This window comes from Comamonas testosteroni ATCC 11996, assembly GCF_000241525.1.
Taxonomy (GTDB): domain Bacteria; phylum Pseudomonadota; class Gammaproteobacteria; order Burkholderiales; family Burkholderiaceae_C; genus Comamonas; species Comamonas testosteroni.
Window position 1 is genome coordinate 1 of the sequence record NZ_AHIL01000026.1, and the last position, 221,163, is coordinate 221,163.

The following is a 221,163-nucleotide window of genomic DNA, read 5'->3' on the forward strand; positions in this document are numbered from 1 at the left end:
GTCTCTCTCTCTCTCTCTCTCTCTCTCTCTCTCTGAATGATTTTGATGCAAAACGGCTTGCAACGACCGCCAGTTCTGAGATTTATCCAAAAAATTGATAGCAAACCACGATGGCAGCGACCACGCCGGCCAGCTCGGCCACCAGCGCGCAGGGCACGGCATGGCGCGCGCGCTGAATGCCCACGGCACCAAAGTACACGGCCAGCACGTAGAACGTGGTTTCGGTGCTGCCCTGAATCGTGGCTGCAGCCAGAGCTGCAAAACTGTCCACGCCCTGGCTTTGCATGGTCTCGATCAGCATGGCGCGCGCTGCGCTGCCGGAAAAGGGCTTGACCAGCGCCGTGGGCAGGGCATCGACAAAGCGGGCATCCATGCCCAGGACGTCCACCGTCCAGCGGATGGCCGACAGCGCATATTCCAGTGCCCCCGAGGCGCGAAACACACCCACGGCGCAAAGCATGGCGACCAGATAGGGCAGAAGGTTTCTGGCCACATCAAAGCCCTCCTTGGCCCCCTCGATAAAGCTGTCGTATACGGCCACCTTGCGCAATGCCCCCAGACCCACGAACAGCACGATCAGCGCAAATAGAGTGAGGTTACCCATGAGCGAGGAAAGCTGGGCCAGCGCCGCCGCGCTGAGCGTGGCCAGAAAGGCCATGAAGGCTGCCAGCGCCAGCCCCACGGGCAGCAGATAGGCCAGCACCACGGGACTGAACAGGGGCAGCCGCTGCACGAGTGCTACGCTGAACAGGCCCACCAGTGTGGAAGCGGACGTGGCCAGCAGAATCGGCAGGAAGACCAGCGTCGGATCGGCCGCACCCTGCTGCATGCGGTACATGAAGATGGTGACCGGCAGCAGCGTCAGTGACGAGGCATTGAGCACGAGAAACAGGATCTGCGCATTGGTCGCGGTGTCGGGCTTCGGGTTCAGCTCCTGCAGAGCGCGCATGGCCTTGAGGCCCATGGGCGTGGCCGCGTTGTCCAGCCCCAGCCCGTTGGCGGCAAAGTTCAGCGTGATCAGGCCCAGTGCGGGGTGACCGCGCGGTACCTCGGGCATGAGCTTGGCAAACAGCGGGCCCAGCATTTTTGCCAGCCATTCGACCACGCCCGCTTTTTCTGCAATGCGCAGAAAGCCCAGCCACAGCGTGAGCGTGCCAAACAACAGCACCATCACTTCGACGGACAGCCTGGCCATGGCAAACAGGGCCTGCACCATGGACGAGAACACATCTGCCTGACCGCCCAGTAGCCACTGCGCGAGCGCAGCTGCCGCTGCCACGAGAAAAAAACCGAGCCACAAGGCATTGAGCATATAAGCGCCTGTTTTGTACTGCAGCCGATTGTGGCGCGAAACCGGGGCAGCAATGGCACACTGTGGCACCTTGGTTGCCCGGGAGAGCATGACGGGCCCTCAGATGTTTTGAATCAGACAGGGACAGTGGACGGATGACAGCAAAGCAAGCTCTCTGGGAGCAGCCCTATGGCAAGGGGCTGGCTCTGTTGATGTGTCTGTTCGGTTTTCTTGGCCTGATGAGCGGATGGATGTTGCTGGAGGCCGATTTTTCAGACGGCTGGCGCAATGCCGCCAGGATCCAGTGGGCGCTGGTGCTGCAGGCCATGCTGGCGCTGAACTCGGCCATGTGCTTCACACTGGTGTGGCTGCTGTGGACGCGCAATCGCGCGGCTTTGCTGCTGGGCGTTCTGTACGTGGTGCTCGGCGTGGTCAGCCAGACTGGCATGTTCTGGTATGTCAGCAGGCTCGGCAGCCAGGTCGATATGCTGTCGCTGGGCCTGTGGCTGGGAGAGGCCATCTTCTGGTTCTGCATTGTGGGCTATCTCTACTGGCTCAGAAGCCGCGGCGTGCTGCGCTGATCCGAACTCAAGGCGTTGCCAGCACGCGCATCAATTGCCCATTGGATGAATCGGTGAGCAGGTACAGCAGGCCGTCCGGTCCCTGGCGCACATCGCGTACGCGCTGGCCCAGGCGCGGCAGCAGCACTTCGGTGGCGGTGACCTTGCCATCGGCAATCTGCAAGCGCTGCAGTTGCATGCCTTTGAGCGCACCCGTGATGAACGAGCCTTTCCAGGCCACGCCATAGCGCTCGCTGCTCAAATAGGCGAGTCCCGAAGTAGCGATGGACGGTACCCAGTAATGCAGGGGTTGTTCCATGCCCGTCTTTTCGGTGATGCCGGCACCGATCTTGCCGCCTCCATAGTTTTCGCCGTATGTGATGACGGGCCAGCCGTAATTCTTGCCCGGCTCGATGCGGTTGAGTTCATCGCCGCCCTGCGGGCCATGCTCTGTCATCCAGAGCTCGTCTCCTGGCCCCAGCGCCGCACCCTGGCTGTTGCGGTGGCCATAGCTCCAGATCTCGGCCAGCGCATCGGGCCTGCCCGCAAAGGGATTGTCGCCAGGCACGCTGCCATCCTTGTTGACGCGCACGATCTTGCCCAGATGGGTTTGCAGATTCTGGGCCTCCTGCAGGGCCTTGTAGCGCTCTCCGAGCGTCAGAAACAGCGAGCCGTCGGGTTTGCCGTTGACTTTGCGTTCCACGATGCGGCAGCCGAAGTGCAAGGCCGAATCGATCTTGGGACGCTGGCTGAACAGAATCTGCACGTTTTCCAGGGCGCTGGCGTCGGCCGAGAGCCGGGCTTTGGCCAGGGCCGTGCTGTTCTTGCCTCTGTCCGCACCTTGCCCCGGCTCCGAGAAGCAGAAATAGAGCTGGCGGTTGCTGGCAAAGTCGCTGTCCAGCACCAAGTCCAGCAGGCCGCCTTGCCCGGCGGCGGCGATGGCGGGAAGGCCTTTGAGAGGTGCGTTGAGCCTACCCCCGGCCTCCACGGTGCGCATGCGGCCGGGGCGCTCCGTGACCAGATAGCGTCCGTCCGGCAAAAAGGCCAGTGCCCAGGGGTGCTCCAGCCCCGTTGCCACGGTTTGCGTGCTCAGCTCGGCGGCCGCGAGGGTTTGCGAGCCGAGCAGGGCCAGCACACTGCAAGCGAGGGCGTGAATGGTGATGCGGTGCATTTTTTCCTCCTGGGTGGGCGGTCAACTGCTTGCTATTTGCCTGTATTTATGACCCGGACTTGATGCAGTTTGCCGACAAAAGATCGCGCGCAGGTGTATAAATCCGGCTTTTGCTCGCCGATGTTTTGGCGGGCGGCTTGCGTGTGCATAGCGCGGGTTTTGACAACATTCAACAAGGAACGCAGCCATGGGCGCGCAATGGAAAGCAAAGGGCAAGGCGCTGGTCGCCGATGCCAAGGGTAAGCTGTTTGGCAAGCTGGTCAAGGAAATCATGGTTGCAGCCCGTCTGGGCGGCGGCGACCCTGCTGCCAACTCGCGCCTGCGTATGGCGGTGGAAGCGGCCCGCAAGGCTTCCATGCCCAAGGACACGCTGGATCGCGCCATCAAGAAGGGCGCCGGCGTTGGTGCCGACGCCGTGAACTATTCCAGCGTGCTGTTTGAAGGCTATGCCCCTCATCGCGTGCCCGTGATGGTGGAATGTCTGACCGACAATCCCAATCGCACGGCTCCCAATATGCGTGTCTGCTTCCGCAAGGGCCAGATGAGCGCCGTGGCCTGGGATTTTGACCATGTGGGCATGATCGAAGGCGAGCCTGAAAACGGTGCCGACGTCGAAATGGCCGCCATCGAAGCCGGCGCGCAAGACTTCGAAGCTGGCGAAGAAGAAGGCACCACCCTGTTCATTACCGATATTGCCGATCTGGACGCAGTGAGCAAGGCTTTGCCCGCGCAAGGCATCAAGGTGCTGTCGGTCAAGCTGGGCTACAAGGCCAAGAACCCCATCAGCATGAGCAGCCTGTCTGCCGAGCAGCAGGAAGAAGTGCAGGAATTCCTGGCCGGTCTGGAAAACGACGACGATGTGCAGCATGTCTACGCAGGTCTGGTGGACTGAAGTCATCGCAGCACGGCAAAACGAGCGGCCCCGGGGTCGCTCTTTTTTTGCCCCGAGTCGACCCCAGCCAGCGGCCCGGCAGCCGCTTTCTATACTGCAAGCCTGCTGAACTGTCTTGTGGATCGACTTCATGGTTTTTTTACCTCGCATTCCCGCGCCTGTTTCCCTGACCGCTATGGCGGTGGCCTTGTTGCTGGCGGGCCCTGCGCCGCAGGCGGCCGAGCCTGAAAGGCTGACGGGGGTTGCGCGACAGGCGGACTCGCCTGCCGAACAGGATTCGCCTTTTTTCAGGCTGCGCCGTGCCGTAGTCGAGGCCGCGCAGGCCAAACGCTGGGACGATGCCATCGCCCAGGCGCGCAAGCTGCTGGACATGACGCTGCCACGCGGCAATCCTTACGAGCAGCTCGATGCATCGGGCTTGCTCTACGCCTTGCTCTATCAGCAAGGGCAGTACGCGCAGGCCGTGTTGCAGACCGACCAGATGATAGCTCTGGCCGCAGCCGACGGTTACGGCCCGGTCAGCGGTCAGATGCAGGCGCTGATACAGCGTGGTCTGACGGCCGCCATGATGGCTGGCGATCAGGGCGCACTGGCTCGTTATCTGCAGGCGCTCCAGCAGGAGTCCAAGGCCTTTGCTCCGCTGTGGCAGTGGAATACTGCAGACCAGCAACTGCACTACCAGGCCGCTCAGTTCAGCGTGCCGCTGGTGCAGGGGCGCTGGGTACTGGTCCAGCTGGAGCCGGCCAGGGATCGCAAAGAGGTCGCGAATCTGGAGTATGTCTACCTGAAGCCCGATGGCAGGCGCCTGCGGGTCCGCATGCGGCTCGGCTATGACGATGGTCTGAAAGACATGGACGCAGCAGCCAGGCAGAAGTCGTTGCAGCAGGAACGTGGCATTTTTGCCAGCGAGCAGACGCCAGAGCCTGGGCTGAGGCTGCCGGCCCTGCCGTTCGCCGATGCAGTGCAAAGCCAGCAGGCCAGCCGCGAGAAGAGAGAGGAGGGGAGGCCCGACATCCTGCATCTGGATTGGGGGCTGGTGCGCGGCAACTGGAAACTGAGCCTGCACGCCGAGCAAATGGACAGCGAGCGTGATAGCGCGCTGCTGCAGCTGCCCCAGCTGTGGCAGGCCATGCAATGGCCCAAAGCGCCCGAGCTGCCGCCAGAACTACCGCGCCAGGAGCGCGAGGTGAGTCATGCCTGGCGGGTCGATGAAGACTGGCCCAGGGCCGGGCAACTGGCCCGCGCGGCCCTGGCCGATGCCCAGTTCCCCGCCGAGCTGGCGCGCCTGAATACGGTGGCTGGCATCTCGGCCTTCAAGGCCGGTCAGCAAGCCGAGGCTGGCCGCTATCTGGATCGGGCTCTGCAGGCCTGGCCCTATGTCAGCTTGTTCAGGCTGGAGTCCGAGCTGGTGGACCAGGCTCAGCAATATGGGGCTGAGCTGGCGGCGCAGCAGGGCCGCGACGCCGATGCCGCTCGACTGATGCGCCAGTACCTGCGCAATGCGGGCGGGCTGCAGAACATCTGGGTGCAGGCCCAGGACCCACAGGTGGCCGACCTGGAAAATCGTCGCACCGGCATGGTGCTGCCCATGCGCGCAGCAGGCTTTCATCTGCAGGAGCCTAAGGATTCGCAGCGCATGATGTACCGCGATCTGATGACCGGGCAGCAACTGGGCTTGACCACTGGGCTGAAGATCCCCGAGTCCGACGAGGTGCAGGAAAAGCTGCTGCGCACCGCGCTGGAAAAGCAGTTCCGCTTGAAGGCGGGGAGCTTGAAGAAGCGCAACTTCACTGCACAGACGCGCTCCAGGGACCGACGGCCTGAAGGCCGTGAATGGACGTTTGAAGTGAGCCCGCAGGAGAGCAGGTCGGGCGCAGCTCCCGTCAAGCATGTCGTCTTCTGGATTGTCGACCAGGGCGAAAGCCGCGCCATCCTGCGCGCCTCGGTGGTGAGCTTGCGCGAGCAAACCCGGGCCGAGCAGCTGGCCCAGGCGCTGAGCTGGTAGCTCTTTAATTATCGATTCTTATTTGATAGCTGCTTCCGAAGGCTGGGCAAGGGATTGCTGCTGATTTCTATGAAATTCATCGGCAATCAGGGCTAGCCCCTGCCGGTAGCTGGTGACAGCAAACCCCGGAAATGCCTGCTTGAATTTGCTGGAGTCAAACAGATTGTCGTGGGCATAGCGGGGCAGTAGCTCTTGCAGCTCGGCCACGGGTTTGGAGATCAGGCCGGCTGCGCTCAGTGCCCAGCGGGGCAGCCTGTGATGGCGGCAAGAGCGGCCGAAGCTCTGGCTGGCCCAGTCGATCAGCTGCTTGTAGTTGGGGCGTGCATCGTCGCATGGCAGATGCCAGGTCTGCCCATAAGCATCGGGCGTGTTGCCCAGCAAGGCCAGAGCCCTGCTGGCATCGGGGGTCCAGATCAGGGTGCGCAGGCGGTCGTCTCGCACCGGGGCCAGCGGTGTCTTGCCGGCCTTGAGCCTGTCAATCACCAAGGTGTTGGTAATGCTCTGCGTCTGGGCCGGGCCGTAGAACTCGGGCGCCCGCGCTATCAGCACGGGAATCTCCCCGCGTGCCATCTCGGACAGCACCATCTCGGCCATGGCGGCGCGCACCCGGCCTTTGCGCCCCACGGGAGCGAATGCGGTCTGCTCGGTCTGCAGCTGCGCGTTCTGCGGATACATATAGGTGTTGTCGAAATAGACGAATGGGGTGCCTGCAGCGCGGCTGGCTGTCAGGGCGTTGTGCAGCATGCTTGGAAACTGCTGCTCCCAAAGCTGGGTATCGGGAGGCAGGCCTGCGGTGAAATACACCACGCTGCTGCCCTGAACGGCTCTGGCTGTTTGCTCGGCATCGAGCAGATCGGCGGCTTCGAGCAGATCCGTGTCATGTACCTTGCGCGGCCTGCGGCTCACCAGCTTGAGTTCATCGCTGTAGTTGCGCTTGAGTTCGCGCGCCAGCTCGGTGGCGATCTGCCCGTTGGCGCCCAATATGGTCTGCATTCCTGCTCCTTGATGGATAGCTTCACCAGCCTTGATGACTGGGAATGATGCAAGCGTAAGCTTGAAGCTTGGTTCAAGGTCAAGCGCAATTTGCGCAGGAATGACGGGTCCGCCCGCCCGGCCGGGAAGAGCACAGGCCTGGGCGAGGAATAGCGCTCAACACCAGCAGCTCCAATCAGGCAGTCATCGACTCACAGCTTTGCGCTCAGTTCAACTGCTGGATATGAACCAGTCGCAATGCCCTCTGGAATTCCTGAGCCATGGCAGAAAGTGCCTTGCCCCGTCGCGAGATCAAGCCGATGCTGCGAAGTACCTGCGGCTCTACCAATGGGATGCCGCAGAGATCGGTCCCGCTGATTGCATGCTGAGGGACTGCGCCCACGCCCACCCCGCGCCGAACCAGGCTTAGCAGGCTGGGGACATGTTGAACCTCGCATACCCAATGGGGTTGGGTGACGGTGTTTGACAGAGCCTGGTCGATGAGCAGTCGGTTCCTGCTGCCTTGTGCTTGAGTGACACAGTCTTGATGTGCCAGTTCACTCCAGCTGATGCTGCTGCGGGTGGCCAGAGGATGGTCTTTGCGGCAGGCCAGCACAAAAGACTCCGAAGCCAGTTCTTCGAAGTCGAGGTCAGGTTCGCTGGCTCCGAGATAGCCGATTCCGAAATCCACTTCCGAGCGCGCCACGGTCAGCAGGATGTCTGCAGCGGGTTGGTCCAGGATGCGCAGCCGAATGCGGGGGAACTGCTTCTTGATCTGATGGATGGCGCTCGCCACCACCGTATCCACGACAGAAGGGATGCAGGCAATGGTCACCAGACCGTGCAGCCGTTCGTTGAGTTCGGTCATCCCTATCAGCGAGGCCTCCAGTTCGGCCAGCACATGCTGGGCACGAGGCAGGAAAACACGTCCCATGGCATTGAGCTCCACTTTGCGAGTGGTGCGCTCCAGAAGCTTGAGCGACAGGGCTTGCTCCAGTTTTTCGACCCGTCTCGATAAGGCCGGTTGAGAGATGTGCAGCAACTCGGCTGCGCGCCTGAAACTGGCCAGCTCTGCCACAGCCACAAAGGCTTTGAGATCAGCAATGTCGAAATTCATTTGAAAAACGCATCAATGAGAAGATTTTTTGCAATTTACTGCATTAATTAAATCACTGATCATTTGCCCAGAACATAAGAAACGGAGACGAAATGCAAGGCTTGGGTGATTTCAGAAAAGCGTGGCTCGCCGCAGCCGCTGGATTGATGCTGGTGAACTCGGCAGCAGCTCAGGGAAAGTGGCCCGAGCGTCCCATCACGCTGGTTGTTCCTTTTGTGGCCGGTGGCGGTACAGACAGCATCGCACGTGACATTGCCAGCCAGTTGTCAAATCGCTTTGGCCAGCCAGTTGTCGTTGACAACAAGGGTGGGGCAGGTGGCTCCATAGGTGCGAACTTTGTGGCAAAAGCCAAGCCCGATGGCTACACGCTGCTGTTTGCGACATCCACTTTCGCGACGAACGCAGCCATTGATCCCAAGCTGCCCTACAAGCCGGAAAGTGACTTTGCTCCGGTGGCAATGATCGGTCGTGGGCCTCTGCTTCTGGTAACCAACAAGGCTTTGGGGGCGAAGTCGGTCGCGGATCTGCCAAAGATTGCCAAAACACGCGAAGGCGGCATCAATTACTGTTCAGCCGGCGCAGGCAGCATCAACCACCTGTCTGGCGAACTTTTCAGGCAGCAGGCGACGCTTCCAATGACGCATGTCCCCTTCAAAGGCAGCGGCCCTGCTGCGCTGGAACTGCTGGCAGGTCGTGTGGATGCATTCTTTGCCACGGTGCCGACCATTCTTCCGCACCTCAAGACCGGCAAGCTGGAGCTTCTGGCCGTCACCAGTGCTCAGCGCTCCAGCCTGTTTCCGCAGGTGCCCACCATGGCAGAAGCCGGAATCAAGGGCTATGACGTGACCACATGGTGGGGTGTGCTTGCACCCGCCGGGGTGTCACCAGAGATCGTGAATCAGCTCAATCAAGCCGTCAATGCAGCCGCCGCCGCTGAGCCAGTGCGCTCGCGTCTCAAGCATGAAGGCGCAACGCCTATTTCCCTGAGCCCGAAGGCCTTTGCCGCGGAACTTCACGATGAGCTGGGCAAGTGGAAAGCCGTGGCAAGCAAGCCTGGCATGGAGCTCTGAGCATGTTGCTATCCCACGACCCCTCAGGCCTGGTGTCGAGAAGACAGGTACTGGCTGCCATCTGTGCTGGCTCTGCAGCGGTGGCCGCGAGCATGGCAAGAGCGCAGCCAAGTTTTCCAGGACGTCCAGTCACTGTCGTCGTTCCGTATGCGCCAGGAGGACAGGGCGATGTATTCGCACGACTGATTTCCAACGATCTGGGCAAGGCACTTGGGCAATCCGTCATCGTTGACAACCGTCCTGGCGCCAGTGGAGCGCTGGGCACACGCATGGTGGTGCGCGCTCCTGCGGATGGACTGACATTGCTGCTGGGCCAGACCGGAGAAATCGCCATCAACGGTGCGGCCATGAAGAGCCCAGGCTATGACAGCCTGAAGGATTTGCAGGGCGTGGCCCTGGTTGGCGACTCTCCGCTGGTGCTGGCGGTTCCTGCCGGAGCACCATGGAAATCGCTGGACGACCTGATCGCCGCTGCCAAGGCAGCGCCAGGCGAGCTGGCATACGCTTCGTCCGGCACGGCAACACCGGGGCATCTGGCAGCAGCAGCCCTTGCAGAGGCCGCCAAAGTTCAGATGGTCCATATTCCCTACAAGGGGGCCGGCCAGGCGATCACCGACCTCATTGGAGCGCAGGTGCAGTTCTTCATGGCCAGCACGCCATCGATCCTGTCACATATCAAAGGCGGCAAGGTGCGCGCATTGGCGGTCACCGGTCTGGAGCCCATCGCAGCGCTGCCAGGCGTGCCCACGGTTGCAGAGAAATTTCCGGGCTTCGAATTCAGCCTCTGGGGTGGTTACTTCGCGCCCAGGCAGACGCCGGCGCCGGTGGTGCAACTGCTGTCGCAAAGAATCAACCAGATCGTGCAGCAGCCCGCGCTGAAGGCACGCTTCGAGGCAGAAGGCACTCTGGTCAAAAGCTATACGCCGCAGGAGGTTGATGCTTTTGTCCGCAAGGAAATCACCAAATACCGGCAACTGGTTCGAAGCACTTCCATATTGATTGATTAAGCGTTGAAAAAAGAGAGTTGAGTATGAAACTGGTTGTATTGCCCGGCGATGGAATCGGCCCGGAAACCATGGCCGCCACAGTGGAGGTGCTGGAGGCTGTATCTCATAAGTTTGATCTGAATCTGTCCCTGGACCACGATGTCGCCGGCCACGAGAGCCTGCGCAAATATGGTGCGACGGTCACGCCGGAACTGCTGGCCAAGGTAAAGGCTGCTGACGGCCTGATGCTCGGCCCCATGGCCACCTACGACTTCAAGGACGAAGCCAAGGGGGAGATCAACCCCTCCAAGTTCTTTCGCAAGGAGCTGGACTTGTTTGCCAACATCCGGCCGGCGCGAACCTGGGCTGGCGTGCCACACAAGGTGGATGATTTCGATCTGGTCGTGGTTCGTGAGAACACCGAAGGCTTCTACGCAGATCGCAACATTGCATCGGGCGGCAGCGAAATGCTGATCACGTCCGACGTGGTCGTCTCTCTTCGCCGGATCACCCGCGAATGCTGCGCACGCGTGGCGCGTTCGGCCTTCGAACTGGCCCAGCGCCGGCGCAAGCATGTCAGCATCGTCCACAAGGCCAATGTGCTCAAGTTGGGCGACGGCATGTTCATTGAAGAATGTCAGCGTGTCGCCAAGGATTTTCCAGAGGTCGAAGTCGATGAATTCATCGTCGACGCGATGATGGCCCATGTGGTGCGTGCGCCTCAACGCTTCGACGTCATCGTCACGACCAATATGTTCGGTGACATCCTCTCTGACCTGACGGCCGAGTTGTCCGGCAGTCTGGGCCTGGGAGGCTCCGTCAACGCTGGTCAGCAATACGCCATGGGACAAGCGGCTCATGGATCTGCGCCAGACATCGCAGGCCAGGACATCGCCAATCCGTTTTCGCTGATCTTGTCGGCCAGCCAGCTGCTGAACTGGTGCGGTCAGCGCAGCAATGACATGCGTTTTGTGCGGGCCAGCGAGGCCATCGTCACCTGTGCAGCCCAGGCTGTCGAGCATGGCGAGGCCACGCGCGATGTGGGCGGTCAGCTCGGTACGGCCGCTACAGGCCGCAAGCTGGCACAGCGTATCGCTTCGTTGACGCGGTGAAGCCATGCAAGGCGAAGTCATGGCGGTAGTTGACCGAAGTTCAAGGACGGGGGCAGAGCTCCCGGCTTTGCGCTGCGACACGCACACACATGTATTCGGGCCGCAGCAGCAATATTCCATGGATCCAATGCGGCACTACACACCGCATCAAGCATCGGTTCAGGCGCTGTGGCAACATTTGCAGGCCATCGGCATGCAGCGCGTGGTGCTGGTGCAGCCAAGCGTTTACGGGTTTGACAACCAGTGCCTGCTGGATGCCCTGGCCGAGCTCGGCGACCGTGCTCGTGGCGTGGCAGTAGCACCGCGCAAGGTCAGCGAGGCTCAGCTGCAGGTCTGGCATGAAGCAGGTGTGCGAGCAATCCGCGTGAACCTGCAAAGCTCGGGCAACGAAGACGTCGCCTCGGCTTGCAACGAACTCTCATACTGGAGCGAGCGCGTTTGCCATCTGGGCTGGAGTATCCAGCTATACATGGCTTACCCGGTGCTGCAAGCTGTGAGCACGCACCTGAGTCGGTTGCCGGGGTCTTTTGTCCTGGACCATTTCGCAATGGTGCCGTTCCCGGCAACAGCTTCTCAAGATGACGGATTGTTGCTTCGACTTGCTGAAAGTGGCCGGATATTTGTCAAGCTTTCCGCGCCTTATCGTCTGGCTGAAGCGCAATGGGCTTGCGCCTGGGCAAGGCATCTGGTGAGCCATGCTCCACAGGGAGTGCTGTGGGGCAGTGACTGGCCGCATACAGCCAGGGATGCTGACGTCTCCGCCTTGGAACCCAGCCAGTTCCGCACCGTGCCTACCCAGACCATCCAACAAGACCTATGTCGCTGGCTGAAGGATGAGGATGAGCAGCAACAGGTGCTGGTGAAAAATCCGGCGCGCCTGTTCGGCTGGGCTTCGGATTGAGTGCTCAATTGGGCTGGAAGTGTCCAGCAAACCGGGGAGCAACCGCTTGGCCGCTTCAAAGACAAAGCGGGGGAGTGTTTGCCAAGGGAGGAGGGCCGAGCGCGCCGCGGCACTTGTCCAAAACATGTCCAGCGCTACCGGTGAGATCCTACGAGGACATACACGCCCGGCATCTCAAGGCTGCCAATGGGCTCAGTCCCTTGGGCCCAAGTAGGCAGAGGCCATCAACCAGAGCCACTTGAGCTGCGGATCCCGCCAAACTTCAGTGCAGCGCGGTGCCCGAGGGGACGACGACACCGTACAAATCGGCAATGGTGGCCAGTGCGCTGTGGTGCAACTGCACTGCCTCCACCTCTGCCACGGCACTGCGCAAGGGGCGCGTGGCGCAGGCATCGGCCACGATGGTCGGTTGGTTGCCGCGTAGAAAGGCGCCCTCGGCCGTGAATGTCACGCACATATGGGTCATGAAGCCAATGATGATGAGTTGCTGGCGGCCTGCTGCGTCTACCAGCTCACCGAGATTGGTTCCCACAAAGCTGTTGGGGGCCTGCTTCACCACCACGGCTTCGCCAGTGATGGGGGCCACGCTGGCGTGAATCTGCCCGATGTCCTTCGTGATGTCGTAGGCAGAGCCCGCGCCGCCGTCATGCATCACATGAATGATCTTTGTTCCCGCTGCACGTGCGCGGGCAAGCAGGGCTGAGGCAGCTTCCAGCGCGGGCTTCCAGCCCGTGAGTTCCATCACGCCGCGCGTGTAGGTGTTCTGGTAGTCCACCAGCACCAAGGTAGCGTTGGCCAGGGTGGCAGGCGAGGCGTCGAGGGCGTTGAGTTCTCTCAGGGTCTTCGAGGGGGTCATGGTCCGGTTTTCTTATCAATGTTGAGCGATGAAGGAATGGTAGGAATGCAGGGCAATGTCTGCAATGTCATATAACATGCAGATTCAGACACTCTCTGCAGGCTGCACATGGAACGCCTCATCGTCATCGTTCTGTTCAACCAGGTGGATCTGCTGGACATGACCGGTCCCGCCGAAGTGTTCTCGCTACTCGAGCGCGAGATGGACCAGCCCACAGGCTATCGTGTAGTGCTGGCGGCTGAGACATTGGAGGCAGTGCAGACCTCTGCGGGTGTGCGCGTGCTGCCTGACATCACCTTTGCCCAGTTGGCGCGCAAGCGCATCGACACGCTGGTAGTGCCCGGTGCGGTGCAAAGGAATGCGGCGCGCGAACTGCGCGCCGTGGTCGACCCGCAGGTTGTGTCTTGGGTGAAGAAGCTGGCTGCCCGCACCCGACGCGTCACCTCCGTCTGCGTGGGCGCACATGTGCTCGCCGCGGCAGGGCTGCTGGATGGCAAGCGTGTCACCACGCACTGGTCCACCGCGCAGCAGCTGGCAGCAGAGTACCCAGCCGTTACCGTGGATGCCGAGCCGATCTTTATCCGCGAAGGCAATCTGTGGACGGGCGCGGGCCTGACAGCCTGTCTGGATCTGGCGTTGGCCCTGGTGGCTGACGACTTCGGCGAGGCAGCGGCACAGCGTGTGGCCCGGCAGCTCGTCATGTTCCTGAAGCGGCCCGGCGGGCAGAGCCAGTTCAGCGTAGCCATAGCCCAGCCCTCGACCACACGCCGCATGGACGCGCTACGCCACTACATAGCGCAGAACGTTGCTAGGCCCCTCACGCTGCCGCTCCTGGCCGAACGAATCCACGTCAGCGAGCGACAACTGGCCCGCCTGTTCAAGACCGAGTTGTGCACCACGCCTGCCGCGTACATAGAGTCCGTGCGCGTGGAGATGGCGCGCAACAGCCTTGAGACGTCTGATGAGTCTTTGGCGCGCATCGCCATCGCCTGCGGCCTGAGTACCACCGATACCCTGACTCGGGCGTTTCGCAGGCAACTGAACACCACACCTGCCGAATACCGCAGCCGATTTCGCACCCATGAATGAAGAGGCCGGCTGCAGAACTAGGCAACTCATGCGTAGCGACTGCTCAAACGGGCAGACCAGGATCACCAGTTCGCAGCTTGCAAGCGCTGCAGCCCAGATTGTCTTGCTCGCTTTGGTCCTCCAAACTTGCTGTTTGAAACGGACGGCGCAACTCAAAATTTCTGGGGTTACGCATCAGTAGGAAGGCGGTAATTCACTGAATCAAATATCTGTTTCTGACTGATAGGCGACCGTCTCAGAACGACCCTAAGCAGTCCCTCCTGAGTACGAAAAGGCCTTCGATTTGGCGACTGCTCGGCTTATCGAGGTGGGATGACGGCTGGACACCGCACCTGCAACTGCACAAAGGAACTGCCCGGATGTGTTCGTGGGTAGTTGAGAGGATCAATCACTTCACGGAGTCTCGTACAAATTGATTTCTGCGAAGCCTGAACCTGAACAGACGCGGCGTTGAACAGTCGTTGCACGCATAACGACACTTCAGAACGCTTCTCTTTTGTGCATCTGACGAACAAGGAAACTAGATCAAGCTGATCCGTGATGTCTGAGTATGTATCCAGCGCCACCACCGTGGAGTTGTCCTCATCAAACTCGAACACATAAAGATCGCCTTGGCCTGCGCGCATATTGTTTTCAAAGTATTTAATCACTAGAGGCAGCAAATCGATATTTGCCTCTAAAGCATCAAACAAGGCTTTGAGTTCGGGATGTTGGCAAACTGGAAGATCGTCGTCTTCCGGCCACACCGCGAGGTCCACCATTGAGACGCAAATTTCGAACTCGGTAGCAGGGACGAGCGTGTTCAAGGTGTTCAGCATGAAAAGGTTTGATTATCTTAAGCCAATGTGGCATGAGAATGCCCCATGGATTGAGCCACTTCAATGACTGCTACTGGCCGAACTCAGTCGGTCACGACCAGCAGACTGGTCAGCCGCTACCAGCACAGGCGGTCAATTCAACCGGAATACCTAGACCCCCTCAATTCCGCTCGTGGACTGCGAAAGCCGTTACGTACGGATGACAGCAGAAGGGCTGGAGCTGGTACAGCGCTGCCTGACAGAGATGGTTGTGCTAGATCTAGCATTTCGGAAAAAGTGTCATCGCTTAGGCACCAGCTATCAGTGCGCTGCCAGATGGCGACATCGTTGCGATCGATTGAGCCTTGATGAGGTCAACTGTGAACGCACGTTTGCCCGCTGGGATGAGCTCAGAGAGATAGGTGTAATCCATTTATCGCTAGGTCTTATCCGTTGCTAGCATGCTCCGAAGTCCAAGTAGGTGCAGATAAAAAATTAGCAGTGACGCACGAGGAGGCTACATGACTCAGGAGCGAGATATACCGAGCGCCGATGGTGAGCTGCTTGATCGTAGATGGCTGCTGCGGGCATTCGCAGGCGTCGGTGTTGCAGGTGTCTCGAGCTGCTGTTCTTTGAGGCCCTTCGCGACATCTCACATATCGGAGGCATTGCCGACAATCACTGCTACGCCGTTCAAGCCGACGGTTCGCAAGGCAGAAGGCGCTCCACAGTTGTGCATTGACGCTCACAGTCACTTCTTCAATGCTTCTGATGTTCCAGTCAAGGGGTATTTGGCGGGGGCGGTGGCTCACAGCATGATCGAACCTATCAGAAGTCTGCTACGAGCCTTAGCACCGTTTGCGGACCGGATGGCAGAACTAGCGCCCACGGCGGCAGAGGAATATGCAGAACTGATCACGGCCTTTGGCGCAACTGGAACGATCAAGAGCTCCAAGTCTCTTAACTTTTTGAGTCCTGCAAACATTGACGCAGACCAGTTGCGGCTATCCAAGGATTTCTACAAACTCGTTAGAGGTTCGGAGTTTGAGAAGCGCTACAACGCCATTAAGGCCGCACAAAGCTCTGATAACAAGAGCTTCCTGAACCCCTTCGAACGGAGTTCATTGAATGAGGCATCTCTTTTCATGGCCCTCAACCAAAGTGCTGGGCAAGGAAGCTCCAACGACAAATCAATGTCGACAGCACAAGTGAGAGCTCGCGAGGCAACGCCGTATGCAGATGGCATTCTTGCATTCGTTGGACACATGCTTTCCCCGCGATGGCGCAATTTACAGACGTATTCTCAGGCCTACAGCTCGGGGAAGGACGCATTTGGCATTGACTATGCGCTGGGTGCTCTTGTGGATTTCGATGGTTGGCTCGATTGCCCTCCAAGGTCCTCGCACGATGACCAAGTCAAGCTCCATCAGCTTCTGTGTAGCCTGTCTGGCGGCTACATGAAGCCTCTGGTGGCGTACAACCCTTGGAGCGATATTCGATCGAAGGGGGCATCGTTAGAGCGTGTTCGCGACGCTGTACAAAATCGCGGCTTCATAGGGGTGAAAATTTACCCTCCCAACGGGTTCAGAGCCATGGGTAACGTTGATCGACCAGGAGCTCCTTCAATTGGCCCTTCGTTCGAAGAGTTGGATAAGGTGCTGTTGAAGTTCTGGGAGACCTGCGCCGAACTTGAGGTCCCTGTGATGGCTCACACGAATGAGACCTGCGGTGTGGACGAGGACTTCGACAAGCTTGGCGGCCCTGATGGATGGGAAGCGCTGCTAAAGCGAACCTCTAATCCTCGAGTCAACTTTGCTCATTTTGGAGGCGACGACGAAGACAACGACTGGACGTCCAAGATGGCCCGCATGATGTCCTCGCCTGAGGGGCAGAATATGTACGGTGATATCGGCTATTGGAGCGATTTGCGCTGCCGTGATGAAAGCTCTTCATCTTGCAAGACCGCAAGAGATCGCTTAGCCGCCGCAGTCGCTACGCCTGGAGTCGGCAAGCGGATTCTCTACGGTACCGACTGGTTCATGATGTCCAAGGAGCGTGATTGGGCTAGATATCCCTTTGAAATGGCTAAAGCCACGAGAGGAATAGCTGGATTAAATCAGGATGATTTGTTTGGGAAGAATGCCGTCAGGTGCTTCTCTCGAGCGTTTAAAATCTGAATAACGCTTTGGGTTGCTGCCGGTCTCGTTGACGCCGATCTAAGCTTCTTGAGTTTGTTCGAGCTGTACGGGTCTGAGGTGCCCGAGCGTCGAATGGCGACGCGTCGGGTTGTATAAGCACTCGTTGTAATTGAACACGTTTGAGCGGGCCTAGTCTCGTTGCGAGCGCTGGTCTTAATTGACCATCATTCCGATACGCAATGACCGGCCTGCTTGTACTGACCACCGGCAATAAACGACCCAAAAGAGTCATCGGTTCGCTGGAAGAAATACCACTTTTTCAGATCTCTGCCACATTCGTGGGGCTTGAACCAATAATGGTTAGGTCACCTTCATAACAACCGAGGCTTATGGTGTCTCCACTCTGGTTCTTTGCACTCGCATTCTTTTTTGGATATTTGGCCTACGACGCATCTCAGTTCCGGCATTCGGTGAATCATCGAGTTTGGGCTGTCCCTCCCGCATCTGGCAGGGCCGTGGGTGCTGACCCCTTGTCAGTGCGAGAACAAGGGGCTGCCCGCTCCAACAAGTTCACTGGAGCTGAAGGCATTCCAGGATTGCACTGGGCCTTCTTGGTTATGGCCTTGGCATGTGCCGCTTCAGGCGCGTATTTTTTGATACTTGGTTGAAGCGGTCTCACTCGGAAAACCAGCGTCGACCTGAGCTCTAAGCCAGATTCAAACCATGACTTTTGACGATGGCCACAGGCCCCTTCTGGCCAGGAACGCAGGCTCTAGTCGACTCAGACCAGTCGCCAAGGTCAGTCGCTGATGTGAGTGGTGCTTAACACTGATCACTCTGAATTTAAAAATGAAAATATCTCTTCTTGCAATCTCAACGATTGCCTGCTGCAGCGTTGCGCAAGCTATGTCATTTTCAGAGGCTGTGCAAAAAATCCAGATTTTTGAGGTTGCTAGGCACAGCTCTGTGTACTGGGGGAAGCAAGGTGTATCTACTAAAAACGCCTATGACAACTGGGTGAAAACAAACAGCGGAAATCTTTTTTCTGGGGCGCTCAGAACGATTCAAACGGAGGCAGCTAAACATGCCACTACGGAAGACGATCAGATAGTAGCCAGTACGATCATCGTTAAAAAGATATCCGAGAGTGCGCAGGAGTACGTAGCAAAGAAAGGGATTGACTGTGCCAATTTCAGTTCAATCTTGCTGGAGTATTCGCACCTCTTGAAGTAATGACTAGTTAGATCGTTGCAAGCTACGGCTTCTACATGCAAAGCCTGCTGTTCTTGGGTGACTGCTTCTGGCCGAAAGAGACATACCAACTCAGTCTGGACAGGGCCCAGATCTGCCCTTTACTGAAACAGCGAAAATAGAGCGTAGATTGCCGTCAGAAACCAAGTGACTTTCTTCGCTGCTGCCGCGCTTTCGGACGTTATCGGGACCATTTCCACACGTCTCCACATCGCGACGTTAATGAGCAACGCGAGCACAGCCACGGCCGCGAGCCCGACAGGCATCGGGATGCTCAGCACAGCAGCAGCAACAGAGAGCCCAGCGACGGAGAGAAGCGTTCCCACCCAGATGCCATTTGATGTACTGGAGAGAGCGTGGCTTAAGGCTCCGCACTGCTCACATTTTGCTGGCCACCCTCGGGTTGACCATCGCTTTGCCATTTCCGAAATGCCCCGCACGTGGCAGGTGGGACAAAGCGTTTTCATCATGTTGAACGTCCGTTTCTGGCCGATCTGCGACTGTCGCCGACCAGCCCCTGAGCGGTCTTCTTGCATTTGCTACAAAGCCGCCGTTCATGCGCGGTTTTCAGGCAAGCCAGCACGCTTTGAAAGCTCTTCGATGAAACGATCACGCTCTTGTGGTGAAACCAACTGAAATGACCGGCCATAGACAATTTTGACGCGGCGTAGCGATAGCGCCGGTGCTGACAGAGGACTTGAACTCGTCTCGACCCTATGGATTTGCGTGTAAGGGATACGCTTCCTAATGACACCACATTGGATGAACAGGTGATCGCCCTTCAGGGTGTACCGGCATGGCACAGTCAGCGTCAGAACGATGACTAGACTCAAGATGCCGATGGCTGCAGCGGCGATGCTTCCCCCTGGCGATACACTGCGAAGGCTCCACGCTTGAACGAAGCACGACGCAATCGCAATCCCGACGAGTATCACCAGCCAAGCGTCGATGCGTGTCCGGAAAATGTGCTCGTTCTTGACTGTGCCACTTTCTGAAGAATTTGGTTGTTCTATTGTTTCCATGCTCACGAATCTATTGCTCTGCGGAGTATTTGCTTCTAACTGATTTTTACCGGAATGGCGTATGGCTGGTTGCGGCTGTCGCTGTTCAACCGATTGGAGCCGTTCTGTAAAACTTAGTACGGTTGTCCATTTTTTTGTTCAAAGGACCATTTTCCATCTGCATCCATAAGGGCAACCAAGTCGTCTTCTAGATAAATCACCGCATGACCGTCAATCCGGTTTCCAATTTCAATGTATGTGGCATCGGATTCAGAGAAATTTCGAAGGTGATACGCCTGACCGCCAGCCCTAAATCCAGCACGCATACCGGACTTAAATATGTGCTTCTGAGTACCTGTGTAGTGGGTAAATTCCCCTTCCAGTACGTAAATAAGATCGTCTTGCAGCGTGTGCTGGTGGTGAAGTGCAGAGATCGAGCCTGGGTGTATTGTCGTTAGTTTGACGCCAAAATGAGTGATTCCAAGTAAATATCCAATTGGCTGCTTATCACGTCCAGTCATTCTTTGTGCGAATATTTTCGGGTATTTCGAAGGCTTTGTCCTGAGTGGAACTGCGGCGGCCTCGATGAAATCCTGAGATTGATTCAATTCAGTTTCCTCCATGAGCACTCAGCGATTGACGAGATTCCAATTGACCAAAATGCCGTATCAGCTTTGACTGTGTCAATCGCCCATCAGTTGGCTGTCGCCAAAGGCCGCTACTGGCCAATCTGCGACTGTCTCGATACTACCTGCTCCCCAAAGAATACAGTCAAACCTGGCTCAAACTGATCCCATCGCAACGAACTCCCAGTGTGTGCTGGTCTGTGTGTGCCGGCGCGATGACTGCTCAGTGCCCCGGCAGCCCAAGGTGAATGCCATATTTGCGGCATCAAAAAGCGGCCTGCAATCCCCTTGCCCTTCATCTCTGCGGCTGTGCCCATCGTGTGGCTGGATTCAATTATTTTTTATTTTTAAGACTATTCTTATTTATTTTCTTGTTGGTAAGTTTGATCATATCGCTCTCCTGTTGATCAGCATTTTCTCTGTCGACGTTAATCATCCCGTAAGCAAGCTAGTTTTGCGGGCTGCGCGCCAAGAATGCTTCTGATCGACGGATTAATCGTTGGTGTTTTCAATTAATCGAAAGAGCGATATGCAATCTAAACTGCGCACTATATTGATCTGTATGGCGGGCGCCGGTCTTGGTGCCCAGGCTTATGCGGCCTCCACGAAGACCGGGGTGGTCAATATTACTGGCAAGGTCACTGATACCAGTTGTGTACTCGATTCCACGGCCACAACTGTCAGTGTGAAGCTGCCTCCTGTCGCTAAGGATTTGCTCTCTGCCGCGCAGAGCAAGACCGGTCGTGGTGGCTTTGCCTTGACGGTGAACGGCTGCTCCGACGGGGTGAAAGTCTCTGCTGCTTTCGTTCCAGACAGCAACGTCGATGCCCATGGCAACCTGAAAAACAGTGCTACCAATCCGGCTAGCAACGTACAGGTTCAGGTGCTCGATAAAGACCATCAGCCGATCAACATCAATACCGACAACGCCGACAGCCAGATGGCTCGTGGGGTGTCTGTAAGCGGCTCAACGCCAGTCACCCTGCAGTACTACGTGCAGTACTACTCGCAAGCGGGTGGCGCTGGCAACGGTGATGTAACAGCCACAGCGAACTACCAACTGACCTACGAGTAATCCGCTAAACCCGGGGCGCAAGTCCCGGGTAATCAAGAGAAACCAGCAATGTCCGTTTATTGGTTACGCGACGTGTTCAGCCGCGTACTGCTTTGCCTGTCCACCCTATCCGTCGCCCACGCCGGCGTATCGATCGATGGAACGCGAATCGTCTACCCCGCCAAGGAACGTGAAGTCACCGTCAAACTCACCAACAAGGGATCAGACCCCGTTTTGATGCAGATTTGGGTTGATCGCGGTGATACCCAAAGCAAACCGCAGGATGCAGACGCGCCCTTCCTGGCAACGCCACCCATCTTCAGGCTCGACCCGCTGAAAGGCCAGAGCGTGCGCCTGGCATTTACCGGCGAAACGCTGCCTCAGGATCGCGAGAGCCTGTTCTGGTTCAATGCGCTGGAGATCCCGCCGCTGCCGCAGGACTCCAGCGGGAACATGATGCAGATCGCTGTGCGGTCACGCCTGAAACTGTTCTATCGCCCGAGTGGCCTGTCGGGTGATCTGCCCAAGGCTATCGAGCAGGTGGTCTGGCAGGTACAGCGTCAAGGCGATGGCTATGTACTGCGTGGCGAAAATTCCAGCCCTTATCACCTGTCGTTCAGTGCGTTGTCGCTGGATCAGGGCGACCGTACCACGGATACCGGCGGCGGGATGATCATGCCGTTCAGCAGCCATGATTTCCCGCTGCCGGGCTACAGCGGTGGGATCGATGGGGGCAAGGTGCGTTTTCGCTGGATGAGCGACTTCGGTGCCGCCCCCGAGCGGACCGTCAGTCTGCACTGAGCCTCAAGGAGTTGGGGTGCGTCTGCTCATTTGTATATTTCGGCGTCGGTGCATGTTCATCGATGCTCGCTTGTCGCTACGTGACGCATTGCGGGCCGCTATCGTGAGTGCTGCTTTGACTGGAGGTATCAGTCAGGTGCTCGCGAAAACGGGAGCCCAGCAGGCGTCCTTCAATCCAGATTTTCTCCAGGGTCCAGCGAGCCACAGGGTGGATATCTCGCGTTTCGAACGCGGCAACCCGGTGGCGCCAGGTAACTATCAGCTGGATGTTTACGTGAATCAGAACGGGATCGGGCAGCAGGACGTCCTCGTGCAGGATGCTCAGGATGGCCGGGCATCACGCTACTGCTTCAAGCGCAATCAGCTGGCAAGCCTGGGACTGGATGCGGCGCGAGTGTCAGATGCAACGGAGCTGAATGCAGACTGTGTGGATGTCACTCAGCAACTGCCGGGTGCCCAAGCCGAGCTGGACCTGCCCACCCTGCGTCTGGATCTGACCATTCCGCAGGCATTTCTCAAGCTCCCCAGTCGCGGTTATGTCGATCCGCGTGCGTGGGATCGTGGCGTCACAGCCGGGTTTATCGACTACAACGCCAACGCCTATCGCAACGAGGGGCGCGGCCAGGAAAGTACCCAGCTCTACACCGGCCTCAATGTCGGACTGAACATCGGCGACTGGCGACTGCGCCACAACGGCAGTTACAGCCAAAGCAGTGGCAGCGGCCCAACGACCAGCCACTATGACGCGGTAAGCAGCTATGCGCAGCGGGACCTGACCGGCCTTAAGTCGCAGCTGACGCTGGGTGAGTACTACACGCCATCGGACCTCTTCGACAGTGTGCCGTACACCGGCGTACAACTGTCCTCGGATGATCGCATGCTGCCCGATTCGCAGCGCGGCTTCGCTCCAGCTATTCGCGGCACCGCCGAGAGCAACGCGCGGGTGACTGTACGTCAGGGCGGCACTGTGCTCTACGAAACCAGCGTAGCGCCTGGCCCTTTCGTCATCAACGATTTGTACAACACCGGCTACGCAGGCGACCTGAAAGTGACAGTGACCGAGGCCGATGGCCGCGTACGCAGCTTCACCGTGCCCTTCGCTTCGGTGGCCCAGTTGCTGCGACCGGGCACTTCACGCTACAGCATCACCGCTGGCAAGTACCGCGATGACGGGCTCAAGAACAAGCCACGCTTCGCCCAGGGCACTTACCAACGCGGCATCTCCAACAAGTGGACCGGCTACATCGGCGGCATCATCGCAGACCAATACCTGGCGGTGCAGGGCGGCATTGCGCTGAGTACATCGCTGGGAGCGTTCGCCTTTGATACCACCCACTCCCGTGCCTCGGGGTTGCAAGAGCGTGGTGGCTTGAGCAGTTCGGCAAGAGGCCTGGGTTCTCGCCTGAGTTACAGCAAGTTGCTGGAGAGCACGCGCACCAACTTCGCGGTGGCGGCGTATCGGTTCTCCAGCGAGGGTTACCTGAGCTTCGGCGATTTTGCCCGAGCCCGCGATCCCGGTGCTACGTCTGCACGTCGTCAGCGTAGCCGCTTCCAGCTGAACATCAATCAGCCCTTGGCCAAGGGCTACGGCAGCCTCTTTCTAAGCGGTTCCTTGCAAAGTTACTGGCAGGCTGGCCGGTCCAGTGACACGAGTTACCAGGCCGGCTACTCCAACAGTTATCGCTGGGGCAGCATGAGCTTGTCAGCCAGTCGCGTTGAGTCCAATCGCGGCAAGAAAATCACGCAGTACATGCTCACGCTGTCGTTTCCGCTGGGCCGCTCCAGCCGCGCCCCTTACCTGAGCAGCTCGAGCACCTATTCGGACAAGGGCGACCTGAATAGCCAACTGAACGTTTCCGGCGCGCTAGGCGAATTCAACCAGTTCAACTACGGCGTCTATGGTTCGCGCTCACGCGCAGATGGCAAAACCAGCAACTCGGGCGGCGGTAATGTGCAATACCGTGCGGCCAGCACCAATGTGTCTGGCAGCTACAGCGAGGGCGACGGCTATCGCCAGATAGGCCTGGGTTTGTCGGGCAGTGTGGTAGCGCATCCTCAGGGCATCACCTTCAGTCAGAGCCAGGGTGAAACGCGTGCCATCGTCGAAGCAAAGAACGCCAAGGGGGCACGGCTGCTCAACAACTACGGAGACCCATTGGGCGGTAGCGGTTACGGCGTAGTGGCCAGCCTGATGCCGTACCGGCAAAACGAAGTGGCGATCGACCCGAAGGGCATCGCCGACGATGTCGAGTTGCAACTCACTTCGCAGAGCGTTGCCCCGCGTTATGGCGCAGTGGTGATGCTGAGCTACCCAACCGTGACGGGCGAGCCCGTGTTGCTGACTCTGCACAACGAGCAGCGCCAAGCGCTGCCGTTGGGCGCAGAGGTGCTCGATGCGAAGGGCAACAGCTTGACGCTAGTGGGGCAAGGCAGTCGAGTCTTCTTCCGCGCCACCGAGCCACAGGGCCAACTGACTGTGCGTTGGGGTCAAAGCAGTGATCGCCAGTGCCTGGTGCGTTACAGCTTGCCATCGCTGGAGCACAAGCGCGAGTCACCTTTCATCAAGGCACAGGCGCTGTGCAGCAAACCATCCGGTGCGCCCCAGCCGCGTTCAGTTCACGAGGTGTCATCATGAGAATTTTTCTTCTACTCATTGCCCTGTTGTGGGGGCCTTCAGCGCTGGCGCAGGAGGGGTGTACTTTCGCGGGCAGTAGTCAAAAGGTGCAGGCTACGGTGGCCCTGCCATCAACCTTGAGCATCCCGCGTAACGCCCCCAACGGAACTCCGCTGTGGGACAGTGGCTGGAAGGGATTTTCTGGAGCCAACACTATCGATTGCAGTGCTGGCAGGGTCAGAGGCTCTCATGCTGGCGGCATCGGTGCGGCAGTTCCTGGTCATATCAGTAACGGCTTTTCCTCTGTATTCGCCACCAATGTGCCGGGCATCGGTGTTTCGGTGTTCTGGTGCAACCAGATGCTGGCCACTTGCAACCCCAACCCAGCCCTAATCACCCCGCTGCCTAGCCTGGCTTGGCCAGTGGAGGCAAGGAGGTACTTGTTGAATACCAACTGGCGAGTGCGCCTGATCAAGACCGATGACATTGATGTTTCTGCGGGAGTAGTCACTATTGGTGGGACTTCCGCAGTGAGTTACAACCATTTGGTTGTAACGACGCTCTCCCTCATCGGTAGCTCGCAAATCACCGGGCTAGGCTGCGAGGTGAATGCCGACAGCCGCTCTATCGACGTGCGCCTGCCGACTATCGCCAAGACTGATTTTGATGCCTCACCCATCCCACGGGCCAACGACAAGGCGAAAGCCTTCAATATCAACCTGCTCTGCGACAGTGGCGTGAAGGTCAGCTACCAGGTTGACGGCACGCAAACCTCCGCTGGCAGTAACGTTCTAGTCAATAGCAGTGGCAAGGATATGGCAAGCGGGGTGGGTGTCGCCCTTTTCAAGGGCGATCTGAGCAGCATCACTCAACTGCAGCTGGGCTCGAAATTTCTCCACACCACGACATCTTCCGGCAACACACCGGTCAAGATTCCGTTGACGGCACGTTATTTCCGTACTGCGGCAAGCCTTTCAGCGATGGGCTCGGGCCTCGTGTCGACTACCGCATTCTTCACCCTGTTCTACGAGTGATTTTTCTGCCAGTGCCGTGCGGTGAGTATTCGCATCAAGTCTGCCAGGCGTTCGCATAGAAAAATCACCACCGATTCGCTGCTCAACCCACCAGCGATTTGCATTCAATGCCGCCACTTATGCAGACTCCACAGAAGTTCGTCAGTGGGTACTGAGCTTCTTATTGCGGTTACTCCAGCAGCAATTTGCCCTCGCGCGCCACGATCTGGCCGTTGGCGATGACCAGTGAGCGAACGGGGCGGGCGGCTACGGCGTGGGCGGGCGTCTGGGCGGGCACTAGCACCAGATCGGCTCGGCTTCCGGGTGTGAGGCCATAGTCGGCAAAGCCACAGACTGCGGCACCTGCATGGGTGACGCAGTGCAGGGCTTGTTCCACTTCATCGTCGCGGCGCAAGTTGTAACGCATGCCAATGAACATGGCGCGTTCCAGCATGTCAGGGCGGCCATAGGGCGACCAGGTGTCGCGGATGCCGTCGTTGCCGCCGGCCATTGGCACGCCAGCGCGCTGGCAAGCGCCCAGTGGCGGCACGATGCGCGAAGGCGGCGCACTGGTGACCAGCGAGACTCCCAACTTGGCCATGCGTGCCAGCAGCGCGCTGCACTGGGCATCACTCACATCGCCCAGGCAGAAACCATGGCTGATAACCACCTTGTTTTGCAGGCCGTGGGCTTCGGTGCGGTCCAAAATCAGCTTGAGTGAGAAAGCTCCCATGTCACCGGGTTCGTGCAGGTGGATGTCGAGCGGCTTGTTATGGCGCTCGGCGATCTCGAACAGCACGTTCAGCGACTGAGCAGGGTCCAGGTCGATGGCGCAGGGGTCCAGACCGCCCAGCACGTCGGCCCCCATGGCCAGGGATTCATCTAGCAGCTGTGCCGTGCCTTTGCGCTGCAGCAGGCCCGATTGCGGGAAAGCCACCACCTGAATATCTTGCCAGGGCGCCATGTCCGCACGGGTCTGCAGCAGACCCGCCACATGCTGGATGCCAATTTCCGTATCCACGTCAGCGTGACTGCGGATGCGCGTGGTGCCTAACGCGAGAAACTCGCGTGCCATGCGCAGCGACTGGCTCGCACTGTCGTGCTGGGCTTGGGCGCGGTAGGCGCGCTCGTTGTTGATCTTGTCGACCAACTGGTTGCCCACCTCGTTGACGTACCAATCTTGGCCCCAGAGTGTTTTGTCCAGGTGGGTGTGGGATTCGATCAGGCCGGGCAGTAGCAACTGACCCAGGCCATCGATGCGCTCAGTGCCTTCGGGTGTGTTCAGAGAGGTGCCCATGGCCGCGATACAGCCGTGCTCGATTAACAGGTCGCAGGCTGGTTTGCCCATGGGGCGAACGTTCTGCAGTAAAAGGCTGGAAGTGCTCACGTTGAATGTTTCCTGTGGTGATGGAGCCTATCGCACAGCGCCGATTTCGGGCGTTGCGATCTGGCGCATCTTCTGGGCGTCTGTCAGGACCAGCTTGGCGAAATCAGCGGGCGTACCGCCCGATTGGCCAATGCATGCCTGGTCGAGCATTTTGATGACTTGGGGTTCGCGCCTCACTGCATTGATCTCGGTGTTCAGACGTGTCACCACAGTGTCCGCCACCCCCTTGGGGGCGAAGATGCCGGTCCATACGCCGAAGTCATAGTTGGGCAGGGCCTTGCTCGCCGACATGGCGGGGATGCCATTCAGGATTTCGCAGTTGGTCTTCGAGGTGGTGCCCAATGGCTTGACCTTGCCCTCTTTGAGGAAACCCAGCACCGAAGGCACCATGAAGTAGCCGTAGTCCACATTGCCGCCGATGATGTCGGTCAGCATGGGTACGGCGCCCTTGTAGGGGACGTGCTGTATCGACACCTTGGCCTGCTGGTTCAGCATTTCACCGGCAATGTGCAAGGCCGTGCCAATGCCGGAGGACGCGAAGGTGTCAGCACCAGCCTGGGTCTTGGCGCGCGCGAGCATGGCCTCGATCGAGGTGACTGGCACCTTGGGACCGGCGACCAGCACCATGGGCATGACACCTACCAGCGTGACCGGGCGCAGGTCCTTGGTGCCATCGTAGGCAATGGCGTTATTGAAGTGGCGGGCCAGCACGATTTCGCTGTTAGACGCCAGGATGATGGTGTTGCCGTCTGGTTTGGCTCGCACCACACGCTGGGTGGCGATGGTGCCGCCAGCGCCGGCCACGTTGTCCACAATCACCGGTACGCCCAGGCGGCGGGACAGCGGCTCGGCGATCGTGCGCGCCAGAGTGTCGGCGGATCCACCGGCCGTGAAGCCCACCACCAGGGAGATGGGGCGGTCAGGCCATGCGGCGTGGGCTAAAGCAGATGTACCAGCTAGCGACAAGGCCGCCAGGGCTTTGAGAGGAAAAGCGGGAAATTGCGCCATGGATAACTTTCTAGAGAACAGAAAAATGCCTCAGGCCGACAAGTGCCGAGCAGGCGACGAAGAACATCCACTGATGAGAGCGACGACGATGAAGAGCAGGGTGTCAAAGGCCAGGGCAACACTGCAGTAAACAGGTTTCATGGCATGTCTCTCGTACTTCCAGGGTTGGTCAAATAAAATGGTTAACCAAATTCTATATTTTGGTTGACCAAAATTTCAGATCTGACAAATATTCATGCAGGAATTGCGCGTAAACCCTGGTACTTGGCGGTGACTAGCCGCCTGACTTAAATGCAGGGCGCCCTTGCCGCTAAGATTTCACGCTTGTTGTCTTTGTGTTGTCCATGTCCGCTTCCTCCCGCCGCCTTGCTCCCAATGTCCCCAGCGAAGAGCCTGTAGCCGACGGCATAGGCAGCGTGGACGAGCGCGTCTATGAGGCAATCTCGCGGGCGCTGCTGAGCGGCAAGCTGCGGCCCGGCACGCCTTTGCGCGAGCGAGCGCTTGCCGAGGCGCTGGACTGCACCCGTGGTGCCGTACGTAAGGTGTTCGCGCGCTTAGGGGCTGAAAAGCGACTGATACTGGAGCACAACCGTGGTGCCTTTGTGCCCAACCCGACGGTTGAGGAAATGCGCAGCATCTACCGTGCACGGCGCATTGTCGAGGCCGGTCTGGTCACCAGCCTGTGCGGCCAGTTGAGCAGCGCGCAGACAGAGGTGCTGCAGCGCCATGTGCAGGCGGAACACCAGGCGCTGGAGGAAGGGCGCCGAGCAGACTCTATTCGGCTGGCCGGTGAGTTCCATCTGGTGCTGGCGCAAATGGCGGGCAGCGATGAGTTGCTGTCTTACATACAGCGCTTGGTGGCCACTACTGAGTTGTACAAAGCCTTGTTCGACAGCGTGGCTGCGACAGCATGTGCCCCTCGTGAGCACCAGGAGATCATCAACGCCTTGCTGGGCGGTGCACTCGATAAAGCGTTGGCCGTGGCCATGACCCACTTGGATGAGCTGGAGCAGCGGGTGATCGATGGTGCGGAGGTCGAGCGCGAGGTTGATTTGGTGGTCTTGCTGGCGGGTAGTTCAGGCACATCTGGGTACTAGCAGAGAAGAGTTCAGGCAAATCGTTGAGGTCTACAACGCAGGCATCAAGGTTACGAAAGTCTGTCTGGTATCGACATCAGCAGTCATTGAGCGGCCAAAACTTGATGACGGCTCTCAGCCTGGACCGACCGATCGCGGCCACCCCCTGAGCGACGGCCGGTAGCAGCCAGCCACCGAGGGCTGCTAGCGACCCAGAGGCGTCATTAGCCTCCTCGGATTCGCCTCCGTGGAACAGTTACTCACAACAGCGATGCGGGACTGGTGCAAGCACCTAATTCGAGGTACTTTCGCGGTTTGCTGCAATCAATGCGGTAGCAAACATCGAGAACTCCTTGTCAACAGCGCCTTCCGCATCAAGCGCAGCAAGTAGCGTTGCTCGAATAGTTTCGTTCGTTGTTCGATAGCAGGCATCTAGCGCATTCTGCAGGTGGGATAAACGTACAGCACGCTTCTCAATAAGCTCCGGACGGTTTAGGTCGGCGGTAGCGATAGTGATTGCACCACGTTCACTTCCTGCCTTATGCCACACGGACGGACCAAATGCGATAAGGTGGGCATTAGGATCTTCGCTGTAAGGATCAACCATTGGGCAAGTAGCATCGAATTGATCTTTTTTCGCGTTGTTGCAGCGCGCACAGCAATAGCCAAGATTGCTCCATTCGAACTCAAGCTCTGGGTACTTATCAGCCGCCTTTGGGCGGATGTGCTCGACATCTCCGAAATAGACATGTGAGACCTGGCTTTCGCAATACATACATTTGCCATGCGAAGCTCGCAGCAAAGCTTCTTTATTGTCAGGGTGCTTATAGTTTGTTTTCAGGGCTTCAGGATTCGGACATGCCGGGCGATAGAGGCGTCTCATTTTCGAGCCTCAGCGATCCTTCCCACTGCCTCAGGAAACAGACGAGAAAGTCCGGCATTACCAAGCTCAATACGTAATGCAGTCATCGACTCAGAAGTCGGGTCAAGTACCGAGTGCCTTTCAAGAATGCTGGAGAGCTTATCAACTGCCCACGGCGGCAAGGTCGTTGAAACACCGAGAACTTCATCCAGCACGTCGATTGCGTTCATAACCTCGGTTTTGAAGTCCAATAGATAGGAACGTACCTTCTTCGAATGGTCGTAGCGAAGAGCATAGACATTCGCATCTTCAACTGAGGTCACGATCAGCGGACTGTGAGTCGTGACGATGAATTTTGCATGCGGAAAGGCCGACAGTAGGCTCGGCAGCAACGTCCGCTGCATGCTCGGGTGTAGGTGGTTCTCAACTTCATCGATTACAACGGTAAATGGTGCTTTCTCGTCGGTGTCAAACATGAAGATTTGCCAGGCGATATCTATCAGCGCAGAGATTCCCCCAGAAGCGGTTTCAAGTAAGAACTCATCTGCCCCCCCATTACAGATGAACACGATCTCATAGTCTCTGACTTCAAGATCCTCGAAGCCAAGCGACTGCGGCAATATGAGTCTTAAAGCATCTCGGAACCCTTCAAAGTTCCTTATCTGCAGGGGGTCTGGTGGCATGATTGTCTTTGTCGGACTGCGCACACCGTAGCCATTGATCATCCACCCGAGCAGAGTATTCTTCATGAGGAAACTACTCGGCATATCGTTGTGATGTCCGGCGTGCTTACTCATTTGATTGTGCTGAATTTCATCGAAAGCGGTCTGTCGCTCCTTGCGAATGGTATTGATCTGACCTACGCGCCTATAAGAGAAGGTTTGACGATGAGATGGAATGTAGAAGAAGCGCGCTGGCTGCTGGTTGGAGATGGCCACTTGATACTGTGCTGTCTGTGCCTCCGGAACGATGAGTGTTGCCGTGGAGCCATTGCTGTATCTAAGTGCGCCGATTGAACGATCGCTACTTGTCTTCTGACTGGAGGATCTGAATAGGGAGAAGTACTTGAGAGCTTTGGTTATAAAGTCATTTTTCGGCGTGGCAAGCGACTGTTGATGCCATCCCCGGTGCCTCGCTAGCAGGGATAGGATTGTTGTCTTACCACTTCCGTTTGCTCCCGTGAGTATGGTTGCTCGTGGATGGAAGCTGATGTCTATCTCAGCGAACTGTTGCCAACTATGCAACTTCAGTTGTTCAAAATCCACGAAATTCTCCCTTGGTCTTTTTTCACTTCATGCAGGGCCTCAGTCTAGGCCGTCAATATGATAATGGCCCACAGGCTAGGTACAACCTTTATGGTAGATCGCAGATACCAACGTTGTTTGATTGCCGTCACTCTCGAACGGCTGCTAATGGCCGGTAGCAGCCAGCCACCGAGGGCTGCTAACGACCCATTGACGTCATCCGAGCTTTGTCGACGGATAGCTGGTGTGCAGCGCTTGCTGCCGCTCATGGTCGCAGGACGAACTACCGGCCATCGCCTCATGCCAGTATCGGAGTACCAAGAAAGTCGCTTCTTCAATGACTGTTTTCAGGTCAGCAGCAGCCCTTCGTTAACAGGCTGTTCTCTGGACGCTGGAAGTCCGCGATCATGACTCACGAATAAGTACTATCGACTCATCGCTGTCGATTGAACTGTTCCGCTCTGTGCCTGCTTTGCCACAGTTGCTCCTGCTTATTTCAGCGATGGGGCAAATATCGGACACTGCTGCGTAGTTGTCGTCCTGAGCATCAAAAAAATCGATCCGCAATGACTGGTCTAGGTTAGCAGCTCTCAATTTTATGTAGGCGACACATATAATCTGAATTAGTGAAAGTGTTGAACTATAAATGAAGATGCTAATAATCAACTATTAAATATCTGAATTTCTACGTTAGGTGGAAATTTCGAGTAGTAAATTCTCGAAATTTTTCATAGATCATGAGGTCGTTCAAGGCGCATAACGCATTGGAGAGAGAATCACATGCCATTCGGAGCGGGAGAAATTGTTCGGTTGGTTTTTTGGATGTTTTTGTCAGCATTGGCCCTGGCGCTGGTGTTAGTAGTTTCATTTGGGAGAACCGCCAGAACTAGAGTTCTTGGAATATCTTTCGTTCTCTGCTTATTTTCAGCATTAGTGGCGCTAGGCTACTATTTGCTTATTGCTAAGCCTAATCAAATCGCAGCAGAAGAAGCCAAGAGTCAAGGTAATACGGGTGCAAAAGAAAGAAAAGCAAGGTACGAAGCGGCTAAATCGCTGTTTAACGAGCGGTGTAAGATGGCTGGAGAGCAGATTTATAGGTCCGTTGACGACGTAGAAGGGGTTTTTTTGCTTAATGTGCGACCCGGCATTGATGAGCGAATTAAAAATGAACGAAATCCTCGATGGGCTGATGCAGGCTTACCGCAGCAGTATGGAGGCATTGAATACATTCGGTCTTTCATTGAATGGGAGCATCAGCAGCATCCGCCAGAACGAGGATATCTTAACGGCTGGCCTGTTGCTGATGATAAGTACAAAAAGCTCCCTGGTTATTCTTTTGTGGATGTTAAAGAAGATGGTGAGCAAATTTACCGCTATCACCTTGAGCCAATTCCGGGATCACCAGTTCTTCACAAGGAGAAACTGAATGATGCACCGGCCCGCTATGCCATTTCTTACCGAAGCCTTGCCGTCCCTCAGGACTGGGTGGCAGGAACCACCGTGACAGTCACGGACACAAAGGTCGATGAGATCATTGCAGAGAAGACATGGTATTCATTTGAGCCTGGTATGGGGAGCCTTGCTGGCCATCGAATTCCTTGGCAGTTTGCAGTGACTTGTCCAGAGCTTAATGGGGAGTCAAAGCGCTACCCCACGCGCATGTTTGTTGATCAAGTATTGAAACCAAAGAAGGGGGAATGAAATGGCTACAGAAATTGCAACCTATCTGAAATATGCTGATCTGCAGATGGCGGCGGAAGCCTTTCTGTTGCCAAAACCTCTGCACCGGGATTGACCTTTACGGGTGCTTTGACAATTGAGAGCTGCCGTTCAGGCTGTCTGGCGCGCAACAATGCAGCAGTTTTCCGGTTTGAGGCGTACAGCGGACGCCTGGCCAGATAGCTGGTCAACGTCTGGTATCGGCATCAGCGGTCATTGGAACCTAAAACACGAGCGGCAGCAGTCAGCCTGCAACCGACATTGGCATCGCTTAGCTGAAATTCCGCTTCTGGCCGGTAACAGCCTGCCGCCAAGGAATGCTCACGACCCGTTGCTGTCGTTCGCTGCGCCTTGATCAATGCCTGCAGTCTTTCATTGCGACATCAGCATCGGCGACTCCAAAGCCAGTATCTGCTACTGGACTGCCGCCGATTCAACTTCTTATGAGTTAAAGCCTCCTCAAAACCCCGGGGCGGTCCAGTGCAGGCTTTTCGCTGGGTCGATACATCAGTTCGAATCAGCCTCTGGGTAGTCCTGAGGGCGTCTTCGAAAATTCCCAATTTTCAGCGAGCGAGATTGTTACGACGATGGGTCCACTCAGTTCAAGTGGAGACAAAAATGCGATTCGAATTCCGTTCCATTGCCACACCGGCCCGACATGCAGTGCGTGCCTCGTTCATCGCTGCGACCCTGTCTGGCGCGCTGGCGATGGCGAACCCCTTGTCTTTTGACATGGCAACCACCCCAGAACAGCGATTTCAACTGGCCTTGGAAGCCCAGACTGCAGGTGACTACGCCCCTATGCTCACGTTGCTGCGCCAGGCGGCCCGCGATGGCGAGGCACAAGCGCAGGAAACACTGGCATGGGTGCTTCTGGCAGGCCCAACCCTGTACGGCGCTGCGGTAAAGGCAGATCGCTGCGAGGCAGCTCACTGGCTGCGGCAAGCTGCCGTAAAGGGTAGTCAAACGGCCAGAAGCCAGTTGAATTTTCTGAACCGCCTGCGAAATGCACCGAGTGGCCAGACGGCCTGCGCACCCGAGTGGAAGGGGTGATATGCGCAAGATCCCTTTTCAGATCGCAGCGTCATCTTCAAGTATGTGCCATATGCCCAACGCGACTGGGACACGGCACTGTGTGGCCGCTACTGGCTGCTACTGGCCGATCAACGACAGTCGAAGATCGGCCGGTAGCTTGCCTTCCAGGTTCACCCTTGCTTGACTTTGGCCTTGCTGGAACCTAAGGAGGAATGTACTGAGCTTGATCCTCGGAGTTCATTGACCACTCAAGCGCTTGCCAAATGACACCGCATAGGCCTGGGAGCGAAAGCGGAGCACCGGATCATTGGTGGGCGCAATGCCGTCGGCCATCACCATCGGATCAAAGTTGATCGGCTCGCACAAGCCTCCTTTCTGAGTCGAAGCGCTCGTGATCGTCAAGGTGCCGGCCTTGAACTCAGGTCGCTGTGCGGGCCATGATTGCGTGGGGTCGTCCTGGGGGTCACCCGGCTGCCCGACCGTCACCAGCATGTCCCAGCGAGCCGGTTTATTTGATGTGCTGCTAATCAATGCGGTTTCCAGAAAGTCCGTTCCAGCCGTCTTCAGCGCCTCGTTGCTTAGAGGCTTCTCTCCTTCCTGCGGTACGAAGCGCCAGCGCACCAGAGTCACCTTGTCCTGTGCATTGATGAACTTGAAGGTGTGAATGCCAAAGAATGCGCTGCGGGTGTAGCTGTCGGGAGGGTTGTGGCTGGCCAGGTATTGCGCCTGAGCCAGGCTGTCAGGATGGGAGGCCCTGAATGCTTTGAGCTTGTCCGGATCCGGTTTGCCGGTGGCTGGATCGGGGCGCTGAGCCTCGGTCAGGTCCAGAAACGTTCCGGGGTGGGCGGCGCCGAACATGGGGGTGTTCAACATGGACATCTGGTGCAACTGTCCCTTTGGGAGCTTGAATTGCAGGGCCATTCCACGCGCGCTTTGGGTAACATCTGGAACCTTGGGGTTTCCTCCTGCCAGCGAGAAGCGCGCAATCACCGGAACGGCTTGGCCGGAAAACAGTGCAGAGCGCGAGTATCTGGCGGCCTCGGCGGTAGCGGTGAATTCGCCCACCGCGCAGGTCCCCTTGATGTGATTGCGGCGCTCTCCCTGATGAACGCCAAAGGTCGCTTCCAGAGCCTGGACCACCCGCGGTGCCGTCACCTCCTGCTCGGCTGCCAGGGCGAAAACCGGCGACACCACCATGACAGAGCTCAGCGCGAGCTTCATTTTTCGGAGCTTCATTGTTTCTTCCTCTTGATGATCCAGGCTTGAGTTCTCAGGGCTTGGCGATGTGCCAGCTGTTGTTGAGCAATCCATCTCCCGTTCTGTCTCCGGGCTTGGCATCCTTGGCCCAGTAGTAGAGAGGACGGCCCTTGTAGGCCCATTGCTGATCACCGTTGTCGCGGACAACCAAGCTCCAGTCGCCGGTAGCCGTCGCCCCCGGGGCCACCGTCAGAGGCGGCCAGTTCGTGGCGCAGCCACCGTTGCATACGCTCTTGCCGGATCCGGCGGCGTCTTTGTCGAAGACATACAGCGTCATCTGGTTGGGGCCCACGAGCACGCCATTCATGGCAGAAGCGGGCGTCTGCGCCTGGGCGGCAGTTGTCACGGCACAGGCCGCCAGGAACACCGAGGTGAGGGTGGCGAAGGAAGCGAGACGGGTCATGGAGATCTCCTTGAGGTTGACCTGCTGTAAACAGTTCAAGGACGCTGTTTATTCCATTGAAAACTCTGCCCGTTCATCCTCCGAGGCTGTCCGGGCAGAAATCGCCCTGCGCAGTGCAGCGCAAGGCGATCCGCCCATTGATACCCGAATGGATCTGCGATTCCACTCCTTGAAGCACAGGCTTCGCCGGCCTCAACGACCGGTAGTGATGCAAGCGTGAGCTTGAAGTCAGGTTCAAGGTCAAGCGCGGATTGCGCGAGAATGGCGTACATGAAAATCGGAGAACTCGCCCAGCGCACAGGTCTTGCCGCATCGCGCATTCGTTTTTACGAGCGCATCGGCCTGCTGAGCGTTGCCCAGCGTCAGGCCAACGGCTATCGCAGCTATCCCGAAGAGGCGGTGCTGGCGCTCAGGCTGATTGCCACGGCGCAGCGGGCCGGCTTCAGCCTGCAGGAGCTGCGCCAGCTGCTGCCCGAGGATCTGGAGCATTGGCAGCATGACGAGTTGCTGGCCACGCTGCATCGCAAGCTGCAAAGCATCGATCTGATGCTGGCACAGCTGACGCAAAATCGTGCCGAACTGGGCGAGCTGATCGCCCAGATCGAGGCCAGACCCGAAGACATGGACTGCGCCGGCAACGCACGGCGTGTGCTGTCGCAAATGCGCTTGCTGGGGCGGGACGAGGAGGCGACAGGCTGGCCCGCTCAGCCCAGCAACTGAGCCACCTGCAGGGCAGTGGCCCGGGCCGACTGCGGGTTTTGCCCCGTCACCAGCCTGCCGTCCGTCACCACCTTGGAGACAAAGGGCAGCCGGGCTTTCTCATATTGGGCACCGCGCTGGCGCATCAGCGCTTCGGCGTTGTACGGCACTTTGCCAGCCACGCCGGCCAGCCTTTCCTCCAGCCAGGAAAAGCCTGTCAGCCTGCGTCCGGCGACCAGCAGCGAGCCATCGGACAGACGGGTTTCGAGCAGACCGCAATAGCCGTGGCAGACCGAGGCAACGACGCCACCGTGCTCATGGATGTCGCGCGTGATGCGCTGCAGCCCCAGCGAGGATGGAAAGTCCCACATCACGGCATGGCCGCCGGTGAAATAAATGGCATCAAAGTCTTGCGCGTCCACGGCATCAGGGGCGGCCGTGTTGGAGAGCAGGGCCATGCGCGCTGCATCCGCCAGCCATGCCCTGGCCGTGGCATCCCGGTTCGGCCATTTCAGCGAGCGCGGCTCCAGCGGCGAGTGGCCGCCCAGCGGGCTGACCAGGTGCTGCGCGTAACCCCGCTGGGCAAAGACTTCCCAGGCATGGCTGAGCTCTGACAGCCACAGGCCGGTAGGCTCGGCAGGGTCATCGTAATGGGCGACGTTGCTGACGACGTGAAGAATGCGACGGGGCATGGGGAGTCTCCTGTGGCTCCCAACTTAAGCTTGAAGTGCAGTTCAATGTCAAGCATGCAGTGTGCTCGAGGTATTCCTGTTTTGATAGCTTTAATCGATTTATGGGTAAGGGATTGGGTTGGTTTTTATTGATATTTCCCGAGCCGCGCTGCCAGCCATTCCGCTTTGTGATGGGGGCGGGCCCCAGCCTGGCTGCTGAGGTTTGCTTTATGCGTTAAGTTTCAAGCTGCTGTCCCTGAGCGTGTACATGCTTGGCGGACCTGAGTTTCTCGGATTTGTCTTGAAAGGTGCCCATGGTGCACAAGCGTTCTCTCGTAAAAGCCTTGGCAGTTGCCGCCCTGGTACCTGCCGCATTGCTGGCCCAGGCACAGGATCTGGCCGTGACCGTCGGCGTGACGGCCGGCCCCCACGCCCAGATTGCCGAAGTGGCCAAGCAGGTTGCAGCCAGGCAGGGCCTGAAGGTCAGGCTGGTGGAGTTTGGCGACTTCATCCAGCCCAATGCGGCGCTGTCCACCGGCGATCTCGACGCCAACATCTATCAGCACCAGCCCTTCCTCGATGCCCAGAACAAGGACCGTGGCTACAAGCTGGTGCCCGTGGCCAAGGCCGTGAACCAGCAAATGGGTGTGTACTCCAGAAAGGTCAGGAAGCTGGCTGATCTCAAGAGCGGCGCGCGCGTGGGCATTCCCAACGACCCCACCAATGGCTCGCGTGCTCTGATGGTGCTGGCCAAGCAGGGATTGATCACGCTCAAGGCCGATGCCGGTGCGCGCGCCTCGGTGCTGGACATCACGGCCAACCCCAGAAAGCTCAGGTTTGTCGAGCTCGAAGCCGCCCAGCTGGCCCGCGCCCTCGATGACCTGGACGCCGCGGCCGTCAACAGCAGCTATGCCGTGGCAGCCGGCCTGTCCCCCCAGGGCGACTCGCTGGCGCTGGAAGATGTGAACACGCCTTATGTGACCGTGCTCATCGTCACGCGCGCCGGCCATGAGAACAGCAAAGGCCTGCAGGCGTTTGTGAAGGCCTACCAGTCACCCGAGGTCAAGGCCTTTGTGGAAAAGACCTTCAAGGGTGCCTACACAACCGCATGGTGAGCGCATGAATCAGCCCTGGAATCAACTGGATGAGGCGCTGTTCGAGCGCGCCAAGACCTTGCTGGACGAGGAATGGCTGAGCCGTGACGCCGATCTGGCGCCGCTGCTGCCTGTGGTGCTGGAGCGCGGTGTGGGCCAGGATTGGCACAAGGCTGGCACTTTTCGCCACCATCTGGCAGGCGTGGCGCGCTCTCTGGCGCTGTGGCAGCAACCCAGGGACGTGCGCCTGCTGGGTCTGCTGCACAGCGTCTACGGCAATGCCTTTGTCGATCTGGTCAAGTTCGATGCCGGCAATGAGCGCGAGCAGCTCAAGCGTCTGATCGGCGAGCAGGCCGAGCATCTGGTCTATCTGTTCTGCACCATGAGCCGCACCCAGTTCGTGCAAAAGCTGCTGGCCGGCGATATCGCGGCGGACGGCAGCATGCAGCTGGAGCGCAACGGCCCCGAGCCGCGCGAGACCATCAGACTCACCGCCTATGAAGTGGCTGTATTCGCGATTGTCAGCATGGCCGACAGCATGGAGCAGTGGTTCAGCTGGCAGGAAGACATCTACTCGCGCTTCCCGGCCGTGGACCACAGTCGTCAGCAGGCCGTGCACTGGGCGGCGTCTTTGTGGCCCGGCCCCATGCGCCCGAGCAGCCGCATGCTCAGCCAGATCAGCGGCCTGGGCCAGGCGCTGCAGCATCCTGCACTCAAGACCCAGCTGCCGCTGCCGCCCGTTTTTGCGAATTGCAGCCAGCTGCTGAGCGCTGGCAACGAGGCAGCGGCCGTAGCGCTGTACTGGTCGGTGATTCAGCTCGATCAGCCGCTGGTCGATCTGGATGCAGCCACCGCCACGCTGGAGCAGGCTGTGAGCCTCAACCCCTGGGTGGGCGAGCCGCAGATGGTGCTGGCCCAGCTCTACCTCACGGCAGGGCGCAACGCCGAAGCGGCCGCCGCCGCCTGCGGAGCGCTGCAGTGCTTCAGCAGCTGGGGCAATGCCTGGGACAAGCGCGTGCAGTGGGACGCCTGGATGGCCTGGGCGCGCATTCTGCTGCAGTCGGCCGAGCAGGGCAGCTGGCCTGCTCGGCTGGACAAGCTCAACAATGTGGCGCTGAATCAGATCTGAACTGGATCTGAAATTGATAGCTGCCAGCGCTTGATGGATAAGCGCTGCAGGCTGTTTTGAGTATGAAAAAAAGCCCCAAGGCCTTGCGCCTGGGGCTTTTTGTTGGCAAGCAGCCGTGCTTACTTGGTGCCGAAGATACGGTCGCCCGCATCACCCAGGCCGGGCAGGATGTAGCCATGGCTGTCCAGCTCGCGGTCCACGGCGGCGGTGTAGATGTCCACATCGGGGTGGGCGGCCTGCATGGTCTTCACGCCTTCGGGGGCGGCCAGCAGGCACATGAACTTGATGGACTTGGGCGCGCTCTTGTCCTTGAGCTGCTGCACGGCAGCCACGGCCGAGTTGCCGGTGGCCAGCATGGGGTCGACGACGATCACGTCGCGCTCGCCCATGTTTTCGGGCATCTTGTAGTAGTACTCGACTGGCTTGAGGGTCTCGGGGTCGCGGAACAGGCCGATGTGACCGATGCGCGCGCCGGGCACCACGTTGAGCATGCCGTCCAGGAAGCCGTTGCCGGCACGCAGAATGGAAACCAGCGCCAGCTTCTTGCCGTCAATGACCTTGCCCATGGTCTTTTCCATGGGGGTTTCGATCTCGACATCCTGTAGCGGGAAGTCGCGTGTCAACTCATAGGCCATCAGCGTGGACAGCTCGCCCAGCATGCGGCGAAAGCTGTTGGTCGATGCTTCCTTGCGGCGCATCAGTGTCAGTTTGTGCTGGACCAGAGGGTGGTCGATCAAATGCAGAGTGCTCATGTTCTTGGTCTTTGTGGTGAAGGCAGGCAGGCCCGCTTGTGGCGGACTCGTGCTTGCAAAAAATGGGATCAGGCGGATGCGGGCAGGGCCGCAACGGACGCTATTTTCGCTGTCACTCGGACAGCAGGCTGGCAAAACGCTCTAAATCCACATTGCCGCCGCTGATCACAATGCCCACGCGCTTGCCCTTGAGCGGCAAACCGCCGTGTATGGCAGCTGCCAGAGACAGCGATCCCGTGGGTTCGACCACGATTTTCATGCGCTCGGCATAAAAGCGCATGGCCTGGACCAATTGCTCGTCGTTAACGGTAAGAACTTCGTTCACTCGCTGCTGGATGATGGCAAAGGTCAGATCGCCCGGCGCCTGGGTCTGGGCGCCGTCGGCAATGGTGCGCGGCGTATCGATCTTGACGATATGGCCGGCGCGCAGCGACTGCTGCACATCGTTGCCCGCTTCGGGCTCAACGCCGATTACCTTGCATTGCGGAGCCAGGGCGTTTGCGGCCAGCAGGCTGCCGGAGAGCAGACCGCCGCCGCCCAGGCAGACAAACAGATAGTCCAGATCCGGCACTTCCTCCAGCAATTCCTTGACCGCCGTGCCCTGACCGGCGATCACGTCGCGGTGGTTGTAAGGCGGGATCAGCGTCATGCCACGCTCGGTCGCCAGCTTGTGGGCGATGGCTTCGCGGTCTTCGGTGAAGCGGTTGTAGGTGACGACCTGGGCGCCATAGCCGCGCGTGGCCGCCATCTTGGAGGCCGGCGCATCCTCGGGCATGACGATCAGGGCGGGCATGTCCAGCAACTGGGCCGCCTGGGCAATGGCCTGGGCATGGTTGCCGGAGGAAAAGGCCAGGGCGCCGCCCTTGCGCTGCTCGGGTGTGAACTGGGCCAGAGCGTTATAGGCACCGCGAAACTTGAAAGCGCCTATGCGCTGCAGGTTCTCGCATTTGAAGAACAGGCGCGCGCCCAGCTGTTCGTCCATGGTGCGGCTGGTCAGCACCGGCGTGCGGTGGGCTACGCCCTGCAGGCGCTGGGCAGCGGCCACGACATCGTCATAAGTGGGCAGGGGGGCGGTGTTTGTGCTCATGGCAGGACAGGCTGAGGTGGTGACTGAGCCCATGATAACGGGGCATGCTCCACTCCAGCCCGAATCGCTGCGTTGTCGCTTGGCTACACGTCGATGGCGCCCAGCAGGCCATCGAGAAGATAGAGAAATACGAGCGGAAAAGGCATGCAGGCCTTTATTGAGAGGGGCTGGGGGGCTATTTAATCAGGAGCGATCACCTGCTTGGGGAAGTGCTGGTGCAAACGCCTGTAGCGGCTCCAGAGCAGGGAAGTCACCGGCGCGCTTGGCCTGCATGGCACTCACGGCCTCCATGACATGGCGGTTGCTCCAGATGCCGCTTTGCACCCAGCCCATTTGCTGCAGCGAGTCGCTCACGCTGTGGTCGCGCGCGTAGTTGATCACCTGCTTGCTGCCCCAGATGGCCACGGGCGGCTTGGCCGCAATCTCGCGCGCGCAGGCGAGAGCTGCTGTGACGGTGGCTTCGGGCGTGTCGTAGACGGCATTGACCAGACCGTGGCTGGCGGCCTCCTGCGCGGTCATGCGGCGGCCGGTGTAGGCCAGCTCCTTGACGATGCCCAGCGGCATCAGCTTGGGCAGGCGCTGCAGACTGCCCAGGTCGGCGGTCATGCCGATATTGATCTCCTGCACGCAGAAAAAGGATTCGGCGCTGGCATAGCGTATGCAGGCAGTGGCCACCAGATCCAGCCCTCCACCTACGCAGGCGCCCTGAATGGCGCAGATCACGGGCATGCGCAGGGCTTCGATCTTGTTGAAGGTGGACTGCAACTGGGCCAGGGTGTCGATGATGGCGGCGCGGCCCTCGGGCGTGCGGTCATTGGGCGCAAAGGCGGGGTCGGCAAAGGTATCGAGTGCCATGCCGGCGCAAAAATGCTTGCCCGTGCTGCTGATGACCAGCGCGCGCGACTGGCCGCTGCGCTGCAGTGTGTCCAGCACCAGGTCCAGCTCCTGCCAGAACCTGGGATTCAGAGTGTTGAAGGCATCGGGGCGGTTGAGCACCAGATGGGCAATATGGTCGACCAGGTCCAGGCGAAAGCTGCTCAGACCGGCGGTCAGCAAGGTGTCGTCAGAGGTATGGGGCATGCCGGCATGGTGTCTTGCTGCGTAGGCCGCGCCAGTCACACTTGCGACTGCAGACAGAAAAACCGGTCTGGGTCAAACCTGCGGTGCCAGTCGTTCCCTCCTGGGTGCAATGGAGCGGCTGGTAAAGAAGCTGGTGAAGAGGCAGATGCTGTGTTCCAGCAACTTCAACCAGGATCAGGCAGTCAGGGCCGGCGCTTTGTCTGCGGTATGGACCTTAAACACGGCCACCATGCCGGTCAGGCGCTGGGCCTGGTCGCTCAGAGAGACAGCGGCAGCCGTGGATTCCTCGACCAGGGCAGCATTTTGCTGCGTCATCTGGTCCAGATTGGTCACGGCCTGGTTGACCTGGCTGATGCCGTCATGCTGTTCCGTGGCCGAGGCACTGATCTCGCCAATCATGTCCGAGACCTTGCCGACGCTGCTGACGATTTCTTCCATCACGCGGCCTGCCTGGGAGACCTGGTCTGCGCCTTCCTGGGCGGCGTCCACGGAGGTGGTGATGAGCGCCTTGATCTCCTTGGCGGCCTCGGCACTGCGGTGGGCCAGGGCGCGCACTTCGCCGGCAACCACTGCAAAGCCTCGGCCCTGTTCGCCGGCGCGTGCAGCCTCGACCGCTGCGTTGAGTGCCAGGATATTGGTCTGGAAGGCGATGGAGTCGATCACGCCGATGATGTCGGAGATGCGGTGTGCGCTGTCGCTGATGCGTCCCATGCTGCTGACCACGGACTGCACCACATGGCCGCCGCGCTGAGCGACCTGTGCGGCATTGCCTGCCAGATGGTTGGCCTGGCGGGCGGTGTCCGAGGCCTGTGCGACGGTGGCGGTCAGCTGCTCCATGCTGGCTGCGGTTTCCTCGAGATTGGCGGCGGTCTGCTCTGTGCGTGCGGACAGGTCGTGGTTGCCAGTAGCGATTTCGGCCGAGGCGGTGCTGATGGAGTGCACGCTGGTGCGTACATCGCTCACCAGGCTGCGTAGCTGGGCTGCCATGGTCGAGACGGAGCTCAGCAGGCGGCCGAACTCGTCATGACGGTCGTTGCCGGCGGTTACCGTGAGATCGCCCTGTGCAATGGCCTGGGTCAGTTCCACGGCTTCATTCAGAGGCTGGGTGATGGAGCGGGTGAGGGCCAGCGCCAGGCCCAGGGCTGCGGTCAGCACCAGGGCCTGCACCACCCAGGACAGCCAGATCGCTTTTTGCTGGTCTTGCTGCAGCTGAAGGCTGGCGGCGTCGCGCTGCTGCTCCTGCAGCTTCACAAAGTCCTGCAGCGAATCGACATAGCGGCCGATGGCGCCCAGATATTGCAGGCGGATGAAGTCGCGCATGGCGTCGATATCGCCGCTCAGCTTGATCTCCCTTGCCTGCTTGTTCAGCGCCAGAACTTCGGCGCGCACGGCGGCGATCTTCTGCAGGGCTGCCTTGTCGGCATCGCTTTGAGCCAGTTTGATGACTTGCGCCTGCAGCGCCCCGTTGACGGCCACGCCTTCGCTGACGCGCTCGTCCATGCGCTGGGTCAGCGCTTCGTCGGTGGTCATGTTGCTGGTGAGCACGCGTTCGCCCGTGGTCTCGGTCGCACCTTTCCATTGAAGAGCGAGATTGATGCGATTGTCATAGTCGGTCAGGGTCTGCATGCCGGCCTGCAGGGCCTGGGTGGACGAGTGCTGGTTCCATAGCGAAACGGCCAGCATCATGGTCAGAAGCCCGCCCAAAGTGCACCACAGCTTGGTGGATACACGCCATTGATTGAATTGCATTGGCTGAAAATTTGCAAAAGCACTGCCCGACCGGAGCGAACTGGTGGTCTGCGGCAAGACCGGGCAGCGTGGTTAGCGTAGAGGAAAGAAGCGGCTGTGCCAGCAGGCAGCAGCACATGTCCAAGAGACTGGCGGTTGGCACCAGGGGATGGATTTATTATGTATCGACATAATGACTGCCGCCTTGAGCGCTTTCTGCGCGGCGGCCACAAAAAAGGCCTGCTGAAGCAGGCCCTTGGAGTGAATGAGCGCGTTGGAATCAGCGCTTCTTGTTGCCCAGAATGCCGCCCAGCACGCCGCGCAGAATCTCCTTGCCCAGGCTGTTGCCCACGGTACGTACCGTGGACTTGGCCATGGTCTGCACCAGGCCGTCGTGCTGGCCGCCGCGCGGGCCGGTGCGGCCGAACAGCAGCTCCTTGAGCCCGTCCATCATGGAGTCGGCGGCGCTGGCTTGCTGGGCCGCTCCGGCCGCAGCAGGTGCATCGCCTGGCTTGGCGGGCGTGGCGCTTGCCGTGCGGTCGCGCAATATCTCGAAGGCCGATTCGCGGTCCACGGCTTTCTCATAGACGCCGGCAACCAGGGAACCATCGATCAGCGCCTTGCGCTGCTCGGCCGTGATGGGGCCGAGCTGGCTGCCGGGCGGGATCACGAACACGCGCTCGGTCACGCTGGGGCGGCCTTTTTCGTCGAGGAAGCTGATCAGGGCTTCGCCCACAGCCAGCTCGGTGATGGCGGCGGCAATATCCAGGCCGGGATTGGGGCGCATGGTGGAGGCGGCCGAGGCCACGGCCTTCTGGTCGCGCGGGGTGAAGGCGCGCAGGGCGTGCTGCACGCGGTTGCCCAGCTGTCCGAGCACGCTGTCGGGAACGTCCAGCGGGTTCTGGGTGACGAAGTACACGCCCACGCCCTTGGAGCGAACCAGGCGCACGACCAGCTCGATGCGCTCGATCAGCACCTTGGGCGCATCGTTGAACAGCAGGTGGGCCTCGTCAAAGAAAAACACCAGCTTGGGCTTCTCGGGGTCGCCGATTTCCGGCAGCTGCTCGAACAGCTCGGACAGAAGCCAGAGCAAAAAGGTCGAGTACAGGCGCGGCGCATTCATCAGCTTGTCGGCCGCCAGCACGTTGATCACGCCCATGCCGTTGGCATCGGTCTGCATCAGATCGTTGATGTCGAGCATGGGCTCGCCGAAGAACTTGTCGCCGCCCTGGCTTTCAATGGTCAACAGGCCGCGCTGTATGGCTCCCACGCTGGCCGAGCTGATGTTGCCGTACTGGGTGGTGAACTGCTTGGCGTTGTCGCCCACAAAGTTGAGCATGGCGCGCAGATCCTTGAGATCCAGCAGCAGCATGCCGTTGTCGTCGGCAATCTTGAACACCAGATTGAGCACGCCCATCTGGGTCTCGTTCAGATTCAACATGCGGCCGATGAGCAGCGGGCCCATGTCCGAGATGGTGGCGCGCACCGGGTGGCCCTGTTCGCCGAATACATCCCACAGCGTTGTGGGGCAGGCCAGGGGCTGAGGCAGAGTCAGGCCGCGATCCTTGAGTGAGGCTGCCAGCTTGCCTTCGATCTTGCCGGCCTGGCTGATGCCGCTCAGGTCTCCTTTGACGTCGGCCATGAAGACCGGCACGCCGATTTGCGAGAAGCTTTCGGCCAGTTTTTGCAGCGTGACGGTCTTGCCGGTGCCGGTGGCGCCGGTGATCAGGCCATGCCGATTGGCCAGTCCGGGCAGCAGGACACATTCTGTGGCAGAGTGCTGGGCAATCAAAAGGGGTGAAGCCATTTCGGGTTTCCTCTGGGGGGGCATGCAGTCAAAAGTAAAATCGCTCCCGCTAGGTTAAATCAAATATCAAAGGATTCCCTGTGGCAGGACACAGCAAATGGGCCAACATCCAGCACCGCAAGGGTCGCCAGGATGAAAAACGTGGCCGCATCTGGACGCGCATCATTCGTGAAATCATGGTCGCAGCCCGTCAGGGTGGCGGCGATCTGAGTGCCAACCCGCGTCTGCGCCTGGCGGTGGACAAGGCCAAGGCCGCCAATATGCCGGCCGACAATATCAAGCGCAATATCGACAAGGCCACGGGCAACCTCGACGGCGTGACCTATGAGGAAATCCGTTACGAAGGCTATGGCATCGGCGGCGCGGCCATCATTGTGGACACAATGACGGACAATCGCGTACGTACGGTGGCCGATGTTCGCCATGCATTCAGCAAGTACGGTGGCAATATGGGCACCGAAGGCTCGGTGGCCTTCCAGTTCAAGCATGTGGGTCAGATCATGTTCGCCCCCGGCACGGACGAAGAAAAAGTCATGGAGATCGCTTTGGAGGCCGGTGCCGATGATGTGATCACCGATGACGAAGGTGGCATCGAGGTGCTGACGGCCCCCGGCGACTTTGAAGCCGTGCGTGATGCACTGCAGGCTGCCGGCTTTACCGCCGACATGGCCGAGGTGACCATGCGCCCCGAAAATACAATCGCTCTCGAAGGCGATGATGCAGCTCGCATGCAGAAGCTGCTGGACATGATTGAAGACTTGGATGACGTTCAGGACGTCTACCACAACGCAGAAATATGAAAATTCTTGTGATTGGCGGCGGTGGCCGTGAGCACGCTCTGGCGTGGAAGTTGGCCGAATCGCCCAAGGCGACCAAGGTCTATGTGGCTCCCGGTAACGGTGGCACTGCCCTGGCTGGCGGCAAGCTGGAGAACCTCAACATCACCGATGTGAAGGCTCTGCGCGAGTGGGCCCAGGCCGAAAAAATTGCCGTGACCGTGGTGGGGCCCGAGGCTCCGCTGGCGGCTGGCGTGGTCGATGAGTTTCGTGCCCACGGACTCAAGGTCTTCGGCCCGACCAAGACTGCAGCCCAGCTGGAGTCTTCCAAGGCCTTCTCCAAGGACTTCATGGCGCGCCACAGCATTCCCACGGCGCAATATGAAACCTTCACCGACGCCGTCGCGGCCCACGCCTATGTGGATCGCCTGGGCGCTCCCATCGTCATCAAGGCCGACGGCCTTGCTGCCGGCAAGGGAGTGGTGGTGGCCATGTCGCTGCAGGAAGCCCATGATGCCGTGGACTTCATGCTGGTGGACAACAAGTACGGTGTGCAGCACAACGAAGGCGGCGCACGCGTCGTGATCGAGGAGTTCCTCGAAGGCGAGGAAGCCAGCTTCATCGTGCTGTGCGACGGCAAGAACGTGCTGGCGCTGGCTACCAGCCAGGATCACAAGCGTCTGAAGGATGGCGACCAGGGCCCCAATACCGGCGGCATGGGCGCTTATTCGCCTGCTCCTGTGGTGACGGCCGATGTGCATGCCCGCGCCATGCGCGAGATCATCCTGCCCACCATCCGCGGCATGGAAAAAGACGGCGTGCCCTATACCGGCTTCCTGTACGCAGGTCTGATGATCGACAAGGTCGGCCATCTCAAGACGCTGGAATTCAACTGCCGCATGGGCGATCCGGAAACCCAGCCCATCATGATGCGTCTCAAGAGCGATCTGGTGGATGTCATGCTGGCAGCCTGCGAAGGCAAGCTCGATCAGCTGGAGTTGCAGTGGGACCGCCGTACCGCATTGGGCGTGGTCATGGCTGCTGCCGGCTATCCTGAAAACCCGCGCAAGGGCGATGTCATCACCGGCCTGCCTGCAGCAGCCGACGATGCCATGGTCTTCCATGCCGGCACCCAGCTGGGCGATGACGGCCAGCCTGTGACCAGCGGTGGTCGCGTGCTGTGCGTGACCGTGCTGGCCGACAGTGTCAAGCAGGCGCAGCAGAAGGTGTATGACGTGGCACGTGGCATCCATTTCGATGGTGCCCAGTATCGTCGCGACATCGGCTTCCGTGCCGTCAAGAAGGCCGACTGATGAACCAGACATCCTCATCTTCTGTGGCTGATCAGCTGCCTGCGGCCGAGGTGCGTGAGTACCTGGTGGGTCTGCAGAGCCGTATCACCGAGGCGCTGGAAGCGATCGAAGGCGAGGGTGGTGCGCGTTTTCTGGCAGACGCCTGGCACAAGGAACCGGGCGAAAAGCTGCAAGGCAACGGCGTCACCAAGATCATGGAGGGCGGGCGCGTGTTCGAGCGCGCAGGCTGCGGTTTCTCGCATGTGCGCGGGCCACAGCTGCCGCCTTCGGCCACACAGCACCGGCCTGAGCTGGCAGGGGCGCCGTTCGAGGCCATGGGCGTGTCGCTGGTGTTTCATCCGCGTAATCCCCTGGTGCCCACGGTGCACATGAATGTGCGCATGATCTCGGCCGGCCATGAGGGGCAGCCCAAGACCTGCTGGTTTGGCGGCGGCATGGATCTAACGCCGGTCTATGGCTTTGAAGAAGATGCCGTGCATTTCCATCAGACCTGCCGCGATGCGCTGGCACCATTTGGCGAGCCGCTCTACCCGCGCTTCAAGCAGTGGTGCGACGAGTATTTCTTCCTCAAGCATCGCAACGAGCAGCGCGGCATTGGCGGCATCTTCTTCGATGATTTCAGCGAACTGGGTCAGCAGCAGAGCTTTGCCATGCTGCGCTCGGTGGGCGATGCCTTTCTGAAGGCCTATCTGCCTATCGTGGAGCGCCGCAAGAATTTGCCTTACACCCAGCAGCAGGTGGACTTTCAGCGATACCGCCGTGGGCGCTATGTGGAGTTCAACCTGGTCTGGGACCGCGGCACGCATTTCGGGCTGCAGTCCGGCGGCCGTACCGAATCCATTTTGCTGTCCATGCCGCCTCATGCGGACTGGAGCTATCAGCGCGAGGATGCACCGGGTACCCCTGAGCGTGATTTGCTGGATAAATTCCTGATTCGCCGCGACTGGCTGTAATCAGTCTGTTTCCTTGCCGGCAGCGCATAAAGCCCTGTCAGCAAGGAAATTTTTAGAAAACTATAATTTCCATAGCTGGATGCGCGCTATCGACTGGCGCGTCAACCTTTTTCAATGCGTGAAGAGCACGGGTCTTAGGGGCCTGAACGCAGACGCTAACCCAGCCCTGATACGGGTGTGGCGCAGCACACGCTATATTGATCCCATCATTTACTGATTCCATCGCCTGATGACCACCTCCACCAAATCGGATTCCGCAGCCAAGCGCGACGTCACCAAACTCCAGCGAGCCATTGTTGACGGCCTCGAAGACGTCAAGGCCCACGACATCCAGGTGTTCAACACCGAAGCACTGTCGCCGCTGTTCGAGCGCGTGATCGTGGCCTCGGGTACTTCCAACCGCCAGACCAAGGCACTTGCCTCCAGCGTGCGCGAAGCCGTCAAGGAAGCAGGGTTTCCCGTGCCCCGCCAGGAAGGTGAGCAAAACGGCGAATGGATCATCGTGGACTGCGGCTCGGTGGTCTGCCACATCATGCAGCCGGCCATCCGCCAGTACTACCGCCTGGAAGAAATCTGGGGCGAGACACCGGTGCGCATGAAGATCGGTGCCGCCAAGCCCAAGCCCGCCGAAGTGGCCGCCAAGAAGCTGGCTGCCAAGCTGGCCGTGGAAAAGGCAGCTGCGGAAAACACCGTTGTCGAGAAAAAGCCTGCCGCCAAGAAGGCTGCGGCCAAGAAGCCCGCCACCAAGACGGCTGCCGGTGCCAAGCCTGCGGCAAAGAAGCCTGCTGCCAAGTCAGCCGCAGCCAAGACGGTCAAGACCGTGGTTGTCAAGCCCAGCACGCCCCGTACTGCCAAGCCGGTTGCGGCCAAACCCGCAGCCAAGCGTGCTCCCCGCGCCAAGGCCTAAATGAAGCTGACCATCGTGGCTGTAGGCCTGCATGTGCCCGACTGGGCGCAGACGGCCTACGACGATTACGCCAAGCGCTTTCCGCCCGAACTCAAGGTCGAACTCAAGGCCGTCAAGACCGAGCCGCGCGGCTCCAAGACGCTGGAGACCCTGTATGCGGCAGAGCGCAAGCGTATCGAAGCCGCCATCCCCAGGGGCACCCGCATCGTGGTGCTCGACGAGCGCGGCACCAATCTGACCACCAAGGCGCTGGCCCAGCGTCTCAAGGGCTGGCAGCTCGAGAGCGATGATGTGGCTTTGGTCATCGGCGGCCCCGACGGACTGGACCCCGAGTTCAAGGCCTCGGCACATGAGCGCATCCGTCTGTCCGACCTGACCTTGCCGCATGCCATGGTGCGCGTGCTGCTGATCGAGCAGCTCTACCGCGCCTGGTCGGTCAATGCCGGTCACCCCTACCACCGCGAATAAGCGCTTGTGATCGGACTCTGCGTGCAATTTCACGCAGTGCGTGATACTATGATTTTGATAGCCTTTTACGCTTTATATATGGGCGCTAGAGGCCATTTTTAATCAAGATCATGGCGCCATTTCTCTATCTTGCATCCCAAAGTCCCCGCCGTCGTCAGCTGCTGGAGCAGCTGGGCGTGGCGCATGAATTGCTGCTGCCCAATGCAGCGGGTGATATCGCCGAGGATGCCGAGGCCATAGAGGCCGATCTGGTCGGGGAAGACCCCCATGATTATGTGCAGCGCGTGACGGCCGGCAAGCTCGATGCAGCCGTGGCCCGCCATGCGCGGCGCGGTCTGCCGGCGGCCCCCATTCTGTGCTCCGACACCACCGTGGCACTGGGCAAGCAGATTCTGGGCAAGCCCACCGATGCCGAAGACGCGCGACGCATTCTGCGTCTGCTCTCCGGGGCCGAACATGAGGTGCTGACCGCTGTAGCGCTGCAAAGCGGCGGGCGGCGTCTGCAGGCCCTGTCGGTGTCCACCGTGCGCTTTGCGCCCATGACCGAGGCACAGATCGATGCCTATGTGCTCACGGGCGAGCCCATGGGCAAGGCCGGTGCCTATGGCATACAGGGCAGGGCGGCCGCGCATATTGAGCAGATCCGCGGCAGCTATTCGGCCATCATGGGCCTGCCCGTTTACGAAACTGCCGAGCTTTTGCGCGAGCTGGGCTGGCCGCTCTGAACCTTTGGCGCAATCGACACTCTGTTCTTGAGGCTTCCCCAAGGGAAGGTCTGCATGGCAGCTGTCTTGCGCCAGCCATGCGCGCGTCGCACACTGGGCGCAGCAAAAGCCAGGACATATAAAGAAAGAACGACTGTCAATGCAGCAAGATATTCTGATCAACTGGTCGCCGCAGGAGACGCGGGTGGCGATTGTCGAGAATGGCGCCGTGCAGGAGCTGCACATGGAGCGCCCTCTGGAGCGGGGACTCGTCGGCAACATCTATCTGGGTAAGGTCTCGCGCGTGCTGCCCGGCATGCAGTCCGCCTTCATCGATATCGGCCTGGAGCGTGCGGCCTTTTTGCATGTGGCCGATGTCTGGCAGCGTCAGGAAAGCGGCGAAGCCCCGATGTTCGCGCGCAAGGACCAGCCGCTGACACCCATCGAAAAGCAGGTGTTCGAAGGCCAGTCCATCATGGTGCAGGTCATCAAGGACCCCATAGGCACCAAGGGCGCGCGCCTGTCCACGCAGATCAGCATTGCAGGGCGCCTGTTGGTGTTTCTGCCCCAGGACGACCATATCGGCATCTCCCAGAAAATCCCTCAGAACGAGCGCGACGCCTTGCGGACCCGCCTGCAGGAGCTGGTCGGCACCAAGGAGGGGGGCGGTGGCGGCGGGTTCATTCTGCGCACCAATGGCGAGGAATCCAGCGATGCCGAGCTGGCCGATGACATCCGTTATCTGCGCAAGACCTGGGCGCGCATCAAGGATGCGGCGCAGAAGCTGCCCGTGATGTCGGTGCTGCATCAGGACCTGAACCTGCTGCAGCGTGTGCTGCGAGACCTGGTCGGTGAGAACACCCAGAGCATTCGCATCGATTCGCGCGAGCAGTTTGCGCTGCTCAAGAGCTTTGGCCAGGAATACATGCCGGCGGCAGTACCCAAGCTGGCGCTGTACAAGGGCGAGCGGCCGATTTTTGACCTCTACAACATCGACGAGGAAATCGCGCGTGCGCTGGGGCGGCGTGTGGATCTGAAGTCGGGCGGCTATCTGATCGTCGATCAGACCGAAGCCCTGACCACCATCGATGTGAACACGGGCGGCTATGTCGGTGCGCGCAATTTTGACGACACCATCTTCAAGACCAACCTGGAAGCGGCGCACGCCATTGCGCGTCAGTTGCGGCTGCGCAATCTGGGCGGCATCGTCATCGTGGACTTCATCGACATGGTGCGCGAGGAGCATCAGGGCGAGGTGCTCTCCGAATTCCGCCGCCAGCTGGCGCGCGACCGCGTCAAGACCATGGCTGGCGGCTTCTCGCAACTGGGCCTGGTGGAGATGACGCGCAAGCGTACGCGCGAGTCGCTGGCCCATATGCTGTGCGAGCCCTGTGAAGCCTGCTCCGGCAAGGGCAACGTCAAGACCGCGCGCAGCATCTGCTACGAGGTGCTGCGTGAAATCCTGCGCGAAGCGCGCCAGTTCAACCCGCATGAGTTCCGCATCGTGGCATCCCCCAAGGTGGTGGAGATGTTCCTCGACGAGGAAAGCCAGCATCTGGCCAGCCTCTCCGACTTCATCGGCAAGCCGATCTCCCTGCAGGCCGAGACTGCGATGGCGCAGGAGCAATATGACATTGTTCTGCTTTGAGTGAGGGGGCATTCAGTGTCATTTGATTTGGAAATCATTTTCCAAATTCAAACAATGCTCAAAAGAATTTGTTGCCCAATTTCTCCAAACTGATTTACTTGCATTTGGCATTTATAAGTAGAAGCAGTGTTGTGAGGTTGGCGACGTGTACCGATCAAATGGAAAATTCCTGCGAATCCAAATGACCACCAAGCCTGACTGAGGGCCTGTACATCCGCGTCATAATCCCGATGAAAAGCAATGAGGATGGCATGGACAAGAAGCAGCTTAGCGAAGCCGACATTTGTGCGAAATTCATCAGCCCGGCCGTGCTGAATGCTGGTTGGAGCGAGTTGGACCAGATCTACCGTGAGTACACCATTGCTCCGGGGCGTATTGTGGTCAGAGGGCAGAAGGCCCAGCGCAATCTTCAGTCGGTTTTGCGTGCAGATTACTTGCTATGCCATCAGTATGGTCAGCCTTTGGCCGTTATTGAGGCCAAAGACAACTGCCATACCGTCGGCGCGGGCATGCAACAAGCCGCTGAATATGCCGAGCGCATGGGGGTGCCTTTTGCATTTGCCAGCAACGGCGACGGCTTTGTATTCAGGGATGCCAGCTTGCTTTTCAACGGGCAGTTGTTGACCGACCTCCGAATGGACGAGTTCCCATCGCCTGGGCGGCTTTGGGCGCTATTTCAGCAATGGAAAGGCTGGTCAGCTGAACAGACCCGTGTGAATGGCTTCGCCTACCACCAAGGCGACAATGGCCGTGTGCCGCGCTACTACCAGTTGCACGCCATCAACCGCACTTTGGAGGCGGTAGCCGCAGGGCAAAACCGTGTGTTGCTTGTCATGGCCACTGGCACCGGCAAAACTTATACCGCCTTCCAGATCATCTGGCGCCTGCTCAAAAGCGGGGCCAAAAAACGGGTGTTGTTCCTCGCCGACCGAAACATCCTGGTGGACCAGACCATGGTGGGCGACTTCAAGCCCTTCAAGGGCGGCATGGCCAAGCTCAGCCCCAACGCCAAGGGCATTGAGCGTGTGGATGCCAATGGAGTCACCACAGTGGATGAGCTGGAGCTGGCAGTCACCAAAGGCAAGAAAAGCACAGGTGGCAAGCAAGTCAACAAAGCCTATGAGGTGTATCTGGGCCTGTACCAGGCCGTTACCGGCAAGAGCGGTGCGGATGATGTGTACAAACAGTTCAGTCCCGACTTTTTTGACCTCATCATCATTGATGAATGTCACCGTGGTAGCGCCAATGAAGATTCGGCCTGGCGCGAGATTCTGGACTACTTCAGCAGTGCTACCCAGGTGGGGCTGACGGCTACGCCCAAAGAAACCGAGGATGCCTCCAACATCCACTACTTTGGCGAGCCCGTCTACACCTACACCCTCAAGGAAGGCATAGAAGACGGCTTTCTGGCCCCGTACAAAGTCGTGCGCGTCGATCTGGATCGTGACACCTTTGGCTGGCGGCCCCCCAAGGGCATGCTGGACGACAACGGACACCCCATTGAAGACCGCATCTACAACGCGGCCGACATGAACCGCAACCTGGTGCTGGGCCTGCGCGACCGCGTGGTGGCGGGCAAAGTTACCGAATACCTCAAGGGCACAGACCGCAACGCCAAAACCATTGTCTTCTGCGAAGACGTGGACCACGCCCAGCGCATGACGGCCGCGCTGGCGCAGGCCAGCAAAGACATCTGCGCGACCCGCCACAAATATGTGATGCAGATCACTGGCGACAACGAGGTAGGCAAGCGCGAGCTGGACAACTTCATCGACCCTGACAGCCCAGACCCCGTGATTGCCGTCACCAGCAAGCTGATGAGCACTGGTGTGGATGCCCAGACCTGCAAGCTCGTGGTTCTGGATCAGAACATCAAGTCCATGACGCTGTTCAAGCAAATCATTGGGCGCGGCACGCGGTTGAACGAAGAGCATGGCAAGCAGTTCTTCACGATTTTGGATTTCAAGCGCGCGACGGAGCTGTTTGCCGACAAGGACTTTGACGGTGAGCCCGTGCAGATCTACCAGCCCACGGGTGATGACGATGTGGTGCCACCACCACCGCCGCCCGCGGACGATGAAAGCACCGTGATCGACGGCGACAGCTGGTTGCCAGACACGGATGGCGATGGCCAGGGTGACGGCAGCTCCGTGCCGGGCGGCAACACCAAGGACCCGGCAGGCGTCTATGGTGACGGGACTGGTGGCAGCGCTGGTGCGGCAGGCGGCACGGACAAGCCCCGCAAATACCAGATCGGCGGCCGCGTCACCGTGGCCATTGCCCGTGAGCGCGTGCAATACCTGGACGCCAACGGCAAGCTGGTGACAGAAAGCCTGCGCGACTTCACCCGCATCAACCTGGCCAAAAAATACGAATCGCTGGACGCCTTCATGCAGGCCTGGAGCAGCGCCGACCGCAAGCAGGCCTTGATCGAGGAACTGCAGCACCACGGCGTGCTGCTCGATGTGCTGACCGAAGAGTTGGCACAGGAAAAAGGCGACGGCAGCAGCCTGCAAGGGGCTGACCCGTTCGATGTGCTGCTGCACGTTGCCTATGACCAGCCCATACTCACCCGCAGTGAACGGGCCAGACGGGCCAGGAAGAAGCTGCACGACGATGGCATCTACTCCAAGTACGGTGAAACCGCCCGCAAGGTGCTGGACGCTTTGATCGACAAGTACGCAGACGAGGGCATTGCTGCCATTGAAAATACCGATGTACTCAAGGTCCAGCCCTTGAGCCAGATGGGCTCGCCAGTTGAGTTGATCAAGAGCTTTGGCGGCTCCAAGCTCAATTACCAGACTGCCATCGCCCATCTGGGCCAAGCCATCTATCAGCCAGGCCATCCATAAGCCTGCAAAATGTATAGCTGCCCACGCTTTTCTGAAAAGCGTGGGCAGCATTTTTTACACGACTTACGCAAATGGGTTCAGGCAAGGCGACTGCCTCGGGAGGCAGCCCTTGTTGCATTCTTGTTTGCGCAAGTCCCATTTTTGTTTAGATACCCAGAGTTCGCCGCATGTCCAATCTGTCATCCATCATCAAATCCATCCAAGATACCATGCGCCAGGACAGCGGGGTGGATGGAGATGCCCAGCGGCTGTCCCAACTGACCTGGCTGCTGTTTTTGAAGGTATTTGATGCCCTTGAAGAAGAGCTGGAGTTCACCAAAGACAACTACCAAAGCGCCATCCCCGAAGCACTGCGCTGGCGCAACTGGGCCGCTGACGAAGAAGGCATGACGGGCGAAGCCTTGCTGGACTTTGTGGACAACCAGCTCATCCCCACGCTCGCCAATCTGCCCGGCAGCATCGAACAAAACCCGCGCGCCTATGTGCTGCGCAGCGTGTTCGACGACACCTACAACTACATGAAAAGCGGCCACCTGCTGCGCCAGGTCATCAACAAGCTGGCCGTCATTGACTTCAACCGCCAGGCCGAGCGCCACCAGTTCAACGACCTGTACGAAAAGCTGCTCAAAGACCTGCAGGCCGCAGGCAATGCGGGCGAGTTCTACACGCCCCGCGCCGTCACCCAGTTCATGACCGATATCGTCAACCCCCAGCTGGGCGAAACCGTCATGGACCCTGCCACCGGCACCGGCGGCTTTTTGGTCTGCGCCATTGAGCATTTGCGCCAGCAAGCCCAGACGCCTGAGCAGCAGGCCCTGCTGCAAACCGCCGTGCGCGGCGTAGAGAAAAAGCCGCTGCCCCACAGCCTGTGTGTGACCAACCTCATGCTGCACGGCATTGAAGTGCCCAGCCAGATCAAAAACGACAACACCTTGAGCCGCCCGCTGCGCGACTACGGCCGGGCCGACCAGGTGGACGTCATCCTCACCAACCCGCCCTTTGGCGGAACGGAAGAGCCCGGTATTGAAGACGGTTTTCCCGCCGACCTGCGCAGCCGCGAAACGGCTGATTTGTTCATGATTCTCATCATGAAGCTGCTCAAGGACGGTGGCCGCGCCGCCGTGGTGCTGCCCGACGGCTTTTTGTTTGGCGAAGGCAGCAAAAGCCGTATCAAGGAAAAGCTGCTCACCGAGTGCAACTTGCACACCATCGTGCGCCTGCCCAATGGCGTGTTCAACCCCTACACCGGCATCAAGACCAATATCCTGTTTTTCACCAAGGGCCAGTCCACGCAAGACGTCTGGTACTACGAGCACCCATACCCCGTGGGCGTGAAAAACTACAACAAAACCAAGCCCATCCGCATCCAAGAGTTTGATGCCGAGAAAGCCTGGTGGGGCAGCGCTGCAGACGGCTACGCCAGCCGCGAAGGCAATGAGCAGGCATGGAAGGTGAGCATCGACACCTTGCGCGCCGCCAACTGGAACCTGGACCAGAAAAACCCCCATGTGGGCGAACAAGTCAGCCATGACCCGGACGAACTGCTGGCGCAATACACCCAGTTGCAGGCCGATGCGCAGGCACTGCGCAGCCAGTTGCAAGCCATGCTGGCTCAGTCTCTGGCCGGTGGCGGCCATGGCGCAGAAAACAATTGATAGCTGCTAGCGCTTGATAGATAAGGATTTCAAGGTCAAACCATGCTGAATACCAGTAATGACCAGCGCAAGCTGCTACCAAACTTTGATCAACTCTTCGCCACCACCGCCCAGGCCCCCGGCGGCGTGGCCCGCCTGCGCGAGCTGATCTTGACTCTGGCCGTGCAAGGCAAGCTGGTGCCGCAGGATGCGAATGATGAACCTGCGAGTGAGTTGCTGAAGAAAATTCGGGCGGAAAAAGACCGCTTGATTGCCGAAGGCAAGATTAAAAAGGACAAGCCGCTGGCGGAGATTGCGGAAGAGGAAAAATCATTTGAATTGCCTGTGGGGTGGCGGTGGGGGGAGATTTGGTGAAATTTCGATTAATCGAGATGGGGAGCGTATTCCTGTTGCATCCAGTGATCGTGAAAAAAAGGAAAAAATCTATGACTACTATGGCGCTTCTGGTGTTATAGATAAGATTGACAAATACTTGTTTGATAAAAAGCTCCTACTTATTGGCGAGGATGGAGCTAATTTAATAAATCGGTCTACGCCAATTGCATTCTTAGCGCATGGAAAGTATTGGGTTAACAATCATGCACATGTGATTGATGCTATTCAATCTGAGCTTTTAGATTATTATTGCTTATTTATCAATGCTATTTCTTTGGAACCCTATGTGACTGGAACAGCTCAGCCGAAAATGAATCAGGCAAAGCTAAATAGCATAGTAGTTCCACTCCCACCCCTCGCCGAACAATCCCGCATCGTCGCTCGTGTCGAAGAACTGATGCGCCTATGCGATGCGCTGGAGGAAAAAGGCCGGCTGGAACACAACCAGCACCAGCAACTATTGCAAGCCTTGCTGGATAGCCTTACCCAAACCCAAAGCGCGCAAGAACTGGCGCGCCACTGGCAGCGGCTGGCGCAGCACTTTGACCTGCTCATCGACCGCCCCGAAGCCGTGGACGCGCTGGAGCAAACCATCCTCCAACTCGCAGTGCGCGGCTTGTTGGTGGAGCAGGATGCGAGCGATGAGCCTGCGAGTGAGTTGCTGAAAAAAATTCGGGCGGAAAAGGATAGGTTGATTGCAGAGGGAAAGATTAAGAAAGATAAACCGCTGCCAGAAATCAGTGATGATAAAAAGCCATTTGACTTGCCATTGGGGTGGGTTTGGGTACGGGTCTCTGAAATATGCTCCACAGTTACAGATGGCGAGCATGCAACTCCTGAGCGGTGCATTGATGCTTCGCAAGTTCGATTAGTAACTGCAAAAAATGTGCGTAGCGAGTGTATGGACTTTGCAGTAACGGACTACGTGCCTAGAAATGTTGCTGAACAGTGCTGGAGACGTTGTAAGCCAGAAGTTGGCGATGTATTAATGGTTTCCGTTGGTGCAACTACAGGGCGACTCTGTGTTTTACGCGAAGACGTCGATATGGTTCTTGTTCGGAGTGTAACTTTGTTGCGCTCTGTCCAATTAGGCGTTGATGTTTCTTATTTCGCTCTGCATTTAATGTCAACTGACTCGCAGAAAGAAATATGGGCAAGTGTTAAACAAAGTGCTCAGCCATGCTTGTACTTGGCCAAGTCAGCAGCTTTGAAAATTGCACTTCCCCCCCTCGCCGAACAATCCCGCATCGTCGCCCGCGTCACCGAATTGCGCGCCCTGTGCCAGCAGTTGCGCGACAAGCTCACCCAAGCCCGCCACACCCAAACCCAGCTGGCGCAGACATGGGTAGAGCAGGCTGCGACCTGAAAGCGGTCTAGGGGGTCACGGCGGGTGCGGAGCCCATCGTGAATGCGTTTAAGCGCAGGCCGGTGCTGGCTTGGGCTGCTTGTATGTAAAAGATCTGATGTCTTTGTCTGTTGAAGTGGTAGAGCCTGCGCAGGCTGGAGGAGCACCTGCGTTTTCGCAATTCAGAAGAAAGAGCCACGATGGGAAGCATGAATGAGGGAGCAGGCATGGCAGCGATGCAGCCATTGCCTGAGGAAAAATCGTCACCGGCTAGCGCTGCGGTCTGCACGCTGCGAAATTGGCTGGGCGACCTGTCGCTGAATATTCCGCATTACCAGCGACCCTACAAATGGGGCTTGGCGCAGGTACAGCAGTTGCTGCGTGATATTGAGCTGCAGGCTCAGACGACCACACAGGACCAAGGGGCCAGCAGCTATCGCATGGGCACAGTGGTAGTGCATGTGGAGCAGGCTGAGGACCGCGAGGCGCAACCGCAGCGTGTGCTGCACCATATCGTGGACGGGCAGCAGCGCACGGTGACCTTGCTGCTGGTGCTGCATGCTTTGCGTGCAGAGGCCAAGTTGGTGCCAGAGGGGCAGCGCCCATCCTGGCAGCAGGAACTGCTGACGCTGAAGCTGTTTGAGCCCCAGTTTCCCAGCCCCTTGTCGCACCAGTTGGTGCAGGCCAACTACCAAGCGGTTGCTCGCCATATTCGGCAGGCGCAGTGGGGGCAGATGCAGGCTTCGTTCTTGCTGGAGCGCTGCGAGGTGGTGCGCGTAGAGCTTTACAGCCTGACGGAGGCGTTTCAGTTTTTTGATGCACAAAACGGGCGCGGCAAGGCGCTGTGTGTGCATGACTTGCTCAAAGCTTTTCATCTGCGGGCACTGCGCCCGGCGGAGCTAGCGCTGCGCGGTCATGCGGTACAGGCGTGGGAGAAGTGTTCGCAAGACGATCTGGAGCGGCTGTTTGCGCGCTTTTTGTTTCAGACCCGTCAGCGCAGCCGGGGGCTGGATGCGGAGTTTTTTGGCAAGCGGCATGTGGGCGTGTTCAAAGGCATCAGTCTGGAGAGCCATGCCGCTGCGCCCATGAGCCGTACCTGGCGCATGCTGGATGAGACGGTGCATTTGCTGGAGAGCCATACGGGAACGCGCGGTCGGGTCTGGCCTTGTCAGCTGGACGCACCAGTGGTCAACGGGCTGCGGTTTTTTGACTGGGTGCAGCATTACTGGGGCATGGGCTTTCACCTCAAGCAGGAAAAGGACCAGTTGCCGCCGTGGGCACAAAAGCTCCAGCAGCCGCTGGCTGGGGAAGCCCATGAAATTTTGCTGACGCTGGGCCGCTATGCGGGGCGCGAGCGCAAGGGCGACTCGCATGTACGGGCGGTGTTTGATGCCTTGCTGATGTATTACCTGGACAAGTTTGGCGAGCAAGGCTTGTCGCAGGCCGTGGAGCTGGCCTTTGTCTGGGCTTATGCGCGCTTGCTGAACCGGCGGGTGATGGTGGGCAGCATGGACAAGTTTGTGAACGAAAGCGGGGTCAACCCGTTTGCGGTTCTACGCGATGCAGTGACGTCGCAGGACTTTTTAGGCATGGCGTTGCCGGCTGCTTTTTACGGCAATAGCTACCAGGGCGGCGAGCAGTCGCGCCCCAAGGGCCTGGCGACATTGGAAGGCTGGATGCGCAAGCTGGGTTACTGGCAGCAGATCACCCAACAAGATGCCCAGAAGCAGGGCGCAGGAGAGAGTGCATGAGCGACAAGCAGAAGCCACAGCTGCTGACGGTGCAGCGGGTGTTGAGTGATGGGATTTATTCCATCCCGGTGTACCAGCGCAATTACGCTTGGGGCGTGAGAGAAATTGGCCAGCTGATTGCCGATGTGCGTGACTATGCCCAGCGCAATGCACAGAGTCAGGCGCATGACTACTACATAGGCACTTTGGTGGTGTATGAGCGATACACAGAGCAGAAGGCCTATTGGGAGGTAGTGGATGGCCAGCAGCGGCTGACGACGCTGAGTTTGCTGGTGTCCGTACTGCGCGCATTGCACCCGGAGCTGGCTGCCTCGATGCAGCGTATGCCATTGCAGTTTGAGTCGCGTGCGGCTTCCAGTCACGCGCTGCAGGCGGTGTTTTCTCAGCCATTGCACGCTGCTGCTTTGGCGTGGGAGGATGCGACAAAAGACAGTCCCGATGACGCCAGCGGCGCCAGCAGCATCTGGCAGGGGCGTGCAATCATCGAAAGCTTGCTGCGCGAAATACCAGGAGCTGAACGCAAGGCGTTCGCCACTTTCTTGCTGGAGCAAGTGCGACTGTTGCGGGTGGAGCTGCCGCCCCGTACCGATTTGAACCATTACTTTGAGGTAATGAATAACCGGGGGGAGCAACTGGCGAAGCACGAGGTGCTGAAAGCGCGCTTGCTGGGGACGCTGCAGCGGCAAGGCCAGCAGGCCGCGATGAAGGTGTTGCATGCGGTGTGGGATGCCAGCGCAGTGATGGATAGGTCGGTGCAGTCTGGGTTTGTGCCAGCTATGCGCAAGAGTTTGTTTGCTGCAGATGGCAGGCTGCTGCTTGTGAAAACCCCGCAGGAGTTGCTGAGGCGCTTTGAGGGGAGTGATGACAAGGCCGTAGTGCCCAAGTCGTTATCGCAGCTGATAGCGGCAGGTTCTTCTGCAGCGTGTGTAAGGCATCAAACCGACAAGCTTTTAGCGGCAGAGGAGGAAGATGACGAAAGCAAGGCTCAGTTTGGAGCGGTGATTAACTTCCCGAACTTCTTGCTGCAGGTATTAGCCATGATGCCGGGGGATGCACTGGCCAATACGCCCTTGGACGACAAGCATCTGCTGACGGCGTTTGAACCATTGCTGCGCGGCGATGCAGAGCAGATTCAGGAGTTTGCGTACAGGCTGCTGCGCTGCCGGTTTTTGCTGGACCAGCATGTCATCAAGAGCAGTGTGGAGAGCCAGAGCGATGACGAGCATTGGCAACTGCAGCGCTGCAAGTTCAGAAACGACAAAGCTGTGTTGCAGTGGGTCAATGCCTTTGAAGTCACTGAGCAGGACTACGGAGAGCGCCTGCGCATGTTGCAGGCCGCACTGCATGTGTCGTACATGCTGCCCACGCGCAAGCACTGGCTGCAAGGCGTGCTGCGCTGGCTGTTTCGGCAGGATGTGACCCAGGCGATTGAAGCGCAAGCATTTTTGCTGGCGCTGGAGGAGTTGACTAAGGCCTTTGTGTTGGAGGAGGGGAGCAGTGCGACTTATGAGGAAATAGTGCGCCGTGAGGATGGTTTTTTTGTTTCGCCACAGCCTGACTCTGGCTTGATGAAGACTTTGCCTAAAAAACTGGTGTATGGGCAAGCGCGCCTGATCGACTTCAATTTTCTGGATTACTTGCTGTGGTTGCAGGCCAACGGTAAGAACGAAACCAATGCAACGGAATGGCGTGAATTTGAATTCACGAGTACCCGCCGCTCTGTCGAGCACTTGCACCCGCAGACTGAGCTGTTTTCCGGCAATGCATGGGCAGACGAGCATCTGCACGCTTTCGGCAACTTGTGCCTTGTCAGCCATGCGATGAACTCACGCTTGAGCAATTCCGGGCCGGAAGACAAGTTCAAGCAGCTGATGAGCGAAAAGAAGAGTCAGAGCTTAAAGGCGCTTGCGATGCATTCAGTGTTTGCAGATCAGGGGCAGTGGTCGGCAGATTCGGCCATGTGTCAGCATGCCAAGCAAATGCTTGTGCTATTGCAGAACGCCTTGGTATCTGATGGATTGACTGTCTGCATGCCATCCTGATTGCGCAGCCGTAGCCCATGGCTTCACTTCCTGGGTTGCACAGATCGCTTATTCCACCCGAGGCGAGTATTTGCTCGCGTGAGCGATGGCCCCGGAGTCTGCCTGGCAACTGGCCCCGGTACGTTCTAGAGATTCAAAAAAATAGCGACTAGCGCTTTATCCATAAGCACCAGCCGCTATTTCCATGCATTTCACGATGGGGCGGGGCGTGGTCGCCCCGCCGTCAGGTGCACGATCAGAACAGATCCATGGGCAATGCCATCACGCTGGTGGCGCCGTTGATCACAGCATCGGCCTGGCCGGGCACGCGGGTCAGGATATGTTCGGCATAGAACTGTGCCGTGGCCAGCTTGGCCTGCATGAAGGCCGTATCCTGGCCCTTGGCCAGCAGCTCCTGCGCGGCCAGCACCGAGCGGCCCAGCTGCCAGCCGGCGACCAGGTTGCCGGTGAGCATCAGATAGGGGACGCTGCCCGCATAAGCGGCATTGGGGTCGGCCTTGGCCTTGGCCACGATGAAGTCCACCACCTGCACAAAGGCCTGGCGGGCCTGGGCCAGATTCCTGGCAACCGCCTTGGCCGTATCGGTGCCGCTGGCGATGAGGGTTGCTTCGGTCTTCTCGATCTGGGCGGCAATGGCCTTGGCGGTCTGGCCGCCATCACGCGCGGTCTTGCGGCCGACCAGGTCGTTGGCCTGGATGGCGGTCGTGCCTTCATAGATGGTCAGGATCTTGGCGTCGCGGTAGTACTGGGCGGCGCCGGTTTCCTCGATGAAGCCCATGCCGCCATGCACCTGCACGCCCAGGCTGGTGACTTCCAGGCTCATCTCGGTGCTGTAGCCCTTGACCAGGGGCACCATGAATTCATAGAAGGTCTGGTTGGCCTGGCGCACTTCGGCGTCCGGGTGGTGGTGGGCGGCATCGTACGCAGCGGCGGCGGCGGTTGCCATGGCGCGGCAGCCTTCGTTGCTGGCACGCATGGTCATCAGCATGCGGCGCACATCGGGGTGGTGGATGATGGTGGCGCTGGCCTTGACCGAGCCGTCGACGGGGCGGCTTTGCACGCGCTCCTTGGCGTAGGCCACGGCGTGCTGGTAGGCCCGCTCGGCCACGGCCAGGCCCTGCAGGCCTACGGCATAGCGGGCGGCGTTCATCATGATGAACATGTATTCGAGACCGCGGTTTTCCTCGCCCACGAGGTAGCCGATGGCTTCTCCGTTGTCGCCAAATTGCAGCACGGCCGTGGGCGAGGCCTTGATGCCCATCTTGTGCTCGATGCTGACGCAGTGCACATCGTTGCGCTTGCCCAAGGAGCCGTCCTGGTTCACGAGGAACTTGGGCACGACAAACAGGCTGATCCCCTTGACGCCTTCGGGAGCGCCGGCCACGCGGGCCAGCACCAGGTGGACGATGTTGTCCGCCATATCGTGCTCACCATAGGTGATGAAGATCTTGGTGCCGAAGACCTTGTAGCTGCCGTCGCCCTGAGGCTCGGCCCTGGTGCGCACCAGGGCCAGGTCGGAGCCGGCCTGAGGCTCGGTCAGGTTCATGGTGCCGGTCCACTCGCCGGTGACCAGCTTTTCCAGGTAGGTGGACTTGAGCTCGTCGCTGCCCGCAGTCAGCAGTGCCTCGATGGCGCCGTCGGTCAGCAGCGGGCACAGCGCAAAGCTCAGGTTGGCGCTGTTGAGCATCTCGATGCAGGCCGCGCCAATGGTCTTGGGCAGGCCCTGGCCGCCGAAGTCGGCAGGATGCTGCAGACCCTGCCAGCCGCCTTCGGCGTACTGCTTGAAGGCATCGGCGAAGCCGGGAGTCGTCGTGACCACACCATCCTTGAAGGAAGAGGGGTTGAGGTCGCCGGGAACATTCAGGGGAGCGACCACGCCTTCGCAAAGCTTGGCGCATTCTTCGAGAACGGCCTGTGCGGTTTCCAGCCCCGCATCTTCAAAGCCGGGAATCTGGGCGACCTGCTCGATCTGGGCCAGGTGCTCCATGTCGAACAGCATGTCTTTGATGGGCGCTTTGTAGGTCATCGTCTCTGTTTCCTTGAATACTGGCCCGGCTGGCTGCCAAGCCTGGGTTGTGCCTTGGATTGTTGGGGATGTTGCCTGCCACGGATGGCAGGGGCTTCCCTCGACTTCATGTCCGGTGCCTGGCAAGACTGTCAGGTCCTCGCATTGGTTTGACGTTTACGTAAACGGAATGATTCTAGGGGCTGTGACGGGCTTGCCGCAGTCGCAGACGCGCAATATGGTGGCCAACGCTTGCGGCAAGCTTTCAATCAAATAGAAACTTTGCAGTTAACTTTTTGTTCTAGGTATTTACCCGTGGTGTCGCGTAAAGACAAGAGAGCGGCGCTCTCGGGAAATGTCCTGGAGACGAACTCCCATAAATTCAATCCAGTCTGAACGGAGGAATACCAAGGATATGGCTTAAGTCATTGATTCGTATTGATTCTGTTCGAGGTGAGGCCGTGTGTCGTATCACCTTTCGATTGGTATCTGACTGGGAGTTTGTATGGCTAAAGTAATCCGTTATCACGAAGTTGGCGGCCCCGAGGTGTTGCGACAGGAAGAAATTGAAGTCGGCCAACCCGGTCCAGGTCAGGTCCGCCTCAAGCAAGGCGCTGTGGCCCTGAACTTTGCCGATACCTATTTCCGCTCCGGTCTGTATCCCGCTCCTTTGCCCGCGGGCGTGGGCAGTGAGGCTTGCGGCACGATCACGGCCGTGGGCGACGGCGTGACGGATTTCAAGGTCGGCGACCGCGTGACCTATACCGGCGCACTGAACACCATCGGCGCTTACGCCACGGAGCGCCTGATTTCTGCTGCCCCCCTGATACGTCTGCCTGACAACATCAGCTTTGAAACCGCAGCAGCCATCACCATGCGTGGACTGACGGCGGCTTATCTGATGCGCCGCATCTGGGACTTCAAGAAGGGCGACACCATCTTGCTGCATGCTGCAGCCGGTGGCGTGGGCCTGCTGGTGTCGCAGTGGGCAAAGCTGGAAGGCCTGAACGTGATCGGCACCGTCTCCAGCGATGCCAAGGCCGAAGTGGCCAAGGCCAACGGCTGTGTTCACACCATCAACTACAGCCATGAGGACGTGGCCAAGCGCGTGCGTGAGCTGACGGACGGCGTGGGTGTGAATGCCGTCTTCGACAGCGTGGGCAAGGACACTTTCGAGGGCTCGCTCAACAGCCTGAAGGTGCGTGGGCTGATGGTCTGTCTGGGTACGGCTTCGGGCTCCATTGCGCCGTTCAATCCGCAGATGCTGGCCGGCAAAGGCTCGCTCTTCCTGACGCGTCCTGCATCGGCGCATTACATCGCCGACCCTCTGGAGCGTGCAGAGCTGGCCAACGAGCTGTTCGCCCATGTGGCCGAAGGCCGTATCAAGGTGGACATCAGCAAGCGCTATGTGCTGGAAGATGCCGTGCAGGCTCACCGCGACCTGGAAGCCCGCAAGATCGTGGGATCGGCCATCTTCACGCTCTGAGATACCGAAGGCAGCACTTCGGTATGAAAAGGGCTGAGCCATTCAGCCCTTTTTGCATCAACCCCAGTGATTGCCCAAAGAAATAAATGCCATGACTCAAAGCTCTGCTGCAACGACATTGCAGGTCGACTTTTCGCTGGACCTGATTTGCCCCTGGTGCTGGATCGGTCTGCGCAATCTGCTGGCCGCCCGTGAGATGCTGCTGGCCAGATATCCCGACCAGCAGCTTGCAATCCATTGGCATGCAGACACTCTGCTGCCCCAGATCCCGGAGCATGGAGTGCCTTACCAGGCCTTCTATGAAGCCAGGCTGGGCGGCCCCAGGGCCGTGGAGGTTCGCCGTGCCCAGGTGCGCTCGGCGGCCCACGCGGCGGGCCTGCAGATCAATCATGCGCTGATTGAAACCTTCCCCAGCACGCGCCTGGTCTGTGCGTTGGTCAACTACGCCCAGACTCTGCTCGATGGCGAATCCATGATCCGCTTTGTGGAGTCCATCTTTGCCGCTTACTTTGTGCAGGGCCGCGATATCGGCTCGGTCATGGTGCTGCAGCAGCTGGCACATTCGGCGGCACTGGACTGGAACCCTTCCCGCTTTGATGCGCTGCGCTACCAAAGCGAGGCGGGCCATGCCGGTGGCGTGCCGCATATGGTGTTCAACCAGCGCCTGCAGGTGACGGGCGCTGTGGCGCCCGCAGAGCTGCTGCGCGCCATGGAGCATGCCCGTGTTGCCGACAGCATCTTCGCCTGATACCGCATTGTTGGCTGCCGGCGCCGTGCGGGATTTGCCGCCGGGCGGACGAAAGCTGGTCTTCACCCCTGGTGGCCAGAGCATCTTGCTGCTGAATGTCGAAGGCGAGTTCTATGCCTTGGAGAACAGTTGCCCGCATGCGGGTGCCTCCATGGCCGGCGGCAATTGCGATGCCCATGTGCTGAGCTGCCCCGCGCATGGACTCAGGTTCGATATCCGCAGCGGCAAGTGCACGGCATCGCCGCAGATGACGATTCCTCTCTACGAAGTTCTTGTCAGAGAGGGGCTGCTCTGGCTCAAACCACCTGTCAGCATCTGATTTGTAAAAGCAGAGCGCAATGAAAAAGGCCCGGAGGTTCTCTCTGCGGGCCTTTTCCTATGGCTTCATGAATTTTGTCCTCTGGACAGCAACCAGCAAGCGCCGGTTGCCATGGAATGGGCTCAGAAGGTGTGGCGAATGCCGATGTCAAAGCCCGAAGCATTGCCGCCTGCGACCGGAATCGGGCCTTGCAGCGCGCCCGTGGCCACCGGCAGGTTGATGCTGCCGCGGTTGTCCACATAGGCATAGGTGCCGTAGAGTGCGGTGCGTTTGGAGAGGTTGTGCACATAGCCCACGGCGTACTTGTTGGAGCTGCTGCCACTGTTGTCGTTGCGGTTCAGGCGCATGAAGCTCATGGGAATGTTGCCGTTGCCGACCTTCCAGATGGCACCCAGCTGCCAGTAGCGTACATGGTTGGCGTTGTCCAGACCTGCCAGGCGGTTGCCGGTGCGGTGATCGGCAGCCAGAACCATGAGGCGGTGGCCCTCCCAGAGGTAGGAGGCGGCGGCATTGATCTGCCTGTAATCGTCGGCGGCACGGTTCTTGGTGGTCGTGATGGCGACGGCTGCATCCCAGTTATCACCTCCATAACCCAGTCGTGCACCATAGACGCGGCCGTCCTGGCGATTGGGGCCGGCATCGTTTTTGCCGAATGCCGTCATCAATTGATAGAACAGGCCCTTGCAGCTGGAGCTGGAGCAGCCGGGCGAGAGGTAGCCAATGCTGTTCGACGCGCGAAATCCGGTCACCGTCGTGCCGTGCAGCACATGCAGGCTCATGCCCACGCCCAGGCGAAAGGGGTCGTAGTTGAACATGTTCCAGAAGGCGGGCACATAGTCGCGACCCAGACGTACCTCGCCCCATTGCTTGCTCTGCAGATAGACCAGGGACTTGCGGTTGAAGCTCAGGCCGTTGCCGCTGCCGGCCCCCGAAGGCTGGTTGTTGGTGTTGGAGGCCTGGCCGGTACCGTTGTCGGTATTGAGGCCCGCTTCCAGATCAAAGCCGGCGGCCAGGCCGCTGCCGAGATCTTCACGGCCCCGAAAGCCCAGGCGGCTGGCCTGATTGCCGCTGGAGGTCAGCATCTGACGCGAGCCTGCGCCCGCACCGCGGTAGTTGGATACGGCCATATCGACCACGCCGTAGACCTGCACAGACGATTGTGCCGAGGCCGCCAGCGGCGCCAGCGTGCATGCGAGAGCGCCCAGCGTATTGAAAGCCATTTTTCTTGTAGTCATTCATGTCTCCTTGAATTGTTGAAAAAGATGCCTGATGGCAAACCGACGAAAAACGCAGCAGGGCAAAGCCGGACCCGGACCCGGACCCGGGCCCGGGCATGGGGAAGGGTTGAAGGCGCAGGCAAGCCCCGGCTCGAATCCCGCAAAAGGGCTTGAGCCGGGTGCAGCCGCCCACGGTGCCAAGGGGGCACCGGGCAGAGGTCTTGAATCAGATAGGGAATGGAGCCGCTTGAGAGCAACGGCTCAAGGACCCGGGGCTCAGTTTTCGGGCTTGTAGCCTATGGACTTGAGCAGGGCTTCCTGCTTGCGGCTGGCCTCTTTGAGCTCGGCTGTCAGTTCTGCGGTGGTAAGGGGCTGGCCGGGCTCCATGCCCAGCGCAGCGAGCTGTTTGAGCACGGGCTCCTTGCGGAAATGTGCCAGCGCCACATCACGCAGTTTTTGCTGGATGGCGGCCGGGGTTTGCGGGTGGGACCACAGGGCGAACCAGCCTGGTTTGGACAACTGGGGGTAGCCGAGCTCCGTGAACGTCGGCACGTCGGGCAGGGCTTGCAGGCGGCTCGGGTAGACGGCGGCCAGTGCCTTGATCTTGCCGCTGCGAATCAGGGGCAGCGAAGTGGTGACGCCATCGAACATCACCGGGACATGGCCGCCCATGAGGTCCACCAGCGCAGGGGGCGAGCCCTTGTAGCCCACATGGCGCATATTGATCTTGGCCAACTGGCCCAGCAGCATGCCCGAGGTGTGACCCTTCAGGCCCGTGGCGTAGGAGGCAAAGTCCACGCCGTCGCGTTGCTGTCTGGCGTAGCTGATGAATTCGGGCAGGGTCTGGAACGGCAGATCCTTGTTGGCGACCATGACCAGACCGGTGCGTGTTAGCTGGGCCAGCGGAGTCAGGTCCTTGAACGGGTCGAAACTGACTTTCTGTGCCAGGGGCGCCTCGCTCAGTGCTCCGTCCTGAATCACCAAAAAGGTGTAGCCGCTTTTGCCATGGGACTTGAGGTCCTGGATGCCGATGGCCCCCGAGGCACCGGCCTTGGATTCCACGATCACTGGCTGCTTGAGCTCTTGCTGCATGCCCTCTGCCAGCAGACGGGCCAGGGTGTCGGCCGTGCCGCCAGCAGGCCCGGTGACGATCAGGCGTATGGGCCTGGTCGGCCAGTCTGCGCTTTGCTCGGCCTGCGCGGGTAATGCCAGGCTGGCGGCCACGGCCATGACGGCCAGGCCTAATTTGCGGCGCAGTGCGCTGGCTGTCGCGGCGCGAGAGTCTGCCGTGTCCACTGAATTGCGCGAGGCGGGTGTCGTTGCCTTCATTGCTTGTCTCCTTCAATGGGGAGGTCTGGCTCCCCATCAGCGCGCACCTTTTATATATTGTGGGTGGCTGCGCATTCATCGTGATGGTCGTCGGGCGGCTCAGGCCGTTGGCTCGGGCTGTCGGGCTTCGATCCGAGCCTGCAAATCCTCGATCAGCTGTTTTGCCTGCGGCCAGGGGCCATGGCCCGAGGCCGGGTTCAGGTGGCCCTGGGGGCCCAGCTCCACCAGCTCGCTCCCCCAGTCGCGCGCAAAGCCGCGCGCGCGCTCCAACTGGGTCAGCGGGTCGTTGCTGCTGGCCGCCAGCAGTGTGGGAAACGGCAGGCGCTGGCGTGGGATGGGCGTCCAGCCGTGGGCTGCCAGCACATCCTTGGAGGGGTAGCCGGCAGGCATCTGGGTTTCCACATCGGCGGGGGCCGCAAGCAAGGCTCCGAGAATGGGACGGGCCCGGCGCAGCGCCCAGTGCGCGACCATCATGCAGCCGGCGCTGTGCGCCACGATGATGACGGGGCCGTCGATGCTGTCCAGTGCACAGTCGATCGCGTCCAGGCGGGCCTGGCAGCTGAGCTTGTCCTGCTCCAGCGGCGGCACGGTGACGCAGGGGACGGACTGCGCAGTCAGCTCATTGGCCCGCAGAGTCTGCCAGTGCTCTTCGACATGGTCGCGCAGGCCGGGGATGATGAGAATCGTGTGGTTCAAGGTCATCTTCTGTCTCCTGACTCAGTCCGTGGGGCCGCCGATGATGGCCGTGCGTTCCATCTTGCGGTGGCAGGGCTGGTAGTCCATCACTGCGTAGTGCTGGGTGGAGCGGTTGTCCCAGAAGGCTACGCTGTTCCTGCTCCATTTGAAGCGCACCTGGTACTCGGGAATCATGGCCTGGCTGGTCAGGTAATTGAGCAGTTGCGAGGAGCCGGGCGATTTGTCCAGCCCGAAGCGCACATTGGCGGGGGTGTTGTAGTTGGTGAAATGGGTGGTGAAGCTGCTGTTGACGAACAGAATCTTCTCGCCGGTTTCAGGGTGGATGCGGACCACGGGGTGCTCGGCGTCGGGGTATTGGGCCTTGAGTGCCAGGCGTTTTTCGATAGGCATGACGGCACCAAAGCTGGCTTCGATGCTGTGGCGGGCGCGCAGGTGCTCGATCTTGACCTTGATGTCGGCTGGCAGGTTCTCATAGGCCATCACCATGTTCACCCACATGGTGTCGCCGCCTACGGGCGGGCACTCAACGCAGCGCAGCACGCAGCCCATGGGGGGCTGCTCGCGCCAGGTGGCGTCGGTGTGCCAGGAGTTCTCGTTGCGGTCCAGAGGGCTGTCGGGGGTCTTGTAGATCTGCACCAGGCCAGGGTGCTCGGGGTGGCTGCCCACCACCGGGTGGTCTTCCAGTTCGCCAAACTTGCGTGCAAACGCCACATGCTCGGCGCGTGTGATGTCCTGGTCGCGGAAAAAGATAACGCGGTGCCTGAGCAGCGCCTGGCGGATCTCGGCCATCAGGCCTTCGTCTTCGGCGGCCGCACCCAGATGAACGTTGGACAGCTCCGCACCGATGGAGCAGGTCAGAGGATTGACTTCCACAGAGCGGGTCAAAGAGCTGGAGCGGATAAGGGCAGGTGCTGCGCCAACCTCGTTTTTCATTGGGAAGTCTCCTTATAGAATCAATGTCGCCAGTGTGAAAACTCCCCCCGATCGGCGCTTGTCATTACATGACTGGTGCTTTGCAATTAGTGCCAAGTTAGTGAAACCCCATGGCCTCTCTCGTTCGCGCAGCCTGCTTGACCAATTACGCCGAAGTCGCACAGGCTTCGGGGCTGAATGGCACGCGCATGCTGCTCGATGCTGGTCTCAGCCCTGCGGTGCTCGACGAGCCGGATCTGATGATCCCGGTGGACAAGGTGGGGCGTTTGCTGCAGGCCTCGGCCACGCAGTCGGGCAATGAAAGCTTTGGTCTGTGCATGGCGCGCTCGCGCCTGCTGTCCAATATGGGACCGGTGGGTCTGCTGATTCGCGATCAGGCAACGCTGCGCGATTCGCTGAACCTGCTGGTGCGTCATCTGGCCCTGCTCAACGGCGCCATGACGCTTGAGCTCGATGAGCAGGCCGACACGGTGCTGATCCGTGAGCTGTTGCTGGCCGGCCGTGCCCATGAGCCTACGCGCCAGCGCGTGGAGCTGGCGCTGGGCGTGATGGTGCGCGCCATCCGGCAGCTCATCGGGCGTGACTGGCAGCCTCGCATGGTGTGTTTCGAGCACGCTGCGCCCAAGGACCTGAGCATGCATCACCTGATGTTCGGCCCGCGCGTGGAGTTCAATCAGGAGTTCAACTGCATTGTCTGCGCCAAGGCCGATCTCGATACGCGCAACGAGTTTGCCGACCCTGCCATGGTGCGCTATGCCCAGAAGCTGCTGGAGTCCGTGGCGCCCATGAGCGAGGAAGCGGTGCTGGACGATATGCGTCGCACCATCTTGCTGCTGTTGCCCAGCGGGCGCTGCAGCATTGAGAAGGTCAGCGAGCACCTGGGTGTGGTGCCACGCACCATTCAGCGCCGGCTGACGGAAAAGGGGCAGAGCTTTTCCTCACTGATGAACGATATCCGCAAGGAGCTGGCCGTGCGCTATGTGTTCGAGAGCAACCGCTCTCTGACCGAGGTGGCCGAGCTGCTGGGCTTTACGGCCCCCAGCAGTTTTTCGCGCTGGTATCAGAGCCAGTTTGGCTGCAGCGCCAAGGACAGCCGTGCCAAGGCGCAGACCGAAGGCACAGGCGGCGCATAAAAAAGCGGGCCGCAGGGGCCCGCCAAACACACTACCAAATTGCCGCCCTCGGGGTGAGGGCGGCTACGCCAGCGTCCTTCAGTTGCTGGCGATTCTGAGCTTGCTCAGAATTTTGCGGTTCTGCTCCACCGTGTTCAGCATCTTTTGTTGCAGCTCCGTCATCGTGCCGGGCTGGGGAGCGTCAAAGCCCTGGGTTTTGAGCTGTGCCTGGAACTTGGCCGATTGAGTCACCTTGTCCATTTCCTGGCGCACCTTCTGGATCAGGGCCGGGGGCGTGCTGCTGAGCACGAACAGTCCCACACTGGCATCGGGCAGTACAAAGTCGGGCATGTTCTGCTCGGCAAAGCTGGGCACGTCGGGCAAAAGGCGCGAGCGGTTGGGCGAGACCACGCCCAGGGCCTTGACCTTGCCGGCCTTGACCAGCGGGGCTGCATTGGTCACCACTTCAAAGGTCAGCTGCACCTGATTGCCGATCAGATCGACGATGGCAGGGGCCGAGCCTTTGTAGGGCACGGCAGTGATCTTGCCGCCGCTTTTCTTGCTCAGCAACGCGCCGAGCATGTCGGAGCGGGTGCCGGGGCTCAGGTTGGCGATATTGATCGGGCTGCTGCTCTTTTGCGCATAGTCCAGCACCTCCTGAATCCTGTTGGGCGGGAAGCTGTTGTTGGCCACCAGCATATGCACCATGGACGCCACATCCGAGACATAGGTGAAGGTCTTGTGCACATCGAAGGGCGTCTTGACGGTGAGCGGAAAGTCGGTCCAGATGCTGGAGGGCGCAATCATCAGCGTGTGCCAGTCGGCAGGTGCATTCATCACGGCGCGCTCGGCTATCACGGCCGATCCGCCGGGTTTGTTGTCGACGACCACGGGCTGGCCCAGATTGGTCTGCAGATGATCGGCCACCAGGCGCGCCACACCATCGGTGATGCCGCCTGGAGGCGCAGGAACGACGATGCGGATGGGTTTGACGGGCCAGGTGGGAGCCGGGGTCTGGGCCTGCGCAGCCGTGGCGGCCAGCAGGCCGATGCAAAGCACGGCGGCGCAGCAGCGCAGGTTTTGAGCCATGCTGCGCCTATGTTGCTTGCGTGATGGCGTGGCGGGTTCTGCGAAATTCACGGCGCTTGTCATGGAGGTCTCCTGTCGTTTTGTCATGGGGTCTGGCATTCGTCAAGCTGCCGATCTCGCCCTTGGCAGAGTGCAGATACGGCGCCGAATCGGCTGGCATGTCCTTGCGTTGAATGCAGCAATTCATGATGGAGGCCCGCAAGTTCGGTGACTTGGCGTTTCATGCCTGCGACTTCGCATTTGATGACTGCGGTACCCCGCACTTACCCGATGCGGGCGATGCCGTTCTCAGGCTGCGGCAGCTTGAGCCTGTGGCCCGCAAAGCTCTTGCCTGTCTCGCTTTCAGGCGTGGCTTGCCGGCCTTGTCGCGTTTGAGAAAGCGCGTGTCTTGAAATGCAAAGTGGCATCTCACATGGCATTTGATACTGGCCTCACGCATCGGCAATGGCCTGAAATCGGCTGATGCAGTTTGTCCAGACACTGATTTCTCGCACTCAAACCGGAGACAACAACCATGAACTTTCTCGACGGTCACCTGTATCCCGAAAACCAGCAGCCGCTGATCATCACTGCGGCTCCCTACGCTCCGGGCTGGATTCCCTCGGACTTCCCCGAGGACATCCCCATCACCATGGAAGAGCAGATCCAGAAGGCCGTGGACTGCTATGAGGCCGGTGCCACCGTGCTGCACCTGCATGTGCGTGAAGACGATGGCAAGGGCAGCAAGCGCCTGTCCAAGTTCAACGAGCTGATCGCCGGCGTGCGTGAGCGTGTGCCCGAGATGATCATCCAGGTCGGCGGCTCCATCAGCTTTGCGCCCGAAGGCCCGGATGGCCAGGCCAAGTGGCTCTCCGACGACACCCGCCACATGCTGGCCGAGCTGACTCCCGTGCCCGACCAGGTGACAGTGACCGTCAACACCACGCAGATGAACGTGACCGAGCATGCCGGCGAAGACGACTTCCGCGGTGTCTCGCGCGGCTTCCCGCATCTGCACAAGACCTACAAGGACATGATTGTTCCTTCGAACCCCAGCTTCGTCGAAGAACATATCCGCCGCCTGTCCGAAAAGGGCATCCAGAGCGCCTTCCAGGTCTACAACATCAACAGTTTCGAGACCATCGAGCGCATGATCCGCCGCGGCGTCTACAAGGGCCCGCTGGTCATGAACTGGGTCGCCATCAGCGGCGGCATGGACCAGGCCAATATCTACAACCTGGCCAATATGCTGCGCGCCGTGCCCGACAACGCCATCGTGACGGTGGAAAGCTCGGTGCTGAACGTGCTGCCCATCAACATGATCGGCATGGCCCTGGGGCTGCATGTGCGCTGCGGTATCGAAGACGTGCTGTGGAACCAGACCCGCACGGGCAAGATGAGCACCGTGGAGCAGATCAGGCAGCTGGTGCGCATTGCGGGCGAGTTCGGTCGCCCGATTGCCACGGCCCAGCAGGCCCGCGAGATCAAGCAGATTGGCGTGTTCTACGAAACCGCCGACGAAACCCTGGCCAGGAACGGCTTCGCGCCCAACCGCAGGGGCGCCAACCAGGGCTTTCTGCGAAAGCCCATGGACGCTGTGGCCTGAGTCTCAAAGCCCAGGTGGCTGGGATCGGCTCATCAGCCAAGGGCTAGCCGCTGTGCGTTTGTCACGCTTGCCTGGTGGATGCGTGGCCAGGCGCCTGGCCCCGCCGACTTCCCTGAGAAGTCGGCTTTTTTTATTTTTCTGGATTCAAGCCCGCAGATAAAGGTCTTCGCCGCGCACATTGCGCTCCTGCAGGATTTCTCCGGCCGCCAGCAGCTCGTCCAGATGCTGGGAGATGCTGCGCTTTTCGGCCCCCAGCACCCAGGGCGCATCAAAGCCTTGCGGGTAGAGCAGGCGCTGCTCCACCATCTGCGAGAGCGTCAGGGGCCGCTGCGCCAGCCATTCGAGAATGCGTGCACCGCGCTCGTCAATGACAGCAGCAAAGCGCCTGAGGTCTCGCAGAAACGTCTCGCGCTCGGTGTAGATGCCTTTGTGGTGAGAGGTCACCCAGATCCTGGCATCGATCTCGGGCAGCCGTTCCAGGCTGCGGCGAAAGTCCGCCAGACAGGAGCAGGCGTCGCCGTAATAGGGCCCGAAGCCCGTCAGGTCGATATCGCCGATAAAGGCAACACCCTCGGGCTCGATCAGCAGCACGCTGTGGCCCGTCGTATGGCCCGGCATATGAATGGCGCGAATCTGCGACTGGCCCAGCTTCCAGACGGCTCCATCTTCGTAGCCCCTGGCTTCGGGTCTGGGGGCGTAGAAGAATTCGCTCTCCAGCTTGCTGCGCATGATGTCGGCCTGCGCCGAATCGGCCCAGCCAAAGGTGGCAACCAGGCCCTCCCAGCTTTGCAAGGCCACCAGATCGCCCGCGTGAGCAAAGACCTGTGCATCTGGTAGGCGGTGCAGGCCGGCCATATGGTCCTCATGCACATGGCCCATCACCACCAGCTCGGCGGCATCGAACTCGGCCCCGATATGGTTGGCAACGATAGGCGTATCCAGCGCAGCCAGCGTATCACTGCCGCGAATCATGATCTGGTTGCCGTCCGGATACTTGCCACCCTTGGCGCCGCGAAACACCGTCACGCGGCCGAACTGGTGGCGCTGTATGTCTGTCTGGGCTGTGTCGATGAGATGCGTCATGGTCTGAGTGGAGGAAAGTGAAGCCGGCTTCTGCGAAGATTAAGACCTTGGATGTATTTGCGCTGTCACCACAGCGCTTTGAAAGACGAGTCGGAGATGACCCAACAAGACAAGCAGGCTCAGGAAAGCCATCTGATCGAGCACTCCATCAAAAGCGAGCTGGTGCACCAGGGCAGTTTTCTGCAGGTCAGGCTCGATACCGTGCGCCTGCCCCATGGTGGTCAGGCCACGCGCGAGTATGTGGTGCACCCCGGCGCCGTGGTGGTGATAGGCCTGCTCGACGATGGCCGCGTGCTGCTGGAGCGGCAGTTTCGCTACCCCGTGGGCCAGGTCATGACGGAGTTTCCCGCTGGCAAGCTCGACGCGGGCGAGCTGCCGCTGATCTGCGCCCAGCGCGAGCTGCTGGAGGAGACCGGCTACAGCGCGCGCGAATGGGCTTATGCCGGCCCCATGCATCTGGCGATCGGCTACTCCGACGAAGTCATTCACATCTTCTTTGCACGCGGCCTGACTGCGGGCGAGCGCCATCTCGATGCCGACGAGTTTCTCGATGTCTGCAGCATGACGCCTGCCGAGTTGCTGGACGGCGTGCGTAGCGGCCAGGTCACCGATGCCAAGACCTTGAGCTGTTGCCTGTGGCTGCAGAATGTGCAAAGCGGTGCCTGGTCCCTGGAGTGGAAACCGGCTTGATTTTTTGATAGCTGCTTGCGCACGTTCAATAAGGATTTCAGCTATAAAAATGCCTGAAATTCATGCGGGTCGGGCGCTGGTTGCTTCTTTTTCAGGATTGCCTGATGCCCATCAGTGTTTGTCGTCGGGTGGCGACAGGCGCTGCATGACCTTCCTATAAACTGCATGTCATGCACCATGGCGTACCACCTCTATTTGAAGGTTGCAGTCTGAATCGGTGTTCAGGAGTGTTTCATGGAATCGTCAGAGCTTGAGGATGACAGCGTTTTCGAGAGTGCGGCCGAGCTGTTCAAAGCCATGGCTGCACCCATGCGGCTGAAGATCATCAGCGCGCTGTGCAACGGAGAGAAAAACGTCTCCGAACTGCTGGCTTCCATAGACACGACCCAGCCCAATATGTCTCAGCACCTGAACACGCTGTATCAGTCCGGCATTCTGGGCCGCAGGCGCGAAGGGGTCAGCATCTACTACTTCATCGCCAACGAGAAGGTCGTCCATATGTGCCGCACCATCTGCGTGCAGATTGCCATCGAACAGAACTGATGGCTTGAGCCCCAAAAAAAGAAAAGGCGCACCAGGCGCCTTTTTTCATGCCCGCTTCGGGCTCAGGGCTTGAGATAGACAAAGCCCTCTTTGGCCTGCAGGCGTGCCACTTCGGCCACACCGGAGGGGACGACCGAGGCTTCCATCAGCAGGCTGGAGGCCTCGAGCTTGCGCGTTTGCAGCGTGTTGTTGCAGACCTTGAACTCCACGCCGCGCCCCACCAGTGCGCTGACCTGGCCGCTGAACTCGCGGCCCTTGCTGTCCTTGGCATTGTTCAGCAAAAAGTCTATGCCGGGCCCATGGGTGACCACCACGATCTTGTCGGTGGGCGAGGCGTTGAGTTCGTTATTGATATTGGCGAGTATGGCGGCCGCCGTTTCCACGCCGGTGTTGACGTGATAGACCACTTTCACATCCTGAGCGGCGGCAATCGCCGTACACAGGGCAAAGCTCAGGGCAACAAGTTGGCGCTTCATCGAAGGTCTCCTGTGGTGTCTGTAGGCATCAGGGAAGATGCTGCTGGTTAAATATTGCCACTTGCTTATATTAACGATGACGCAAACATTCAAAAATAGGGCAAGCGCTAGTGGCGACATGCATGCATGACGCGCTGCCCATGCAAGGGAGACAAAGCCATGACAAGCTGGGCAGGGGCTGCGCTGAGGAGCTTTGTTTGGGCAGCGATCGCAGCGACAGGGGCGGCGGCTGCGCATGATGCAGCACATGAGGAGGCTCCCGCGCTGAACGGTCCCGTGGCGGGCACTCCCGTTGCGGGCACTCCCGTGGCGGGCACCCCCGTGGCGGCCAGTGCCCCCGTGATGGAGCTGCAACAGGTGGCGGCCAATGTGTTTTTTGTGCAGGGCGTATCGGCGCTGGGCAGTGCGGCCAATCGCAACTTCATCTCCAATGCCGGCTTTGTCATCACCGCAGACAGCGTGGTCGTGATCGATGCGCTGGGCTCGCCTGCACTGGCCGAGGAGCTGGTGCAGAAAATCCGCACGCTGACGCCCAAGCCCATCAGCCATGTGCTGCTGACCCACTATCACGCCGACCACATCTATGGCCTGCAGGTGTTCGAGGCCTTGGGCGCAAAAATCGTGGCCCATGCCCAGGCACGTGAATACATCAACTCCGAGACCGCGCATCTGCGGCTCGAGGCTTCGCGCAAGGATCTGGCTCCCTGGGTCGACCAGGGCACGCGCCTGGTGCCGGCGAATCAATGGGTGTCGGGCGACAGCTCCACGCTGAAGGTGGGGGGCGTGGACTTTGTGCTGCAGCACATGGGGCCCTCGCATACGCCGGAGGATACGGCGATCTTCCTGCCGCAAAGCGGTGTGCTGTTCATTGGCGATGTGGTGTTTCGCAACCGCATTCCCTATGTAGGCCAGGCCGACAGCCGGCACTGGATTGCGGCGCTGGACGAGTTGCTCAAGCTGCCTGTGAAGGTCATGGTGCCGGGCCACGGCCCGGCCTCCGAGCAACCGCGCCGGGACATGCAGCTGACGCGTGACTATCTGCACTATCTGCGCGAGGCCATGGGCAAGGCCGCAGCCAATCTCGACCCGTTTGACGAGGCCTACCAGGCGACGGACTGGTCCAGGTTCTCGGTCTACCCGCTGTTCAAGGAAGCCAATCGCATGAATGCCTACAACACCTTTTTGCTGATGGAGCAGGAAAAGCCGTGACGGCCATGGCCCGCTTCTTTCATGCCCGCAGAAGACTGTGCTTGCAGCTGCTGTTGGCGGGCGCGGGCCCTGCGTGGGCGGCGCTCGATGCTTCGGAGCGCCTGCTGCCCACCAGCCAGAGCCTGCAGCATGACCTGGCCTTGGCGCTGGCTGGCAAGCAGCCGCTGGTGGTGATGGCAAGCCTGCATGGCTGCCCGTTCTGCAAGCTGGTGCGCGAGCACCATCTGCTGGCGCTGCAGCGCTCCGGAGCCTTGGTGACCCAGATTCATTTTCTGTCGCGTGAGGCTTTGCAGGACTGGGATGGCGTGGCGACCACGCATGGCGACATGGTCAGGCAACTGGGCATCGAGGTGGCGCCGACCGTGCTCTTCTATGGAGCCGCTCGCAAGGAGGTGGCCGAGCGTTTGAGCGGCAGCTCCATCCCCGACTTCTATGGCGCTTATCTGGATGAGCGCATGCAGACGGCCCGCGCGGCGGTGCAGGGGCGCTGAGCCTCGTTGTTCCTCTTCAGGAATAACGAGGGTTAGCGCGGGATTTTAAATTCGGCATCCTGGCTGATACTTTAAATAACAACATGCTTATATATAAATATAAGGAGACCAAGCGATGAAGACTGCATCCTGGCTGGGTGGCTTGACGGTGCTGCTGGGGCTGGCTGTTCCTGCACTGGCGCAGGCAGATCAGGCGCTGGCGCAGAAGAACGCCTGCATGGCCTGCCATGCGGCAGACAAGAAACTGGTAGGCCCGGCGTTCCAGGACGTGGCCAGGAAATATGCGGCCCAGGCCGATGCACAGGCCTATCTGGCCAAAAGCATCAAGGCCGGCGGCTCCGGCAAATGGGGGGCGGTGCCCATGCCCGCCCAGCCCGCACTCAGCGATGCCGACACCCAGACACTGGCGGCCTGGATTCTCAAGGGTTCCAAATGAAACAGGCGTGTTGTGCTTTCCCAGTAAGCGCCACCAGCGATCAAAGAGAGAGCTTATGCAAAGCCAGTTGACGGGCAAGGTGCGCAGGGCACCCGAGAATTTCGTGCGCTCAGGCGATGTCGGCACCGTGTTTGCCGAGGCCAGGGCAGGTCGGCGTGACTTCATTCGCGGGGCTTTCGCAGCTGCGGCAGCCGGCGCTGCAACTGTCCATGCGCAGGGCCGGGAGGCCGTGAGCGGCGAGGGAGATCCGAATATTCTGGAGCTGCCCGCGCACAGCAAGGGCCTGGGCCAGCCGGTGGTCACCGACGGCTACGGCAAGCCTTCCCGGTACGAGGCCAATGTGCAGCGCCGCCAGAGCCCGGGGCTGACCCAGACCAAGCAGGCTTCGGTATCGTTTGCGCCGCTGCAGTCGCTGTTCGGCATCGTCACGCCCAGCGGTCTGCATTTCGAGCGTCACCACCAGGGCTGGTGGGACATCGACCCCTCCAAGCACAGGCTGATGATCAATGGTCTGGTGAAGAATCCCAAGGTCTTCACCATGGACGAGATCATGCGTCTGCCTTCGGTGTCGCGTTTTCACTTCATCGAATGTGGCGCCAACACCGGCATGGAGTGGGGCAATGTGGCCGTGCCCACGGTGCAGTACACGCACGGCATGCTGTCGTGCAGCGAGTTCACGGGCGTGCCCCTGATCACCTTGCTGGAGATGGCCGGTGCCGATCTGAAAAAAGGCCGCTTCATCCTGGCCGAAGGGGCGGACGGCTCGTCGATGACGCGCACCATTCCCGTGGAGCTGATCACTTCGGGCGAGGTGCTGGTCGCCTACGGCCAGAACGGCGAGATGCTGAGGCCCGAGCAGGGCTATCCGCTGCGCCTGGTGGTGCCGGGCGTGCAGGGCGTGAGCTGGGTGAAATACCTGCGACGCATCGAAGTGGGCGACATGCCTTATGCGGCCAAGGACGAGGCCATCCACTATGTGGACCTGATGCCCGACGGGCAGCACCGCCAGTACTCGAGCATCCAGGAATGCAAGAGCGTGGTCACCACGCCGTCCGGCGGACAGATGCTGCTGGACAAGGGCTTCTACAACATCACGGGCCTGGCATGGTCGGGGCGCGGCAAGGTCAGGCGCGTGGATGTGAGTGTGGATGGCGGCCGCAACTGGCGCACGGCCCGGCTTGAAGGGCCGGTGATGGACAAGTGCCTGACGCGCTTTCATCTGGACTGGATCTGGAATGGCGAGGAATGCATCATCCAGAGCCGTGCCATGGATGAGACGGGCTATGTGCAGCCCAGCAACCAGCAGCTGCGTGCCGCGCGCGGCACACGCTCCATCTATCACAACAATTCCATCCAGTCCTGGGCGGTACGAGCCAACGGGGAGGTCGCCAATGTTCAGCTTGCGTAAACCGCTGGCACTGCTGGCGCTGATGCTGGTCATGGGCGTGGCTGCCGGGCCCGCTGCGGCGCAGGCCAAGTCTGCCGAAGACCGCTATCCCGGCGTGGGTCGCAATGCCACGGGCAAGGAGGTTCTGGCCTGGGATATCGATGTGCGCCCGGATTTCAAGGGGCTGCCTCCGGGCTCGGGGTCCGTGCAAAAAGGCATGGATGTGTGGGAGGCCAAGTGCGCGTCCTGCCACGGGGTGTTCGGCGAATCCAACGAGGTGTTCAGCCCGCTGATCGGCGGAACCACGGCCGAGGACATCAGGACCGGCCATGTGGCGCGGCTCAAGGACCCGGCCTTTCCGGGGCGCACGACCTTGATGAAGGTGGCCACGGTCTCGACGCTGTGGGATTACATCAACCGCGCCATGCCCTGGAATGCGCCCAAGTCGCTGTCCACCGAAGAGGTGTATGCCGTCACGGCCTATCTGCTCAACCTCGGCGGCGTGGTGCCCGAGAGTTTCACGCTCAGCGACAGCAATATCACCGAGGTGCAGAAGAAGCTGCCCAACCGTAACGGCATGACGACCCGGCATGCGCTGTGGCCCGGCAACGAGTTCGGCAAAGGCGCCAGGCCCGATGTGCTGGCCACTGCCTGCATGAGCAACTGCGGCCCCGCACCCACGCTGCGCTCGGCCTTGCCCGAGCATGCCAGCAACAACCACGGCAATCTGGCCCAGCAGAACCGGCTGGTCGGTGCCCAGCGCGGCATCGCCACCGATGGCGGCGCCAGCAAGGCCGCGCAGCCAGCGGCCGCCGGGCAATCGGCCAGTGCGGCGCCGACGGCCTTGCTGGAAAAGAACGCCTGCATGGCCTGCCATGGCATGGCGCAAAAACTCGTCGGCCCGGCCTTCAGCGACATTGCCGGCAAGCACGGCGGCCAGCCTGACTATCTGGCAAACAAGATCAGGGTCGGAGGCTCCGGCGTCTGGGGATCAACACCCATGCCGCCTCAGCCCAATCTCAGCGATGCTGATGCCAAGGTGATTGCCCAGTGGCTGGCGGCGGGCGCCAAGCCCTGATGCAGCTTGTGTCATGCGACAGTGAAGTGAATGAAAAGGAGACAACGATGAAACGTAGAGACGCCCTCAGGAACAGCGCGGCCGTGCTCGGCATGCTGATGGCAGCCGGCCTGCTGCCGCAGGCTGCGCAGGCGGCCTATAACAAGACCGCTTTCGACGCCAAGACTGTGGCCGATGTGCTCAAGGCCATGGGAGCTGCTGCGCCTGCCGAGAGCAAGGACGTGACGCTGACGGCGCCCGACATCGCCGAAAACGGGGCCGTCGTGCCCCTGGGCGCCGCGACCACGCTGCCCAATGTGAAGCAGATGCTGGTGCTGGTGGAAAAGAACCCCAACACGCTGGTGGCGGCCTTCACCGTCAACGAGGCGCTGGACGCCAACTTCCTGACCCGCGCCAAGCTGGGCCAGTCCTCGGATGTCTATGCCGTGGCCATCACCAATGACGGCAAGGCCTTCTATGCCAAGAAGGAAGTCAAGGTCACCCTCGGTGGCTGCGGCGGCTGATTGCAACGAATCATCTGAAACAGGAGAAGAACATGGCTGATCCAATGCGTATTCGTGCCCAGGCTGCAGGTGACAAGACCACCGTGCGCGTGCTGATGTCCCATGAGATGGAGACCGGCCAGCGCAAGGATGCGGAAGGCAAGACCGTGCCCGCCTGGTTTATCCAGGAGGTGACGGCCGCGCACAACGGCAAGCAGGTGCTCCAAGCTGAGTGGGGCCCCGCGGTTTCCAAGAACCCGTTTTTGCAGTTCGTGGTCAAGGGTGCCAAGGCGGGAGACAAGATCTCGGTGAGCTGGAAGGACAACAAGGGCGAGACCCGCACGGATGAGGCGACCGTGAGCTGAGCACGGCGCAGACAGCGGCTGGCCGCCGGCCAGCCTTCATCCCAGTCCAGAATCAATCAAAAAACAGAGAGCTGCCCCATGAGACATTCCTCCCCCAGTCAGATGGCTGCCGCCGTGCTGGCCCTGTGCATGTCCGCGCCGGTGCTGGCGCAAAAGTCCACGGCCGACGGCATTGCCGAGTACCGCGAGATGCTGCAGGACGGCAACCCCGCCGAGCTGTTCGAGATGAAGGGCGAGGAGCTGTGGAAGCAAAAGCGAGGCCCCCGCAAGGCGTCCCTGGAGCAGTGCGATCTGGGCAAGGGGCCGGGCGTGGTCAAGGGCGCATTTGTAGAGCTGCCGCGCTATTTTGCGGACACGGGCAGGGTGCAGGATCTGGAGTCGCGCCTGCTGACCTGCATGGACAGGCTGCAGGGGCTGGACGCGCAAAAGATTGCGGCAACACCGTTCGGCAAGGACGAGCAAAAGAACATGGAAGGGCTGGTGGCCTGGATTTCATCGCAGTCCAAAGGCATGAAGTTCAACCTGCCCCAGGGCCATGTGCAGGAAAGGCAGATGTACGAGGCGGGCAAGCGCATGTTCTATATGCGCGGCGGCCCGCATGACTTTGCCTGTGCCTCCTGCCATGGTGCGGATGGCAAGCGCATCCGCATGCAGGATCTGCCCAATCTGACCAGGAACCCCGGCGCAGCGGAAGGCTTTGGCGCCTGGCCCGCCTATCGCGTCTCATCGGGCGAGCTGTGGAGCATGCAGCGCCGCCTCAACGACTGCTTCCGTCAGCAGCGCTTTCCCTATCCCGGTTACGCCAGCGACGTGACGGTGGCGCTGGGGGTGTTCATGGGCGTCAACGGCAAGGGCGGGGCATCGACCGCACCGGCCATCAAGCGATAAGGAGGCCCTATGCGCAAGCAAAAATACATGCCGTACCTGGCCGTGGCCGCATCGTTGCTGGTGCTCGGCTGTGCCTCCGTCGACGGGGTGGCGGACATCGATGCCTTGACGGCCAAGATGGTGCAGACCTCTTTTCGCGATCAGGGCATCGCCAAGGTCGATCGCCTGCAGCAGGACGAATCGAATGCGGCCTGCAGCGCTGCCGATGCCTCCGGCAAGCCGCTGGCGCCTGAGCGTGCGCAAGCCATCGAAGCGGCCAATCTCAAGACCGTCAAATGGCCTCAGGATGGCAAGCTGCTCGGCGACTGGAAGGAGGGCGAAAAGATCGCCCAGAACGGCCGGGGCATGACCTGGAGCGACAAGGCTGGCAGCGCCAATGGCGGCAACTGCTACAACTGCCACCAGATCAGCAAGGAAGAAATCTCCTTTGGCACGCTGGGCCCCAGTCTCTACAACTATGGAAAGATTCGCGGCATCAAGGATCCGGGCAGCCCCGAATCCAGAGCCATCGTCGAGTACACCTGGGGCAAGATCTGGAACGCCAAGGCCTACAACGCCTGCTCGGGCATGCCGCGCTTCGGTCACTCCGGCATCCTCACCGAAGCGCAGACACGAGATCTTGTCGCCTTGCTTGTCGATCCTGCCTCTCCCGTCAACAAATAGCTTCCTCTGAGCGGCTATGCCGCTTGTCCCCTCTCTTGCGGTGCTTCGCAATTCGAGAGGGGATGACCCTTCGCTATGGAGTGCCCTGCCTGGCGTTTGCCATGCAATTGCGGCGCGCAGCATTACGGACACAACTGATGCAAATTCGGATCAGGCAGGGTAGAAATGCCCGTGCTTGCCTCCTTGCTTGCATAGGTACCAACGGATATCAGCATGAGTCTTTCCAAACGCGAATTTCTGCAAGTGCTGGCGGCAGCCAGTGTCTCGGGCATGGGCTTGCAGCGCTATGCCTACGCCGACCAGTCGCTGGCCGACAAGGCCTTGTATGAGGTGGCGCCGTTCGGCAATGTGTCCCTGCTGCATATGACGGACTGCCATGCTCAGCTCAATCCGGTGCACTTTCGCGAACCCAATGTCAATCTCGGTATCGCTGCGATGAAGAACCAGCGCCCGCATCTGGTGGGCGAGCATCTGCTGCGCTCCGTGGGCATCAAGCCCGGCACGGCTTCGGCCCATGCATTCAGCTATCTGGACTTCGAGGCGGCGGCCAGGCGCTACGGCAAGGTGGGCGGGTTTGCCCATCTGTCCACGCTGGTCAAGCGCATGCGCGCCTCGCGCCCGGGCGCGCTGCTGCTGGACGGCGGCGATACCTGGCAGGGCTCGGCCACTTCGCTGTGGACCAAGGCCCAGGACATGGTCGATGCCTGCAAGCTGCTGGGCGTGGACGTGATGACGGGCCACTGGGAGTTCACCTACGGCATGCAGCGCGTGCAGGAGATCATCGACAAGGACTTCGGCACGCAGACCGACTTTGTGGCGCAAAACGTCAAGACGGCCGATTTCGGCGATCCGGTGTTCAAGCCCTATGTGATCCGCGAGATCAACGGCGTGCCCGTGGCCATCATCGGCCAGGCCTTTCCGTACACGCCGATCGCCAACCCGCGCTATATGGTGGCGGACTGGAGCTTCGGCATCCAGGACGACCATCTACAGAAGATGGTGGACGAGGTGCGCGCCAAAGGGGCCAAGGTGGTGGTCGTGCTCTCGCACAACGGCATGGACGTGGACCTCAAGATGGCCAGCCGCGTGCGCGGTATCGACGCCATTTTGGGAGGGCACACACATGACGGCATGCCTGTGCCCACGCTGGTGCAGAACGCGGGCGGCAAGACCATCGTCACCAACGCGGGCTCGAACGGCAAGTTTCTCGGAGTGCTGGACTTCGATGTCAGGGACGGCCAGGTGCGCGGCTTCCAGTACCGGCTGCTGCCGGTGTTCGCCAGCATCCTGCCCGCCGATACCCAGATGCAGGCGCTGATCACCCGGGTGCGTGCACCCTATGAAAGCCGGCTGGGCGAAGTGCTGGCGCGCACCGACGGCACGCTGTATCGCCGTGGCAACTTCAACGGCACAGGCGACCAGTTGCTGCTGGACGCCATGATGGAGGTGCAGAATGCGCCGATTGCCTTCTCGCCGGGCTTTCGCTGGGGGACAACGCTGCTGGCCGGGCAGGACATCACGCGCGAATGGCTGATGGACATGACGGCCACCACCTATTCCTACGCCACCGTGACCGAGATGACGGGCGCCACGATCAAGACGGTGCTCGAAGACGTGGCCGACAATCTCTTCAATCCCGATCCGTACTACCAGCAGGGCGGCGACATGGTGCGCGTGGGCGGTCTGCAATACCAGTGCGACCCGGCGGCTGGCGCGGGCCGGCGCATCAGCGACATGCGCCTGAACGGCCAACTTCTGGAGGCGGACAAGAAATACAAGGTGGCCGGCTGGGCTCCCGTGGCCGAAGATGCCAAGAGCGCAGGCCACAAACAGATCTGGGAGCTGGTCGAGCCCTGGCTCAAGGACCGCAAGACGTTGGGGCCGCGCCGTCTCGACGAGCCCCGACTGATCAATGTCGGCGGCAATCAGGGGCTGGCCAAGGCCTGATGAAAGCCGATTGGAAAGACGCTTGGAAATCCGATTAAGGCACAGTTATCGTGCGGGCTGGGGTATATGCCATTGCTTTGAAGCCGGGCCGCGCCGTCCAATGCCCGCATGAGTCCTGCCGAGTTTGATTCCCTGACGGCCACCGTTCTGGTGGCCATTTTGTTGCTGGCCGCCGTACTGGGCTTTGTGATGCGCGAGACCCGCTTTTGCACCGTGGGCGCCATCAGCGATGTGGTCTATCTGCAGGACTGGGGGCGGGCGCGCCAGTGGTGCATGGCCATCGCCGTGAGCATGCTGGGCTTCACGGCGCTGGCGCTGTGCGGCCAGTTGCAAGTGGGCGATGCCCTTTATGCCAGCCGCCGCCTTCTGTGGCTGTCGGCCCTGGCGGGTGGGTTGCTGTTTGGCGCAGGCATGGTACTGGCATCGGGTTGCGGGGCCAGGAATCTGACCCGGCTGGGCAGCGGCAGCCTCAAGGCGCTCGTTGTGCTGCTGGTCATGGGCGTGGCCGCCTTTGCCACGCTCAAGGGGATTACCGCCGTGGCGCGGGTGCGCTGGCTGGACAGCGTGCATCTTGAATTCGCGGGCCAGGCCCTGCTGCCCGAGTGGCTGGCCGGCCAAATAGCCTGGCCCTTGACGCTGCTGCGCGGCGTGCTGGGCCTGGGTCTGGGGGGCTTGCTGTTGCTGCTGGCCTTCGATCCCCGGCCCGGCGCCGAGCGCAGCCGGGCCGTGCTGCTGGGCGGGCTGCTGGTGGGCCTGTGCGTGACGGCAGCCTGGTGGCTCAGCGGTTATCTGGCGCTGGTGGCCGAACACCCCCAGACGCTGGAGCAGGTCTATGCCGCGACCTATAGCGGCCGTATCGAGGCCTTCAGCTTTGTCACGCCAGTGGCGCACACGCTGGACTGGCTGATGTTCTTCAGCGATCGCAACAAGGTGCTGACCTGGGGCATTGCCTCGGTGGCTGGCGTGGTCCTGGGCAGCTTTGTCCATGCGCTGTGGCGCCGGGACTTTCAGTGGCAGGGCTTTGCCGACCGCCGGGACCTGGCCCGTCACTTGCTGGGCGGGCTGCTGATGGGCGTAGGCGGGGTGACGGCCATGGGCTGCACCGTGGGCCAGGGCATCAGTGCGATCTCCATGCTCAGCCTGGGCAGCTTTGTGGCGCTGGCCGGCATTGTGCTGGGGGCGGTGCTGATGCTGCGCCATCTGGCAGAGACGGCATGAGGCAAAGTAAATTTGATAGCTTCTTGCGCTTGCTGATAAACAGATTCAGCATGAAAACATGCTGAAAACGAGAAAAGGAGCGCGGTAGGCGCTCCTTTTTTATGGGCCGCAGCGTTTCAGAGCTTGCGCAGGCGCGCGGCTGCCTCGATCAGGGTTTCGTCCTTCTTGGCAAAGCAAAAGCGCACCACGCGCTGATCGAAGCCGTCGCCGTAGAAGGCCGACAGCGGAATCGCGGCCACGCCGACTTCCTTGACCAGCCACTGGCAGAACTCGGCCTCGTTGAGATCCGAGACCGAGGAGATGTCGGCACAGAGGAAATAAGTGCCGGCCGTGGGCAGCAGCTTCAGGCGCGAGCCCTGCAGGCCGCCGAGGAACAGATCGCGCTTGGCCTGGTAGAAGGCCGAAAGCTCCATATAGGGCGCGGGGTCCTGCATGTACTGCGCGAGACCCGCCTGCATGGGCGTGTTCACGGTAAACACATTGAACTGGTGCACCTTGCGGAATTCGGCGCTGAGAGCGGCGGGTGCGGCCACGGTGCCGACCTTCCAGCCCGTGACATGGTAGGTCTTGCCAAAGCTGGAGACGATGAAGGCACGCTCGGCCAGGCCCGGGTAGCGGGCGCTGCTCAGATGCTGGGCGCCGTCGAAGACCATGTGCTCGTAGACCTCGTCGCTGATCAGCAGCACATTGGTGGGTGCCAACAGCGCCTCTAGCTGGCGCATTTCCGCATCGGTCCAGATGGTGGCACTGGGGTTGTGCGGACTGTTGATGATCAGCAGACGCGTGCGCGGCGTGATGGCGGCCGCGATCCTGGCAAAGTCGGGGCGGAAGCTGCCGGGCGTCAGCGGCACCCGCACGGCCACGCCGCCGGCCATCTCGATATTGGGCACATAGCTGTCGTAGCAGGGGTCGAGCACGATGACTTCGTCGCCCGCATGCACGGTGGCCAGGATGGCGGTGAGAATGGCCTGGGTGGCGCCGGCAGTGATGGTGATCTCGCTGCCCGCGTCATAGCGGCGACCGTGCAGCGTTTCGATCTTGGCGGCCACGGCCTCGCGCAGCGCGGGCCAGCCCGTCATGGGCGGGTACTGGTTGTGACCGGCGCGCATGGCATCGTTGACAGCGTCAAGCAGCTTTGGGTCGCAGCCGAAGTCGGGGAAGCCCTGGCCCAGATTGACGGCCTTGTGCTCGGCGGCCAGCGCCGACATGACGGTGAAGATGGTGGTGCCCACATTGGGCAGCTTGCTGGGGAAATTGGGAGTCACGATAGTCTTGCAATGCATGGGCCGGGCGCACAGGCACCGGCCCTTGAGGCGGGCCGGATCAGAGCCCGAAGTCGTCCACGCTGCCGTTCATGGCGCGCATGATGAGGTCGCGCGAGAGTCGGTCGCTGAGCAGCTCGGCAAACCGGTAGACGAAGTTGCGCAGGTATGCGCCGCGCTTGATGGCCACGCGCGCCACGCTGGTGCCGAAGAGATGGCCGACAGGGCGCACCACCAGGTCGTTGACGGTGTCGTCGCGCATGGCCATCTCGGCCACGATGCCGATGCCCAGACCCAGACGCACATAGGTCTTGATCACGTCGGCATCGATGGCTTCCAGCACGATATGCGGATGCAGGCGGCGCATCTCGAAGGCATGGTCGATCTTGCCGCGTCCGGTAAAGGACGGGTGGTAGGTGATCAGGGCCTCCTGGGCGATGTCTTCCAGCGTGATGCGCTCTTTCTGCGCCAGCGGGTGGCCCGTGGGGATGACCAGCACGTGCTGCCATTCGTAGCAGGGCAGGGTCACCAGATCGGGGTAGTCGGCCAGCGATTCGGTGGCCATGCCGATCTCGGCGACTTCGTCGATCACCATGCGCGCGACTTCGGCAGGCGTGGCCTGGTGCAGGCTGATGGTGACCTTGGGGTAGAGCTCGCGCAGGCGTGCCACGGCGGGCGGCAGCACATAGCGGGCCTGGGTGTGGGTGGTGGCTATGCTCAGCGTGCCGCTGTCCTGGGCGCTGTACTGCTCGCCGATGCGCTTGAGATTACCCACCTCGCGCATGATCAGCTCGATGCTCTTGAGGACTTCCTGTCCCGGCTCGGTGATGCGCTTGAGACGCTTGCCGTGGCGCGCAAAGATATCGATGCCCAGCTCTTCCTCAAGCTCGATGATGGCTTTGGAGACTCCGGGCTGGGAGGTGTGCAGGGCCTTGGCCGCCTCGGTGAGGTTGAGATTGCGGCGGGCGGCTTCCTGAACGAAGCGGAATTGATGCAGGTTCATGACGGCATGGACTAAGAACTTGCATCATTATGCTTCAAATATCTAAAGAAGCTATTTTTTATTTGAAATCTGTATGTTTGAGAGCTTCGGTGCCGGCTGCCGCCTCTATCGCCAGCTGCGCCAGCAGGGACGTGACGCGAGGATTCTCGCCCGCTGCGGTCTGCAGATCGAACTGGCAGCCGGGATGCTGGCGGCGCAATTCGTCCAGCAGGCGCGGAATGTCTTCGCGTGCATGTTTGCCGGTACCGAGGAACAGCGGCAGCACGATCAGGTGTTTGACGCCTTGCGCAATCAGGCTCTGCGCGGCGGCAGGCAGATCCGGTGCGCAGGCATCCAGATAGGCGCACATGCAGGGCAGGCCGGGCTGCATTGCCTGTACCAGCTGATGCACGGCCTCTATGGGCTGGCGCCAGAGAGGGTCTCTGGAGCCATGGGCCAGCAGGATCAGACCGGCCCGGTCTGGAGAGTGGTTGGCTGCGTCATCCATGGCTAGCGCCTCAGTACCAGCCAGCCAAAGGCCGAGAGCGATAGCGCGGTGTAGAGCAGACCCGGCGCCGCGGCGGCCAGCCAGGGCCACCAGGATTGCAGAGTGCCGATATAGCCGAACACGTTGTTGAGCAGGAAGAAGCTGATGCCGGCCATCACCCCGCCAAATACATAGGCCGTGATACCGCCCGAGCGGAAATGCAGATAGGCAAAAGGCAGGGCGAGAACCACCATCACCAGGCAGCTCAACGGGTAGAAGACCTTGCGCCAGAACTCGATTTCGTACTTCTGCGCCGCCTGGCCGTTATCTTGCAGGTGACGTACGAACTGGAACAGTGCAATCGTGGTCATGCGATCGGGCTTGAGCAGCGCACCCGAGACCATGGCCGCAGTGACCTTGGTTGGCCAGTTCATGCTGGCTTCGCTGATTCGGCTGAGCTTGGTGACATCGCCATCCTGGGCCACCTTGCTGCCTTGCACGCCCTGCAGCGTCCACTGCTCTTCGTCTTCATCGACCTGTGCCGATTGGGCGCTGATCTGCGCAGCGATGCGGCCCTTGCTGTCGAACTCGAAGATGCGCACATTGACGAAGTCGCCAGGGCTCTTGACGGCGCCGACGTTGATGGCGACCGAGTGATCGCCTTGCTTTTCCTTGAGCCAGGCTCCGGTGGCGCCTCGGGAGATCTGGCCTTTGCTGACCACACGCAGTTTCTGGCTGAAGTTGTCGGCAGCAGGTGCAATATAGTCACCCACCAGCACGGTGAGCACTACAAAGCTCATCCCCAGTACCAGCAGCGTGCGCAGCGCCAGCCAGGGGCCCATGCCGCTGGTGCGCATGATGGTGAACTCCGAGCTCTGGGCGAACTTGGCCATCACGAAGATGGCGCCGATCAGCACGGCAATCGGCATCAGCTCGTAGAGGTGGCCCGGAATGGACAGGGCCACGAACAGCAGCGCGCGCGTGGCGGTGTAGCCGGCATTGCCGCTGCCCACCCAGCGCATTTCATCGACCAGATCAAAAAAGAAGAACAGCGCCAGAAAGGCCAGCGAGACATACAGGACGGCCTGTATGACCTCGCGATAGATCAGGTTGCGCAGAACTTTCATCGTGCGCTCTCCTGACGCTTGCCCGAGCGCAGCAGCAGATCGCGTGGCGACCAGCGGAAATGGCGCGCCGCCAGCACCAGCACGCTGAGCGTGAGGATGCTGCCGTGCAACAGGCCCAGAATGCCCCACATGCCTATCTTGTTGGCGCTGACCCAGCTCTCGCCCAGGGTCATGAGGTTGTAGTACACGATAAATGCGAAGAGGGCGATCATCAGGCTGCTGCTATTGCCCGCACGCGGGTTCACACTGGAGATGGCCAGGCCCAGAATGACAAAATTCAGCGCCGCAAAGGGCAGGCCCAGACGCCATGCGAGCACGGAGCGGGCGATCGGCTCGTCCTTGCCGATCAAGTCCTTGGTGGGCATGCTGCGCGCGGCCATTTCTTCGATGGTGACGGGGTTGTCATTGTCGACCTGCACACCGTATTCCTTGAATTCAGTGATACGTACCGAGCCGTCGTCGCTGCGCGTCTCCATGCGCTGGCCGTCCTCCAGAATCACCATGCGCTGGCCCTTGATGACGGCCAGATGCGCGCCCTTGGCGGAGGTCACGGACTCCTTGCCCGGGTCGCGCGAGACCACAAAGACGTTGCTGGCCGCCATGTCCGAGGGGGAGTCCTTGTCGACGAAGAACACGCGTGTGCCGCCCGCCGATTCCTGGAACTCGCCGGGTGCGATGCGATCCAAATCGCTGCGCTGCTGGAACTGGGTCTTGATCTGCTCGATTTGCTGGTAGGACCAGGGCAGCACGCCCAGGGCCAGCACGGCCGTGATGAGAATCACCGGCCAGGCAAAGCGCAGCAAGGGTTTGAGCAGACTGGCCAGGCCCTGGCCGGCAGCAAACCAGATGACCATCTCGCTGTCGCGATACATGCGCGACAGTGAGCCCACAATGGCGACAAACAGACTCAGGCCCAAAATGGTGGGGAGTTGTCCGAGCACGGTGAAACCCATGACCAGCATCACGTCGGAAGGGCTGACACTGCCCTTGTAAGCCTGACCCAGGGTGCGGATCAGCATCATGGTCATCACCACAGTGATCAGAACCACGGCCGTCGCGCCAAAGCTGCGGGCCAGCTCTTTGCGTATGGATGAATCGAATAACATTGGCTAAAAGGAAAACACCGATTATGAACTTTGAACTGAAGGCTCTGACCGCTGCCGCCGCAGCGCGTGAAAAATGTGATCTGTTGCTGGTGCTGGTGTCCGAGCAGGCAGCATCGGGCACATTCGGCAGCGACGCCATCGGAGCCATGGTGGCTCACGCGGTGAAACAGGGGGATTTTGCCCTGACTTGCGGCAAGCAATTGCCTTTGTACCAAGTGCCCGCCATTGCCGCACGCCGTGTGGTGCTGCTGGGCACTGGGGCCGGCTCGGCCAGGGATGTGCGCAATGCGCTGGCCGGCTGTGGCGCGGTGCTCAAGACCGACGGCATTGCCAAGGCTGTTGTGAGCTTTGCCTTTGATGCCGATGCCCAGGCTGTAGCGGCCGCCGTGCAGGCAGTGGCCGATGCGACCTACCTCTATACCCACACCAAATCCCAGGCCAAGCCCATTGCGCTGACCAAGCTCGTGCTGGGCGTATCGTCCAAGACGGCTGCGGTTACCGCTGCTTTCAATACTGCCGTGGCGCAGCAGGAAGGCGTGAACACGGCCCGCGAATGGGCCAACCGCCCGGCCAACCATGCAACGCCCACCTTGCTGGCCAATGCGGCCAAGAGCATTGCCAAGGCTGCACGCATGAGCTGCAAGATCCACGGCCCCGCTGAAGTGGCCAAGCTGGGCATGGGCGCCTTCATGGCAGTGGCACAGGGCTCGCGCGAGCCCCTGCGCTTCATTGAATTGCACTACAACGGTGCGGCCAAGAGCGTGGCCCCCATCGTGCTGGTGGGCAAGGGCATTACTTTTGACACCGGCGGCATCTCGCTCAAGCCAGCGGCCGAGATGGACGAGATGAAGTTCGACATGGGCGGCGCTGCCAGCGTGCTGGGCGTGTTCCAGGCACTGGCCAGGCTGCAGCCCGCCATCAACGTCGTGGGCCTGATCCCCGCCTGCGAGAACATGCCCGACGGCGCAGCCATCAAGCCTGGCGATGTGGTGACCAGCATGAGCGGCCAGACCATCGAGATTCTCAACACCGACGCCGAAGGCCGTCTGGTGCTGTGCGACGTGCTGCATTACGCGGCGCGCTTCAAGCCCTCTGCGCTGGTCGATATGGCCACGCTGACCGGTGCTTGCGTGATCGCCTTGGGCGGCTTGCGCAGCGGCCTGTTCTCGACCAGCGACGAGCTGGCAGCGGCCTTGCAGACTGCGGGCGACGCGGCACTCGATCCTTGCTGGCGCATGCCTCTGGACGAGGAGTACGCCGATGGGCTCAAGAGCAATTTTGCGGACATGGGCAACGTGGCAGGGCGCGCTGCGGGCGCTGTGACGGCCGCCAAGTTCCTGCAGAAATTTGTGGGCGATATTCCCTGGGCGCATCTGGATATCGCCGGTACTGCCTGGAAGAGCGGTGCTGCAAAGGGCGCCACCGGTCGCCCCGTGGGTCTGCTGGTGCAATATCTGCTGGGCCAGCAAGGCAAGGCAGCCCCTGCGCCCGCGACGGCCAAGACCTCGGCGTCGCGCAAGAGCGCTGCCAAGCCTGCGGCCTCGCGCCGCACGCGTGTGACTGCCAAGGCTTCGGCTTAAGAAAAGTCGGCAGAGGCGGCCTGGTTTCAGACCGCCTCTGCCGCCAAGAGTTGTGACAGAAATTGCCTTTCATTTCAATGCGCCAGACAAGCTGGGCTATGTGTGCCGATTCGCACGCAAGGCTCTGCGTCATGGTGCGCGCATCGTGGTTCTGGGAGATGGAGCTGCGCTGAGCCGGCTTTCGCCCCGTTTGTGGAGCGTCTCGGCCACGGATTTTCTTGCGCATGCTTGCGAGTCGGATGGTGCGCAGATGCTTGCTGCTTCTCCCGTCATCCTGACCGAACACCTGCAGGACTTGCCTCATTACGATGTGCTGGTCAACCTCACGCCGCAGGTGCCGTCGGGGTTTGAGCGCTTCGCTCGCGTGGTGGAAATCGTGTCTTCCGGCGATGAGATGGATCGCCAGGATGCGCGTGTCCGCTGGCGCGACTATGCTGCGCGTGGTTTTTCCATTGTCCGGCACGATCTGAATCTCAAGGGCTAGGTCATGAACTCCTCATCCAAAGTTCCGCCACGATTCGTCCCCACCCTGACCGAGGTGGTTCAGCCCGAAGCTTCCGCGCCCGAAGACGCTGCAGACAACGCTCAGTCGGCGCAGCCGGAGCAGTCTCAGGCAGCTGTGCAACAGGTGCCAGGTCCGCGAACGCTGGGAGACTGCGTCGTACCTCTGGCGCGGCCGTCGTTTCATACCTCATGGCTGGCGGACGGTCTCTACGGCCGCGGCAGGCCTGCAGGTATTCCACATCAGCTGCCCCCCTTGCCGGAATCCTTGCCGCCGCAGCAGTCATTTGCGCAAAGCATGGCTGGGGAGGTGGTGGAAGCAATAGCGGCCGGGCAGGTGGAGCCTGAGCCTGAGTCGGTAACTGCCGAACTCGTGGAGGCATTGCCGCTGGCAGACCAGGCGGAGCAGCCATCCATTACGGACGCTGGCCAAGCCCAGGATGAAGAGCTTCAGCCCGGGCCTGAGCCCTTCCATGAGGAAGCCGCCGAGCCGCTCGTCCAGGCACAGGATGTGGTGCAGGCCGTTGAACCCGAACCGGTCTTGGAGGCAGCGGGCCTGCAGCAGGCGCTGGATGCACACGGTGCCGTGGTGACCGAAGAGTATCTGGTCCACCGGCTGATGCAGCGGGTGGACCTTGTGCTGGAGCACAAGCTCAAGGAAGCAATAGCTCAGGTTGTGGAAGCACAGACCCGATCCATGGTGCTTCGCCTGCGTGAAGAAGTGGAGACCGTGGTGCGTCAGTCGGTCTATGAGGCTGTGGAGGCGGAGCTTGCGCAGCAGACCCGCCAGTAGTCGCCGAGCGCTGGCGGTTAGCGGTTCAAGCGCAGTGGGCCGCTGAAAACTTCAGGATTCAGAATATTGCTGGGCTGGCCGTTGGCAAAGTTCACCACGTTCTCGAACGCCGCACGGAAATACAGCTCATAGCTGTCCTGCTCCACGTAGCCGATATGGGGTGTGCAGATGCAGTTCTCCAGCCTGAGCAGGGCATGGCCTTGCAAGATCGGCTCGCTCTCGAATACATCGATCGCGGCCAGTCCCGGGCGGCCGCGGTTCAAGGCACATAGCAAGGCTTCGGGCTCCACCAGTTCGGCGCGCGAGGTGTTGACGAACAAGGCTGTCGGTTTCATGCGTGCCAGCTCCTGTGCCGTCACGATGCCCCGCGTCGCGTCGTTCAGACGCAGATGCAGCGACAGCACATCGCATTGTTCAAAAAAAGCTTCTTTGGACGGGGCACTCAGATATCCATCGGCCTCGGCCTTGCGACGCGAGGCTTCGCTGCCCCAGACACAGATCTGCATTCCAAAGGCCTTGCCATAGCCGGCCACCAGTTGCCCGATGCGGCCGTAGCCCCAGATGCCAAGCATGCGTCCGCGCAGCACGCTGCCCAGTCCGAAGTTGGGCGGCATGGAGGCAGCCTTGAGTCCGGACTGCTGCCATGCACCATGCTTGAGATTGGAGATGTACTGCGGCAGACGGCGCATGGCCGACATGATCAGCGACCAGGTCAGCTCCGCCGGAGCAATGGGAGAGCCCACGCCTTCTGCAACCGCCACACCACGTTCGGTGCAGGCCTGCACATCGATATGGGCGCCAGCCTTGCCCGTCTGGGCAATCAGCTTGAGCCGGGGCAGTTTATCGAGCAGCTGGCGCGAGATCTGGGTGCGCTCGCGAATCAGGACGATGACATCCGCGTCGCGCAGTCGAACCGAGAGCTGACCCACGCCCTTGATGGTGTTGGTATAGACCTTTGCGTTGAAGGCATCGAGCAGCTTGGCGCAATCGAGCTTGCGAACCGCGTCTTGATAATCGTCCAGGATAACGATGTTCACCACTGGAATCCTTAAATAAGTGGCTGAGTTTATTGAATGAAATTCAATGCGATCAAAGGCTTAGGATTGCTTCTGTGAAAACTTACGCCAAATCGACGCCACCAGATTCCCTACGCACACCCTACACACTCCAGAGCTTAGCGTAGGTTTGGCGCAGGTTTTGAAAGCTGCGCTGGCCCAAGGAATTTGCATGTATCTTGATGTCCATGCCGCAAAAGCTCTGTCCGATGGGAATGCCATTGTGATCCATGGCTGTCCTGGGTTGCGACTGAAGGCTGTTGTGTCAGCTAAAAGTTGTGTCTATAGGTGTAAGTCCCCGGTAGACGGGCGTAAGCGGCAGATCAAGTTCGGGACTTGGCCGATACCTGTTTCACTGATGTATCCAAACCCCTCCAAAGGAAGTGAGGGAAGCTGTTCCAGGTGACGTGATTCCCGGTGCGGATGGCATCTGTAACTGCCACAAATACGACGCCGAGAAGAAGCAATGGTTGTAGCCGTACGGCACTACGGCTCGAGGCCGTTGTTCAAGCAGATGCTGTGAGTGCGGAGAGGCTTTTTTGGCGCCGGTGTGCTCCGGCGGCTGCAGTCGAGACAACGAGGGCTTGCTCGCCCGGTCGTCAAGATCGCTAACCAGTCAGCGTTCCGCGCTGATTTGCCGAGGCTGAGGCAGGTCGTCTTGCCTCGCAAGGCGCTCAAGGACCTTTCGGAACAGGCCCGTCAGTTGAGCAGCGACTTCTTTGACGATGATTTTGGGAGCGATTGCCTCAGAGGTGCCTCTTTGATTCAGTCATAAAAAAATCCCGCTCAAAGACGAGACCGGGGGCGAGTGCTGCGGGTGCGGGTGGCCGCGAGTTGCTGCTTCTGGACGGACTCGTGACGATCCAAGGAAACCAATGTGTTTCGGAGGAGATTTGCAGGGTTCTCGGCACAATTGCTAACATTCGGGCGTTTATCAGTCCACTTAGCAAATGGACTCCACCTTCTGAGTCTCAGAACATGGGTCACCACAATTGCGTTGCCGCGTGAATGAGCTTTTCTGATCCGCCAATTCATGCCTAGCAATTTGCAGCTGTACTTGTTGGTCGCGCCGGTATGCATAGCGGCACTGGGCGCACTCATGGCTTTTTGCTGGCTTGCACAGCGCCGCTCAGTGTTTCTGCTCTCGACGGCTTGTGGGTTGACACTCACGGGGCTTGCCTTGGGTTGGCAATGCCTGACACCTCACGGACAACTGGTTCGGTGGGCTGTCTACACCGGGCCCATCTATCTGCTTGGTGCCTGGCTCTGCACCTGGGGCGTCGCTCAAAAGTTTTCCGTCTCCTCATATCCCAAGATCTCGGCCCTGGTATCGATCATCGTGGTTGCTGCTCTTTACGAGTACAGCATCGTGCAGGACAACATTGCTGCGCGAGTGCTCTGGCTGAACACAGGGCTTGGCATCATTCACTTCATACCGTTTCCTGCCATTGCTCTAAAAAAAGTCAGACGTGACGGGCTGGAGAAGCTGCTTTACCGGTCATATGGGGCCTTTGCGATCTATACAGTGCTCAGGCCCATCATGGTGCTGTTTCTGGGATTCACCGAGCTCCAGGACATGCTCAGCTCCATTTACTGGTTGGTCACCATGCTGGGCTCGCTATTGTTCAGCCTGGTGTTCTCGGGCCTCATGCTCATCGTTTCAATGAGGGATGCAATGGCCACTCTCAGAGACGAGCGCAATCACGACATGCTGACTGGCGTGTTGAATCGTCGCGGCTTCTGGGAGTTTGCAGACCCGCTGGCCCGGGATCGAAAAGCACAGCCGATTTCCATCGTGGTGGCGGATCTGGACCACTTCAAGCGGGTCAACGACAGCTGGGGGCACGAGTATGGCGACGGAGTTCTCAAGGCTGTCGCGGAAGTCATACAGGCAAGTGTCCGTGGTTCCGACCTGGTGGCTCGCTTTGGAGGCGAAGAATTTGTGCTGCTGTTGACCCATGCAGACATTGAGACTGCACAGTGTGTGGCGCAGCGTATTCGTGCAGGAGCGGTTGAGATCATTGCGCCGTTGCCCGATGGCCAGCGTGTGACCTTGAGCATGGGTATCGTGGTCAACACATTCGGCAGTGATCTGCGCGAAGCCGTAATGCGGGCTGACCAGCAACTCTACAAGGCCAAGGAGCTCGGGCGCGATCAGGTCGTCGTGCATGGACCAGGGGACGTTGCGGCAGTGGCGTGATGTGCCGGCTCCACTCAGTTCTTCTTGCTGAAGAGTGACGGCCTCTCGGCGGACTGCGCTGCGTCGCGCATGAATGGCGGCACGGACAGTACAAGCAAAAGAGCGGCCAGCGGAACCACGCAGATGAAGCCGATATGCTTGAAGCCCAGTGCACCGGTAATGCCGCCCAGCACAAACATCAAGATCAGCCCAGCGGACACCTTCATGCGGCGCCAGTCATGCCGAACCAGGGGCGACAGTTGCAGGCCGGCGTTGGCGTGGCGCTTCCAGAAAAACATCTTGCCCAGTTCCATTCCCAGATCCGTGAAATTGCCGGTCATGTGTGTGGTGCGAGTGCTGCCACCGGACGTCTTGGAACCCACGGCATTTTGCAAACCCATCATGAAGGACAGCAGCAGAACGGTCAGCGGCACTGCGAAGGGAGTGTTCCAGGTCAAGGTGACTGTGCCCATCAGGCCGAAGGCAATCAGCATGACGGCCTCCAGCATCAGCGGCAGGGCATAGACGCTGTACAGGTGGCGTTTGCGTCCCCAATTCACCAGCAACGCACAGACGGCCGCGCCAGTTGTAAAGGCGATGATGGCACCAAGCGCATTCAGCAGCAGCTTGGCGTTCTCAAGCACCAGGCCGTCAGCCAGCTGTGAGGCGAAACCCGTCATGTGCGAGGTATACATCCGCAGCACAAGAAAGCCGCCAGCGTTGACTGCGCCCGCGTTAAAGGCCAGCAGCAGACCCAGGGCGATATTGGTGGACGGCGTGCGATGCCGGTTGGTGAGATGGCGAAGTCTGCGCATCAAAGATTCCACTGACAAAAGTGCACCCATGACGGGGTGCATCAATGCTGACAAATTGGTTTGCCAGCGACCATGCAGGAATCATTGTGGGCCAACTTGGATACGTGAGCTGCCTGGTGCGTGATGGCAATGGCTTGCGAGTTCGCCGGCTTACATCAGCAAGGCCATGGGGTGGTCTGTCGGTATGGTGTGTTCAAAGCTGATGTCTGGGTAAGTGCGGCCTTCCACATGAATGCGGTCTCGGCCGGCATTCTTGGCGCTGTACAGCAACTGGTCGGCTTGCCTCAGTGCACCTTCAAGCTGGTCTGCATTGCTGATTGAAGTGATGCCAAAGCTCAGTGTCAGGGCTGGCCCGTTCGGCAATACTTCCTGGTCATTTCTCAACTCCAGGCCAATGCGCTTGGCGACTTGCTCGGCACCTTGCAAATCGATCTTGGTCAGCAGAACCATGAACTCTTCACCGCCGAAGCGTGCAACCAGATCATTGCTGCGCACATTGTGCTGCATCGCTCTGGCGACAAGCTGCAAGACTTGGTCACCTTTGTCATGCCCCCAGTTGTCGTTGATGCGTTTGAAGTGATCAATGTCGCTGGCCAGAAGCGCCATGGGATACAGGCGCTGGTCGCTCAGGCGATGCTGTGCGGCTTCCCTGAATGCGCGGCGATTCAGTATCTGGGTCAAAGCATCCAGGTCGCGTTCAGTGCGCAGTTGACGGACTGTGTCCCTGATGGTGACTGCACAGACTAAAACCGTGAAGAGCAAGGCAAAAAGCAAAATACTCATCAGCGTTGTCAGCCAATAGGTAGAGTTGGCATCCATGGCATCGCCGAGACCGTTATGTGCGAAAGCCGCGACCAGCGTCGGGCGCAGCATGGTAAAGACTGCATAAGACAGATAGGACCACAGCAAAGTCCTATCCAGCCAATCGTTGGTGAGACCTCGTTTGAGAACTGCTGGCACTGGCAGCAGGAGTATCAGTGCTACGCCTATGCCGAATGTGTGCAGTCGACCCGCCTGGTTCTGTGCCACGTTGGCGAAGTAGTAGAGCGAGGCCAGCGTTGCGGCACACAAGACAAGGGCTGCAAGCGGATATGTGGGTACACGCCGACGCTCTGAAAAGCTCTTGGAAAAACACCAAGCTCCCGCCAGAAACAGTGCGTTGACTAGAACCACATAGTGATTGAGGACTTCAAACTTCAGCACGCTGCGAATGCTGATGGACATTGCCGTTAGCAGGAAAGCGGCGCACAGCCAGAGCAAAAAGCGTTGCTTGGGCTGGGTCGCCCAGCACACTCCCAGCAGGCCGGCCAAGAAGAGCAGGGACAGAGATGGCATCAACACAAAGATGTGGTCGTTGCTCGTATGCATACACACAGCCCTTCTGCTAGTGATCACCAACAGATAGGCCAGACTGGCCATATCTCTAGTCAAATCTAAATGCCAAGGCGGCCATTAATGTGTCAGCCGCTCATCTTCCGGATCAGAAATTAACAACTTCTTGCGATTTCTGACAGTTCACTTTTCCTTTTTTGGAGGTGAAATAACTAAAAGTGACATTGGCTGACAGAGTGCTGCCAACATCGTCGGTGCCAACCCTTAGCCCATATGGATGAAGGAAACGAGGGATTGATGCGTATCAGGATTTTTGGCGGCTCAATTGAAAAAGGCGGCATTTGCTACATTGAGTCCATGAAAAAAGCACTTGGAACTACCAGCGCAGTACTTTCTGCACTTGCCATCAGCGGTTGCGCCCAGCCTCAGCCCGCTGCGCCTGTGATCGGTATGGCCAACCCCGCATCGGTGTACTGCGCCAAGCTGGGCGGCAAGACCCGCATCGAGAAGACCACAGCCGGAGAGCGCGGCATCTGCGTGCTGCCCAATGGCACGGAAATCGACGAGTGGGAGCTGTTCCGCCGCGACCACCCTGCAAAGTAACCGCGCCGTAGTCTTCACATCAGCGGGTTCAAGTGCTAGTGGGCGCCTGGTGCGCAGTGGATGACGCGGGCACCTACCTCGCTGAGGCCAAGGGAGCGGCATGTCCCATCGTGTCTGCGTGAATGGAAGGCAAACAAACTCACACGGCGCAGGCTGGGTGGGCGGGACCTGGACAGTTCAGCCGGCTTTACCAATGGGTAAGGCATTGGCTGTGCTCAAAACAGTCGGCACCGCGCCGTCCTGGGTCTGCGCAAAGAGGTCATGCCCTTCTTGGTGCAGCTGCATTCGATCTGCTAGCTGTATGCAAATCTGAAAAATCTGTGCGAACTTGTGGCGCTTTGGATGGGTAGCGTTGGCCCCCTGTATGTCGAAGCATGCTTTTTGCTGTCAGCCGTGGATTGGGCGGCGCAGGAGGTGCCGTGCCGCATGCAGCAATTGGTAACTGATAAGCGCTCCTGGCAATGCCATGCGAATGACATAGTGATAAGTTTTTTCATCTGTCCTTCGGCTCACCAGCTATACCTGAAGAATTCCTTGGGGGCTCGAGGTGCAGCTCTTATGAAGGAGAAAGTCATGGCCACTCCAGTCAGCGTTGAGAAGCTAGAAGTCAGGTCGCACAGCGAGCCCGATGAACTTCGTACACCTAGCAAAACTCGCGTGGAGCTCGTAAAGCTTCAGGGCTACACGATTGGGCGGTTCAACTTTGAGCCCGGATGGCGCTGGTCCGAATGCATCAAGCCCGTGGTGAAGACCGACTACTGCCAACTCTCGCATGTGGGACATGTCGTTTCGGGAAAGCTCACTGTTCAAATGCAGGACGGCTCTCAGAAAATGCTCAGCGCAGGGGAGTCCTACGCCATCCCACCCGGTCATGACGCCTGGGTTGAAGGGAATGAACCCTTTGTCGGTCTTGAGGTACTAAGCGCAGACGTCTACGCAAAACCTTCCGAATAATGCCCGCGCAAGTGCTTGCGGGCTTGCGACATAACAGATTGATGTGGCGGTGGTACATGCCGACCACTTGGCAAACAAAAAGCCTGTCAGGTTTGGAGCCTTGCGGGCTTTGTCTGCTTGGAGGGCGCTTCCGGGCTTCTGAATTGGTGATCCCGTTGCACTTGCCCTATCTGCATTTGAAAGTGCTCTGCTACTGATGGCATCGTCTAGATTGAACTAGCTATCTTGCGGGCTGCAGGGCTTGGCGGCAGATCAGGGCTTTTCGCGCAGGCACTGGACGGTGTGAGCGTCCAGCCATTCGGCGTGCATGCCCGGGCATGCGAATTCGTCGCGCACGGATTTGGTGAGGGTGGTGGGTTCGTCCGCCTGGGCGTTGGGGGTGGCAAGCCACAGTACGCCCATGAAGATGGCGGCGACGAGGATCAGGGATTCGATGATCTTTTCCATGATATTTCTCCGGTCTGGCGCTTGTCAGGAAAACGCCTGTAGCTATCAAAATCGATGAGGTTGACCGTTCACAGCGGCCAGGCTTGCGGGGTGGTGGCAATGACGACGGCCACGCCGATGAGGCAAACGATCCCCAGGAGAGTGAGGCTCCATTGCGCGGCGGTCAGTAGCCTTGTTCCAAGGCTGGGGCTATCAAGAGCAGGGCTGCGAGGAGCAGCGCGAGCAGGGCGGTGGGGATGTGTGGCCATTTCACAAGCCCCCCTTCTCGCGCAGGCGCTGCACGAGGTCTTCATCAACGGGTTGAGGAACGGTGCTGTACAGCATGGAATCTCCTTTTGGCGAGAGGCAGGTCCGCTGAATGGGCGGGGGCGAATAAAAAAGGCCAGCGCTCTTGCGAGCGGGCGAAACCAACGAAGGTATGAAGTGAATGCGCTTCGCGCTCTGGTGCAGCAAACTGTTGCTTTGAATTTTACTGTTATTTTCATCAGTGCTGTTCATTTGTACAGTAGTTTAATTTTGCCCTGTACAGCGCGTCAACAGACGTCGACCCCAGTGTTGCATGGCCGCACCGAGTGTCTGCCTGCAAAGAAAAAGCCCACCGGCGTTGGCGGGTGGGCTTATGCGTAAAGGCCGATGCCTTGCGGCGTGCCTGGGGAAGCGGAGGGAGGATAGAGAACCTCAGGCTCGGCAGAAAGCGATGGGTAACGTCACCATCTGGTGTGACCGCTCAGACCGCAGCTCACAGTTGGTGCACTACGCACGGCATCGTCAAAGCGTATTTCAGGCCTCGATCTTGAGCAATACCTTGTACCTGGAACAATCACACCAGATGGCCCCGCTTGACCCTGCGGGGAGAGGTCGCGCTTAAGGCCCGCGGGGCCGGGAGGCTACATTTGAAAATCTCCGCGCAAAAAAAAGCCGACCGCGAGGTGGGCTGAACTCCAATTGGTTGGCGGCCGGCGCTGACCGGCCTGCGGTTCTTCTTGAGTTTGGGCACTAGCGCATGTGTGGCTGCGTGCCAGGGCTAGACAAAGGGCACACCGTAGTGGTCATAGACACGGCGGCCGTAGTCGTCGGTGTATTCGGGCAAGGTGCCTCCCTTGTAGTGAGGGGCGTTTTCAAGCCGTTCCTTGGTGACGGAAACCACGTACCCGCCTTGGCTGGGTTCGTATTTGAGGCTATCCCACGGCAGTGGGTAGAGATCTGAGCCGATGCCCAGGAAACCACCAAACTGCATCACTGCATATCGAATCTTGCCAGTGAGCTTGTCGATCATCAGTGAGTCGATAGCTCCCAGCTTGTCGCCGTTGGGGTTGTAGACGTTGGTGCCGTTGACACGATCGGATGAGATGACAGGTGAGGCTAACTGCATTCCTGCTCCTTTCTTTGCGTGGTACAGAACAACGCTGGCAAGCTGGGCCAGCGCTGAGGCGCTCACTTTCACTGCTGGGGCGGTTTGTGCTGCTGCCCAGGCTGCTGTTGCTGAGCAGGGGTCTTCTGCTGTCCTGGGGTTTGCTGCTGCTGCTGGCCGGGCTGGCTGGTACTCTGGCCTGGTTGGCGTTGCCCAGGGTTTTGCTGTTGTTGCTGCTTGTCCTGTTGGCTGGGGCTGTGCTGCTGGTTCGCTTGTTGCGTCATTTCCTTCACTCCTTCAGGCTGGTGATCAGCAAACCGGGTTGGCTTGCTGTGGGTGCATGGTCGCCGAGCCATGGAAAACCCTTCTGTAGGAGAACGGGGCGCAAGCCTGAAAACTGTGAGTGAGCCGCCATTACGTAGCATTTGGTTTACGTTTGAGGCGGAACTCTCGATATTCCTCACAGTATTCATCAGGACACGCTGCAGGGTATGGTGGGTTCCGGGCCCATTCAGGGTTGCGGTTTCTGCCGCCCTGATGCGAGTCGTTCCAACCGCAGTACCCTAGATCGGGTCCACCGGCTGGCCTTATGCTTTGGTGGAGGGCGCTGCCGTGATTCCAGCCAGCCTTGCCGCCTTGCCCTTGTCCGCATTCGACAGGCACATTGGCTTTTCCCAGAGCTAGCTGTTTTGATAGCTTCCGGCGTTTGGTTGATAAGGGCTGGAGGCCTATTTGCCCCAGATTCCTGGGTGCGGAGAAAATCCCCAGCAGCAGCTGGTTGGCAGGGGTTTTTTCTGTTCAGGCCAGGCAGTTCAGGTCGTAGCCCACCATGAAGAGTGAAGCTTCCATGGCGCGCATGCGATCAGGCTGGCCTGAAAACAGGCTGGGGGTCTTGCGCAGGGTTTCGGCCATTACCCAGGCCAGCCGTACCTTGGCGCCAGCCCAGCGCTGGGGCGTGCTTTGGCTGGTGTAGAGCAGGGTGCCCGGCGACGGTGGCTGGTCAAAGAGGCAAGCCAGTTTGTGCTGGGGCTTCTGGCTGCCGCCGGCCAACGGGAAACTCAGCGTATCGGGCAGGGGGCGCGTGCCGCTACTGCGGCGCCAGAACTCCACCAGTGCAGCCGCTGCGGCGCTGACCCGCGAGTCATAGATGGGCAAGCCTTCGGCTGAATAAAAGGCGTGCACCTTGGTGAGCATGGAGTTCATGAGCTGCACTGTCGGAAAGCCGGTGCGCAGGCTGGCCGAGCCAAGCGCCATTTCCTGGTGGGTCCGGGCAATGTAGTGGCTGATGTTAGTGCCAAGGCCCACAAGAAAGGGCCGCGCGCCTTCCTTGGGGTTGCGCTCGCCGCCCCAGTCCAGCACATCGCTACAGGCGGCCAGGGTGGCTGTCGCATCGTTGGCCTGTACGGCAGCGCGCAGCTTGGCAGAAAGAGCGCTTGTCTTGATGCACGACTCGGCCCAGTCGCCCGTTGCGAGGCCAGTCGCTCGCCAGCGGTAGTGGCGAGGTACCAGATCGGCAAAACGGGTAGTGGCTGTCAAGCCCTTGGGTACGTAGCTGGAAGAGCGAATGTTCAACTGAACCTGTCGCTGGGGGAGTGTGGCTGCAAGCCAGTCGGTAAAGCCTATGACTTCGGGCTGTTGCAGAAATTCGGTGCGATTCATTGATGCCTCGTGGCCTGTCGGATTTCTTGTTTTGCTCAGTTGGTGCGGCTTTGACATTGTCGCCCGGCGCGGGCGGCTAAAGGCGGACTGCAGCAATGAGTGCGCACGCCCCAGGTTTACGCTGTGGTGGTGTTGCGAGCACTTTTTCAGGCTCAGACTCCTCATGCGGTTGAGGAGACTCCATGCGCTGAAACTAAGTGAGATCGCACACCAGTTAATCCAGCGCTACTGAGGCCTGACGCAACGCGGTTCGCCCGCAGTGATTGCTGTATGTGGCATTGCAGACCGCTGGTCTGCCGGGCCGGGTATTGTCTATCCGCTGGTGGTGATCAGAACCTGAGCGTCGCTCCGACGATCGGGCCGCTCTGGCTGAAGTCCAGTCGCTTGCCATTGTCACGGTAGTTCACGCTCAGGTGGCGGTAGCCTACGGACACAAAAATGTTTTCCTTGACCTGGTAGTTCACCGAGGCATGAACCTGCCAGGTGAACTTCGAGCCCACATCCAGCCCGCCCATATCGGCATACAGCAAGCTGGACCAGCGCGGCGCAATGTCGTAGCGCCAGCGTGCGGCGACCACCGGGTCGACGAACGAGGTGTTGGATTGCGCCGAACCCACCCCTGGCACATTCACTTCGGCCTTGATCTGCCACAGGCGCAGGCCGGCCATCAGGTCGAAGCTCGATTGAGGGCTCAGCATCCAGTTGTGCCCGCCCGTCATAGTCAGTGAGGTCTGACGAATCTTGGCCTTGGCACTCAGGCCCAGGGGCAGGGCGGCCTGGTCCGATGTGGCAGCGTAGCTGAAGTCGCCCTGCAGCACATAGCTGCCCTTGCGCGCCGTGCCATTCACAAATGCTGCAGCGTCCAGATTCTCCAGAATGTCCGAGAACGACTTGTTCACGGTCACGGTGGGCGCTCCCCTGAACGGGCGGACGCTGCCGTCCAGTCCCGTCATCCATACATAGGGCGTGAGCTGATAGCGCCATGCATCGGCCGCCGCCTTGTCCTGCGCCCAGGCCGGCGTGCCTGCCAGCAGTCCCACGGCCAGCGCCGCCGCTGCCATGCCCGCACTGGTGTTGATGTGCTGGATCATTTGTCTGCCTTACAGCGTGTTCTTGTACACCTTGCCGTCCTTCATGATCAGGCGCAGGTTCTGTTCCGGGTTGCTCAGAAAGTCCAGATTCACCGTCGGGTCGCCATCGGCCACCAGAAGATCGGCAAATGCGCCAGCGGCGATGCGGCCCAGCGGCTGGGGATAGGGGTTGCGCTCGCCCGACAGGGCCAGCAGTTCGCCGTTGGTGCCCGTGGCCTGCTTCAGCAGCGTCATGGGGTCGTAAAAGCGCGTCAGCTTGGCTAGTTGCTTGCCCTGTGTGACAGTGCCCTTGGGGCTGAACAGAATGTCCGTGCCCCAGCCCGTCTTGATGCCGTACTTCTGCGCCATCTCATAGGCGCGCACCGTGCCCTGGGCCACGCGCGACTGGCTCTCGCGCCGCACTGCATCCGTATAAGGGTTGGCGTCCTCGTCCTGTAGAAACGGCTGCAGGCTCCACCACACGCCTTCGTCGCGCATCATGCGCACGCTTTCCTCGTCGGCCAACTGGCCGTGTTCGATGCTCTTCACGCCTGCTTTGATGGCCCGCTTGATGCCTTTGGGCGTGTAAACATGCGACATCACATAGGTGTTCCAGTCTGCGGCGGCTTCCACGCCAGCACGCAGCTCCTTCTCGGTGAACTGGGTGCTGTCCAGCGGGTCGTACATCGATGCCACGCCGCCGCCAGCCAGCATCTTGATCTGCGAGGCACCCAGCATCAACTGCTCTCGCACGCGGCGCAGCACCTCGGTCTCGCCATCCGCAATCATGGCCACGCCGACTTGCTCCACCATGCTCAGCGACTCGTTCGCCGCACGCGGGATATCGCTGCGCAGGCGGAAGTCGCCATGGCCCGAAGTCTGAGAAATCATCGCCCCGCTGGGGTAGATGCGCGGGCCCGGCACCATGCCCTCGTCGATCGCGCGCTTGAGCGCAAAGGCCGGCCCGCCCGCATCGCGTACCGAGGTGAAGCCGCGCATCAGCGTGCGCTGCGCCTCTTGCGCGGCGGAGATATAGAGATAGCCCAGATCTGCCGTCATGGCCGTCATCTGCGGCACGGCCGCCAGCATGGTGTGCCAGTGCGTATCGATCATGCCCGGCATCACCAGCTTGCCCTGGCAATCGATCACCTGGGCGCCTTCCACCTTCTCGCCGGCAGAGGGCAGGGCAGCAATCACCTTGCCCTGGATCAGCACCTGCACGCCCTGGCGCACGGACTTGCCCGTGCCGTCAAACAGGCGCAGATTGGTCAGCAACACGGGGCGGTCGGCCTGCTTGGGCATGCCGCCGGCACCGGGCTCGGCCGCATGCAGGCCCACGAACGGCGCCATCATAGCGGCCACTCCGCCCACAAACATGCGGCGCGACATATCGGTCATTACCCGCTCATGCAGCAATTGGCACACCACGCTGCCGCAGGTGCAGGCTCTGGGGCGAATCGGGCCGGTCTTCCAGGCCAGGTCGCCGTCAGTAGCGATTGCGTTACTCATCTGCTCTCTCCCCTTGTGCTGAATGAACAAAGACGCCGCGGCAGGCGTGACAAATGGAACCGAAGATTCACAATTTGATGCACCGATGCTACACGACGATCGGCCCATGAAAAAGCGCCCCACCGCACGAGGGCGATGGGGCGTTGCTTGCATGATGAGAGCGGCCGGGTCGTGACTGCGCTGCAGCCGATCAGGCTTGAACCGGGCGGTGCACCAGAACCGGAATGCTGCTGTTGACCAGTACGCGCTGGGTCTCGCTGCCCAGCAAAATGCCGGCAATGCCCTTGCGGCCGTGTGATGCCATGCAGATCAGGTCGCAGTTACCCTCCTGCGCCTGCTTGATGATGGCCTGATTGATGGAGATATTCGTTACTCGCACCGTCTGGCAGGCCACGCCCTCGGTCTTGGCAATTTCCAGGGCTGCGTGCAATACCTGATCTGCTTCCTTCTGGGCGCTCTTGTCGAACTCGGCGGAGTTGTAGGCGATCAGCGCCTCTGCTCCGTAAATCATGGCTGCGTAATCCGGCATCACATACAGCACCGTCACCTGTGCGCCTTGTTCCCTCGCCAGCTGTATGCCCGCGCGCAGCGCGGCCTCAGAGAGCTTCGAGCCGTCCGTAGGAATCAAAATGTGCTTGAACATATCCAGCCTCCTTGCGCATTGGTGCGCGTCTTGTTGCCAAATCAATTCGACCTATCAGCAAACTCATACTCACACTCCAGGGCTGCTAATGCAACACCTTGAAATGAGTATTCAGACGGTTTCTTGATGGAAATCAAATCCATGAAGGTGCAGGTAAATGCTGCTTCAAGCCCTTATCCATAAAGCGTTAGAGGCTATCAAAAGCAGACTATTCGCGGCGCTGGGCGCGTTGAGTCAGGCATCGGCCGCGCCGATGATTCCAACGTCGGCAATGCGCCACGGCAGGTTGCCGAAGGAGGCCGGCATCAGGTCCGTCGCAATCGGCTGTGCATGGGTAGAAGGGCGGCGTAATTCAGTTTCGGCAGGTGGCTGCTGTGCGCTCATTGGTCGGCATCGCTCTGTATCAAAGGTCGTAAACGCACTGCGGTGCGCCCAGACAGCAGCCTTCGCGACCAGATTGAAGGCCTGCGCCATGCGCTGAGTGTCGGCAGCCTGCTGGGAATGGCCTTCATGCATTGAAAGGCATTCATACAGGCCAGTTTGAAGGCAAGCGCCTTCTTTCCCGCAAGGTCCATGGCCAGCATGCGTAAGGCCATTACGGACGATGCAGTAATCGGGGAGTGTGCGCCCTGTGGAACCAGTGAATTCGGCCGGGGCGTGGAGTCCTTTGATGGCGCCAATCAGATTTCAACTGCGGCCCTTGCCGTGGGGTTGGGAGTGGGCTCGCCAATCTTGTGCAAGGTGTTGCGGTCGGTGTGGGCAAAAGGCTCGCTCTGACCAGGGATGGTCAATGTGGTTTCCTGCTCGTACGACCAGGTGCCGTCCGAGTGCTTGGTGACGGTGATGGTATAGGCGTCGGTTCTGAAGGCGTGTTCCAGAAATGGGTTGCTGGAGATGCCGTTGACGGTGGAGCCGCGCTCTGCCCTGAGAGTGAAGCTGGTGGCGTCGGCCGTGGCCTTGCCCGTGGCCATGGCGGTCTGTCCGCGCGGGATGGTCAGGGTCTGGATGATGTTGCCGGTGGCAGGCTCCCACAGCCAGTAACCGACCTGGTCGTGAAAGGTTTCCGCATCGTCAGGCTTGACGATGCGTGTGTGGTAGCGCAGGCCGTAGAAGAGCTGTGGCCCGTTGGTTTGCGCGTCGATGGGCTGGCATTCCATGTGCTCGATAAAGGCCTGCTTTTCAGGCCCGTCAGCCTTGGGATTGATATCCAGGCCGCGCTTGCCGGTCCAGATGCCGGCCATGCCGGTCAGGGGGCCGAGGTTGGCCAGAGTATTCACATCGGGCGTGGGCTCGGTGTAGATGTCTTTGGGAAAGTTTTCCATATCGTGTAACGGGCTTTCACTTTGAATCTGTTGAAGCCAGTTTACAAGCCATGGACTGAGGGGCTCTTGACGGCAGTCAAGCTGTCAGGTGCTTTCTTCGGTGGTGAGCGTAAAGCGTGCACTTTCGCCGCGCTGGGCGGCTTCACGCGTGAGGAAGATCAGCACGCGATAGCTGGCACCACGCTCGATGCGGAAGGTGCAGATGTTGTTGTTGGCCGAGCCTTGGCATAGAGGCTGGGCAGAGCCGTCCTTGAAGACGTTCATCTGGCTGGACGGGTTGTTGGTGTTGAGCGTGACGGTCATGCGCTGGAAGGGCCGCGTTTCGAGCCCGTATTGCACGATACCGTTGCCCGTGATCTGGCCGCTGTAGGAGTTGGTGTAGCCGCCCGGGGTTGTAAAGGCGGCCTGTGCCATGGAGCTGCTGCTGAGATGTAGCGTCATGAGACTGAGCAGGGCAGCAGTTGCAAGCATCGGTTGGAAGCGGGTCATGCAACTCTCCTGAATGTGTTGGACAGGATGGCGCTCCTGGCGCAGCGGTGGGTGTCTATGCCGACAGCCAAGCCACCATCCCCCACCGCCGCACCCTAGCGGCAGGAGACATTGCGCCAACTGAATTTGCCGTCGTTAAAGAACTCTGTCCATACCGACATGATGGGAGCCTGACGGTAAGAGAACGTAATCTGGTTAGGGATCTTTGGTCCTAGTGCGGCAGGCTGTCCATCCTTGTCGAAGACCTTGACGATGTAGAGCGTGACGCCTCCGTCCTCGTCTGTGTGCAGGACTACCCGGTAGTCCTTGGTGAAGAGATCCCAGTCGAATTGCTTGGTCACATACGTGTGCAGACGGACAAAAGCGCGGTTCGCGTTTTTGGCGGCAGGATTAACTTTTCTCATGACGACACTCCCTGTTGCTCAACGACTTGCCGCAGGACCTGCGAGCTGACATTTCATTGCATTTGACTGATGTTGTATCAAGCGGATGTAAGGAAGTATGTAGGCACTTACAGATCGCGTTAATGGATAGACCAGATCTGATGTGTGAGCTTCTTTGAAGCGCTGAGGAGGTGCTTTGCCGGTGCCGCTGTCATCTTTTCTTGATGAAGTAGCCGTGCTAAGTAACTGAGTGAAAAGATAGATTTTTTTAATGAAATCTATCCTGAGCGGGCGTGGGTTTGAGCGAAGAAGTTGCCTGATGAAGGCAATCTTTAGATGGGTACATTGAGTTTCAGGATAACGATGTTCGAGGCTTGGGTCATTGAAAGGATGGCTGAATAGCTTGCCGGAATTCCAACAAGCAAGTCATCGGTAGGTGCTCCCGGGATACTTCGCAGAGTGGGGAGCGCTCTTGCGGGCAGCGCTGTTTTCGTACTGCTGCTTTCGAGTCTCATGCAGGTTGATCTGGGCCACATGGGGGAGCTCAATCATGAGCCATGCGCCGGCCTGCCCAGCCCCTCAATCTGTGAGGCCAGGGCAACCAAAGGCGCGGGGCGCAGAAGTCTGCGTGGTCGATGGAACCACTCCGAATGGCACCAGGTTGGCCTGCAAAGTACGCACAAAGAGCATCTGCATATAGCCAAATACTTTTTTGATGGGTGCTGTTTCGCCGAGATCACCGGAAGGTGTGGTGGCTGAGCAGCTGGCAAGCGTCCAAAAGCCAGCTTATCAAATCCTTGAGATATGCCACCTTGCAGGCTCAGGGTTCATCCTGGCTCTGGCCAGTCTCGCTCTGCCAGTGTCTCTCAGGCCAGTCATCAAGCAGTGTTAAACCCTGAACCTATTGGTGATGTAGATTTTGTTTCTGCTGCACTTTTCGGTAAATTGGGCGTAGGAAAATTCTGATTTTGATGTGCAAGTGGCGATCTAGCCCGGAGCCCTACTGAATTAAAAAAGCCCATGTCCCACCACCTGCAATACACTTTTGCCTCCCGTCTAGATGCCTGGATCAGGCATATGAAGCTGGCCAAGCCTTGCCATACGCAGCAGATGGCTTATGAGCTGGTGATCGACAGCTGGGTGCAAACCAATGCAGAGCTTGGTGCTTCGCAGGAATTTTTGAAGGCCTTGCGCCGGCGTCGGCTGTGCGAAGAGCATGGCTGGCGGGGGGTGAATACGAGCGTTGCACACTGGGATCTGGATGATGCACACACTGTGCGGATCTATCTGCACGAAGACGGCTCCATCGTCGTGCAGCAAATGGACTCGCAGAATCTCCAGATTCTGTTCACCTTGCCTGGGCATCGTGAGCGATTGGGAGAAGTATCGGAGCGATGTGCCTAGCAGCCAAAAAAATGCCCGCGCAAGGCGGGCAAGTTTCGGGGTCCTCTCGATCCGGTTCTGCAGCTCACACAGTCAATGCATTTGAATAGTTGGCTGAGGCGCTACTTTGGCCTCAATCGCCGTTTATCGCTCTTGCACTGTTGCTGACGCGTTTGAACGGTTGACAGGTTGCCCCATCGGGTGCGGCCAGCAACTCCTGATTGGCTGGCCTGCATATTGCAGCCATGACTTGCAAGTCGCTTGAGCCCATCTTGTATCGAGGCAAGCGTGCGACATGCAGGACTGCTATTCGATATTTCTGGCTCCTTAATGTTTGCCGGTGGAAGCGGGCCGGTGTACCAGCACCGGGACATGGCTGTGGGTCAGGACGCGCTGGGTTTCGCTGCCCAGCAAAATTCCGCCGATACCTTTGCGACCGTGTGAAGCCATGCAAATCAGGTCGCATTGCAATTCCTGCGCCTGCTTAACAATGGCTTGGTAAACAGAGGCGTGGGTGACCCGCACAAAGTTGCAGGGTACGCCTTCAGGTCTGGCAATCTGGTCAACGAACTGCAAAGCCGCATCTGCATCGCTGTTGGCACTTCGCTCGAACTCTGCGCTGTTGTAAGTCAACAGTGCGTCTGCGCCGTAGATGATGGCGCGGTAGTCGGGCATGACATAAAGGCCGGTCACCTTGGCGCCTTGCTCACGCGCAAGCAGAACGCCAGCACGCACGGCAGCCTCTGACAGTTTGGTGCCATCGGTGGGAATGAGCAGGTGCTTGAACATGTTCAGCCTCCTGATGCCGGAAGATGTGCCTGAGATTCAATTTATTCCAATATTTCGAGCCGCGCAATGCCTAGTTCTTGAATGCGGCACAGTTGTAGATAGGAGGTAAGACTCTGTAACGAGGGGCGGTCGCGTCGAGTTGTCTCATTCCTCGGGCGAAGAGGGAACGCGATTGAGGATTTCGCCAGTGGCCTCTATCTCGAACTGCTGTGGATTGAGCCAGTTGACCTCCTGGTGATCGGCAGTTTCAAAGTAAATGGAAGATGGACGTATGGAGACTCCATGCGGCATGTCGATCTCATCAAAACTCTGATAGACCAGAATCAGGCGCAGGTCTCCATTGGCGTCTTTGGCCTGTATGTGCTGCAAGAGCTTGCGGTAGGCACTCATAGGACGCCCTCGTTGACATGTGTATATGAATGTTTCCACTGTCGAAGAGGTGCCGCAATACCCTGATCCGGGTATCCGTTCTGACGGATATTCGCGCCTGACAAGGAGTTCTGCGGACTGCGAGGCTTGTGCGAAATGCGTTCCGGCTGACAGGCCCAGGCAGAACATTGGCAAAAAATTTACATGGCGATCCAGATCGTTCGGCGCAAATGCAGAGGGTCCGCACTGACGATATCGAGTTTTTCGCCTATGCACTGTGGGTAGAGTTGTCTGGCACCATATCTGCCAGCCGATGGATCAAGAGCGTTGAGATGGCTTTCTGTCGGATGCATATGGAAGCTTTGTTGCATCGCCTGCGGGCCTAGCGCGGGTCGGGCTCGGGGCCGCATCAATGCAGGCAGTCAAACCTCACTGTGCTTTCAGACTTGCGGGGCTGTTTGCTCATGGAGTGCCATACGCTCCAGCGCGGCGCAGACATCGGCCATGCGTCCGCAGATCAGCAGGCATTCGGGCTGCTTGCGTGGTTCTCGCTGCACGATTTTGAGAAGCCGTGGAGAGGCAGCTTGCATCGACTGGTCGGTTATTGGCGATTGCAGCTCTGGGATCGCGGCAAAGGCCTGAGGACGAAGCGTATTGCTGCCGAGGCGACTGCGGCCGCGGTTGGCGCGCATGACAGGGATGCCGATCTGCTTCGCCTTTGGACGATTGGTAGTGAAGGACACGTGCTCTGCAGCGGTTTCGCTTGTGTCATCGGAGCTGAAGTTCGGGTTGAGCGACAGCGTGGCATGCAGGCTCTTCATAGTCAGGCGTGTCAAAACCTGCAGTGATGTGGCGAATCCCATTTGGCAACTCCTTTTGATGACCTGGCGGCATGGATAAGGGCAGGATTGCATTCTTTCGGCAAAGCTCCGCCCAGGGCGAGGCTCAACGGCTTCGCGCCTACCACCTGGGCTTGAGAGGGGAAGAGGCTCGGTGCCTCCGCTGCATAGACGGAGGAGGGGTCGTCTGCCCGTTACATGAACATGCTGTTGCGGATAAGGCCTACAGCCAGGCCTTCGATGGCGAATGGTTCTTCAGGATCGACGTGAATGATCTTGTAGTCGGGGTTCTCGGGCAGCAGCTCGATACCCTGAGGAGTGCGCTTGAAGCGCTTGACGGTAACGTCATCACCGAGGCGGGCCACCACAATCTGGCCGTTGCGCGCTTCATGCGTAGCCTGTACCGCCAGCAGGTCGCCGTCCATGATGCCCGCATCACGCATGGACATGCCACGCACTTTGAGCAGGTAGTCGGGCTTGGCGGCAAACAGGCTGGGCTCGACCGAATAGCTTTGATCGATATGTTCCTGGGCCAAAATAGGCGAGCCGGCAGCGACGCGGCCGACCAGGGGAAGCACCAGCGGTGCCAGGGCCGTCAGCGGCAGCGCAAAGCTGGCGCCGCGTGCCGCATTGATGTTGCGCACGGTATCGGCGCGCAGGCGAATGCCGCGCGATGTGCCGCTGACCAGGTCTATGACGCCCTTGCGGGCCAGTGCCTGCAAATGCTCTTCTGCAGCATTGGCCGACTTGAAGCCAAAGGTACTGGCAATCTCGGCCCGGGTAGGGGGCGCACCCGTGCGAGCGATGGTGGACTGGATGAGGTCCAGAATCTGCTGCTGGCGGGGAGTGAGCTTGGGGTGGTCCATGGGCATTCCTTGATCGATCGATGATGAATACTGTGTGTTCATCCAGTACCTGTATTTTTAATCAGTTTGAAGAGGACTGCAAGTGGAACGTGACAAAAATATCGTCATCCTGGGCACGGGCGGCACGATTGCAGGTGTCGCCGAGCAGGCTGGCGCCAGCGTGGGCTATCGTGCGGCCCAACTGGGCGTGGCTCAGCTGTTGCAGGCCGTGCCGGACCTGGAGCGCGTTGCTGGTGCCTCTCTGCAGGCGGAGCAGCTGGCGCAGCTGGACAGCAAGGATATGGATCACGCGACCTGGCATGCACTGGCGCTGCGCTGTGCCGAGCTGCTCGCGCGAGATGATGTGAGCGGCATTGTCATCACCCACGGCACCGACACCCTGGAGGAAACCGCCTGGTTCCTGCAATGCGTTCTGCGCCCGGCAAAGCCCGTGGTGCTGACATGTGCCATGCGCCCGGCCACAGCCATCTCGGCCGACGGTCCGGGCAATCTGCGCGATGCCGTGGCCTGTGCGGCCGATACGCAGGCTGCTGGTCGCGGTGTGCTTGCCGTGGTGGCGGGCCGGGTGTTCAGCGCACGCCAGGTGCGCAAGGTGCATCCCTACCGTGTGGATGCCTTCGATGGCAGCGGCGCCGGTCCGCAGGGCTGGGTGGAAGAGGGGCTGCTGCGCTGGGCTACGGGCGGACTGCCTGGGGCTGCTGCGGCTGGCTCGCCTGCGATCGCTTTACCGCCCGCAGGTCAATGGCCCCAGGTGGAGCTGCTGCACAGTCATGCGGGCTGCAACAGTGCAGTGGCGCTGGCGGTGATGCAGGCCTGGCATGCGGCAGGCGTGCGTGCCGTGGTGGTGGTGGGCACGGGCAATGGGACGGTCCATCAGGCATTGGGGCCAGCCCTGGACTGGGCGCAGGCGCAGGGCATGGCTTTGCGCATCACGACCCGGTGCGAGGAGGGACAGGTGGTGCAGGCCGAGGGAGCGCTGGATGGCCGTGTGAGCAGCCTGCCGGCGGCCAAGGCCCGAATCAGCCTGATGCTGGAGCTGATGGGCTGGCCTCGCGCATTGGGTTGATGCTCTTATTATGAGAGCTTCTGGCCTTTATTGATACAGAGTATCTATGCTGTTTTGGTTTGAAATCCAATGAGTGTAGGCGCAGGCAGCTATGAATATTGATGGCTCCAACGCCATCCTCGGTACAGCTTTTTCGCACCGGACTGATGTCGGCCGGAAGGGCGGGAGCACGAGCTTCAAGAACAAAAAAGGCCGGTGAGGACACCGGCCTTTTTTGCCCAGAGATGCCTGGCCGCGAAAAGTCGGCAAGGCTCCATGAGCGAGTGATCAGGGCGATCAGGAAGCCAGAGCGGCCAGAGCGCGTTCGGTGATTTCTTCAACGCTACCTGTGCCGCTGATGGCGCGGTACTTGGGGGCCGCTGCTGCATCGGCCTTGGCCCAGTTGCTGTAGTAGTCCACCAGAGGACGTGTCTGGCTGCTGTAGACGTCCAGGCGCTTCTTGACGGTTTCTTCCTTGTCGTCTTCGCGCTGCACCAGGTCTTCACCGGTCACGTCGTCCTTGCCTTCCACCTTGGGAGGGTTGAACTTGACGTGGTAGGTGCGGCCAGAGGCAGGGTGGCTGCGGCGGCCGCTCATGCGTTCGATGATGGCGTCGAAGGGCACGTCGATTTCCAGCACATAGTCCAGTTTCACGCCGGCGGCCTTCATGGCGTCGGCCTGGGGGATGGTGCGGGGGAAGCCGTCAAACAGGAAACCCTTGGCACAGTCGGGCTGAGCAATGCGTTCCTTGACCAGGTTGATGATCAGATCGTCGCTGACCAGTTGGCCGGCGTCCATCACGGCCTTGGCTTGCAGACCCAGAGGGGTGCCAGCCTTGACGGCGGCGCGCAGCATGTCGCCCGTGGAGATTTGAGGGATACCGTACTTTTGGCAAATGAAGGCCGCCTGAGTGCCTTTGCCGGCGCCGGGTGCACCCAACAAAATCAGTTTCATGGAAATCCTTGAGGAGAGTAGAAATTCTTGCTGGCCCAGGCAGACGGGTGGTCGTCCGTAGTCCCCGGGCCGTATTTTTTCGCGGGCAAGGATAGCACGCACAAGACCAACACAGGCTTACACAATTCAGTCAAGGCTGTCACAAGTGCGGCCAATTGAAGGCATGGATCCGCTGCAAACGCGATTGCTGTAGTTGTAATCCAAGTGCCGAAACCGTTACATATGCTATTTGGACTATGCGGAAAGTATAGCGATCAGCGCTTTCCTGGACTGGCCCAGGGCCCTTTGGGCTGCTCTGGCCGGCGGGGCTGCTGCCGGCTTGATGCGGGAGCATCCCTGGAAGAAGACAGCCTGCGCACCGGTGTCGCCAAGGTGCGCAGGTCTTTTTCTCAAACAGCAAAAACAGCGCGCACGCGCTCAAGGTCTTCGGGCGTGTCGACGCCGGCACCCGGTGCATCGGGCGTGATATGCACGGCAATGCGGTGGCCGTGCCAGAGGGCGCGCAACTGCTCCAGCTGCTCCATGGCTTCGGTCGGCGCGGGTGCCAGTTGTGGGAACTCGCGCAGAAAACCGGCCTTGTAGCTATAGATGCCAATATGGCGCAGCGGTGTGAAACCTGTGTGACCGGCCTTGGGGGCCGCCGTCTGCCACCAGGCTTCATCGCCGTGGTCGCGCGAGAAAGGGATGGGCGCGCGGCTGAAATAGCTGGCCAGACCCTTGGCGCCACAGACCACCTTCACCACATTCGGGTTGCGGTAGTCCGTCAGACTCTCGATAGGATGAGCCGCCGTGCCCATGCTGGCTTCGGGGCGGGCCAGCAGCAGTTGTGCCACGGCTTCGATGAGCTTGGGGTCGATCAGCGGCTCGTCGCCTTGCACATTGACGACCACCTCGTCGCCGGACAGGCCCAGTTGCGCACAGGCTTCGGCCAGACGGTCGCTGCCGCTTGGATGATCCTTGCGCGTCAGAATGGCCTGGACGCCATGCTCTGCGCAGGCCGCCACAATGCTCTCGTCGTCGGCAGCCACCACGCAGCGGGCTGCGCCGGCCACAGCCGCGCGCTGGGCCACGCGCACCACCATCGGCAAGCCGGCAATATCGGCCAGCGGCTTGCCGGGCAGACGGGTCGAGGACAGACGGGCCGGGATCAGTACCGTATAGCTCATGACTTATTGCTTTTCTTCTTCCAGCTCGTCGTCGGACAGGGTGCGGGCTTCGTTTTCCAGCAGCACCGGGATGCCGTCGCGCACGGGGTAGGCCAGACGCGCGCTGTGGCTGATCAGCTCCTGATGCTCGCGGTCAAAGCGCAGCGGGCCCTTGGTGACGGGGCAGACCAGCAGTTCGAGAAGTTTGGCGTCCATGGGATATTCCTGCAAAACGGGATGAGGGCGCCAGCAGGGGGCTGGCGCTGTAAAAAAGGGGTGATCAGCCGAGGCCGATCCATAGGCTCAATGATAGTCAGGCTGGCTTGCCATCGCGGCGAATATTGGCGTTGGCCTTGGCCAGCTGCGCATCCAGCAGTTCCCAGAAGGCCTGCGGCAGCTGCAGCTTAAGTGGCACGGCCCAGGCTTCGGGATGCCTGCGCCAGAGCTTGACGGCGTCTTTTTCGGTGCAAATCAAGGGCTTGTCATTTCCCAGCTTGCGCGAGAAGCTCTCGAAATCATAGTGATCGGGCAAGGCCTGGGTCGCTGCCGGAGTGATTCCCTTGGCGGCCAGCATGGCAAAAAAGGACTCGGGGCGTGCCACGGCGGCCACAGCCTCCGGGCTCCGAGCGGCAAGGCTGTGCAGCGGGATGCTCTGGCCATGGCCGTTGCAGGCGGCGTCGGCCAGGCTGCGCTGCAGCGCGAATGCGGGGGAAGTGCCCAGCGGCCTGGGCGGCTGGCCGGCATGCAGTGTCGCCGTCACCGGGCGGGGCCAGGGCTCGCGCAACGGGCCTGCGGGCAGCAGAAAACCGTTTCCGACCCCTTCATCATTGAAGACGCACAACTCCACATCGCGTGCCAGGGCCAGATGTTGCAGGCCGTCGTCGCTCACGATCACATCGACCTGCGGGTAGCGTTGGCGAAGCGCTTGCGCCGCCTCCAGACGCCTGGAGGCGACAAAGACCGGTACGCCGGTGCTGCGGGCCAGCAGGGCTGGCTCGTCGCCGACTTCGCTGGCGGGGCTGTCCGGCAGGGCCTCGCGGCAATCCTGCCCGTTCTCGATCCTGCGGCCATAACCACGCGAGATGATGGCCGGCTGCCAGCCCCTGGCCTTGAGGTGGGCCACCACGGCCAGAGTCACGGGGGTCTTGCCTGCGCCGCCTGCAATCACGTTGCCGACGACGATGACTGGCAGACCCGTGCTTTGCTGGCGGCTGCGCATGCGCCTGGCGTTCCAGGCCTGCAGCACCCCATAGAGTAGCGATAGCGGCCACAGCAGCCAGGCACCCGCACCACGCTGGCGCCAGAGTGCGCGCAAGCCATGTTGCGAGGAGGATGCTTGGACGGTGTTTTGAGGCATAGGGGTTCGGATCATACGGGCGCGGCCGGAGTTCCTGCAGCCAACGGGCCTGCGTGATGGGCAAATACCTGTGCCCTGACCCCGGGAGCTTGGGGTCAAAAGCTGCCAAACAGACTGCCCAGCGCCACGATGACGGCAAGGGCAGCGACGGCAGGGACTATGGCCACCATGGCAATGTCCAGATAGGACTGGCGATGCGTGAGCCTGCAGATGCCCAGCAGAGTGATGACGGCGCCGTTGTGCGGCAAGGTGTCCAGTCCGCCCGTGGCGACGGCCGTGACGCGGTGCAGCAGCTGGGGCGACAGGCCTGCAGCCTCGCCCATCTGCAGCCAGGTGCTGCCCAGGGTCTGCAGAGCAATGCTCATGCCGCCCGAGGCCGAGCCGGTAATGCCGGCCAGAATGTTGATGGCGATCGACATCGAGATCAGTGGGTTGTCCGGGTAGATGTTGAGCACCGCATCGCGTATCAGCGTGAAGCCTGCCAGCGAGGCGATGACCGCACCATAACCGACCTGGGAGGCAGTGTTCAGCAGCGGCAGGGCCGAGGCGCTGGCGCCTTCGTCGAGCAGTTGCTTGAGCTGTGGCAGGCGGCTCCACCACAGGGCGACCAGCAGGCAGATTGCCGCGGTCAGGGCCGCAATCACGGCCCAGATGCCGCGCAGCGCCTCGATGCTGGTGGCGCCGAAACGGGCTTCGGCCAGATAGCGCGTGTCCAGACCTGCAAGCACATGCACCGATAAAAGGTAGTTCAGAGCGATCACCACGGCAACAGGCAGCAAGGCCTTGGCCAGCTCCAGGTGGCTGGGGGCGGCCTCTGCCGCTGGAGCAAGTTCGTCTGCCGGCTGCTGGGCTTCATCCTCGGCGGTAAAGCCTTCGCCTCTGGAGCGCGCCTGCGCGCTGCGGCAGTGCAGCCACCACAGGCCGAGCATCAGCATCACGGCTGCGGCGATCAGGCCCAGTCCCGGTGCGGCAAATGGTGTGGTGCCGAAATAGGGCATGGGAATCGCGTTCTGGATGGCCGGCGTGCCGGGCAGCGCCGTCATGGTGAAGGTAAAGGCTCCCAGCGCAATCGTGGCCGGCATGAGGCGGCGCGGGATGTCGGCACGCCTAAAAAGTGCCTGGGCGATGGGATATACCGCAAAGGCCACGACAAACAAGGAAACGCCGCCGTAGGTGAGAACGGCACAGGCCAGCACCACGGCGAGTATGGCGCGCCGCTCGCCCAGTGCTGCCGCAATGCCCTGGGCAATGATGTGAGCCGCCCCCGAGGCTTCCATGAGCTTGCCGAAGACCGCGCCCAGCAAGAACAGCGGAAAGTAGGCGATGACAAAGCCGCCAAGGCTGACCATGAAGATCTGGGTGTAGCTGGCCAGCATCAGCCACGGTGCACCGAAGGCTACAGCCAGCAAGGCTGTCAGTGGCGCCAGCAGCAGCACGCTGACGCCGCGATAGGCCAAAGTGATGAGTAGACCGAGTGAAAGAACGATGCCCAAAATGCTGATCACATGCACCTCCCTAAGCAAACCGTTCAGTCACGGCGTTCAAGTCAAAAGCAGCGCAGTCTGTGCCGCGCCAGCAGCCGCCTGCCGCAGAAGCTCGATTCTGCTCTGCTGCTGCGGCGCAGCTTCACCCCACAAGTGCTGCGCTGCAGGCCCATCGCGCAGCCTCATCGCGCAGCCTCATCGCGCAGCCTCATCGCGCAGCCTCATCGCGACACAGGTATGACTGCAGCCGGCCGGCTCGCGCCGCTCAGGTCCCGAAGGGTCGACTGCCCAGCGTTTCCACCACATGGTCCACAAAGCAGGTGATGCGCGCCGCCAGTGCGGTGTTTCGATAGTAGACCGCATTGATGGGCTGACAGATGTCCAGTGTGTGCTTGCTGAACAGCTGCACCAGATTTCCTTGCTCGCGGTCAGTGCGGGTCATGAAGTCCGACAGGCAGACGATGCCCAGGCCGGCCAGCGCCATTTGCCGCAATGTCTCGCCGCTGGAGGAGGCAATGTCCGGACGAATCCGCACGGCGTTGCTGTCGGCGTCGCGCAGCGGCCAGTCGTTGAGCGATTCGGGCTGGGTAAAGCCCAGCAGGCTGTGCTGCTTGAGCTGCTCCGGACTGGTGGGCATGCCGTGACGCTTGAGATAGGCTGGGCTGGCCAGCACGCGTATGCGGCTGATGCCTACAGGGCGGGCATGCAGGGTGGAGTCCTTGAGCGCGCCGATGCGAAATGCCACGTCGGTGCGTCTTTCGAGCAGGTCGATGATGCCTTCGTTGGAGTTCAGCTCCAGCTCCACCTCGGGGTAGCGTGCACGAAATCCAGCAATCAGCGGCACCAGCACATGCAGCATGAAGGGGGTGGCGGCATCGATACGCAACCTCCCCGCAGGATGCATGCGCCGAGCTGCCATCAACTCCTCCGCTTCGTCCACCGATGCCAGTATGGCCCGGGCATGCTGCAAGAAGGTGGCGCCTTCCTCGGTCAGCTCCAGGCGTCTGGTGGTGCGGCGCAGCAGCGTGGTCTGCAGCTTTTCTTCCAGGCGCCCCAGCGTGCGGCTGGTGGCCGAAATCGTCAGGCCCAGCAGCTCCGAAGCGGCCGTGATGGACCCCGTGTCCACGACGGCCACAAAAGCCTGAAGTTCGTCGAGCGTGGTCTTCATTGTTGAATTTGGTTCAAGAAAATTGAGGGGTGCCAAGCTTGATCTGCAAATGTCAACTGAATGCTCTGCCCCGGGGACTCGTCTGTGGCTGTGTTCGCCCTGGTCACCGGCGCATTACCGAATTCACCTCTATGGAGCGGCAGTTGGTGATTGCCGATGGCGTGCAAGCCAGCATTCCCGCTGCGGGCATGGCAGTCATGTCTGGTGCGAGGTGTTGCTATCAAAGATGATGAAGATTGGTCACAGTTGGCGCAATATTCTAGTTTTTATATTTGATTTTATTTCAAAAGAATTTATGGGGTACAGGGCTTAATCTACAAATATGGGTTGGGCAAACTTCAGGCATCGGAAAAAGCCAGGCCTGATGGCAGATATGCAAACTCAGGACTGGCTGTCGTCTTCAGTCTCATTCAGGAGCTATTTCATGAGTCATATTCCTTCCTTCGGCGTCGGTACCTTCCGCCTCTCCGGTCAGACCGTTATCGATTCGGTGCGCAATGCACTCGATGTGGGCTACCGCGCAGTCGACACGGCGCAGATCTATGGCAACGAAGCCGAAGTCGGCCAGGCCATAGTCGACAGCGGTGTGGCCCGCAGCGATCTGTTTGTGACCACCAAGATCTGGACCGACAACTACAGCCGCGCCAAGCTGATCCCCAGCCTGCAGGACAGCCTGAAAAAGCTGCGCACCGACTATGTGGACCTGACCCTGATCCACTGGCCTGCACCCGGCAACGGCGTCGAACTGGCGGAGTACATGGAAGCCCTGGCCGAAGCCAAGGCCCGGGGCCTGACCCGCCAGATCGGTATCTCCAACTTCAATGTCGAGCTGACCCGCCAGGCTATCGTCGCTGTGGGCCAGGGCGAGATTGCCACGAACCAGATCGAGCTGAGCCCCTATCTGCAAGGCCGCAAGCTGACGGCCTTCCTCAAGGAGCAGGGCATTCAGGTCACTTCCTACATGACCCTGGCCTACGGCAAGGTGCTCAAGGACCCGGTGCTGGCGCAGATAGCGGTCAAGCATCAGGCCACGGTGGCGCAGGTGGCGCTGGCCTGGGCGCTGCAGCTGGGTTATGCGGTGATTCCGTCGTCCACCAAGCGCGAGAACCTGGCCAGCAACCTGCTCGCGCGCGATCTGAAGCTGGATGCCGAGGACATGGTGCTGATCGCGGCGCTGGAGCGCAACGGGCGCGAAGTCAGCCCTGAGGGACTGGCTCCTGTCTGGGACTGACAACGGCACCGTCATGAGCGCTCAAGCCTGCTTGAGTGTGCGATCCTTGCGCAGCAAGCAGGAGAGGGCGCTCAGGCGGTGCTTGCGTTTTTTTCTGAGCCAGCGTCTTATTTCTTTCGCCTGATCCGGAGAAGGGATGAGGCGCGGGTTCTGCCTGACCAGGCTTTCGCTGACAGCAAAGTCATTCAGTTCGCCAAGCGGCTGCTGGATTTTCTGGAGTCGCTTGAGCAGGCGGCGATGGTCTGCGGGCAGCAGGGGCTCCAACAGCTCCAGCAGATAACGTGTTTTCTTGCCGGCTTTTCGGACATCGTGAAAGGCTTCAAGGTCTGGCTTGCCGGCGGTGATCGCCCGCTTGATGCGTCGACGCAGCTGTCTTGCTGATTGTGCAACCCTGACTTTTGCATGAGCTCGCCGCCGCGGCTGGCCGGACCCAGAGCCCAAGCTTGCCGAAGCTTGCGCCAGAGCTTCCTGCAAGCGAGCCTGTATGTGAGGGGGGGAAAGTATTTCCCGGCCGGCCTGCATAGCGGATTCGCGGGCGGCCGATATGGCAGCAATGCCGGCCGCGCTGCATTTGTCGTTACGCCTCAGCAGCTCGATCAGGATGTCGTAGTCGCGGACCATGCCTGCTGCGCAGGCTATCGATTTCAGGCTGCTGCGCTGCAGTGCATACTTTCTTGCCTCCATCAGAGGTCGGTAAAGCCACCACAGCGTCAGCAGGCTGCGCAATGTGACGCGCAACTGATGGATTCCCTCGACGGCAGGTGCTCTGGCAATGTCCCAGGCCTGTTCGACTGCAGAGTCGACAAGCGGGGATGCGATAGCTGAAAACGCCACTGCGGCGTCTGGTTTGCCTTTGCCCATATGAACTCCCGGGGCCGTTGTCATGAGGCTGCAACATGCGGTGACACGCGATGCGGTGCGGCACACGCCAGTGTTCGCCACAGTGTGCCATGTTCCGTGTCTCAGGCTGTATGGGGCTCGTTCCTGAATTGCGGCAGTTGTGCGTCCAGATCGGTCGCGGCTCGGATTGCGAAGGGCCTGAACATGCGCCTGAAGATCAGGCTATGGCAGATAGGCGACGAACACGGCCAAGCTCAAAGCCGGCTCCTCACAGATGTCATCCGGCCCGGCCTGACCCCACTCGGCATTGAGCCAGTCCTGGTTGACAATATCTGCGGCAATGGATGCAAGCTCCGCCCCAGGGTCGATGGCGCAGCCGAAAGGCAGCCGGCCATGCGCGGCAGATACAAGACTGAAGCGTAGCTGCCTGGTCTGTGCCTCATGCCAGCAATAGAAAAGCATGGGTACATTTCCACTCAATTGCTTTTGTCTGGCTACCAAGACCTGCCCGATGAAATCGGCAAGGGCTTCTGCGGTGATGCCCAGGGACTCCTCATCGTCCGGAGAAAAGCTCCATAGATTGGACGATGCTTCGTGGTTGATGTCGGTGGCATCGACGACGATCTCGTCATTGCGCGCCATGGATAGCCATCTGCTTAAATGTCGGCGAATCTTTCATGGGGTTTTTGGAGTGCGGAGCCGTAGCGGCTTGTTCGTGGGATATGTGTGATGGCGTTGTGCCGAAGAGGCGACTGATGAATACATCCAAGAAAGCCTGGTAGCCAGCCGCGGTGACGAGGACTAAGCTTGCTGCCTCTATCTCAGGAGTCTCTTATGCCACAGACCATTCGACTGCACCGTGTGATCAAAGCTCCGCCCGAACGCGTCTATAGGGCCTTCACGACCCCTGAGGCCATGGTCAAGTGGCTGCCTCCTCACGGTTTCGCGGCGCAGGTGCATGAATTTGACGCACGTGTGGGAGGCCGATACCGCATGAGCTTCATCAATTTTTCCGCCAACAGCAAAAACAGCTTTGGCGGTGAATTTCTGGAGTTGGTGCCGGGCCGGCGCATACGCCATACCGATCGATTCGAGGACGCCAATCTGCCCGGCGAAATGATCACCACCGTCGATCTGAAGGAGGTCTTTTGCGGCACCGAGTTGCATGTGGTGCAAGAAGGCGTTCCTGACATGATTCCCGAGCAGGCCTGCTATCTGGGTTGGCAGGAATCGCTGCAACTGCTGACTCTTTTGGTGGAGCCGACCATTCCTGACGGAGCGTGAAAACGACGCAGAGCGCGACATTGACGGGCTGAGGCCAATGCATGGCGTGATCCAGGTGCCGGCGGTCCAACAGAGGAGCAGAAACAAGAAAGCCCGCTTTGCAGCGGGCTTTCTTGTTTGCAAGCTCTGGTTTTGCTTGCGATGTTTGGTAGGCGCGATTGGACTCGAACCAACGACCCCCACCATGTCAAGGTGGTGCTCTAACCAGCTGAGCTACGCGCCTGTCGTCGATGGGATGAATTCTAGCAGCGGAAAAATGGTGGTTTGGGCAAAGTCGCGACTTTTTTGCGCCTGAGGCTAAATTTTTTCAAATCCGGCAAGCGGCTCAAGGCTTGGCGGGGCGCTGCTGATTCGCTACTAAACTTTGATGTGTTTTTCATCCATTGAATCGGCAACCCCATGACAAAAGCACAAGCAGGCATTCTGGCGTCTCTTCCTGAACAGGGGCGCTATGTTTTCTTCACTCTGGCCGGTGCAGGTGCAGATTTGCAGAACAGTCTGAAGAAATTGCAGACCAGTGTTGACGGTCAGCAGGTAGTGGCGGGTCTGGGCCTGCAGCTGCTGCAGCAACTGGACAAGAAACTGCCGCTGATGCACGAGTTCCCGCACCTCAAGGGCCCGCAGTTCGAAGCACCCAGCACACCTTATGCGCTGTGCCTGTGGCTGCGCGGCGATCAACGCGGTGAGCTGATCGGCCTGACGGCCAAGCTGACAAATTTGCTGGCGCCGGTCTTCAAGCTCGATCACATCGTGGATACCTTTGTGCACCAGCGCTCGGACAACGGCCATGGCCGCGACCTGACCGGCTATGAAGACGGCACCGAGAACCCCGAGGACGATGAGGCCGTGGCAGCCGGCATTGCGGCAGAACTGGGGACAGGTCTGGACGGCTGCAGCTACTGGGCTTTGCAGCAGTGGGAACATGACTACTCGGCCTTTGACGGCATGAGCACCACGGAGCAGGACCATGCCGTGGGTCGCCGTCGCAGCGACAACGAGGAGCTGGACGATGCCCCTGAGTCGGCCCATGTCAAGCGCACCGCGCAGGAGAGCTTTGAGCCGGAAGCCTTTGTTGTGCGACGCTCCATGCCCTGGTGGAGTGTCAGCCCGCAGGGCAGTGATCGCAGCGGCTTGATGTTCTCTGCCTTTGGCTGCAGCTTTGACGCTTTCGAGGCTCAAATGCGCCGCATGCTGGGCATGGATGACGACATCAGTGATGGACTGTTCCGCTTTTCCAAGCCGTTGACAGGCTGCTATTTCTGGTGCCCGCCGGTTTGCGGCGGCAAGCTGGATCTGACGGTGCTGGGTCTCCAGGCCTGAGAAATGGCCTGAGGGCAAAGAAAAACGGGCCATCTGGCCCGTTTTTTCATGTGGCGTCATCACCAAAAGGGAATGGCGATGGCCTCTTAGTTGGCCTTGCCTGCGCTGGCCGAGGTCTGGGTGGCAAACGTGATTTGCGACAGTCCTGCGTGGCGGGCCGCTTCCATGACGGTCACCACCGACTGGTGCGGGGAGTTGGCATCGGCACTGATGATGACCACGCTGTCATTGCCCGCTGTTGCTGCACCGGACAGGGCGGCAGCGACGGAGGAGACACTGCGGTCATCCACGCCTTGCTTGTTGACGGAGTAGCGGCCGTCGGCGGATACGCCGACGATGATTTCCTTGGGGCGATCGCGTTGCTGCTCGGTGTCGGCCACGGGCAAGGTCAGCTGCAGCTCGGTGAACTTGCTGTAGGTGGTGGAGAGCATCAAAAAGATCAGCACCACCAGCAACACGTCGATGAAGGCGATCAGATTGATCTCGGGCTCATCGCGGTGACGAGGACGGAAGTTCATGGTGGATGCGTTCCGCTTATTGCTTGGCAGGCTTGAGGCGACCCAGATGGCGCACGAACTGCTCGGACGCCAGTTCCATGCCCAGCAGATAGCCGTCTACACGGGCGCGGAAATAGCGCCAGAAGATCAGCGAAGGAATGGCCACCATCAGGCCGAATGCCGTGTTGTAGAGCGCAATCGATATGCCGTGGGCGAGCTGGGCGGGGTTGCCGGCGCCGGAGCTGGCTCCGGGCTGGGAGCCGAAGATCTCGATCATGCCGATCACCGTGCCCAACAGGCCCAGCAGAGGCGCGGCCGAGGCAATGGTGGCCAGGGCGCTCAAATACTTTTCCAGCTTGTGGGCGGCAGCGCGGCCCGCGCCTTCCATGGCCGATCGCAGCTCTTCCTCGCTGCTTTCGGGATGTGCCTGGCGGGTGCGAAGACCAGTGGCCAGAACCTCACCCAATACCGAGCTTTGGGCCAGTTGCTGGGTGGTTTCAGCGCTGGGCAGGTGCTTGGTGGAGACCGAAATCGCTTCATTGAGCAGATTGGTCGGCGCGACCTTGCTGGCTTTCAGCGAGGCAAAGCGCTCAAAAATCAGGGCCAGGGCCAAAATCGAGCAGGCAATCAAAGGCCAGATAGGCCATCCTGCGGCTTGTATGATCGACAGCAACGTTGCTCTCCCTCGTCGTTCAGAAATTGCAGCCGACGATTATGACCCACTGCCGTGCCGCCGCGACCCGTTTTTACAGGCCTCATGCAGCTGGCTTGAGCCAGCGCAGCAAGATCGTGAGGCAGCTCTTGAAGTGCGCGGAGCTTGGAGCGGCAGAGCCGGCACAAAGAGCTTGCGATTCTTTGCGAATGCTTTCGCGTATAGCACAAAAATCTGTGGATAACTTTGTGATCTAGTTGCTGTGCCGGGCAGCTATCTGCTTTGCTCTAAAGGCTTGTTACGAGTTTGACATCTGTGTGAAGCCTTATAAATTGTTTTAAATCAATAAGATGGATGATGTTCTTCATGTGCTGTTTAGGATTTTCCTGGCTTTGTCGCCAACAGGGCTGGACGCCGACATCTGTGGAGAATCCGGCTCGCGTAAGACCTCGCTGACACCGCATGAATTCACTGTTTGAACGTCCAAACCCAGCAGCCACGCCGCATGTGTGGGAAGTTGGCGCGCTATGCCACGCCATTGGCGATGCCTTGCAGGCGCGCTTCAATCCGGTGGCGGTGCGCGGAGAGCTCAGCGGCTTTTCGCGCGCTGCCAGCGGGCATTGCTATTTCAACCTCAAGGACGCGAGCGGGCAGATTCGCTGCGCCATGTTCCGTCGTTCGGCCGAGCAGGTCGGTTTCTCGCCGCGTGATGGCGAACTGGTCGAAGTCAGGGGGCGTCTAGGCGTCTACGAGCAGCGTGGCGATCTGCAACTGGTGGTGGAGAGCATGCAGCGAGCAGGGCAGGGAGCCCTGTTCGAGCAGTTTCTGCGCCTCAAGGCCCAACTGGAGTCCGAGGGGCTGTTCGACCCTGCGCGAAAGAGGCCGCTGCCGCCCTTGCCGCGTGGCATTGGCCTGGTCACTTCCCTGGGGGCGGCAGCCTTGCACGATGTGGTGACGGCGCTGCGTCGCCGCGTGCCGCATATCCCGGTGGTAATTGTTCCGGCCCTGGTACAGGGAGCCCAGGCGCCGCAGTCTCTTGTGCAGGCGCTATCAAAACTGTATTGCCTGGCGCAAGAGGGAAAAGAGGCAAGCGGCAACTTGCGTGTTGAATCTGCACGGCAGCCGGTGATAGACACCATCTTGCTGGTGCGCGGTGGCGGCTCGCTGGAAGACCTGTGGGCCTTCAACGACGAACAGCTGGCGCGCACCATTGTGCAAAGCCCGGTGCCGCTGATCAGCGGCGTGGGTCACGAAACCGACTTCACCATTGCCGATTTTTGCGCCGACCTGCGCGCGCCCACGCCCACGGCTGCGGCCGAGCTGGTAGCCCAGCCACGCGAGGTCTGGCTGGGGACTCTGGGCCTGATGCAGGATCGTCTGGACAATGCCGTGCAGCGTGTGCTGGATCGCCAAGCCCAACGCCTCGATATCGCGGCCCAGCGTCTGGGCCGGCCCAGCGAGCAACTGGCGCGCAACCAGCTGCAGCTCAGCCGTCAGGCGCAGCGCCTGCGTCATGCCATGCTATTGAAACTGCAGCGGCTTGCGCAGAACCAGCAAGCGCTACAGGTCAATTTCCCCAATATCTTCCAGCGCAATCTGGAGCAGCAAAAGCAAACGCTTGATCGTATCGACCTGCGCTTGCAACTGCTGGATCCGCGCTTGGTGCTGCAGCGCGGCTATGCCTTGCTGACGGATGAGCAGGGAAGGGCTGTGACCCAGGTCAGGCAAGCCGTTCCGGGGACGGCGTTGAAGGCTCAGTTGTCGGATGGGGCAGTGGATGTGGTGGTCACTCAGCCGCGTCTGCTTTGATGCTCGCCAGCCACAAGCTGGCCGCAAAACACCCGCACGCTAACCGGGTTCTTCATCAGAACTCTTTTGCAATCGGCGCAGGCAATGCAACAGGGTCCAGTGTTCATGCGCTGTAAGCCGTGAGCGCATGCTTTTGGCTGCGTGCGCAATAGTCCTGATGAGTGGCGCGCAGCCTCTCAGTTCTTTCTACAATGGTTCGGTTAGTGCAATACTTGACGTCTGTAGTACAGCAATGTGCCGGTCGGCACAGCGGTCACCGCTCAGACGCCTTGGCACTGGACGGCCCCCAAAAATTTCAACCACGAGGAAAACCATCATGGAACGCACTCTGCCCCCCCTGCCATACGCTATCGATGCACTGGCTCCGTTCGGTTACAGCCAGGAAACCCTGGAATTCCACCATGGCAAGCACCATAACGCCTATGTGGTGAACCTGAACAACCTGCAAAAGGGCACCGAATTCGAAAACATGGATCTGGAAGAAGTCGTCAAGAAGTCTTCCGGCGGCATCTACAACAACGCTGCCCAGATCTGGAACCACACTTTCTTCTGGAACTGCATGACCCCCAACGGCGGAGCAGAACCTACAGGTGCTCTGGCTGATGCCATCAATAAGAAGTGGGGCTCCTACGCCGAGTTCAAGAAGGCTTTCGTGGCTTCCGCTGCCGGCAACTTCGGTTCGGGCTGGACCTGGCTGGTGAAGAAGGCCGACGGTTCCGTGGACATCGTCAACATGGGCGCTGCCGGTACTCCCCTGACCACCGCCGACAAGGCGCTGCTGACTGTGGACGTGTGGGAACACGCCTACTACATCGACTACCGCAACCTGCGCCCCAAGTTTGTTGAAACATTCCTGGAAAAGCTGGTGAACTGGAAGTTCGCCGAAGCCAACTTCGCTGCCTGATCACGGCAATACGTCATCAGGTCTGTGGCTGCATGGCTCGGATCTGATCGTTGGCAAAAACCTCCGCAAGGAGGTTTTTTTTATGCCTGTCTGCTGAGAATGAGGATCTATAGGTCTCCAGTTTTGATGGGAAAGTGCAGGCGGCTATGTTTTTGATGACCTGTTGATGCATGGGAGAGACTGGTATGGAGGAGTGTGAAGGCCTGGGCAATCAGGCAGTTCCCGGGCTAATGGAGGCAGGCGCTCGCATGCCCGTGTACTTTCTCTGCCATGGCGCCGGCCCCTGGCCCTGGGTGCCCGAGATGCACGACTGGCATGCGCTGATGGCAGAGGGTTTGCGCAATATTCCGCTCCAACTGGCGCGCAGACCCAGGGCCGTGTTGCTGCTCTCCGCCCATTGGGAGGAGCCGGTTTTCACCGTACAGAGTGCCGCCCATCCTGGCATGCTGTATGACTACAGCGGCTTTCCGCCGCACACCTATGACCTGCATTACCGTGCTTCAGGATCGCCTGAGCTGGCAGGCCGGGTTCAACAGTTGCTGGCGCAGGCTGGGGAAGACGTGCGGGCAGACAAACAGCGCGGCTACGACCATGGCATGTTTGTGCCCATGGCGGTGATCTATCCGCAGGCCGATGTGCCCGTGCTTCAGCTCAGCCTGCGCAGCAATCTGAACGCCGCACAACATCTGGCCGTGGGACGTGCGCTGGCTCCGTTGCGTGACGAGGGAGTTCTCATCATTGGCAGCGGCTCCAGCTATCACAATATGCGTAGCTTCGGCCCCGTGGGGCGGGCGCCTTCCAAGCTGTTTGACGATTGGTTGGCCGAGACCCTGATGCAGATGACACCTGCCGCGCGAAGCCAGCGGCTGGCCGCTTGGGAGCGGGCCCCCGGCGCGCGCGTGGCGCATCCGCGGGAGGAGCATCTGCTGCCGTTGATGGTGGTGGTGGGGACGGCCGAGCAAGACCAGGCCCGCCGCATTTACTTTGAAGAGGCCTTCATGGGCTCGGCCACGCTGTCCAGCTACTGCCTTGAGGCCGGGGCGTAGCTCAGAGCTCCACTGATTCTTGCTCGTCCAGTGGGCCATTCAAAAATTCTTCCCTGTCATCGTCAATCGAGTCGGCGGACGCTTGAAGATAGGCTGAGAAGCTGGGGGCGATCCAGCAAATCTGGTCGGGGTCGTGCGCATAGGCAATGATCTGGCCGCGCTGTCCTTCAGGACCGGGATGATGATCGACCATTAGCACGATGTCGCCATAGAAGCTGGCAAACGGCTGCCAGCCGGCGTGCCACCAGCGCCCGCTCAGGCGAGGGTCCTGGGATGCGTGGCCGGCCAGATCCCACATGCGCTGGGCTCGATTTTCCATGCGGAGAGCCAGGGCCATGGCCTGCGGTGGCGTGAGAAGGTCCAGTGCATCCACAAAGCCCGGCCGCTGAAACAGGGGCTGAGTGCTGTCGGCGCTGCTGCCTGCAGTCAGGCGCCAGAATGCGGCCAGATCGGTATCCAGAGGCCCCAGCGCGGCTGCCAAAGCGGCCAGATCCTGTTCGCTGGCCGGCGGCATGGGGTGAAAGCGTAGCTGGAATGCGGCATACACAGCTTGCAAATGCGCAAGATATTGGTCAGGTGTCATGGCGGGAGGCGCGGTACTCGGAGGTAAGTGAATTGAACAGCGAAGTCAGCTTGACAGCGGATGTTGGGGAGCGACTGTTTGGGTACAAAGTGTGGATCTTTGGATTGTCAGCGCAGTAAATCCGCGGTCTTTGCCTCATGTCTGCACTCCTTGGACCAGAGGTGTCCATTGTGTTGCATTGACCAGTTGAATCCACAGGCGATAGTGATCTGCATAGCGCCACTGGCGTATTTGCTTTTTTTGCGTGATGCGTATTTGAAGCACTTCTTGTGTGCTTGGCCTTCAGTCTGATGTCGGAAACTATAAGGACGGCAGTTGCTTTTGGGTTTCGACCTTTGAATGTCATCTAAACAAAATAGATGCCCGACTCGACGCTTTCAAATTCGAGAACTTGCAACCTCGTATGGGGTCGGAAGTGATATTGTATTCAGCTATGAAATTACGAAGTGCAGAGTCAAAGGAGCAAGGCTTGCAATCGCCTGATTACTTTGATCGCTATAGATTATTATTTTCCGGCTGTTGTCATTGAATTTTTTAAAACAAGATTTCAGGTGTATATATGCACCGCATGATTCTACTGTCTTGAAAAATTATTGCTGATGAAAATACTTGTTTTCTTGTTATTGGGGGCGTACTTTCAAAGTAATGGATTATATTGAAAAGGAGGGGCTATCCCGTGATTGAGATTTTCTGAAATCTTCGGCCCATTTCTGGAAATCACTGGAAGGCATGGGTTTAGCGATATAGTAGCCTTGTGCAATATCACAGCCAAGCTCCTTGAGCAGATCCCAGTGCTCTTTGGTCTCCACACCTTCGGCAACTGTCTTCCGTCCGAGATCATGCATGAGATCAATGGTTGAGCGGACAATCGTGGCGGAATCACGATCGCGATGCATTGCAGAAACGAATGACTGGTCGATCTTGATATAATCTACTGGTAGTTTTTGTAGATAGCTCAATGAGGAGTACCCTGTTCCAAAATCGTCCACATAAAGAGGAATCCCAGCATCGCTCATCTCGCTCAGTGCTCGTAGAGCATATTCAGCATGCTCCATTACGGTGCTTTCCGTAATCTCAATCTCCAATAATCCTGTTGACACAGATCGTTCTGAATGCCATTGGCGATACTTGGCGAAAAGCTGTTCATCTCTGAAGTTTCGCGCGGAGAGATTGATTGCAATAGGAACAGCACAACCTTTTGCCTGCCAGCTCTGCAGTAGGTCAAGGGCAGCGACAATGACCCATTCCGTCAAAGGCTTGATCAAGCCTGTTTGCTCAGCCAAGTCGATGAACAATCCGGGAGGAATCAATCCTTTAAGCGGATGCATCCAGCGTACCAAGGCCTCTGCTCCACAGATTTGCCCGGAGGAAAAATCAACTTTGGGCTGTAAAAATAGTCGCAGCTGATTGCCTGCAATGGCTCGCCGAAGCTCCCCTGCCATGGTCAAGCGTCCTGCTTGATTTTTCTGATGCGAAGGATCAAATACGCACTGGCTCAATCCGCGGGCTTTGGCTTGATGGGTGGCCTTTCCCATTTGGCGCAGTAGCTCATCGGCAGTTGTGCCGTGTTCGGGAAATAAAGCGATGCCAACTCTTGCGCTGACATCCAATTCAATATCTGCGATCGGGAAAGGGCGGGAGATGGTTTTTTCCACCTCTTCGGCCAAAGCTACGGCAGAACCTCTATCCAAAGTAGGTGCTAATACTGCGAATTCGTCTCCGCGTAAACGCGCGATATGTGCGGAATCAGGAATACTATGTCTTAGTCGCTCTCCGAAGTCTCTGAGAATCTGGTCCCCATTAGAGAAACCTAGCACTTCGTTGATTTCTCGAAGACGTTCAATATTGAATTGCAAAGCTGCGATTGGTTCTGGGTGTGGGTAGCTTCCCTCAATTTTCGCCGTCAGAACTTCCCTGAATTCAATTGAATTGGGTAGTCCAGTCAAGGGATCATGGCGCAGCATATGATTCATCTCTGCTTGCACACGTTGTTGTTCTAAACGTGTTCGAAGAATGGAAATCCCAAAAGCCAGATCGTCCGCTGATTCAGTCAGCAATGCGATTTCATCTTCGCCGAACGCGTCTGGTTCGGTGTCATAAATGGAGAGTGCGCCAATGACTTCGCCCTCTACCAATAAAGGGCAAGATACGCCTGATTTCAGTTCACCAAGCTTGTCGTGCCATCGAGCATGGTTGAAATCCATGCGCATGTCGCCGACAAATTGAACCTTGCCGCTGCGAATTGCGCTAGACGTCAGACTTTGGCCCAGCTCCGTATCGGCTGCTATGAGTCCCAGGCTGCGAAGTGCTTCTATACCGCCTGGATAATTGCACTCGGCCATCGGGTGTAGTTGTTGATCTGGCTCGTCACCCGAATACCAGACAGCAGCCATGCCATAGCCTCCTGCAGCCACGATGGCTCGGCACATGTTTTCAAGCAGACTCTGTTCTTCACTGGCACGTAACATGGTGCGATTACCGGCGCTCAAGGTTCGCAGTCCGCGGCCAATGTGCTCTAACTCATGCACTCGTTGTTCAAGTTCCCCATTGAGCGTCTGGATACGTTCTTCATAGTGCTTGCGCTCGGTAATGTCTGTGCCCAATACGTAGTAGCCAGCAACCGTTCCATCGGCTTGATGTTTGGGAACATACTGAATGGTTTGCCAAACTCCTGGAAAGGGCTGCCAATCATATGTTTGCGGCTCTCCTGCGAGAACCTTGCCGATCAAGTCATTGGCAACAACATAGCGTTCCTCTCCGAGGATTTGTCTTACCGACTCACCCGTGATGTCTTCGCTGTCAGGTGCAAAGCACTGACGATACTGAGTGTTGACGTACTCGTAGTGCTGTTGTGCATTGACGTAGGCAATTAGCGCCGGAACGGCGCTGATGACGTTGTGCAAATGACTTTGAATCTCATGCCATTGCACGGTGCGTTGGTGTACGTCGGCTTCAAGTGACGCGTTTTGCTCACGGATGATCCGTTGTGCCTTTCGCTCCAGAGTAACGTCCCGAAAGACTAGTACAGCACCTCGCAGTTGACCCTTGGAATCGCGGATGGGGGCGGCGCTATCAGAGATTGGTCGCTCGGTGCCATCTCTGGCAATGATTGAGGTGTAATCGGCAAGTACCTGCACTTCCCCGGTGGCTAGCACCGTTGCCACAGGAATGTGAGCAGGCTCACGGGTCTGCTCATGGATGATATTGAATACTTCCTCGATAGAACGGCCTTGAGCTTCATTAATGCTCCAGCCTGTGAGCTGTTCGGCCACTGAATTCATGCGGGTGATTCGCCCTTCAGTGTCTGTTGCAAGTACTGCATCGCCGATCGAGTGCAAGGTAGTCACAAGGCTTTCTTCATTGTCAGCCAGAGCACGCTGACTGGCTTCGGTTTCGCGCAGTTGTCGTCTTATCAGAAGATAGGAGGAGCCCAACAGCAAGATAAGTGCTACAGCGACCAATGCTCCAGCCGTCACCAGCTTATGACGCGCTTGTTTGTGCTCTGCCTCTTCCAGGGCGAGTCGCAGGCGCGCCTCGGTATCCATCTCGCTCAGCAATTCATAGGTGCGCAAACGCGTGGCTGCAAGCGTAGTTGCGGCAGCAAATGCATTTGCTGCCTTCTGACCTTGGGTATTGCGCAATTTTTCAATTTGGCGTGCAGCTGCCATGCGCTGGTCAATGACTTTACGCAGCTCTGTCCAGCGACGTTGTTGATCTGGATTGTCGATCGTTAGCTGCCGTATTTTTTCCAGCGCAAGCTCTCTCTCAGCCATCGCTGCATTTCGCTCGGCAATATGCTCAGCATTACCTGTCAGACGGAAATTTTGAGTGGTTAGCTCAGATTGGAGAGAGTAGCCTCTGACGCGATCTATATTGTTGAGCAACTGGTGAGCATGTGTCACCATTTGGGCTGCTTTGGCAGCATCATTTGCGACTTCCCACGTCGATAGTGCCATCGCGATCACCACCAGCGCGGCTGCTCCAAATGCAGTGACAACCTTAGATTCGAAACTAGACCTCCGCACCATAGAACGCGCTCCTACGCTAGATGCAGGCCGCTACAAGCTATTTTTCACTTGCCGCGGGCCTAGGCTGACATCACCATCCATGCAAGGGCTCCAGACACTCCATATGGGAGGAATGTGCAGGGTCTCGTAAGCATGCAAGCTGAGGGATACAAGCTCAAATATACAAACTATATGCGCTTTGTTTCATTTGTTGTCATTGGTTCACATTGCGGAGGGCTGGAAATTTGCGAGATGTTGTGCGTTGGTTGGTCCTGAAGCGTCCGTTTGCCAGTTCGGCGTAGCAATGTGATATTCAGTATCCAGCAGATAAATAACATTCTTTTTCAGCGTCGTTGATACGATCAAGACGCATTACACGGATGCTGAATTCAAGTGGCTGCGAATTTTTACGATGAAGCGCTCAACAAGAGCTCGCTTTTTTCTTTTGAATTCTTGAGTCATATCAATTTGGAGAACGTTATAGAAACGCCCGGCTTTGAATGAAGACTGAGCAGTTTTCAGGAGTGGTGTTCGACTAGGGTTCGGCACACGAAAGCGAGCGAGGCTATCGCTGCATCCGGCTTCCTCCTGAGTGACTTGATTTTCTCGGGCTGGTCAAATGGCTTGAAGTTTCTGGACTTGTGCCGGAAGCCCTGCTTGGGCATGTGAGCAAGCCCCTTGTCGCAGCTCGCTGAATGTGGCCTCGCTCACGGCGTGGGTGTGAACCTATCAGCGGTATATCTGTGAATGACAGGCGACGCTTACACCGAGCAGCTTGCTTGGCACAGATGGATCGATACGGTAGGGCACAGTCTCAGGGAGGCCGAAGACTATGGCGTGTCGCTCGTGTAGGAGCAGTACTAACTGACGGCTGAAAAGCCCAAGGAAATCAAAGACAAGGCCGTCATCAGCATCAACGACCGGATTCTGCAATCCGGGCATGCTTCAAGGACTTTGAGGTGGAAGCCCTGCGGCAGGAGTGCGCGGTTGGCAGCGACGCGAATCAGCGCGAACGTGGCGAATTGGCGATTTACAACTGGGCCAAGAGTGAGGAGCCTCCGGGGCAGTGTTGAAAGAATCGCCAGTGGGCGAGCAAGACTGGTCGCTGCGGCAGTCGGGAGAAATAAAAAGTGGCCGCTAGGGCCACTTTCAAATCTCAAACTGAGAACGATCTTGATCTTTGATCCAATTCGGAGGCTTTCCTCGACCGGACCAAGTCTGGCCTGTGGCTGGGTCACGATATTTGGGGGCTACAGAGCCAGTCTCGCGCTTTTGTTTTTGCTTGGCGGCAGGGAAGACATCATCCTGTGTCAGCCCGAAAGCCTCGATCAAGCCTTTGATTTTTTGCACCGCGTCTGCGACTTCAGTCTTGCGGGCGGCAGCAATCTGCTGCTCAAGAGCCTCGCGTTGCGCCAACAAGTCCTTATAAGAATGTGTACTCATCTAAAAGAGGTCCTATGTAAAGTTATGAACCAGCACTAAAGGGATGCACCCATACATGAGATACGTCGTTTATGCAGTTGGTTCACTTTCAGTCGAAAGTGACCGCGTACATTGTGTCTTGGTTTGAGGTCCGTCAACTCCAAAAGCTCAGGCGCACACAAAAAATAAGATGAGCTTTAGAGACAAGCAGATACTGAAGCGTCTCGTATTGCACGACGTCTTATTCAAAGGTATGGAGCGATTGGCTAGGTGTGACCAGAAGCCATCCTATTGAGTGCTTGCAAAGCATTCGTTCGGCGCTCCCGGTAAGCCGATTTGAGCCGCTCAGTCAGAAGTGACCCATATGGCTTTGCAGGACTCCTTTTTTAGCAGAAGCCTACAGGGCAGCTAAAGGCCTGTTCTTGCCAGTGCTCCCAGTTGGAGGTCAACTGGTCAACGCATCCATCCAACGCATCCATCGTCAATGGAGACTGGTCGAAGGGTGATAAAACAACACATTCGAGTACGTGATCGCTTGCCAATTTGTCAGCCTTGGTGCCAAAGCCTGTGCTACTTTGTGCCAAAGGCCGCGCAACGCAACTCTCAAACGCAACTTGCATGGCGGTGGTGGTCTCTAAATGAATGCCTCAGTGCGACATTTTTACATGGCAGACAACCAGGGAAAAAAGCCTGTTCCCCTATGAAAACACCTTGCGAAAGTTGAGCTAAATCCTTGAGTCTTGTACAAGACTTGAAAAAATCGGCCTGGTTGCGCGTAGAATTTTGTATTGTGGGAACGCATTGCATCAAGAAAGTGTCGTCCCGCTGTGTCAGGCCCCATTGCGCAAGCCCGGGATGCAGGCCCAAGGCACCTTCCCCCCTTTTTTCACAACCTGAGACAAGAGATGAGTACGCAGCAACCCACCATCATCTACACCTTGACTGACGAGGCTCCCCGCCTGGCAACCAGCGCATTCCTGCCCGTGATCCGTGCTTTCGCAGCACCGGCCGGCATCAATGTGGAGACCAGCGATATCTCGCTGGCAGGCCGTATCTTGGGCGAGTTCCCCGACTTTTTGACCGAAGCCCAACGCGCTCCGAACAATCTGGCTGAACTGGGCAAGCTGACGCTGACGCCTGAAGCCAACATCATCAAGCTGCCCAATATCTCCGCATCCGTGGGCCAGCTGCAAGAAGCGATCAAGGAATTGCAGGGCAAGGGCTACGCCATCCCCGACTATCCTGAAACCGCCACGACCGATGCCGAAAAGGACATCAAGGCACGCTTCAACAGGTGCATCGGCTCTGCCGTGAACCCCGTGCTGCGCGAAGGCAACTCGGATCGCCGCGCGCCTGCTGCGGTCAAGAACTACGCCAAGAAGCACCCCCATTCCATGGGTGAGTGGAAGCAGTGGTCGCAGACCCATGTGTCGCACATGGAAGAGGGCGACTTCTACCACGGCGAAAAGTCCATGACGCTGGACAAGGCCCGCGAAGTGAAGATGGTGCTGGAGACCAAGTCCGGCAACAGCATCGTTCTGAAGGACAAGGTCAAGCTGCAGGCTGCAGAAGTGATCGATTCCATGTTCATGAGCAAGAAGGCCTTGTGCGCTTTCTATGAAAAGGAAATCGAAGACTGCCGCGAGTCGGGCATCCTGTTCTCGCTGCACGTGAAGGCCACCATGATGAAGGTGTCCCACCCCATCGTGTTCGGTCACTGCGTGAAGATCTTCTACAAGGAAGCCTTCGAAAAGCACGGCAAGCTGTTTGATCAGCTGGGCGTGAACGTGAACAACGGCATGGCCAATCTGTACGAGAAGATTGAGACCCTGCCTGCTTCGCAGCGCGAAGAAATCATCCGTGACCTGCACAAGTGCCAGGAGCACCGTCCGCGCCTGGCCATGGTCGATTCCGCCAAGGGCATCACCAACTTCCACTCGCCCAACGACGTGATCGTGGATGCTTCCATGCCTGCCATGATCCGCGTGGGCGGCAAGATGTGGGCCGCTGACGGCAAGCCTTACGACTGCAAGGCCGTGATGCCTGAGTCCACCTTTGCCCGCATCTACCAGGAAGTGATCAACTTCTGCAAGTGGCACGGCAACTTCGATCCCAAGACCATGGGCACCGTGCCCAACGTGGGTCTGATGGCGCAAAAGGCCGAAGAGTACGGCTCGCACGACAAGACGTTTGAGATCGCCGAAGACGGCGTGGCCAACATCGTGGACATCGCCACCGGCGAAGTGCTGCTGAGCCAGAACGTGGAAGCTGGCGACATCTGGCGCATGTGCCAGGTCAAGGATGCTCCTATCCGTGACTGGGTGAAGCTGGCGGTGACCCGTGCCCGCAACTCCGGCATGCCTGCCGTGTTCTGGCTGGACCCCTATCGTCCCCACGAAGCCGAGCTGATCAAGAAGGTGCAGACCTACTTGAAGGAATACGACACCAACGGCCTGGAAATCCACATCCTCTCGCAAGTGCGCGCCATGCGCTACACGCTGGAGCGCGTGGCCCGCGGTCTGGACACCATCTCGGTGACCGGCAATATTCTGCGTGACTATCTGACTGACCTGTTCCCGATTCTGGAGCTGGGCACCTCGGCCAAGATGCTGTCCATCGTGCCTCTGATGGCCGGTGGCGGCATGTACGAAACCGGTGCTGGTGGCTCCGCTCCCAAGCATGTGCAGCAGCTGGTGGAAGAAAACCACCTGCGCTGGGACTCGCTGGGTGAATTCCTGGCCCTGGCCGTCTCGTTCGAAGACCTGGGCATCAAGGAAAACAATGCCCGCGCCAAGCTGCTGGCCAAGACTCTGGACGAAGCCACCGGCAAGCTGCTGGACGAAGACAAGTCGCCTTCGCGCCGCACCGGCGAGCTGGACAACCGTGGTTCGCAGTTCTACATCGCTCTGTACTGGGCCCAGGCTCTGGCTGCTCAGACCGAAGATGCAGCACTGGCGGCCAAGTTCGCACCTCTGGCCAAGAGCCTGACCGAGAACGAAGCCAAGATCGTGGCCGAGATGAAGGAAGTGCAAGGCAAGGCTGCCGATATCGGTGGCTACTACATGCCCGACGTGGCCAAGCTGGACGCAGTGATGCGCCCCAGCGCCACCTTCAACGCCGCCATCGCGTCGGTGTAAGCCAGCTTGCTTCGCAGCGCGGGTAGCCCCGCCTGCGTGCAGGCAGTGCCCCATAAAAAGCCGGTGGACCTGAAAAGGTCACCGGCTTTTTTGTGTCCGGCCTCAGTAGTTGCTATATAAGTAGAAGCTGCCTGTGCATGATGTATAAGCACTGCAGCTTGATTTGATCCGAATTTATGAAAGGCGCTCCATGCCGCTGTATCAGTGTCCTTGCTGCGACTATTTCTCGCTGGATGACCGTGGCGAGTACAGCATCTGCAGCGTCTGCTTCTGGGAAGACAGTGGCTGGGATGTGGACTGCCCGGATGAATACTCCGGCCCCAACCATATGACGCTGCGCGAAGGTCGGCGCAACTTTCAGTACTTTGGTGCCTGCGATTACCGAATGCTCAAAAGCGTGCTCCCACCGGCAGCGCGCAACCACTATCGGCATGGACCGCGCGTTCTGAACAAGGTGGCATCAATCCGCGTGGGGCAGTGATTGCCGTGCATCGTCAACCCAGCGCAGAAATCGTATGCCTGGGTGCTGACGCAGCAGCGGATAGCGTTGGCGGTGGTAGCAGTTCCAGTAACTGGCAGCCTGCTGCTTGCAGGCAGTCACAAACTCGGGGTTTTCGGCAGCAAAACGCCCGTAGCTGTGTGGCGATAGCCTATGGGTCTGGGCTGTCAGATGCTCGGCAATTTCCAGCACATACTCGCCAGCCGCGCGCACCACAAACGGCCGCACCCAGGTGCAGTCGTGCTCCAGCAACTGGCGCAGACAGGTTTCGCGCACATGGCCGTTGGCGTGGCGGCTGCCCAGGCACAGGGCCAGTTGCTGTGCAGCGCCGCTGCTTTCTTGAATGCATTGCTGCAGCGCGCGTTCGTCGTAGTACACGCGGTAGGGTGCATGCAGCAATTCGCCATTGATGCTTGTCGTGAAGCCGGGGTAGGGCTCGAATGCCTGCGACTTGCCCAGTTTCTGCAGCAGCGCAGCGGCGGTATCGCTCAGCGCTTGCGGAAACTGGGGCCGGTAGAGCATGAAGGATGCTGACTCTGGCGGCGCTTAGCGATTGAAGGGCGCACCGCCCAGCTTGGTGCCGGCCTTGATCCCGCGCTTGGCAAACCAGCCCTGGTTCATCTCCAGCACATAGCGCACGGGCTTGGCCGAACAGTGGGAGTCCTCGCTCATGGGTTTCATGTCGGCCAGATTGACGATGGTGCCGTCATCGGCCACAAAGGCCGCGGTCAGCGGCAGGATGGTGTTGCGCATCCAGAAGCACTGCACGCCGGGTACTTCGAAGACAAAGAGCATGCCTTCCTGCTGCGGCATCTCTTTGCGGAACATGAGACCGATCTCGCGCTGCTGCGGCGTCATGGCCAGTTGGGTGTCGATGCGGTACATGCCGGCCGTCAGGTCGATGCGGCGCAGATTCGTCTGCGGCTGACCTTCGTCGCGGGCCATGGCCGGGTTGCCGAACAGGCCCAGCAGGGCGGTACAGGCCAGGGTCAGCAGCGCAGCGCGCCAGCCGGATTTGGGGATTGTCTTGGTGGGGAGGTTCTTCATGAGCCTTGCATGCCAAACAGGAAGTCGGAAGTCACAAGCCTATAGCAATCCGCGTGGGTTGCGGTGCAAATTGCTGTCGCAAATAGGCGGTCGGAGCCGGCCTGCAAAATGCAAAGCCTGCAGAACTTTCCGTTCGGCAGGCTTGGGCGTGAGTCAGGTCCGGCGTACAGAGGCTTGGAGTGCCGGTATCGCCTCACCCGCTTTCAGCGCGCGATCAGGCTGGCTTGTGCATCTTTTTGCTGCTGTGCTGCATATGATGCTTTTTGGCAGGTTTTGCCTTCATATGCTTGACGGTGGGTGCCGCTGCTGCTGCGGCAGGTGTGGCGGGGGTGGCAGGCTGCGCCGGCGCGGCGGCTTGGGCAAAAGCACCAGCAGCGAACGAACCAGCAATCAGGACAGCGAGTAGTTTTTTCATATATGCCAATTTCCTAAAGATGCGGCAATGCCAGGTTTCAGATTGAAGTGAGGAGCAGCCCATCTGTCCCCCACGCCCTCTCAACGGCAGATCTGTGCCGCCGTTGACAGGTTTTTATGCTGTATTTCTTAAAATTTGCTTAGAGCAAGGTGCCAAAATCGGGGGCAATGAATTAGCACCAAAAAGGTGCGCCACCGCGCAGTATTCAAGACTAGGAGATTCCACAACATGAGCACGTCCCAGCACATCCAGGTTCCGCCGCAGGGGGAGAAGATCAGCGTCAACGCGGACAAGACGCTGAATGTTCCGAGCCAACCCATCATTCCCTTCATTGAGGGCGATGGTGTCGGTGTCGATGTGACGCCGGTGATGCGCAAGGTGGCTGACGCTGCCGTGGCCAAGGTCTACGGCAGCCAGCGCAAGATTGCCTGGATGGAGGTGTACGCGGGTGAGAAGGCCACGCGCATCTACGGCCCCGATGTCTGGCTGCCCGAGGAGACCGTGGCTGCCGTGCGTGACTATGCGGTGTCCATCAAGGGTCCGCTGACCACGCCCGTGGGCGGCGGCATCCGCTCGCTGAACGTGGCACTGCGCCAGGAACTGGACCTGTATGTCTGCCTGCGTCCCGTGCAGTACTTCAAGGGCGTGCCTTCGCCGCTCAAGGAGCCCGAGAAGACAAATATGGTGATCTTCCGCGAGAACTCGGAGGACATCTACGCGGGCATCGAATACGCGGCCGGCAGCGAGAAGGCGAAAAAGCTCATCGACTTCCTGGCCAAGGAAATGGGCGCCAACAAGATCCGCTTTCCCGAAACCTCGGGCATCGGCATCAAGCCCGTCTCGCGCGAGGGCACGGAGCGCCTGGTGCGCAAGGCCATCCAGTACGCCATCGACAACAACAAGCCCAGCGTGACCCTGGTTCACAAGGGCAACATCATGAAGTACACGGAAGGCGCCTTCCGTGACTGGGGCTACGCGCTGGCGCAGCGCGAGTTCGGGGCCGAGCTGATCGACGGCGGCCCATGGTGCCGCATCAAGCACCCGAAGACGGGCAAGGACATCATCATCAAGGACTCGATCACTGATGCCTTCTTGCAGCAGATTCTGATGCGCCCGGCCGAATATTCGGTGGTGGCCACGCTCAACCTCAACGGCGACTACATCTCGGATGCGCTGGCTGCGCAGGTGGGCGGGATCGGCATTGCTCCCGGCGCCAATCTGTCGGAGAGCATTGCCTGCTTCGAAGCCACCCACGGCACGGCGCCGCGCTATGCAGGCAAGGACTATGTGAACCCTGGCTCCATGATTCTGTGCGCCGAGATGATGCTGCGCCACATGGGCTGGCGCGAGGCTGCAGACCTGATCGTCGAGTCGCTGGAAAAAGCCATCCAGAGCAAGCATGTGACCTACGACTTTGCCCGCCTGATGGACGGAGCGACTCAGGTTTCCTGCTCGGGCTTCGGGGATGTGGTGATCTCGATGATGGACTGAGCTGCGCTGCCTGGTCGGCAATTGCAGGAGTTGCCGGAACTGCCATCTCAGCGGCCGCACCGTCTCCACGGTGCGGCTTTTTTCTGTGCCCCTGACCTGGCGCTTGTAGTCCTGAGGCTGGCGTGCAAACCCTCGAAAGTATGTCGATGTGTATCGGCGTTAAAGCGTGCAATACACAAATGGCAATTAATTTCAGGTGAGGCTATGGCTCCTTCATCCAATGACGGGCGCTGGTACTGGCTTGCAGTGGCGTTGCTGATGCTGCTGATGGGTCTGTACATGACCATAGGCGGTGGTGTGCTGCTGGGCAAGGGAGGCAGCTGGTACTTTGTGCTGATGGGGCTGGCGCTGCTGGCATCGGCGGCATTGCTGCTTGCGCGGCGCAGGGCTGGCGCCCATCTCTATGCGCTGGCCTTTGTGCTGACCCTGGTCTGGGCCTGGTGGGATGCGGGCTGGGAGTTCTGGCCGCTGGTTTCGCGCCTGATGGTGTTTGCCGTGCTGGGTCTGCTGGTGGCCCTGGGCTACGCACAGCTTGAGGCGGGCAAGCTGGTCATGAACGACTATGGCCGTCTGGGCGCCGCAGTGTCGGTAGTGGTGCTGGGCCTGGGCATCGTCGCAACAGCCGTCAGTGCCTTCTCGCCCAAGGGCGTGATTGCCCCCGAGGTCACCGAGGTGCCTTCGGTCGGCTCCATGGAGCTCAAGCCTTCGGATTGGACGGATTGGGGGCAGGGTCCCGCAGGCCAGCGTTTTGCGGCCCTCGAGCAGATCAGCCGAAACAATGTCGACAAGCTGGCCGTGGCCTGGACGGCACGCACCGGCGATGTTCCGCAAAGCACGGGCTCGGGCGCCGAAGACCAGAACACGCCGCAGCAGATCGGAGACCGCCTGTATGTCTGCACGGCCTATGGCAAGGTGCTGGCGCTGGATGTGGATACGGGCGAGGAGAAATGGAAATTCGACCCCGAGGCCAAGTCGCCCAACTGGCAGCGCTGCAGAGGTCTGGGTTACTTCGATGGCAACGAGGCCGCAATCAAGGCCTCGGGCGCCCTCGGCAAGCCCGGAGATGCAGTATCAGGCTGCAGGCGTCGTCTGTTTCTGCCCACCATCGATGCGCGCCTGATTGCGCTGGACCCCGATTCGGGCAAGCCATGCACCGACTTCGGCAAGGACGGTGTGGTGGATCTGACCGAGGGCATGGGCGAGGTCAAGCAGGGCTGGTATCAGCAGACCTCGGCGCCGCTGGTGGCCGAGAACCTGGTGATCGTGGGCGGCCGCGTGGCCGACAATTTCTCGACCGACGAGCCCTCGGGCGTGGTGCGCGCCTTTGATGTGCACAGCGGTAAGCTGGTCTGGGCCTGGGACCCGGGCAATGCAGACATCACCGGGCAGCCGCCGCAGGGGCAGACCTATACGCGCAACTCGCCCAATGTCTGGGGCGGCATGTCCTATGACGCCAGACTGGGTCTGGCCTATCTGGGCACGGGCAATGCGACGCCGGACTTCTATGCGGCCCAGCGCACTGCGGAGATGGAGAAGAACAGCTCCGCCATCGTGGCCATGGACATCAGGACCGGCAAGCCGCGCTGGCTCTACCAGACCGTGCACCACGATCTGTGGGACTTCGACATTCCGTCCCAGCCCGCTCTGGTCGATGTAACCAACGCCCAGGGCGGGGTGGACCCCGCGCTGCTGCAGGTGACCAAGCAGGGCATGATCTTCATGCTCAACCGCGAGAGTGGCGAGCCCCTGGCAGAGGTGCAGGAGTTGCCCGTGCCGCAAGGCCATGTGCCCGGCGAGCGCTATGCGCCGACCCAGCCGCATTCCACGGGCATGCCCAATATCGGCAACCAGACCCTGAAGGAGTCCGATATGTGGGGGGCCACGCCCTTCGATCAGCTGCTGTGCCGCATAGCCTTCAAGGACATGCAGCATCAAGGCGTGTTCACGCCGCCGGGCATGGGGCCGACGCTGCAGTTTCCGGGCTCGCTGGGCGGCATGAACTGGGGCAGCGTCTCCATAGACCCGATCACCCAGACCATGTTCGTCAACGATATGCGTCTGGGTCTGGCGAACTACATGATTGCGCGCGCCGATATGAAGCCCGGCGCCAGCGGCATCGAGATGGGGGCCGTGCCCCAGGAGGGCACGCCGTTTGGCGCCATGCGTCAGCGCTTTCTGTCGCCGCTGGGCATTCCCTGTCAGAAGCCGCCCTTTGGCTCCATGACGGCCGTGGATCTGAAATCGCGCCAGATCAAATGGCAGGTACCCGTGGGCACGGTGCGTGACACAGGTCCTCTGGGCATTCCCATGTGGCTGCCAATTCCCATCGGCATGCCCACGCTGGGGCCTTCCATGGTCACGAAGTCGGGGCTGGTGTTCTTCGCGGGCACGCAGGACTTCTATCTGCGCGCCTTCGACAGCGCCAACGGCAAGGAGATCTGGCGCTCGCGCCTTCCCGTGGGCAGCCAGGGCGGGCCCATGAGCTATGTCTCGCCCAGAACCGGCAGGCAGTATGTGGTGATCACCGCAGGCGGCGCACGCCAGTCGCCCAGGCGCGGCGACTATGTGATCGCCTATGCCCTGCCGCAATAGCGAAGGCAAGAGCGAAGGCAAGAGCGACAGGGTGCGCAGCCGCCGGTAGAAGGATGCAGAAAGGATAGCTGCTTGCGCTTGATAGATAAGAAACTCAGATTGAATAATGTCTGAGTTCTTTGAATATCAAGCGCTATAAGCTATGAATAAGAGAGTGGCTACAGCGCAAACCATGCCGCTCAGCGCGGTGGCAGCTCGCAGCCGTCGGGGCCGCAACTGGGATCGCCACTGGTGTCGGTGTCGCCAGCCTGCTGCTGATTGAGCTCGGCAATCTGCTCGGCCCAGGCGGCCAGTTGCCGCTTCCAGCCGTCGACATCGCCCAGCCATTCGCCGATCTCGATGCGCTGCACGGCGCGCTGGCCGGTCTGCTCGGGGTGGTCGAACTCCAGCGCCAGGGTAGGGAAGCCCTGGCCCTGCACCATGCCCAGCCATTCGCGGCTTTCGGCGATATGCTTTTGCGTGGCCGCGCCGCTTTGCTCGGCGTAGGCCGCGTCATAGGCCGCGCTGTCCAGACCGATGCCGGCCGCCAGCTCGCGCAGCACGGCGGGCTCGCTGATGCGGCGGCCCTCCACGTAATGGGCTTTCTGCTCGGCAGCCAGCATCTCCAGACCCTTGCCGGCCAGCGCTTCGGCGGCCAGCAGGGCCGTGGTCGGGGGCTCGGAGTCCAGCGGCGCGCCAATGTCATTGAGCAGGCCGTTGAGATAGGCATCGCCAAAGGGCTGGCCCGTCATCTCGGCAATGCGCTGGTCGCTGGGCATGACCTTGTCACGCCAGTCCGCAGTGATGGTGCGCGTGTGGGCTCCGGTCAGCATGCCGCCGGCATGCCATTGAACCTCGATGCCGGGCACCTCGCGCGCGGCCTTGACCAGCGGCGCGGCGGCATAGCACCAGCCGCACAGGGGATCGAAAATATAGTGCAGCACCAGGGCGGGCAGCTTGGATGTGTTCATGGTTGGGCGGCCTTGCAGGCCGATAGATTTGCAAACAAGCTTCAATGTAAGCGCGGTAGTGGCGCTGGCGCCGTAATGGCCGGGTATGACCTTGGCGCCGGTCTTGGCAAAATGGCTGCATTGTCCTCAGCTTGTTTGCCTGCCCATGCGCCTGAATGTCACGCCGCCGCCCCAGTCCTCGCCAGAGTCCGAGCCTTCCCCGCAATCCGTGGCACGGCGCAGCACCATGCTGTTTCTGCTGTTCTGGCTGGTGGTCATGGCCGCGATGTATCTGGCCATGCAGCATTTCCTCAAGCCGGCCCAGGCCAAGGTCCTGGCCGATGGCACGCTGCGCATAGAGCGCGGCATGGACGGGCACTTCCGCGTCAAGGGCTATGTCAACGATCAGCCCGTCACCTTTTTAGTCGATACCGGGGCCACCTCGGTCAGTGTGACCGATGCGCTGGCCGAGCGTGCCGGGCTGGAAGGCGGCGAGAAAGTACGTTTTCGCACGGCCAACGGCGAACGTGACGGCCGCATCGTCACGGCCGACGAGGTCCGCATCGCCAGCCTGCGTGTGCGCGATGTGCGCGTGGGCACGGGCTATACGGGCGACGACAGCGAAGACGCCTTGCTGGGCCAGAACTTTCTGCGCTTTTTCGATGTGCAGATGAGCGGCGACGAAATGCTGCTGCGCCCGCGCAAGTGAGTAGCGCCAGAGCCTGATTCGGTCTCGGCCCGGGTGTGCCGGGTTTTGGCTGCCGGCGCTGAAGCAGTCCGCCACATCTGCGAAAATGCAGCACACAGGGAATGACCGCTGCGGGCAAGCTTGCCGCAGCCGTTGTGCGTATCGAGGCTCGATCCACGCCCATGCTTCGTGGCCTGCCGGGCTCCATCGTTGGATGAGGCGGCAGGTTTTTCATGTTGCCGAGCCTCAAGTCGAATCGCAGCCTCATCGCGATTGCCGCTTCACGCCCGAGCACACGCCATTTGCCCGGCGGCCATGCAGGCCGCCAGGCGCAGCCATGGATAGTCTGCCGTGTCCCACCGCCAGCCCGTTCGCGTTCCTGAACGCCACCAGTTCGATGCCTTGATCGATGCCCGCTCGCCCGCCGAGTTCGAGCTCGACCATATTCCGGGCTCCATCAACTGCCCCGTGCTGAGCAATGCCGAGCGTGCCGAGATCGGCACCATCTACAAGCAGGTCAGCCCTTTTGAGGCCAAGCGTCTGGGGGCGGCCTATGTGTCGGCCAATCTGGCACGCCATCTGCGCGAAACCTTTGCCGACAAGCCTGCCAACTGGAAGCCCCTGGTCTATTGCTGGCGCGGCGGCTTGCGCAGCGGCTCCATGGTGACCTGGCTGCGTCTGGTCGGTTGGGATGCACAGCAACTGGCCGGTGGCTACAAGGCGTTTCGCGGTCATGTGATTGCGCAGCTTGAAAGCCTGGTGCCGCAGCTGCAGATGCGCGTGCTGTGCGGCGCCACCGGCTCGGCCAAGACCCGCGTGCTGCATGCGCTGGCCCAAAGAGGCGAGCAGGTGCTCGACCTGGAGGGCTATGCCAGCCACAAGGGCTCCTTGCTGGGCGGCCTGCCCGGCATCGAGCAACCCAGCCAGAAACGTTTCGAGACCCTGATTGCCGAGCAGCTGGAGAGCTTCGATCTTTCGCGTCCCGTCTATCTGGAAGGAGAGAGCGCCAAGATCGGCCGCGTCGGCCTGCCGCTGGTACTGGTGCAGCATCTGCACAAGGCTGCGGTCATCGAGGTGCGTGCAACAGAGGCCGCACGCCTTTCCTATCTGCTGCGCGACTATGCCTACCTGGGCGACGATCCCGAAGTGCTGGCCACCAAGCTGGGCTGGCTCAAGGAGCTGCAGGGCAAGGAGACCGTGAGCCGCTGGCAGCAATGGGCGCGGGAAGGGGAGCTGCCTGCGCTGTTCGAGGAGCTGATGGCGCGCCACTACGACCCGCACTACGAGCGCTCCCAGTCGAATCACTTCGAGCAATGGCCCCGGCGCCAGATTCTGGAGACAGACCAGCTCTCGGACGAGGCCATTGCTGGCCTGGCGCAGCAGATCATTGCGATGCAGGCGCGCTGAGCCAAGCCGCTTGTGCAAACCTGCCAGCTGAAATGGGCCGATGCGGTGTGGACTAGTCCAGCTTCATCACCATCAGCACCTCGTCGAAATACTCGCCGTCCACATACAGGGCCGCAGGCTCCAGCCCATATTCGCGAAAGCCTGCCTGCTCATACAAGCGTAGTGCGTTGCCGTTGCCGGCGTTGCAGCCCAGCATCAGCTGTCGCAAGTTCAGCGCTCTGCCGTGCGCAACAGCAGTCTTCAGCAGGCGGCAGGCCAGGCCCTGGCCTCGGGCCGGTGCAGCCACATACATGGCAAAGAGATGGCCTTTGTGCGCGGTCTTCTCTCCCTGATCGCGATACAGGCCCAGGGTGGCGAAGAGTCTGCCGTCTGCGTCAAAGCCTCCCCACATGGCCTGACCCTGGGCGCCGCTGAAGCGGCTCAGCAGCTGCGTATCGCCGAGTGCCTGCTCGGTTGCGGGCGTGGCACCGAAGGCGGCGGGGCATTCGGTCAGGGCCTGCAGGCGCAGGGCGCGATAGTTGCAAAGGTCGGACTCGTTCAGCTGGCGTATGTCATATTGCATGGACCGAGTTTAGACATGCTCGGCAAAAATGGGCACCAGCGACAGCAGCAGCAGACCGGCCATCACGCCGTTGAACATGCGCAGTGCCTGTGGAGTGCGCAGTGCGCGCCCCACGGTGCTGCCGAACAGGGTCCAGACGCTGATGCTGGGATAGTTGACCAGGCCCAGCACCAGGGCCGACAGCACCAGGTTGACGAAAAAACCTTCGCGCGGCGTGTAGGTCGCGACCACGCCCACGGCCATGATCCAGGCCTTGGGGTTGACCCACTGGAAAGCGGCGGCCTGCCAGAAGCTGAACGGGCGGCTGCCCGACTGGCCCTGGTCCACGCCGCCGGCACGGGCGATTTTCCATGCCAGCCAGATCAGATAGGCCGCGCCCACATATTTGAGCAGGGTGTAGATGCGGGGCTCGGCCTCGAACAGCTTGCCCAGGCCCGCGCCGATCAGCAGCACCATGAGGACCACGCCCAGACAGATGCCCAGCATATGCGGCACGCTGCGGCGGTAGCCGAAAGTGGCCCCCGAGGCCGTCAGCATCACATTGTTGGGGCCGGGCGTGACGGAGCTGACAAAGGCAAACATGGCCAGAGGCAGAATGAAGGCAGAGGATTCAGGCAGAAATGACATGGCGAACCTTGGGGCTGCATAAGCGTTGTGCCTCTATACTAAAAGCTTGAATCAGTACACTGTCAGTACACTTTTGCAGGCCAGTTGATGAGCTGGCCTGCTCTAATTGACCTGACACTTTGAGAAAGCACTTCATGCTGGATCCACAGATCGACGGCGGAGCCACGACCCCGGCAGCCTTGCCCGTGGCCGGGACGGGATCCATGGGCTGGCAACCCATGCGCTCCAGTGCGGTGGGACTGGTGGATCAGCTGGTCGAGCATTTCGGCGGGCTGATCCGCAACCATGGCCTGCGTGTGGGCGTGCGCCTGCCTTCGGTGCGGGCGCTGGCGGAAAACGCCGGTGTCAGCCGCGACACCGTGGTCCAGGCCTACGACAAGCTGGCGGCCCAGGGTCTGCTGCAGTCGCGGCGCGGCAGCGGTTTTTATGTGGCGGCCCAGCGCCGCGTGATGGAGCCTGCCGCGGTGGCTGGCGCCTCGGCGCAGCCGGCAGACTTCGACACCGCTTATCTGCTGCGCGGGATTTTTCGCGACGACAGCGCGGGCACCGGGGGCGCGGGCTGCCTGCCTTCGAGCTGGATGGATCAGGGCCTGATCACCGGTGCCATGCGCGCCATCACCCGTAACAATGTGCGGGCCGAGCAGAGCTTTCTCAGCTATGGCCATCCCCAGGGCTTTCTGCCGCTGCGCCAGCAGATAGCCTCGAATCTGCAGGCCCAGGAGGTGCCGGCCCATCCCGAGGCCAATCTCATGACGGTGGGCGGAGTGACCCATGGCCTGGATCTGGTCGTGCGCTGCTTTCTCAAGCCCGGCGATACCGTGCTGGTCGAAGATCCGGCCTGGTTTTTGATCTTCGGGCGACTCAAATACATGGGCGTGAACGTCGTCGGCGTGCCGCGCCTGCCCGGCGGGCCCGATGTGGCGGCCCTGGCATCGCTGGCACAGAGCCACAAACCCAAGCTCTTCATCCTCAACACGGCGGTGCACAACCCCACGGGGCTGAGTCTGTCTGCCGGCGTGGCCCACGAGGTGCTGCGCATTGCCGAGCGCCATGATTTCCTGCTGGTCGAGGATGACACCTATTCCGAATTCCTGGGCGCCATGCCGCTGCGGCTGGCGGCCATGGACAGATTGCAGCGCGTGATTCTGGTGGGGGGCTATTCCAAGACCTTGTCGGGCGGCCTGCGCGTGGGCTATATCGCGACCAAGCCCGAGTATGTGCACCGGCTCACCGACATGAAGCTGCTGGCGGGCCTGACCTCTTCGCTGCCGGCAGAGCAGATCGTGCACCATATTCTGGCCGACGGATCCTTTCGCAAGCATGTGGACCGGCTGCGCGAGCGGGTGGACAGGGCGCGCGGGCGCTGTCTGCGCAGGCTCGAAGCGCTGGGCTGCCATGCGGAGTACGAACCCGTGGCCGGCACCTTTGCCTGGGTGGACTGCGGAGTGGACACCGAGGTGCTGGCGCGTCAGGCGGCGCTGAGCAATCTGCTGCTTGCGCCGGGTCTGCTGTTCTCGCCGCAGCAGGCAACCAGCAGCAAGCTGCGCGTGCCCGTGGCGATGGCCGACCAGACCGAGCCATGGAAGGTGCTGGAGCAGATCCTCAGGCAACTGCGCAAATAGAGTCCTGACCCGTGTGCGGGATCGGGCTTTGTTCACGATTGATAACAATCGCGCGCCTCTGGCGTGACTGACCCAGCAGCATCTGCTGTTATGTTTGTAGCATGACAGCAGCACGAGCTTTGCCCCTTGCCGCCGCAGGCCACTGCACGCGCGATCCCCTGCGCGGTCACCCGCGTATGGGGCGGTGGCTGCTGTCAGGGCTGGTGCTGTGCGCCCTGGCCGCTTGTTCCAGCGCTCCCACGAATCATGGCGAAGTGAAGGGTGAGGACTTTCACTCGCGCGAGCTGCTGCAGTCCGACAGCAACCGCATGGCGACGCTGGCCATGAAGGAGAACCTGGAGAGCCTGTTTCTCATCATGGACAAGCTCTACCGCCGCAACCCCACCGAATGGAAAAAGACCGCCTCCAGCCGCGAAGCGGCCATGACCTATGTGCGCATTGCCGTCATGGAGCGCCAGCCCTGGCATGAGCTGCAGGACAAGCGCGATGTGGCAGCGCTGTCCCTGGCCTTGCAGCCCGAGTTTGCGGGGGACCGGGTCGCGGCCTTTGTTCATGCCGCAGCCGATATGCTGATCACCGCGCATGGCGGGCGCACCAGCTTCACGCTGATCGATGGGCTGGACCCGCAGCATGTCTTCAATGCAGCGCGCAATCTGGAGATCGCCAACTGGATTCTCAACTCGCGCAAGGCGCCCGGTGGAAAGCCCTTGCTGCTATCGAATCAGATAGCAGAAGAAGGGCGTAACCTGAGCTTCGAGCGCGAGATGGGCAAGATCATCGGCCGGCTGGATCTGGTGGCGGATTACACCACCGAGCGCTACCGGCGCTCCGTCATCGGCTATGCGCAGGGATTGCTTGCCGGCCCGTTCATGCAGTTTTTGCCTGTTCGATAGAAGTTCTTCAAACCTCACAGAGCACGATGGTGGCAATCGCGGACGAGTCTTCCATGGCACGCACGGCATGGGGCATATTGGCTGGCAGATGCATGAGTTGCTTGGGCCCCAGTTCATGCACGGTCTGGCCGATGAGAACTTCGAGTCGACCCTCCAGGCATTGCAGGCTGACGCTGCCAGGCACGCGATGCGGCGGCAGCGACTGGCCCGAGCGCAGCACGACGCGAATGACTTCCAGATCTTCCGCCTTGAAGAGCACGCTCGAGTGAGCGGCTGAAAGCCTGGCTCCGTAAGGAGCGACATCCAGAGCTTGGTGGGTGGGCGTGGAGTGGATATGGTCCATGACAGCACCTGAGCGAAAGCGGTAATAAGGCATTCTCCCCCGAGTGGGGCCCAAGTTCAATCACCGTTTTGTGACAGCGCTGTAGGGCATCAGGCCTTATCACCTCATTTCGTTGCTCATCAGCGCTGTTTGGCGCGTATCGCTGAGGTCCGGGTACGACTGACAGCTGTCATGCCAGGTGCCGCAGACTCTCGGCAGGCATGGGGCTGAAGCCCGCTGTCGCGAACTCTGCAGCCCAGCGTTTCAGCAGGATCGAATAAGCGTTCAGGAAGAACTGTCGAGGAGCCTGAATCTGCCAGGTTGCGGGCAGGTAGAAGCAGTCGTCATGGCTGTCTTGCAGCGGGGCTGCAAAGTCGTATTGCAGGCATTGCAAGGCGGCTTGCAATGACCGGGTCAGCATCACTTTATGTGCAGTGCTCCATGAGGCCTGCTCACAGCAAGGAAAGAAATAGCGATCGAGCAGCCGCAGCAATTGCTGGGAATCATTGGGGTCATAGGTAGCGAGTTCCCGACCCAGAGACTCTTCCCGATCATAGATATCGAAGGGCGCCAGCAAAAGAGACGGGTCGGCATGGAACTCAATGTCGCTGCCGGGGTGCTTGAGAGGCTCGGCCATGGTCAGAAGAATACAGAGGAACAAGGCGACAGTCTGCCATTGGGCGGCGCTTCAAACGCCGTATCCGCTCCAGCTATTTGCTCAAACTGAATGCCTTGTGCCAGCACCAACTCGCGTGAGTAGTTGATGGCGTTGCCCGTGCGGCAAATGTATTGCTTCCAGACGTCGGAGCCGCTCTCGCTGTCGCAGCCGGTCTCCTTTTCGCCGCCAAAAGCTCTGCCGATTCGACGCCTCAGGGCCTTGCCAGCGCGGGCCGATGCCACCACCTCAAGGGCAAAAGGGCTGGGGGCGCAGGTACAAATCCAGCTCATTTCGCCGTGCAGAGGGGTGACGCATCAGGCGCAGCGGCTGGGAATGTCTAGCCGGACCTAAGGATTCGGAAATCGAATCGTTCATGTGGTTTAAACAATTGGACTTGAATGATTGAACGCTTCAGCATGCACAGCAGGCACCGGTTACAGGTGCCGCAGCCTGAACAAGGAGACAAGCATGAACAAGCGATTCTTACTGCGCGCCTGTGCGAGAGCAGGCCTGGCAGCTGCCGTGGGCATGGGCCTTGCGGGGACGGTGCTGGCTCAGGAGAGCTATCCCGCAGCCCCCATCACGCTGGTGGTGCCGTTTGCTGCGGGCAGCGGCACCGATGCGGTGGCCCGAGTGGTGGCCAACAAGCTGGGCGAGCGGCTCAAGCAGCCCGTGGTGGTGGACAACCGGGCCGGGGCCAATGCCCAGATTGCGGCCGCGCATGTGGTCAAGGCCAAGCCGGACGGCTATACGCTGTTCATGACCACCAACACCTCGCATTCGGCCAACCCATGGCTGGTCAAGGGCCTCAAGTACGACCCCATCAAGGACTTCACGCCTGTGGCGCGCGTGGGCGAGCTGCCGTTTGCGCTGGTGGTCCATCCCTCGGTGCCTGCAAAGACTGTGACAGAGCTGATTGCCTATGCCAAGTCGCATCCGGACAAGCTCTCCTACGGCACGCCCAACAGCACCTCGCTGGTGGCTTCGGAAACCTTCAAATACATCACGGGTACGCAGATCACCGGCGTGCCCTACAAGTCCAGCCCGCAGGCATTGACGGATGTGATGGGCAACCAGATCCAGATGTATGTGGCCGACCTGGGTTCGGCCTGGGGCACGCTCAAGACCGAGCGCGTGCGCACGCTGGCCGTGACGGCGGCCAAGGGGTCGCAGCTGCTGCCCAATGTGCCCGCCATCGGCAAGACGCTGCCGGGCTTCGATATCACTTCGTGGAACGGCATCTTCGGCCCGGCCGGCATGCCCAAGGCCATAGCCGAGCGCATCAATAGCGAGCTGCAGCTCATCCTCAAGGACAAGGCCGTGCAGGAGCAACTGGCCCAGGTCGGCTTCGAGGTCTGGCCCACGGCCACGCCCGACGAGTTCGCGCTCTATGTGAAGGAGCAGCTCGCCAAATGGGGGCAACTGGTCAAGCAGGCCGGCATCGAGGCGCAGTGATATGACGAGCATGCACAGCGATAGCCGTCAGGCTGTGGGTACTTCAGCCGGACCCTTGGCAGGCGTCAGGATTGTGGACATGACTTCGGTGATCATGGGGCCGTTTGCCACGCAGATTCTGGCCGCTCTGGGTGCTGACGTGATCAAGGTGGAGTCGCCCGAGGGCGACAACATGCGCCATGTAGGCCCCATGCGCAATCCCGGCATGGGCCCCATTTTTCTGCAGGCCAACCAGGGCAAGCGCTCCGTGGTGCTGGATCTCAAGCAGGCAGCCGCGCGCCAGGCGCTGCTGCTGCTGCTGGCCGATGCCGATGTCTTCATCAGCAATGTGCGGTCCCAGGCCATGGCCCGGCTGGGACTGGACTGGCAGACGCTGGAGCAAAGCCATCCGCACCTGATCCATGTGAGCTGCTGCGGCTTCGATCAGACCGGTCCCTATGCGGCCAAGCCGGCTTACGACGACCTGATACAGGGGGCGACCGGCGTGCCTTGGCTGGCCCAGCAATACGGCGGCGGCGAGCCGTCCTATGCGCCCATGACGCTGGGTGACCGGGTCACGGGCCTGCATGCGGTCTATGCGGTCACGGCTGCGCTGTATGCGCGAGAGAAGAGCGGCCAGGGGCAGGCGGTGGTCGTGCCCATGTTCGAGGCCATGACGCAGTTCATCCTGGGCGACCACATGGCCGGGCTGAGCTTCGAGCCGCAGCTGGGCGACGCCGGCTATGCGCGGCTGCTGACACGCCATCGCAAGCCCTACCGCACCAGCGACGGCCATCTGTGCGTGCTGATCTACAACGACAAGCACTGGCACAGCTTTTTCAACGCCATAGGGCAGGGCGAGCGCATGCATGAACCCATGTTTGCCACCCACGGCCAGCGCGCAGCGAATATCGATGCCGTCTATGCCGAGGTGGCGAGCCTGATGCGCGAGCGCAGCACGGCCGAGTGGCGTGCGCTGCTCGATGCGGCCGACGTGCCGAATATGCCCATGGCCTCGCCCGAGGACCTGCTGGCCGATCCGCACCATGCGGCCACGGGCTTTGTGCGCGAGATCGAGCACCCCAGCGAGGGGCGGCTGCGCACCACGGCCAATCCCACGCAGTGGAGCGCAACGCCCCCGGATCGTCAGGCCAGCGCTGCGCCGCAGCTGGGCCAGCACACGCTGCAGGTGCTGCGCGAAGCGGGTCTGGGCGAGGCACAGATCGCCGCACTGCAGGCCAGCGGTGCCTGCATGCAGGCTTCCTCATCCAACGACCAAGGAGAGACAGACATATGCCCCGCTATCTGATCCGCGAGCAGGACGTACAGGGATACAGCCCTGCCAACCACCACGGCACGGTGAACCGGCGCCTCGTCAGCCAGGCCAATGTCGGCGCCCAGCACATGGAGGTGGTGCTCGGAACGCTGGAAAAAGGCGGCGGTGCGCTGCCGCATGCCCACCCGGGCATGGAGCAGGCCTGCTATCTGCTGGACGGCACGGCCGAGGTGGAGGTGCAAAGTCAGGGCCAGACCGAGCGCTTTGCCATGCAGGCGGGCGATACCTGCTTTTTCCCCGAGGACTGCATGCATGTGTTTCGCGTCACCAGCGACACGCCCGTGCGTCTGCTGGTCATCTACAGCCCACCCTATGGCGAGAACCCGGCGCGCGTGCGCCGGCCTGATTGATTAAAACAATAGCTGATGGCGCTTGTAGAACGGGCGTTTGAGGCAGATTTCATTGAGATTCAACCGATAGAGAGAAGCCGCCATGGATTTTTTATGGAGCGCCGAGCAGGAACAGATCCGGGACGCCGTGCAGCGGGCCTGCGCGCCTTTCGATGATGACTACTGGCTGAAGAAGGACAGGGACGGCGGCTTTCCGCACGACTTCCACCAGGCCCTGGCCGAAGCCGGCTGGCTGGGCATTGCCATGCCCGAAGAGTTCGGCGGCGCAGGTCTGGGCATCACCGAGGCGGCGCTGATGATGCACACCATCTCGGCCACGGGGGCGGGCCTGTCAGGCGCATCGGCCGTGCACATGAATATCTTCGGTCTGCACCCGGCCGTGGTCTTCGGCACGGACGAGCAAAGACAGCGCTGGCTGCCGCCGCTGATCGCGGGCCGGGACAAGGCCTGCTTCGGCGTGACCGAGCCCAATGCCGGGCTCAACACCCTCAAGCTGCAGACCCGTGCCGTGCGTGAAGGCGATGTCTATGTGGTGCATGGGCAGAAGGTCTTCATCTCCACGGCCCAGGTGGCCAACAAGATATTGCTGCTGGCGCGCACTAGGCCCGTGGAAGAGTGCCAGGGCACCGAAGGCCTGTCGCTGTTCTATACCGACCTGGACCGCAGCCGCATCGCCGTGACCGAGATCGAGAAGATGGGCCGCAAATGCGTGGACACCAACCAGCTCTTCATCGACGGGCTGCGCATCCCGGTGCAGGACCGCATCGGCGAGGAGGGCAAGGGCTTTTCGTATATCCTGCACGGCCTCAACCCCGAGCGCATTCTGATTGCGGCCGAAGCCGTGGGCCTGGGCCGTGCTGCCTTGGCGCGCGCCACCCAGTATGCGAACGAACGCGTGGTCTTCGACCGGCCCATAGGCCAGAACCAGGGCGTGCAGCACCCGCTGGCCCAGGCCTGGATGGGACTGGAGGCCGCACACCTGATGGTGCAGAAGGCCGCCTTTCTCTATGACAAGGGCCTGCCATGCGGTGCCGAGGCCAATGCCGCCAAGTACCTGGCTGCCGAAGCCTGCGCCAAGGCCTGCGAGACCGCCATCTTCACGCACGGCGGCATGGGCTATGCCAAGGAATTCCATGTGGAGCGCTATATGCGCGAGTCGTGGATTCCGCGCCTAGCACCCGTGAGCCCGCAGCTCATCATGTGCTTTATTGCCGAGAAGGTTCTGGGCTTGCCCAAGTCGTATTGACGGGCCAAGGTGCAGGGGATGGAGGGTCGAGTCAATGACCTGATTGACCTTTCTTCGCCAAGGTCAGAGGGCGGGTCTCGGCCCGCCAGCCGCCTTACTTTCTGGCAACAGAAAGTGAGTCGCCCGCCGCGGCGAAATCTCGGCGTGGCCGGCAAGGCCTCTGTCGCCCGCGACCAAGTCATGCTGTTTTGATAGCTGCTTGCGTTTGCTGTAATTGGGTTAGAGGGTGATTTTGCTTGGATTTTTGCTTCGGCAACATGCCGGATCTTTAGACAGAGGGCTAGGCGCCCCCGGCGGGTCTCGGTCCGCCATGCCGACCTGCTTTTCTTGCTTCGCCAAGAAAAGTAGGTAAAAGAAGGCGACCCCGCTGCCCCCGTCCCTGCGGCTTCGCCTGCGGGCAGCGTTGGCACAAGGGGCGAGACCAACAACCGGCTTCGTCGCAACTCATGCAGGCCGCCCGTATCTACCCGTGTGTCTGCGCCTGCGGCACGCGGTTCGGGATGCGGGCAACGCTGCCGCAGGACAGCGTTGCATCGTGAACTGACTTGCCGCCGTCTGTCTGAGCGAAGCGGCGTGCCGCACAGCGAGTTGGGCGGCACCGCAGTCTGAATGGCGTGACGCAGGTTTGCCCGTAGCGAAGCGCAGGGACGCGGACGGTAGGGCTGTGTTCTTTGCTTACTTTCTTGCACAAGCAAGAAAGTGAGTCGCCCGCCGGGGCGAAATCCCGGCGTGGCCGGCAAGGCCTCTGTCGCTGGCGACAAATCTGATAACTGTTTTTGATAGCTGCTTGCGCATGCTGTGAAAGGGCTAGAGGCTGATTTGAATTGAATTCTCTGTTGCAGCTACTCGACTGCAGGAGATGGCGAGCGAGACACATGACCCACCGAGGCGAAATCTCGGCTTCCAGCTGCATGGGGTATGGTCTTGGCCAAACTTAGCGAAACATGATGAAAACCCATTTGCTGCGTTACTTTGTGGTTCTGGCCGAGGAGTTGCACTTCGGCCGGGCCGCCCAGCGCCTGTGCATCACCCAGCCGCCGCTGAGCATGGCGCTCAAGACACTGGAGCAGGATCTGGGCACGGTACTCATGGAGCGCGACGCCAAGAACGTGAAACTCACGCCCGCAGGGGAGGCTTTTTTGCACGAGGCTCGCAAGGTGCTGGCCCAGCTGCAGCATGCGGCCGAGGTGGTGCGCGGCGTGGCCCAGGGCTTGCAGGGGCGGCTGGACATCGGCATTACGGGGTCCATGGTCTACCGGCAGGTGCCAGGGTTCTGCCGGGCCTTTCGTGCCGAGCGCCCGCTGGTCGAGCTATGCCTGCACGAGATGTCCACGCGTGACCAGCTGCAGGCCATTGCCAGCGGGCAGATCGACTGCGGCTTTCTCAACATCGGCACGCCTCAGGACGATATACGCACGCTGTCCATAGGCGAGGAGCCTTTTGTCTGCTGCCTGCCCAGCGAGCATGCGCTGGCCCAGCGCGGCGAAATCGATCTGCGCGAACTGGCCCAGGACACTTTTGTCATGTTTGCGCGCGAGGTGGCTCCTGCCAACTACGACAACGTCATCGCCTGTCTGCAGCAGGCAGGCATCCATCCCCATACTCGCCATGCCGCGCGCCAGTGGCTGACCGTCATGGCACTGGTCTCGGCCGGGCAGGGCGTGGCCCTGGTGCCGGCCTGCATGCAGACCGTGGGCATGAACGGCGTGCACTTTGCGGCGCTGCGCGGCAGCCGGGTGACTACGCCAGCCGTGCTGGCCTGGCGGCCACAGGGCATGCCGGCCGTGCTCGAGGCCTTTGTTGCCAGCGTGCAGAACCTGGTGGAAGCTGGGCAGCCATGACTCTTGAATGGAGTCCGCTAACCCCGGAATCCGCGTTGCATGGCCTCGCTGGCAGTCACGGGCTGCGGTATCTGTGGTTCACCCGAATTGGATGCCCTGGGCCAGCGGCAGCTCGCGCGAATAGTTGATGGTGTTGGTCGTGCGGCGCATGTACTGCTTCCAGGCGTCCGAGCCGCTTTCGCGGTCGCCACCGGTCTCCTTTTCGCCGCCAAAGGCGCCGCCGATCTCGGCACCGCTGGGCCCGATATTGACATTGGCCATACCGCAGTCCGAGCCGGCCGCGCTCAAGAACAGCTCCACTTCGCGCAGATCGTTGGAGAAGATGCATGAGGACAGGCCCTGAGGCACATCGTTGTTAAGCGCAATGGCCTGCTCCAGCTCGTCGTAGCTCAGCACATAGAGCAGCGGGGCAAAGGTCTCGTGCCGCACGATGCTGGTCTGGGCCGGCATGTCCACAATGGCCGGAGCCACATAGAAGCCCTGGGGGAACTGCTGCTCCAGCTGGCGCTGGCCGCCCGTCAGCAAATGACCGCCGTCTTTAAGCGCCTGACTCAGCGAGTGCTGCAGTGCCTCGAAAGATGCCTGGTTGATCAGGGGGCCGACCAGGGTATCCGGCTGCAGCGGGTTGCCGATGCGCAGGCTGCGGTAGGCCGGCAGCAGCCTGTCCAGCAGCGGCTGTTTGACATCGCGGTGCACGATCAGGCGTCTCAGCGAGGTGCAGCGCTGGCCGGCTGTGCCCACGGCGCTGAAGACAATGGCGCGCACAGCCAGATCCAGATCGGCAGCCGGCGTGACCACCATGGCGTTGTTTCCGCCCAGCTCCAGAATGCGCTTGCCAAAACGCGCCGCCACCTTGGGGCCCACGGTGCGGCCCATGCGGCTCGACCCCGTGGCCGATACCAGCGCAATCCGGGGGCTGTCCACCAGGGCCTCGGCGACAGCTGCGCCGCCCAGCACGATCTGCGCCAGACCTGCCGGAGCCCGGTCGCCAAACCGGGCAATGGCCCGCTCCAGCGCCTTGAAGGTGGCCAGGCCCGATAGCGGCGCCTTGTCGGAAGGCTTGAAGATCACCGGGTTGCCGCAGACCAGGGCAACCGCCGCGTTCCACGCGAAGACGGCGCTGGGAAAGTTGAAGGCCGTGATGACGGCCACCGGCCCCAGCGGGTGGTATTGCTCCATGATGCGGTGGCCGGGGCGCTCGGAAACAATGGTCTTGCCATGCAGCTGGCGCGACAGGCCCAGCGCAAACTCGCAGATGTCCACGCCTTCCTGCACCTCGCCCAGGCCTTCCTGAGCTATCTTGCCGACCTCGCAGGAAATCACATGGCCTATATCGGCCTTGGCGCTGCGCAGCTCCTCGCCCCAGAGCCGCACCAGCTCGCCGCGCACTGGGGCGGGCACCAGGCGCCACTGCTTGAAAGCCTGCACCGCATGGTCGATGACTGGCGGCACCTGGGCACCGGGCAGGGCGGCCAGGCTGGCCAGTTCCGTGCCGTCGATGGGCGAGTGCACAGTGATGTCCTTGCCTTCAAGGGCCTGCAGCGCTATGCCGCAGCGGCTCAGCACGGTCTGGAAGTCGGCAGCGGAGATGGCAGTCATGGCATTCCCTCCTGATGGGTGTGAGATACAGGCATCAGCCGAGCAGGCCGTCGAAGTAGGAGGCCACGCGGGTGTTCGAGAGTGCGGCCAGCGTGCATTGCTCCTGGCGCACAAAGCCCTGCTGCGGCAACTGGCCCGTGGCGAACAGCTCCACGGCGGCCAGCATGCCTGCAGAGGTCGTCAGCTCTATGGCCGTGCGCTGTCTGCCGCGCAGCGGCGCACCGAAGATGCGGGTGCCGCGCATCAGCTGCTCGAGCCGGCCCGCGCGCATGCCGCTGGCCATGGCGGCAATCACCACCATGTCTTCACGGCTGTGGGGCACCGCGCCTTCGAGCACCTGGCGCAGCAGATCGCGGCGCTCTATCAGGCGCAGGCCGTGCAGCAGCAAATGCATGGCGTCGCGATGGCCGGGGTGGCGTATGGTCTTGTAGTTGAGGTTGCGCACGCGGCCCTGCAGCGTCTCGCACAGCGTACCCAGACCACCCGAGGTATTGAAGGCCTCGAAGTTCTCGCCGTCCAGAATCAGCTGTTCGACCCCCTCCAGCGGGGGCACCAGCATGGGCTGGCCGTTGACGATGGTGTTGCAGGGCTTGCAGTACTCGTTGATGACGCCGTCCACGCTCCAGGTGAAGTGGTAGCGCAGCGCATTCGTCGCATGACGCGTGAGCGCGCCCACGCGCAGCTGCAGGTCGAACAGCTCGTCGAACTGCTGGGCCAGATGTCCGCCCAGCATGCCGATCAGGCCCGGTGCCAGTCCGCATTGCGGCATCAGCACCGAGCGCGCCTGCAATGCCATGTCCTGTATGGCACGCATGGCAGCTACATCCTCGGTCAGGTCGAAGTAGTGCACGCCCTGCAGCGCCGCAGCCCGGGCCACGCGCTCGGCACAGAAGAAAGGCAGGGCATTGATGACGACAGAGTGCTGCTGCAGTGCGCGGGTCAGCTCCGCATCGTCGTCTATGTCCAGCTGCAGGGGGCGGATCTGCGGGTCGCTGCCGGGCGGGGGCTGCATATCGGCCAGCGTGACGGTGGCTTCATGCAGCTCGGCAACCATGTCGGCGATCGTTGAGCCGATCTTGCCGGCGCCGAGGATGAGAATGTTCTGTCCAGTCAGCTTCATCATGGAGAACTCCTTGAGAGCAACGCAGCGATCACTTCCTCTGGGGCCATCTTAACACAGGGCGGCGATTTGCACCACCGTGGCAAGCGTCAGCAGGAGTCGATTTGCGTGGGCAGACAAGGAGTCTTCAGCAGGAGCCGTCCGCTTCAGAAAGAATGGCTGTCAGCGCTTGCTGGAGTCAGAGCTGACAGGCCTCAAGCCCGGAGGCCAGCTGTGATACCCGCTGCAGCAGAGCGGGGTCAGCTGGCCGGCGACCGGGTCTGGTGCTTAGTGGCTGTGCAGCACGATGGTGATCAGGGCCGAGGAGTCGTGCTCGGCCTCGACCTCATGCATGGTTTGGGCGGGCAGAAACAGCAACTGCCCCGCGCTCAATGTCTGGCGGCTTGCGCCCTGGATGACGGCGAGCTGCCCCTCCAGACATTGAATCGTCAGTTCGCCCTGCACCTGATGCGCAGGCAGGCGCTTGCCTGCCATCAACACCAGGCGGATCACTTCCAGGGTGTCGGACTTGAACAGTGCAGCGGTCTTCTGGTTGCCCAGCGAGGTGCCGTAGGGCTGCACTTCGACGGGAACCCCGGGTTGGGCGTGGGGCAGAGCCATGGCTTCAGGCCTTTTTCTGCAGCATCTTGATGACGCTGGAAAAGTCTTCGCTGCCGTGACCGGCCAGGCTGTGCGCGGCATAGATGGAGCGCGCCATGCCGCCCAGCGGCGTGCTGGCGCGGTTGGCTGTGGCGTTGTCCTGCGCCAGGCCCAGATCCTTGAGCATCAGGTCCGTGCCAAAGCCGCCTGCATAGCCCTTGCTGGCCGGTGCGTTCTCATGCACGCCGGGGAAGGGGTTGTATTTTTCCAGGGCCCAGTTGCCGCCCGAGCTGCGGCGCATGATTTCGGACAGCACCTTGGGGTCCAGGCCGTTGGCCACGCCCAGGGCGATTGCTTCGCTGGTGCCCACCATCAGAATGCCCAGCAGCATGTTGTTGCAGATCTTGGCCGTCTGACCCGCGCCGACGCCGCCCGCGTGGAAGATATTGGCCCCCATTTTTTCGAGCAATGGCTGGGCGCGTGCCAACTGCGCGTCGCTGCCGCCCACCATGAAGGTCAGCGTGCCGGCAATTGCACCGCCGGTGCCGCCCGAAACCGGGGCGTCGATGAAGTCGATGCCCGCTGCCTGGGCCGCCTTGGCCACCTTCTGGCTGGTGGCCGCGGCGATGGTGGAGCTGTCGATGACCAGCGTGCCCTTGGCGATGTGCGCGAGCAGACCGGCCGCACCGTCGCGGCCCAGGAACAGGCTCTCCACATGCTGGCTGGCGGGCAGCATGGTGATGACGGCTTCGGCGCCTTGCACGGCTTCCTGGGCACTGGAGGCCGCCTGTGCGCCGGCGGACACGACCTTGGCGATGGCCTCCTGACTCAGGTCGAAGGCTTTGACACTGTGGCCGGCCTTTGCCAGATTGACGGCCATGGGGGCACCCATATTGCCCAGACCGATGAAAGCGATTTGCATGTCTGTCTCCTTGCTGTTGTTGAATTGATAGCGTCTGGCGCTTTATCCGTAAGCGATTGATTGGCTTTTCGCTTAATTCTTGAAAATGGCACCCTTGTCAGCGAGCAGGCTGCGCAAGATGCTGCGGTGGCAATGCGCCTCGTCGTCGCAGTAGCAACCCAGAGAAAAGGCGGAGCTGTGCGACAAGGCTGCGAGCAGTCCCAGGGTGCGATCGGCGGCGGGCTCGGCCAGTTGCTTGCGGAACTGCTTTTCAAACTGCTTCCAGAGCTTGTCGGCCTGTGTCTCCTGGCCGGCCGTGCGCAGCTTGATGGCCTCCAGGGCCTGCTGCATCAGCTCCTGCTCGGGCGAGAGCTCGGGATACCAGCAGTCGTAGTAGTTGCGGCTTGCGAACTCGGCCTTGGGCACGCCTCGCGGCGGTCTGCGCACCGTACCTATGCGCAGGCCCTCGTCGGGGGCGCGTTCGCTGCCTAGCTGGACTATGCGTATGGCCATGAGGTCAGTCCTTTGTGCTTATTCGCTGTCGAAAATAGGGTGCTTGCGAGGGGCGTCGGCATCAGCCGGTTTCGGGGCAGCCCTGGTGCGCCTGCGCCCGCTGCCGGTGCCTTGACCGGCAGGGCTTTGTCCATCGCCCGGCTTCTTGCCATCGGTCTTGCTGCTGACCTTGTTGCCGGTCTTGCGTTTTGGCGTGGCCTTTGCCAGCGGATTGAAGGCCAGGGCTTCGCTGATCCAGTGCTGCCACTGTTCACGCCTGGCGTAGGCCGTGGGGCCGACGAGAAAGTAGCCGTCCATCAGTCCGCGCGAGGACAGTGGGCGCACGCCCGGCATCTCTGCAATCTGCGCATGGCTGGCGGGGGGCAGGCGCACCAGCAACTCGTCGTTCTCCACGCCCAGGCACATCTTGCCGTCGACCATGAACACATGGCAGCCGAACATGGTTTTCTCCTGCACATCAACGCCAACGACGTTCTCGGCCAGCGCTTCGCGCACTGCGTCAATCAGCTGCAGGGTTTCGGGGGCGAGAGGGCGGCGGGGCATGTTTACACGCGCTCCATAGGTCTATGCGGCGCTGCCGGTAATTGCACGTTCACGCTATCGCCCGCTTGCACAGTGCCGCCTTGCAGCACCACGGCCATGACGCCGGTTTTGCGTACCCACTGGCCGTCGGCGGTTTTGTCCAGCATGGCGGCAAGCAGGCCTTTTTGATAGTTGTCAATTTGTACGCAAGGATTGCGCAGACCAGTCAATTGCAAAACCGGCCCTTGGGCAAAATTTAGCTGGGTGTCTACGGGCAGGCTGATCAGGGCGTACCAATCGAGGCCAGCCGTATCGGTGAGCGTGATGTTCTCGCCCAACTGCCCTGCTTGCACTTGGAAGCCGAGCGTAGCCAAGTGCGCAAACAGGTTGGCGCTGATCAGGTGCACTTGGCGCAGGTTCGGCTGATCGGGATTGGCTTTGACGCGGGAACGGTGCTGAACCTTGGCGCCGTAATGCGCGTCCCCCACCACGCCCAAGCCCGATTGCAGCGCGATAGTGGGCACTGCTTGTTTGCTGAAGCGGTGATTGCTGTCCTGGTGGACGGCCTGGACGGTGGTGGTCAGTGTTTCAGGCATGTAGGTCGTCTTAACGAATCACTTCAGGAGCATCGCCCTCCAGCATGCGCCTGGCAATGATGACGCGCATGATTTCGTTCGTGCCTTCCAGAATCTGGTGCACGCGGGCGTCGCGCATCAGGCGCTCCAGCGGGTATTCGCGGATATAGCCATAGCCGCCATGCAGCTGCAGGGCCTCGTTGCAGACCATGAAGCCGGCATCGGTGGCAAAACGCTTGGCCATGGCGCAGTAGGTCGATGCGTCGCGCGCGCCGGCATCCAGCTTGGACGCAGCCAGGCGCACCATCTGGCGTGCTGCGACCAGCTCGGTTGCCATGTCGGCGAGCTTGAACTGCAGGGCCTGGAAGCTCGCAATGGCCTTGCCGAACTGCTTGCGCTCCTGCATATAGCTTTGTGCCTGGGTCAGTGCCCCCTGGGCCGCGCCCACCGAGCAGGTGGCGATATTGATGCGCCCGCCGTCCAGGCCCTTCATGGCGATCTTGAAGCCTTCGCCTTCGCGGCCCAGCAGGTTGTGCGCGGGAATGCGCACATTGTCGAAGCTGATGACGCGTGTGGGCTGGCTGTTCCAGCCCATCTTCTCTTCCTTTTTGCCATAGCTCACGCCGGCCGCATCGGCAGGCACGGCAAAGGCCGAGATACCGGAAGCCCCGGAGCCGGCATCGCCGGTTCTTGCCATCAGCACCAGCACATCGGTGCTGCCCGCGCCGCTGATGAAGGCCTTGCTGCCGTTGACGATGTACTCGTTGCCGACCAGCTCGGCCCGGGTCTTGAGTGAGGCAGCGTCCGAGCCTGCGCCGGGCTCGGTCAGGCAGTAGCTGGCCAGCTTGCTGCCGCTGGTGAGCTGCTCGCCCCATTCGGTGCGCACGGCATCGGTGGCCCAGGTGCCCAGCATCCAGGTCGCCATATTGTGGATGGTGATGAAGGCCGTGGTCGATGGATCGACGGCCGCCATTTCTTCGAATACCAGCGTTGCATCAAGTCGTGGCAGGGCCAGGCCGCCGATGCTCTCTGGAGCGTAGAGACCGCAGAAGCCCAGCTCGCCGGCCTTGGCAATCGCCTCGCGCGGGAAGATGTGCTCGCGGTCCCACTCGGCCGCATGCGGCGCCAGCTCGGCCTGCGCAAAAGCACGGGCGGTATCGGCAAAAGCGCGTTGATCTTCGCTGAGTTCAAAGTCCATTTCATGTCTCCTTTTTGTTCTATTCGTCTTCTGGCCCCCGACGGCTTTGCCGCTCAGTCCGGCGGCCCCTGGTGCAGCCAGCGCTTGAGCACCGCATCGCGGGCCGTGATCTGCTGCACCAGACAGCCGTGGTAGCGGCTGGGCCAGTCGGGCTGCGCTTCAAAGGCCTTCGTGGCCTGCTTGCACTGGGTGATGCGATGGCGGCTCCATTCGCCTTGCTCCTTGCGCAGGGCGGGGCGCTCATGGGCCGATAGCGCACGCATCACATCGCCATAGAGAATCTGGTGGTCGGTGTCGGCTTGCTGGAAGTCCTTGATGGCGCAGGCATTGGTCTGGGCCGTGGTGCCGCCGGGCACGCAGTCGGCTCCGGCCTGGGCCAGGGCGTGCTGGCTCAAGCTTGCTGCAATCAGAAGAGCTGCAAGCGATTTGGTGTCGATGGTCGCAGGCCGCGGTTGCCTGATTTTCTGAATGCGGATCGTCATGCCCGCATCATCGCAGTCCGTGGTGGCCTGCAGGCGCAATCGGTGTGAGGTGAGCCTGTTCATGGCTGTTTTGCACCTTGAGCCTGTTTCGCCAGCGGAGACCAGTTGTTCTTGAAGTCCTTGACCCGGCTCAGGGCCATGCCGATGCGGCAGGCGGCCATGTCTTCGGCTTCATGGACATAGCCATTGGGCTGGCAGCGCCGGTCGCGCTGCCGTGTCCAGTCGTCCTGCTCGGTTTGCAGGGCCTGGGCGCTGGCTTGCGGCAACTGGCGCTGCAGGTACAGGTAGAGCACCTGCATGCCCCGTTCCAGGATCTGGGCCTGTTGCTCAAGGCAGGCAAGAGACAGTGGCTGATCTGAGGGGCAGTGCAACGGGGCTGGTTCGTTGTCCTGGGCCGAGGCCACAGGCAGATGGGCAATCAGCAGGCTGCCGGCCGCCAGGGCGCACAGACGGGCCAGCCGCCGTGCAGGGCTGTGAAATGTGTTTGCGGCTGGGCGCAGGGGGAAGGAGCGTGACAATTCTTGAACGTACATGCCTGCCATCATCGGCAAAGCCGCACAGCGCAGCCCGGGCCTGACAAGAGGCAGGGCTGCACTGTCGGGTTTCATGGCCGGTTTACTTGAGGCTGATGGTGGTGTTCACGCCGTGGCTGGTGGTGCTGTCGTCGAACCAGCGTGCCGTGATGGTCTTGGTCTGGGTGTAGAACATGACCACCTGCTTGCCGTAGGGCCCCAGGTCACCCAGCTTGGAGGCACGGCTGCCCGTGAACGAGAACAGCGGCACGGGCACGGGGATGGGCACATTGATGCCGACCTGACCCACATCGATCTCTTCCTGGAACTTGCGCGCGGCCGCACCCGATTGGGTGAAGATGGCCGTGCCGTTGCCATTGGGGTTGGCGTTGATGAACTCGATGGCCTGATCGATGTCCTCGGCTGCGACCAGGCACAGCACGGGGCCGAAGACTTCCTGCTCGTAGATGCTCATGCCGGGCTTGACGCCGCTGAAGATGGTGGGGCCGACAAAATTGCCCTTGGCATAGCCGGCCACCTCGGGTTTGCGGCCATCGAGCTCCAGCGTGGCGCCGTCGGCCAGACCGCGCTCGATCAGGCCCTCGACACGCGATAGGGCCGCGCAGCTCACGAGCGGACCGACATCGGTGCCGGGCTCGGTGCCGCCATTGACCTTGAGGGTCTTGGACTTGGCCACCAGGTCGGGAATCCAGTTGCGGGCCTCTCCCACCAGAACGGCCACGGAGACCGCCATGCAGCGCTGGCCGGCCGCACCGAAGGCCGCGCCCAGCAGGGCGTTGAGTGACTGCTCCTTGTTGGCGTCGGGCATGACGATGGCGTGGTTCTTGGCGCCCATCATGCATTGAACGCGCTTGCCGTTGAGGCTGGCGCGGTTGTAGACATGGGTGCCGACCTTGGTCGAGCCCACAAAGCTGATGGCCTTGATATCGGGGTGGTCGCAGATGGCGTTGACCACGTCCTCGCCGCCGTGGATGACGTTGAGCACGCCAGGGGGCACGCCGGCTTCCAGTGCCAGCTCGGCCAGACGCATGGTGACGATGGGGTCCTGCTCGGAAGGCTTGAGGATGAAGGTATTGCCTGTGGCGATCGCCATGGGGAACATCCACAGCGGAATCATGGCCGGGAAGTTGAAGGGCGTGATGCCTGCACACACGCCCAGCGGCTGGTTCAGCGTATAGGTATCGACACCGTTGGCCACATTGTTGGCCAGCTCGCCCAGCTGCAGATTGCCGATGCTGGCCGCGTGCTCCACGACTTCCAGGCCGCGGAAGACATCGCCTTCGGCGTCGGGCAGGGTCTTGCCCTGTTCGGCCGTCAGCAGGGCGGCCAGTTCCTTCATGTTCTCGCGGATGAGCTGCTGCAGCTTCAGAAAGATGCGGGCGCGCGCGCCGATGGGCGTCTTTTTCCAGGTCTTGAACGCCTGCTTGGCATTGGCCACAGCGGCGTTGACCTCGTCGGGCGTGGCGAACGGAACGCGCGCCAGCACTTCCTGCGTCGCAGGGTTGACCACATCGCGCCACTGGGTGGTTTTGGATTCGACCATCTGCCCGTTGATGAGCAGCTTGACCGTGGGCGCCAGAACCTTGGCGGAAGTCGGTGCGTTCATGAGGTGTCTCCGTTGGTGAATTCGTTCCTCATGGTATGTGTGCGGATTTGCCGTAGCAATAGCAAACACTGCACATAGGGTGTGCAAATGTGCACAAGTGGATGCTATGTCTGCCAGTGCCTTGGAGCTTGTCGTGCACGCATGGCTGCAGTACCTGCGGCGGCAAAATGCAAAAGGGCCCACTCGGGCCCTTTTGCCGTTCTCAGGTGCTCTCAGAGCTCGCTGAACATCTCGTCAAAGGCTTCGCTCGCGAAGTCATTGCGCCAGGCCTTGTCCTTGTCCTTGGGCACCATGCCCAGGGAAAGTACGCCCTCGTAGTTGTAGCTGGCGGGGGCTGAGTATGCAGCTTGCAGCTTCTTGAGTTCGCCCTGTACCTGGTCCAGGCTGAGCTTGTTGCGCACCATGCGTTGAATGCCCTCGGCCCAGGTCTCGGGGGTCTTGACCAGCTGGCAGGTGAACTTCACCTCGGTATTGAGCACGCCATGCTTGTCGAGCTTGGGCTTGGTGGCCGATACAGTCTTGCACTGCGATTGCTGACGCGCCTTTTGCACCGTGCTCATCAGGCTTTCCACGGGCGCACGCAGGGCGTTGCGCTGCGCCTCGGGGAACAGAGGCAGGGCCACGTCGGTGACTTCACGCGGGAAGTCCTTGTCGGCTTGCTTGAGTTCGGCGGCGTTGGCGTAGTCCGCGCTGCGGCCCGAGCGCAGGCGGTCCGGGCGCAGGTAGTCATTGAGCTGGCTGATGGCTTGCTCGTCGTGATTGACCAGAGTGCGGATGTATAGCTCGGCAGCAGCAATGGGCGAAGGGGGCTCGGCTGCCTGCGAAGCTGCGGCCAGCGGAAGCAGCAGAAAAGCGATGGCAGTCTTGATGGAATTGTTCATCTTTTTATAACGATTTGAAGGGGCTGAATCACGTGGAGTCACGTGAAAACAGCAAGGAGCCCTGGCAGACAGACGGCGCTGCGGCTTGGGCGGGAAGCTGCCGCATAGCCCTGACGCTTATCAGCGGGGGCTCATGGCATGCGGGCGTTCTAGAGGTGGGATGGAAATCCGCAGAAACGCCTCGCAATAAGTGTAACCCCGGGTCACGGTCGTTTTTGCACGCCTTGGCAGCTCCGCTGTCTTCGTGCAACGCCTCTTGATCTGGATCGCAGAGGGGCGTCGCGCCAATGAAAAAAGCCCCGGGCAGCCTGTGCTGACGGGGCTTTGACGGCTGCAGGCGCATGCCTGTGCCGTGATCTTTTTGATGGCCGAAGGCGGCTCTCAATCCAGGCTGATCTGTGCTTTTTCAATCAGCAGCTTGTATTGCTCGGACTTCTTTTTGGCGAATTGCTGCATCTCGGGCACGGTGAAGCTCATGGGCTGGAAGGCGAAGGTAGAGAACTTCTCTTTGACCTGCGGGTCCTGCAGCACGGCCACCACATCGCTGCGGATCTTGTCGCGCACGGCGGCGTCCACGCCCTTGGGGCTGAGCAGGGAGACAAAGGAGTTCACATCCAGCTCGGCAGGGCCGCCGGCTTCGGCGACCGTCGGCACGTCGGGCATTTGCGCAATGCGCTTGGGTGCGGCCACGGCCAGATAGCGGATCTTGCCGCTTTTGTAGATGCCCTGGCTGGAGGGCAGGCTGGCAAAGCTCCAGGTCGGGTCGCCATTGGCGACCGAGGTGAACAGCTGGCTGACCTCGCGGTAAGGCACATGTGTCATCTTGCTGCCGGTCAGATAGTCCAGCCATTCTCCGCCCAGGTGGCCGGGGCTGCCCACGCCCCAGGAGCCGTAGCTGATCTTGCCGGGTTCGGCCTTGGCGGACTTGATCAGATCGCCCATGTTCTTCCAGGGCGAGTTCGTGGGTACGGCGACAAAGAAAGGAGTCAGGAACAGTGGCGCAACGGGATCGAAGTGGCTCAGCGTGTTGAAGTTCTTGTTCTTGTAGAGATAGGGCAGGGCCGAGATATGTTCGCTGTCCAGCTGCAGCAGGGTATAGCCGTCGGGCTTGGCACGGCGCGCGTACTCGATGGCGACAAATCCGCCGCCACCGGGGCGGTTGTCCACGGTCACGCCCTGCCTCCAGCGCTGGGCCAGCTTTTCGCCCACGATGCGCAGCACGGCATCGGGGCCGCTGCCCACGGCAAAGGCCGTGACCACGGTCACGGGACGGTTGGGATAGCTGGAGGCATCACCCTGGGCCAGCGCCTGGCTGGCTGCGACCAGCAGCGCGGCTGCGGAAACTATTGTTTTAATAGCTGTTCTCTTGGGTATGTATTGGCTTTGGTGCTGATTTTGCTCGTATTTCACAGTTTGTCTCCGGTGGATATTTTTTAGGGACTGCAGAGCGTTGGTGGGCAGCCGCGTCTGGGCGCGGCCGCACGGGAAGGGTCTATTGCGGAGCGTCGGGCTGGGCCAGAGGTGCTGCCTGGGCAAAGGCGGGCAGGGCGCTGCATGCTGCATCAACGGCGCCGATCAGCGGCCAGCGGGCCAGATCCACGCCAAAGCGGCGTGCGCTCTCGACCTGCGGAATCAGATAGACATCGGCAAGGCTTGGTGCATGGCCAAAGCAGAAGTGCCCGCGTGTGTCGTCCTGTGCCAGCAAGGCTTCAATGGCGTCGAAGCCGGCCGTGATCCAGGTGGCGCACCAGGCGTTGATGGCGGCCTCGTCGGCGCCGAACTGCTGGCGCAGGGTTTGCAGGATGCGGCGGTTGTTGATGGGGTGCACATCACAGCCCACGATGGCCGCCATGGCGCGCACATGGGCGCGGGCCTCGGGGTCGGCCGGCAGCAGTGCAGGCGTGGGGTAGCGCTCTTCCAGCCATTCGATGATGGCCGGCGACTGGATCAGCGTCTCTCCGCTGTCCAGCGTCAGCGCGGGCACCAGGCCTTGCGGGTTGATGCGCTTGAATGGCGCCTCGGCCTGCTCGTCCACGCGCAGATCGACAGGGAGATAGTCGGGCGTGAGGCCCTTGAGATTGAGGGCGATGCGCAGACGGTGTGAGGTGCCGCTGCGAAAAAAACTATAGAGCTTCATGGTCTGCGCGCCTTACTCGGGTTGGCCCACACACAGGGCAATGTCGCCAACGCCTTCCACGCGGCCTGTGATCCGGTCGCCGGGCAGCACGGCACCCACGCCCTCGGGTGTGCCTGTGTAGATCAGATCACCGGGTTGCAGGTGATAGAACAGGGACAGGTCGGCAATGATTTCGCGGATGTTCCAGATCAGCTTGTTCACATCGGACTGCTGTTTGACCTGACCGTTGACGCTCAGCTCGATGAGGCCGGACTCGATCACCTGGCCGGCCATGGGCACGATGTAGCTGGCGACGGAGGACTGCTCCACATCCTTGCCCAGATCCCAAGGGCGGCCCTTGTCGCGTGCCACCAGTTGCAGGTCGCGGCGCGTCATGTCGAGGCCGCAGGCATAGCCGTAGATATGTTCATGGGCCTGGCTGGCAGGAATGCGAAAGCCCGGTTTGCCGATGGCCACGACCAGCTCCATCTCGAAGTGGTAGTTGCTGGTTTCGGGGGGGTAGGTCACGGTGGCACCCGATTCGGTCAGCGTCTGCGGGGCCTTGGTGAAATAGAAGGGGCGCTCTGTGCTTTTGTCCACGGGGCGGCCCATCTCCAGCGCATGGGCGTGGTAGTTGCGGCCCACGAAGAACAGGCGATTGACGGGCAGGCGTTGCTCGCTGCCGCGCACGGGCAGAGATTTCACGGAGGGCGGGGCCCAGAGATAGTTGTCGTTGTAGTTGGCTTGGGTCATATGTGATTTCTGATGGGTATCGGTGACTAGGGTGACTGGGTGCTTGAAAAGACGCGTTCTATGTGTGAGACAGCCAGCAAGGGCCTGGGCGGTGCCTCCGCCCCGCAGCAAAGGCTGTCGTTCCCCTTGAGGGAGAAGACGCGAAGCGGCTCAGGGGGTCTCCACCCTGTACGCGTGGACGGCCTCGAAAATCGGCGTGTCGGCAAAGCGGAACAGATCCAGCTGCGGTTGGTCGGCATCGCATTGCGCGCTGAACAGCTGCCAGGAAGGCACGACAAACATGTCGCCGCGCCGCACCTGCCACTGGCGCTCGCCTACGGTCACCGTGCCCTGGCCGTCGAAGACCTGGAAGACGGCAGAGCCCACTTCGCGCTTAGGCAGGGTGCTGGCGCCGCGGGTCACGCGGTGCATTTCGCAGCGAATGGTGGGCAGCACATCGCGGCCATTGCAGGGATTGGTGTAGCGCACGGCGGCATGGCCGGGGCTGACCGTGGCGGCGCAGCCTTCGGCTTCCAGCGCCAGTTGCTCGGTCAGCGCGCGGTCGGTGTCCACCCAGCGGTAGGCCAGCAAAGGCGTGCTCGGGCTGTCCTGCAGATGAGCGACAGGGCGCAATCCGGGGTGAGCCCAGAGGCGCTCGGAGCGCGAGAACTCGGGCGTGGCACGCTCCTGAGGATCCAGATGCAGGCGGCCATGTTCGAAGAACTGGGATTCGGTGTAGTAGGCAAACGGAATATCCAGCCCGTCTATCCAGGCCATGGGCTGGCTGGCCGCATTGTGGTGGGCGTGCCAGTTCCAGCCGCCCTGAGGCAGAAAATCGCCGCGCGACATGCGGATCGAGTCGCCGTTGACCACGGTCCAAACGCCTTCGCCTTCGACCACAAAGCGGAAGGCATGCTGGGTGTGACGGTGCTCGGGCGCATCTTCGCCGGGCATCAGGTACTGGATGGCAGCCCATAGCGTGGGCGTGGCAAACGGGCGCCCACCCAGCGCCGGATTGGCCAGGGCAATCGCGCGGCGCTCGCCGCCCCGGCCCACGGGGACGATGCGGCCGGCTTCATCTGCGAGTTTGAGCAGATTGTCCCAGCGCCACAGATGCGCGGCGGCCTGGCTTTTGGGATGGGCAGGCATCAGGCCGCCGATTTCCGTCCACAGCGGCACCAGCATTTCCTGCTCGAAACCCCGGTACAGCTGCGCAAGTGCTGCTGTGGGTTCGGGTTGGCCGGGGGCGTCGCGGGCCGTGAGCTTGACCGGTGAAGGCTGGGCTTGCGCAAGGCTCATGGTTGTCTCTTTCCTTGGTATTAGCTTGGCAGTGCGTTGCTGCCTTGCGTCTGGTTCTGACGGCCTTGAGATGGGCCAGGAGGGGCTGTGAATCAAATAAACAGCACACTGATGATTAGCATAATGTTGATCTGTGTCAGCGATGATTGGGTTAAACCCGGTAGCAGGCTTAGCGCGAATCGGGGCGGCAGTCGTGCGAATATCGGGGTCTTTCAGTCATGGCCCTTCAACTGCCGCGCGGCAGGGCGGGCCCGGCGTCGGCCCTCAAGACATGCAATACCAACCCGCAGAACTAGAAAACTATCCCGGCTATCACATCCGCAGGCTGCAGCAGATCGCCGTGGCCGTGTTCATGGAAGAAACCGAGGAATTTGGCGTGACGCCCGTGCAGTACGCGGCCCTGTCGGCCGTGCTGCGCCAGCCGGGCATCGACCAGCGCACGCTGGCACGCAATATCGGTTTTGACACTTCCACCATCGGCAGCGTGATCGACCGACTGGAAGCACGCGGCCTGATGGCTCGCAACGCCAGCCCTGCGGACCGACGCGTGCGTTTGCTGAGCCTGACCGAAGAGGGGCGCGATCTGCTGGTCGCTGCCGAGCCTTCGGTGCTGCGCGCCCAGCGCCGCATGCTGGAGCCTCTTGCCGACGACAAACGGGCACAGTTCATGGAAATGCTGTCGCTGCTGATCCATGAGAACGACGAGTTCGCGCGAGCCCCGAGTGCGGTGGCCCAGCGCAGTGCCGAGCGCAAGCGCAGTGCTGCCGTCAAGGCGGTCAAGGGCCTCACGGGCAAGGTGCAGGGCAGCGTGAACGACTGAACCACGAACCGCGACCGCAAGGAAAGACATTGGACTGGGACCATCTGCGTTTTTTTGGTGAGCTGGCGCGCAGCGGCAGCATGGCGGCGGCTGCACGGCGCATGGGGGTCGAGCACACCACGGTGTCGCGGCGCATTCAGGCGCTGGAAAAGCAGCTAGGTGCCGTACTGTTCGCACGCGAAGGCGGGCAGTGGCGGCTGACCGAGGCCGGGCGCCAGTTGCAGGAAGTGACCAACACCATGCAAAGCGCGGTGGACGGGCTGGAGCGAGGCCCCCTGGCGCATGCAGCGACCGCCGAGGGGCTGGCCGGGCTGGTGCGGGTGGGGGCAACCGAAGGCTTTGGCACGCAGATGCTGGCCTCCGAGCTCGCCAGGCTCACGCTGCGCTATCCGCTACTCAGCGTGGATCTGCTGGCGCTGCCGCGCATGCTCCATCTGTCCAGCCGCGAGGCCGATATCGTCATCTCGCTGGAGCGGCCCAAACGCGGCTCGGTTGTTGTCACCAAGCTGACCGACTACCGGCTCTATCTGTACGGTCAGCGTGAATATCTGGCGCGAAAGCCATTGGTGGCAAGAACCGAGGATCTGCGCCATCACAGCTTTGTGCACTATGTGGACGATCTGCTGTTCACTCGCGAGCTGCAGTTGCTGGATACCTTGCACCGGCCTGAGCGTTTTGCGCTGCGCAGCACCAGCATCACCGCGCAATACGAGGCCGTGCGTGCCGGCGCCGGTCTGGCCGTGCTGCCGGCATTTGTGGCCGACAAGGATCCGATACTGAGTCGCGTGCTGCCCGAGCAGGCGTGCTTTACGCGCACCTTCTGGATGAGCATGCCGGTGGAGTCGCGCCAGATTCCGCGCATTGCCACGACCTGGAGCTTTCTGCGCGATGCCGTGCAAGGCATGCAGAAGCTGCTGTTGCCGGATGCATGATTTTTGATGGCGTCCTGCTCTGTATGGGGCGGTCCGACTTCTGATTTGACCCTGCATCCATGCGCTGCAGGGAGGCTGATCTGCGCTGCCAGACCAAGTTGGGCGCTAGTCAAGAAAAGCGCTGAGCGCCGATGGACGCAGCCGCCACCGCCTTGATAGCTTGATAGCAGTGCAGATTGCATGCATATACTGCTCCGTCCGGAGGACTCGGAGCCTGCGGCCAGTCCAGGCCCGACGGGTATCGGCCGCGCGCAGCGCGATGACCAAAGCGTATGGCTGCCTGTCTCCTTGCGCCGATTTTTAAGAAAGCAAAGCATGATCGTCACAACCACTCCCTCCGTCGAAGGCAAGCGCATCACCCGTTATTGCGGTGTGGTGGCGGGTGAGGCCATTCTGGGTGCCAATGTGTTCAAGGACTTCTTTGCCGGTATCCGTGACATTGTGGGCGGGCGTTCTGGAACCTACGAGCGCGAGCTGCAAAGAGCGCGTGAAATTGCCCTCAAGGAACTGGAGCAGCGCGCTGCCGAGGCAGGAGCCAATGCAGTGGTCGGTGTGGACCTCGATTTCGAGGTGCTGGGCCAGGGCAACGGCATGCTCATGGTCTCGGCCAGCGGCACGGCCGTCGTCGTGGAATAGGCAGCCAGAGCCCGAGTTGGCTTGACGCCAGGAAGGCGGCAGACCTGTTCCATGTGCAATTGCACATTTTTGGGCTACTTCGAAATTTATAGCGAAAAGTCGTTGTAGAATTCGTTCCATCGTAGGGGAGTCGCCAAGCTGGTTAAGGCACTGGATTTTGATTCCAGCATGCGAAGGTTCGAATCCTTCCTCCCCTGCCAAAAAACCAAAACCCTGCTCATTGCAATGAGCAGGGTTTTTTGTTTGCGTGCTTGGGAGGCATGCAAGCGAGCCCAACGCTTTCAGTCATGCGCGATCGGGGCATTCAGGTAGCGCTATCGCGCAGCCAGCCTTGCTGGACGGCACAAGGCGCAGTTGTCGGAATTGGGAGGCTGTTTGCACTCTGGTGGGTTCAGGCGTTACCGAAAGCGACGCACCAGGTCGAATGATGCATAAGGGTAAGTACTTGCCTTTCACAGATATTTGCGACAAACCAGCCAAACTTACCGAGTGTTTTCGCCGTATCGTCGGCGGCATCAATGGGCGCGGGAAAACAACCATTAGACTCCTCGCTCTTTTGTGTCGCTGTTACTCGGTGAGCGCACTTGGGTCCTTGTGAATGAGCTTGACCGCTCGCCCACAGCAGAGATCTGGTTTTGGCCGGAGTCACCCTGGAGTACTGCAGTGCGCCCTTGCCATGGTCACAAGCGCAGGCAAGTGCAGATATGTTGAATATCTTGCCTGATTGAAACAAATGTATACAGATTTGCCATCTGAAAAGACAAGCGCACTACCAGGCTGGGTTAGCTGACACAATGATTGACTGTTGGGTGTAGCTGAGGTTTGCTCCACATTCGGGCGAGGGCGAGCAGCAACAGCAGTCGCTCGGCGCAATGCATGGCTGCAGGTGGTGGCAGAGAGTTCTTGGGGTTTGTGTTTAACGCAGCGTTTGCGTAAGTGCACGGCAAGATTTGGATAGACAAGGTATGGAATATCGACTGGATGAAACGGACCGCCAGCTGCTGCGCCTGCTGCAGACCAACGCGCGAGCCTCGACCGCGCATTTGGCTCGGCAGATGAATCTGGCTCGGACCACGGTGGTCGCTCGCATCGCCAAGCTGGAGCAGGAAGGCGTGATCGCCGGCTATGGCGTTCGCCTTGGCTCGCGCATGGAGCAATCTGCCGTGCGTGCCTACTGCGGTATCCGTGTTCAGCCCAAGACGGCAACTTCGGTGATGCAGGCGCTTAACCGCTTCACCGAGGTGGAAGAGGTGTCGGCCGTCAGCGGGCAGTACGACTACATGGTGTTTGTGCGCTGCGAGAGCAATGAGAAACTGGATGCGCTGCTTGATCGTATCGGCCTGATCGACGGCATTCAGCAGACCTATACCTCGGTGGTGCTGAGCCGCAAGATCGACCGCCGCACCACGGCCGAGGTCGTGGGCGAGGCTTAGACACCCCGAACCACCATCTGACGCTCACATGCAAAACGCCCGGTTTGCGCCGGGCGTTCTGCATTCTGTTTTGGAAGGAGAGCAGGGCTGCGCTCCTTCTCGACGGCCCGACGCGCTCAGTCCACAAAGACCTTGGGCGCGCCTGTCTGCATGCGGCCAATCACTGCAGCGTCGCCAAATCCGCTGTCGGCAAAGACCTTGAGTACTTGCTGGACAGCATCCGCCGCACAGGAAACAAGCAGGCCGCCAGAGGTCTGAGGGTCGGTCAACAGTGCTTTCTGAGCGTCTGTCACGGTTGATGCCAACTGGATGTGCTCACCATAGGATGCCCAGTTGCGCCCCGATGCGCCCGTGAAAATGCCTTGCTCTGCAAGCGCCTGAACGCCGGGCAGCACGGGCAGCTTGGCGCTTTCAATGCGTGCACTGAGCTGGGCACCACGGGCCAGTTCCAGGCCGTGGCCCAGCAGGCCAAAACCGGTCACGTCGGTCAGCGCGTGCACGCCCTCGAGCTTGGCAAGCTCGGCGCCGGGGCGGTTGAGCTTGGTGGTTGCATCCACCATGGCGCGATAACCTGCATCATCGAGCAGATTCTTCTTGAGCGCCGCCGAGAGAATGCCCACTCCCAGCGGCTTGCCCAGAATCAGCACATCGCCGTCCCTGGCATCGGCATTGCGCTTCATCTGCTTGGGGTTGACGATGCCGATGCCGACCAGGCCGTAAATGGGCTCGACCGAATCGATCGAGTGGCCGCCCGCCAGTGGAATGCCTGCATCGCGGCAGACCGATTCGCCGCCCTCCAGAATCTTGGCAATCACATCGTGCGGCAGCACATTGATGGGCATGCCTACAATGGCCAGCGCCATCAGCGGCGTGCCACCCATGGCGTAGATATCGGACAGCGCGTTGGTGGCGGCAATGCGGCCAAAGTCATAGGGGTCGTCGACGATGGGCATGAAAAAGTCCGTCGTCGCCACAATGGCCTGCTCGTCATTGATCCTGTAGACGGCCGCGTCGTCTGCAGTTTCTGTGCCTACCAGCAGGTCGGGGAAAAACTGCTTGGGCAGATTGCTTTTGGCCAGCAACTCCGACAGCACGCCGGGTGCGATCTTGCAGCCACAGCCGCCGCCGTGGGACAGAGAGGTCAGGCGCGGGGTTATGGGGGAGGAAGTACTGGTGGATGTGGTGGAGTTCATGGCTGTAGGTTAACTTGCAGTCACCGCAGTGCTGCACTGTTCATCCCTAGTTAGGGCTAGAGCGCAGGTGTTTTGAAATCCTGCTTGGCAGGAATCCATTATCGGCCTCGATAAACAAGCACGGGCTGCGGTGTGTGATCTGGCGATGGCTGGTCTGGATTGTGGTGATCCAGCTTTGCTGTCGATTCTGGTCAGCCGAAAGCAGCTCTGGCGCGTTAAGGACTGAAGCGTTTCCGGGTTGAAGCGCGATCTCGCCGGCCCACGGTGATCTATATCGAGCATGGAGACATATGTCCAATCGCACTTCACTCACCCGCAGCCTGGCAGCCTTGGCGCTGGTTTGCGCAGCGGGTGCCGCCCAGGCACAGGCCTATATCAGCGGCTCCATCTCAGGGCAGCTGGCACCTGGGGTTTACGGTCAGGTCAATATCGGTAATGCACCGCCGCAACTGCTGTATGCCCAGCCGATGTGGGGCGGCCCGGTAGTGCCGCAGGTGCAGCCCATCTATATGTGGGTGCCGCCCGGCCATTCGCGCAACTGGCGCCGCTACTGCGGCCGCTACCATGCCTGCGGTCAGCCGGTCTATTTCCTGCGCAATCCGCCACCTCATTGGCGTGCCGCCCCGCCGCCGCCCCACCATTACGAGCGACGCGACTGGCATGACGACCGCCGGGACCATAGGGGCTGGGATAGAGACGATCGCCGCGATCGACGCGACTGGGACAGGCATGATCGCGATGACCGGGGGCGCGGCCATGGTCATGGGAATGGGCGTGGGCATGGACGCCATGACGACTGAATTAGGGGTTAACCACTAAATCCACTGTTGCTTATGCACAGCAACGAAGGCTGAATGCTATTAAAAAAATAGCAATCAGCCTTTTCTTTTTGTTGACTACATGCTTTGTTTGTAGGTATTTATACGTGTTATGAGTGGGTGCTTTGCTATGCCTTTTTGGCATAGCTGCTAGCGGAGGGCTTGCCTAGTGGGAGGGCGCAGGGCTACCGACAATAGTCCCATTCGTTTTGACTAGATGGTTGCCCTGATGCAAGCCCACCTTGTCGAGCGTCCTGTCCTGGCGGTGCGGCTTGGCCGCAACGCGACGGGAGTGGCTCGAAAGGCCTCAAAGGCCGGGACGCGGCATTCGGGATTGCGGGGCAGCCATGGCATCCACTTCAGGAGTCTTCCGGCATGAGCGCAGCACTCAAAGGCATTTCTTCCATGGCAACCCGTCAGGTCCTTGCAGATCTGGTCGCAGCCTGGCAGGCCCAAGGCGGCGAGCCAGTGCAGATCGAATCCGTGGGTGGTGTGGATGCTGCGCAGCGCGTGCAGTCCGGTGAGGAAGCCTTTGATGTGGTCTTCCTGGCCTCCAACGCCATCGACAAGCTGCAGGCCGCCGGCCGAGTGGTTGAGGGCAGCAAGGTGGATCTGGTGCTCTCCAGCACCGCCGTGGCCGTGCCTGCCGCTGCGGCCCAGCCCGATATCGGCTCGGAAGAGGCTGTGCGCGCTGCCGTGCTGGCAGCGCCCAGCATTGGTTACTCCACCGGCCCCAGTGGTGTGGCGCTGCAAAAGCTGTTCGAGCGCTGGGGCATTGCCGACGAGATCAAGTCTCGCATCGTGCAGGCCCGGCCCGGCGTTCCCGTGGGCTCCATGATTGCTTCGGGCGAAGTGGCGCTGGGCTTTCAGCAACTGAGCGAGCTGATCCATGTTGAAGGCATTCGCATCGTGGGCGGCCTGCCTGCCGCGATTGCCATCGACACCGTGTTTTCGGCCGGCGTTGTGACGGGCTCGGCCCATGCGGATGCCGTGCAGCGTCTGCTGGCCTTCATGGCTTCGCCTGAAGCCGAAGCGGCCAAGCGCCGCCAGGGCATGGAGCCCGCTTGAATTGATTCGTGTCCAGGCGGGGGCCTGGCACTGACACCCCATCCAGCAAAAGGGCAGTCATAGCCCTTTCGTGACGGACGTACCAGATGCCTTTGAGGCTTTGGCGCCAGCCGCGAGACAGGAGATAGAGGCGACAAAGAGAGGCAACTGAGATACCAAATATGACTTCGCAAACTAGCAAACAGAACACCGACCCGACGGTCGTCAATGTGCAGACCGTGCTCAACGAGAGCCCGTTTTCACGCTTTCAGTGGGGGATCTTCTTCCTCTGCTTTTTGATCGTTCTGCTCGACGGTTTTGATACCGCCGCCATCGGCTTCATCGCACCTTCGCTGCTTGGCGAATGGGGCATCGACAAGTCCCATCTGGGGCCGGTGCTGAGCGCGGCCCTGTTCGGCCTGGCGTTCGGCGCTCTGGGCGCGGGTCCGCTGGCAGACCGCGTGGGCCGCAAGACCGTGCTGATCATCGCGGCGGTGGTGATGGGCGGTGCATCGATTGCTTCCGGCCTGGTGCACGACCTGCAGGCTCTGACCATCTGGCGCTTCATCACCGGCCTGGGTCTTGGCGCTGCCATGCCCAACGCCATCACGCTGATGAACGAATACTGCCCTGACAGCAAGCGTTCCTTCATCACCAACTGCATGTTCTGCGGCTTCCCCATCGGCTCGGCCTTTGGCGGCTTTATCGCCGCCTGGATGATTCCGCATTTCGGCTGGCGCAGCCTGCTGATCGTGGGTGGCGTGGTGCCCCTGATCCTGGCCGTGCTGATGATCGTGATGCTGCCCGAGTCGGTGCGCTTCATGGTGCTCAAGAACTATCCGGCAGACCGCGTGCGCAAGGTGATGGTGCGCATCGCCGCCGGCACGCGCAATGCTGCGCGCTTCGTTTTGAACGACAGCAGCGCTGCTGCCGCCCAGGCACAGCAGGGTCCTCAGGGCCTGCGCCTGGTGTTCTCGCAGAAATATCTGGTCGGCACGCTGGCCCTGTGGGTGACGTATTTCATGGGCCTGGTGATCGTCTACGGCCTGGTCAACTGGATGCCTGTGCTGTTCAAGGAAGCGGGCGTGCCCTCCAGCCAGGCAGCCGTGATTGCCGCACTGTTCCAGCTCGGCGGCGTGGGCGCGATCTTTGTCGGCCTGCTGATGGACCGCTGGAATGCCAATCTGATCATCGCGACGGGATACTTCCTGACCAGCCTGGGCGTGGCCTTCATCGGCCAGGTGCTGGGCGGCGGCGTGGGCATGCTGGTGGCTTCGGTCTTCATTGCCGGTTTGCTGATGAATGCGGCACAGTCGTCCATGCAGGCCCTGGCTGCCGAGTACTACCCCACGGAATGCCGCGCCAGCGGTGTGTCCTGGATGCTGGGCATCGGCCGCTTTGGCGGCATTGCAGGCTCCTTCCTCGTGGCCGAGCTGTCGCGCCGTCACCTGGAGCTGCCGCAGGTCTTCATGGTGGTTGCCATTCCTGGTGTCATCGCTGCGCTGGCGCTGCTGGTCAAGAACCGCTATGCCGGAGGCGCACCGCGCACCTCCATGCTGGGCCTGGGCGGCGCGCACTGAACTTTTTGATAGACAAATTATTTTGAACGGAGCTTGAAGATGATCATTGACGTACACGGTCACTACACCACGGCGCCAGCGGCCCTGGGCGCATGGCGCGATCTGCAGATCGCCGGCCTCAAGGACCCGAGCAAGACCCCGTCGGTGGCCGATCTGAAGATCAGCGACGATGAAATCCGCGAGACCATCGAGACCAACCAGCTGCGCCTGATGAAGGAGCGTGGTTCCGATCTGACCATCTTCAGCCCCCGTGCCTCGTTCATGGCGCACCACATCGGTGACTTCCAGACCTCCAGCACCTGGGCCGCCATCTGCAACGAGCTGTGCTTCCGCGTCAGCGAGCTGTTCCCCGACCACTTCATTCCCGCCGCCATGCTGCCCCAGTCGCCCGGCGTGGACCCTGCAACCTGCATCCCAGAGCTGGTCAAGTGCGTGGAGCAGTACGGCAACGTTGGCATCAACCTGAACCCCGATCCTTCGGGAGGCCACTGGACTTCGCCCCCGCTGTCCGACAAGAGCTGGTACCCCATCTACGAAAAGATGGTGGAGTACGACATCCCCGCGATGATCCACGTCTCCACCAGCTGCAACAGCTGCTTCCACACCACGGGCAGCCACTATCTGAATGCCGACACCACGGCCTTCATGCAGTGCCTGACTTCGGATCTGTTCAAGGACTTCCCGACCCTGAAGTTCCTGATCCCCCATGGCGGCGGCGCCGTGCCTTATCACTGGGGCCGCTTCCGCGGTCTGGCGCAGGAGATGAAGAAGCCGCTGCTGGAAGAGCATCTGCTGAACAACATCTACTTCGACACCTGCGTCTACCACCAGCCCGGCATCAACCTGCTGACGGAAGTGATTCCGACCAAGAACATCCTGTTCGCCAGCGAAATGATCGGCGCCGTGCGCGGCATCGATCCGCAGACCGGTCACTACTACGACGACACCAAGCGCTACATCGAAGCCACGCAGAACCTGACGGCCGATGAAAAGCACGCCGTCTACGAAGGCAATGCCCGCCGCGTGTTCACCCGCCTGGACAAGGCGCTGAAGGCCAAGGGTCTGTAAATTCTCAAAAAAGGGAGCGGCTACCGCAGGTAATGAAACGTTTTCAGTATGAAAACTATTCAAATCTGATGTATAGCATGCGATAGAAGCTCACTTTTTTGATTCAATCACGTCAAAGCAAAGAGGTATTTCCATGTATGAACTGGGAGTTGTCTACCGCAATATCCAGCGCGCCGACCGCGCTGCTGCTGACGGCCTGGCCGCCCTGGGCTCTGCCACCGTGCACGAGGCCATGGGCCGCGTCGGTCTGCTCAAGCCCTATATGCGCCCCATCTATGCCGGCAAGCAGGTCTCTGGCACCGCCGTCACGGTGCTGCTGCAGCCCGGCGACAACTGGATGATGCATGTGGCTGCCGAGCAGATTCAGCCCGGCGACATCGTGGTCGCTGCCGTCACCGCCGAGTGCTCCGACGGCTACTTCGGCGACCTGCTGGCCACGAGCTTTCAGGCGCGCGGCGCACGCGCCCTGATCATCGATGCCGGCGTGCGCGACGTGAAGACGCTGCAGGAGATGGACTTCCCGGTCTGGAGCAAGGCGATCTCTTCCAAAGGCACGATCAAGGCCACCCTGGGCTCGGTCAACATCCCCATCGTCTGCGCCGGCATGCTGGTCACGCCCGGTGACGTGATCGTGGCCGACGACGACGGCGTGGTCTGCGTGCCCGCCGCGCGTGCCGTGGAAGTGCTGGCCGCCGCCCAGAAGCGCGAAAGCTTTGAAGGCGAAAAGCGCGCCAAGCTGGCCTCGGGCGTCCTCGGCCTGGATATGTACAAGATGCGCGAGCCCCTGGAAAAGGCCGGCCTCAAGTACATCGACTAATCGGAACATCGGTCCTCAAAAATCATTACAACAGGAGCAACCGCATGTTCTCTTCCTTCAAATCTTCCGTGAACCTCTCGCGCCGTCACTGTCTCGCCGCTGCGGCCAGTCTGGCTGGCGCCAGCGCCCTGGGCCTGGGTACTGCCGGCAATGCGCTGGCGCAGGCTGTCAAGGCCGCCGCCGGGAACAAGGGCACGCAGCTGGTGCTGCTGGGCACCAAGGGCGGCCCGCGCGTGGGCGGCGAGCGCTCCAACCCTGCCAGCGTGCTGCTGATCGACGGCGAGCCGTTTGTCGTCGATTGCGCCTATGGCGTGGCGGCCCAGCTGGTCAAGGCCGGCATTGCGCTGCCGCGTCTGAGCAAGGTGTTCATCACCCATATGCATTCGGACCACAACCTGGAATACGGCCCCTTGCTGTATTCGGCCTGGGCTGCCGGCCTGCGCAACCAGATCGATGTCTGGGGGCCGCCGACGCTGGATGCGATGACCAAGGCCTTCATGGAGTCCATGAAGTTCGACATCGATATCCGCATCCCCGACGAGAGCAAGCCCGATCTGCGCAAGATGGTGAACACGCACGAGTTTTCCAAGCCCGGCGTGATTCTGGAGAACGACAAGGTCAAGGTGACGGCGGTGCGCAATATTCACCCGCCCATTGCGGACTCGTTTGCGCTGCGCTTCGACACCAAGGACCGCTCGGTCGTCTTCTCGGGCGACACGACCTACTGCCCGGCCGTGGCCGAGCTGGCCAAGGGCGCCGATGTGCTGGTGCACGAGGTGATCTATGTGCCCGCCGTGGACGCCATGGTCAAGCGCGTACCCAATGCCGCCACGCTCAAGGAGCATCTGCTGGCATGTCACACCACCTCGGTGGATGTGGGCCGCATCGCTGCGGCCGCCGGCGTCAAGAAGCTGGTGCTCTCGCACATCGTGCCGGGCGACGACCCCAGCATCACCGACGAAATGCTGCTGTCCGATGTGCGCCAGCATTTCAAAGGCGATGCCGTGGTGGGCAAGGATTTGATGGTGATCTGATCACTTTTTCAAGATAAGGACTGGATTGATATGAGCCAATTTGAAAAGACCCCCGGCTGGCTGGACTGGTATGCCAACCCCAGCAAGCCCCAGTTCAAGCTGCCTGCCGGCGCTGTGGATGCGCACTGCCATGTGTTCGGCCCCGGTAACGAGTTCCCCTTTGCCCCCGAGCGCAAGTACACCCCCTGCGACGCCAGCAAGGCCCAGCTGTATGCACTGCGCGACCATCTGGGTTTTGCACGCAATGTGGTGGTGCAGGCCACCTGCCACGGTGCGGACAACCGCGCCATGGTCGATGCCTGCAAGTCCTCGGGCGGCAAGGCCCGTGGCGTGGCCACGGTCAAGCGCTCCATCAGCGATGCCGAGCTGCAGGAGTTACATGACGCCGGCGTGCGCGGCGTGCGCTTCAACTTCGTCAAGCGCCTGGTGGACTTCACGCCCAAGGACGAGCTGATGGAGATCGCGGGCCGCATCGCCAAGCTGGGCTGGCATGTGGTGATCTATTTCGAAGCCGTGGATCTGCCCGAGCTGTGGGACTTCTTCACCGCGCTGCCCACCACCGTGGTGGTCGACCACATGGGTCGCCCCGACGTCACCAAGGGCGTGGACAGCGAAGAGTTCGCCCTGTTCCTGAAGTTCATGCGCGAGCACCAGAACGTGTGGAGCAAGGTGTCCTGCCCCGAGCGCCTGTCCGTCACCGGCCCCAAGGCCCTGGATGGCGAGCAGAACGCCTACCAGGACGTGGTGCCTTTCGCGCGCCGCGTGGTCGAGGAGTTCCCCGATCGCGTGCTCTGGGGCACGGACTGGCCGCACCCCAACCTGAAGGACCACATGCCCGACGACGGCCTGCTGGTGGACTTCATTCCCCATATTGCTCCCACAGCAGAGCTGCAGCAAAAGCTGCTGGTGGACAACCCCATGCGTCTGTACTGGCCCGAAGAGGTCTGACGGAGTTCCGGCGACACATACACCCGGAAACAGGCCGCAGCCTTGTCGCATGGGCTGCGCCATCCGTAAACGAGGAGAATTTATGGCTTTGGAAAAACCGTATCTGGACGTGCCCGGCACCATCATTTTCGATGCCGAGCAGTCCCGCAAGGGCTACTGGCTCAACCAGTTCTGCATGAGCCTGATGAAGGCCGAGAACCGCGAGCGCTTCCGCGCCAACGAGCGTGCCTATCTCGATGAGTGGGCGATGACCGAAGAGCAGAAGCAGGCCGTGCTGGCGCGCGACCTGAACTGGTGCATGCGCACCGGCGGCAATATCTACTTCCTGGCCAAGATCGGCGCCACCGACGGCAAGAGCTTCCAGCAGATGGCCGGCTCCATGACCGGCATGACCGAAGAAGAGTACCGCGCCATGATGATGGGCGGCGGTCGCTCGGCCGAAGGCAATCGCTACGTGGGCGAGGACGGTGATGCGCAGGCACACCATCAACCCCAGGGCAGCGCAGGCAACCAGAACAAGGAAGGCAACTAAGACATGGCACGCATCACCGCATCCGTTTTCACCTCGCATGTGCCTGCCATCGGCGCTGCCATGGACATGGGCAAGACCCAGGAAGCCTACTGGGCTCCCCTGTTCAAGGGCTATGACTTCTCGCGCCAGTGGATGAAGGACAACAAGCCCGACGTGGTCTTCCTGGTCTACAACGACCACGCCACGGCCTTCAGCCTGGACTGCATTCCCACCTTTGCCATCGGCACGGCTGCCGAGTTCCAGCCCGCCGACGAAGGCTGGGGCCCGCGTCCCGTGCCCAAGGTGGTCGGCCATCCCGATCTGGCCAGCCACATCGCCCAGTCCGTGATCCAGCAGGACTTCGATCTGACCATCGTCAACAAGATGGACGTGGACCACGGCCTCACGGTGCCGCTGTCGCTGATGTGCGGCGAGCAGGACCCCAAGACCGGCTCCTGGCCCTGCCCGGTGATCCCCTTCGCTGTGAACGTGGTGCAGTACCCCGTGCCCACCGGCCAGCGCTGCTTCAACCTGGGCCGCGCCATCCGCAAGGCCGTGGAGAGCTACGACCAGGACATCAACGTGCATATCTGGGGCACGGGCGGCATGAGCCACCAGTTGCAGGGCGCGCGCGCGGGCCTGATCAACAAGGAATGGGACAACCAGTTCCTGGACCTGCTGATCGAGAACCCGCACGGACTGGCCCAGATGCCGCATATCGACTATGTGCGCGAAGCCGGCTCGGAAGGCATTGAGCTGGTGATGTGGCTGATTGCGCGCGGCGCCATGTCCGATGTGGACGGCCCCGCACCGCTGCCCAAGGTGGCGCACCGCTTCTACCATGTGCCCGCATCGAACACCGCGGTGGGCCATCTGATCCTCGAGAATCAGTGAACGTTTCACCACGTTCGCTGCTTCGCGTATTCACTGCCCCCTGTGGGGGGCTTCGCCTCCTTGAGGCGGCTCTACGGAGACCCAAATCATGAGCAAGACCATCAAAGTAGCGCTGGCTGGCGCGGGTGCCTTCGGCATCAAGCACCTGGACGGCATCAAGAACATCGACGGCGTGGAAGTCGTCTCCCTGGTCGGTCGCCGCTTTGACCAGACCAAGGAAGTGGCCGACAAATACGGCATCAAGCATGTGGCAACCGATCTGGCCGAAAGCCTGGCGCTGCCCGAAGTCGATGCCGTGATCCTGTGCACGCCCACGCAGATGCACGCCGAGCAGGCCATTGCCTGCATGAAGGCCGGCAAGCATGTGCAGGTCGAGATTCCTCTGGCCGATGCCCTGAAGGACGCGCAGGAAGTGGCCGAGCTGCAAAAGCAGACCGGTCTGGTGGCCATGGTGGGTCACACCCGCCGCTTCAACCCCAGCCACCAGTGGGTGCACAAGAAGATTGAGGCCGGCGAGTTCAACATCCAGCAGATGGATGTGCAAACCTACTTCTTCCGCCGTACCAATATGAATGCGCTGGGCCAGGCCCGCAGCTGGACCGACCACCTGCTGTGGCACCATGCCGCCCACACCGTGGATCTGTTTGCCTACCAGGCCGGCAGCCCCATCGTCAAGGCCAACGCCGTGCAAGGCCCCATCCACAAGGATCTGGGCATCGCCATGGACATGAGCATCCAGCTCAAGGCCGCCAACGGCGCGATCTGCACGCTGAGCCTGTCGTTCAACAACGATGGTCCTCTGGGTACCTTCTTCCGCTACATCGGCGATACCGGCACCTATCTGGCCCGCTACGACGACCTGTACACCGGCAAGGACGAAAAGATCGACGTCTCCCAGGTCGATGTCTCAATGAACGGCATCGAGCTGCAGGACCGCGAATTCTTCGCCGCCATCCGCGAAGGCCGTGAACCCAACTCCAGCGTGCAGCTGGTGTTCAACTGCTACAAGGTTCTGCACGACCTGGAGCAGCAGCTGAGCGCGGATTGATCAGCGCGGACTGATTGCCTGGCGCCTCTCCGCACGAAAGCCCCCGCAGCCTGTGGCTGCGGGGGCTTGTTTCATTGCGCAAAGTCTCTGTCGCGGGAGATCGTGATCAGGCTCTTGCCTGCCCGAATCCAGGCCCTATACCCTATGCCGAGGTTATGCCTCCCAAGAACCATGGCGCAGCTGACGGGGGGATTGGCCAAACCAGCGCTGGCACGCTCGGGTGAGCACGGCCTGGTCTGAATACCCCAGCAATTGCGCGATATGGCCCAGGCTCAGCTCGGGCTGTGCCAGCAATTGGGCCGCCCAGGTCTTGCGCGCGGTATCGCGCAGCTCTTCAAAGGCTGCGCCTTCCGCTTGCAGGCGCCGCTGCAGGGTGCGCGGGTGCTGGCTCAGGGCGCGTGCCGCCGAGGGCAGGTCGGCCATGCCCATGCGAACCAGATTGGCCAGCGCGCTGCACACCTGGTCCGTCACACTGGTATTCCTGCCTGGCGCGGCTCCCAACAGGAAACGTTCGACAAACTGCTGCAGCAGCCGATTGTGGCGAGGCATGGGCTGACGCCAGGCCAGCGGGTCGATGGCAATGCCGTCAAAGCTGGAGCCAAAGCGCGGCAACTGCCCCAGGTGCCGTCGGTATTGCGCGCTGCTGCCCACGGGGGCGTGGCGCAGATGGATGGCCGCGGGGCGCAGCGCGCCTTCGGACAGCACATGGATCAGGCGGCACATATAGGCCACGCAGATTTCCGTGCCCTGGGGCATGGGGGCGTGGGAGGGCAGGCGTGACAGCACTTCCACGCATTCCAGCCCCTCGTCAGGCGCCATGAAGGTTCTGTAGCTCAGGGTGGGGTTGTGGAAGTGGACGTACTTTCCACCCTGCATCATGCCCTCACGCACGGTGGGCGCGGACTGTATGACCAGCCCCAGCAGGCCCAGGGTTTCGACACCTTGCTGCGCGCACAGGCGCAGCCCGAAATCGTGCACGCCCAGCACGCAGGCGGCTTCCTCTATGACCAGGGCCACGGCGTGGCTGGGCAGGTAGCGCTCGGGGTCGGCCAGATCTTCCGGCACCAGGCCGCATGCGCGCAGGATGGCGGCGGGGTCGCCGCCCTGTGCGCGCACCAGGTCTTCAAAGCCCGCGAGCGAGGCGGCGCGGACACTGGTCATAACGGCGGAATCAGCGTGTTTGGCAGGCATCGGGGTATGTACTGCATGTCGTTCAACATCAAAATCCTGTCGCGCAAACACAAGTTTTGCCAGAGGGCTAGACCTAGCATGGCTGCGTGACAGACACGATTGACGCAAGTCGGGCCCAGGCTGGAGCTTCACCTCAAGGCCGTGATCCCTGCTCATTCCTGTCGGCTCACGCCCCAGCAGATAAGCAGGAGACACCCGGTATGGCACAGCATTTCGACTCTCTCATCATCGGCGCCGGTATTTCCGGCATTGGTGCGGCCCGTCATCTGCGCGAGCAGTTCGCGGACCGCAGCCTGGCCATCCTCGAAGCCATGGAGGGCTTTGGCGGCACCTGGTGGACGCACCGTTACCCGGGGGCGCGCTCGGACAGCGACCTGTTCACCTATGGCTATGGCTTCAAGCCCTGGACAGGCAATGCCATCGCCACGGCGGACGAGATTCGCCACTACCTGGCCGAGACCATTGAGGAGAGCGATCTGGCCCCGCTGATCCGCTACGGCCACAAGGTGCAATCGGCCCGCTGGTCCTCTGAAGACAGGCTCTGGACATTGGAAGTCACCCAAAGCGGCTCGGACGAGGTGCAGACCTTCACCACCGGCTTCCTCTGGGTCTGCGCCGGCTACTACGACCACGGCCAGGGCTATACGCCCGAGTGGCCTACGCTCAAGGACTTCAAGGGCCAGGTCATTCACCCGCAGCACTGGCCGCAGGACCTGGATTACGCGGGCAAGCGCATCGTGGTCATAGGCTCGGGCGCCACGGCGGCCACGCTGATCCCCAGCCTGGCGCCGGATGCGGGCCATGTGACCATGCTGCAGCGCTCGCCCACCTTTTTCCTGCCCGCGTCCGAGCATCCGCTGGTGCCGCTGCTCAAGCCTTTGAACCTGCCCGAGGACTGGTACCACGAGATCATGCGCCGCGCCTTCATCGCGCGCACCGACGAGATCGTGCAGACCTCGAGGCAACACCCCGAAGCGATGCGCGCCTTCCTGCTTGGCGAGATCCGGTCGCACCTGCCCGAGGGCTTTGACATCGACAGGCACTTCAACCCCGGCTACCGCCCCTGGCAGCAGCGCATTGCCGTGGTGCCCAACGGCGACTTCTTCCAGGCCATGCGAGAGGGCAAGGCCTCGGTGGTGACGGACACCATAGAGAACTTCGACGCCAGCGGCATCCAGCTGACCGGCGGCGGGCATCTGGACGCCGACATCATCGTTACTGCCACGGGCTTCAATCTCAAGCTTTTCGGCGGCATTGCGTTCAGCGTGGATGGCGCGCCGGTGGATTTTCGCGAGCGCATCTCCTACCGGGGCGTGATGATCGAGGGCGTGCCCAATATGGCCTACACCCAGGGCTACTTCCGCTCCAGCTGGACGCTGCGCTGCGACTTGGTGTGCGACTGGGTGTGCCGCCTGCTTGCCCATATGCACGAGCAAGGCCATGCCGAGGTGCGGCCCACCGTGGCTGCAGCCGATGCCGGCATGCAGCGCCTGTCATGGATAGAGGCCGACAACTTCAACGCCGGCTATGTGCTGCGTGCGCAGGATGCCATGTTCGGCCAGGGCGACCGCCAGCCCTGGAGGCACGACCTGGAGTACGCAGAAGAGCGCGTGGTTCTGTCCTCCGCATCGCTGCAGGACGATGCCTTGGCCTATCGCTAGGTCCACCCCCGTATCCGTTCCCTCACTCTTTATAACGACAGGAGATTTCACCCATGGCTCTCGATCCACATCTGGCCGGCGTCCTGCAGCAACTGGCCGCTGCCAACAGGAAAGCCACCGCAGACGGCACGCCCGAAGAAGGCCGTGCCGGCTATCTGGCGCTGACCCGTGGCTCGCTCACACCGCAGCAGATCGTGCCCGTGGCCAGCGTTCAGGACATCACCGTGCCCGGCGGCGCGGGCCCTGTGGCCGCGCGCATCTATCGGCCCGAAGGCGCTGGGCCTTTTCCCACCGTGGCCTATTTCCATGGCGGAGGCTATGTCATCGGCAACCTGGACACGCATGACAATATGTGCCGCGAGATCTGCCGTGGCGCGCGGGCCGTGGTGGTGTCGGTGGACTATCGGCTTGCCCCCGAGCATCCCTTCCCCGCAGGCATAGAGGACGCCGTGGCTGCCGCCAGATGGGTGGTCGCCAATGCGCATGAGCTGGGGGGCAGCGCCACCGTGGCCGTGGCCGGCGACAGCGCTGGCGGCAACTTCTGCGCCGTGGTGACGCAGCAGCTGCGCGATGCGGGCATTGCCCTGGCTGCGCAATTCCTCATCTACCCTGCGGTAGACCATGCCGCCGCCCAGTACGCCAGCGCCGAGGAGAACGCCAAGGGCTATTTCCTGGAAGCCGAGACCATGGCCTGGTTCTACAACCATTACGCCGGCACCTGCCCCGATGCGCTGGATCCGCGCCTGGCGCCGCTGCAGGCCAGGAGTCTGACGAACCTGCCACCCGCCGTGATCGTGAATGCCGAGTTCGATCCGCTGCGTGATCAGGGCGTGGCCTATGCCCAGGCGCTGCGTGCTGCGGGCGGGCAGGCCGAGCTGATTGAAGGTGCGGGAATGATCCACGGCTTCTTCGACATGGGCCGCTGGTCGCCCGGCGCGCAGGCTGTCATCACGCACAGCATCGAGCGCTTTGCCGCGCTGCTCGATACAAGAGCTCACTGAGGAGGCCCGCGATGACCCATGTGAATCACCTCACCGTCCTCGGTTCGGGCGTGCTGGGCGGTCAGATTGCCTGGCACAGCGCATTCAGGGGCAAAACCGTTGCCGTCTACGACATCTCGGAAGATGCGCTGGAGCGCTGCCGCGCCGCACAGGCGCACTACGCAGCCATCTATCTGACGGAACTCGGGGCGAGCGAAGCCGACATCGAGGCCACGCGCCAGCGCCTGAGTTTTGGCACAGACATGGCCCGGGCCGTGGCCAAGGCCGATCTGGTCATCGAGGCCGTGCCGGAGATCCCGGATGTCAAGACCGGTGTCTACCAGCAGATGGCGCCGCTGCTTCAGGCCCACACCGTGGTCGCCACCAATTCGTCCACCTTCTTGCCCAGCGATTTCGCGGCGGCCACGGGCCGGCCCGAAAAGTTCTGTGCGCTGCACTACGCCAACTACATCTGGTCGGCCAATGTCGTGGAAATCATGCCGCACGCGGCGACGGCCCGGGCCACGCTGGAGACCGTCACCCGCTTCGGCCTCGAGACCGGCATGGTGCCGATTCCCATCGCCGTGGAGCACAACGGTTATGTCATCAACACCTGGTTCCCCGCACTGCTCAAGGCGGCCCAGACGCTGGTGACCAACGGCATCGCCACGCCCGAGGATGTGGACCGCACTTTCCTGATTGCCAACCGCGGTGCCCGCATGGGGCCGTTCGGCATGATGGATATCGTCGGCATGAAGACTTGCTACGACGTGTCCTCCTACTGGGGCCGGCTGCAGGGCGATGCGCAGCAGCTGGCCAATGCCGAATACGTCAAGACCCAGTTGATGGACAAGGGCCGTACCGGCATGCTGGCGGGCAAGGGCTATTACGACTACCCGAATCCGGCTTATGCAGCAGCGGACTTTCTCGCGGTGCCAGCGCTGTCGCAGCTATCCGGCATCGTCGACCGCTGTACTTCAGGAGCCTGAGCCCTTGGTGCACCTATACGGCGACGGCGCATGCGGCCCTGCCCGTGCGCCTGTGCCTGTGTCTGTGCCTGTGTCTGTGCCTGTGTCTGTGCCTGTGTCTGTGCCTGTTGCGGCAGTGAGGCAGTGCCGGGCAGGCACCTGACGAGCACGGATTTTGATGCGGACTTTATTTTGGCTTGGCATCGGCCATCGACGAACCGGAATGCGGCTGCTGGAATAATATTGCTCCAGCTTGTATAGCGGCCTGCGCCCGCGCTTGGTTCGGTTGAAGGCCTTTGGATGCATAAGGAAAGTTAATGGAAAACCGCAAAATCGGCCCATTCAGCGTCGCCAATGTCGCGCTGGGCTGCATGAACTTCTGCCATGCCTACGGCAACCCCGTCTCTACCGAGCAGTCGCACGCCGTGCTGCATGCGGCTCTGGATGCGGGCGTGACGCTGTTCGACACCGCCGCACTCTATGGCTTTGGCGCCAGCGAATCGCTGATCGGCCCTGTGCTCAAGCCCCATCGCAACCACATCACCCTGGCCAGCAAATGCGGCATGGCCGGCGTGCGCGGCGAAGACGGCGTGATGCGCCGCGTCATCGACGGTCGTCCCAAAACCCTGCGCCAGAACTGCGAAGACAGTCTCAAGCGTCTGGGCACCGATGTGATCGATCTCTACTATCTGCATCGCTGGGATAAGAGCGTGCCCATCGAAGAGTCGGTGGGCGAGATGGCGCGCCTGAAGGAAGAGGGCAAGGTTCGCGCCCTGGGCCTGTCGGAAGTGGGAGCCGATGCGCTGCGCCGCGCGCACAAGGAGCACCCGATTGCCGCGCTGCAAAGCGAATATTCGCTGTGGTCGCGCAATGCAGAACTAGGCACGCTTGCCGCCTGCAAGGAACTGGGCATTGCCTATGTGGCCTTCAGCCCCATGGGCCGCGCCTTCTTCAGCGGCAAGTTGCAGCAGGTGGACAACCTGGTCAAGGGCGATATCCGCGCCACCATGCCGCGCTTTGCCGGCGAGGCCTATGCGCAGAATCTGCGCCTGCTGGCGCCCATGCAGGCCGTGGCGGACAAGGCCGGCTGCACGCTGGCCGAGCTAGCCATCGCCTGGGTGCTGCACCAGGGCGAGCATGTGATTGCCTTGCCCGGCACCACCAGCGTGGAGCATCTGCACGAAGACATTCGCGGTGGCCGCGTCCATCTCGACGCCGAGCTGCTGGCCGAGCTCGATGACATCTTCAAGCCCGAAGCCATTGCCGGCGACCGCTATGCGCTGCAAGGCCAGGGCGAGGTCGATACCGAGAAATACGCGTTTGAAAAGCGCCCAGGCTAGTGCCTTTGCGGACGCCCGGTCAGGGACGCCCGGTCAGGGGCGGTCTGCGGCGTTGCCTGGCCGGCCGCGCGAATCCTCGCAATAGCACGGCTATTGCTGCGGTATCGCGCCCGGGGGGGCCGCCCCCTAGCATCCCATCCCGCGAAGGCCCTAGCGCGGAGGGGAGCGTAAACAGGTTCTGGTTTGCTTCAGGTTTGGGGCAGGGCGTGCAGTGGAATGTCCCTGTCCTGCGCCAGCTGCATCAGCTCAGCGCAGCTGCGCACGGCCAGAAACCGGGCCACGCCCTGATGAATTTCGGGCTTGCGCATATCGGTGGGGTGGCTGAATAGCAGGTCTGCCGCTTCGCACAGGCGCTGTGCAAAGTGGGGCTCCAGCGCGGCCACGGCCACGATGCCGTCGGCACAGGGATAGATGCGGTAGCCCGCATGGGCGCCGCCGACATCGCCCGCGGGCTGGGTCAGGCCCCAGTGCCAGGGCAGGGCCAGCCATTGCGCGGCCTGGGCCAGACCGACCTCGCGCACTATGCCGTGCCCGCTGCGGCTGCTGACAAGCACGGCCTGGAGCACGGCTTCGCTGGCCATCAGCGCCCCCGCCATATCGGCAAACAGGCTGGGGGGCAGGGCGGTGCTGTGCACGAGGCCCGCTTCGGCCTGATAGGTGAGGTCGTGGCCGGGGACATCGGCCAGCTCGCCCGCGCTGCCGACCACGCGCACCAGCGACAGCCTGGGGTAGCGCTGCTGCAGGGCTTCCCAGCCCAGGCCCAGCTTGCTCAGGGCCGAGGGACGGAACGAGGTCAGCAGCACATCGGTTTGCGCCAGTTGCTCATGCAGACTGGCCTGGCCTTCGGCGGTCTTGAGATCGGCCTGCAGGGTTTGCACCTTGTCATGCATCTGCGCGTAGGCATCGGGGCAGTAGAGGCCCATGGGGTCGGCGCTGCGGCCTGAGCCAGGGGCCAGAGGCTCGAGCTTGCGGCAATCGGCTCCCATGCTGGCGCAGCGCCACAGGGCGGCGGGGCCGGGCAGGTTCAGAGCCAGGCTGAGTATGCGAATTCCTTGCAGGGGCTGAATGGCGGTGCTGGGCATGAGTGGGCGTATTCCTTGTCTGGACTTGTGCAAGCCAGGGTGGCATCAGGATGGCTTGCTTGAAGCGAAGCCCTTGCCTGAGCCTGTTTGACGTGAGTGGTGCTTGTTCAACTGCTTGTGCAACTGCTGTTGTAGTGCAAGCCGGGCCCTGACCCTGGCACTTTCAGGACAGTCTGTTGCGCTGGCGATGCTTTCAGGTGCTGTTGCGCTGTGGCAAGCTTGCGCTATCTGCAAAAAATGCCCCTGGGGGGCGTGTTCGATTGACCGAGATGCGTAGACGTACGCTTTTGTCCCTGGGCGCAGCCTCCGTGCTGGCCGCCGGCGGGGGCTGGAAGGCTTTTTCCATGAACTCCACTTCTTCTTCCCTGTTGCCCGAGCAGCTGCTGCAGCAGCTCAAGCCTTCGCCGCGCATGCCGGTGATGTTTCTCGGCCACGGCAGCCCCATGAATGTGATCGAGGACACGCACTGGCGCCAGAGCTGGAAGGCGCTGGGCCAGGAGCTGATGGCCAAAGGCATTGCGCCGCAGCTGATTCTCTGCGTCTCGGCCCACTGGCTGACCGAGTCCGACTGGGCGCTGACCGGCATGGCCCAGCCGCGCACGATTCATGACTTCGGCGGCTTTCCGCAAGAGCTGTTCGATCAGCAATATCCGGCGCCCGGTGCGCCCGAGGTGGCCAGACAGCTGGCGGCCGAGCTGCATTCGCCACTGGACGGGTCAGCCCTGCTGGTGGACCAGAAATGGGGTTTTGACCACGGCACCTGGTCGGTGCTGCTGCCCATGTTCCCCGAGGCCAGCATTCCCGTCATGCAGCTGAGCATGCCCTATGGGCTGGCGCCCGAAAAGCATTTCGAGATGGGCCGCCAGCTGCGTGCGCTGCGCGAGCGCGGCGTGCTGATCGTGGGCAGCGGCAATGTCGTGCACAACCTGCGCGCCATGCAGCGCGGTGCCAGCGACAACCAGGCCTATGATTGGACGATCCAGTTCGACACCGAAGTGCAGCAGCGCCTGGACAGCGGCAATCTGGCTGATCTCAGTACCTTCCTGGACTGGGGTCCGCAGGCCCGTCTGGCCCATCCCACCCACGACCACTATCTGCCCCTGCTGTATGCGGCAGGTGCTGTGCAGGAGGGTGAAGCGCCGCGCGTGTTCAACACGGCCTACCAGTATGCGGCGCTGTCCATGCTCTCGGCTATCTGGGGATTGAGCGCATGATAAATATTTTGATAGCTTACTGCGTTTGATGTGCAACGTTTTCAGATGCTTTTCTATCTGAAAACAATATGGGTAAAGCGCTAGCAGCTATCAAATATTGAACGGACCCTGAGGTAGGCACCGAAGCCGTCACCGAAGCAGCCATAAAAAAAGAGCAACGGATTGAAACTCCGTTGCTCTTTTGCTTTCAGGGACCAGGCCCCGAATCGTGAGCTTAGATCACGGCGGCGATGGCCTTGCAGACATAGTCGATGTTCTTGCTGTTCAGCGCAGCCACGCACATGCGGCCGGTGTCGGTGCCGTACACGCCGAACTCGGAGCGCAGGCGCACCATCTGGTCCTTGGACAGGCCGGAGTACGAGAACATGCCGATCTGGGTGGTGATGAAGGACATATCCTGGGTCACGCCGGCAGCCTTCAGACCGTCGACCAGCTTCTGGCGCATGGCCTTGATGCGCACGCGCATCTCGCCCAGTTCCTTTTCCCACAGAGCGTGCAACTCGGGGTTGTTCAGCACGGCTGCCACGACGGCGCCGCCATGGGTGGGAGGGTTGGAGTAGTTGGTGCGGATGACGATCTTCAGCTGCGACAGCACGCGAGCGGCTTCGTCCTTGTCGGAGGCCACCACGGACAGGGCGCCCACGCGCTCGCCGTACAGGCTGAAGCTCTTGGAGAAGGAGGTCGACACGAAGATGTTCAGGCCGGCGGCCACGAACTTGCCGATCACGGCGCCGTCTTCGGCGATACCGTGGCCAAAGCCCTGGTAGGCCATGTCCAGGAAGGCGACCAGGCCCTTGGCCTTGACGACGGCAATCACTTCATCCCACTGAGCGGCAGTGATGTCGTAGCCGGTGGGGTTGTGGCAGCAGGCGTGCAGTACGACCACGGTGCCGGCAGCGGCAGCGTTCAGGTCGGCCAGCATGCCGGCGAAGTCGATGGAGCGGGTCGCTGCATCGTAGTAAGCATAGGTGCCGACTTCAAAACCAGCGTTGGTGAAGATGGCCTTGTGGTTTTCCCAGCTGGGGTTGGAGATCAGGACCTTGGCGTTGGGGTTGAGCTTCTTGAGGAAGTCGGCGCCGATCTTCAGGCCGCCGGTGCCGCCGATGGCCTGCACGGTGGCCACGCGGCCGGACTTGACCACGTCGGACTCGGCTCCGAACACCAGGGCCTTGACGCCGTTGTCATAGGCGGCGATACCGTCGATGGGCAGATAGCCGCGGGCGGTAGGCTTTTCCATCATGGCCTTCTCGGCGGCCTGCACGCACTCCAGCAGGGGCAGCTTGCCGTTGTCGTCGAAGTACACGCCCACGCCCAGGTTCACTTTGTTGGGGTTGGAGTCAGCGTTGAATTGCTCGTTCAGACCCAGGATGGGGTCGCGGGGGGCCATTTCGACGGCGGTAAACAGAGACATGAAAAAATCCTTGAGGGATGGAAATAAGTCAGGTCACCCCCAGCTACTGCTCCGAGCGCGTTAGACGGGCAGGGCATTGCCTGGTGCTCGAAAAAACGCATCAGCCTAGGTTAGGCTTGAGGGTTGGGCTGCCATTCTACTCCGCGCTTACCCTATGCGTCATGGACATGAGATCATGCAAGAACAAAATATGAATGCCGAGCCGCAAGGCCGTTTCGTGCAATACCCGGACTCGCCGTTCGAGCTGTTCCAGCCCTATCCACCGGCGGGCGATCAGCCTGCGGCCATCGAAAAACTGGTCGAAGGCGTCAATGACGGCGAGTCCTTCCAGACGCTGCTGGGTGTGACTGGCTCGGGCAAGACCTTCACCATGGCCAACGTGATCGCGCGTCTGGGCAAGCCGGCCATCGTGTTTGCGCCCAACAAGACGCTGGCGGCACAGCTGTACTCGGAGTTCAGGGAGTTTTTCCCGAAAAACGCGGTCGAGTACTTCGTCAGCTACTACGACTACTACCAGCCAGAAGCCTATGTGCCCCAGCGCGACCTGTTCATCGAAAAGGACAGCGCCATCAACGAGCACATCGAGCAGATGCGCCTGTCCTGCACCAAAAGCATCATGGAGCGCCGTGATGTGGTGATCGTGGCCACCGTCTCGGCCATCTACGGCATCGGCGAGCCCGAGAGCTACCACCGCATGATCATGACGCTGCGCGCGGGCGACACGCTCAACCAGCGCGACGCGATCGCGCAGCTGATCCGCATGCAGTACCAGCGCAACGACCAGGATTTCTCGCGCGGCACCTTCCGCGTACGCGGCGACACCATCGACGTGTTCCCGGCCGAACATTCGGAGCTGGCCGTGCGCATCGAGCTGTTCGACGACGAGGTGGAGACCCTGCAACTGTTCGATCCGCTCACGGGCCGGGTGCGCCAGAACATCCCGCGCTTCACCATCTATCCCAGCAGCCACTATGTGACGCCGCGCGACAAGGTGCTGGCGGCCGTGGAGACCATCAAGGAAGAGCTGGCCGAGCGCCTCAAGCAGCTCGTGGGCATGGGCAAGCTGGTCGAGGCGCAGCGGCTGGAGCAGCGCACGCGTTTCGATCTGGAAATGCTCAGCGAAGTGGGGCACTGCAAGGGTATCGAGAACTACACCCGCCATCTCTCGGCCTCCCAGCCCGGCGATCCGCCCAGCACACTGACCGACTATCTGCCGCGCGACTCCATCATGTTCCTTGACGAGAGCCATCAGATGATCGGTCAGCTCAACGCCATGTACAACGGCGACCGGGCGCGCAAGACCACGCTGGTGGAATATGGCTTTCGCCTGCCGTCGGCGCTGGACAATCGCCCGCTCAAGTTCGAAGAGTTCGAGCAGCGCATGCGCCAGGTGGTCTTCGTCTCGGCCACGCCCGCCGAATACGAAAAGACCCATGCGGGGCAGGTGGTGGAGCAGGTGGTGCGTCCCACCGGCCTGGTCGACCCCGAGATCGAAGTGCGGCCGGCCATTCACCAGGTCGACGATGTGCTGCAGGAGATCCGCCAGCGCGTGGAGCTGGAGGAGCGCGTGCTCATCACCACGCTGACCAAGCGCATGGCCGAGCAACTGACCGAATACCTGACCGACAACGGCGTGAAGGTGCGCTATCTGCACTCCGACGTGGACACGGTGGAGCGTGTGGAAATCATCCGTGACCTGCGTCTCGGTGCCTTCGATGTACTGGTCGGCATCAACCTGCTGCGCGAAGGCCTGGATATTCCTGAGGTCTCGCTGGTGGCGATTCTGGACGCCGACAAGGAAGGTTTTCTGCGTGCCGAGCGCAGCCTGATCCAGACCATCGGTCGCGCGGCGCGCAACGTCAACGGCAAGGCGATCCTGTACGCGGACCGCATCACCGAGTCCATGAAGAAAGCCATCGGCGAAACCGAAAGACGCCGCGAAAAGCAGATGGCTTTCAATGAAGCCAACGGAATCGTGCCCAAGCAGATTGTCAAGAGGGTGAAAGACCTGATTGATGGTGTCTACAGCGAAAAGAGCGGCAAAGAGGCCGAACGCCTGCAGGAGCAGGCACTACAACAGGCACGTGTCGAGGATATGTCGGAGAAAGACATTGCCAAGGAGATCAAGCGTCTGGAGAAGCAAATGCTCGAGCACGCCAGGAACCTGGAATTCGAGCAGGCAGCGCGTGTGCGGGACCAGCTCTCGCTGCTCAAGCAGCAATTGTTCGGTGCGGCGCCGTAGGAATATTTCTTCGCATTCCTCAGGGTTATTACGTGAGTGCACGCTGTTACCCGACAAAATTGATGGGGAATGTGATATACTCACGTCAAACACTCAACAACAAACTTCCCTCACAGAAGGGCTCTGAACCTAATCACAGGACGGAGTAAGGGCGGAGACTGTGCTCGTCTAGGTACTGTGACCAGGCGTGCGTTTCTGTAACGAACAATCCTGACTGAAGGAGCTCGTATGCGTCTTACGACCAAAGGCCGCTTTGCGGTCACCGCGATGATCGACCTGGCACTGCGCCAGAACAATGGCCCTGTGACGCTGGCTGCCATCAGCCAGCGTCAGCAGATTTCGCTGTCCTATCTGGAACAGTTGTTTGGCAAGCTGCGTCGCCACGAACTGGTGGAATCCACCCGTGGCCCCGGCGGCGGCTACACCCTGGCCCGCAAGGCGACAGACATCACCGTGGCTGACATCATCGTCTCGGTGGATGAACCCATTGATGCGACCCAGTGCGGTGGCAAGGAAAACTGTCTGGGCGAAGCCGGCCGCTGCATGACCCATGAGCTGTGGGCTGCACTGAATCAGCGCATGGTGGAATTCCTGGACTCCGTCACTTTGCAAAAGCTGGTGGACGAGCAACTGGCCAAGGGCATCCAGATCGAGGACAAGCCCGTGGTGCGCCGCGCCATCTCCACAGCACCCGTGGTCAAGCCCATCCGTGTGAACGCACCGAACTCGGTGTTCGCCCTGGGTAACGCCTTCGCAAAATCCTGATCCGGGGCCGCTCGAGCAGCGCTCGGGCGGCAACCAGATCGGCATGAAGCCCGACTCCGATAGTCAGGGCCTGGATGCATGCATGGCTGTGCGGCATGTTTCTTCGCCCTGATGGCACCACAAGGTGCATCGATTCCTCACGATTTGTCAGCCAAAAACAAGACGAGCCAGTCATGGACATGACCCCGCACTTTCCCATTTATCTCGACTACGGTGCAACCACTCCGGTGGACCCCCGCGTGGCGGACGCCATGATTCCCTGGCTGCGTGAACATTTTGGCAATGCCGCATCGCGCAGCCACGCCTGGGGCTGGGAAGCCGAAGAAGCCGTCGAGAAGGCCCGCAAGCAGGTCGCCGATCTGATTGGCGCCGACCCGCGCGAAATCGTCTGGACCAGCGGTGCAACCGAGTCCGACAACCTGGCCATCAAGGGTGCAGCGCATTTCTACCAAGGCAAGGGCAAGCACCTGATCACCGTGAAGACCGAGCACAAGGCTGTGCTGGACACCATGCGTGAGCTGGAGCGCCAGGGCTTTGAAGTCAGCTATCTGGACGTGCAGGAAAACGGTCTGCTGGATATCGAGGTGTTCAAGGCGGCGATCCGCCCCGACACCATCCTCGCGAGCGTGATGGCTGTGAACAACGAGATCGGTGTGGTTCAGGATCTGAACACCATCGGCGCTCTGTGCCGTGAGAAGGGCATCATCTTCCACGTCGACGCCGCTCAGGCTTCGGGCAAGATGGATCTGGACATGCAGACCATGCCCATCGACCTGATGAGCCTGGCTTCGCACAAGACCTACGGCCCCAAGGGCATCGGTGCGCTGTACGTACGCCGCAAGCCGCGCGTGCGCCTGGAAGCGCAGATGCACGGTGGCGGCCATGAGCGCGGCATGCGTTCCGGCACGCTGGCAACCCACCAGATCGTGGGCATGGGCGAAGCCTTCCGCATTGCCAAGGAAGAGATGGCCAAGGACATGGAGCACGCCCGTGCACTGCGCAAGCGTCTGCTCGATGGTCTGAAGGATCTGGAGCAGGTGTTCGTGAACGGCGATATGGACAACGGTGTTCCCCATTACCTGAACATGAGCTTCAACTTCGTCGAAGGCGAGTCGCTGATCATGGGTATCAAGGGTCTGGCCGTGTCCTCGGGTTCCGCCTGCACATCCGCCAGCCTGGAGCCGAGCTATGTGCTGCGTGCCCTGGGCCGCAGCGACGAGCTGGCACACAGCTCTTTGCGCATGACCTTTGGTCGCTTCACGACGGAAGAGGAGATCGACTACGCGATCAAGTCGATCCGCGAAAACGTGCTGAAGCTGCGCGAGCTGAGCCCGCTGTGGGAGATGTACAAAGACGGCATCGACCTCAGCACTATTCAATGGGCTGCACACTAAGCACAGATTACAAAGAGTTCAAGAGGTAGACACCATGGCTTACTCCGAAAAAGTTGTTGACCACTACGAAAACCCCCGCAACGTTGGCTCGTTCGACAAGAGCGATGACTCCGTGGGCACGGGTATGGTGGGCGCGCCCGCCTGTGGCGACGTGATGAAGCTGCAGATCAAGGTCAATCCCGCCACCGGCGTGATCGAGGATGCACGTTTCAAAACCTATGGCTGCGGCTCTGCCATCGCCTCGTCTTCGCTGGTGACCGAATGGGTCAAGGGCAAGACGCTGGATGAGGCTGCGGCCCTGAAGAACAGCCAGATCGCCGAAGAGCTGGCGCTGCCCCCGGTCAAGGTTCACTGCTCCATCCTGGCTGAAGACGCCATCAAGGCAGCCGTGAACGATTACCGCGCAAAGCGCACTGCAACGGAAGCCTGAGGCCATGGCCATCTCAATGACCGAGGCGGCTGCCCGTCATGTGAACCGCTATCTTTCACGTCGCGGCAAGGGGATTGGCGTGCGCCTCGGCGTGAAGACCACTGGCTGCTCCGGTCTGGCTTACAAGCTGGAGTATGTGGACGAGGTTCAGCCCGATGACGTGGTGTTCGAAGACCACGGAATCAAGGTGCTGATTGACCCCAAGAGCCTGGCCTATATCGACGGCACGGAACTGGATTTCGTGCGCGAGGGCCTGAACGAAGGCTTCAAGTTTCATAACCCCAACGAGCGTGATCGCTGCGGTTGTGGTGAGAGCTTCAGAATTTGATTTTCCCCTGAGTCGCTTCGCGCCTTCCCCCAAGGGGACGACACCCTCGCTGCGAGGCGGCTCTTGCTCGGTGTCCCTGGCGCGTGTAGCGCCCAAGCATAAGAATGGAACCGCCTCAGCGCTGCTGCAGGCGGTTTTTTAATGCCATGAATCTGCAATCTGACGACTTTGAATTGTTTGGCCTGCCGCGCAAGTTTGCGCAGGAGCGCAGCCAGATCGACACACGCTGGAAAGAGCTGCAGCGCGAAGCACATCCGGACCGCTTTGCCGCCCAGGGCGCTGCCGCGCAGCGCGTGGCCATGCAATGGTCGGTACGTATCAACGAGGCCTATCAGCGTCTCAAGGACCCGCTCAAGCGCGCGGCCTATCTGTGCGAGCTGGCTGGAGCGCCGGTGCGGGCAGAAGACAACACGGCCATGCCAGCGGCATTTCTGATGCAGCAGATGGAGTGGCGCGAAGCGCTGGAAGACGCTGTCAACGAGCAGGAGCTCGATGCACTTGAGGGCGAGATGCTCGCAGCCAAAAAGCAGATGCTTGGCGAATGCGGTCGTTTGCTGGACGAGGCTGGCGACGCCGCAGCTGCCGTGCAGCAGGTGAGAGCCCTCATGTTTGTTGCGCGATTTGCGCAAGATGTGGATCGCCGTCGCGATCAACTGGGACAATAAGACCCAGAGCAACGCTTTGTGCCGCTGGCGCATGGCGTATCCATCTTGAGCGGGCCAGCCACGCTGGCCTCTGACGTTTCAAAAGAAGAATTTCATGGCGCTTTTGCAGATTTCCGAGCCCGGCCAATCCCCCGATCCCCATCAGCGACGCATTGCCGTGGGCATAGACCTGGGCACCACGCACTCTCTGGTTGCCGCTGTGCGCAACGGCGTGGCCGAATGCCTGCCCGACGATCAGGGGCGTGTGCTGCTGCCTTCGGTAGTGCGCTACATGGAAATGGGCCGCCGACAGATCGGCTTTGATGCCAAGGCCGCGCAGGCGCAGGATGCTGCCAACACTATCAGCTCGGCCAAGCGCTTCATGGGGCGAAGCCTGGCTGATATCGAATCGCCCGAGAAGCTGCCTTATCGCTTCAAGACCGATGACAGCAGCGTCATCTCCGTCGAAACCGTGGACGGCGCCAAGACGGCCGTGGAAATCAGTGCCGAAATTCTGGCGACCCTGCGTTTCCGCGCCGAAGACACGTTTGACGACGATCTCTATGGTGCAGTCATCACCGTGCCTGCGTACTTTGACGATGCTCAGCGCCAGGCCACCAAGGATGCAGCCAAGCTGGCCGGTATCAATCTGCTGCGCCTGATCAACGAGCCCACTGCGGCAGCCATTGCCTACGGTCTGGATAACGCAGCAGAGGGCGTCTACGCCGTCTACGATCTGGGTGGCGGCACCTTCGATATCTCGGTGCTGCGTCTTGCACATGGCGTGTTTGAAGTGATTGCCACTGGCGGCGACTCGGCACTGGGCGGCGACGACTACGATGACGCGCTGGCAGCCTGGGTGGCGGAAAAAACCGGCACGCAGCTGGAGTCTGCAGCAGACAAGACCGCCTGGCGTATTGCCGCGCGCCATTGCAAGCAGGCCCTGACTGAATCAGAAGTTGTAGCGTTTACCGCTGATATTTCCTCGGGTTCAGTATCTTTTGATGTCAAGCGTGAGGAGTTCATTGCGCTGACTGCTCACTTGACCAGCAAGAGCCTTGCGGCCGTGCGCCGCGCGCTCAAGGATGCAGACCTGGGCCGCGATGAGGTGCAGGGCGTCGTCATGGTCGGCGGCTCCACCCGCATGCCCCAGATTCGCCAGGCCGTGGCCGACTTTTTCGGCAGCGAGCCGCTGACCAATCTCAACCCCGACGAAGTGGTGGCTCTGGGTGCTGCCATTCAGGCCAATCAACTGGCCGGCAACAATACCGCAGGCGACTTGCTGTTGCTGGACGTGATCCCGCTGTCACTGGGCGTGGAAACCATGGGCGGCCTGTCCGAGCGCATCATCACGCGCAACGAGACCATTCCCACGGCCCGCGCGCAGGACTTCACGACCTACAAGGACGGCCAGACCGCGCTGGCCATTCATGTGGTGCAAGGTGAGCGCGACCTGGTGGCCGACTGCCGCAGCCTGGCGCGTTTCGAGCTGCGCGGCATTCCGCCCATGGCCGCCGGTGCGGCGCGCATCCGCGTGACCTTCACTGTGGATGCCGACGGCCTGCTGTCCGTCAGCGCCAAGGAGCAACTCAGCGGCGTCGAAGCCCATATCAACGTCAAGCCTTCGTACGGCCTCTCCGACGACCAGATCGCCCAGATGCTGCAGGACGGCTTTGCCACGGCCCAGGAGGACATGAAGGCCCGCGCCCTGGTCGAGGCCCGCGTGGATGCCGATCGCATGCTGCTGGCCACGCAAAGCGCGCTGGATGTGGATGGCGATGTGCTCGGCGCCGAACAGCGTGAGAGCATTGATGCCCTGATGGCCGCGTTGCGCGCGGCCGTCGCCAGCGATGATCCTGCCGTCGTGGAAGGCGCGACTCAGGCCCTGGCCAAGGGAACAGAGTCGTTTGCGGCCGAACGCATGAATCGCAGCATCCAGCAGGCGCTGGCTGGCAAGAGTGTCAACACCATTTAATTCATAAACAGAACAATGCCCATCATCAAAATTCTTCCTCACGCCGAGTACTGCCCCAACGGAACGGAAATCGAAGCGCCTGTCGGCACCTCGATCTGCGAAGCCATGCTGGACAACGGTATCAATATCGAGCATGCCTGTGATATGAGCTGCGCCTGCACGACCTGCCATGTCATCGTCAAGGAGGGCTTCAACTCCCTGAACGAGGCGGAGGAAGAGGAAGAAGACCTGCTGGACAAGGCCTGGGGTCTGCAGCCTCAGTCGCGCCTGTCCTGCCAGGCGATTCTGGCGCGCGAGAATGTGACGGTGGAGATCCCCAAGTACTCCATCAATCACGCCAAGGAAAATCACTGAGCACCCCCTGAGGCGCTTTGCGCCTTCCCCCCTCTCTCTACGCGCTTCGCACTAGGGGAGGAGGACGACACCCCTAGCGCGGTGGCGCTTCCTCGGTGTCCTGGCTTTGGTGCGCGCTTGTTTTAGAAATTGTTGGGCGATGTGAGCGCCGCAGGTAATTGGGAGAAATTGAATGTCGCGTCAAATTGTTCTGGATACGGAAACCACGGGTCTGTCTCCCATTGACGGCGACCGCCTGATCGAGCTGGGCTGCGTGGAGCTGGTCAACCGCAAGCTCACCGGCAACAATCTGCACCTGTACTTCAATGCGGGTCGCGACAGCCACCCCGATGCCTTGCGTGTGCATGGCATCACCACGGAGTTCCTCAAGGACAAGCCGCGCTTCGAGCAGAAGATCGACGAGATCTGGGAGTATCTGCAAGGGGCCGAGCTCATCATCCACAATGCGCCGTTCGACCTGGGCTTTCTGAACAACGAGCTCAAGCTGGCCAAGCGCCCGCCACTCAAGCAGTGCGTGGGCGGAGTCCTCGACACCCTGGTCATGGCCAAGGAGATGTATCCGGGCAAGCGCAACTCGCTGGACTCGCTGTGCGATCGTCTGGGTGTCGACAATTCCAACCGTACGCTTCACGGCGCCTTGCTTGATGCGGAGCTGCTGGCGGATGTCTACATCAATCTGACGCGCGGGCAGGATGCCTTGCTCATGACAGAGGAGCCTGCAGATGCCCCGGCGGCCGGGACGATGATCGTTGCGTCGGTGGACCTGAGCAGCTTCAAGCTGCCGGTGCTGCGTGCCAACGAGCAGGAGCAGTCGGCTCACGACGATGTGCTCAAGCAGATGGATAAATCCAGCGGCGGCAAGACCGCTTGGCGTAACTTTGAAAATGTGAGCGCCAATCCCTGATACAATAACGCTTATCGGGTGATTAGCTCAGCGGTAGAGCACTGCCTTCACACGGCAGGGGTCACATGTTCGATCCATGTATCACCCACCAGATATCAAACCCTCTTGAGTCAATGATTCAAGAGGGTTTTTTGTTTTGGGAATGCGAATTGCATTCATCCCGTTGATACATGTCGAGCTGATCCAGACTGCGGTGTTCGGGCTCGTGCGCGAGCCGTTGGGACTCGGCGGGCGCCATGTGCTCAAGAGCATGACTCCGTGGCAGAGCGTCTGCTCGGCCTCTGCAGCTTGCGCAGGACCAGGCAGTCAGTTGCCGGTGATGCGGCGCACGGCTGCGAAATACCAGGCATCGGGCAGGCAGCGCAGCAGACGCATCCAGCGGGTGAAGCGTCGCGGAAAATTCATCTCGAAACGTCCCTGGGCCCAGCCTTGCAGCATATGCTGGGCAGCCTCGTCCGCATCAATCAGGGCGGGCATGCTGAATTGGTTCTGCGCCGTCAGCGGTGTATCGACAAAGCCGGGGTTGATGATGGATACACCCAGGCCCCGGTCGTGCAGGTCCAGATAGAGGTTTTCGGCCAGGTTGTTAAGTGCCGCCTTGGTTGGGCCGTAGGCAAGGGACATCGGCAGCCCGCGATAGCCGGCCACCGAGCCGACCAGTGCCAGATGGCCTTGCCCCGCCGCAAGCAGCATCGGGAGCACGGCATCGAGCAAATGCAGGGCGCCGCCATAGTTCACGGCCAGGTGGCGCTGCATCTCGGACAGGTCGAACTCCGTGGCGCGCTGGGGCTTGTAGCGGCCTGCGCAATAGAGAATCAGGTCGGGAGCCTTGCCGCAATGAACCTGCACGTCCCGGGCCGCTGCAGTCAGGGCAGCGGCGTCGGTCACGTCCAGCGGCAGGGCCAGACAGCCGTCGTGGCTGCGCACGAAATCCTGCAGGGCGTCGCCCTGGCGCGCAGAGACGATCAACCTGGCTCCCTGCCTGTGCAGCGCGTCGGCCGTGGCCCGACCTATGCCCGAGGAGGCTCCCAGAATCCAGGCCGAGCGACCCTGCCAGTCGCGCAGTGGCGGGTTCAGCCGTGCACAGAGCAGCGACATGATCTTCACTCCTTGACGATGGCAAGTGTCACATCGCCCAGATGCAGGCCAAGCTTGCTCATGGCGGTGCGGTTGAGCAGGGTGCGTCCGTCGATCAGGAACATCCAGTCATCCATGCTGACATTCCAGACTCTTCCATTCACGGGCAGGGCCAGCACATAGCTCCAGTGGATGGCATTGCCAGCGCTTAGGCCCTGGGCTTCGCCCACCACGTCGTCGGCGCGGCCGCTGTAGCGCCCGTCGCCCAGGTGGCGGAGATGCCAGATGCGCTGCTGCGTGCTGCCGTCGCTGTAGACGAAGTGCTCGTTCAGCGTGCCCTCGTCGCCCTTCCAGCTCCCTGTCATGCGCACTGTGAAGCGCTTGACCACCTTGCCCGAGCGGTCCGTGAACATGCCGTGCGCCGTCAGCGGCCCGTTGAAGTACTGGCGCAGGTCCAGTTGCGGCTGCTCCCTGGCATAGTCCTGCACGGAAGGCCCGGCGCAGCCCGCAAGGCTCAGCGCCAATGCCGCGCCCAGGCAGGCACGCCGCAGTGGCGAAAACGATGTGGAACGGATGATGTGGCTCATATGTGCCTCCAGGAAGAATGCAGACGCTCGGCGCGCCAGAGCAGGGTCGCTGCTGCGAGCTTGAGCAGGCAGGGCAGGCCGCCATAGGCCCAGGCCAGCGCCTGCAAGCCTGCGGGCTCGCTGGCACCGCTGCGGTAGCCGGCTGCCGACAGCAGCGGCAGGGCCAGGCCCGCCGCCAGGGCCAGGTTGAGCTTGGTGGCGCAGGTCCACCAGCCCAGGTAGCGGCCTTCGCTGCGGCCGCCTTCGCCGGATTCGTGAATCACGCCTGTGAGCAATGCACCCGGCAGGGCCAGATCCGCGCCCAGGGCCAGACCGCTGGCCAAGCAGATCACGGCAAAAGCCATTCCGTCGCCTTCGCCCAGCCAGGGCGTGAAGCCGAAGGCCAGCACGCTGGCAAGCATGCCGGCCCGCCAGCTGGGTGCCAGACCCCAGCGTGCAACGGCTTTTACCCACAGCGGCAGGCCCAGGGCCGCAGCGCCGAAGAAGCAAAGCAGCAGTACCGGCTGCAGTTCCGAGGCCTGCAGCCGGTCTGCCACAAAGAAAGGCAGCAGGGTGGCGGGAATGGCGGCAGCCACCCCGTTGATCATGAAGATGGCCAGCAGCCGCCTGAAGCCTGCATTGGCCCATGGCGAGCTGGCAGGCCCGGTCACGGACTGCGGTTGTTGTTGTGGAACCGGAGTCTTGAGCCGCAACAGGCCGATCAGGCCCAGTGCCAGGCCCAGGGCGAGAAATCCTGTGGTCGCATCCAGTCCCAGCCAGGCCGGCAGCATGCTGGCCAGCAGCACGCCCGTCAGGCTGGCTCCTTCGCGCCAGGCTGTGACACGCGCACGCCAGGCGGGCTCACCGCCCCAGCGCGTGCCCCAGGCCTGGTGGAGGATGACGAGCACGCTATAGGCCAGCGTACACACCAGCAGGCTGCAGGCAAGCCAGCCCAGCAGGCCCATCTTGTTCTGCGTATCGAAAGGCGGATGCCAGAGGGCGCCGAAGCCCAGCGCCATCAGCAGGCCGGCCAGGATCGCCGCACTGGCGGTGCAAACCACGCCTTGGCGCAGAAGGCGGTCGACCCAGCGGCCGATGGCCGGGTCGAGCAGGGCGTCGAAGGCCCGTGTGGCCAGCAGCACGGCGCCCAGTCCCGCCAGCGGAGCGCCCGCCACGCTGGCGTAGTGGTAGGGCAGGTTCACATACAGTGGCAGGGAGGCGAAGGCCAGCGGAGCGGCCAGAGCGCCATAGGCCAGGCCTGTGCGCCAAGGCAGGTGGTGGGCGGTGGCCGTATGTGAAACCATGAGATGCTCCGCTGGCGCTCAGCCCAGGCCCAGCAGCGAACTGCGCATGGCAGGGGCCGAAGTCTGCGGCGACAGCCAGATACCGAAGAACAGGCGTGCATACTCAGCGTCGCGCAGCTGCGCGGTCTGGCGACCGTTATGGAAGAAGCGCACCTCGCCCTGGCCGTCGTTCAGACCCAGCAGTCTGTCCTGGGCCTGCACGTCGGGGAAGGCCAGTTTCATCAGCTCCAGCCATTGCCGGGCCTGCTCCTCGGTGAAGCTGCCCACCCTGCGCATTTCGGCGATGGAGCGCTCGGCAATGGCCATGCCTTCGAGCTTGCGGTCATAGACCAGCTCCAGCGCAAACGGGTGTCGGGCGTAGTCTTCGGCGGGGAAACCGGGGCCGGCCCACAGCCTTGCCTCGTAGACACGCAGACCGAAAAAGCGCAGCACGCCTTTGCCGACCAGGCGTCCGGCAGGCAGCGTGCTGCGCAGTTCGATGGGGAGATCTGCTGTCGGGGTCGTGGCGTGGGTCAGGTTTGACATGGCGGTCAGTGAAGGGGCAAGAGCGCAGGCAGCGCCCCAGGCCAAGGCCTGGCGGCGGTGCGCGCGGGGTTGAGGGGCAGTCATGGCAGTGGCCTGCGCAGGGTGAACTGGACGACATCGGTGTTGCCGGTGTCGAAGGCCGCTTCGCAATAGGCAAGGTAGAAGCGCCAGATGCGCACAAAGCGCTCGTCAAAGCCCAGGGAGCGAACGGCGTCGAGCTGGTGCTCGAAGGACTGGCGCCAGCGGCGCAGCGTTTCCGCATAGTCGCGGCCGAAGGCCAGGTGATGCTCGACCATCAGGCCGGCACGCCGTGCTTCCTGCTCAAAGGCGGAAATGCTGGGCAGCAGCCCGCCGGGGAAGATGTACTGCTGTATGAAGTCTGTGGAGCGAAGATAGCGAGAGAACAGGTCTTCGCGCAGTGTGATGGTCTGTATGCAGGCCAGGCCTCCGGGCTTGAGGCAGTCGCGCAGTGTCTGGAAGTAGCCGCGCCAGTATTCGCGGCCCACGGCCTCGAACATCTCGATGGATACGATGGCATCGAAGGGCTGGCGGGCATGCAGGGCGGGCAGGTCGCGGTAGTCCTGGTAGTGCAGCTCCACGGCATCGCTCAGGCCAGATTGCTGCATGCGCAGTTGTCCCCAGGTCAACTGCTCGCGCGACAGCGTCACGCCCTTGACCCGGGCTCCGAATTCGCGGGCTGCGGTCTCTGCCAGGCCACCCCAGCCGCAGCCTATCTCCAGCAGGCGCTGGCCGTGCTGTAGCCGCACCTCGTTCAGCGTGCGTCTGAGCTTGGCCTGCTGGGCTGCCTGCAGGTCGGCTTGTTGCAGCGATTCGCCCGTGCGGCCCTCGAACCAGGCTGCGCTATAGCTCATGCCGGGGTCCAGCCACATCCGGTAGAAGTCATTGCCCAGGTCGTAATGGGCATGAATGTTTCTGGCGCTGCCGGCCCGCGTATTGCGTTGCAGCAGGTGACGCAGGCGGTAGCCCAACCTGCCCCACCAGCTGCCGTAGACCAGGCTTTGCACATGGTCGCGGTTGGACATGCACAGCCGCAGCAGCGCAGCCAGGTCGGGGCTGTCCCATTCACCTGCGATATAGCCCTCGGCCAGACCGATATCGCCCGACTTCAGGGTGCGTTCCAGTGCCTGCCAGTCATGCAGCACGCAATGTGCGTCGGCGAGGCCGGATGCACAGCGAAGCTGGGGCAGGTGCAGCAAGTGACCGTCGGGCTGCTCCAGGTCCAGCTGCCCGCGGGGCAGACGTTCGAGCAGGTTCAGCACACGGCGTGCCCGCGCAGGCGTGCGGCGCGGTGTGGCGGCGGCGGCGGGGCTCAGCAAGGGGGCGGCGGTGGTGTTCATCGTGTGACGAAGCGCTCGGGCTTGGTGGGTTTGCCATGGAAAGGCAGGCGCTTGGCCCAGAGGCGCAGCGCCTGCCAGTGGATGCGGGCGATGACGCCCAGCGTCATCAAGGGAGTGCCGAAGAAGGCGCGGCGCACGTTGGTCGCATCCAGCGGATGCAGCGTGCCGCCCACGCTGGTCTGCAGCAGCGGGCCGTCTTGGTCATGCAGATCCACGCGCGCCAGGGTGCGTTTCTCGCTGCGCTCGAAGCGGAAGCGGTACTCGCCCCGCACCTCGCAGAACGGCGAGACATGGAACTGCTTGCGTGCCATCTGCTCGCTGCCAAAGGCCAGATCAGGGCCGGCCAGCAGATACGCATGGCGCTCGCCAAAAGTGTTGTTGACTTCCGCCAGCACGGCGGCCAGCGAGCCATCGCTGCGGTGGGCATACCAGAAGCTCACGGGCTTGAACACATAGCCCAGCACGCGCGGGAAGGTGTGCAGCCAGACTTCGCCGTCGGCATCGTCAATGCCTTCGCTGTGCAGCAGTTGCTCGAACCAGTCCAGGGCATCGGCTCCGCCCTCGCCGTGGTCGCTGTCGTGAAAGCTGATCCAGCCGAGCCGGTTGCGCCGCAGCGCGGTATCGGGCTGCATGCGCAAGCTGCGCAGTGGCAGCATGAGGAAGTAGCCCGAATATCGGAAGGCATGCTCGACGGGCCGCAGACGTCGATGCCAGACATGGCCGAAGCCGATGAGGGGCCGGGCGTTCATGCTGCCCCCCTGATGGCAGGGCTGACGGGCAGCCTGGGCAAGACGTGCAGCAGGCCATCGGCCGCGTCGAGCCCCGAACGCAGACCATCTTCGTGAAAGCCGTAGCCACACCAGGCTCCGCAGAACCAGGTCCGGCGCTGGCTTTGCAGAGCCGTGACCTGGCCCTGGGCCTCGATGGCAGCCAGGTCGAAGACCGGATGGCTGTATGCAATGCGCGCGTGAACCTTGCTCTCGTCGATGGGACGCACCGGATTCAAGGAGACCATCACGGGCTGCTGCCACGGCAGAGGCTGCAGGCGGTTGATCAGATAGTGCAGGCAGACGCCTGCCCGGTTGCGCCCCGCGTCGGCCGCGCGTTCGTAGTTCCAGGCCGCCCAGGCTGCCTCGCGGCTGGGCAGCACGCTGGCATCTGTGTGCAGCACGGCCTGATTGGGCTGGTAGCGTATGGAACCCAGCACGCTGCGCTCCTGCGGCGTGGCGTCGAGACCCAGCAGGCGCAGGGCCTGATCGCTATGGCAGGCCAGCACCACGGCGTCGAACTGCTCCGTGCCATGTGCCATCTGCAGCAACACGCCATGTTCCACGCGGCGCAGGCCCAGCACGGGCGCGTTCAGACGGGCTTCGTGGCGGCCATCGTGCTGCAGTGCGGCCAGCATGCGCCGCACATACTGGCGCGAGCCGCCCTGCACGGTGTACCACTGGGGTCGGTCGGAGACCTGGATCAGGCCATGGTTGTGACAAAAGCGGATCAGCGTGGCCACAGGAAAGCGCAGCATCTGATCCGTCGGGCAGGACCAGATGCAACCCATCATAGGCAGCAGGTAGTCCTGCCGGAAGGCGGTGCCGAAGCCGTGCTCATCCAGAAAGACCTCGATGGAGCTGCGCAGGCCGGCCTCGTCGCCTTCCCGGGCGATGCGTGTGGCCAGACGATTGAAGCGCAGGATCTCGGCCAGCATTTTCAGAAAACGGGGGCGCAGCAGGTTGCTGCGTTGAGCGAAGACTGCTCCCAGCGAGCTGCCGCTCCACTCGAGGCCGGCACGTCCGTCGGTCAGGGGCACCTGTACCGAAAACGACATCTCGGCGGCCGCCGTCGGCACCTGCAGGTCTTCGAACAGCTGCGTCAAAAGCGGGTAGGTGCGGTGGTTGAAGACCAGAAAGCCCGTGTCCACGCCCTGGCTCACGCCATTCAGCGTCATATCGACGGTGTTGGCATGCCCGCCGAAATGGTGGCCCGCTTCCAGCAATGTCACGCGATGCTGGCCAGGCGCGCCTGCCAGGCGCCGGGCAGCGGCCAGACCCGCAACCCCAGACCCTATGACTGCAATGCGATGCATGGGAATGCCTTTCCTGGTTTATCAGTCCGTTTGCACCAGGAAGGTCAAATCGTGAACTGATGAGTTCAAACTATAAACCAAACATTTCCACTTTGCACTATCTAGTATGGGGTGTGGCCTATCAGGTCTAAAATAAGCCCATGACAAGCCGCTCCTCCATCAAACAGCAGATACAGCGCGTGCGTGAGCAGGCCATCGTGGTGGCCGTCAACCGGTTGCTGGCCACCAAGGGCTATGACGCCATGACGGTGGACGAGGTCGCTGCCGAAGCTGGCATGGCCAAGGCCAGTCTCTACAAGCTGTTCACCTCCAAGGAGGAACTGGCGGGAGCCGCCATGGTCGGTGTGCTGGATCGTGCCCTGGCTTTCGTGGACGGCCTGCGCGACGAAGCAAACCAGGCGGCCGAGGCAGGTGCTCCCATGCGCCCGCTGGATCAGCTCAAGGCCGTGACGCGCTGGGCCATGCAGACACAGCTGGAGGGCGAGATGCCTTCGCTGCCGGCACAGAACTCCAATCTCAGCGCCTCTTTGCAAACCAACGATGCCTACATGGACCGGCTGATTGCCCTGAGCAACCGGCTGAGCATCTGGATCACCGAAGCCCAGACCAGCGGCCAGTTGCATGCTGCGCTGCCCCCCGAACTGGTGCTGTATACCCTGTTCGCACGGGCTTGCGATCCTGTCGTGGCCCTGCTCAAGGAGTCGGGGCAGTACACGCATGCGCAGATCATCGACTGGGTGACAAGCACCACGTTTGACGGGCTGGCGGTGGCGCGCTGAGAAGTCGGCACCCGCAGATGCGCCAGCACCTGGCGCTGCCCTGGCAAGGCTCGCTGTGACTTGCGGAAGTCTGCCGCAGGCTCAGGATTGCATGATCACCGGCCCGCCCTTGCTCAAGGCTCGCTGGTATGCCGCACGCTCGTGCATGCGCTGGCGATAGGCGATCAGATGGGGCCAGGCGTTCTCGTTTTCGCTGCGCACCAGAGCCGCTTCAACGGCAAAGCTCATCTGGAAGTCGGCCATGCTCAGATGCTCGCCGGCAAACCAGCGATGTTCTGCCAAATGCGCTTCCATAAAGGCCAGCGCTGTCTGCACATTGGGCGCAACGAGTCTTTGCTGCACCCGCTTGCACAGGGCGCGCGCGATGGGACGCACGAAAAATGGCATGGGCTGGCGCGGGATGGTGTCGAAAACCAGTTTCATCACCAGCCAGTTCATCAGCGAACCTTCGGCATAGTGCATCCAGAAGCGGCACTCACGATGTTCTTGAGTGCCGCGCAGAGGCTCAAGGTGCGAAAGCTCCGAAGGCGCCTGATGGCCGTAACGCTCAACCAGATACTCGATGATCGCGCCGGATTCGGCGACAACAATGTCTGAATCGGTAATCACCGGCGATTTGCCCAGAGGATGCACGCGCTTGAGCTCCGGTGGCGCCAGGCGGCTCGCGGGATCGCGCTGGTAGCGACGCAGTTCGTAAGGAACACCGAGCTCCTCAAGCAGCCAGAGTATGCGCTGCGAGCGCGAAGTTTCAAGGTGGTGAACGGTGAGCATGGAGCGTTTTCCTGGAAGCGGAACCTGCATTGCGCAGCCAGCGCATCAAGATTCCAAGCAATGGCAGTTTCTCGTAGAGTTCTTCAGCTGCATCCCAGTAATCGCGATGCTGGCAGACAAGACCTTGCGCATCAAAGCGCAGCAGGCTGGCACCACGAATGCATTGCTCGGAACCGGGCCGCCAGCGTCGCAGGCGAAAGCGAAATTCCCAGGCCAGAAAGGCCTGTCTCTCCTGTATCAGCCGCTCGGTGACGACAAAACGCGGCTCTTGCAGCGTGTCGAACATATGGGCGAATATGCCGGCGATTGCGGTCACGCCGCGCACTTCATTGAACGGATCCTTGAAGTGCGCATCGCTTGCGTAATAGCTGTCAAGTTGCTGCAGATGGCCAGGGGCCAGTTGTTCGTACAGCTGGACAAGCCGCTCCACTGCGGCACCCGTATCGGTTGAGGAGGAGGGGCTTTGCTGCATGCATCAAATTGTAGGCAAACTGCCCCGCATCCCCGTGGCTGCTACGCCACGGCTGTCCTTCAGACCAGGCTTGTCAGGCTTCCAGTGTCGGACTGCTACGAGTGCGTTTTCTTGGTCAGCACCGGTTCGCTCCGGTAGCGGTCTGGGAAGAGGCGCTTGAGGTTGCTCACCTTGGGCAGATCATTGAAGACTATATAGGGGTGACGCGGGTTATCGGTCATGAAATCCTGGTGGTAGAGCTCGGCTGGATAGAAGCTTGCCCTGCCCTCAAGGCGGGTGACGATGGGCTTCGGATACAGGTGTGCCGCGTCAAGCTGCGCGACATAGGCCTGTGCTGTCTTGAGCTGGCCGGGGCTGGTCGCAAAAATGGCCGAGCGGTATTGCGTACCGGTGTCCGGGCCCTGCCGGTTGAGCTGGGTGGGATCATGAACCACAGAGAAAAATATCTGCAGCAGCTGTCCATAGCTCACCAGGGACGGATCGAAGGTAACTTCTACCGATTCAGCATGTCCGGTATTGCCGCGGCTGACCAGCTCATAGGAGGCAGTGGCTGCTGTGCCTCCGCTATAGCCCGAGACGGCGCGCTGCACGCCTTTGACATGCTGGAATACGCCCTGTACTCCCCAGAAGCAGCCGCCGGCAAAGATGGCGCGCTGCGGTGTGGGACCAGTGGCCGGCGTGTCGATGGCAGGGGCCGGGATGCGGACAGCCTCGTCGGCAGAGAAGGCCGTTGATTGCCACAGCAGTCCGCTGCCCAGCAAAACGATGCCGCCAGTCAGGGTCTGGAGCATGCCGCGCCGGTTTGAGATGGCACCCAGTGTGATACGTGTTTTCATGATGGTCATCCAAAGGTGAAGGCATAGGCGGAAACGCCGCTGTCAAGAAACTCGATGCTGAAGGTCCGCTCGACAACGGTACCGGACTGGCGCACCAACTGATAGAGACGTTGCCCGGTGACGGTGCCGCTGCCGTCGGCTGCCACGTCCACACCGTGGGCATCGCCGGGAGGTTTGCCGTCGACGCTGACCTTGAAACGCACCGGTTTGCCATCGGGGGCGGGGCTCAGCACCAGGTGCAGATCGCGCGCCTTGAACTGGTAGACGATGCGACCCGAAGGACCGGCCAGCGAAGCGCTTTCCGGCCCCACCATCCATTGACCGCCCAGGCCCCAGGCGTTCAGCCTGGGCTCTTTCGGCTCCAGATACGTGGTCGTCCTGCCGTGCACGGCTTTGGGGGTGGAGGCGAAGTTCTCGGCGCGCTCGTAGCCCAGATAGGTTTCGGGCGAGGCGACCTCATCCATGCTGGCGGCCAGTTGTACGCCCCCTGCATCCACTTGTGTCAGGCCCATGGCCGAACGGGTGCTGCCCGCTTCTTTGAGAAGCTGCTGTATCACCCGTTCAGACTCTGCATAGCCGCCCTCGCCGAAGTGGTGGTGGCGGATGCGTCCCGTGGCATCGATGAAGTAATGAGCAGGCCAGTACTGGTTGCGGAAGGCGCGCCAGATCGCATATTGGTTGTCCACGGCCACCGGATAGCTGATGCCCAGGTCTTTCATGGCCTTGCTCACGTTGCCGATGTCGCGCTCAAAGGCGAACTCTGGGGCGTGCACACCGATCACGATCAGACCTTGATCACGGTATTTTTCGGCCCAGGCCTTCACATAGGGAAGGGTGCGCAGGCAGTTGATGCAGGAGTAGGTCCAGAAATCCACCAGCACCACTTTGCCTCTTAGGTCCTGCTCGCCCAGAGGCTTGGAGTTGAGCCATTGGGTGGCACCGTCCAGGGGCGGAGCGATGCCCTCATCGGGCAGGGCTTGGGCTGTGCTGGACGGCCCGCTCATGCGCATTGCAGCTCCCGCGGCCATCATGGCAGTCCCGTCAGCAGGTGCAGGGGATGGTGCCTGCATCATCATGCCCGGGTTGCCACGCATGGCCAACTGGTCGTCGCTCTGCGGCTGGTTCAGGTGCTCGACCAGTTTCTGCTCCAGGCTGCCGGTGGATGCCGTTGACAGTCGGGCCAGCACGCCGGTGTCGATTCCCAGGGCAACGCCTGCGAGCATGGCCGCACCGAGGCCGCGACGCACCCATTCACCGGCACCCAGCGAACGCTTGAGCGCGGCAAATACCCGACCCCCCAGGAGCAAAGCTGCAGCCATGGAGGTCGCTGCCCCGGCGGCATAGGCCAGCAGCAGCAAGCTTGAGGTCGTGTTGGCGCCCTGCAGGGCAGCGCCGGTCAGTATCAGTCCCAGAATGGGCCCGGCGCATGGAGCCCATAGCAGCCCTGTCGCGATTCCCAGCAACACGGAGGAGGCCATCTTCGGTGTACCGTCTTGCTGCACCGACTCGGACAGGCGCGATCCGGCAGTCACCAATGGACGCGTCAGCCGCTCCGACAGATGCGGCAGCAACAGGGTCAGCCCGAAAACGGCTACCAGCGCCAGAGCCAGCCAGCGGCCATATTGATTGGCAGCCACCACCCAGCCGCCGCCTACGGCTGCAAGAGAGGCAACGACCGCAAAGGTCAGCGCCATGCCAGCCAGCAATGGCAGGCCG

At 60.8% G+C, this 221,163-nt stretch carries 211 protein-coding genes, 3 tRNA genes and 1 pseudogene (1 of these 215 only partly in view); 109 read left to right on the forward strand and 106 right to left on the reverse strand.

All coding sequences use genetic code 11. From position 1 onward, the window contains the following. Nucleotides 1–82 precede the first annotated feature (82 nt). Nucleotides 83–1,312 (reverse strand): nucleoside recognition domain-containing protein, encoded by a 1,230-nt coding sequence (locus CTATCC11996_RS09600; protein WP_003075559.1) that lies wholly within the window; start codon nucleotides 1,310–1,312, stop codon nucleotides 83–85. A 134-nt stretch (nucleotides 1,313–1,446) separates the two neighbouring features. Here CTATCC11996_RS09600 and CTATCC11996_RS09605 point away from each other — a divergent pair, with 134 nt between their 5' ends. Further along, nucleotides 1,447–1,872, forward strand: a complete 426-nt coding sequence (locus CTATCC11996_RS09605; protein WP_003075560.1) for a hypothetical protein — start codon at nucleotides 1,447–1,449, stop codon at nucleotides 1,870–1,872. 7 nt (nucleotides 1,873–1,879) lie between these two features. Here the strand turns inward: CTATCC11996_RS09605 and CTATCC11996_RS09610 are convergent, their stop codons facing one another. Next, nucleotides 1,880–3,022: a PQQ-dependent sugar dehydrogenase gene (locus CTATCC11996_RS09610; protein ID WP_003075561.1), complete on the reverse strand. Its 1,143-nt coding sequence runs from the start codon at nucleotides 3,020–3,022 to the stop codon at nucleotides 1,880–1,882. Nucleotides 3,023–3,209: 187 nt separating this feature from the next. Here CTATCC11996_RS09610 and CTATCC11996_RS09615 point away from each other — a divergent pair, with 187 nt between their 5' ends. Together CTATCC11996_RS09615 and CTATCC11996_RS09620 are read left to right on the forward strand one after the other, a co-directional pair. After that, entirely contained in the window at nucleotides 3,210–3,914 is a 705-nt protein-coding gene (locus CTATCC11996_RS09615; protein ID WP_003053809.1) for a YebC/PmpR family DNA-binding transcriptional regulator, read from the forward strand. A 130-nt stretch (nucleotides 3,915–4,044) separates the two neighbouring features. Continuing rightward, on the forward strand, nucleotides 4,045–5,919 hold the full coding sequence (locus tag CTATCC11996_RS09620; RefSeq protein ID WP_236597820.1) for a hypothetical protein: 1,875 nt from the start codon (nucleotides 4,045–4,047) through the stop codon (nucleotides 5,917–5,919). Nucleotides 5,920–5,937: 18 nt separating this feature from the next. Here CTATCC11996_RS09620 and CTATCC11996_RS09625 read toward each other — a convergent pair whose 3' ends face one another. Further along, nucleotides 5,938–6,912, reverse strand: coding sequence for an NAD-dependent epimerase/dehydratase family protein (locus tag CTATCC11996_RS09625; RefSeq protein ID WP_003075564.1), 975 nt, complete (start codon nucleotides 6,910–6,912; stop codon nucleotides 5,938–5,940). Between the two features lie 205 nt (nucleotides 6,913–7,117). Beyond that, nucleotides 7,118–8,008: a LysR family transcriptional regulator gene (locus CTATCC11996_RS09630; protein ID WP_003075566.1), complete on the reverse strand. Its 891-nt coding sequence runs from the start codon at nucleotides 8,006–8,008 to the stop codon at nucleotides 7,118–7,120. Between the two features lie 92 nt (nucleotides 8,009–8,100). Here CTATCC11996_RS09630 and CTATCC11996_RS09635 point away from each other — a divergent pair, with 92 nt between their 5' ends. The 4 genes from CTATCC11996_RS09635 to CTATCC11996_RS09650 are packed head-to-tail and all read left to right on the forward strand — an operon-like array spanning nucleotide 8,101 to nucleotide 12,077. Continuing rightward, a complete protein-coding gene (locus CTATCC11996_RS09635) occupies nucleotides 8,101–9,078 on the forward strand; it encodes a tripartite tricarboxylate transporter substrate binding protein (RefSeq protein WP_003075567.1) in 978 nt (325 codons plus the stop codon). Nucleotides 9,079–9,080: 2 nt separating this feature from the next. After that, a complete protein-coding gene (locus CTATCC11996_RS09640; protein ID WP_034348760.1) occupies nucleotides 9,081–10,085 on the forward strand; it encodes a Bug family tripartite tricarboxylate transporter substrate binding protein in 1,005 nt (334 codons plus the stop codon). Nucleotides 10,086–10,108: 23 nt separating this feature from the next. Next, the gene (locus CTATCC11996_RS09645; protein ID WP_003075569.1) at nucleotides 10,109–11,176 is read left to right on the forward strand and encodes an isocitrate/isopropylmalate dehydrogenase family protein; all 1,068 of its coding nucleotides are present in this window, start codon (nucleotides 10,109–10,111) and stop codon (nucleotides 11,174–11,176) included. A 4-nt stretch (nucleotides 11,177–11,180) separates the two neighbouring features. Next, nucleotides 11,181–12,077, forward strand: coding sequence for an amidohydrolase family protein (locus CTATCC11996_RS09650; RefSeq protein ID WP_236597821.1), 897 nt, complete (start codon nucleotides 11,181–11,183; stop codon nucleotides 12,075–12,077). 262 nt (nucleotides 12,078–12,339) lie between these two features. Here the strand turns inward: CTATCC11996_RS09650 and CTATCC11996_RS09655 are convergent, their stop codons facing one another. Beyond that, nucleotides 12,340–12,933, reverse strand: coding sequence for an isochorismatase family protein (locus CTATCC11996_RS09655; RefSeq protein WP_003075571.1), 594 nt, complete (start codon nucleotides 12,931–12,933; stop codon nucleotides 12,340–12,342). A gap of 108 nt (nucleotides 12,934–13,041) precedes the next feature. Here CTATCC11996_RS09655 and CTATCC11996_RS09660 point away from each other — a divergent pair, with 108 nt between their 5' ends. Next, nucleotides 13,042–14,022, forward strand: a complete 981-nt coding sequence (locus CTATCC11996_RS09660) for a GlxA family transcriptional regulator (RefSeq protein WP_003075572.1) — start codon at nucleotides 13,042–13,044, stop codon at nucleotides 14,020–14,022. Between the two features lie 299 nt (nucleotides 14,023–14,321). Here the strand turns inward: CTATCC11996_RS09660 and CTATCC11996_RS09665 are convergent, their stop codons facing one another. Continuing rightward, nucleotides 14,322–14,840 (reverse strand): hypothetical protein, encoded by a 519-nt coding sequence (locus CTATCC11996_RS09665; protein ID WP_003075573.1) that lies wholly within the window; start codon nucleotides 14,838–14,840, stop codon nucleotides 14,322–14,324. A gap of 500 nt (nucleotides 14,841–15,340) precedes the next feature. Here CTATCC11996_RS09665 and CTATCC11996_RS09670 point away from each other — a divergent pair, with 500 nt between their 5' ends. After that, complete coding sequence (locus CTATCC11996_RS09670; protein ID WP_042437535.1) at nucleotides 15,341–16,996, forward strand: amidohydrolase family protein; 1,656 nt, start codon at nucleotides 15,341–15,343, stop codon at nucleotides 16,994–16,996. Nucleotides 16,997–17,806: 810 nt separating this feature from the next. Next, complete coding sequence (locus CTATCC11996_RS09675; protein WP_138983851.1) at nucleotides 17,807–18,190, forward strand: hypothetical protein; 384 nt, start codon at nucleotides 17,807–17,809, stop codon at nucleotides 18,188–18,190. 572 nt (nucleotides 18,191–18,762) lie between these two features. Here CTATCC11996_RS09675 and CTATCC11996_RS24955 read toward each other — a convergent pair. Both CTATCC11996_RS24955 and CTATCC11996_RS09685 read right to left on the reverse strand, forming a co-directional pair. Continuing rightward, nucleotides 18,763–19,230 carry a PH domain-containing protein gene (locus CTATCC11996_RS24955; RefSeq protein WP_080569853.1) on the reverse strand — a complete coding sequence of 156 codons (468 nt, stop codon included), beginning with the start codon at nucleotides 19,228–19,230 and terminating at the stop codon, nucleotides 18,763–18,765. 113 nt (nucleotides 19,231–19,343) lie between these two features. After that, the gene (locus CTATCC11996_RS09685) at nucleotides 19,344–19,817 is read right to left on the reverse strand and encodes a cupin domain-containing protein (RefSeq protein WP_034348763.1); all 474 of its coding nucleotides are present in this window, start codon (nucleotides 19,815–19,817) and stop codon (nucleotides 19,344–19,346) included. A 547-nt stretch (nucleotides 19,818–20,364) separates the two neighbouring features. Between CTATCC11996_RS09685 and CTATCC11996_RS09690 the strand changes: the two genes are divergently transcribed. Genes CTATCC11996_RS09690 through CTATCC11996_RS09705 form a run of 4 tightly spaced genes read left to right on the forward strand, consistent with a single transcriptional unit; the run spans nucleotide 20,365 to nucleotide 25,338 of the window. Next, a complete protein-coding gene (locus tag CTATCC11996_RS09690) occupies nucleotides 20,365–20,910 on the forward strand; it encodes a fimbrial protein (RefSeq protein WP_003075581.1) in 546 nt (181 codons plus the stop codon). A 48-nt stretch (nucleotides 20,911–20,958) separates the two neighbouring features. Further along, complete coding sequence (locus CTATCC11996_RS09695) at nucleotides 20,959–21,690, forward strand: fimbrial biogenesis chaperone (protein WP_050878843.1); 732 nt, start codon at nucleotides 20,959–20,961, stop codon at nucleotides 21,688–21,690. A 52-nt stretch (nucleotides 21,691–21,742) separates the two neighbouring features. Then, entirely contained in the window at nucleotides 21,743–24,325 is a 2,583-nt protein-coding gene (locus CTATCC11996_RS09700; RefSeq protein ID WP_080569854.1) for a fimbria/pilus outer membrane usher protein, read from the forward strand. Further along, complete coding sequence (locus tag CTATCC11996_RS09705) at nucleotides 24,322–25,338, forward strand: fimbrial protein (RefSeq protein WP_003075587.1); 1,017 nt, start codon at nucleotides 24,322–24,324, stop codon at nucleotides 25,336–25,338. Before CTATCC11996_RS09700 ends, CTATCC11996_RS09705 begins: the two co-directional genes overlap by 4 nt. A gap of 169 nt (nucleotides 25,339–25,507) precedes the next feature. Here CTATCC11996_RS09705 and CTATCC11996_RS09710 read toward each other — a convergent pair whose 3' ends face one another. After that, nucleotides 25,508–26,704, reverse strand: coding sequence for an amidohydrolase family protein (locus CTATCC11996_RS09710; protein WP_085959851.1), 1,197 nt, complete (start codon nucleotides 26,702–26,704; stop codon nucleotides 25,508–25,510). A gap of 27 nt (nucleotides 26,705–26,731) precedes the next feature. Then, nucleotides 26,732–27,712, reverse strand: a complete 981-nt coding sequence (locus tag CTATCC11996_RS09715; RefSeq protein WP_003075590.1) for a Bug family tripartite tricarboxylate transporter substrate binding protein — start codon at nucleotides 27,710–27,712, stop codon at nucleotides 26,732–26,734. Between the two features lie 344 nt (nucleotides 27,713–28,056). Here CTATCC11996_RS09715 and CTATCC11996_RS09720 point away from each other — a divergent pair, with 344 nt between their 5' ends. Beyond that, complete coding sequence (locus tag CTATCC11996_RS09720; RefSeq protein ID WP_034348653.1) at nucleotides 28,057–28,809, forward strand: GntR family transcriptional regulator; 753 nt, start codon at nucleotides 28,057–28,059, stop codon at nucleotides 28,807–28,809. 271 nt (nucleotides 28,810–29,080) lie between these two features. Here the strand turns inward: CTATCC11996_RS09720 and CTATCC11996_RS24960 are convergent, their stop codons facing one another. Further along, nucleotides 29,081–29,671, reverse strand: a complete 591-nt coding sequence (locus CTATCC11996_RS24960) for an HNH endonuclease (RefSeq protein WP_003075595.1) — start codon at nucleotides 29,669–29,671, stop codon at nucleotides 29,081–29,083. Continuing rightward, a complete protein-coding gene (locus tag CTATCC11996_RS09730) occupies nucleotides 29,668–30,915 on the reverse strand; it encodes an AAA family ATPase (protein WP_003075598.1) in 1,248 nt (415 codons plus the stop codon). The genes CTATCC11996_RS24960 and CTATCC11996_RS09730 overlap by 4 nt, the downstream gene beginning before the upstream one ends. A 759-nt stretch (nucleotides 30,916–31,674) precedes the next feature. Between CTATCC11996_RS09730 and CTATCC11996_RS25500 the strand changes: the two genes are divergently transcribed. Together CTATCC11996_RS25500 and CTATCC11996_RS09740 are read left to right on the forward strand one after the other, a co-directional pair. Next, the gene (locus CTATCC11996_RS25500) at nucleotides 31,675–32,595 is read left to right on the forward strand and encodes a hypothetical protein (protein ID WP_138983852.1); all 921 of its coding nucleotides are present in this window, start codon (nucleotides 31,675–31,677) and stop codon (nucleotides 32,593–32,595) included. 636 nt (nucleotides 32,596–33,231) lie between these two features. Further along, a complete protein-coding gene (locus CTATCC11996_RS09740; RefSeq protein ID WP_003075604.1) occupies nucleotides 33,232–33,666 on the forward strand; it encodes an SEL1-like repeat protein in 435 nt (144 codons plus the stop codon). A gap of 219 nt (nucleotides 33,667–33,885) precedes the next feature. Here the strand turns inward: CTATCC11996_RS09740 and CTATCC11996_RS09745 are convergent, their stop codons facing one another. Together CTATCC11996_RS09745 and CTATCC11996_RS09750 are read right to left on the reverse strand one after the other, a co-directional pair. Further along, on the reverse strand, nucleotides 33,886–34,884 hold the full coding sequence (locus CTATCC11996_RS09745; RefSeq protein ID WP_034348659.1) for a catalase family peroxidase: 999 nt from the start codon (nucleotides 34,882–34,884) through the stop codon (nucleotides 33,886–33,888). 34 nt (nucleotides 34,885–34,918) lie between these two features. Next, entirely contained in the window at nucleotides 34,919–35,308 is a 390-nt protein-coding gene (locus CTATCC11996_RS09750) for a COG4315 family predicted lipoprotein (protein WP_003075607.1), read from the reverse strand. A 270-nt stretch (nucleotides 35,309–35,578) separates the two neighbouring features. Between CTATCC11996_RS09750 and CTATCC11996_RS09755 the strand changes: the two genes are divergently transcribed. Continuing rightward, nucleotides 35,579–36,028 (forward strand): MerR family transcriptional regulator, encoded by a 450-nt coding sequence (locus tag CTATCC11996_RS09755; RefSeq protein WP_003075610.1) that lies wholly within the window; start codon nucleotides 35,579–35,581, stop codon nucleotides 36,026–36,028. Here the strand turns inward: CTATCC11996_RS09755 and CTATCC11996_RS09760 are convergent. Further along, complete coding sequence (locus tag CTATCC11996_RS09760) at nucleotides 36,013–36,699, reverse strand: type 1 glutamine amidotransferase domain-containing protein (protein ID WP_003075611.1); 687 nt, start codon at nucleotides 36,697–36,699, stop codon at nucleotides 36,013–36,015. The genes CTATCC11996_RS09755 and CTATCC11996_RS09760 overlap by 16 nt on opposite strands. 293 nt (nucleotides 36,700–36,992) lie before the next feature. On the opposite strand from CTATCC11996_RS09760, the gene CTATCC11996_RS09765 reads away from it, so the two are divergent. Beyond that, nucleotides 36,993–37,793 (forward strand): MetQ/NlpA family ABC transporter substrate-binding protein, encoded by an 801-nt coding sequence (locus tag CTATCC11996_RS09765; protein ID WP_003075612.1) that lies wholly within the window; start codon nucleotides 36,993–36,995, stop codon nucleotides 37,791–37,793. A 4-nt stretch (nucleotides 37,794–37,797) separates the two neighbouring features. Continuing rightward, entirely contained in the window at nucleotides 37,798–38,901 is a 1,104-nt protein-coding gene (locus tag CTATCC11996_RS09770) for a DUF6817 domain-containing protein (RefSeq protein ID WP_003075613.1), read from the forward strand. A gap of 119 nt (nucleotides 38,902–39,020) precedes the next feature. Here the strand turns inward: CTATCC11996_RS09770 and upp are convergent, their stop codons facing one another. From upp to CTATCC11996_RS09795, 5 genes are all read right to left on the reverse strand, one after another. Next, complete coding sequence (gene upp / locus CTATCC11996_RS09775) at nucleotides 39,021–39,653, reverse strand: uracil phosphoribosyltransferase (RefSeq protein WP_003062768.1); 633 nt, start codon at nucleotides 39,651–39,653, stop codon at nucleotides 39,021–39,023. 112 nt (nucleotides 39,654–39,765) lie between these two features. Continuing rightward, nucleotides 39,766–40,740, reverse strand: a complete 975-nt coding sequence (locus tag CTATCC11996_RS09780; protein ID WP_003062769.1) for a threo-3-hydroxy-L-aspartate ammonia-lyase — start codon at nucleotides 40,738–40,740, stop codon at nucleotides 39,766–39,768. A gap of 183 nt (nucleotides 40,741–40,923) precedes the next feature. Continuing rightward, a complete protein-coding gene (locus tag CTATCC11996_RS09785; RefSeq protein ID WP_003075615.1) occupies nucleotides 40,924–41,820 on the reverse strand; it encodes an enoyl-CoA hydratase-related protein in 897 nt (298 codons plus the stop codon). 174 nt (nucleotides 41,821–41,994) lie between these two features. Beyond that, nucleotides 41,995–43,569, reverse strand: a complete 1,575-nt coding sequence (locus tag CTATCC11996_RS09790; RefSeq protein ID WP_003075616.1) for a methyl-accepting chemotaxis protein — start codon at nucleotides 43,567–43,569, stop codon at nucleotides 41,995–41,997. Between the two features lie 259 nt (nucleotides 43,570–43,828). Continuing rightward, nucleotides 43,829–45,355, reverse strand: a complete 1,527-nt coding sequence (locus tag CTATCC11996_RS09795; protein ID WP_003075617.1) for a helicase HerA-like C-terminal domain-containing protein — start codon at nucleotides 45,353–45,355, stop codon at nucleotides 43,829–43,831. A gap of 80 nt (nucleotides 45,356–45,435) precedes the next feature. Between CTATCC11996_RS09795 and CTATCC11996_RS09800 the strand changes: the two genes are divergently transcribed. The 13 genes from CTATCC11996_RS09800 (at nucleotide 45,436) to CTATCC11996_RS09860 (ending at nucleotide 62,144) form a co-directional block, all read left to right on the forward strand. Further along, nucleotides 45,436–46,155: a YebC/PmpR family DNA-binding transcriptional regulator gene (locus CTATCC11996_RS09800; RefSeq protein WP_003075618.1), complete on the forward strand. Its 720-nt coding sequence runs from the start codon at nucleotides 45,436–45,438 to the stop codon at nucleotides 46,153–46,155. Next, on the forward strand, nucleotides 46,152–47,444 hold the full coding sequence (gene purD / locus CTATCC11996_RS09805; protein ID WP_003075619.1) for a phosphoribosylamine--glycine ligase: 1,293 nt from the start codon (nucleotides 46,152–46,154) through the stop codon (nucleotides 47,442–47,444). Before CTATCC11996_RS09800 ends, purD begins: the two co-directional genes overlap by 4 nt. After that, the gene (hemF, locus tag CTATCC11996_RS09810) at nucleotides 47,444–48,397 is read left to right on the forward strand and encodes an oxygen-dependent coproporphyrinogen oxidase (RefSeq protein ID WP_003075621.1); all 954 of its coding nucleotides are present in this window, start codon (nucleotides 47,444–47,446) and stop codon (nucleotides 48,395–48,397) included. Before purD ends, hemF begins: the two co-directional genes overlap by 1 nt. Before the next feature lie 229 nt (nucleotides 48,398–48,626). Further along, nucleotides 48,627–49,304, forward strand: a complete 678-nt coding sequence (gene rsfS, locus CTATCC11996_RS09815; protein ID WP_003062774.1) for a ribosome silencing factor — start codon at nucleotides 48,627–48,629, stop codon at nucleotides 49,302–49,304. Continuing rightward, a complete protein-coding gene (rlmH, locus tag CTATCC11996_RS09820; RefSeq protein ID WP_003075623.1) occupies nucleotides 49,305–49,772 on the forward strand; it encodes a 23S rRNA (pseudouridine(1915)-N(3))-methyltransferase RlmH in 468 nt (155 codons plus the stop codon). Nucleotides 49,773–49,882: 110 nt separating this feature from the next. Further along, nucleotides 49,883–50,497 (forward strand): Maf family protein, encoded by a 615-nt coding sequence (locus CTATCC11996_RS09825; RefSeq protein WP_003075625.1) that lies wholly within the window; start codon nucleotides 49,883–49,885, stop codon nucleotides 50,495–50,497. Nucleotides 50,498–50,636: 139 nt separating this feature from the next. Then, nucleotides 50,637–52,124: a ribonuclease G gene (gene rng, locus CTATCC11996_RS09830; RefSeq protein WP_003075628.1), complete on the forward strand. Its 1,488-nt coding sequence runs from the start codon at nucleotides 50,637–50,639 to the stop codon at nucleotides 52,122–52,124. 251 nt (nucleotides 52,125–52,375) lie between these two features. After that, nucleotides 52,376–54,976: an EcoAI/FtnUII family type I restriction enzme subunit R gene (gene hsdR, locus CTATCC11996_RS09835; protein ID WP_003075629.1), complete on the forward strand. Its 2,601-nt coding sequence runs from the start codon at nucleotides 52,376–52,378 to the stop codon at nucleotides 54,974–54,976. Nucleotides 54,977–55,143: 167 nt separating this feature from the next. Next, nucleotides 55,144–56,631, forward strand: a complete 1,488-nt coding sequence (locus tag CTATCC11996_RS09840) for a type I restriction-modification system subunit M (protein WP_003075631.1) — start codon at nucleotides 55,144–55,146, stop codon at nucleotides 56,629–56,631. A 42-nt stretch (nucleotides 56,632–56,673) separates the two neighbouring features. Further along, the gene (locus tag CTATCC11996_RS25505) at nucleotides 56,674–56,985 is read left to right on the forward strand and encodes a hypothetical protein (protein ID WP_034348663.1); all 312 of its coding nucleotides are present in this window, start codon (nucleotides 56,674–56,676) and stop codon (nucleotides 56,983–56,985) included. Next, nucleotides 56,945–58,372, forward strand: coding sequence for a restriction endonuclease subunit S (locus CTATCC11996_RS24965; protein ID WP_157999244.1), 1,428 nt, complete (start codon nucleotides 56,945–56,947; stop codon nucleotides 58,370–58,372). The genes CTATCC11996_RS25505 and CTATCC11996_RS24965 overlap by 41 nt, the downstream gene beginning before the upstream one ends. 179 nt (nucleotides 58,373–58,551) lie before the next feature. Then, on the forward strand, nucleotides 58,552–60,102 hold the full coding sequence (locus CTATCC11996_RS09855) for a DUF262 domain-containing protein (protein ID WP_003075633.1): 1,551 nt from the start codon (nucleotides 58,552–58,554) through the stop codon (nucleotides 60,100–60,102). After that, nucleotides 60,099–62,144, forward strand: a complete 2,046-nt coding sequence (locus CTATCC11996_RS09860) for a GmrSD restriction endonuclease domain-containing protein (protein WP_003075636.1) — start codon at nucleotides 60,099–60,101, stop codon at nucleotides 62,142–62,144. The genes CTATCC11996_RS09855 and CTATCC11996_RS09860 overlap by 4 nt, the downstream gene beginning before the upstream one ends. 235 nt (nucleotides 62,145–62,379) lie before the next feature. Here CTATCC11996_RS09860 and CTATCC11996_RS09865 read toward each other — a convergent pair whose 3' ends face one another. Next, nucleotides 62,380–64,170, reverse strand: a complete 1,791-nt coding sequence (locus tag CTATCC11996_RS09865; protein ID WP_003075640.1) for an acyl-CoA dehydrogenase — start codon at nucleotides 64,168–64,170, stop codon at nucleotides 62,380–62,382. Between the two features lie 484 nt (nucleotides 64,171–64,654). Here CTATCC11996_RS09865 and CTATCC11996_RS09870 point away from each other — a divergent pair, with 484 nt between their 5' ends. The 3 genes from CTATCC11996_RS09870 to CTATCC11996_RS09880 all read left to right on the forward strand — a co-directional run bounded on the left by CTATCC11996_RS09870 (nucleotide 64,655) and on the right by CTATCC11996_RS09880 (nucleotide 66,702). Further along, nucleotides 64,655–65,635 carry a quinone oxidoreductase family protein gene (locus tag CTATCC11996_RS09870; protein ID WP_003075642.1) on the forward strand — a complete coding sequence of 327 codons (981 nt, stop codon included), beginning with the start codon at nucleotides 64,655–64,657 and terminating at the stop codon, nucleotides 65,633–65,635. Nucleotides 65,636–65,726: 91 nt separating this feature from the next. Further along, nucleotides 65,727–66,383 carry a DsbA family protein gene (locus CTATCC11996_RS09875; protein ID WP_003075645.1) on the forward strand — a complete coding sequence of 219 codons (657 nt, stop codon included), beginning with the start codon at nucleotides 65,727–65,729 and terminating at the stop codon, nucleotides 66,381–66,383. Then, complete coding sequence (locus CTATCC11996_RS09880) at nucleotides 66,352–66,702, forward strand: Rieske (2Fe-2S) protein (protein ID WP_003075649.1); 351 nt, start codon at nucleotides 66,352–66,354, stop codon at nucleotides 66,700–66,702. Before CTATCC11996_RS09875 ends, CTATCC11996_RS09880 begins: the two co-directional genes overlap by 32 nt. A 122-nt stretch (nucleotides 66,703–66,824) precedes the next feature. On the opposite strand, the gene CTATCC11996_RS09885 is transcribed toward CTATCC11996_RS09880, so the two are convergent. The 4 genes from CTATCC11996_RS09885 to CTATCC11996_RS09900 all read right to left on the reverse strand — a co-directional run bounded on the left by CTATCC11996_RS09885 (nucleotide 66,825) and on the right by CTATCC11996_RS09900 (nucleotide 70,877). Beyond that, complete coding sequence (locus CTATCC11996_RS09885; protein WP_236597822.1) at nucleotides 66,825–67,937, reverse strand: porin; 1,113 nt, start codon at nucleotides 67,935–67,937, stop codon at nucleotides 66,825–66,827. A 258-nt stretch (nucleotides 67,938–68,195) separates the two neighbouring features. Beyond that, the gene (locus CTATCC11996_RS09890; protein WP_003075653.1) at nucleotides 68,196–69,248 is read right to left on the reverse strand and encodes a Bug family tripartite tricarboxylate transporter substrate binding protein; all 1,053 of its coding nucleotides are present in this window, start codon (nucleotides 69,246–69,248) and stop codon (nucleotides 68,196–68,198) included. Nucleotides 69,249–69,347: 99 nt separating this feature from the next. Then, complete coding sequence (locus CTATCC11996_RS09895) at nucleotides 69,348–69,950, reverse strand: RBBP9/YdeN family alpha/beta hydrolase (protein WP_003075654.1); 603 nt, start codon at nucleotides 69,948–69,950, stop codon at nucleotides 69,348–69,350. A 15-nt stretch (nucleotides 69,951–69,965) separates the two neighbouring features. Next, nucleotides 69,966–70,877, reverse strand: a complete 912-nt coding sequence (locus tag CTATCC11996_RS09900; RefSeq protein ID WP_042437528.1) for a TauD/TfdA dioxygenase family protein — start codon at nucleotides 70,875–70,877, stop codon at nucleotides 69,966–69,968. A gap of 110 nt (nucleotides 70,878–70,987) precedes the next feature. On the opposite strand from CTATCC11996_RS09900, the gene CTATCC11996_RS09905 reads away from it, so the two are divergent. Beyond that, nucleotides 70,988–72,010, forward strand: a complete 1,023-nt coding sequence (locus CTATCC11996_RS09905) for an AraC family transcriptional regulator (protein ID WP_003075660.1) — start codon at nucleotides 70,988–70,990, stop codon at nucleotides 72,008–72,010. A gap of 78 nt (nucleotides 72,011–72,088) precedes the next feature. On the opposite strand, the gene CTATCC11996_RS09910 is transcribed toward CTATCC11996_RS09905, so the two are convergent. Next, complete coding sequence (locus tag CTATCC11996_RS09910) at nucleotides 72,089–73,141, reverse strand: Bug family tripartite tricarboxylate transporter substrate binding protein (RefSeq protein ID WP_236597823.1); 1,053 nt, start codon at nucleotides 73,139–73,141, stop codon at nucleotides 72,089–72,091. 451 nt (nucleotides 73,142–73,592) lie between these two features. Between CTATCC11996_RS09910 and CTATCC11996_RS09920 the strand changes: the two genes are divergently transcribed. Then, a complete protein-coding gene (locus tag CTATCC11996_RS09920) occupies nucleotides 73,593–74,663 on the forward strand; it encodes a beta-keto acid cleavage family enzyme (protein WP_003075669.1) in 1,071 nt (356 codons plus the stop codon). 144 nt (nucleotides 74,664–74,807) lie between these two features. On the opposite strand, the gene CTATCC11996_RS09925 is transcribed toward CTATCC11996_RS09920, so the two are convergent. Continuing rightward, the gene (locus CTATCC11996_RS09925; RefSeq protein ID WP_003075672.1) at nucleotides 74,808–75,746 is read right to left on the reverse strand and encodes an MBL fold metallo-hydrolase; all 939 of its coding nucleotides are present in this window, start codon (nucleotides 75,744–75,746) and stop codon (nucleotides 74,808–74,810) included. Nucleotides 75,747–75,842: 96 nt separating this feature from the next. Here CTATCC11996_RS09925 and CTATCC11996_RS09930 point away from each other — a divergent pair, with 96 nt between their 5' ends. Next, on the forward strand, nucleotides 75,843–76,436 hold the full coding sequence (locus CTATCC11996_RS09930; protein ID WP_003075676.1) for an NUDIX domain-containing protein: 594 nt from the start codon (nucleotides 75,843–75,845) through the stop codon (nucleotides 76,434–76,436). Between the two features lie 234 nt (nucleotides 76,437–76,670). Continuing rightward, complete coding sequence (locus CTATCC11996_RS09935; protein ID WP_003053925.1) at nucleotides 76,671–76,979, forward strand: ArsR/SmtB family transcription factor; 309 nt, start codon at nucleotides 76,671–76,673, stop codon at nucleotides 76,977–76,979. Between the two features lie 62 nt (nucleotides 76,980–77,041). On the opposite strand, the gene CTATCC11996_RS09940 is transcribed toward CTATCC11996_RS09935, so the two are convergent. Continuing rightward, on the reverse strand, nucleotides 77,042–77,455 hold the full coding sequence (locus CTATCC11996_RS09940; RefSeq protein ID WP_003075680.1) for a DsrE family protein: 414 nt from the start codon (nucleotides 77,453–77,455) through the stop codon (nucleotides 77,042–77,044). Nucleotides 77,456–77,614: 159 nt separating this feature from the next. On the opposite strand from CTATCC11996_RS09940, the gene CTATCC11996_RS09945 reads away from it, so the two are divergent. From CTATCC11996_RS09945 to CTATCC11996_RS09995, 11 genes are all read left to right on the forward strand, one after another. After that, complete coding sequence (locus tag CTATCC11996_RS09945) at nucleotides 77,615–78,664, forward strand: MBL fold metallo-hydrolase (protein ID WP_003075682.1); 1,050 nt, start codon at nucleotides 77,615–77,617, stop codon at nucleotides 78,662–78,664. 5 nt (nucleotides 78,665–78,669) lie between these two features. Beyond that, a complete protein-coding gene (locus tag CTATCC11996_RS09950; protein ID WP_034348781.1) occupies nucleotides 78,670–79,155 on the forward strand; it encodes a thioredoxin domain-containing protein in 486 nt (161 codons plus the stop codon). A 115-nt stretch (nucleotides 79,156–79,270) separates the two neighbouring features. Continuing rightward, nucleotides 79,271–79,591, forward strand: a complete 321-nt coding sequence (locus tag CTATCC11996_RS09955; RefSeq protein WP_003075688.1) for a c-type cytochrome — start codon at nucleotides 79,271–79,273, stop codon at nucleotides 79,589–79,591. Between the two features lie 55 nt (nucleotides 79,592–79,646). Continuing rightward, entirely contained in the window at nucleotides 79,647–80,999 is a 1,353-nt protein-coding gene (gene soxC / locus CTATCC11996_RS09960; RefSeq protein WP_003075690.1) for a sulfite dehydrogenase, read from the forward strand. After that, the gene (locus CTATCC11996_RS09965) at nucleotides 80,983–82,056 is read left to right on the forward strand and encodes a c-type cytochrome (RefSeq protein ID WP_003075692.1); all 1,074 of its coding nucleotides are present in this window, start codon (nucleotides 80,983–80,985) and stop codon (nucleotides 82,054–82,056) included. The genes soxC and CTATCC11996_RS09965 overlap by 17 nt, the downstream gene beginning before the upstream one ends. Before the next feature lie 47 nt (nucleotides 82,057–82,103). Then, nucleotides 82,104–82,559, forward strand: a complete 456-nt coding sequence (gene soxY, locus CTATCC11996_RS09970; RefSeq protein WP_034348784.1) for a thiosulfate oxidation carrier protein SoxY — start codon at nucleotides 82,104–82,106, stop codon at nucleotides 82,557–82,559. Between the two features lie 32 nt (nucleotides 82,560–82,591). Then, the gene (soxZ, locus tag CTATCC11996_RS09975; protein WP_003053938.1) at nucleotides 82,592–82,903 is read left to right on the forward strand and encodes a thiosulfate oxidation carrier complex protein SoxZ; all 312 of its coding nucleotides are present in this window, start codon (nucleotides 82,592–82,594) and stop codon (nucleotides 82,901–82,903) included. A gap of 78 nt (nucleotides 82,904–82,981) precedes the next feature. Further along, nucleotides 82,982–83,791 (forward strand): sulfur oxidation c-type cytochrome SoxA, encoded by an 810-nt coding sequence (gene soxA / locus CTATCC11996_RS09980; RefSeq protein WP_034348669.1) that lies wholly within the window; start codon nucleotides 82,982–82,984, stop codon nucleotides 83,789–83,791. Nucleotides 83,792–83,800: 9 nt separating this feature from the next. After that, entirely contained in the window at nucleotides 83,801–84,454 is a 654-nt protein-coding gene (soxX, locus tag CTATCC11996_RS09985) for a sulfur oxidation c-type cytochrome SoxX (RefSeq protein ID WP_003075699.1), read from the forward strand. Nucleotides 84,455–84,667: 213 nt separating this feature from the next. Further along, nucleotides 84,668–86,401, forward strand: coding sequence for a thiosulfohydrolase SoxB (soxB, locus tag CTATCC11996_RS09990; protein ID WP_003075700.1), 1,734 nt, complete (start codon nucleotides 84,668–84,670; stop codon nucleotides 86,399–86,401). A gap of 108 nt (nucleotides 86,402–86,509) precedes the next feature. Continuing rightward, nucleotides 86,510–87,619, forward strand: coding sequence for a YeeE/YedE family protein (locus CTATCC11996_RS09995; RefSeq protein ID WP_003075702.1), 1,110 nt, complete (start codon nucleotides 86,510–86,512; stop codon nucleotides 87,617–87,619). A 116-nt stretch (nucleotides 87,620–87,735) separates the two neighbouring features. On the opposite strand, the gene CTATCC11996_RS10000 is transcribed toward CTATCC11996_RS09995, so the two are convergent. The 5 genes from CTATCC11996_RS10000 to lptF are packed head-to-tail and all read right to left on the reverse strand — an operon-like array spanning nucleotide 87,736 to nucleotide 92,583. After that, nucleotides 87,736–88,902, reverse strand: a complete 1,167-nt coding sequence (locus tag CTATCC11996_RS10000) for a pyridoxal phosphate-dependent aminotransferase (RefSeq protein WP_003075705.1) — start codon at nucleotides 88,900–88,902, stop codon at nucleotides 87,736–87,738. 40 nt (nucleotides 88,903–88,942) lie between these two features. Further along, the gene (locus tag CTATCC11996_RS10005; protein ID WP_003075706.1) at nucleotides 88,943–89,884 is read right to left on the reverse strand and encodes a CysB family HTH-type transcriptional regulator; all 942 of its coding nucleotides are present in this window, start codon (nucleotides 89,882–89,884) and stop codon (nucleotides 88,943–88,945) included. Between the two features lie 58 nt (nucleotides 89,885–89,942). Further along, nucleotides 89,943–90,371, reverse strand: a complete 429-nt coding sequence (locus tag CTATCC11996_RS10010) for a sirohydrochlorin chelatase (protein ID WP_003075708.1) — start codon at nucleotides 90,369–90,371, stop codon at nucleotides 89,943–89,945. A 2-nt stretch (nucleotides 90,372–90,373) separates the two neighbouring features. Beyond that, nucleotides 90,374–91,477 (reverse strand): LPS export ABC transporter permease LptG, encoded by a 1,104-nt coding sequence (gene lptG, locus CTATCC11996_RS10015; RefSeq protein WP_003075709.1) that lies wholly within the window; start codon nucleotides 91,475–91,477, stop codon nucleotides 90,374–90,376. Further along, nucleotides 91,474–92,583 (reverse strand): LPS export ABC transporter permease LptF, encoded by a 1,110-nt coding sequence (lptF, locus tag CTATCC11996_RS10020; protein ID WP_003075711.1) that lies wholly within the window; start codon nucleotides 92,581–92,583, stop codon nucleotides 91,474–91,476. Before lptF ends, lptG begins: the two co-directional genes overlap by 4 nt. A 23-nt stretch (nucleotides 92,584–92,606) precedes the next feature. Between lptF and CTATCC11996_RS10025 the strand changes: the two genes are divergently transcribed. From CTATCC11996_RS10025 to CTATCC11996_RS10035, 3 genes are read left to right on the forward strand one after another with little or no spacing between them, the layout of a single operon-like run. Next, nucleotides 92,607–94,163, forward strand: a complete 1,557-nt coding sequence (locus tag CTATCC11996_RS10025; protein WP_003075713.1) for a leucyl aminopeptidase — start codon at nucleotides 92,607–92,609, stop codon at nucleotides 94,161–94,163. A 52-nt stretch (nucleotides 94,164–94,215) separates the two neighbouring features. After that, nucleotides 94,216–94,647 (forward strand): DNA polymerase III subunit chi, encoded by a 432-nt coding sequence (locus tag CTATCC11996_RS10030; RefSeq protein ID WP_003075714.1) that lies wholly within the window; start codon nucleotides 94,216–94,218, stop codon nucleotides 94,645–94,647. A gap of 3 nt (nucleotides 94,648–94,650) precedes the next feature. Beyond that, on the forward strand, nucleotides 94,651–95,457 hold the full coding sequence (locus tag CTATCC11996_RS10035) for a hypothetical protein (RefSeq protein WP_003075716.1): 807 nt from the start codon (nucleotides 94,651–94,653) through the stop codon (nucleotides 95,455–95,457). A gap of 17 nt (nucleotides 95,458–95,474) precedes the next feature. Here CTATCC11996_RS10035 and CTATCC11996_RS10040 read toward each other — a convergent pair whose 3' ends face one another. Beyond that, the gene (locus CTATCC11996_RS10040; protein ID WP_003075717.1) at nucleotides 95,475–96,494 is read right to left on the reverse strand and encodes a D-2-hydroxyacid dehydrogenase family protein; all 1,020 of its coding nucleotides are present in this window, start codon (nucleotides 96,492–96,494) and stop codon (nucleotides 95,475–95,477) included. 1,051 nt (nucleotides 96,495–97,545) lie between these two features. Here CTATCC11996_RS10040 and CTATCC11996_RS10050 point away from each other — a divergent pair. Next, nucleotides 97,546–98,712: a GGDEF domain-containing protein gene (locus CTATCC11996_RS10050; protein WP_003075721.1), complete on the forward strand. Its 1,167-nt coding sequence runs from the start codon at nucleotides 97,546–97,548 to the stop codon at nucleotides 98,710–98,712. A 14-nt stretch (nucleotides 98,713–98,726) separates the two neighbouring features. Here CTATCC11996_RS10050 and CTATCC11996_RS10055 read toward each other — a convergent pair whose 3' ends face one another. Then, nucleotides 98,727–99,506, reverse strand: coding sequence for a YoaK family protein (locus CTATCC11996_RS10055; RefSeq protein ID WP_003075722.1), 780 nt, complete (start codon nucleotides 99,504–99,506; stop codon nucleotides 98,727–98,729). Between the two features lie 150 nt (nucleotides 99,507–99,656). Continuing rightward, nucleotides 99,657–100,874 carry a GGDEF domain-containing protein gene (locus tag CTATCC11996_RS10060; RefSeq protein ID WP_003075723.1) on the reverse strand — a complete coding sequence of 406 codons (1,218 nt, stop codon included), beginning with the start codon at nucleotides 100,872–100,874 and terminating at the stop codon, nucleotides 99,657–99,659. 321 nt (nucleotides 100,875–101,195) lie between these two features. Here CTATCC11996_RS10060 and CTATCC11996_RS10065 point away from each other — a divergent pair, with 321 nt between their 5' ends. Together CTATCC11996_RS10065 and CTATCC11996_RS10070 are read left to right on the forward strand one after the other, a co-directional pair. Next, nucleotides 101,196–101,441: a putative hemolysin gene (locus CTATCC11996_RS10065; RefSeq protein WP_034348676.1), complete on the forward strand. Its 246-nt coding sequence runs from the start codon at nucleotides 101,196–101,198 to the stop codon at nucleotides 101,439–101,441. A gap of 573 nt (nucleotides 101,442–102,014) precedes the next feature. Next, nucleotides 102,015–102,395 carry a cupin domain-containing protein gene (locus CTATCC11996_RS10070; protein WP_034348789.1) on the forward strand — a complete coding sequence of 127 codons (381 nt, stop codon included), beginning with the start codon at nucleotides 102,015–102,017 and terminating at the stop codon, nucleotides 102,393–102,395. A gap of 252 nt (nucleotides 102,396–102,647) precedes the next feature. Here CTATCC11996_RS10070 and CTATCC11996_RS10075 read toward each other — a convergent pair whose 3' ends face one another. The 12 genes from CTATCC11996_RS10075 to CTATCC11996_RS10125 form a co-directional block, all read right to left on the reverse strand. Continuing rightward, on the reverse strand, nucleotides 102,648–102,842 hold the full coding sequence (locus CTATCC11996_RS10075; protein WP_003053971.1) for a hypothetical protein: 195 nt from the start codon (nucleotides 102,840–102,842) through the stop codon (nucleotides 102,648–102,650). A 249-nt stretch (nucleotides 102,843–103,091) separates the two neighbouring features. Then, on the reverse strand, nucleotides 103,092–103,340 hold the full coding sequence (locus CTATCC11996_RS25820) for a hypothetical protein (protein ID WP_162097105.1): 249 nt from the start codon (nucleotides 103,338–103,340) through the stop codon (nucleotides 103,092–103,094). Nucleotides 103,341–103,866: 526 nt separating this feature from the next. After that, complete coding sequence (locus CTATCC11996_RS10080) at nucleotides 103,867–104,214, reverse strand: PRC-barrel domain-containing protein (protein WP_003075726.1); 348 nt, start codon at nucleotides 104,212–104,214, stop codon at nucleotides 103,867–103,869. A 68-nt stretch (nucleotides 104,215–104,282) separates the two neighbouring features. After that, nucleotides 104,283–104,477: a hypothetical protein gene (locus tag CTATCC11996_RS10085; protein WP_003075727.1), complete on the reverse strand. Its 195-nt coding sequence runs from the start codon at nucleotides 104,475–104,477 to the stop codon at nucleotides 104,283–104,285. Nucleotides 104,478–104,991: 514 nt separating this feature from the next. Beyond that, nucleotides 104,992–105,852, reverse strand: coding sequence for a hypothetical protein (locus CTATCC11996_RS10090; RefSeq protein WP_003075729.1), 861 nt, complete (start codon nucleotides 105,850–105,852; stop codon nucleotides 104,992–104,994). Nucleotides 105,853–106,181: 329 nt separating this feature from the next. Then, complete coding sequence (locus tag CTATCC11996_RS10095) at nucleotides 106,182–106,943, reverse strand: porin family protein (protein ID WP_003075730.1); 762 nt, start codon at nucleotides 106,941–106,943, stop codon at nucleotides 106,182–106,184. 9 nt (nucleotides 106,944–106,952) lie between these two features. Next, complete coding sequence (locus CTATCC11996_RS10100) at nucleotides 106,953–108,431, reverse strand: metal-dependent hydrolase family protein (RefSeq protein WP_034348679.1); 1,479 nt, start codon at nucleotides 108,429–108,431, stop codon at nucleotides 106,953–106,955. A 190-nt stretch (nucleotides 108,432–108,621) separates the two neighbouring features. After that, nucleotides 108,622–109,074 (reverse strand): universal stress protein, encoded by a 453-nt coding sequence (locus CTATCC11996_RS10105; protein ID WP_003075732.1) that lies wholly within the window; start codon nucleotides 109,072–109,074, stop codon nucleotides 108,622–108,624. A 234-nt stretch (nucleotides 109,075–109,308) separates the two neighbouring features. Beyond that, entirely contained in the window at nucleotides 109,309–109,590 is a 282-nt protein-coding gene (locus CTATCC11996_RS24605; protein ID WP_003075733.1) for a hypothetical protein, read from the reverse strand. A 164-nt stretch (nucleotides 109,591–109,754) separates the two neighbouring features. Continuing rightward, nucleotides 109,755–110,396 (reverse strand): FABP family protein, encoded by a 642-nt coding sequence (locus tag CTATCC11996_RS10115; protein WP_003075734.1) that lies wholly within the window; start codon nucleotides 110,394–110,396, stop codon nucleotides 109,755–109,757. Between the two features lie 84 nt (nucleotides 110,397–110,480). Then, on the reverse strand, nucleotides 110,481–110,885 hold the full coding sequence (locus CTATCC11996_RS10120; RefSeq protein WP_003062872.1) for a hypothetical protein: 405 nt from the start codon (nucleotides 110,883–110,885) through the stop codon (nucleotides 110,481–110,483). Between the two features lie 95 nt (nucleotides 110,886–110,980). Beyond that, nucleotides 110,981–111,289: a hypothetical protein gene (locus CTATCC11996_RS10125; RefSeq protein WP_003053988.1), complete on the reverse strand. Its 309-nt coding sequence runs from the start codon at nucleotides 111,287–111,289 to the stop codon at nucleotides 110,981–110,983. A gap of 1,056 nt (nucleotides 111,290–112,345) precedes the next feature. Here CTATCC11996_RS10125 and CTATCC11996_RS10130 point away from each other — a divergent pair. Next, nucleotides 112,346–112,672 (forward strand): hypothetical protein, encoded by a 327-nt coding sequence (locus CTATCC11996_RS10130; RefSeq protein ID WP_003075735.1) that lies wholly within the window; start codon nucleotides 112,346–112,348, stop codon nucleotides 112,670–112,672. 306 nt (nucleotides 112,673–112,978) lie between these two features. On the opposite strand, the gene CTATCC11996_RS10135 is transcribed toward CTATCC11996_RS10130, so the two are convergent. The 4 genes from CTATCC11996_RS10135 to lexA form a co-directional block, all read right to left on the reverse strand. Next, complete coding sequence (locus tag CTATCC11996_RS10135) at nucleotides 112,979–113,440, reverse strand: universal stress protein (RefSeq protein ID WP_003075736.1); 462 nt, start codon at nucleotides 113,438–113,440, stop codon at nucleotides 112,979–112,981. A gap of 144 nt (nucleotides 113,441–113,584) precedes the next feature. Then, the gene (locus CTATCC11996_RS10140; protein ID WP_003075737.1) at nucleotides 113,585–113,830 is read right to left on the reverse strand and encodes a hypothetical protein; all 246 of its coding nucleotides are present in this window, start codon (nucleotides 113,828–113,830) and stop codon (nucleotides 113,585–113,587) included. 419 nt (nucleotides 113,831–114,249) lie between these two features. After that, nucleotides 114,250–114,672 (reverse strand): hypothetical protein, encoded by a 423-nt coding sequence (locus CTATCC11996_RS10145; RefSeq protein WP_003075739.1) that lies wholly within the window; start codon nucleotides 114,670–114,672, stop codon nucleotides 114,250–114,252. A gap of 170 nt (nucleotides 114,673–114,842) precedes the next feature. Next, complete coding sequence (gene lexA / locus CTATCC11996_RS10150) at nucleotides 114,843–115,514, reverse strand: transcriptional repressor LexA (protein WP_003075740.1); 672 nt, start codon at nucleotides 115,512–115,514, stop codon at nucleotides 114,843–114,845. Nucleotides 115,515–115,596: 82 nt separating this feature from the next. Here lexA and CTATCC11996_RS10155 point away from each other — a divergent pair, with 82 nt between their 5' ends. After that, a complete protein-coding gene (locus CTATCC11996_RS10155) occupies nucleotides 115,597–116,580 on the forward strand; it encodes an asparaginase (RefSeq protein WP_003075743.1) in 984 nt (327 codons plus the stop codon). A gap of 276 nt (nucleotides 116,581–116,856) precedes the next feature. Here CTATCC11996_RS10155 and adk read toward each other — a convergent pair whose 3' ends face one another. The 6 genes from adk to CTATCC11996_RS10185 all read right to left on the reverse strand — a co-directional run bounded on the left by adk (nucleotide 116,857) and on the right by CTATCC11996_RS10185 (nucleotide 122,667). Continuing rightward, nucleotides 116,857–117,513: an adenylate kinase gene (gene adk, locus CTATCC11996_RS10160; protein ID WP_003062884.1), complete on the reverse strand. Its 657-nt coding sequence runs from the start codon at nucleotides 117,511–117,513 to the stop codon at nucleotides 116,857–116,859. Between the two features lie 389 nt (nucleotides 117,514–117,902). Beyond that, nucleotides 117,903–118,679, reverse strand: a complete 777-nt coding sequence (gene kdsB, locus CTATCC11996_RS10165; protein ID WP_003075745.1) for a 3-deoxy-manno-octulosonate cytidylyltransferase — start codon at nucleotides 118,677–118,679, stop codon at nucleotides 117,903–117,905. A 3-nt stretch (nucleotides 118,680–118,682) separates the two neighbouring features. After that, nucleotides 118,683–118,874: a Trm112 family protein gene (locus tag CTATCC11996_RS10170; RefSeq protein ID WP_003054006.1), complete on the reverse strand. Its 192-nt coding sequence runs from the start codon at nucleotides 118,872–118,874 to the stop codon at nucleotides 118,683–118,685. A gap of 97 nt (nucleotides 118,875–118,971) precedes the next feature. After that, the gene (gene lpxK / locus CTATCC11996_RS10175) at nucleotides 118,972–120,015 is read right to left on the reverse strand and encodes a tetraacyldisaccharide 4'-kinase (protein ID WP_003075746.1); all 1,044 of its coding nucleotides are present in this window, start codon (nucleotides 120,013–120,015) and stop codon (nucleotides 118,972–118,974) included. A gap of 95 nt (nucleotides 120,016–120,110) precedes the next feature. Continuing rightward, nucleotides 120,111–121,520 (reverse strand): GntP family permease, encoded by a 1,410-nt coding sequence (locus CTATCC11996_RS10180; RefSeq protein WP_003075748.1) that lies wholly within the window; start codon nucleotides 121,518–121,520, stop codon nucleotides 120,111–120,113. A 244-nt stretch (nucleotides 121,521–121,764) separates the two neighbouring features. Beyond that, nucleotides 121,765–122,667 (reverse strand): LysR family transcriptional regulator, encoded by a 903-nt coding sequence (locus tag CTATCC11996_RS10185; RefSeq protein WP_003075754.1) that lies wholly within the window; start codon nucleotides 122,665–122,667, stop codon nucleotides 121,765–121,767. A gap of 424 nt (nucleotides 122,668–123,091) precedes the next feature. Here CTATCC11996_RS10185 and dkgB point away from each other — a divergent pair, with 424 nt between their 5' ends. Beyond that, nucleotides 123,092–123,898 (forward strand): 2,5-didehydrogluconate reductase DkgB, encoded by an 807-nt coding sequence (gene dkgB / locus CTATCC11996_RS10190; RefSeq protein ID WP_003075757.1) that lies wholly within the window; start codon nucleotides 123,092–123,094, stop codon nucleotides 123,896–123,898. A 21-nt stretch (nucleotides 123,899–123,919) separates the two neighbouring features. On the opposite strand, the gene CTATCC11996_RS10195 is transcribed toward dkgB, so the two are convergent. Both CTATCC11996_RS10195 and CTATCC11996_RS10200 read right to left on the reverse strand, forming a co-directional pair. Continuing rightward, nucleotides 123,920–124,759, reverse strand: a complete 840-nt coding sequence (locus CTATCC11996_RS10195; protein ID WP_003075759.1) for a CHAD domain-containing protein — start codon at nucleotides 124,757–124,759, stop codon at nucleotides 123,920–123,922. 201 nt (nucleotides 124,760–124,960) lie between these two features. Beyond that, nucleotides 124,961–125,380, reverse strand: coding sequence for a hypothetical protein (locus CTATCC11996_RS10200; RefSeq protein ID WP_003075760.1), 420 nt, complete (start codon nucleotides 125,378–125,380; stop codon nucleotides 124,961–124,963). Nucleotides 125,381–125,572: 192 nt separating this feature from the next. On the opposite strand from CTATCC11996_RS10200, the gene CTATCC11996_RS10205 reads away from it, so the two are divergent. Beyond that, nucleotides 125,573–126,022: an SRPBCC family protein gene (locus tag CTATCC11996_RS10205; protein WP_003075762.1), complete on the forward strand. Its 450-nt coding sequence runs from the start codon at nucleotides 125,573–125,575 to the stop codon at nucleotides 126,020–126,022. A gap of 146 nt (nucleotides 126,023–126,168) precedes the next feature. On the opposite strand, the gene CTATCC11996_RS10210 is transcribed toward CTATCC11996_RS10205, so the two are convergent. Beyond that, nucleotides 126,169–126,245 (reverse strand) — tRNA-Val (locus CTATCC11996_RS10210). A gap of 176 nt (nucleotides 126,246–126,421) precedes the next feature. On the opposite strand from CTATCC11996_RS10210, the gene CTATCC11996_RS10215 reads away from it, so the two are divergent. Further along, complete coding sequence (locus tag CTATCC11996_RS10215; protein WP_003075764.1) at nucleotides 126,422–127,342, forward strand: Dyp-type peroxidase; 921 nt, start codon at nucleotides 126,422–126,424, stop codon at nucleotides 127,340–127,342. Nucleotides 127,343–127,428: 86 nt separating this feature from the next. On the opposite strand, the gene CTATCC11996_RS10220 is transcribed toward CTATCC11996_RS10215, so the two are convergent. Then, nucleotides 127,429–127,860 (reverse strand): ExbD/TolR family protein, encoded by a 432-nt coding sequence (locus CTATCC11996_RS10220; RefSeq protein ID WP_003054027.1) that lies wholly within the window; start codon nucleotides 127,858–127,860, stop codon nucleotides 127,429–127,431. 16 nt (nucleotides 127,861–127,876) lie between these two features. Next, nucleotides 127,877–128,512, reverse strand: coding sequence for a MotA/TolQ/ExbB proton channel family protein (locus CTATCC11996_RS10225; protein ID WP_003075766.1), 636 nt, complete (start codon nucleotides 128,510–128,512; stop codon nucleotides 127,877–127,879). Nucleotides 128,513–128,953: 441 nt separating this feature from the next. Here CTATCC11996_RS10225 and xseA point away from each other — a divergent pair, with 441 nt between their 5' ends. The 3 genes from xseA (at nucleotide 128,954) to CTATCC11996_RS10245 (ending at nucleotide 132,250) form a co-directional block, all read left to right on the forward strand. Then, nucleotides 128,954–130,300: an exodeoxyribonuclease VII large subunit gene (gene xseA, locus CTATCC11996_RS10235; RefSeq protein ID WP_003075767.1), complete on the forward strand. Its 1,347-nt coding sequence runs from the start codon at nucleotides 128,954–128,956 to the stop codon at nucleotides 130,298–130,300. A gap of 316 nt (nucleotides 130,301–130,616) precedes the next feature. Further along, a complete protein-coding gene (locus CTATCC11996_RS10240; RefSeq protein WP_003054032.1) occupies nucleotides 130,617–131,204 on the forward strand; it encodes a superoxide dismutase in 588 nt (195 codons plus the stop codon). A 185-nt stretch (nucleotides 131,205–131,389) separates the two neighbouring features. Next, nucleotides 131,390–132,250, forward strand: coding sequence for a DODA-type extradiol aromatic ring-opening family dioxygenase (locus CTATCC11996_RS10245; RefSeq protein ID WP_080569857.1), 861 nt, complete (start codon nucleotides 131,390–131,392; stop codon nucleotides 132,248–132,250). Nucleotide 132,251: 1 nt separating this feature from the next. On the opposite strand, the gene CTATCC11996_RS10250 is transcribed toward CTATCC11996_RS10245, so the two are convergent. From CTATCC11996_RS10250 to CTATCC11996_RS10265, 3 genes are all read right to left on the reverse strand, one after another. After that, a complete protein-coding gene (locus tag CTATCC11996_RS10250) occupies nucleotides 132,252–132,833 on the reverse strand; it encodes an SMI1/KNR4 family protein (protein WP_042437519.1) in 582 nt (193 codons plus the stop codon). A 650-nt stretch (nucleotides 132,834–133,483) separates the two neighbouring features. Continuing rightward, the gene (locus CTATCC11996_RS10255) at nucleotides 133,484–136,861 is read right to left on the reverse strand and encodes an EAL domain-containing protein (RefSeq protein ID WP_003075773.1); all 3,378 of its coding nucleotides are present in this window, start codon (nucleotides 136,859–136,861) and stop codon (nucleotides 133,484–133,486) included. A gap of 1,128 nt (nucleotides 136,862–137,989) precedes the next feature. After that, nucleotides 137,990–138,283 carry an H-NS histone family protein gene (locus CTATCC11996_RS10265; RefSeq protein WP_003075778.1) on the reverse strand — a complete coding sequence of 98 codons (294 nt, stop codon included), beginning with the start codon at nucleotides 138,281–138,283 and terminating at the stop codon, nucleotides 137,990–137,992. Nucleotides 138,284–139,167: 884 nt separating this feature from the next. On the opposite strand from CTATCC11996_RS10265, the gene CTATCC11996_RS10270 reads away from it, so the two are divergent. Next, nucleotides 139,168–141,399, forward strand: coding sequence for an NADP-dependent isocitrate dehydrogenase (locus CTATCC11996_RS10270; protein ID WP_003075779.1), 2,232 nt, complete (start codon nucleotides 139,168–139,170; stop codon nucleotides 141,397–141,399). A gap of 190 nt (nucleotides 141,400–141,589) precedes the next feature. Continuing rightward, nucleotides 141,590–141,880, forward strand: a complete 291-nt coding sequence (locus CTATCC11996_RS10275; protein WP_003075781.1) for a CPCC family cysteine-rich protein — start codon at nucleotides 141,590–141,592, stop codon at nucleotides 141,878–141,880. Here CTATCC11996_RS10275 and CTATCC11996_RS10280 read toward each other — a convergent pair. The 3 genes from CTATCC11996_RS10280 to CTATCC11996_RS10290 form a co-directional block, all read right to left on the reverse strand. Next, entirely contained in the window at nucleotides 141,860–142,420 is a 561-nt protein-coding gene (locus tag CTATCC11996_RS10280) for a hypothetical protein (protein WP_003075783.1), read from the reverse strand. The two genes, CTATCC11996_RS10275 and CTATCC11996_RS10280, sit on opposite strands and share 21 nt — an antisense overlap. Before the next feature lie 24 nt (nucleotides 142,421–142,444). After that, complete coding sequence (locus CTATCC11996_RS10285) at nucleotides 142,445–142,945, reverse strand: DUF192 domain-containing protein (protein ID WP_003075785.1); 501 nt, start codon at nucleotides 142,943–142,945, stop codon at nucleotides 142,445–142,447. Nucleotides 142,946–143,159: 214 nt separating this feature from the next. Continuing rightward, nucleotides 143,160–143,423 carry a hypothetical protein gene (locus CTATCC11996_RS10290; RefSeq protein WP_233506415.1) on the reverse strand — a complete coding sequence of 88 codons (264 nt, stop codon included), beginning with the start codon at nucleotides 143,421–143,423 and terminating at the stop codon, nucleotides 143,160–143,162. A 165-nt stretch (nucleotides 143,424–143,588) separates the two neighbouring features. On the opposite strand from CTATCC11996_RS10290, the gene icd reads away from it, so the two are divergent. Together icd and CTATCC11996_RS10300 are read left to right on the forward strand one after the other, a co-directional pair. Next, nucleotides 143,589–144,851, forward strand: a complete 1,263-nt coding sequence (gene icd / locus CTATCC11996_RS10295; RefSeq protein WP_003075787.1) for an NADP-dependent isocitrate dehydrogenase — start codon at nucleotides 143,589–143,591, stop codon at nucleotides 144,849–144,851. Nucleotides 144,852–145,055: 204 nt separating this feature from the next. Further along, entirely contained in the window at nucleotides 145,056–147,443 is a 2,388-nt protein-coding gene (locus CTATCC11996_RS10300; RefSeq protein WP_003075789.1) for a membrane-bound PQQ-dependent dehydrogenase, glucose/quinate/shikimate family, read from the forward strand. A gap of 179 nt (nucleotides 147,444–147,622) precedes the next feature. Here the strand turns inward: CTATCC11996_RS10300 and CTATCC11996_RS10305 are convergent, their stop codons facing one another. Next, on the reverse strand, nucleotides 147,623–148,393 hold the full coding sequence (locus tag CTATCC11996_RS10305; protein ID WP_003075791.1) for a DsbA family protein: 771 nt from the start codon (nucleotides 148,391–148,393) through the stop codon (nucleotides 147,623–147,625). A gap of 145 nt (nucleotides 148,394–148,538) precedes the next feature. Here CTATCC11996_RS10305 and CTATCC11996_RS10310 point away from each other — a divergent pair, with 145 nt between their 5' ends. Then, nucleotides 148,539–149,081: a retropepsin-like aspartic protease family protein gene (locus CTATCC11996_RS10310; RefSeq protein WP_034348693.1), complete on the forward strand. Its 543-nt coding sequence runs from the start codon at nucleotides 148,539–148,541 to the stop codon at nucleotides 149,079–149,081. Between the two features lie 330 nt (nucleotides 149,082–149,411). Next, nucleotides 149,412–150,467, forward strand: a complete 1,056-nt coding sequence (gene mnmH / locus CTATCC11996_RS10315) for a tRNA 2-selenouridine(34) synthase MnmH (protein WP_003075795.1) — start codon at nucleotides 149,412–149,414, stop codon at nucleotides 150,465–150,467. Between the two features lie 52 nt (nucleotides 150,468–150,519). Here the strand turns inward: mnmH and CTATCC11996_RS10320 are convergent, their stop codons facing one another. Together CTATCC11996_RS10320 and CTATCC11996_RS10325 are read right to left on the reverse strand one after the other, a co-directional pair. Then, a complete protein-coding gene (locus CTATCC11996_RS10320) occupies nucleotides 150,520–151,029 on the reverse strand; it encodes a GNAT family N-acetyltransferase (RefSeq protein WP_003075796.1) in 510 nt (169 codons plus the stop codon). A 9-nt stretch (nucleotides 151,030–151,038) separates the two neighbouring features. After that, nucleotides 151,039–151,656 (reverse strand): LysE family translocator, encoded by a 618-nt coding sequence (locus tag CTATCC11996_RS10325; RefSeq protein WP_003075798.1) that lies wholly within the window; start codon nucleotides 151,654–151,656, stop codon nucleotides 151,039–151,041. A 134-nt stretch (nucleotides 151,657–151,790) separates the two neighbouring features. Between CTATCC11996_RS10325 and CTATCC11996_RS10330 the strand changes: the two genes are divergently transcribed. After that, nucleotides 151,791–153,278 carry an aminotransferase-like domain-containing protein gene (locus CTATCC11996_RS10330; RefSeq protein WP_003075799.1) on the forward strand — a complete coding sequence of 496 codons (1,488 nt, stop codon included), beginning with the start codon at nucleotides 151,791–151,793 and terminating at the stop codon, nucleotides 153,276–153,278. Between the two features lie 101 nt (nucleotides 153,279–153,379). Then, nucleotides 153,380–154,171 carry a hypothetical protein gene (locus CTATCC11996_RS10335; protein ID WP_034348696.1) on the forward strand — a complete coding sequence of 264 codons (792 nt, stop codon included), beginning with the start codon at nucleotides 153,380–153,382 and terminating at the stop codon, nucleotides 154,169–154,171. Nucleotides 154,172–154,178: 7 nt separating this feature from the next. On the opposite strand, the gene CTATCC11996_RS10340 is transcribed toward CTATCC11996_RS10335, so the two are convergent. From CTATCC11996_RS10340 to CTATCC11996_RS26015, 3 genes and pseudogenes are all read right to left on the reverse strand, one after another. Beyond that, complete coding sequence (locus CTATCC11996_RS10340) at nucleotides 154,179–154,514, reverse strand: cupin domain-containing protein (RefSeq protein ID WP_003075803.1); 336 nt, start codon at nucleotides 154,512–154,514, stop codon at nucleotides 154,179–154,181. A gap of 169 nt (nucleotides 154,515–154,683) precedes the next feature. Then, nucleotides 154,684–155,130 (reverse strand): hypothetical protein, encoded by a 447-nt coding sequence (locus tag CTATCC11996_RS10345; protein ID WP_003075804.1) that lies wholly within the window; start codon nucleotides 155,128–155,130, stop codon nucleotides 154,684–154,686. Nucleotides 155,131–155,210: 80 nt separating this feature from the next. Further along, nucleotides 155,211–155,354 (reverse strand): annotated as a pseudogene (locus tag CTATCC11996_RS26015) (aldehyde dehydrogenase); the annotation flags it as partial. 265 nt (nucleotides 155,355–155,619) lie between these two features. Here CTATCC11996_RS26015 and CTATCC11996_RS10355 point away from each other — a divergent pair. The 5 genes from CTATCC11996_RS10355 to CTATCC11996_RS10375 all read left to right on the forward strand — a co-directional run bounded on the left by CTATCC11996_RS10355 (nucleotide 155,620) and on the right by CTATCC11996_RS10375 (nucleotide 161,358). Further along, nucleotides 155,620–156,606 (forward strand): Bug family tripartite tricarboxylate transporter substrate binding protein, encoded by a 987-nt coding sequence (locus CTATCC11996_RS10355; RefSeq protein WP_003075808.1) that lies wholly within the window; start codon nucleotides 155,620–155,622, stop codon nucleotides 156,604–156,606. 1 nt (nucleotide 156,607) lies between these two features. Continuing rightward, on the forward strand, nucleotides 156,608–157,894 hold the full coding sequence (locus tag CTATCC11996_RS10360; RefSeq protein ID WP_080569858.1) for a CaiB/BaiF CoA transferase family protein: 1,287 nt from the start codon (nucleotides 156,608–156,610) through the stop codon (nucleotides 157,892–157,894). After that, nucleotides 157,879–158,271 (forward strand): cupin domain-containing protein, encoded by a 393-nt coding sequence (locus CTATCC11996_RS10365; protein WP_003075812.1) that lies wholly within the window; start codon nucleotides 157,879–157,881, stop codon nucleotides 158,269–158,271. Before CTATCC11996_RS10360 ends, CTATCC11996_RS10365 begins: the two co-directional genes overlap by 16 nt. A gap of 82 nt (nucleotides 158,272–158,353) precedes the next feature. Continuing rightward, nucleotides 158,354–159,517, forward strand: a complete 1,164-nt coding sequence (locus CTATCC11996_RS10370) for an acyl-CoA dehydrogenase family protein (protein WP_003075814.1) — start codon at nucleotides 158,354–158,356, stop codon at nucleotides 159,515–159,517. 944 nt (nucleotides 159,518–160,461) lie between these two features. Beyond that, a complete protein-coding gene (locus CTATCC11996_RS10375; protein ID WP_034348699.1) occupies nucleotides 160,462–161,358 on the forward strand; it encodes a LysR family transcriptional regulator in 897 nt (298 codons plus the stop codon). Nucleotides 161,359–161,436: 78 nt separating this feature from the next. Here the strand turns inward: CTATCC11996_RS10375 and amaB are convergent, their stop codons facing one another. The 16 genes from amaB to CTATCC11996_RS10455 form a co-directional block, all read right to left on the reverse strand. Further along, entirely contained in the window at nucleotides 161,437–162,957 is a 1,521-nt protein-coding gene (amaB, locus tag CTATCC11996_RS10380) for an L-piperidine-6-carboxylate dehydrogenase (RefSeq protein ID WP_003075818.1), read from the reverse strand. A gap of 34 nt (nucleotides 162,958–162,991) precedes the next feature. Further along, complete coding sequence (locus CTATCC11996_RS10385; protein ID WP_003075820.1) at nucleotides 162,992–164,080, reverse strand: saccharopine dehydrogenase family protein; 1,089 nt, start codon at nucleotides 164,078–164,080, stop codon at nucleotides 162,992–162,994. A 264-nt stretch (nucleotides 164,081–164,344) separates the two neighbouring features. Further along, nucleotides 164,345–164,677 (reverse strand): cupin domain-containing protein, encoded by a 333-nt coding sequence (locus CTATCC11996_RS10390; protein WP_003075821.1) that lies wholly within the window; start codon nucleotides 164,675–164,677, stop codon nucleotides 164,345–164,347. 4 nt (nucleotides 164,678–164,681) lie between these two features. Further along, complete coding sequence (gene mmsB, locus CTATCC11996_RS10395; protein ID WP_003075823.1) at nucleotides 164,682–165,578, reverse strand: 3-hydroxyisobutyrate dehydrogenase; 897 nt, start codon at nucleotides 165,576–165,578, stop codon at nucleotides 164,682–164,684. Nucleotides 165,579–165,650: 72 nt separating this feature from the next. Then, the gene (locus tag CTATCC11996_RS10400; RefSeq protein WP_003075825.1) at nucleotides 165,651–166,070 is read right to left on the reverse strand and encodes a DUF488 domain-containing protein; all 420 of its coding nucleotides are present in this window, start codon (nucleotides 166,068–166,070) and stop codon (nucleotides 165,651–165,653) included. A gap of 18 nt (nucleotides 166,071–166,088) precedes the next feature. Next, nucleotides 166,089–166,613: a TfoX/Sxy family protein gene (locus tag CTATCC11996_RS10405; RefSeq protein WP_003075827.1), complete on the reverse strand. Its 525-nt coding sequence runs from the start codon at nucleotides 166,611–166,613 to the stop codon at nucleotides 166,089–166,091. A gap of 2 nt (nucleotides 166,614–166,615) precedes the next feature. Then, a complete protein-coding gene (locus CTATCC11996_RS10410; RefSeq protein ID WP_003075828.1) occupies nucleotides 166,616–167,188 on the reverse strand; it encodes an MOSC domain-containing protein in 573 nt (190 codons plus the stop codon). A gap of 10 nt (nucleotides 167,189–167,198) precedes the next feature. Next, nucleotides 167,199–168,365 (reverse strand): acyl-CoA dehydrogenase family protein, encoded by a 1,167-nt coding sequence (locus CTATCC11996_RS10415; RefSeq protein ID WP_003075830.1) that lies wholly within the window; start codon nucleotides 168,363–168,365, stop codon nucleotides 167,199–167,201. Between the two features lie 53 nt (nucleotides 168,366–168,418). Beyond that, complete coding sequence (locus tag CTATCC11996_RS10420) at nucleotides 168,419–168,910, reverse strand: lysozyme inhibitor LprI family protein (RefSeq protein WP_003075832.1); 492 nt, start codon at nucleotides 168,908–168,910, stop codon at nucleotides 168,419–168,421. Beyond that, nucleotides 168,907–169,380, reverse strand: coding sequence for a lysozyme inhibitor LprI family protein (locus CTATCC11996_RS10425; protein ID WP_236597826.1), 474 nt, complete (start codon nucleotides 169,378–169,380; stop codon nucleotides 168,907–168,909). Before CTATCC11996_RS10425 ends, CTATCC11996_RS10420 begins: the two co-directional genes overlap by 4 nt. An 82-nt stretch (nucleotides 169,381–169,462) precedes the next feature. Further along, the gene (locus CTATCC11996_RS10430; protein WP_003075837.1) at nucleotides 169,463–170,986 is read right to left on the reverse strand and encodes a CoA-acylating methylmalonate-semialdehyde dehydrogenase; all 1,524 of its coding nucleotides are present in this window, start codon (nucleotides 170,984–170,986) and stop codon (nucleotides 169,463–169,465) included. A 212-nt stretch (nucleotides 170,987–171,198) separates the two neighbouring features. Next, nucleotides 171,199–171,867 (reverse strand): hypothetical protein, encoded by a 669-nt coding sequence (locus tag CTATCC11996_RS10435; protein ID WP_003075841.1) that lies wholly within the window; start codon nucleotides 171,865–171,867, stop codon nucleotides 171,199–171,201. A 381-nt stretch (nucleotides 171,868–172,248) separates the two neighbouring features. Beyond that, a complete protein-coding gene (locus CTATCC11996_RS10440; RefSeq protein WP_034348794.1) occupies nucleotides 172,249–173,241 on the reverse strand; it encodes a Bug family tripartite tricarboxylate transporter substrate binding protein in 993 nt (330 codons plus the stop codon). Between the two features lie 118 nt (nucleotides 173,242–173,359). Beyond that, nucleotides 173,360–174,004, reverse strand: a complete 645-nt coding sequence (gene maiA / locus CTATCC11996_RS10445; protein WP_003075846.1) for a maleylacetoacetate isomerase — start codon at nucleotides 174,002–174,004, stop codon at nucleotides 173,360–173,362. A 12-nt stretch (nucleotides 174,005–174,016) separates the two neighbouring features. Beyond that, complete coding sequence (locus tag CTATCC11996_RS10450; protein ID WP_003075848.1) at nucleotides 174,017–174,736, reverse strand: fumarylacetoacetate hydrolase family protein; 720 nt, start codon at nucleotides 174,734–174,736, stop codon at nucleotides 174,017–174,019. 150 nt (nucleotides 174,737–174,886) lie between these two features. Further along, nucleotides 174,887–176,014 (reverse strand): cupin domain-containing protein, encoded by a 1,128-nt coding sequence (locus CTATCC11996_RS10455; protein WP_003075850.1) that lies wholly within the window; start codon nucleotides 176,012–176,014, stop codon nucleotides 174,887–174,889. Nucleotides 176,015–176,285: 271 nt separating this feature from the next. On the opposite strand from CTATCC11996_RS10455, the gene CTATCC11996_RS10460 reads away from it, so the two are divergent. From CTATCC11996_RS10460 to CTATCC11996_RS10480, 5 genes are all read left to right on the forward strand, one after another. Continuing rightward, nucleotides 176,286–176,834, forward strand: coding sequence for a MarR family winged helix-turn-helix transcriptional regulator (locus tag CTATCC11996_RS10460; protein WP_003075854.1), 549 nt, complete (start codon nucleotides 176,286–176,288; stop codon nucleotides 176,832–176,834). A 29-nt stretch (nucleotides 176,835–176,863) separates the two neighbouring features. Then, a complete protein-coding gene (locus CTATCC11996_RS10465; protein ID WP_003067507.1) occupies nucleotides 176,864–177,766 on the forward strand; it encodes a LysR family transcriptional regulator in 903 nt (300 codons plus the stop codon). A gap of 315 nt (nucleotides 177,767–178,081) precedes the next feature. Continuing rightward, nucleotides 178,082–178,402 carry a heavy metal-binding domain-containing protein gene (locus CTATCC11996_RS10470; RefSeq protein ID WP_003075856.1) on the forward strand — a complete coding sequence of 107 codons (321 nt, stop codon included), beginning with the start codon at nucleotides 178,082–178,084 and terminating at the stop codon, nucleotides 178,400–178,402. A gap of 123 nt (nucleotides 178,403–178,525) precedes the next feature. Continuing rightward, nucleotides 178,526–178,602: transfer RNA gene (locus CTATCC11996_RS10475), tRNA-Gln, on the forward strand. Nucleotides 178,603–179,367: 765 nt separating this feature from the next. Then, nucleotides 179,368–179,835: an Lrp/AsnC family transcriptional regulator gene (locus CTATCC11996_RS10480; RefSeq protein ID WP_003067511.1), complete on the forward strand. Its 468-nt coding sequence runs from the start codon at nucleotides 179,368–179,370 to the stop codon at nucleotides 179,833–179,835. Nucleotides 179,836–179,951: 116 nt separating this feature from the next. Here the strand turns inward: CTATCC11996_RS10480 and selD are convergent, their stop codons facing one another. Then, entirely contained in the window at nucleotides 179,952–181,028 is a 1,077-nt protein-coding gene (gene selD, locus CTATCC11996_RS10485; RefSeq protein ID WP_003075858.1) for a selenide, water dikinase SelD, read from the reverse strand. Nucleotides 181,029–181,318: 290 nt separating this feature from the next. On the opposite strand from selD, the gene CTATCC11996_RS24985 reads away from it, so the two are divergent. The 10 genes from CTATCC11996_RS24985 to CTATCC11996_RS10535 all read left to right on the forward strand — a co-directional run bounded on the left by CTATCC11996_RS24985 (nucleotide 181,319) and on the right by CTATCC11996_RS10535 (nucleotide 190,793). Further along, on the forward strand, nucleotides 181,319–181,828 hold the full coding sequence (locus CTATCC11996_RS24985) for a hypothetical protein (protein WP_003075861.1): 510 nt from the start codon (nucleotides 181,319–181,321) through the stop codon (nucleotides 181,826–181,828). Between the two features lie 393 nt (nucleotides 181,829–182,221). Further along, nucleotides 182,222–182,914, forward strand: coding sequence for a substrate-binding domain-containing protein (locus CTATCC11996_RS10495; protein ID WP_003075863.1), 693 nt, complete (start codon nucleotides 182,222–182,224; stop codon nucleotides 182,912–182,914). Nucleotides 182,915–183,075: 161 nt separating this feature from the next. Continuing rightward, nucleotides 183,076–184,473 carry an MFS transporter gene (locus CTATCC11996_RS10500; RefSeq protein WP_003075865.1) on the forward strand — a complete coding sequence of 466 codons (1,398 nt, stop codon included), beginning with the start codon at nucleotides 183,076–183,078 and terminating at the stop codon, nucleotides 184,471–184,473. A 39-nt stretch (nucleotides 184,474–184,512) separates the two neighbouring features. Then, nucleotides 184,513–185,541 carry an amidohydrolase family protein gene (locus tag CTATCC11996_RS10505; protein WP_003067554.1) on the forward strand — a complete coding sequence of 343 codons (1,029 nt, stop codon included), beginning with the start codon at nucleotides 184,513–184,515 and terminating at the stop codon, nucleotides 185,539–185,541. Nucleotides 185,542–185,674: 133 nt separating this feature from the next. Further along, nucleotides 185,675–186,358, forward strand: a complete 684-nt coding sequence (gene ligK / locus CTATCC11996_RS10510; RefSeq protein WP_003075867.1) for a 4-carboxy-4-hydroxy-2-oxoadipate aldolase/oxaloacetate decarboxylase — start codon at nucleotides 185,675–185,677, stop codon at nucleotides 186,356–186,358. A 44-nt stretch (nucleotides 186,359–186,402) separates the two neighbouring features. Next, on the forward strand, nucleotides 186,403–187,392 hold the full coding sequence (locus CTATCC11996_RS10515) for an MBL fold metallo-hydrolase (protein ID WP_003075869.1): 990 nt from the start codon (nucleotides 186,403–186,405) through the stop codon (nucleotides 187,390–187,392). 30 nt (nucleotides 187,393–187,422) lie between these two features. Then, nucleotides 187,423–188,340, forward strand: coding sequence for an amidohydrolase family protein (locus CTATCC11996_RS10520; protein WP_003075871.1), 918 nt, complete (start codon nucleotides 187,423–187,425; stop codon nucleotides 188,338–188,340). Between the two features lie 82 nt (nucleotides 188,341–188,422). Beyond that, nucleotides 188,423–188,872 (forward strand): protocatechuate 4,5-dioxygenase subunit alpha, encoded by a 450-nt coding sequence (gene ligA, locus CTATCC11996_RS10525; RefSeq protein WP_003067559.1) that lies wholly within the window; start codon nucleotides 188,423–188,425, stop codon nucleotides 188,870–188,872. 3 nt (nucleotides 188,873–188,875) lie between these two features. Continuing rightward, complete coding sequence (locus CTATCC11996_RS10530; RefSeq protein WP_003075873.1) at nucleotides 188,876–189,745, forward strand: class III extradiol dioxygenase subunit beta; 870 nt, start codon at nucleotides 188,876–188,878, stop codon at nucleotides 189,743–189,745. 88 nt (nucleotides 189,746–189,833) lie between these two features. Next, on the forward strand, nucleotides 189,834–190,793 hold the full coding sequence (locus CTATCC11996_RS10535) for a Gfo/Idh/MocA family oxidoreductase (protein WP_003075875.1): 960 nt from the start codon (nucleotides 189,834–189,836) through the stop codon (nucleotides 190,791–190,793). 153 nt (nucleotides 190,794–190,946) lie between these two features. Here CTATCC11996_RS10535 and CTATCC11996_RS10540 read toward each other — a convergent pair whose 3' ends face one another. After that, nucleotides 190,947–191,954: an AraC family transcriptional regulator gene (locus CTATCC11996_RS10540; protein ID WP_236597827.1), complete on the reverse strand. Its 1,008-nt coding sequence runs from the start codon at nucleotides 191,952–191,954 to the stop codon at nucleotides 190,947–190,949. A gap of 230 nt (nucleotides 191,955–192,184) precedes the next feature. Between CTATCC11996_RS10540 and CTATCC11996_RS10545 the strand changes: the two genes are divergently transcribed. The 4 genes from CTATCC11996_RS10545 (at nucleotide 192,185) to CTATCC11996_RS10560 (ending at nucleotide 196,933) form a co-directional block, all read left to right on the forward strand. Next, nucleotides 192,185–193,645, forward strand: coding sequence for a flavin-containing monooxygenase (locus tag CTATCC11996_RS10545; protein WP_003075879.1), 1,461 nt, complete (start codon nucleotides 192,185–192,187; stop codon nucleotides 193,643–193,645). 53 nt (nucleotides 193,646–193,698) lie between these two features. Continuing rightward, nucleotides 193,699–194,646, forward strand: coding sequence for an alpha/beta hydrolase (locus CTATCC11996_RS10550; RefSeq protein ID WP_003075881.1), 948 nt, complete (start codon nucleotides 193,699–193,701; stop codon nucleotides 194,644–194,646). An 11-nt stretch (nucleotides 194,647–194,657) separates the two neighbouring features. Next, nucleotides 194,658–195,614 carry a 3-hydroxyacyl-CoA dehydrogenase gene (locus tag CTATCC11996_RS10555; protein WP_003075883.1) on the forward strand — a complete coding sequence of 319 codons (957 nt, stop codon included), beginning with the start codon at nucleotides 194,658–194,660 and terminating at the stop codon, nucleotides 195,612–195,614. 296 nt (nucleotides 195,615–195,910) lie between these two features. Then, complete coding sequence (locus CTATCC11996_RS10560; protein WP_003075886.1) at nucleotides 195,911–196,933, forward strand: aldo/keto reductase; 1,023 nt, start codon at nucleotides 195,911–195,913, stop codon at nucleotides 196,931–196,933. A 188-nt stretch (nucleotides 196,934–197,121) separates the two neighbouring features. On the opposite strand, the gene CTATCC11996_RS10565 is transcribed toward CTATCC11996_RS10560, so the two are convergent. Next, complete coding sequence (locus CTATCC11996_RS10565; RefSeq protein ID WP_003075887.1) at nucleotides 197,122–198,015, reverse strand: CoA transferase; 894 nt, start codon at nucleotides 198,013–198,015, stop codon at nucleotides 197,122–197,124. Between the two features lie 287 nt (nucleotides 198,016–198,302). Here CTATCC11996_RS10565 and ygiD point away from each other — a divergent pair, with 287 nt between their 5' ends. Beyond that, nucleotides 198,303–199,229 (forward strand): 4,5-DOPA-extradiol-dioxygenase, encoded by a 927-nt coding sequence (gene ygiD, locus CTATCC11996_RS10570; protein ID WP_003075889.1) that lies wholly within the window; start codon nucleotides 198,303–198,305, stop codon nucleotides 199,227–199,229. Between the two features lie 214 nt (nucleotides 199,230–199,443). Here the strand turns inward: ygiD and CTATCC11996_RS10575 are convergent, their stop codons facing one another. After that, nucleotides 199,444–200,640 (reverse strand): amino acid aminotransferase, encoded by a 1,197-nt coding sequence (locus CTATCC11996_RS10575; RefSeq protein WP_003075891.1) that lies wholly within the window; start codon nucleotides 200,638–200,640, stop codon nucleotides 199,444–199,446. A 175-nt stretch (nucleotides 200,641–200,815) separates the two neighbouring features. Here CTATCC11996_RS10575 and uvrB point away from each other — a divergent pair, with 175 nt between their 5' ends. The 10 genes from uvrB to CTATCC11996_RS10625 all read left to right on the forward strand — a co-directional run bounded on the left by uvrB (nucleotide 200,816) and on the right by CTATCC11996_RS10625 (nucleotide 209,767). Continuing rightward, nucleotides 200,816–202,882 carry an excinuclease ABC subunit UvrB gene (uvrB, locus tag CTATCC11996_RS10580; RefSeq protein WP_003075893.1) on the forward strand — a complete coding sequence of 689 codons (2,067 nt, stop codon included), beginning with the start codon at nucleotides 200,816–200,818 and terminating at the stop codon, nucleotides 202,880–202,882. Nucleotides 202,883–203,110: 228 nt separating this feature from the next. Beyond that, on the forward strand, nucleotides 203,111–203,647 hold the full coding sequence (iscR, locus tag CTATCC11996_RS10585) for a Fe-S cluster assembly transcriptional regulator IscR (RefSeq protein ID WP_003054211.1): 537 nt from the start codon (nucleotides 203,111–203,113) through the stop codon (nucleotides 203,645–203,647). A gap of 173 nt (nucleotides 203,648–203,820) precedes the next feature. Continuing rightward, nucleotides 203,821–205,041 carry an IscS subfamily cysteine desulfurase gene (locus tag CTATCC11996_RS10590; protein ID WP_034348710.1) on the forward strand — a complete coding sequence of 407 codons (1,221 nt, stop codon included), beginning with the start codon at nucleotides 203,821–203,823 and terminating at the stop codon, nucleotides 205,039–205,041. A 34-nt stretch (nucleotides 205,042–205,075) separates the two neighbouring features. Next, the gene (gene iscU, locus CTATCC11996_RS10595; RefSeq protein ID WP_003054213.1) at nucleotides 205,076–205,471 is read left to right on the forward strand and encodes a Fe-S cluster assembly scaffold IscU; all 396 of its coding nucleotides are present in this window, start codon (nucleotides 205,076–205,078) and stop codon (nucleotides 205,469–205,471) included. A 4-nt stretch (nucleotides 205,472–205,475) separates the two neighbouring features. After that, complete coding sequence (gene iscA, locus CTATCC11996_RS10600) at nucleotides 205,476–205,799, forward strand: iron-sulfur cluster assembly protein IscA (protein ID WP_003054214.1); 324 nt, start codon at nucleotides 205,476–205,478, stop codon at nucleotides 205,797–205,799. 146 nt (nucleotides 205,800–205,945) lie between these two features. Next, complete coding sequence (hscB, locus tag CTATCC11996_RS10605; protein WP_003075898.1) at nucleotides 205,946–206,464, forward strand: Fe-S protein assembly co-chaperone HscB; 519 nt, start codon at nucleotides 205,946–205,948, stop codon at nucleotides 206,462–206,464. Nucleotides 206,465–206,558: 94 nt separating this feature from the next. Then, a complete protein-coding gene (gene hscA, locus CTATCC11996_RS10610; RefSeq protein ID WP_003075900.1) occupies nucleotides 206,559–208,418 on the forward strand; it encodes a Fe-S protein assembly chaperone HscA in 1,860 nt (619 codons plus the stop codon). Nucleotides 208,419–208,433: 15 nt separating this feature from the next. Further along, nucleotides 208,434–208,772, forward strand: coding sequence for an ISC system 2Fe-2S type ferredoxin (gene fdx, locus CTATCC11996_RS10615; protein ID WP_003054218.1), 339 nt, complete (start codon nucleotides 208,434–208,436; stop codon nucleotides 208,770–208,772). Between the two features lie 172 nt (nucleotides 208,773–208,944). Next, the gene (gene dnaQ, locus CTATCC11996_RS10620; protein WP_003075901.1) at nucleotides 208,945–209,676 is read left to right on the forward strand and encodes a DNA polymerase III subunit epsilon; all 732 of its coding nucleotides are present in this window, start codon (nucleotides 208,945–208,947) and stop codon (nucleotides 209,674–209,676) included. A 16-nt stretch (nucleotides 209,677–209,692) separates the two neighbouring features. Further along, nucleotides 209,693–209,767, forward strand: a tRNA-Val gene (locus CTATCC11996_RS10625). 215 nt (nucleotides 209,768–209,982) lie between these two features. On the opposite strand, the gene CTATCC11996_RS10630 is transcribed toward CTATCC11996_RS10625, so the two are convergent. The 7 genes from CTATCC11996_RS10630 to CTATCC11996_RS10660 are packed head-to-tail and all read right to left on the reverse strand — an operon-like array spanning nucleotide 209,983 to nucleotide 216,589. Next, nucleotides 209,983–210,774: an SDR family NAD(P)-dependent oxidoreductase gene (locus tag CTATCC11996_RS10630; RefSeq protein ID WP_003075903.1), complete on the reverse strand. Its 792-nt coding sequence runs from the start codon at nucleotides 210,772–210,774 to the stop codon at nucleotides 209,983–209,985. A gap of 5 nt (nucleotides 210,775–210,779) precedes the next feature. Then, nucleotides 210,780–211,340: a DUF3833 domain-containing protein gene (locus tag CTATCC11996_RS10635; RefSeq protein ID WP_003075905.1), complete on the reverse strand. Its 561-nt coding sequence runs from the start codon at nucleotides 211,338–211,340 to the stop codon at nucleotides 210,780–210,782. Continuing rightward, the gene (locus tag CTATCC11996_RS10640) at nucleotides 211,337–212,623 is read right to left on the reverse strand and encodes an MFS transporter (protein WP_003075907.1); all 1,287 of its coding nucleotides are present in this window, start codon (nucleotides 212,621–212,623) and stop codon (nucleotides 211,337–211,339) included. Before CTATCC11996_RS10640 ends, CTATCC11996_RS10635 begins: the two co-directional genes overlap by 4 nt. An 18-nt stretch (nucleotides 212,624–212,641) precedes the next feature. Next, nucleotides 212,642–213,232 (reverse strand): hypothetical protein, encoded by a 591-nt coding sequence (locus CTATCC11996_RS10645; protein WP_003075910.1) that lies wholly within the window; start codon nucleotides 213,230–213,232, stop codon nucleotides 212,642–212,644. Beyond that, entirely contained in the window at nucleotides 213,229–214,506 is a 1,278-nt protein-coding gene (locus CTATCC11996_RS10650; RefSeq protein WP_003075911.1) for an SAM-dependent methyltransferase, read from the reverse strand. The genes CTATCC11996_RS10645 and CTATCC11996_RS10650 overlap by 4 nt, the downstream gene beginning before the upstream one ends. Beyond that, a complete protein-coding gene (locus CTATCC11996_RS10655) occupies nucleotides 214,503–215,255 on the reverse strand; it encodes a DUF1365 domain-containing protein (RefSeq protein ID WP_003075915.1) in 753 nt (250 codons plus the stop codon). The genes CTATCC11996_RS10650 and CTATCC11996_RS10655 overlap by 4 nt, the downstream gene beginning before the upstream one ends. Beyond that, the gene (locus CTATCC11996_RS10660) at nucleotides 215,252–216,589 is read right to left on the reverse strand and encodes an NAD(P)/FAD-dependent oxidoreductase (RefSeq protein WP_003075918.1); all 1,338 of its coding nucleotides are present in this window, start codon (nucleotides 216,587–216,589) and stop codon (nucleotides 215,252–215,254) included. The genes CTATCC11996_RS10655 and CTATCC11996_RS10660 overlap by 4 nt, the downstream gene beginning before the upstream one ends. Nucleotides 216,590–216,729: 140 nt before the next feature. Here CTATCC11996_RS10660 and CTATCC11996_RS10665 point away from each other — a divergent pair, with 140 nt between their 5' ends. Next, entirely contained in the window at nucleotides 216,730–217,368 is a 639-nt protein-coding gene (locus CTATCC11996_RS10665; protein WP_003075920.1) for a TetR/AcrR family transcriptional regulator, read from the forward strand. 81 nt (nucleotides 217,369–217,449) lie between these two features. On the opposite strand, the gene CTATCC11996_RS10670 is transcribed toward CTATCC11996_RS10665, so the two are convergent. From CTATCC11996_RS10670 to CTATCC11996_RS10685, 4 genes are all read right to left on the reverse strand, one after another. Further along, on the reverse strand, nucleotides 217,450–218,139 hold the full coding sequence (locus tag CTATCC11996_RS10670) for a glutathione S-transferase family protein (protein WP_003075922.1): 690 nt from the start codon (nucleotides 218,137–218,139) through the stop codon (nucleotides 217,450–217,452). Then, on the reverse strand, nucleotides 218,117–218,611 hold the full coding sequence (locus CTATCC11996_RS10675; RefSeq protein WP_003075924.1) for a nuclear transport factor 2 family protein: 495 nt from the start codon (nucleotides 218,609–218,611) through the stop codon (nucleotides 218,117–218,119). Before CTATCC11996_RS10675 ends, CTATCC11996_RS10670 begins: the two co-directional genes overlap by 23 nt. Nucleotides 218,612–218,706: 95 nt before the next feature. After that, nucleotides 218,707–219,456, reverse strand: a complete 750-nt coding sequence (gene msrA / locus CTATCC11996_RS10680) for a peptide-methionine (S)-S-oxide reductase MsrA (RefSeq protein ID WP_003075926.1) — start codon at nucleotides 219,454–219,456, stop codon at nucleotides 218,707–218,709. Then, nucleotides 219,453–221,163, reverse strand: partial view of a cytochrome c biogenesis protein DipZ gene (locus CTATCC11996_RS10685; RefSeq protein WP_003075928.1) — the 3' portion only. The gene runs 113 nt beyond the window's last position; the window shows 1,711 of its 1,824 coding nt (coding positions 114–1,824); the start codon falls outside the window, past its right edge; its stop codon occupies nucleotides 219,453–219,455. The genes msrA and CTATCC11996_RS10685 overlap by 4 nt, the downstream gene beginning before the upstream one ends.

Excerpts from the sequence above, each read along its gene's own strand:
- soxY (WP_034348784.1), top strand. The coding sequence starts at position 82,104 with ATGAAACGTAGAGACGCCCTCAGGAACAGCGCGGCCGTGCTCGGCATG.
- CTATCC11996_RS10640 (WP_003075907.1), bottom strand. The coding sequence starts at position 212,623 with ATGGTTTCACATACGGCCACCGCCCACCACCTGCCTTGGCGCACAGGC.
- CTATCC11996_RS09770 (WP_003075613.1), top strand. The coding sequence starts at position 37,798 with ATGAATCAGCCCTGGAATCAACTGGATGAGGCGCTGTTCGAGCGCGCC.
- CTATCC11996_RS25505 (WP_034348663.1), top strand. The coding sequence starts at position 56,674 with ATGCTGAATACCAGTAATGACCAGCGCAAGCTGCTACCAAACTTTGAT.
- soxC (WP_003075690.1), top strand. The coding sequence starts at position 79,647 with ATGCAAAGCCAGTTGACGGGCAAGGTGCGCAGGGCACCCGAGAATTTC.
- CTATCC11996_RS09615 (WP_003053809.1), top strand. The coding sequence starts at position 3,210 with ATGGGCGCGCAATGGAAAGCAAAGGGCAAGGCGCTGGTCGCCGATGCC.
- CTATCC11996_RS09645 (WP_003075569.1), top strand. The coding sequence starts at position 10,109 with ATGAAACTGGTTGTATTGCCCGGCGATGGAATCGGCCCGGAAACCATG.
- CTATCC11996_RS09900 (WP_042437528.1), bottom strand. The coding sequence starts at position 70,877 with ATGAAAAACGAGGTTGGCGCAGCACCTGCCCTTATCCGCTCCAGCTCT.
- CTATCC11996_RS09660 (WP_003075572.1), top strand. The coding sequence starts at position 13,042 with ATGGAACGCCTCATCGTCATCGTTCTGTTCAACCAGGTGGATCTGCTG.
- CTATCC11996_RS10505 (WP_003067554.1), top strand. The coding sequence starts at position 184,513 with ATGATCATTGACGTACACGGTCACTACACCACGGCGCCAGCGGCCCTG.
- CTATCC11996_RS09785 (WP_003075615.1), bottom strand. The coding sequence starts at position 41,820 with ATGCCCCATACCTCTGACGACACCTTGCTGACCGCCGGTCTGAGCAGC.
- CTATCC11996_RS09750 (WP_003075607.1), bottom strand. The coding sequence starts at position 35,308 with ATGACCCGTCTCGCTTCCTTCGCCACCCTCACCTCGGTGTTCCTGGCG.
- CTATCC11996_RS09630 (WP_003075566.1), bottom strand. The coding sequence starts at position 8,008 with ATGAATTTCGACATTGCTGATCTCAAAGCCTTTGTGGCTGTGGCAGAG.
- CTATCC11996_RS09950 (WP_034348781.1), top strand. The coding sequence starts at position 78,670 with ATGGCCCGCTTCTTTCATGCCCGCAGAAGACTGTGCTTGCAGCTGCTG.
- CTATCC11996_RS10560 (WP_003075886.1), top strand. The coding sequence starts at position 195,911 with ATGGAAAACCGCAAAATCGGCCCATTCAGCGTCGCCAATGTCGCGCTG.
- CTATCC11996_RS10290 (WP_233506415.1), bottom strand. The coding sequence starts at position 143,423 with ATGGGCTGCTCCTCACTTCAATCTGAAACCTGGCATTGCCGCATCTTT.
- CTATCC11996_RS09865 (WP_003075640.1), bottom strand. The coding sequence starts at position 64,170 with ATGACCTACAAAGCGCCCATCAAAGACATGCTGTTCGACATGGAGCAC.
- CTATCC11996_RS09765 (WP_003075612.1), top strand. The coding sequence starts at position 36,993 with ATGGTGCACAAGCGTTCTCTCGTAAAAGCCTTGGCAGTTGCCGCCCTG.
- CTATCC11996_RS24985 (WP_003075861.1), top strand. The coding sequence starts at position 181,319 with ATGTCCAATCGCACTTCACTCACCCGCAGCCTGGCAGCCTTGGCGCTG.
- CTATCC11996_RS09625 (WP_003075564.1), bottom strand. The coding sequence starts at position 6,912 with ATGCAGACCATATTGGGCGCCAACGGGCAGATCGCCACCGAGCTGGCG.
- CTATCC11996_RS10470 (WP_003075856.1), top strand. The coding sequence starts at position 178,082 with ATGATCGTCACAACCACTCCCTCCGTCGAAGGCAAGCGCATCACCCGT.
- CTATCC11996_RS10130 (WP_003075735.1), top strand. The coding sequence starts at position 112,346 with ATGAAGCTGGCCAAGCCTTGCCATACGCAGCAGATGGCTTATGAGCTG.
- CTATCC11996_RS10410 (WP_003075828.1), bottom strand. The coding sequence starts at position 167,188 with ATGCCTGAAACACTGACCACCACCGTCCAGGCCGTCCACCAGGACAGC.
- CTATCC11996_RS09855 (WP_003075633.1), top strand. The coding sequence starts at position 58,552 with ATGGGAAGCATGAATGAGGGAGCAGGCATGGCAGCGATGCAGCCATTG.
- CTATCC11996_RS09715 (WP_003075590.1), bottom strand. The coding sequence starts at position 27,712 with ATGGCGCAATTTCCCGCTTTTCCTCTCAAAGCCCTGGCGGCCTTGTCG.
- CTATCC11996_RS09705 (WP_003075587.1), top strand. The coding sequence starts at position 24,322 with ATGAGAATTTTTCTTCTACTCATTGCCCTGTTGTGGGGGCCTTCAGCG.
- CTATCC11996_RS10025 (WP_003075713.1), top strand. The coding sequence starts at position 92,607 with ATGAACTTTGAACTGAAGGCTCTGACCGCTGCCGCCGCAGCGCGTGAA.
- CTATCC11996_RS09610 (WP_003075561.1), bottom strand. The coding sequence starts at position 3,022 with ATGCACCGCATCACCATTCACGCCCTCGCTTGCAGTGTGCTGGCCCTG.
- CTATCC11996_RS10305 (WP_003075791.1), bottom strand. The coding sequence starts at position 148,393 with ATGAACACATCCAAGCTGCCCGCCCTGGTGCTGCACTATATTTTCGAT.
- CTATCC11996_RS10335 (WP_034348696.1), top strand. The coding sequence starts at position 153,380 with ATGACAGCAGCACGAGCTTTGCCCCTTGCCGCCGCAGGCCACTGCACG.
- CTATCC11996_RS10240 (WP_003054032.1), top strand. The coding sequence starts at position 130,617 with ATGGAACGCACTCTGCCCCCCCTGCCATACGCTATCGATGCACTGGCT.
- CTATCC11996_RS10400 (WP_003075825.1), bottom strand. The coding sequence starts at position 166,070 with ATGGCCATACGCATAGTCCAGCTAGGCAGCGAACGCGCCCCCGACGAG.
- CTATCC11996_RS09760 (WP_003075611.1), bottom strand. The coding sequence starts at position 36,699 with ATGCCCCGTCGCATTCTTCACGTCGTCAGCAACGTCGCCCATTACGAT.
- CTATCC11996_RS09885 (WP_236597822.1), bottom strand. The coding sequence starts at position 67,937 with ATGACTACAAGAAAAATGGCTTTCAATACGCTGGGCGCTCTCGCATGC.
- CTATCC11996_RS10665 (WP_003075920.1), top strand. The coding sequence starts at position 216,730 with ATGACAAGCCGCTCCTCCATCAAACAGCAGATACAGCGCGTGCGTGAG.
- CTATCC11996_RS10140 (WP_003075737.1), bottom strand. The coding sequence starts at position 113,830 with ATGAGTGCCTACCGCAAGCTCTTGCAGCACATACAGGCCAAAGACGCC.
- CTATCC11996_RS10565 (WP_003075887.1), bottom strand. The coding sequence starts at position 198,015 with ATGCCCAGCACCGCCATTCAGCCCCTGCAAGGAATTCGCATACTCAGC.
- CTATCC11996_RS09670 (WP_042437535.1), top strand. The coding sequence starts at position 15,341 with ATGACTCAGGAGCGAGATATACCGAGCGCCGATGGTGAGCTGCTTGAT.
- CTATCC11996_RS10115 (WP_003075734.1), bottom strand. The coding sequence starts at position 110,396 with ATGGAAAACTTTCCCAAAGACATCTACACCGAGCCCACGCCCGATGTG.
- CTATCC11996_RS10550 (WP_003075881.1), top strand. The coding sequence starts at position 193,699 with ATGGCTCTCGATCCACATCTGGCCGGCGTCCTGCAGCAACTGGCCGCT.
- CTATCC11996_RS10675 (WP_003075924.1), bottom strand. The coding sequence starts at position 218,611 with ATGCAGCAAAGCCCCTCCTCCTCAACCGATACGGGTGCCGCAGTGGAG.
- CTATCC11996_RS09790 (WP_003075616.1), bottom strand. The coding sequence starts at position 43,569 with ATGCAATTCAATCAATGGCGTGTATCCACCAAGCTGTGGTGCACTTTG.
- lptG (WP_003075709.1), bottom strand. The coding sequence starts at position 91,477 with ATGAAAGTTCTGCGCAACCTGATCTATCGCGAGGTCATACAGGCCGTC.
- CTATCC11996_RS10655 (WP_003075915.1), bottom strand. The coding sequence starts at position 215,255 with ATGAACGCCCGGCCCCTCATCGGCTTCGGCCATGTCTGGCATCGACGT.
- CTATCC11996_RS10355 (WP_003075808.1), top strand. The coding sequence starts at position 155,620 with ATGAACAAGCGATTCTTACTGCGCGCCTGTGCGAGAGCAGGCCTGGCA.
- CTATCC11996_RS10390 (WP_003075821.1), bottom strand. The coding sequence starts at position 164,677 with ATGGCTCTGCCCCACGCCCAACCCGGGGTTCCCGTCGAAGTGCAGCCC.
- CTATCC11996_RS10000 (WP_003075705.1), bottom strand. The coding sequence starts at position 88,902 with ATGCATTGCAAGACTATCGTGACTCCCAATTTCCCCAGCAAGCTGCCC.
- CTATCC11996_RS10320 (WP_003075796.1), bottom strand. The coding sequence starts at position 151,029 with ATGCAATATGACATACGCCAGCTGAACGAGTCCGACCTTTGCAACTAT.
- CTATCC11996_RS10135 (WP_003075736.1), bottom strand. The coding sequence starts at position 113,440 with ATGTTCAAGCACCTGCTCATTCCCACCGATGGCACCAAACTGTCAGAG.
- CTATCC11996_RS10415 (WP_003075830.1), bottom strand. The coding sequence starts at position 168,365 with ATGGACTTTGAACTCAGCGAAGATCAACGCGCTTTTGCCGATACCGCC.
- CTATCC11996_RS24605 (WP_003075733.1), bottom strand. The coding sequence starts at position 109,590 with ATGCATGAAGGCCATTCCCAGCAGGCTGCCGACACTCAGCGCATGGCG.
- lexA (WP_003075740.1), bottom strand. The coding sequence starts at position 115,514 with ATGGACCACCCCAAGCTCACTCCCCGCCAGCAGCAGATTCTGGACCTC.
- uvrB (WP_003075893.1), top strand. The coding sequence starts at position 200,816 with ATGCAAGAACAAAATATGAATGCCGAGCCGCAAGGCCGTTTCGTGCAA.
- CTATCC11996_RS10530 (WP_003075873.1), top strand. The coding sequence starts at position 188,876 with ATGGCACGCATCACCGCATCCGTTTTCACCTCGCATGTGCCTGCCATC.
- adk (WP_003062884.1), bottom strand. The coding sequence starts at position 117,513 with ATGAAACTGATTTTGTTGGGTGCACCCGGCGCCGGCAAAGGCACTCAG.
- lpxK (WP_003075746.1), bottom strand. The coding sequence starts at position 120,015 with ATGCCTCAAAACACCGTCCAAGCATCCTCCTCGCAACATGGCTTGCGC.
- CTATCC11996_RS10385 (WP_003075820.1), bottom strand. The coding sequence starts at position 164,080 with ATGATGAAGCTGACTGGACAGAACATTCTCATCCTCGGCGCCGGCAAG.
- CTATCC11996_RS09755 (WP_003075610.1), top strand. The coding sequence starts at position 35,579 with ATGAAAATCGGAGAACTCGCCCAGCGCACAGGTCTTGCCGCATCGCGC.
- CTATCC11996_RS10200 (WP_003075760.1), bottom strand. The coding sequence starts at position 125,380 with ATGGCGCGCAATGACGAGATCGTCGTCGATGCCACCGACATCAACCAC.
- CTATCC11996_RS10365 (WP_003075812.1), top strand. The coding sequence starts at position 157,879 with ATGCCCCGCTATCTGATCCGCGAGCAGGACGTACAGGGATACAGCCCT.
- ligA (WP_003067559.1), top strand. The coding sequence starts at position 188,423 with ATGGCTTTGGAAAAACCGTATCTGGACGTGCCCGGCACCATCATTTTC.
- lptF (WP_003075711.1), bottom strand. The coding sequence starts at position 92,583 with ATGTTATTCGATTCATCCATACGCAAAGAGCTGGCCCGCAGCTTTGGC.
- soxZ (WP_003053938.1), top strand. The coding sequence starts at position 82,592 with ATGGCTGATCCAATGCGTATTCGTGCCCAGGCTGCAGGTGACAAGACC.
- CTATCC11996_RS10060 (WP_003075723.1), bottom strand. The coding sequence starts at position 100,874 with ATGCATACGAGCAACGACCACATCTTTGTGTTGATGCCATCTCTGTCC.
- CTATCC11996_RS10035 (WP_003075716.1), top strand. The coding sequence starts at position 94,651 with ATGAACTCCTCATCCAAAGTTCCGCCACGATTCGTCCCCACCCTGACC.
- CTATCC11996_RS10670 (WP_003075922.1), bottom strand. The coding sequence starts at position 218,139 with ATGCTCACCGTTCACCACCTTGAAACTTCGCGCTCGCAGCGCATACTC.
- CTATCC11996_RS10635 (WP_003075905.1), bottom strand. The coding sequence starts at position 211,340 with ATGAGCCACATCATCCGTTCCACATCGTTTTCGCCACTGCGGCGTGCC.
- CTATCC11996_RS09780 (WP_003062769.1), bottom strand. The coding sequence starts at position 40,740 with ATGAGCACAAACACCGCCCCCCTGCCCACTTATGACGATGTCGTGGCC.
- CTATCC11996_RS10555 (WP_003075883.1), top strand. The coding sequence starts at position 194,658 with ATGACCCATGTGAATCACCTCACCGTCCTCGGTTCGGGCGTGCTGGGC.
- CTATCC11996_RS09945 (WP_003075682.1), top strand. The coding sequence starts at position 77,615 with ATGACAAGCTGGGCAGGGGCTGCGCTGAGGAGCTTTGTTTGGGCAGCG.
- amaB (WP_003075818.1), bottom strand. The coding sequence starts at position 162,957 with ATGACTGCCATCTCCGCTGCCGACTTCCAGACCGTGCTGAGCCGCTGC.
- CTATCC11996_RS10495 (WP_003075863.1), top strand. The coding sequence starts at position 182,222 with ATGAGCGCAGCACTCAAAGGCATTTCTTCCATGGCAACCCGTCAGGTC.
- CTATCC11996_RS10080 (WP_003075726.1), bottom strand. The coding sequence starts at position 104,214 with ATGCAGTTAGCCTCACCTGTCATCTCATCCGATCGTGTCAACGGCACC.
- CTATCC11996_RS10255 (WP_003075773.1), bottom strand. The coding sequence starts at position 136,861 with ATGGTGCGGAGGTCTAGTTTCGAATCTAAGGTTGTCACTGCATTTGGA.
- CTATCC11996_RS10050 (WP_003075721.1), top strand. The coding sequence starts at position 97,546 with ATGCCTAGCAATTTGCAGCTGTACTTGTTGGTCGCGCCGGTATGCATA.
- CTATCC11996_RS09965 (WP_003075692.1), top strand. The coding sequence starts at position 80,983 with ATGTTCAGCTTGCGTAAACCGCTGGCACTGCTGGCGCTGATGCTGGTC.
- CTATCC11996_RS10540 (WP_236597827.1), bottom strand. The coding sequence starts at position 191,954 with ATGACCAGTGTCCGCGCCGCCTCGCTCGCGGGCTTTGAAGACCTGGTG.
- CTATCC11996_RS10480 (WP_003067511.1), top strand. The coding sequence starts at position 179,368 with ATGGAATATCGACTGGATGAAACGGACCGCCAGCTGCTGCGCCTGCTG.
- CTATCC11996_RS10250 (WP_042437519.1), bottom strand. The coding sequence starts at position 132,833 with ATGACACCTGACCAATATCTTGCGCATTTGCAAGCTGTGTATGCCGCA.
- CTATCC11996_RS09745 (WP_034348659.1), bottom strand. The coding sequence starts at position 34,884 with ATGAAGCTCCGAAAAATGAAGCTCGCGCTGAGCTCTGTCATGGTGGTG.
- CTATCC11996_RS09995 (WP_003075702.1), top strand. The coding sequence starts at position 86,510 with ATGAGTCCTGCCGAGTTTGATTCCCTGACGGCCACCGTTCTGGTGGCC.
- CTATCC11996_RS10360 (WP_080569858.1), top strand. The coding sequence starts at position 156,608 with ATGACGAGCATGCACAGCGATAGCCGTCAGGCTGTGGGTACTTCAGCC.
- CTATCC11996_RS09620 (WP_236597820.1), top strand. The coding sequence starts at position 4,045 with ATGGTTTTTTTACCTCGCATTCCCGCGCCTGTTTCCCTGACCGCTATG.
- CTATCC11996_RS10095 (WP_003075730.1), bottom strand. The coding sequence starts at position 106,943 with ATGATCCAGCACATCAACACCAGTGCGGGCATGGCAGCGGCGGCGCTG.
- CTATCC11996_RS10275 (WP_003075781.1), top strand. The coding sequence starts at position 141,590 with ATGCCGCTGTATCAGTGTCCTTGCTGCGACTATTTCTCGCTGGATGAC.
- CTATCC11996_RS10660 (WP_003075918.1), bottom strand. The coding sequence starts at position 216,589 with ATGCATCGCATTGCAGTCATAGGGTCTGGGGTTGCGGGTCTGGCCGCT.
- CTATCC11996_RS10330 (WP_003075799.1), top strand. The coding sequence starts at position 151,791 with ATGCTGGATCCACAGATCGACGGCGGAGCCACGACCCCGGCAGCCTTG.
- ligK (WP_003075867.1), top strand. The coding sequence starts at position 185,675 with ATGTATGAACTGGGAGTTGTCTACCGCAATATCCAGCGCGCCGACCGC.
- maiA (WP_003075846.1), bottom strand. The coding sequence starts at position 174,004 with ATGAAGCTCTATAGTTTTTTTCGCAGCGGCACCTCACACCGTCTGCGC.
- CTATCC11996_RS10340 (WP_003075803.1), bottom strand. The coding sequence starts at position 154,514 with ATGGACCATATCCACTCCACGCCCACCCACCAAGCTCTGGATGTCGCT.
- CTATCC11996_RS09930 (WP_003075676.1), top strand. The coding sequence starts at position 75,843 with ATGACCCAACAAGACAAGCAGGCTCAGGAAAGCCATCTGATCGAGCAC.
- CTATCC11996_RS09860 (WP_003075636.1), top strand. The coding sequence starts at position 60,099 with ATGAGCGACAAGCAGAAGCCACAGCTGCTGACGGTGCAGCGGGTGTTG.
- icd (WP_003075787.1), top strand. The coding sequence starts at position 143,589 with ATGAGCACGTCCCAGCACATCCAGGTTCCGCCGCAGGGGGAGAAGATC.
- CTATCC11996_RS10145 (WP_003075739.1), bottom strand. The coding sequence starts at position 114,672 with ATGGGATTCGCCACATCACTGCAGGTTTTGACACGCCTGACTATGAAG.
- CTATCC11996_RS10590 (WP_034348710.1), top strand. The coding sequence starts at position 203,821 with ATGGACATGACCCCGCACTTTCCCATTTATCTCGACTACGGTGCAACC.
- CTATCC11996_RS10070 (WP_034348789.1), top strand. The coding sequence starts at position 102,015 with ATGGCCACTCCAGTCAGCGTTGAGAAGCTAGAAGTCAGGTCGCACAGC.
- CTATCC11996_RS09640 (WP_034348760.1), top strand. The coding sequence starts at position 9,081 with ATGTTGCTATCCCACGACCCCTCAGGCCTGGTGTCGAGAAGACAGGTA.
- hscB (WP_003075898.1), top strand. The coding sequence starts at position 205,946 with ATGAATCTGCAATCTGACGACTTTGAATTGTTTGGCCTGCCGCGCAAG.
- CTATCC11996_RS09905 (WP_003075660.1), top strand. The coding sequence starts at position 70,988 with ATGGCCTCTCTCGTTCGCGCAGCCTGCTTGACCAATTACGCCGAAGTC.
- CTATCC11996_RS09675 (WP_138983851.1), top strand. The coding sequence starts at position 17,807 with ATGAAAATATCTCTTCTTGCAATCTCAACGATTGCCTGCTGCAGCGTT.
- CTATCC11996_RS09825 (WP_003075625.1), top strand. The coding sequence starts at position 49,883 with ATGGCGCCATTTCTCTATCTTGCATCCCAAAGTCCCCGCCGTCGTCAG.
- CTATCC11996_RS09875 (WP_003075645.1), top strand. The coding sequence starts at position 65,727 with ATGACTCAAAGCTCTGCTGCAACGACATTGCAGGTCGACTTTTCGCTG.
- rlmH (WP_003075623.1), top strand. The coding sequence starts at position 49,305 with ATGAAGCTGACCATCGTGGCTGTAGGCCTGCATGTGCCCGACTGGGCG.
- CTATCC11996_RS10265 (WP_003075778.1), bottom strand. The coding sequence starts at position 138,283 with ATGAGTACACATTCTTATAAGGACTTGTTGGCGCAACGCGAGGCTCTT.
- fdx (WP_003054218.1), top strand. The coding sequence starts at position 208,434 with ATGCCCATCATCAAAATTCTTCCTCACGCCGAGTACTGCCCCAACGGA.
- CTATCC11996_RS10645 (WP_003075910.1), bottom strand. The coding sequence starts at position 213,232 with ATGACTGCCCCTCAACCCCGCGCGCACCGCCGCCAGGCCTTGGCCTGG.
- CTATCC11996_RS10195 (WP_003075759.1), bottom strand. The coding sequence starts at position 124,759 with ATGGGCAAAGGCAAACCAGACGCCGCAGTGGCGTTTTCAGCTATCGCA.
- CTATCC11996_RS09795 (WP_003075617.1), bottom strand. The coding sequence starts at position 45,355 with ATGGCTTCACCCCTTTTGATTGCCCAGCACTCTGCCACAGAATGTGTC.
- CTATCC11996_RS10105 (WP_003075732.1), bottom strand. The coding sequence starts at position 109,074 with ATGTTCAAGCACATTTTGATTCCTACGGACGGCTCGAAGCTCTCTGAG.
- CTATCC11996_RS10075 (WP_003053971.1), bottom strand. The coding sequence starts at position 102,842 with ATGGAAAAGATCATCGAATCCCTGATCCTCGTCGCCGCCATCTTCATG.
- CTATCC11996_RS10090 (WP_003075729.1), bottom strand. The coding sequence starts at position 105,852 with ATGAATCGCACCGAATTTCTGCAACAGCCCGAAGTCATAGGCTTTACC.
- CTATCC11996_RS10005 (WP_003075706.1), bottom strand. The coding sequence starts at position 89,884 with ATGAACCTGCATCAATTCCGCTTCGTTCAGGAAGCCGCCCGCCGCAAT.
- CTATCC11996_RS24960 (WP_003075595.1), bottom strand. The coding sequence starts at position 29,671 with ATGAGACGCCTCTATCGCCCGGCATGTCCGAATCCTGAAGCCCTGAAA.
- CTATCC11996_RS10405 (WP_003075827.1), bottom strand. The coding sequence starts at position 166,613 with ATGCCCCGCCGCCCTCTCGCCCCCGAAACCCTGCAGCTGATTGACGCA.
- CTATCC11996_RS10515 (WP_003075869.1), top strand. The coding sequence starts at position 186,403 with ATGTTCTCTTCCTTCAAATCTTCCGTGAACCTCTCGCGCCGTCACTGT.
- CTATCC11996_RS10430 (WP_003075837.1), bottom strand. The coding sequence starts at position 170,986 with ATGAACGCACCGACTTCCGCCAAGGTTCTGGCGCCCACGGTCAAGCTG.
- CTATCC11996_RS10125 (WP_003053988.1), bottom strand. The coding sequence starts at position 111,289 with ATGAGAAAAGTTAATCCTGCCGCCAAAAACGCGAACCGCGCTTTTGTC.
- CTATCC11996_RS10280 (WP_003075783.1), bottom strand. The coding sequence starts at position 142,420 with ATGCTCTACCGGCCCCAGTTTCCGCAAGCGCTGAGCGATACCGCCGCT.
- CTATCC11996_RS10630 (WP_003075903.1), bottom strand. The coding sequence starts at position 210,774 with ATGTCGCTGCTCTGTGCACGGCTGAACCCGCCACTGCGCGACTGGCAG.
- CTATCC11996_RS10650 (WP_003075911.1), bottom strand. The coding sequence starts at position 214,506 with ATGAACACCACCGCCGCCCCCTTGCTGAGCCCCGCCGCCGCCGCCACA.
- CTATCC11996_RS10170 (WP_003054006.1), bottom strand. The coding sequence starts at position 118,874 with ATGGACGCCAAACTTCTCGAACTGCTGGTCTGCCCCGTCACCAAGGGC.
- CTATCC11996_RS09895 (WP_003075654.1), bottom strand. The coding sequence starts at position 69,950 with ATGACCTTGAACCACACGATTCTCATCATCCCCGGCCTGCGCGACCAT.
- soxA (WP_034348669.1), top strand. The coding sequence starts at position 82,982 with ATGAGACATTCCTCCCCCAGTCAGATGGCTGCCGCCGTGCTGGCCCTG.
- CTATCC11996_RS10435 (WP_003075841.1), bottom strand. The coding sequence starts at position 171,867 with ATGAACAATTCCATCAAGACTGCCATCGCTTTTCTGCTGCTTCCGCTG.
- CTATCC11996_RS10055 (WP_003075722.1), bottom strand. The coding sequence starts at position 99,506 with ATGCGCAGACTTCGCCATCTCACCAACCGGCATCGCACGCCGTCCACC.
- CTATCC11996_RS10450 (WP_003075848.1), bottom strand. The coding sequence starts at position 174,736 with ATGACCCAAGCCAACTACAACGACAACTATCTCTGGGCCCCGCCCTCC.
- purD (WP_003075619.1), top strand. The coding sequence starts at position 46,152 with ATGAAAATTCTTGTGATTGGCGGCGGTGGCCGTGAGCACGCTCTGGCG.
- CTATCC11996_RS10300 (WP_003075789.1), top strand. The coding sequence starts at position 145,056 with ATGGCTCCTTCATCCAATGACGGGCGCTGGTACTGGCTTGCAGTGGCG.
- CTATCC11996_RS25500 (WP_138983852.1), top strand. The coding sequence starts at position 31,675 with ATGCCATTCGGAGCGGGAGAAATTGTTCGGTTGGTTTTTTGGATGTTT.
- soxB (WP_003075700.1), top strand. The coding sequence starts at position 84,668 with ATGAGTCTTTCCAAACGCGAATTTCTGCAAGTGCTGGCGGCAGCCAGT.
- upp (WP_003062768.1), bottom strand. The coding sequence starts at position 39,653 with ATGAGCACTCTGCATTTGATCGACCACCCTCTGGTCCAGCACAAACTG.
- CTATCC11996_RS09650 (WP_236597821.1), top strand. The coding sequence starts at position 11,181 with ATGCAAGGCGAAGTCATGGCGGTAGTTGACCGAAGTTCAAGGACGGGG.
- CTATCC11996_RS10310 (WP_034348693.1), top strand. The coding sequence starts at position 148,539 with ATGCGCCTGAATGTCACGCCGCCGCCCCAGTCCTCGCCAGAGTCCGAG.
- CTATCC11996_RS10500 (WP_003075865.1), top strand. The coding sequence starts at position 183,076 with ATGACTTCGCAAACTAGCAAACAGAACACCGACCCGACGGTCGTCAAT.
- dkgB (WP_003075757.1), top strand. The coding sequence starts at position 123,092 with ATGAGTCATATTCCTTCCTTCGGCGTCGGTACCTTCCGCCTCTCCGGT.
- dnaQ (WP_003075901.1), top strand. The coding sequence starts at position 208,945 with ATGTCGCGTCAAATTGTTCTGGATACGGAAACCACGGGTCTGTCTCCC.
- CTATCC11996_RS09605 (WP_003075560.1), top strand. The coding sequence starts at position 1,447 with ATGACAGCAAAGCAAGCTCTCTGGGAGCAGCCCTATGGCAAGGGGCTG.
- CTATCC11996_RS09880 (WP_003075649.1), top strand. The coding sequence starts at position 66,352 with ATGCCCGTGTTGCCGACAGCATCTTCGCCTGATACCGCATTGTTGGCT.
- CTATCC11996_RS09955 (WP_003075688.1), top strand. The coding sequence starts at position 79,271 with ATGAAGACTGCATCCTGGCTGGGTGGCTTGACGGTGCTGCTGGGGCTG.
- CTATCC11996_RS10460 (WP_003075854.1), top strand. The coding sequence starts at position 176,286 with ATGCAATACCAACCCGCAGAACTAGAAAACTATCCCGGCTATCACATC.
- mmsB (WP_003075823.1), bottom strand. The coding sequence starts at position 165,578 with ATGCAAATCGCTTTCATCGGTCTGGGCAATATGGGTGCCCCCATGGCC.
- soxX (WP_003075699.1), top strand. The coding sequence starts at position 83,801 with ATGCGCAAGCAAAAATACATGCCGTACCTGGCCGTGGCCGCATCGTTG.
- CTATCC11996_RS10065 (WP_034348676.1), top strand. The coding sequence starts at position 101,196 with ATGAAAAAAGCACTTGGAACTACCAGCGCAGTACTTTCTGCACTTGCC.
- CTATCC11996_RS09870 (WP_003075642.1), top strand. The coding sequence starts at position 64,655 with ATGGCTAAAGTAATCCGTTATCACGAAGTTGGCGGCCCCGAGGTGTTG.
- CTATCC11996_RS10010 (WP_003075708.1), bottom strand. The coding sequence starts at position 90,371 with ATGGATGACGCAGCCAACCACTCTCCAGACCGGGCCGGTCTGATCCTG.
- CTATCC11996_RS10370 (WP_003075814.1), top strand. The coding sequence starts at position 158,354 with ATGGATTTTTTATGGAGCGCCGAGCAGGAACAGATCCGGGACGCCGTG.
- CTATCC11996_RS09690 (WP_003075581.1), top strand. The coding sequence starts at position 20,365 with ATGCAATCTAAACTGCGCACTATATTGATCTGTATGGCGGGCGCCGGT.
- CTATCC11996_RS09740 (WP_003075604.1), top strand. The coding sequence starts at position 33,232 with ATGCGATTCGAATTCCGTTCCATTGCCACACCGGCCCGACATGCAGTG.
- CTATCC11996_RS10420 (WP_003075832.1), bottom strand. The coding sequence starts at position 168,910 with ATGAACAGGCTCACCTCACACCGATTGCGCCTGCAGGCCACCACGGAC.
- CTATCC11996_RS09935 (WP_003053925.1), top strand. The coding sequence starts at position 76,671 with ATGGAATCGTCAGAGCTTGAGGATGACAGCGTTTTCGAGAGTGCGGCC.
- CTATCC11996_RS10185 (WP_003075754.1), bottom strand. The coding sequence starts at position 122,667 with ATGAAGACCACGCTCGACGAACTTCAGGCTTTTGTGGCCGTCGTGGAC.
- CTATCC11996_RS10100 (WP_034348679.1), bottom strand. The coding sequence starts at position 108,431 with ATGAGTAACGCAATCGCTACTGACGGCGACCTGGCCTGGAAGACCGGC.
- hemF (WP_003075621.1), top strand. The coding sequence starts at position 47,444 with ATGAACCAGACATCCTCATCTTCTGTGGCTGATCAGCTGCCTGCGGCC.
- kdsB (WP_003075745.1), bottom strand. The coding sequence starts at position 118,679 with ATGAGCTATACGGTACTGATCCCGGCCCGTCTGTCCTCGACCCGTCTG.
- CTATCC11996_RS10245 (WP_080569857.1), top strand. The coding sequence starts at position 131,390 with ATGGAGGAGTGTGAAGGCCTGGGCAATCAGGCAGTTCCCGGGCTAATG.
- CTATCC11996_RS09890 (WP_003075653.1), bottom strand. The coding sequence starts at position 69,248 with ATGAAGGCAACGACACCCGCCTCGCGCAATTCAGTGGACACGGCAGAC.
- CTATCC11996_RS10285 (WP_003075785.1), bottom strand. The coding sequence starts at position 142,945 with ATGAAGAACCTCCCCACCAAGACAATCCCCAAATCCGGCTGGCGCGCT.
- CTATCC11996_RS10120 (WP_003062872.1), bottom strand. The coding sequence starts at position 110,885 with ATGACCCGCTTCCAACCGATGCTTGCAACTGCTGCCCTGCTCAGTCTC.
- CTATCC11996_RS09910 (WP_236597823.1), bottom strand. The coding sequence starts at position 73,141 with ATGACAAGCGCCGTGAATTTCGCAGAACCCGCCACGCCATCACGCAAG.
- CTATCC11996_RS09940 (WP_003075680.1), bottom strand. The coding sequence starts at position 77,455 with ATGAAGCGCCAACTTGTTGCCCTGAGCTTTGCCCTGTGTACGGCGATT.
- CTATCC11996_RS10325 (WP_003075798.1), bottom strand. The coding sequence starts at position 151,656 with ATGTCATTTCTGCCTGAATCCTCTGCCTTCATTCTGCCTCTGGCCATG.
- msrA (WP_003075926.1), bottom strand. The coding sequence starts at position 219,456 with ATGACCATCATGAAAACACGTATCACACTGGGTGCCATCTCAAACCGG.
- CTATCC11996_RS09720 (WP_034348653.1), top strand. The coding sequence starts at position 28,057 with ATGTCCGCTTCCTCCCGCCGCCTTGCTCCCAATGTCCCCAGCGAAGAG.
- CTATCC11996_RS10455 (WP_003075850.1), bottom strand. The coding sequence starts at position 176,014 with ATGAGCCTTGCGCAAGCCCAGCCTTCACCGGTCAAGCTCACGGCCCGC.
- CTATCC11996_RS09635 (WP_003075567.1), top strand. The coding sequence starts at position 8,101 with ATGCAAGGCTTGGGTGATTTCAGAAAAGCGTGGCTCGCCGCAGCCGCT.
- hsdR (WP_003075629.1), top strand. The coding sequence starts at position 52,376 with ATGGACAAGAAGCAGCTTAGCGAAGCCGACATTTGTGCGAAATTCATC.
- iscA (WP_003054214.1), top strand. The coding sequence starts at position 205,476 with ATGGCCATCTCAATGACCGAGGCGGCTGCCCGTCATGTGAACCGCTAT.
- CTATCC11996_RS10545 (WP_003075879.1), top strand. The coding sequence starts at position 192,185 with ATGGCACAGCATTTCGACTCTCTCATCATCGGCGCCGGTATTTCCGGC.
- CTATCC11996_RS09665 (WP_003075573.1), bottom strand. The coding sequence starts at position 14,840 with ATGCTGAACACCTTGAACACGCTCGTCCCTGCTACCGAGTTCGAAATT.
- CTATCC11996_RS09925 (WP_003075672.1), bottom strand. The coding sequence starts at position 75,746 with ATGACGCATCTCATCGACACAGCCCAGACAGACATACAGCGCCACCAG.
- rsfS (WP_003062774.1), top strand. The coding sequence starts at position 48,627 with ATGACCACCTCCACCAAATCGGATTCCGCAGCCAAGCGCGACGTCACC.
- CTATCC11996_RS09840 (WP_003075631.1), top strand. The coding sequence starts at position 55,144 with ATGTCCAATCTGTCATCCATCATCAAATCCATCCAAGATACCATGCGC.
- selD (WP_003075858.1), bottom strand. The coding sequence starts at position 181,028 with ATGAACTCCACCACATCCACCAGTACTTCCTCCCCCATAACCCCGCGC.
- CTATCC11996_RS10085 (WP_003075727.1), bottom strand. The coding sequence starts at position 104,477 with ATGACGCAACAAGCGAACCAGCAGCACAGCCCCAGCCAACAGGACAAG.
- CTATCC11996_RS10575 (WP_003075891.1), bottom strand. The coding sequence starts at position 200,640 with ATGTCTCTGTTTACCGCCGTCGAAATGGCCCCCCGCGACCCCATCCTG.
- CTATCC11996_RS10520 (WP_003075871.1), top strand. The coding sequence starts at position 187,423 with ATGAGCCAATTTGAAAAGACCCCCGGCTGGCTGGACTGGTATGCCAAC.
- CTATCC11996_RS09700 (WP_080569854.1), top strand. The coding sequence starts at position 21,743 with ATGTTCATCGATGCTCGCTTGTCGCTACGTGACGCATTGCGGGCCGCT.
- CTATCC11996_RS10220 (WP_003054027.1), bottom strand. The coding sequence starts at position 127,860 with ATGAACTTCCGTCCTCGTCACCGCGATGAGCCCGAGATCAATCTGATC.
- CTATCC11996_RS25820 (WP_162097105.1), bottom strand. The coding sequence starts at position 103,340 with ATGAACAGCACTGATGAAAATAACAGTAAAATTCAAAGCAACAGTTTG.
- hscA (WP_003075900.1), top strand. The coding sequence starts at position 206,559 with ATGGCGCTTTTGCAGATTTCCGAGCCCGGCCAATCCCCCGATCCCCAT.
- CTATCC11996_RS10215 (WP_003075764.1), top strand. The coding sequence starts at position 126,422 with ATGACAAAAGCACAAGCAGGCATTCTGGCGTCTCTTCCTGAACAGGGG.
- CTATCC11996_RS10345 (WP_003075804.1), bottom strand. The coding sequence starts at position 155,130 with ATGGCCGAGCCTCTCAAGCACCCCGGCAGCGACATTGAGTTCCATGCC.
- CTATCC11996_RS09695 (WP_050878843.1), top strand. The coding sequence starts at position 20,959 with ATGTCCGTTTATTGGTTACGCGACGTGTTCAGCCGCGTACTGCTTTGC.
- xseA (WP_003075767.1), top strand. The coding sequence starts at position 128,954 with ATGAATTCACTGTTTGAACGTCCAAACCCAGCAGCCACGCCGCATGTG.
- CTATCC11996_RS09655 (WP_003075571.1), bottom strand. The coding sequence starts at position 12,933 with ATGACCCCCTCGAAGACCCTGAGAGAACTCAACGCCCTCGACGCCTCG.
- CTATCC11996_RS10535 (WP_003075875.1), top strand. The coding sequence starts at position 189,834 with ATGAGCAAGACCATCAAAGTAGCGCTGGCTGGCGCGGGTGCCTTCGGC.
- rng (WP_003075628.1), top strand. The coding sequence starts at position 50,637 with ATGCAGCAAGATATTCTGATCAACTGGTCGCCGCAGGAGACGCGGGTG.
- CTATCC11996_RS09600 (WP_003075559.1), bottom strand. The coding sequence starts at position 1,312 with ATGCTCAATGCCTTGTGGCTCGGTTTTTTTCTCGTGGCAGCGGCAGCT.
- CTATCC11996_RS10270 (WP_003075779.1), top strand. The coding sequence starts at position 139,168 with ATGAGTACGCAGCAACCCACCATCATCTACACCTTGACTGACGAGGCT.
- CTATCC11996_RS10425 (WP_236597826.1), bottom strand. The coding sequence starts at position 169,380 with ATGTACGTTCAAGAATTGTCACGCTCCTTCCCCCTGCGCCCAGCCGCA.
- CTATCC11996_RS10375 (WP_034348699.1), top strand. The coding sequence starts at position 160,462 with ATGATGAAAACCCATTTGCTGCGTTACTTTGTGGTTCTGGCCGAGGAG.
- CTATCC11996_RS24955 (WP_080569853.1), bottom strand. The coding sequence starts at position 19,230 with ATGGAAACAATAGAACAACCAAATTCTTCAGAAAGTGGCACAGTCAAG.
- iscU (WP_003054213.1), top strand. The coding sequence starts at position 205,076 with ATGGCTTACTCCGAAAAAGTTGTTGACCACTACGAAAACCCCCGCAAC.
- CTATCC11996_RS10205 (WP_003075762.1), top strand. The coding sequence starts at position 125,573 with ATGCCACAGACCATTCGACTGCACCGTGTGATCAAAGCTCCGCCCGAA.
- CTATCC11996_RS09920 (WP_003075669.1), top strand. The coding sequence starts at position 73,593 with ATGAACTTTCTCGACGGTCACCTGTATCCCGAAAACCAGCAGCCGCTG.
- iscR (WP_003054211.1), top strand. The coding sequence starts at position 203,111 with ATGCGTCTTACGACCAAAGGCCGCTTTGCGGTCACCGCGATGATCGAC.